Origin of the sequence: Microbacterium sp. B19(2022), from assembly GCF_012030385.1 — a bacterium.
Taxonomy (GTDB): Bacteria; Actinomycetota; Actinomycetes; order Actinomycetales; family Microbacteriaceae; genus Microbacterium; species Microbacterium oxydans_B.
In genome coordinates this window covers 110,649-338,127 of sequence record NZ_JAAUVO010000001.1, presented here as the reverse complement: position 1 = coordinate 338,127, position 227,479 = coordinate 110,649, and the positions used below count along the sequence as shown (strand labels likewise).

Genomic DNA, 227,479 nt, shown 5'->3' with positions numbered 1-227,479 from the left:
AGATCCGGCTTTCCTCTCTCCACCGACCGCGGGAATCCGGTCGGGCCCGGACCCGTCGAACCCAGAGGCTGAGGGCCATGTACTCCCTCGCGCAGAATCATGTCATCGCCTCCGACGCCAGCTGGGTCTGGATGCTGACCAGTCGCGAGATCGGCACGGCGATATCGCTGTTGGAAGACGCCGGAGCCGTTCTGGTGTCGCTCGTCGATGCGTCGGATTGGCAGTCCGAGGGGTTCCGCGCCCTGCATGAGCGGCTGGCGCGACTGCGCGAAGACTGCGGTGCCGAGATCGGGCACCTCCGGGTGCGTCAGTGGGAGCTGAACGCCGGAGGAGCGGAATGAGTGGGCTGGACATCGAGCACGGCGGGGTGATCGCCGTCGACACCGAGCAGTTGCGTGATGTCGGTTCCCGCATACGCACGGTGGTGATGCAGTGCGAGGAGGCCCGGACCGCGATCGTCCGCGCGGGTGCGCTCCTGGCCTCTGCGCCGGAGGCCGCCCCGCAGGTCGATATCGGTGCCCTGCATCGCAGCGGGGAAGGTGTGGAAGCGCTGCGGGTGGAGCTCGACGACGCACGCGCGGGCATCCTCCTGATGGCGGACGCGTTCGAGGTGGTGGAGCTTCGGGCGCAGGCGGAGGCGCTCACCCTCGCGGATGCCGCGGCCGCGAGGATGATCCAGGCGCGCATCGATCGGCTCATCGACGGCGACGCGCGCATCGGAGTGATGGCCGACTGGCTGGTGGCCGACTGGGCGGGGCGACGCCACGGAGGGATGCCCGAGCCGATGGGCATCTTCGGGATGCTGCCGTCACTGCTCTTGGCAGGAGCGTTCGCCGGCCTCACGACCACACTCGGGAAGGTGCCGTCGGGCGCCCGTCTCACGGGGGCGGCCGATCCCGTGCGCGTCACTCCGACTGCCACGTCGACCCCGGCAGGTGCGCCGAAGGGCGTGGCCGGCGCATTGAAGCGCCTGCCGTCGACAAGTGCGCAGGTGGCGGTCGAGAAGTACACGATGCCCGACGGCGCGACCCGCTACGTGACCTACGTCAAAGGCACCCAGAACTCGGTGCCGTGGGAGGGCGGCGAAGACGATCCGTGGGACATGAAGTCGAACCTGGAGCTCTATCAGGGGCAGCGGTCGGCGTCGTATCAGGCGACCGTCGACGCGCTGGCCGCCGCGGGCGCAGAGCCCGGAGACCGTGTGGACATCGTGGGGTATTCGCAGGGCGGGATGATCGCGGCGCACCTCGCGATGGAGAGCGACTACGACGTCGCGTTGCAGCTGACGGCGGGAAGCCCGCAGGAGTCGTCGCTCGACGACGGCCAGACTCTCATCCAGCTCTCACACTCCGATGACGTCGTCGCCAAGCTCGCCGCGGGGGGATCGGCCACGGGCACCGGTTCGCCCGACAGCTTCACCGCGACACGCGAGGTCGACCCGCAGGACGGCGTGTTCGACCTGTCGCTGCAGCCGCACGCGATCGAGGCCTACATCGAGACCGCGCAGATGGTGGATGCCTCGTCCGATCCGCGTGCCGAGGCGCTCGACGCGTACTGGCGGGAGCTCGGCGATGCCGTCGAGATCGAACGCACCGAGTTCCACGCCGAACGGGTGAAACAGTGACCGTGGCGGCTGGTGTATCCGAGGTGTACCGTGCGTGTATGGCTCGCACGAACATCGACATCGACGAAGAGCTCGTCCGGGAGGTCATGCGCAGGTACGACCTCTCCACGAAGAAGGAGGCGGTCGATCTCGCCCTCCGCAGGCTCGTCGGCGTGCCTCTCACGAAGGACTTCCTCCTCGGCCTGAAGGGCACGGGCTGGAGCGGAGACCTCGATGCGATCCGCGACGATCCGCCGTCGCCGTGGGGCGACGCGTGATCCTCGTCGACTCCTCCGCGTGGATCGCCTACCTTCGCGGGGTCGACGCACCGGTCGTCGAGCGACTCGACGGACTGATCGCCGCCGGCGCGGACATCGCGATCACCGAGCCGGTGATCATGGAGCTGCTCGCCGGAGCGCGGCGACCGCAGGAGCTCTCGAGGGTGGAGGCGCTCGCGAACGGGCTTCCGCTCGCACCACTGCACGCGGTCACCGACTTCCGAGACGCGGCAGAGCTCTACCGAGCCTCGGCGGCCAACGGCCACCCGATCCGCAGCATGATCGACTGCCTGATCGCCGCCGTCGCGATTCGCCGTGACATCCCGCTCCTGCATGGCGACCGCGACTTCGGGTTCCTCGCCGAGATCAGTCCGCTTCGCCTCGACGTTCCGGCGTAGTCGCCGTGCTCAGCCGCGCCGGGCTCAGTCGCGGCGGGCGGCCTTCTTCTGCGGGCGCAGGATGAAGCCGAAGATGCCGTTGATCACCGAGATGATGAGCGCGGCGAGCACGCCCCACCAGAAGTCACCGACCGTCAGGCCCCAGCCGAAGCCGCTCGTGATCCACGCGGTCAGCCACAGCAGGAACCCGTTGATCAGGAAGCCGATCAGGCCGAACGTGATGATGTAGAGCGGGAACGCGACGATCTTCACGACCGTGCCGATGATCGTGTTGACGATGGCGAAGATCGCGGCAACCGCCAGCAGCGTCAGGACGACCTGCAGGGTCTCGCCGGGCGGGAACGCCCTGATCGTGACCTGGAGGGCGGGGATCAGCGTGACGACCCAGATGGCGAAGGCGTTGACGACGACGCGGATGATGAAGCGCATAGTCCGACCAGTGTCGCACGGACGCCGGCGAGAGTCAGCCTGCGGTGTCGTTACCCACTGCTGTTTTCAGCGACGATGGTCGCGGAGTAGGGCGGCGATCTCATCGAGGCTGGCTTTGCTCTGTGCCGTCCGAAGGATCAAGTCGAAAGCAAGCTCCGTGTCCATATCGATGAGGACACCGTTCATCTCGAGGAACGTCAGGGTGAGAACCCAGGAGAAGCGCTTGTTCCCATCGAACAGCGGGTGATTCTGGCTCAGGGATGACAGCAGAGATGCGGCCTTGACCTCAAGATCCGGATAGGCCTCGACGCCGAACATAGAACTCGACGGCCTGGCTAGCGCCGAGGAGAGCAACCCGATGTCTCGGATGTGGAGGCCCAGTTCCTCGGTGACTCCCACGGCGTGCGGAAGCTCCACGTACCGCGTCACGCGTCTTCGAGCTTCTTGAGTAGATCGGCGTACCGGTCGGCCACGCCTCGGGCGATCGTCACCGCTTGTTCTGTCGTCACCTCTTCGCGGAGAAATCGATCTGCGGCCTCGATCAGGAGTGCATGCTTGGACGTGTGTCGTCGCGATGCCAGCTCACTCAGCTGTACATCGAGTTCTTCGGGAAGTCGCACTGTCATCGCCATACCAAAATGGTACCACCGCAGATGTCGCGTGAACAGGGCCATCCCGGGCCATCCCCGCCTCCGTCACCCTCGTAGACTCGATCCGTGACCGAGCCGATCCTGCCCCGCATCCGCCCCGCCATCGCCGCCCTCGCGCCGTATCGGCAGGGCAAGCAGGCCGGCCCCGACGCGTTCAAGCTCTCCAGCAACGAGAACCCGTTCGACCCGCTGCCGTCGGTGCTCGAAGCGCTGCAGCACACGACGCCGATCAACCGCTACCCCGACGCCACCGCCGGTCGTCTGCGCGAGCGCCTGGGTGCGCGCTACGGCGTCGGCCCCGAGCAGGTGCACGTCGCCTCCGGCAGCGTCTCGATCCTGCACCAGCTGATCCTCGCGACCGCGTCCGTCGGCGACGAGGTCATCTACGCCTGGCGCTCCTTCGAGGCGTACCCGAGCCTTCCGCTGGTCGCCGGTGCGACCGGGGTCCAGGTGCCGCTCACCGCCGACTCGCGCCACGACCTCGATGCGATGGCGGATGCTGTGACCGAGCGCACCCGCGCGATCATCCTGTGCACCCCGAACAACCCGACCGGGCCGATCATCACCTCGGCCGAGTTCGCGATCTTCGTCGAGCGCGTGCCGAGCGACATCCTGATCATCCTCGACGAGGCGTACGCCGAGTTCGTGACCGCGCCGGATGCCGTCGACGGTCTCGCCGAGCGCGTGTTCGACCAGCACCCGAATGTCGTGGTGCTGCGCACCTTCTCGAAGGCCTACGGTCTCGCCGGCCTCCGCATCGGGTACGCGATCGGCCACGAGAAGGTGCTGGACGCCGCACGCACCACCGGCATCCCGCTCTCGGTCACCTCCGCTGCTGAGAACGCCGCCATCGCGAGCCTCGATGCCGAGCCCGAACTCCTCGAGCGCGTCGCCATCATCGTCGAGCGGCGCACCCGTCTCGTGGAAGGTCTCCGCGCGCAGGGCTGGGACGTCCCCGACTCCCAGTCGAACTTCGTGTGGCTGCCGGCAGGTGAGCGCACCGACGAGGTGGCTGCCGCGTTCGTCGAGAACGACCTCGTCGTGCGTCCGTTCTCGGGCGACGGCATACGCATCTCGGTCGGCGAGGAGGCCTCCCTCGAGCGCGTGCTCGAGGTCGCCGCCTCGGTTCGCTGATCCGCGCTCGCCGCGGCTTTCCGCGGTTTTCTCCGGCTTCCGGGCAGTTACAAGGGCGTCCTAGGTATGCGTGACCGGGCATGCCGACGCGGGTAGCGTGAGAGCGTGACCACCCCCGAGACCCCCCTTGTGAGCGTTCTGGATGAGACCGGACGGTTCGCGCCGTCCGCCGCCGCCGAGCGATACCTTCCGCTGATCGAGGCCATCAGCGACGCGGAGCTCGAGCAGTTCTACCGCGACATGGTCGTCATCCGCGCGATCGACACCCAGGCGACGAACCTGCAGCGGCAGGGGCAGCTCGCCCTGTGGCCGCCGAGTCGCGGGCAGGAGGCGGCGCAGGTCGGCTCCGGTCGTGCGGCCCGTGCGCAGGACACGATCTTCCCCTCGTACCGCGAGCACGCCGTCACCCGCATCCGCGGCGTCGACCCGGTCGACATCATCAAGCTGATGCGCGGCGTCTCGCACGGCGGATGGGACCCGACCGACCCGAAGAACGGCAACACGCGGCTCTACACGCTCGTGCTCGGCTCGCAGGTGCTGCACGCCGCCGGCTACGGGATGGGCCTCGTCTTCGACGGCCGCACGGGCACCGGTGACCTCGACCGCGACGAAGCCGTCATCACCTACTACGGCGACGGGGCCTCCAGCCAGGGCGACGTGCACGAGGCGATGGTCTTCGCCGCGAGCTACCAGGCGCCGACCGTCTTCTTCCTGCAGAACAACCACTGGGCGATCTCGGTGCCGGTGTCGACGCAGTCGCGCGTGCCGCTCGTGCAGCGCAGCGCCGGCTACGGCATCCCGAGCGTCCGTGTCGACGGCAACGACGTGCTCGCCAGCTACGCCGTCTCCCGGGTGGCACTCGACGAGGCCCGCAGCGGCAAAGGCCCGCAGGCGATCGAGGCCGTCACCTACCGTCTCGGCGCGCACACCACGAGCGACGACCCCACGAAGTACCGCGGCAGCGACGAGGAGCAGTACTGGGCCGGTCGTGACCCGATCGTCCGGATGCGCGCGTTCCTCGAGAGCCGCGGAGCGTCCGCGCAGCTGTTCGCCGATGTCGAGGCCGAGGCGGCGGACGCCGCGGAAGACCTTCGCGCCCGCAGCGTCGAGCTCGGACCGCCCAGCGTCGACAAGATGTTCGACCACGTGTACAGCGAACCGCATCCGCTGATCGACCAGCAGAAGGCCTGGCACGCGCAGTACGAGGCGTCGTTCGAAGGAGAAACCCGATGACCCTCGAGACGATGCCGCTCAGCAAGGCGCTGAACGCGGGGATGCGCAAGGCGATGGAGAACGACCCGAAGGTCCTGCTCATGGGCGAGGACATCGGCAAGCTCGGCGGCGTCTTCCGCGTGACCGAGCACCTGCAGCGCGACTTCGGCGACCGTCGGGTGCTCGACACCCCGCTCGCCGAGTCCGGGATCGTCGGCACCGCGATCGGCATGGCGATGGTCGGCTACCGCCCGGTCATCGAGATCCAGTTCGACGGTTTCGTGTTCCCGGCGTTCGACCAGATCACCACGCAGCTCGCGAAGCTCACCAACCGGCACGAGGGCGCGCTCAGCATGCCGATCGTGATCCGCATCCCCTACGGCGGGCACATCGGCGCGGTCGAGCACCACCAGGAGAGCCCGGAGGCGTACTTCGCGCACACTCCCGGACTGCGCGTGGTGTCGCCGTCGACGCCCAACGACGCCTACTGGATGATCCAGGAAGCGATCGCCTCGAACGACCCCGTGATCTTCATGGAGCCGAAGAGCCGCTACTGGCAGAAGGGCGAGGTCGACCTCGACGCTTCCGCCGTTCCCCTGCACTCGTCGCGCGTCGTCCGCACGGGCAGCGACGTCACCCTCGTCGGACATGGCGCCATGGTCACCACGCTGTTGCAGGCCGCCGCGCTCGCCGAAGCCGAGGGCACGAGCTGCGAGGTCGTCGACGTGCGCTCGCTGTCGCCGGTCGACTACGCGCCCATCCTCGACTCGATCCGCAAGACCGGACGCATGGTCTACGCGCAGGAGGCGCAGGGCTTCGCCAGCATCGGCGGTGAGATCGCGGCGACCGTCATGGAGCGTGCGTTCTACGCACTCGAGGCCCCGGTGCTGCGCGTCTCCGGCTACGACACCCCGTTCCCGCCGGCGAAGCTCGAGGGCTCCTACCTCCCGGATGCGGACCGCATCCTCGAAGCCGTCGACCGTTCACTGGCCTACTGACCGCCCGCTCGGCCGAAAGGACTCGTCATGAGCACGCAGAACTTCAACCTCCCCGACGTCGGGGAGGGTCTGACCGAGGCGGAGATCGTCGCCTGGAAGGTCGCCCCCGGTGACACGGTCGCGATCAACGACGTCGTCTGCGAGATCGAGACGGCCAAGTCGCTCGTCGAGCTGCCGTCGCCGCACGCGGGCGTCGTCGGCGAGCTGCTCGTCGCCGAAGGAGCGACGGTCGAGGTCGGTTCACCGATCATCACCTTCGTGACGGATGCGCGCGACGACGCCGGCCCCGGCGTCGTCGCCACGGCCGAGGCCCCCGCGCCGGAGGAGGGCGGCGGCTCGGTGCTCGTCGGCTACGGCACGGGCGGCGGTGCGACCTCGCGCCGCAAACGCCCGGCCGAGCGCCCGGTGCGCTCCTCGGTGGGCGTGATCGCCAAGCCGCCGATCCGCAAGCTCGCGCGCGATCTCGGCGTCGACCTCACCGCGGTCGCCGCGACCGGAGCCGACGGCGAGGTCACTCGGGACGACGTCGTGAAGCACGCCTCGCAGGCCAGCGTCTTCCGCAACATCGAGACCCCGGAGTGGGGCGACGTCCGTGAAGAGACGGTGCCCGCGCCGCAGGCCGCTCCGGCCGGACTCGCCCGCGGCCTCTCGGCGACCCGTCCGTCGGCCGCCGGCGACGACCGCACCGAGTCCATCCCGGTCAAGGGTGTGCGCAAGGCCACCTCCTCGGCCATGGTGCAGAGCGCGTACTCGGCCCCGCACGTGACGGTGTGGAAAGAGGTCGACGCGAGCCGGACGATGGAGCTCGTGAAGCGGCTCAAGGCCTCACCCGACTATGCCGACATCAAGGTCTCGCCACTGCTCATCGTGGCCAGGGCCGTGATCTGGGCGGCTCGGCGCACGCCGATGGTGAACGCCGCCTGGATCGAGACGGATGCCGGCGCCGAGATCGCCGTGCGCCACTACGTGAACCTCGGCATCGCCGCCGCCACCCCGCGCGGCCTGCTCGTGCCGAACATCAAGGACGCGCAGGATCTGAGCATGAAGGACCTGGCGCGGGCGCTGAACCGCCTGACGCTCACGGCGCGCGAGGGCAAGACGCCGCCGGCCGATCAGCAGGGCGGCACGATCACGATCACCAACATCGGTGTGTTCGGGATGGATGCCGGCACCCCGATCATCAACCCCGGCGAGGCCGGCATCGTGGCGATGGGCACCATCAGCCAGAAGCCGTGGGTCGTCGACGGCGAGGTGCGCCCGCGCTGGGTGACCACGGTCGCCGGGTCGTTCGACCACCGCGTGATCGACGGCGACGGCATGAGCCGCTTCATCGCCGACGTGGCATCCGTGCTCGAGGAGCCCGCGCTGCTGGTCGAGTGAGCCTGCGGCGTCGAGCCCGGGAACGCGGCATCCCGCTCAACTTGATAATGGTTCTCATTAGCGTTTAGAGTGAGGGCATGAAGAAGCCCGTCGTCGCCCTCGCCCTCGCATCCGTCGCCGCACTCACGCTGGCCGGATGCTCCACCCCGGCAGCGGGAGAGGGCGACGGCGGCACCATCACGGTCGTCGCGAGCACCAACGTCTACGGCGACATCGCCGCGCAGATCGGCGGCGACCGCGTCGAGGTCGAGTCGCTCATCACCTCGGCCTCGCAGGACCCGCACTCCTACGAGGCGACCGCGCGCGACCGCCTCACGGTGCAGAAGGCCGACCTGGTGATCGAGAACGGCGGCGGCTACGACGCCTTCGTCGACACGCTGCTCGAGGACGCGAAGGACCCGCACGTCGTCACGGCGGTCGAGTTCTCGCACGACTTCCCCGGCAACGAAGGCCACGACGAGGCCGAGCACGACCACGCCGACGACGAGTCCCACGACCACGATCACGCCGAGGGCGAAGAGGGTCACGAGGGCCACAACCACATCGAGGGCTTCAACGAGCACGTCTGGTTCGACCCGCACACGATGATCCATGTCGTCGAGGCGATCTCCGACGAGCTGGCCGAGCTCGACCCCGACGGGGCGAAGGAGTTCGCGGCCAACGCCGACGAGATCGTCGCCGACCTGGAGGGCTTCGAGGCCGACCTCGAGACCATCAAGACGGATGCCGCCGGGGCGACGGTCTTCATGACCGAGCCGCTGCCCGGTTACCTCGCTGCCGCGGCCGGCCTCACCGACGTCACGCCCGAAGGGTTCGCCGAGTCGGTCGAGGAGGGCACCGATGTCGCGCCCGCCGTGCTGCTCGAGGCGCTCAAGGTCATCGACGGCGGCGAGGCCACGGCGCTGCTGACCAACGCGCAGACCGGTGGCGCGGAGACCGAGCGCGTCGAGGCGGCCGCGAAGGACGCCGGCATCCCCGTCGTCGCCTTCACGGAGCTGCTCGAGGACGGATCGTCGTACTCTGAGTGGATGAGTGACGCGATCAAGAGCCTCGCCGCCGCTGTCCAGCCGTGAGCGGCGGCGCTCCGGTCCTCGAGATCACCGACGCCGCGCTCCAGCGCGGGGATCGCGAACTCTGGTCAGGGCTCGACCTGACGGTGCAGCCCGGCGAGTTCATCGCGGTGCTCGGCCCGTCCGGGTCGGGCAAGACCACGCTGCTGCGCAGCATCCTCGGTCTGCAGCCGCTGTCTTCAGGGTCGATCCGCGTCGCGGGGGAGCCCGTGCACCGCGGCAACTCCCGCATCGGCTACATCCCGCAGCAGCGCAACCTCGCCCCCGACACCAGCATGCGAGCCCGTGACCTGGTGGGGCTCGGCGTCAGCGGAAGCCGGTTCGGGTTCCCGATCCCGCATCGCGGCGACCGCGCCAAGGTCGACCGTCTGCTCGAGTCCGTCGGGGCCTCGCACTTCGCCGATCGCCGTGTCGGCCTGCTCTCGGGAGGCGAGCAGCAGCGGCTGCGGGTCGGTCAGGCCCTCGCCGACGAGCCGGCGCTGCTGCTGTGTGACGAGCCGCTGTCGAACCTCGACCTGGCCAACCAGCTGGCCGTGACCGACATCATCGACCGCCAGCGCCGTGAGCGCGAGGCCGCGGTGCTGTTCGTCACGCACGACATCAACCCGATCCTCGGCCGCGTCGACCGCATCCTCTACATCGCGGGCGGCCGGTTCCTCCTGGGCACTCCCGACGAGGTGCTGCAGACCCGCGTGCTCAGCGACCTCTACGGCACCCCGGTGTTCGTGCTCCGCGCGGGCGACCGGCTGGTCGTCGTCGGTGTTCCGGATGCCGAGCCGCACCACGACCACGGCGACCACGAGCACGGAGGAGCGGCATGAGGCCCCTGGTCGACTGGAGCGACGTCTTCTCGTTCCAGGACTACGGCGAGCTCGTCGCCCTGCTGTCGAACTCGATCATCGCGGGTGCGGTCCTCGGCATCGTCGGCGGACTGATCGGCGTCTTCGTGATGCAACGCGACCTCGCGTTCGCGGTGCACGGTGTGAGCGAGTTGTCGTTCGCGGGTGCCGCCGCCGCCCTGCTGTTCGGCGGCAGTGTGGTGTTCGGGTCGTTGGCCGGCGCCCTGGTCGCGGCGATCCTGATCGGCATCCTCGGGGCCAAAGCCAGGGACCGCAACTCGATCGTCGGGGTGCTGATGCCGTTCGGCCTGGGCCTCGGCATCCTGTTCCTCTCCCTGTACGACGGCCGCAGCGCCAACCGGTTCAGCCTGCTGACCGGGCAGATCGTCTCGGTATCCAGCCCCGACCTCGGCTGGCTCATCGGCATCAGCATGGTCGTGCTCATCGGGCTGCTGGTGATGTGGAACCCGCTGCGCTTCGACTCGCTCGACCCGGAATCGGCCGCGGCGCGCGGTGTGCCGACCCGTGCCGTGAGCCTGATGTTCATGGTCCTGCTGGGCCTCATCGTCGCGGTGAGCGTGCACATCATCGGCGCGCTGCTGGTGATGGCGCTGCTGGTGACCCCCGCGGCCGCGGCGATGCGGGTCACGGCCGGCCCCATCGCGGTGCCACTGCTGTCCGCCCTGTTCGGATTCATCTCGGCCGTCGGCGGCATCCTGCTCGCCCTCGCCGGCACGCTGCCCGTGAGCCCGTACATCACGACCCTGTCGTTCACCATCTACGTCGTGTGCTGGATCGTGCAGCGCTCGCGCGCCAGGGTGAAGCGCGTCCGGGCCTGAGTCATGCACGGGCGCATCCACTCCCAGCCCTCGCCAACTCCTGCGGCCTAGACTCGTCTCATGGCTCAGCGGAACACCTGGCAGCGCGAACGCGTGCGCGAAGCACTCGCCGACGCGCGCGGTTTCGTGAGCGCGCAGAACCTGCACGCCTCACTGCGAGACGACAACACGGGCATCGGCCTCGCCACCGTGTACCGCGCGCTCGCCGGCCTCGCCGCCTCCGGTGACGCCGATTCGCTGCAGAGCCCCGAGGGTGAGGCGCTGTACCGCGCCTGCACGACGCAGGGGCACCACCACCACCTCATCTGCCGATCCTGCGGGCTGACCGTCGAGATCGAGGCCAAGGACGTCGAGCAGTGGGCGCACCGCACCGCGGCGCTGCACGGATTCACGGATGCCGCGCACGTGGTCGACATCTTCGGGCTGTGCACCCCGTGCACGAACAAGCGCGACGCCGAAAGGGCTGCGAACGCGTGAGCCCCTCGGCAGGTACGGCGACCCGTCACGGTCACACGCATCGCCCGGCGCCGTCCGCGCGCTCGGCCTGGATCGGAGTCGGTCTCGGCGTCGTCATCATCGCGGCGCTGTTCCTCATCGACGCCTTCCTGCCGACGCTCTTCCCCGCAGCTCTCCCGACCCGCGCGCAAGACGGCCTCACCCTCGCGCTGAGCGTGCTGATCGAGGCGCTGCCGTTCGTGATCCTCGGCGTGCTGCTGTCGATCGTGGTGCAGGTGTGGCTGCCGCCCGACGTCATCCACCGCTGGCTGCCCCGGCGCGCATGGGCCCGTCGTGCCGTGCTGTCGCTGCTCGGCATGCTGATCCCGGTGTGCGAGTGCGGCAACGTGCCCTTCGCGCGCGGGCTGATGATGCGCGGGCTCGCTCCGGCCGAGGCGATGACCTTCCTCATCGCGGCGCCGATCGTGAACCCGATCGTGATCCTCACCACGCACGCGGCATTCGGCTGGGACGGCGGCATCCTGGTCGCCCGCCTCGTCGGCGGCTACCTGATCGCGAACCTGATCGGCTGGATCTACAGCCGCCACCCCGACCCGGACGGCATGCTCACGCAGCGTTTCGTCGACACCTGTGACCGTGTGACGCACGAACCGGGCACGCCGGTGCGCCGCAGCCTGACGCAGTTCCTCGTCGAGCTGCGTGCCGTGATGCCCGCGCTGGTGATCGGCTCGGCGCTCGCCGGAGCCGTGCAGGTGCTCATCCCGCGCGAATGGCTGCTCGCCATCGGGTCGAACCCGGTGCTGTCGATCGTCGCGATGATGATCCTCGCGATGACCGTCGCCATCTGCTCGAACGTCGACGCCTTCTTCGCGCTGTCGTTCGCCTCGACGTTCTCGTCCGGTGCGATCGTCGCCTTCCTGCTGGTGGGCCCGCTCGTCGACGTCAAGATGCTCGCGCTCATGCGCACCACTTTCACCACCCGCACACTCGTCGGCATCGTGGGAATCGTCCTCGCCTCGGCCTTCGCCATCGGGATCGGGGTGAACGTCCTTGTCTGAGCAGACCGCCATCCGTGCCCGCGCGCTCGGCACCCGTTGGCTGGGTGTGGGGCTCGCCGCGGTGATCTCGGTCGTCACGCTCGGCCTCGGACTCACCGGGCGCCTCAACCTCTACATCAGCCCCGAGTCGGTGTGGTTCGCCTGCACCGCCGCGGTCGTGACGCTCGCCGGCGCGATCTGGTCGTGCACCCTCCCGCTCGGCGAGGAGGGCGACCACGGACACGATCACGGGCCTGCTCCGGAAGTCGCGGATGCCGCCGATGATGCGGATCACGGCTCGCCCACCGCCTCCCCTCGACGTTCGCTCGCGGGTGTCGGGGCCGTCGCGGGCGGTGTGATCGCCACGGGCGTCGTCGCGGCCGCCCTCGTGCTGCCGCCGGCCTCGCTGTCGGTCGAGCTGGCGATGTCGCGCGCGGGGGAGCAGAGCGCGCTGTTCGCGGGGTCGGACACGGTCGCGCTCGGCGTCGCCGACACATCGACCTTCGGGGTGGGCGACTGGGCGAGCGTCTTCGCCGCGTCCACGAACACCGCCGCCTATGACGGCGCACCGGTGACCCTGACGGGATTCGTGACGCCCGACTCCTCGGCTGACGACGGCGTGAACCTCACCCGACTGGTCATCACGCACTGCGTGATCGACGCGCAGACCGCCGCACTCCCGGTCGACGTCGATCCGGATGACTACGCGACCGGACAGTGGGTCGAGATCACCGGGACCGTGCGCGCGGATGCCGATGGAAAGCTCCGTGTCGAGCCGACCGATGTCGTCGCGATCGACGAGCCGGGGGATCCGTATGAGTACTGACGACGAGCGCCCCGAGGTGCCCGCCGTTCCGCAGACTCGTGCGGAGATGCGCGCGGCCAGAGAGGCAGCCGAGGCGGCCGAGGCCGAGCGGATCGAGCGCGCGCTCGCGACGCACCATGAGCCCGAACCGCGCGTCGAGGAGCCGCGCGCCGATGCGGACGAGACTTCTGCTCGCGATGCCGCTGCCCGTGAAGCTGCTGCTCGCGAAGCCGCCGCCCGGGATGCCGCTGCCCGCGAGGCCGCGGTGCGAGAGGCAGGCGATCGCGAGGTCGCGGAGCAGGAAGCCGCCGCCCGCAAGATGGCCGCCTTCGAGGCCGCTGCGCGGGAAGACGCCGAGGCGACGGCGCTTCCGTCTGTTCCTCTCCCCACGGAGCCCGTCGTCGTGGGTGCGGCCCCCTTCGTCGCGTCCCCTGACGCTCCCGATGCCGCCGACACCGAGGCCGAAGCCGAGGCCGATGCTGAGCCGCGCGATGAGGCGTTCGATCCGGCCGACTCCCGCGACCCGTCCGCCCGCGAGCCTGCCCGCACCCCTGCGACGTCACGCCGTTTCCTCCTCACGATCGGTGCGGTCCTCGGCGTTCTGGTGCTCGTCGGCACCGTGTTCGGCATCGTGAGCCTCCTGCAGGGGCCACGGATCAGCGAGGTGCAGGTCGACGCCGCGCAGGCGATCGAGTCCTCCGGGAGTCGGGTCATCCTCACGGCGAATCAGGCGCTCGCGGACATCGATCCCGAGCAGGTCACCGTCGAACCGGCCGTGCCGTTCACGGTCGATGCATCGGGTCGTGGCGTCGGTGTGCGCTTCACGGTCCCGCTCGACGATTCCACGAAGTACACGGTGCGTGTCGCCGATGTCACCGGTGCCGGCGGGGGTCCCTCGACGACCCTGACGACGAGTTTCGAGACCCCGGCATCCCACATCTTCATCCTGCGCCGCGATGTCGACGGCAAGGACAAGATCTTCCTCACCGACCTCAAGGGCGACGGGGTGGCGGTCTACGAGCACGACAAGATCAACGACTTCCGCGCGACCTCGAACCAACTCGTCGTCGCGGTCGAGGAGGACGACGGGTCCCGGTTGATCGTGATGGATCGCGACGGGGGGAACCAGCGCGAGCTGAAACTCCCGGGCGACGGCTACGTGGGTGCAGTCCAAGTCTCCGAGCGCGGCGGCCTCGTCGGCTACAGCTACTCCGACCGTGAGCTGAGCGACGACGAAGGACGAGCGAGCGTGCTGGTCACACAGTCGCTGAACGGCAAAGACGACCCTCAGGTCATCGAGGTCGCGGGCAAGGAGGCGAGCGTCTTCGTCTGGCAGTTCGTGCCCGACAGCGCCGCCGTGCTCTTCATCGACTTCGACGGAGCGCTCTCGCTCGTCGACCGCTCGACCGATGCGGGGGTGCAGTCCCTCGGGCTTGCCGCGACCATCCAGGGCATCTCCCGCGGTACCTACACGGCGATCGTCGAGCGGCTCGACGCCACCGTGGTCGAGCTCAACCTCGCCGACGGATCCGAAGAGCCGCTCGCGGCATCCGATCCCGACTACGGCACGGCCTCCTCGATCACGCCGTACCCCGGTGGCACGCTGCGGCACGTGGTCTCGCGCGACGACGCGGGGCTGCCGATCGGGCAGGCAGTGATCCGCGTCGACGACGACGGCACGGCGACCCCGCTGGTCGAGGTCAGCTCGGCCGATTCGATCCTGCAGGCGTGCGCGTCGCCGAGCGGCCAGTACGCGGCGGTCGTCGTCGCCCCCGACCTGGCGAGCAATCCGTACGACGGGATGCTGCTCCCGCTGCCCGAGAACGTCGAGACGCACCTGATCGACATGGAGTCGGGCAAGGAGATGGTCGCCCTCACCGGCTTCGATGCCTCCTGGTGCCAGACGGCACCGCGGTTCTGACATGTCGACGCGCGATGCCCTGCGCCGTGCCGTTCGCGCCGATCTGGGCGGCTCCGCCGTCGACGTCGCGCCGCGACTGCTCGGCGCGGAACTGCGCACGTTCGTCGTCGGGCCCGACGACGCGGAGCTGCTCGAGGTGCGGCTCCGCATCACCGAGGTCGAGGCGTACCACGGTCGGGGCACCGGCGAGATTGCGGATCCCGGATCGCATGCGCGGATGGGGCCGACCGCTCGCAACGCCACGATGTGGGGCGAGCCCGGGCACCTGTACGTCTACCTGAGCCACGGCATCCACTCGTGCGTCAACGTCGTGTGCGGGCCGGAGGGGCAGGGCGACGGCGTGCTGCTGCGCGCGGGCGAGATCGTTGCCGGAGCGGATGCCGCCGCTCGGCGGCGGGGTGCCGCACTGCCTCTCGGTCGCATCGCCCTTCGCGACCTCGCCCGCGGGCCGGGACGCCTCGGTCAGGCCGTCGGGTTGCGGCATCCGCTGCACGACGGGATCGACGCCGTCACGGGGGAGGAGCGGCACGGGGCCCGCGCCGAGCTGTGGCTGGGCGATCAGCGGGACGACGTGGTGAGCGGCCCGCGCGTCGGTGTCGCAGGGGTCGCCGGCACGCACGCGTTCCCTTGGCGCTTCTGGATCGATGGTGATCCCACGGTGTCGCCGTTCCGCTGGGGACGGGGTGCCGCCGAAGCTGCGGCTCTCGTCGACCCTCCGCCCGTGCTAAACTGACTCTTTGTCTGCGCACACTCCTGTGCGCAGTTCGCGTGCTTCCCCTTCTGCGGCCGAGAGATCGGCGGGTCGTGGTTGCGTGCAGACAAGGGATCTTGGGTGAGGCCGTCCGGTCTCACGGTATAGAAGGAGTCACATCATGGCAGCAGTGTGCCAGGTGACCGGAGCTGTTCCCGGCTTCGGACACAATGTCTCGCACTCGCACCGCCGGACGAAGCGCCGCTTCGACCCGAACGTGCAGAAGAAGACGTACTTCGTTCCGTCGCTCGGTCGTAAGATCACGCTCAACGTGTCCGCCAAGGGCATCAAGGTGATCGACGTCCGCGGCATCGAGAACGTGGTCAAGGACCTCCAGGCGAAGGGTGTGAAGCTCTAATGGCCAAGAAGGCTCAGGACGTTCGTCCGATCATCAAGCTGCGTTCGACGGCAGGTACGGGTTACACGTACGTGACGAAGAAGAACCGCCGCAACACCCCCGACCGCCTCGTGCTCAAGAAGTACGACCCGGTCATCCGTCAGCACGTCGAATTCCGAGAGGAGCGTTGATCAATGGCTAAGAAGAGCAAGATCGCTCGCAACGAGCAGCGCAAGGTCATCGTCGAGCGTTACGCCGAGCGTCGCGCCGAGCTGAAGAAGACCCTGGTCGACCCGAACGCCACCGACGAGGCCCGCGAGGCCGCACGCGTCGGCCTGCAGAAGCTGCCGCGCAACGCGTCGCCGGCTCGCGTGCGTTCGCGCGACGTCATCGACGGCCGCCCCCGCGGTGTCCTCACGAAGTTCGGCATCTCGCGTGTCCGCTTCCGTGACATGGCACACCGTGGCGAGCTGCCGGGTGTCACCAAGTCGAGCTGGTAAGTCTCAGCTGACAGAAGGGGCGAGGATCTTCGGATCCTCGCCCCTTCTGCGTGCCCGGCGCTTCGTCCTGCGTTGTGGTGCCCTCGCGTTGTGGTGCCCCTCGCGTGTGGTGCCCTCGCGTTGTGAAGGACTTCTCGCGCTTTGAAGGACGCGAGGCGGCATCCACTCCTTCATTCCGCGTCTTCTCCTTCATTCGGTGCGCGTTGGCGAGGCGAGGCGGGGGGCGGGGTGCGCACGTGCCCTCACGCTCTGAAGGAGATATCCCGTCCTGAAGGCCTGCTGACGGCATCCACTCCTTCGCTCCGTGTTTTCTCCTTCAGATCGTGAGATCAGACGTGCCCGGCGGGAGAGCGGGCGCGTTCGTGGGGGCTTGATGCTCCGCAGGGAGCTGTCCTGCACAGCCACTGCTCGCTGAAGAACAGTGCCCGTCTACCGGGGTCGTGGCCGTGCCCGTGCCAGGCGGGCGGGCACGATCGTTCCATGGATGCCGTGAGCGAGTTGCGACGTCGTGGGGGAGTCGCGCGAGTGCGCACGCTTCGAGAAGCCGGGGTGAGCGAGTACGCGCTGCGGCGGTCGAAGGAGCAGGGGGAGATCGCGACCGTGCGCCAGGGGTGGGTGGCGCTGCCCGACGCCGATCCGCAGACCGTCGGAGCCGTGTCGTGCGGAGTCGTGCTGAGCTGCGTGACGGCGGCGGAGCGGTACGGGCTCTGGGTTCCGGAGAAGTCGCCGCTCCACGTCGCCGCTCGACCGAACGCTGCGCGCATTCGGGTGCCGTCGCGGGTCGTCGTGCACTGGTCGAAGCCTGTTGTCCCCCGTGCTCCGGATGCCGCGGTTGACGAGCTCGTGAACGCCCTCGCTGTGATCGCGCAGTGTCAGCCGTTCGAGACCGCCCTCGTGATCTGGGAGTCGGCGATGAACAAGCGGCTCGTAGACACCGCGCGGCTCCGAGGCCTCGAGCTTCCGCCGCCCGCCCGAACGCTTCTCGCGAGGGCGCGCCCCTTCGCGGACTCCGGGCTGGAGACCATCGTCATCCATCGGCTCCGGTGGATGGGGCTCCGGATGTTGCCGCAGGCGTGGGTCGTGGATCGCCGGGTCGATCTCCTCATCGGCGACCGGCTGGTGATCCAGCTCGACGGCGCGACCCATGCGGGGGAGCAGCGGACCAAGGACATCGCGCATGACGCGCAGCTCATGATCCGTGGCTACCGTGTGCTGCGTTTCAGTTATGAGCAGGTGATGGAGCGCTGGCCCGAGGTGCAGTCGGTGATCATGGAGGCCGTTGCGCAAGGAGCGCACCTTGCGTGACAGCGTGTTCCGCACAACGTGAAGGAGATCTCGTGGAACGAAGGAGCAGATGCGGCATCGACTCCTTCATTCCGCGAGATCTCCTTCATTCCTGGAGTCTGCCCGGCGCAGGCTCATGTCACGCGACGGCGGCGGTGGTGTGTGCGACGGCCCAGGCGAGGGCCTCGTCGGCGATCTCCTCCCAGCCCGCCTGGCTGACCAGGCGGTGGGTGCGCCCGGGGTACTCCTTGTACTCGACGACGGCGGGGCTGCCGGTCGAGCGGTACTTCTGCACGATCGCGCGACCGATGGCCGGCGGCACGACGTGGTCGATCTCGCCCGTGATGACATACAGCGGGGCCCGGTCGGTGCGCGCGTAGTCGACGTGGGTGACGCCGCCCTTCTCATTGAACGCGGATGCGACGCCCTCGAAGAAGACCCGGTTGTAGGAGTTCACGGCCGATTCCTCCCAGAGGCGGTCGGACTCGGCGCGGCTCAGGTCGTTGCCGAACGTGAAGTGGAAGTGGCGCTTCGACAGCGGCTTGGCGCCGTTGCGGCCGAAGGGGTTCGCGAGGATCGGGGTGCCGGTCCACAGTGTCGACAGCGGCAGGGTGGTGATGCCCGCGGTCTGTCCGGGGGCGACGCCCACGTACGCGGCGCCGACGCCGCGGTCGGCCAACATCTGCGTGATGACGCCGCCGAAGGAGTGGCCCATGACGATCGGCTTCACGGGCAGTGCACGGATGATGCGCTCGTAGTGGTCGACGATCTGCTTCAGGCCGATGCCCTTCAGCGCGGACGGATCGCGGCGGATGTCTTCGACCGAGCGGTCGTCGATGCCGGGCCAGCCCGGGACGATGACCTCGTGGCCCTGGGCGCGGAAGCGCTCGGCCCAGGTGTTCCAGCTGGTGGGGGTCATCCACAGGCCGTGGATCAGGACGATCGGGGTCTTGTCGGTGGTGTTCATGATCTTCTTCTCTCTGTTCGGCTCCCGCTGATCGGAAGTGCGTTAGGCTGATAGTAGACCGAACGTTCTATCTACCGCAACCTATTCCCAAAACCGGGAAATCGGATTCGGATGCCGGGGTTCGGATGACACGATGAGAGGAAGATCATGGACACCACGACGAAGCGCCCCAGCCCCGCCCGCGCCCGGCTGATCGATGCCGCCACCCGCCTCTTCTATGAACAGGGCATCCACGCGGTCGGCGTCGACCGCGTGATCGAGGAGGCCGGTGTCACTCGCGCGACCCTCTACAAGCAGTTCGGCGGCAAGGAGAACCTCGTGCTCGCCTACCTCGGTCACGAGGACGAGATGCTCCGCGCGATGTTCACGGAGGCGGGAGCGGCCGTCTCCGATCCCGACGCGCTGCTGGATGCGGTGGTCCAGGGCATCGCCGCCGACATCCGCGAGCACCACACGCGGGGCTGCCCCTTCATCAACGCGGCCGCGGAGTATCCGGATGCCGGCGGCGCCGTGCGGCAGCTCATCGACGAGCATCGGGAGTGGTTCCGCTCGACCCTGCAGCAGGTCGCCGAGGCCGCCGGTCTCGAGCGGCCGGAGGAGGTCGCCGCGTCGCTCGTGCTGCTGCGCGATGCCGCGCTCGTCGGCGGATATCTCGACGGCGAAGGCCGTGTCAGCCCGGCGTTCGAGCGCACGGCCAGGGCCGTGATCGACGCGCACCGGGCTCGCTGACGACCCCGGAATCTGTGACTGGAGTGGCCAAAGTGGTGCGACACGCCCAGTAATTGCCCAAAACCCGCGAAATGACGCGGAAATGTGGGTGGTGGTTGATACATTCGAGGCGGTCACTAGACCAGGAGCATCCGCTCCGATACCCACAACGATGCGACGGGATCTCGTCGCTGGAGGATGACATGGCTGACAAGTCCATCACCAAGACCGAGCTCGTCGCGAGCATCGCAAGCGCCACGGGCCAGAGCCAGGCCACCGTCTCCGGTGTCCTCGACTCCCTGTTCGCCACGGTCTCCGACGCTGTTGCCAAGGGCAGCAAGGTCTCCATCCCGGGCTGGATCTCCTTCGAGCAGGTCGACACCGCTGCTCGCACGGGCCGCAACCCGCAGACCGGCGCCGAGATCAAGATCCCGGCCGGCAAGCGCGTCAAGGTGACCGCTGGCTCCAAGCTCAAGGCTGCCGTCAAGTAATCTGACCGCACCTCATCGAAGGCCGCTCCCGTTCCGACGGGGGCGGCCTTCGTGCTTTCCCCCCTCCGGGCGCGCCTAGGCTGGAGGGGTGAGTTCCCGCAGCGAGTCGACGAGTCGGATCTCGGCGTATCGCATCGCCGGGATCGTCATCCTCCTCGTCGCTGCACTGGTCGCCCTGACGCTCGCGCTCCTCGTCGGCGGAGGTGCGAAGCCTCCGCTCCTGCAGGACCCCGGCCCGTTCGTGCTCTGGGGCACGCCGATCGCCAAGCTCGTGATGAACATGTCCGGCGCGGTGATGCTCGGCTCCCTGGTGCTGGCCCTGTTCGGGTTGCGCGCGGGGGATCGCTCGTTCGACGCCGCGCTGAACATCGCCTCGGTCGGCGCCGCCGTGTTCACGATCTCGGCGGGCCTCGCCGGGTTCCTCGCCTTCATGGCCGCCTTCAACCCGAAGCTCAGCATCGAGCGCGAGTTCGGTACGCAGCTGGGCCGCTTCCTGCTGGAGCTGCCGCTCGGCCAGTCCTGGCTCATCACCACGCTCTTCGGCGCGATCATCACGGTGCTCGCGTTCGCCTGGCGCTCGTGGACGCCCACGCTCATCACGGCGCTGCTGGCCGCGGCATCCTTCCTCCCGCTCGCGACGCAGGGCCATGCGGGCGATCTCGCCGGGCACAACATGGCCGTCAACTCGATCCTGCTGCACACGATCGGCGCGGCCGTCTGGCTCGGCGGACTCCTGTTGCTGATCCTGCTGCGCGGACGAGCCGACGTCGACACCGCGCAGCTCGTCGGACGCTACTCGTCGCTCGCGATCGCCGCCTTCGCCGTGGTCGCCGTCTCGGGGGTCACGCGATCGATCGTCGCGGTCGGTGACTGGACCGCGCTGTGGACCACGCCCTACGGCTGGATCGTGCTCGCCAAAGTCGCGCTGCTGGGCGGAATGGGCCTGCTCGGCGCCTGGTACCGCGCCCGCCTCATCCCGAAGCTCGCCGGAGCCCGCGCCGCCGGCTGGTTCTGGCTGCTCGTGCTGTGCGAGGTCGCGCTGATGGGCCTCGCCTCCGGCGCCGCGGCCGCGCTGGCCCGTACGCCCCCTCCCACGGGAGAGACCGCCGCCTTCCTGCAGACGCCCGCCCAGATCCTGACCGGGGCGACACTGCCGCCCGAGCTCACCCTCGAGCGTTGGTTCACGGCGTGGGACATCGACGTGCTCTGGCTCATCGCGGCGGGCCTCGGACTGTTCTTCTACCTGGCGGGTGTGTGGCGCCTGCACCGGCGCGGCGACCGCTGGCCGATCCATCGCACGGTCTTCTGGGTGCTGGGGATGCTGCTGCTCGTCTGGGTCACCGGCGGTCCGATCAACGCGTACCAGGAGTACCTGTTCAGCATCCACATGATGGGCCACATGATGCTGTCGATGGCGATCCCGCTGTTGCTCGTCTCCGGGGCCCCGATCACCCTCGCGCTGCGCGCCATCCACAAGCGCGACGACGGCACCCGCGGTGGCCGCGAGTGGATCATGTGGGCCGTGCACTCGCCGTTCGCCCGCGTGGTCACGCATCCGTTCGTCGCGGCGGCCATCTTCATCCTGTCGCTGTGGGCCTTCTACTTCACCGACCTCGTGCGCTGGTCGATGTTCGAGCACCTCGGTCATGAGTGGATGGTCATCCACTTCCTGATCTCGGGCTACCTGTTCGTCATGAGCCTCATCGGCGCGGACCCGGTCCCCTACCGTCTGCCGTATCCCGGACGCCTGATCACGCTGATCGCCGTCATGGCGATGCACGCCTTCTTCGGCATCGCGATCATGATGCAGGAGGGGCTGATGGTCGCCGACTGGTTCGGGGCGATGGGTCGCGACTGGGGTGTCGACCCGATGCAGGACCAGTACGTCGGCGGCGGCATCGCGTGGTCGATCGGGGAGATCCCGACGCTCATCCTCGCGATCACGGTCGCCATCCAGTGGAGCCGCAGCGACACGAAGCTGCAGCGTCGGGCAGACCGGCACGCGGATCGCACGGGAGACGCGGAGCTCGAGGAGTACAACGCCAAGCTCGCGGCGCTCGCCGAACGCGATCAGCGCCGCGAAGAAGGCCGCTGAGACCCGTCGCGGGGTGCGCAGTCGTCCGGGACCTCAGTCGACCGGGACGTCACCCGGGGCGCCGACCCTGATCGACGCCGAGCCGTTCGGCAGGATCACGATCGTGCCGTTGAGCTGGAACGGCACGTCTTCGGAGAGCGGTGCGATCGACCCGTCGAACAGCGACTGGATCTCGACGTCGACGTGCGCCACGGCCTCGGTGGTCGGGATCTGCCACTGGCCCTCGTCGGGGATGACCGTGACCTGAGGCTGGCTCGCGATGGACCACTTCGGCGGGGCGGTGATCCGGTTCGTGACCCGCAGGCCGAACGGGCAGGCGGTCGGCTGCAGCACCTCCTGCGTCGTGCACTCCGTGAGGAACTGCTCGACCTGCTGCTGCACGACCTTGACGAACTCCTCGGTCGGCTCGGTCTGCACGTCGAGCGGCGTGACGGCCAGGGGCGTGTCTGACAGCACGCCGTGCCCGGATGCGGTCGCGATGGGAGTGTCGACCGTGATCGAGTACAGCCCGGGTGTGAAGACCAGCAGCGGCAGGGGATCGAGTGCGCCCGCCTCGGGCCCGAGGGCCGACACCTGTCGACGGTCGACCTCGAAGCCGTTCACCGCGAACTGGTCGGCGCCGCGAACGGTGAGGTCGATCACGGCGAGGGGGCTGGTGGTGAAGCGCCAGTTCGGGGTCACGCCCGCCCAGCCGTCCTGCTCGATGAGGAACGTGCTCGTGCCGGAGTGGCCGCTCGCCTGGTAGCTCACGGTGACCGCGGTACCGCCGTCTGCGGGCTTCTCCGACTCGACCTTCACATCGGTCAGCGGTGCGAGTGCCGAGCGCCGGAGCATCGCCTCCGAGGCTGCCGGGTCGATGCCCGCCTTCTCGAGGGTCTCGCGGTCGATCGCGACGCCGGGAATGCGGAGAGCATCGGCGGCGCGGCCCGCGGAGAGCAGGTCGAGATAGCGGGTCACGAAGGCGGAAGGGCCGTAGAACTGCTGGTACAGAGTCGCGCCGCCGGCACCGAGTGCGGCGACCAGCATGAGCCCGACGACGGCCAGCATCGCCAGATCGACGCCCAGGCGCGATCGCCGGGGCGCGCGCGTGCCGGCCCGTCCCATGGCGTCAGTCTAGGAGGGCGTCCTGGGGGGACGCCGAGCGTCGGCAGCCGCAGGCGGATGCCGGGACGTAGCATGGGTGGCGCCCCGTTTCCGTCTGCTTCCCCTGTGAGTGCCGTGTCCCTTCCCGCCCTGTCCGAGGAGCAGCAAGAGCTGTTCCGGCTCATCGAGGACACCGGCGAGCACGTCTTCATCACCGGGCGTGCCGGCACCGGCAAGTCGACGCTGTTGCAGCACTTCGCCTGGCACACGAAGAAGCAGATCGCGATCTGTGCACCCACCGGTGTCGCGGCGCTCAACGTCGAGGGCCAGACCATCCATTCGCTCTTCCGGCTGCCCATCGGCCTGATCGGCGACGCCGACATCGACCAGAACGATGCGACGCGACGCATCCTCAACGCCATCGAGACACTCGTGATCGACGAGATCTCGATGGTCAACGCCGACCTGATGGATGCGATCGACCGCTCCCTGCGCCAGGCCAGAGGGCGCAGGGGTGAACCGTTCGGTGGCGTGCAGGTCGTCATGTTCGGCGACCCGTACCAGTTGGCGCCGGTTCCCCCGCGGGGTGACGAGGCCCGCTACGTACAGGACCACTACCGCTCGTTCTGGTTCTTCGACGCCAAGGTGTGGGCCGGCGGGTCCGGGATCTCCGATCAGGGAGGCCTGTTCGAGGTCGACACCCGTGCCGAGCTGCACGTGCGGGAGCTGGTGCAGATCCACCGCCAGTCCGACGACGGGTTCAAGGCGATGCTGAACGCCGTGCGCTACGGGCGGGTGACCGCCGAGATCGCCGGGGTGCTGAACACGCAGGGCGCGCGCACGCCGCCGGATCCGGAGCCGGGCGAGGTGCCGATGATCACCCTCGCCACGCGCAACGACATCGTGAACAGCATCAACAGCAGGCATCTTGCTGCACTGCCCGGCAAGGAGCAGACCGCGCGCGCCGAGGTCAGCGGCGACTTCGGGCGCGGCGAGGCGTCGCTGCCGGCCGAGTCCGAGCTCAAGCTCAAGGTCGGCGCGCAGGTGATGTTCCTGCGCAACGACACGGCGATGTCCGGAGAGCCGCCCCGCTGGGTGAACGGCACCATCGGAACGGTGGTCCGCATCATCGGCAGCGCGGTGCGCGTCGACATCGACGGCGAGGAGGTCGACGTCGAACCCGCCGTGTGGGAACGGTTCCGCTACGCGTACGACCAGAACACCAAGAAGCTGTCGCGCGACGTGGTGGCCGAGTTCACCCAGTTCCCGCTGCGGCTCGCCTGGGCGGTCACGATCCACAAGTCGCAGGGCAAGACCTACGAACGCGCGATCATCGACCTCGGCTCCGGCGCCTTCGCGCCGGGGCAGACGTATGTCGCGCTGAGCCGGCTGACCTCGCTCGAGGGGCTCTACCTGTCGCGCCCGCTGCGACCCCGCGACATCCGGGTGGACGAGGACGTGCGCCGGTTCATGCGCGACGCCTGGCTGGCGGCGTCGACACCGGAGCTGCCGAAGAGCTGACGCCTCAGGCCGCGGCGCGCGCCCGGTCGAGGTCTTCGAAGAGCTCGGTGTTGAAGCGGTAGGCGAGGAGCACCTCGTCGATCACGCGCTCGCGCTCGGCGTCGTCCCACGGCGCCGCGTCGAGCTGCTCGCGGTACACGTCCTTGAAGGCCGACGGGTCGGCGATGTCGTCGAACAGGTAGAAGCCGATGCCGTTGGTCTCGAAGCCGAAACGACGGGCCATCACGCGGCCGATGAAGATCCCACCGGAGAGGTCGCCGAGGTAGCGCGTGTAGTGATGCGCCACGAAGCCGCCGGCCCAGGTCGCCCCGACCTGACGGATGCGGTCGACATAGCGCTGCGTGGTCGGCAGCGGCACGATCTGCTCGCGCCAGTCGGCGCCGAGGAGGAACTCCAGGTCGGCCTCGAGCGCGGGAAGGCGGGTGAGCTTGTCGCTGAGGAAGACCGAGGCGATCGGGTCCTGGCGCATGCGGTCGCCGGCGCTCTCGAGTGCCTCGTAGATGAAGTAGTGCTGAGCGACGAGCGAGATGTAGTCCTCGCGGGAGCCCTCACCCTTCAGGAGGTCGGACATGAAGCCGGCGGTCTCGCTGCGGGAGTGCGATCCGGACGAGCGCTCGCGCAGGGCGGCGGAGAAGGAGAGGATCTCGGGCATGACCTTAGTGTAAGGGGAGCCTTACCTCAGAGGAAAGCCCGGAGTCACCGGAAGTCGTCCGGCGCCACGTCGCCGCGACGATCAGGCGTGCGGACGCGGCTCGACCCCGAGACGGGCGCAGGCCTCGTCATAGAGCGCCACGACCTCGCGACGCACCGACGGGCGGTCGGCGATGGGTCCTCCGGGCCACGGCACGCGCAGCTCGGAGGCGGCGCCGCCGGCGGTGATCGCCCACACCCCGCCATCGCCGTCGAAGCCGGTCATGACGGAGTCGCTGATCTCGGCGTCGGTCTCGGCGAAGGCGCGGGCGATGAGCAGATTGTCGTCGGTGTGGTCGCCGTTCATGTGGCGGAGAACGGCGGCGATCACGTCGGCATCGAAGAGGTGGGACACGATTCTCACCTTACGCGCGCGCAGGGATCGCCCGGCGCGGGGCCGACTTTCAGGATCCGCGTTCTAGACTCGGGAGACACATCCTCGGGGGTTCTACATGCAGCTTCTCTCGTCGCGCCGTTGGCGCGCCGCAGCGGCCAGTGCGGCCGTGCTCGCTCTCGTCCTCACCGGATGCTCCTCCGAAGGCTCCTTCACCTACACGCCACCGGCTCAGGTGGACGGCGCTCTGCCCGACGCGACGGTCGAGGCCATGCAGGCGGCCGTCGACAACGCGCTCACCGCATCCGGCGCCTCCGGGGCGATCGTGGGCGTCTGGGTCCCGTGGAGCGGCAGCTGGGTCACCGCATCGGGCACGCAGGACCGCGACGGCGGCGAGCTGTCCACCGATATGACCTTCCGCGTCGCCGACGTGACCCGCCTCATGACGTGCGACGTGCTCTACGCCCTCGCCGACGAGGGGACCGTCAAGCTCGACGCCAAGGTGCCCAAGTACGTCTCGGGCGTCGCCGACATGAAGGACGTCACCCTCCTCGACCTGTGCAACGGCACGAGCGGTGCCGGATCGTCCGAGCCGACGATCAAGGGCGCGCTACTGAACACCCCGGAGCGCATCTGGGCTCCGCTGGAGCTCGCCGGCTACGGGCTGGGCCGCGAGCGGGTGGCACCGGCGACGACCTTCCGCGATTCCGACGCGGGATACCTCCTCCTCGGCCTCGCTCTCGAGCGGGCCACGGGCATGTCGGCATCCGAACTGATCGCGGAGTACGTCACGGAGCCGCTCGAACTCGCCGCCACCTCGCTCCCCGGCTCGACGCCGGCTGCGCCGGGAGACACCCCGTTGAACGGGCACTACATGTCGGCTGTCGAAGGCGGCTTCAACTGCGCCGCCCCGGTCGACATCACCACGCTCTCGGCCAGCTCCGGTTACACCGACTCCGGCGTGGTCTCCAACATCACCGATCTCGGTCGCTACGTCCAGGCCGAGGCGAAGCAGGTGCTGCGCACGAAGGACAAACCGGCTCGCTTCGGCAGCCCGCTCCCGGCCGGCGCACACGACCCGTCCTGGTTCCAGACCGCCGGTGGGGCGTTCCTCGTGGGCTCGATGGTCGGTCAGCACGGCTCGGTCCCGGGCTACGCCACGGCCGCATACTCCGATCCGGCGACCGGGTTCACCGTCGCCGTGGTGCTGAACGACTCGACGGCAGGCGTGGCGATCGCGCAGCAGCTGTCGTGGGAGCTCGCGGCGATCGCGTCGAAGGCCCCCGCGGCGTCCGGCCAGACGGCGCCGGAGTTCGGGCTCCCCTTCACGGCGGAGCAGTACCACGAGGCGATCTCGAAGTCCGCGCTCGCCTGCGTGCCGCCGCCTGCGGAGTGACCACCGGCCCGACCTCGGTGCGGAAGGGAAGGGCGACGATGGCGATCATCGACAACGCGATCTACGTGGACGGTGTGCGCACCGAGAATCCGCAGAGCCTGAGCGAGACGTTCGAGCGCATGCGGGAACGCGGCGGGATGAGCTGGATCGGGCTGTACCGGCCCAGTGAGGAAGAGATCCGCGAGGTCGCCGACGAGTTCGGCATCCACGCCCTCGTCGTCGAGGATGCTCTCTCGGGGCACCAGCGCGCCAAGCTGGAGCGCTACGGCGATGTGCTGTTCATGGTGCTGCGCCCGGCCCGCTACCTCGACGAGGCCGAGGAGGTCGAGTTCGGCGAAGTACACGTGCTGGTCGGCCCCGATTTCGTCGTGACGATCAGGCACGCAGAATCGCCCGACCTCGGACGCGTGCGGCACCGGCTGGAGGGCGACCCCGCGCTGCTCGCCCTCGGTCCCGAAGCCGTGCTGTACGCCATCCTCGACGAGGTCGTCGACGAGTACGCGCCGGTCCTCGCGGGACTCGAGAACGACATCGACGAGATCGAGAGCCAGCTCTTCGAGGAAGACGTGGATGCCACGCAGCGCATCTACGAGCTCGGCAGGGAGGTCATCGATTTCCAGCGCGCGACGCAGCCGCTCTCCGGAATGCTCGAGGCGCTGCTGCGCGGCTCGGACAAGTATCTGGTGGGGGAGGAACTGCGGAGCTACCTGCGCGACGTGCTCGATCACACACTCCGAGTGAGCGACCGAGCGACGACCTTCCGGACCGTCCTCGACAACGCCCTCACCGTCGAGTCGACGATCGTGGCCCGCCGGCAGAACGAGGAGATGCGGCGGATGACGGAGCTCAGCATCCGCCAGAACGACGAGGTCAAGAAGATCTCCGGATGGGCGGCGATCCTGTTCGCCCCGACACTCGTCGGCACGATCTACGGCATGAACTTCGATCACATGCCGGAGCTGCACTGGCTGCTGGGCTATCCGATGGCAGTCGGCATGATGGTCGCGCTGGGATTCGGCCTGTACGCGGCGTTCAAGCGCAAGGGCTGGCTCTGACGCTGGCCGGAACCATGCGGTCGTTGGCCGGATGGGACCTTGCCCGGCGCCTCGGCGGCGATCACGATGAGCCCATGACGACTTCTCCCGACACCGCTCTGCTGGTCATCGATGCACAGGAGTCGTTCCGCCAGCGCGCCGACGACTGGGCGGCGACCGCGAACCCGGCGGTGCTCGACAACATCGCGCTCCTCGTCGCGCATGCCCGCGAGATCGGCGACCCGGTCGTGTGGATCACCCACTCCGAACCGGGCACCGGAGGCGTGTTCGATCCCGCCAACGGATTCGTGCGGGTGATCGAGGAACTCGAGCCTCGGGAGTCCGAGGACGCGCTCACCAAGACCACCGTCAACGCGTTCGGCTCGACCGACCTCGAGGAGCGACTGCGGCGTGCAGGCATCCGTCGCGTCGTCGTCTGCGGCATCCGCACGGAGCAGTGCTGCGAGACGACCACCCGTATCGCCGCCGACCTGGGCTTCGAGGTCGAGTTCGTGACGGATGCGACGACCACCTCCGCCATCCCGGCTCACGGTGCGCTCGCCGCCGTGTCGGGGGAGGACCTCATGCGCCGCACCGAGAGCATCCTCTCGGCACGCGGGTTCGCGACCGTCACGAGCACACAGGAGCGGGTCGGCGCGACCGCGGGCGTCTGAACCGCGGATCAGTCCTCGTCGGCCTCGACCCCCGGACCAGGGCCCGGACGCACCGGAGCGTCGGGGGCGATGTCGATCCGGGTGTTGCCGTCGTGCTCGCTGACCTCGATGCGCGGGGCGGCATCGGCCTCGGTCGCATCCGGCGCGGCGGTGAGCTGATCGTGGCGCTTCTCGGCGCTCGTCATCTCGTCGGCGTTGTTCTCAGGCGTGCTCATGATTCTCCTTCGGGTCGGTTGCGTTGTCAGGTTTCGGGCCGGTCCCGAGCGGTGCGCCACCGGTGCGCTTCCGGTCCCAGCGGGTGAGCAGGTACAGGACGCCGCCGACGGCGAGCAGGATCGCACCGAAGAGCCAGACGACGGGGCGCTGCTGGGTGAGCAGCAGGATGCAGGAGGCGATGCCGAGCACGGGGACGAACGTCCAGACCCGGAAGTGATCGTTCTCGACGTGATCGCGCCGGAGGACCAGCACCGAGATGTTCACGCTGAGGAAGACGACCAGGAGCAGCAGGACCACGGTCTCGGCGAGCGTGGCCAGATCGCCGACGAGGGTCAGCCCCATCGCGACGAGGGTGGTGGTGAGGATCGCGACCCACGGCGTCTTCCGCTTCGGGAGCACGCGGCCGAGGACCGGGGGCAACAGGCCCTGTTCGGCCATGCCGTAGGTGAGGCGGCTGACCATGATCATGGTCAGCAGGGCGCCGTTCGCGACGGCGACGAGGGCGATGAGGCTGAACAGCCAGGAGGGGATGCTGATGCCGGTGGCCTCGACCACCGCGAGCAGCGGGCCGCTGGACTCCTGCAGCTCGGCGGGCGGAAGGGCGATCGAGCTCGCGAGGCCGACGAGGACGTAGACCGCGCCGGCGGTGATGAGTGCTCCGAACAGCGCACGCGGGTAGGTGCGCCGCGGGTTCTTCACTTCTTCGATCATGTTGGCCGAGGTCTCGAAGCCGACGAACGAGTAGTACGCGATGACTGCTCCGGAGAGCACCGCCATGGCAACGCTCGTTCCCTCTGGCGCCTGCCCGATGCGGGAGACGTCGCCACCCCCACCGCCGAGGAAGATCGCGACCACGGCGATCACGATGACGAGTCCGCTGAGCTCGATCGCGGTCATCACGAGATTGGCGCCCAGGGACTCGCGGATGCCGCGGGCGTTCAGCAGGCCGACCAGGGCGAGGAAGGCGATGGCGACCGGGATAGTCGGCAGGTCGAGGAAGGTGCCCAGGTAGTCGCCCGCGAACGCGATGGCGAGACCCGCCGCGCTGGTCACGCCCGCCGCGAGCATGCTGAAGCCGACCAGGAACGAGACCAGTGGGCTGTGGAACGCGCGCTCGGCGAAGACCGCGGCCCCGCCGGCACGAGGGTACTTGGTGACCAACTCGGCGTAGGAGCCGGCGGTGAGCATGGCGAGCAGCAGCGCCAGGAGCAGCGGCGCCCACAGCATGCCGCCCACCTTCTCGGAGAGCACGCCCATCAGCGCATAGATGCCCGCGCCGAGCACGTCTCCGAGGATGAAGGCGAACAGCAGGGGGCCGGTGATCGCTCGTCGCAGCCGCGTCGGAGTCTCGGCGCCGGAGGCAGTCTCGGTGGTCATCCTCGCACGCTACGGGGGAGGGGAGTCGCGGACCACGGGGTTGACATCACCGCTCTGGTTCCGGCATCCGAGCGGGGTGGATGTCGCGGCGATCGTCGCTCGGGAGCGAGTTCAGGGAATTCACAGCAATACCGCGCGGCATCCCGATATTCCGGCGCGCGCAGCGATAGCGTCGGTGCCGCACGAGGGGTGCGTCGGACAGGGTGCGCGGGCAAACGGATGACTTCCCCTCTTCTGAATTCCCAAAGCAAAGGGCTCTCTCATGACCGGTACGGCACGCAAGGCGCTCGCAGAAGCGGTCGCCACCTTCCTCTTCGTTCTCGCGATCATCGCGGCGGTGAACAGCGACAGCCCGCTGACGCCCCTCGCGATCGGTTTCACCCTGATGGTGCTCGTGTTCTCCACGGGTCACATCTCGGGTGCCCACCTGAACCCGGCCGTCTCGGTCGGCGTGTTCCTGCGCGGCGGTCTCAGCGTCGCCGACTTCATCGCCTACCTCATCGCGCAGTTCGTCGGTGGTGCGGTGGCCGCACTCGTCAGCATGTCGGTCTGGCCGGCCGGTGAAGAGGCCATGGTCATCGAGGTCGGCCCGGCGTTCCTCGTCGAGGCGCTGTTCACGCTGATCCTCGTGTGGGTCGTGCTCAACACGGCCACGTCGAAGGACACCGCCGGCAACTCGTTCTACGGCCTCGCGATCGGTGCGACCGTCTTCGTCGGTGCGGCCACGGTCGGCTCGATCTCGGGTGGCGGTTTCAACCCGGCCGTCGCGCTCGGCCTCTCGGTCAGCGGTCACTTCGCGTGGAGCTCGCTGTGGCTCTACATCGTCGCCCCGGTCGTGGGCGCCGTGATCGCCGCGATCCTGTTCCGCGTGCTCAACACGGACGACGCCAAGAAGATCGCCGCAGCGGAGTAACGCGCGCTGCACGGCCGAAGCGCCGCATCCTCTTCGGGGGTGCGGCGCTTCTGCGTGTGCGGGACCTGTGGGAGCCTGGGACCGATGGACACCACCCCGGCGCCGCGGCGCACACTCCTGGTCGGATTCGGCAAGCTCGGCGCGCGCCTCGCGCCCCGGCTTCTCGCCGATGGCGGTGAGGTCTTCGCGTTGCGGCGGAGCGACGGGGAGCTGCCCGTCGGCGTGGTCGGCATCCGCGCTGATCTCTCCCAGCCGCTCACGACGCCGCTGCCTGCCGTCGACGCGATCGTGATCACGTTGCCGCCGGGTGCCGACGAGGGCGCCTACCGCGCGGCGCTCGGCCACCTTCGGGATGCCCTGCCCGCGATGCCCGCCCGCACCGTGTTCGTGTCGTCCACCGGCGTCTTCGAGGGGAGCATCTTCGAAGGCGCCGAGGCCGACCGCCCTCTCACCGAGCAGGATGAGCCCGCGGCGGAGACCGAGCGCTCGCGGGGGCTCCGTGACGGCGAGCGGGCGGCGGCCGAACTGTTCGACGCCGTGGTCGTGCGCCCGGCGGGGATCTACGGTCCCGGTCGCGAGTTCCTGCTGCGCAGGGTCCGCGAGGGCGCGGCGGTCGACCACTCCCGGCTCACGAACCGCATCCACGAGACCGACCTCGTGCGCACGCTCGACCTGCTCCTGCGCACCGACGATGCGCCGCGGCTGGTGCACGCGGTCGACGAGCGACCGGCACCTCTGAGCGACGTCGTCCGCTTCATCGCCGGGGAGCTGGACGTCGCTGTCCCACCGGACGCGGCATCCGACGGCCCGCGCGGGTTCGTGTACGACGGGTCGCTGCTCCACTCGCTGCTCGGGCGTCTCGACTACCCCACCTACGAAGAGGGGTACGCCGAGATGATCGCCGGATCCGCCTCGCACCCGCTGCCCGGCCCGTAGCCTGGACGCATGACGAGCACCAGCACGAGCGCCCGCACCGCCCTCGAGGTCGCCGACTGGCGCCGCCGGGTCTTCGCCCTGTACGACGCCGTGCGTCTCGCCGACTCTCCCGAAGACGCCCATGAGCTGTGGCGGATGGAGCGCGACGAGCTGATGCTCCATCACCCCGCGACGCCGCTGCTGCCCGAGGACCGGCCGCTGTTCGAGGGGCTGCCCCTCGCCTCGTACGACCCCGACTGGCGCTTCGAGCTGCCGATCCTGCCCGCCGACCCCGGCGGCTTCGACTTCGCGACCGGGACCGACGGCGTCGTGCCGTTCGAGCGCATCGGCCGGGTCGAGATCCCCGATGCCGGATCGCTCGACGTCTGGCGACTCACCACCTACGGCGGCGGTCTGTTCATCCCGGTGCGCGACGCGCTCGCCGGGCGCGAGGGCGGAACGTACGGCGGCGGCCGCTATCTGATCGACACGATCAAAGGCGCCGACCTGGGATCGGATGCCGCGCGCGGCACGATCGTGCTCGACTTCAACTTCGCCTACAACCCGTCCTGCGCATACGACCCGGCCTGGGCATGCCCGCTCGCGCAGCCGGGCAACGTGCTCGCCGAGCCCGTCCCCGTCGGGGAGATGTACTGAGAGCTCTCAGTCGACGATCTCGATCGCCGTCGAAGTCTCCTCGTCGTCACAGGCGCCTCCGACCCACAGCCGGATCCGTCCCGGTTCCACCCTCCGGATTCCGTCGACGCCCGTGAACGCGAGGCGCTCGGTCGGCACCGTGAACTCCACGCGCTGCTCCGTGCCCGGTTCCAGCGTCACCCGCTGGAAGCCGATCAGCTGCGCGACCGGACGGGCCACGCTCGCGACCTCGTCGTGCGCATACAGCTGCACGACGTCGGTGCCCGCGCGGGAGCCGGAGTTGCGGACGAGCACAGACGCCCGGAACTCCGCGCCCGCGCCGACCGTCGCATCCGCCGTCAGCTGCTCGTGCGCGAAGGTCGTGTAGCCGAGTCCGAACCCGAACGGCCGCGCCGGCGACGGATCGACGCTCGACACATCCGTGCGTCCGCCGAGCGCGGGACGCAGGTACGAATACGGCTGCACGCCCGCCGACCGCGGCAGCGACACCGGGAGCCGTCCCGACGGGGCGACGGCCCCGCTCAACACGGCCGCGACGGCCGGACCCCCTTCTTCGCCGGGGAAGAAGGCCTGCAGCACGGACGCCGGGACCAGGCGCTTCTCGGCGGTGGCGGAGCCGGACGGAGCAGGGGAGTTCACCGAACCGAGACCGGCGGTCAGCCCGGCCCCCGACTCCCGATGAGGCAGCGCCCAGTCCAGCGCATACGGGCGACCGGTGAGCGCGACGACGACCACCGGGGTGCCGGTCGCGACGACGGCCTCGACCAGGGCGCGCTGCACCCCGGGGAGTTCCAGCGAGTCGACGTCGTTGCCCTCGCCGACCGTGCCGCGCCCGAACAGTCCAGCGCGGTCGCCGACCACGACGATCGCCACGTCGGCCTCGTCGGCGGCGGCGACCGCGGCCGGGAACCCGCTGCGGTCCTCGCCCTCGACCTCGCCACCGACGACATGGGTGATCGTGGCTGCGGGGAGCTCGGCACGGAGTCCGTCGAGCACGCTCGGCAGGGCGATGCCGGCGGGCACCTCGGGGTGATGCGCGAGCACGTGGTTCACGAACGAGTAGCACCCCATGAGCGCCTCCGCGCTGTCGGCGTTCGGTCCGATCACGGCGATCCGTGGCGCACCGGAGGCATCCAGCGGCAGCACGCCGTCGTTGCTCAGCAGCACTATCGACTCCTCCGCGAGGCGGCGGGCGAGGGCGCGATGCTCGGGGGAATCCAGGTCGATCGCGTCCGGAGCGACCGTGAAGTCGGCATCCAGCAGTCCCAGCTCCTCTTTCTGCGTCAGGACGCGTCCGACCGCCCGGTCCAGGATGCTCTGCTCCAGCGACCCGTCGCGCACCTGCGCGGCGAGGGTCGTGTACGCGTCGGGCGAGGGCAGCTCCACGTCGATCCCGGCGGTGATCGCCAGCGCGGCGGCCTGCGCGGAGTCGGCCGCGACGTGGTGCATGCTCTGCAGGAAGTCCACGGCGAAGTAGTCCGACACGACCACCCCGTCGAACCCCCAGCGTCCGCGCAGCACCTCGTCGAGGTAGTACGGATCAGCGGCCACCGGCACCCCGTCGATGTCGGTGTACGAGTTCATGACGCTGCGCACCCCGCCCTCGCGCACAGCCATCTCGAACGGCGGGAGCAGCACGTCCTCGATCTCACGCCGCCCGGCGTGCACCGGCGCATGATTGCGGCCCGCGGTCGACGCCGAGTATCCGACGAAGTGCTTGAGGGTGGCGTGCACGCCCTCCGACTGCAGGCCGCGGACGTAGGCGGTGCCGACGGTTCCCACGAGCAGCGGGTCCTCGGCGATGCACTCGTCGACGCGCCCCCACCGCGGATCGCGGACGACGTCGAGCACGGGAGCGAGTCCCTGATGGATGCCGAGTGTCCGCATCGACGATCCGATCGCCCGCCCCACCTCCTCGACCAGCTCGGGATCGAAGGATGCTCCCCACGCGAGCGGGGTCGGGAAGGTCGCCGCCTGCCAGGCAGCCAGGCCGGTCAGGCACTCCTCGTGCACGAGGGCAGGGATGCCCAGCCGCGTCTCGCGCTGCAGCCGTGCCTGCTCACCCCACAGCCACTGCGCGCGCTCGATCGGGTCGACCGGGCGCGTGCCGTACACGCGCGTCAGGTGGCCGATGCCGTGCGCCGTCGCATCCTCGTAGCGGGTCGAGGTCTTCTTCTCGCCGGCCATCGGGGCGACGAGCTCGTCTCCCTGATCCACCCAGAAGCCGACGAGCTGCGCCTGCTTCTCCTCGAGCGTCATCTGCTCGAGGAGGCCCTCGACGCGCGCGGAGAATCGGGGGCGGGGTGTGGGAGCGAGCACGTGCGTCTCTTTCTGTGGGGTCTGCGTCGACATCGTCAGCCCTTGACCGCGCCGGTCAGTCCGCCGACGATGCGGCGCTCGAACAGGCTGAAGAAGATCAGGGCGGGGATCATCGACAGCGAGGTGAAGGCGAGGACCTTCGCGGTGTCGACCGAGTATTGCGAGGCGAACGACTGCACGCCGAGCGGCAGGGTGAACGCCGCCGCATCGTTGAGCACGAACAGCGGCAGGAGATAGCCGTTCCAGCTGCCGATGAACGCGAGGATGCCGGTGGTGATCACGCCGGGAATCGAGAGCGGCAGCACCATGCGCCAGAAGAAGCCGATCCGGCTGCATCCGTCGATGAACGCCGCCTCCTGGATCTCGTCGGGGATCGCGCGCAGGAACGGGACCAGGATGATGATCGTCGTCGGCAGGGCGAAGGCGATCTGCGGCAGGATGACCCCGCCGAGCGAGTTCATCAGCCCGAGGCTCCGCACCACGATGTACAGCGGGGTGATCGCGACCGTCAGCGGGAACATGAGCCCCGCGGCGAAGAACGCGTAGAGCACTCCGCGGCCGGCGAACCGGTAGCGCGCGAGCACGTACGCGGCCATCAACCCCAGCGCGACGACGCCGATCGTGGTGGCGAGGGCGACGATGGTGGAGTTGAGCACCTGCCGCCAGAACACGCCACCGGTGATGACGTCGAAGTAGTTCGAGAACACCCACGGCTGCGGCATCCCCGACGGGTCGGTCGTGATCTGCGCGTTCGTGCGGAATCCGCCGATGATGATGTACGCGATCGGGGCGAGCATGAGCCCGACGACGATCAGCGCGACGAAGTACACGGTCGGGTTGGCCCAGGGTGGGCGCGGGCGCGGGGTGCGTCCGGGGCGCCCGGCGCGTCCGGGTCGCTGGGTGACGAGTACCGAGGTGGCGGTCATCGCGTCGTCCTCTTCTTCCGTGCAGGGGCGCCGGTCAGGGCGCCGTCCGTGTCGCGTCGCAGCACCGCGCGCTGGTAGATCAGCGCCACGACGAGCGAGATCAGGAACAGGACGACCGCGACCGCGTTGCCGTACCCGAAGTTGCCGGCGTTGCGCCCCTCGGAGACCATGTAGGTCGCCATGGTCGAGGTGCCGGCGGTGGAGGCGATGTACTGCCCCCAGATGATGTAGACCAGGTCGAACAGCTGCAGCGAGCCGATGATCGACAGGAACGCCCAGATGCGCAGTGTCGGCGCGAGCAGCGGCAGCGTGATGCGCCACTGGATCTGCCAGTACGAGGCGCCGTCGATCGAGGCGGCCTCGTGCAGCTCCTCCGGAATGCCCTGGAGCCCCGCGAGGAACAGGATCACCGCGAACCCGACGTACTTCCAGGTGATGATCACCATCAGCGTCCAGATCGCGATGTCGGGGTTCGACAGCCAGTCGTTCGCGAGGAACCCGAGGCCCATCTTCTCCAGCAGGTCGTTGAACGCGCCGCTGGTCTGCAGCATCAGGCTCCAGCCCGTGCCCACCACGACCTCGGAGATCACGTAGGGGATGAAGATCAGCACGCGGATCAGCGACTGGCCGCGCATCCGTCGGTTGAGCAGGAGCGCGAGGAGGATCGCTGCCGGTCCCTGCAGGATGAGCGAGAACACGAGGATGAATCCGTTGTGGGCCAGCGCATCGTGGAACAGCGGGTCCTGCAGGATCGTCAGATAGTTCTTCAACCCGACGAAGTCGGTGGGCGGGCCGTAGCCCTGCCAGCTGAAGAAGCCGTAGTAGCCCGCCATCAGCACCGGGAAGATGACGAAGGCGAGGAAGACCAGGAGGGCGGGCCCGGCCAGAAGGATCACTTCCAGCCGGGCGGCCGCCCTATGCCTTGGCTGCGGCATCCTGGACGGCCTTGACGATGTCCTCCGGGGTTCCTTGACCGGCGAGCATGTTGACCACGGCGACGTTGAGCGCGTTGCCCACGTTCTGTCCGTAGACCGTGTCGAGCCACTGCGTCGCGTACGGCGCCGCGTTGTAGGCCGCGAGGATGTCCTTCAGGTACTGCTCGGTCACGGCCTCCTGCGCCACGGTGTTGACCGGCGGGGCGTTGAACGCCTTGTAGTAGGCGGTCTGCACGTCGGACGTGCCGAGGTAGTTGAGGAAGTCGACGCAGGCGTCGGGCGCATCCACCGAGCACGAGTATCCGTCGACGCCGCCCATCATCGAGCCGGCTTCACCGTCGCCGCCCTCGACCTCGGGGAACGGGAACCACGACAGGTCGGGCAGCGGCTTCTGGTCGGGCGTGAGCGATCCGATGACGCCGGGGTTCCAGGCGCCCATGAGCTCCATGCCGGCCTGGTGGTTGGCGATGAGACCCGCCGAGCTACCCGCACCCTGCTGGGCGGTGGTGGTGAGGAAGCCGGAGTTGAACGGCTCGGTGGCCGCGAACGCCTGCAGGTCTTCGCCCGCGCGCACCCAGCAGTCGTCGTCGAAGTTCATCTCGTCGGCGGCCTTGGCGAGCGTCTCGGCACTGCACTCGCGCAGCGCCAGCCAGTAGTACCAGTGGGCTGCGGGCCAGGCATCCTTCGCGCCGAGGGCGACCGGGTCGATGCCGGCGGCCTTGAGCTTCTCGGTCGCCGTCTCGAGCTCGTCCATCGTGGTGGGGTTCTCGGTGATGCCCGCCTCGTCGAACAGGTCCTGGCTGTAGAAGAGTCCGCCGGGGAGCACGGCCACCGGCATCGCGTAGATCTTGTCGTCGAGGCTGCTGGCAGAGTAGGCGGCGTCGGAGATCTCCTCCGCAGCGCCACCGCTGATCGAGTCGGTCAGGTCCTTGAGCTGGCCGGCCTTGACCATCGCGGCCATCTTTCCGCCACCGCGCTGCAGGAAGATGTCGGGAGCATCGCCGGAGTTGAGCGCGGTCTGGAGCTTGCCGTCGAGGTCTTCGTTCTGGACCGACTGGATCTCGATCGTGACCCCGGGGTTCTCCTTCTCGAAGTCGGCGACGGTCTGCTCCCAGAACTCCACGCCCGGTCCGGTGGTGGAGTTGTGCCAGAGCGTCATGGCGGCGTCGCCGCCACCTCCGCCGTCGGGGGTGCTGGCCGTGCACCCGCTGAGTGCGAGAGTTCCGACGGCGGCTATCGCGGCCGCGGAGATCAAGGAACGCCGTGTGCTGTTCATGTGATGGTTCTCCTCATCGAGAGTTGCGCCGCGTCTCTGCAGGCGCCGCGGCATCAGGGGGTGTGACCGCGTCGCGTTGCAGTCTGCTGTCGTTCGAGGGAGTCGTCAAACGTTTTCGAAAACAGTTTCCATCGAGGCCGCATCCCCGGATACGCTGGGCGACCATGAGCGGGAGAACCACGATCCACGACGTCGCGAAGGCCGCCGGCGTCTCGGTGTCGACCGTCTCCAAGGCGGTCAACGGGCGCTATGGGATAGCGGATGCGACGGTCCGGCGCGTACTCGACGTGGTGCAGGAGCTCGGTTACGAATCGAGCCTGGTGGCCAGCAGCATGCGCGCCAGGCGCACAGGTGTGATCGGGGTGCTCCTGGCCGACTTCGAGCCCTTCAGCGCCGAGATCCTCAAGGGCGTCGGTGCGGCCGTGCACGACACCGCCTTCGACCTGCTGGCGTACAGCGGTTCGCGGCACGGACAGGGCGAAGGATGGGAGCGGCGGTCACTCAGTCGGCTCTCCGGCACCCTCATCGACGCCGCGATCATGGTCACCCCCACGGTCGTCGGAGCGTCGACCGAGATCCCCGTCGTCGCGATCGACCCGCACACCGGCCGCGCCGACCTGCCGACCGTCGAGTCGGACAGCTTCGGCGGCGCGCTGACGGCGACCCGGCACCTGCTCGACCTCGGCCACCGCCGCATCAGCTTCCTGGGTGGGCGCCCCGATCTGCGCTCCGCCGGACTACGTGATGCCGGGTATCGACGCGCGCTGAGCGACGCCGGCATCCCGGTGGATCCCGACCTGATCCGCTCGGGACGCTACGAGCTCGAGACCACGAGGGATTCGGCGCGGATCCTGCTGGCCGGACCCTCCCGGCCCACGGCCGTGTTCGCCGCGAACGACCTCTCGGCCATCGCCGTGATCGAGGTCGCGCACGAGCTCGGGCTCCGGGTGCCGGAAGACCTCTCGGTGGTCGGTTTCGACGACGTGCCGGAGGCCTCCCGCCGCGCCCTGCCGCTCACCACGATCCAGCAGCCGATGCGACGCCTGGGGTCGGTGGCGGCCGAGATGGTCTTCGCCCTCCTCGCCGGGCAGCCCGTCGAGGAGATGCACGTCACGCTACCCACCAGACTGGTCGTGCGGGCGACCACCGCCGCGATCGGAAACGAGTAAGAGAAGACCCGTCAGCGAAGACGAGTACGAGAAGGGGTACGGACACATGACCACTGCGAGAACGGATGTCGCACTGGCCCTGCACGAGGCCGCCGAGGCGAACGGATTCAGCGGGGTGATCCGCGTCGACCGTCCCGGCGAAGAACCGTTCGCCCGCGGGTACGGGCTCGCGGACCGCGCCCACGGCCTGCCGATGGCGGCGGAGAGCCGGTGCGGCGTCGCCAGCATCGCGAAGGGTTTCACCGCGGTCACGATCGGAGCGCTCGTCGATGACGGGACGCTCGCGCTCGACGGCCTGGTGAGGCCCTTCCTCGGCGACGATCTCCCGCTCGTCGACGACACCGTCACGGTCGAGCACCTGCTGTCCCACACGTCGGGCATCGGCGACTACATCGACGAGTCGAGCGGTTCGATCACCGACTACGTGATCGACCGCCCCCTGCATGAGCTCGACAACACCGAGGCGTTCGTGCCGGTGCTCGACGGCCGGCCGCAGGTGAGCGCGCCGGGCTCGCGATTCGCCTACTGCAACAGCGGTTTCGTGCTGCTGGCGCTGGTGGCGGAGCGCGCGTCGAAGACGCCGTTCCACGAGCTCGTCCAGGAGCGCGTCTTCGCTCCCGCCGGGATGGCGTCGAGCGGATATCCCCGCACCGACGACATGCCGGGGGATCTCGCTCTCGGGTACCTGGGCGACACCGACGACCGCACGAACGTGCTCCATCTGCCGGTGCGCGGGAGCGGAGACGGCGGCGCGGCCACGACGGCCGCCGATCTGCACGCGTTCTGGACGGCGCTGTTCGATCACCGGATCGTGAGCGCGCAGATGCTGGCCGTGCTCACCGAACCGCTGAACGAGGTCGAGGACGAGAACATGCGCTACGCGCGGGGCTTCTGGCGCGGATGGGAATCGGGCACCGTGATCCTCGAGGGGTACGACGCCGGAGTCTCGGCGCGCACCTGGCACGACCCCGAATCGGGCGTGACGGGGACCGTCATCGCGAACGCCTCGGACGGCGCCTGGCCGGTCCTGGAGGCCGTCGACTGGCCCTGAGAGTGGTTGCCCTGAGCGCCGTGACCGCGTGCGTCCCGCGGGCTCGGCGACCTCGAGGTCGCCGAGCCCGCCGGACGTCTCAGGCCCGAGCGGCGTCGAGCTCGATGACCGACCACGACAGCGGCGGCAGCGTCGAACGCACGGCGCCGTCGACGACCTCGGCCGCCCCGAGCGGCACCATGTGCACGCTGTCGGGGGCGGTCTCGAGGTTCGAGGTGTGGCGGTCGCCGCCCTCCGGGATCGTCAGGGTCTCGGCGTTCACGACGCGCAGGTCGCCGAGTCCATGCAGGTCGATCGTCAGATCGCTGGACTCGTCGAGTGAGCGGTTCGCGACGAACACGACCACGCGGCCGGTCGCCTCGTCCCAGGTGGCGGCCGCATCGACCGCGTCCACCCCGCCGTAGCGCTTCGTCTCGATCTGCGGAGCCGAGACCGCGAGGCGCAGGATGCGGCCCTTCGCGAGCCGCGCCATCCGCTCGAACGGCCAGAAGCTGGTCTGCCGCCAGGCCGGACCGTTCTCCTCCGAGCGGATCGGGGCGATCACGTTCACGAGCTGCGCCTGGTTGGCGATCTTCACGCGGTCGCCGTGGCGCAGCAGGCTGTTGAGCAGCGTGCCGACCACGACGGCATCCGTCACCGAGTAGGTGTCTTCGATGAGTCGCGGATGCTGGCGCCACCCGGCCTTCTCGATCTCCTTCGCCTCGACGTCGTTGTACTTCACCTGGTCCCACACGTTCCACTCGTCGAACGAGATGTCGACCTGCTTCGTGTGCTTGCCGGACGCTTTGACCGCGTCGATCGTGGCGATGACACCCTCGATGAACGCGTCCATGTCGACGGACTCGGCGAGGAACGACTCGGCGTCGCCGTCGTGCTCCTGGTAGTACGCGTGCATCGAGATGAAGTCGACCTCGTCGTAGGCGTGGGTGAGAACCGTGTGCTCCCAGGTGCCGAACGTCGGCATCGTCCGCCCCGACGAGCCGACGGCGACGAGCTCGATCGACGGGTCGACCAGACGCATCGCCTTGGCGGACTCCTGGGCGAGCCGCCCGTATTCGGTCGCGGTCTTGCCGCCGATCTGCCAGGGGCCGTCGAGCTCGTTGCCCAGGCACCACAGCTTGATGTCGAAGGGCTGCTCGGCGCCGTTCTTGCGGCGCAGGTCCGACCAGTACGTGCCGCCGGGGTGGTTCGCGTACTCGACGAGTGCGCGCGCTTCCTCGACGCCGCGGGTGCCGAGGTTGACGGCCTCCATCACCTCGACGTCCGCCTCCTTCGCCCAGTCCATGAACTCGTGCAGGCCGAAGGCGTTCGTCTCGATCGTGTGCCAGGCGCCGTCGATGCGCACCGGGCGGTCCTCGACCGGGCCGACGCCGTCTTCCCAGCGGTAGCCCGAGACGAAGTTTCCGCCGGGGTAGCGGACCACGGTGGGTCCCATCTCCTTCACCAGCGCCAACACGTCCTGACGGAAGCCGCGTTCGTCGGCCTGCGGGTGCCCCGGCTCGTAGATGCCGGTGTAGACGCAGCGCCCCATGTGCTCGACGAACGACCCGAAGAGCCTCCGGGGGACGTCGGCGATCGTGAAGTCGCGGTCGATGGTGATGCGGGCCTGAGACATTGCTCTCCTAGATTTCTGGCTCTCGAGCCGGGTGGGGGACTACTGACCGCCGAAGCCGCTTGTCGCGACTCCCTTGACGATCTGCTTCTGGAAGATCATGAACACGATGATGAGCGGCAGCGCCGCGAGCACGGCCTGTGCCATGACCTGGGCGTACTGCACGCCGTAGGCGCTGATCACGGTCTGCAGTCCGACCGGCAGCGTCATCAGGGTGGTGTCGTTGATGACCAGGAACGGCCAGAGGAAGTTGTTCCACGCGCTGATGAACACGAAGATCGCGACCGAGGCCATGATCGGACGGGAGAGCGGCAGCACGATCGACCAGAAGATCCGGAACCGGCCGGCGCCGTCGACGCGCGCCGCGTCTTCCAGCTCGATCGGGATGGCGTCGAAGAACCGCTTGAGGATGAACACCATCGCCGGGGCCACGACCTGCGGCAGGATCAGACCCCAGTAGGTGTCGACCATGTTGAACGCGAGCATCTCGTAGAACAGGGGGATGATCAGCACCTGCGGCGGCACGACGATCGAGGCGATGATCACCACGAACAGCCACTTGCGGCCGGTGAAGTCCAGGCGTGAGAAGGCATAGGCCGCGAGAGCCGAGATCGCCAGGGTGATCACGGTGATCGCCACGGAGGTGAGCAGGCTGTTCAGCGCCCAGGTGTAGACGTTGCCCTGCGAGAGGATCGCGGTGAACGCCTCGATGGTGGGTCCGCTCGCGCCGATCCAGCCGGGGTCGCCGGATGCGGCATCCGTCTCGGTCTTGAACGCGGTCGCGACCGCCCAGAGGAACGGCAGCAGCCAGCCGATCGCGAGCAGCAGCAGCACGACGAACGCGGTGATGCGGAGCGGCCCGAACGGCTTCTGGCCGGGCAGGTGCGAGCGCCGGGGGCGACGCGACGACGCCGTCGTGATCGTCTCGGTTGCGGTGGGGGCGAGGGGGGATGCGGTGGCGGTGGACATCAGAACTGCTCCTTCCGGCGGCGCGTGATCAGGGCCTGCGCGACGCCGAGGATGACGATGAGAGCGAAGAAGACGTAGGAGATGGCGGCCGAGTAGCCGAACCGGTAGCTGACGAAACCGGCCTCGTAGATGTACTGCACGATCGAGCGGGTGGTGTCGCTCGCGACCCCGCCGAGCATCTGATACGCCTGGTCGAACAGCTTCAGCGAGGCGAGGATCTGCAGGATCAGGATGAGCACCGTCGCCGGTCCCAGCTGCGGGAGCGTGATGGACCAGAACTGGCGCCAGGCGCCGGCGCCGTCGAGGGAGGCGGCCTCGTACTGCTGCGGCGGGATGTTCTGCATGGCCGCGAGGTAGAGCAGGAAGTTGAAGCCGACCGTCCACCACACGGTCGCGATCACGATCGACAGCATGTTGGTCTCGGGGTTCTGCAACCACGCGAGCGGCTCGAGACCGAAGAACTCCAAGATGTTGTTGGCCGCGCCCACCTGGGGGTTGAAGATCCAGACCCAGATCTGCGAGATCACGGTGGAGGCGAGCAGGAACGGCATGAAGAACGACAGACGCCAGAGCCACTGACCGGGGATGCCACGGTCGACGAGGGCCGCCATCGCGAGGGCGATCACAACGAGGGGCACGGTGGAGAGCAGCGTGAACCAGACGGTGTTGCCCATCGACTGCCACATCTTCGGGTCGACGAACGCCTCCGCGTAGTTGGCGAATCCGATGAACGAGCCGCCGGCCCCGGTGAGGGACTGGTCGGTGAAGCTGAGGATGAATCCGTGGATGATCGGCCAGACCAGGAACAGGGCGAAGGCCACGAGGAACGGTGCGAGGAAGACCCAGCTGATGAGCTGCTCGCGGTTGCGGGAGCCAGCGCGGCGACCGCGCGGGGTGGTGCGCGACCCGGTGACGATCGTGCGGGTGGAGTCGGTGGCGGAGGTCATGATCCGAACGTCCCTTCGGGGTCTGCCGGGTTCGGCTGTCGGAGCAGGGTGTTCACCCGTGCCTCGAAGCGGTCGATCGCGGCTGCCGGGTCGTCGCCCGAGAGCAGCACGTTCTGCACGGCGGCACCGAACTCGGCCTGGAAGTTGGAGCCCGAGCCGGTGAACCACGCGGTCGGGTCGTACACGACGTGCTGCGCTGCCTCGGCGTAGTTCGCCTGGGGGACGAGGTCGGCGTACTCGGGGGATTCGGTCACGGGGAGGAACGCGGGGATGTGGCCGGCCTCGGCCCAGCCGAAGGAGTTCTTCAGCATGTCGGCGACGAACTCGTAGGTGAGATCGCGCCGCACAGGGTCGGCACTGGACTGGTGCGGGAGGACGAAGGAGTGCGAGTCGGCGTAGACAGCCGGGGTGCCGTAGAGCGTCGGGATCATGGTCGCGTCGAACGGGATGCCGGCGGCCTGCATGGTGCGCAGCTCCCAGACTCCGGTGAAGAGCATGCCGCTCTTGCCGGTCGCGAACTCGGCGACGGCGCTGCCGTAGTCGTTCTGGGCGGCCGCGATCTCGCCGTCGAGCAGTGTCTGCATGAGGGTGAGCGACTCGATCGCGACGTCTTTGTCGATCACGGCCGGGCCGCCGGCGGGCAGTTCCATCGCGCCGCCGTGCTGCGCGTAGAAGGTGTAGAACAGGCGCCACATCTGCGCGCCGTCGCCGAGGTAGCCGTACGAGAGGGCGTGTCCGGAGGCGGTGCCGCTCACGGCGCGCAGCTGGTCGAGGAACTCCTCGGGCGAGGTCGTCTCCTGCAGCTTTCCGTCGGAGTCGAGGACCCCGGCGGCATCGCACACGTCGGTGTTGAACATCATCACGAAGGGGTGGGCGTCGAGCGCGACGCTGTACATGTCGTCGCCCACGAAGCCCTTCTCCCAGATCGGCTTCGGGAACTTCGTGCTGTCGACGCCGAGCTCGGCGAGACGGTCGAGGTCCCAGGTGTCGAGCAGGCCGCCGGGTGCCCAGCCGACCGTGCGCGTCGCGTGCATGATGGCGACGTCGGGGGCGCGGCCGCCGGCGCCCGCCATCGCGAGCTTCGTGTAGTACGGGGTGCCCCAGGCGAGCACGGTCGGGCGGATGCGGAACGCGGACTGCGCGCCGTTGACCTGGTCGAGCAGCGACGACATCGTCACGCCGTCACCGCCGGAGAGCAGGTGCCAGAACTGCAGGGTCTGCGGGCCGGAGCCGGGGGTCGTACCGGGCGCGCAACCGGCGAGCAGCGCCGTGCCGGCGGCGAGCGAGGCGGCGCTGAGGAACTGCCGGCGGGACAGATCGAGTGGGGGTGTCATCGTCACTCCTTCGTGACTGTGCGGGGGTCGCCTCATCATTACATCGATGTAATCGACCGCGCAAGCATCAGATCGGCGCCCAGGCGCACACAGGTGTCAGGGACGGTAGCCGCGCGGGCGACCCTGCGTGCTCGCGCGCTCCAGCAGGTGATGCGAGAGGGTGAGGGCGCGCGGGGGAGCTGCCCGGTCGTCCATGCGCGATTCGAGCAGACCGAGCGCCGCGATCGCGAACGCCCGCCGATCGAACGCCACCGAGGTGAGAGCCGGCGAGGTGTACCGCGAGAACTCGACGTCGTCGAAGCCGGTCACGATCACGTCGTCGGGCACGCGGATGCCGTTGTCGTGCAGCGTGTGCAGCGCCCCGAGCGCGAGTGAATCCGTGAACGCGACGATCGCGTCGAAGGGCACGCGACGGTCGAGCAGCATGCGCACGGCCTCCGCGCCACCGCCCATCGACCACGGCAGCCGGTTGATCTCGAGAGCAGGATCCCGGGGGATGCCCGCTTCGCGCAGCGCATCGTGCACGCCCTCGAGCCGCAGGCGGCTGGTGGCCGTGGCGATCGACGGATCGTCGTCGGCGCCGACCACCGCGATCCGTGTCGCGCCTCGGGACAGCACATGGCGGGTCGCGTCGGCGGCGGCCTGCCGACTGTCGATGCGCACGTGGTCCGCGCGGTTCTGCTCGACCTCGCCGATCACCACGAGCGGCGGGAGGCGGTCGGCGTACTTCAGCACGCTGTCCTCGAGGCGGATCGGGTTGAGGATCAGGCCGTCCACCAGGTGCGCCCGCGCGCGGGACACCAGCTCCTTCTCGCGCTCGGGCTCGGATGCCGTCTCCTCGATCTGCACGGCGAGACCCCGCTCGTGCGCGGCCTCGACGATGCGGTGCACGAGCTCGGCCGAGAATGCGGTGGCGAGGTCGGGGAGGGCGACGGCGATGATCCCGGAGCGTCCCTTGCGCAGCCCCCGCGCGCTGAGGTTGGGCACGAAGTCGAGCTGCGCCATGGCGGACTCGACCTTCGACCGCGTGCTCTCGTTGACCGGAACCGTGCCGGTGACCACGTTCGAGACGGTCTTCGTCGACACCCCGGCGAGGGCCGCGACATCCTTCATCGTGGCGCGGGGCGGCGGCTGCGCTGTCATCCGGTCAGCCTAGCGTCGAGGCCGGGGGCGGATGGAGTACATCGATGTAGTCGCCGCTGCCCTGGCTATCATGGCGCCATGACCACCGAACGCAACTGGGCAGGCAACCTCACCTACCGGGCCTCGACGATCGCGCATCCCGAGACGGTCGACGAGCTCGGTGCCCTGCTCGGCGAGGGCGGACCGGTGCGCTTCCTCGGGTCGCGGCACTGCTTCAACGACATCGCCGACACCGACGGTGTGCTCATCGCGCTCGACCGGCTGCCCACGGTGTTCGAGGTGAACTCGAACCGCACGGCGGTGAAGGTCGCAGGCGCCGCGCGCTACGGCGACATCGCGCCGCGGCTCGAGGCCGAGGGGCTCGCGCTCGCCAACCTCGCCTCGCTGCCGCACATCTCGATCGCCGGGGCGGTTGCCACCGGGACGCACGGCTCGGGCGACGCGATCGGCTCGCTCGCGAGTGCGGTCCGGGGCCTGACGATCCTCACGCCGTCGGGCGAGACGCGAACGCTCGAGCGCGGGGACGCCGACTTCGACGGTGCGGTCGTGAGTCTCGGCGCGCTCGGCGCCGTGCTCGACGTGACGCTCGACGTCGAGCCGACGTACGAGGTCGCCCAGCACGTGTTCGAGCGGCCGGACTGGGATGCCGTGCTCGCCGACTTCGACGACGTGACTTCGATCGGCACCAGTGTGAGCCTGTTCTCGACCTGGGAGCGCACCGACTTCGTCGACCAGATCTGGGTCAAGCAGCGGCAGCCCGAGGCGCGCGAGGCCGCGCGGGAGTCGCTGTTCGAGAAGCTCGGCGCGGTGCCGGCGGTGAGCAAGCGGCATCCGATCCTCGGCGTCGACCCGGTCGCGTGCACCGAGCAGCTCGGGGTGTCCGGTCCCTGGTTCGAGCGGCTGGCGCACTTCAAGCTCGAGTTCACCCCGTCGGCCGGCGCCGAGATCCAGAGCGAGTACCTCGTGCCCCGTGCGGATGCGGTCGCCGCGATCCAGGCCGTGCGTACCCTCGCCGGGCAGATCGCGCCGCTGCTGCTGGTGAACGAGATCCGCACCGTGCGCGCGGATGACCTGTGGCTCAGCTCGTCGTACGGGGCGGATGCCGTCGGCCTGCACTTCACCTGGAAGCCCGACGAGGCCGCGGTTCGCGCCCTGCTGCCGACGATCGAGGCCGCGCTGCCCGAGACCGCCCGCCCGCACTGGGGCAAGGTGTTCACGCTCGACGGTGCCGAGACGCGCTCGCGGTACTCGCGATGGGACGACTTCGCCGCGCTCGCCGCCCGCTACGACCCCGAGCGCCGCCTGGTGAACCCGTACCTGGAGCGCCTCGGACTGTAGCCGAGGCAGCGGTCGGGATCCCGGATCGGCGACCAATCGGGGAAGAAGTCTTGTGTTCCGGAATCTGTTACCGGTAACATCAGTCCAGTGGTGATCATCACACACGGCCCGCCGGGCCCGCCGGACTTGCTCTGCGCGCGGCTCCGGCTTCTCAACGAGGAGAGTGCATGAACAGCGTCGCCGGTCCCCATCTCTGCCGACACGTGCATCGCGCTGCACGCCGTCGCCCGGCGCGCGGATCCCGGCAGAGGCAGCCCCGACAGCCGCGCTGAGCGCACCCGGAGGACGCCGGTCCTCCCCGCCTGCAGACGTCGTGCGACGCGACGCACCCCCACTCGCGGAGCGGCGTGCGCGGTGTCCGGTGCGCCCGCGGCGGTGCGCCCTGAACCCATCGACCCCATAAGGGGACCGAAGCCCGTCCCGTGGCGATCCACCTCGTCGGGCGTTCGGTCGCAACCACTTTCGCCTGAGGTCACCATCCTCGGCGGCCTCCTCCCGTGAGGGGGCCGCCATCGGAGCGCGCCCGCGCGCCCTCGAGCGAACCGATCCACAAGGAGAACACCAGTGAAATCACGTCCCAGATCCACCGATCGGCACCGCAGCCGATCCGTATCGCGCCCCGCAGCGCTGCTGGGGGTCGCCGCCCTCATCGCCTCGTCGGTGACCGCCGTGGGGCTGCCGGTGGCGGCCTTCGCCGCGCCGACGGACATCATCGAGAACGGCACCTTCGAGAGCGGGGTGTCGGGATGGACCGCTCCCCTGGGCGGCACGCTGAGTACGAGCACGGATGCTCGCACCGGTGCGAAGGCCCTCGCGATCGGTGATCGTTCCAGCTTCCAGTCCGGTCCCACCGCCACGGTGACCGGCCTGCTGAAGACCGATCAGTCCTATGACCTCTCGCTCTCGCTGAAGTTCGATGCCGGCCGTGCCACCCAGAACTTCAACGTGGTGCTGTGCACCTCGACGCGAAGCCGCTGCGACGTCGTGGCCTCCACCACGGCGACGGCGGGCGAGTGGTCCACGGTCGAGAAGACGTTCACGCCGCTGTCGGCCGACTACGACATCATGTTCGTCGAGACGCCCTGGAACACCGACGTGCAGTCGTTCGTGATCGACGACGTCTCGCTGAAGACCGACGACGGGGCCCCCGCGGTCACCGAGCCGCCGGCGGTGCCGGGCAACCTCCTGCCGGACGGTCGGTTCGTCTCCGACCTGACGGGCTGGACCAACACCCGCGGCGGCAGGCTGAGCCTCAGCGACGACGCGGCGAGCGGCGCGCACGCCCTGAAGGTCACCGGCCGGGAGAACACCCAGTCCGGTCCGTTCGCGAGCGTCGCGGACAAGATCGAGCTCGGCGCCTCCTACCGGCTCACCGGCACGCTCAAGTACGACGAGGGCAACGCCACCCAGCAGTTCAACTTCACGTTCTGCCCCACGAACTTCAACGGCTGCGCCGACTACGGGCACACCTTCACGAAGGGTGAATGGGGCACGTTCTCGCAGGAGTTCACGGCAGAGGCCAAGCACGTCGCCGCGGGCTGGCTGTTCGTGGAGACTCCGTGGGGTTCCGAGGCCCTGCAGGACTTCTCGGTCGACGAGCTCTCGCTCGTCAAGATCGCGGATGCTCCGGAGGTCCCCGCCTTCACCAGCCTGGAGAAGGTGCAGACCAAGCCGATCGGCGACCACAACCCGCTCGTCGGGCACAAGTTCGGCGCCGACCCGCACCACCTCGTCTACAACGGTCGTCTCTACATCTACTCGACCGATGACACCCAGCAGTACGACCTGAACAGCAAGGACGAGAACGGTCTGCCGACGCAGTCGAACGGCTACGGCGGCATCACCCGGCTCAACGTGATGTCCACGACCGACATGGTCAACTGGGTCGATCACGGCGCGGTGCCGATCGCTCGCGAAGGCGGTGCCGCCCCGTGGGCGCGCAACTCCTGGGCTCCGGCCGCGATCGAGAAGGACGGCAAGGTCTACCTCTACTTCTGCGACAGCGGAACCGGCACGGCAGTCGTCGTCGGCGGCTCGCCACTGGGCCCCTGGGAAGACCCGCTGGGCAAGAAGATCATCCCCGACACGGTGTCGCGCGACTACATCGCCGAAGGCGGGTTCCCCGCAGGCATGTGGCTCTTCGACCCGGAGGTCTTCATCGACGACGACGGACAGGGATACCTGTATTTCGGCGGCAACTCGCAGATCGGCACCTCGCCGAACGTGCAGGGACCGCAGAATCCGAAGTCGACCCGAGTCGTGAAGCTGCAGGATGACATGGTCACCCTCGACGGCGACCCGGTCGAGATCGACGCCCCCGGCATGTTCGAAGCCTCGAGCATGTTCAAGCGCGACGGCAAGTACTACTACTCGTACTCGTCGAACTTCCAGGTGAACGAGGCGCCGGGGCTGTACCCGTCGCGCGGTGCGATCGCGTACATGATGACCGATGACCCGATGAAGCTCGGCTCCTCGGAGTACGCGGGTGTGGCATTCCAGAACCAGGGCACGTTCTTCGGAGCGGGCAACGGCGGCAACAACCACTCCGACACGTTCACGTACAAGGGCGAGACCTACTTCACCTACCACGCGCAGACGCGCGGGGCGGCGTGGGCGGCAGCGCTCGGAACTCCGGGCTCGACGCAGGGCTACCGTTCGGTGCACATCGACAAGCTCGAGTTCAACGCGGACGGCACCATCAAGCCGGTCGTCGGGACCAAGGCCGGCGTGGAGCAGGTCGAGAGCTTCGACCCGTACCGCACCTTCGAGGCGGAGACCCTGGCCTGGCAGCTGGGCGTCACCACGACCAAGACGGATGCCGCCTCGGTCGAGTTCCCCGAGCACAACGGTTCGGGAAACATGGTGCTCTCGGGCGTCGATGACGGGGACTTCTCCGGCATCTCCGGTGTCGACTTCGGCTCCGGCGCACAGAAGGTGTCCGCGAAGGTGAAGCCGCTGGTCGCCGGAAGCAGCATCCAGGTGCGTCTGGACGACGTCGACGGCCCCGTCGTGGCGGAGATCCCCGTCGACGGCACGGTCGGAGAGTGGACCACGGTCGAGGCCGAGGTCACCGGTGCCACGGGCGAGCACGACGTGTTCTTCGTCTTCGCCGGTGCCGAGGGCACGGATGCCGAGACCGACCTGTTCGAGGTCGACAACTGGGCGTTCACCGCGATCGACGACAGCCCCGGCGCCGAGCTGAGCGCGCAGCTGTCGGTCTCGACGGTCGCCGCGGGCGGCAAGGTCACCGTGACCGCCACCGGCGTGACGGCCGACGAGGTCGAGATCGGTATCGAGAGCACCTATCGTGCGCTCGCGACCGCGACGACGGCGGATGGCCGGATCGAGGCGACGGTGACGGTCCCCGCCGACACGACGGCGGGTGCGCACCACATCGTGCTGCGTGACGGTGAGACGGAGCTCGCGCGGCTGCCGCTCACGGTCACCAGGGCGAGCACGGGCGGCGGCACCGACGGCGGTACTGACGGCGGCACCGACGGTGGTCCCTCCACCGGGGGTGGAACCGGAGGTACAGACGGCTCCCTCGCGAACACCGGTGGCGATGCGAGTGCGTCGCTGACGGCGGCGTGGATCGGTGCGCTGCTGCTGGCGCTCGGATCCGCCTTCTGGATGCTGCGTCGTCGAGGCCGTTCGGTCATGGAGACCGAGACGGAATGAGGTGAGGTCGCCGCCTCCGGGCGGTGACCGGCCTCTCCCGGCCCGCCTCGTCCTGCTGCCCCCGCAGCAGGACGAGGCGGGCTTTCGCGCACTATCGTTGTACCGTTCGCGGTCATCGTGCGAGGGGGGCTTCATGACCACCGATTCCGCATCTGCCGCCGGGGCTCGCAAGCCGAGCATCTATGACGTGGCGGAGCGTGCGGGAGTCTCGCACATGACGGTGTCGCGCGTGCTCAACGGTCACCCGAACATCCGCGCGTCCACCCGAGACAAGGTGATGACCGCGATCGACGAGATGCACTTCACCCGCAGCTCGATAGCGCGCGCCCTCGCGACCAACCGGGCGATGCGGATCGGCGTGATCGTCGACAACCCGGGCTTCTACGGACCGAGCAGTGTCCTGCGGGCGATCGAGGTCGCTGCCCGGCAGAGCGGCTACGCCGTGAGCAGCTTCTCGGTGGGCGATGCCGACGGTCGCCGGGTCGATGCCGGTGTCGTCGAACTCGTCACTCAGGGCGTCGACGCTCTGTGCGTGATCGCGCCGCGTGCCTCTTCGCTCGATCTGTTGCGCCGGCAGGCGATCGCGGTGCCCACCCTGGTCGTCAAGGAAGAGCCCGACGGGCAGATGCACACGGCATCGGTCGACCAGCGAGCAGGGGCGACGGCGGCGGTGCGTCATCTGATCGACCTCGGGCATCGCACGATCCTGCATATCGCCGGCCCGCCCGACTGGTTCGATGCGAAGGCGCGGACCGAGGCCTGGCAGGCGGCGCTCGAGGCGGAGGGGTTGCCGGTCGTGCCGCCGCTCATCGGCGATTGGTCCTCCGATTCCGGATACGCTTTCGGCCGCGAGCTCGAGCTCGGAGAGGCGACGGCGGTGTTCGTCGCCAACGACCAGATGGCACTCGGGCTCATGCACGGGCTGGCGGAGCGCGGCATCCGCGTGCCGGAGGACGTGAGCGTGGTCGGGTTCGACGACGTGCCGGACGCGCGGCACTACCAGCCTCCGCTGACCACGGTGCGTCAGCACTTCGCGCTGTTGGGCGAGGTCGTCATCGGCGAGCTGCTCGCCGCGATCGAGGGCGAGCAGATCGAGGCGCGCGAGCTGATCCAGCCCGAACTCCGCGTCCGCGCCTCGACCGCCGCGCCGCGGGGCTGACCTCCACGCGCACCGGAGCGCGCGCGTCAGACGAGCGGGCCTCGCCGACGTGCGCGGTGGGGTCCGGTGCGCCGCACCGCTCGATTGCACGGCTGACGCTGTTCTCGGTAACATCTCTGCAGGCGGGACCGACGGAGGTGCTCATGGCCAGCCTCGGCTCCGACAAACCCGGTCTCCGCCACGTGGCGGATCTCGCCGGCGTCTCGCACATGACCGTGTCTCGGGTGCTCAACGACCATCCGAACATCAAGCCGGACACTCGTCGGCGCGTGCTCGAGGCGATCGAAGAGCTCGACTATCGGCCGAACATGGTGGCCAGGGCGCTCGCGACCCAGCGCACGCACCGTATCGGCGTGATTATCGAGAGTGCCGTGTCGTTCGGGCCCACCAGCATTCTCCGCGCCGTCGAGATGGCCGCGCGCACCTCGGGCTACTCGGTCAGCGCCGTCGCCCTGCATGAGGGTGACACCCTGTCGCCGCAGGATGCGGTCGACAACCTCACCACCCAGGGTGTCGACGCGTTGTGTGTGATCGCTCCCCGGTCGTCGTCGGTCGCGGCGCTCCGGCGCATCTCGCTGAACGTGCCCATGCTCGTCGTCAAGGCGGATGCCGATCCCACCTTCCTCACGGTGTCGGTCGATCAGCACGCGGGCACCTCGCTGGTGGTCGATCACCTGGTCGCCCTCGGGCATCGTGACATCCTCCACATCGCGGGTCCTCTCGACTGGCTCGACGCCAGAGCCCGGGAACGCGCATTCCACACCAGGGCCAAGTCCTGGGGCATCCGCGAGCGTCCGATCGTGGTGGGCGACTGGACCGCCGACTTCACCTACGACTTCGCGAAAGGACTCACCCGGCTGCCGGACTACACGGCTGTGTTCGTCGCGAACGACGACATGGCGATCGGTCTCATCCACGGCCTGCACGACCGGGGATTCGAGGTTCCGAAGGACCTCAGCGTGGTCGGCTTCGACGATGTGCCGCTCGCCCGCCACTTCCTGCCGCCGCTGACGACGGTCAGACAGGACTTCGCCGCTCTCGGCGCCGCCGTCGTCGAGATGCTCCGCGCGGCTCTCGAAGAGCGCGAGCTGCCGCAGCTGACCCGCATCCCGACCGAACTCGTCGCCCGCGGCTCCAGCGCCGCTCCCCGGCTGGTGCGCTGATGGCACCGCACGCTCACACCCCGATCGTCGAACTCACCGGCATCCGCGTCGAGTTCTCCGATGTCGTCGCGCTCGACGACATCGACTTCCGGCTGTTCCCCGGCGAGGTGCACGCGCTGATGGGCGAGAACGGCGCCGGCAAGTCGACGCTGATCGGCGTGATCACCGGAACGCGCACCCCGGTCGCCGGAACCGTCGTCGTGGCGGGGGAGGAGCGCCGGTTCTCGGGCGTCGCCGATGCGAGGGCGGCCGGCATAGCGACGGTGTTCCAGGAGGGTCAGCTCGGTCCGACACTGAGCGTGGCGGAGAACGTCATGCTCGGACGCGAACGACGCGGACGCTTCGGTATCGATTGGAAGCGCACGAGGGCGGACGCTGCGGACGCGCTGTCTCGACTCGGTCTGGACGATATGGATCCGCGGACGCCGATGACGATGCTGTCGCCCGCCCAGAAGCAGCTGGTCGCGCTCGCACGCTCGATGGTCGACGATCCGCGGATCCTCGTCCTCGACGAGCCGACGTCGAGCCTGGACCGTGCCGAGGTCGATCTGCTGATGCGGGTGATCAGAGGGCTGCGCGACCGCGGAGTCGCGATCCTGTTCGTCTCGCATTTCCTCGAGCAGGCCTTCTCGATCAGCGACCGGATGACGGTGCTGCGCGGCGGGCGTCGGATCGCCGAGACCCCTACGCGCGAGCTCGAGCGCGCCGACCTCATCTCGCAGATGCTGGGCAAGGACCTCGAGGCGCTGCGCGCGCTTGGTTCCGAGCGCAAGGCGCATCACTATGCAGCCGACGGAGAACCTGCGCTGCGGGCGACGGGTGTCGGTCGCCGCGGGGAACTGGACCCGACCGACATCGACGTGTATCGGGGAGAGATCGTCGGGCTCGCGGGACTTCGCGGTTCCGGGCGCACCGAGCTGGCCTCGCTGCTGGGCGGGTCGGTCCGTGCGGACAGCGGTCAGCTCAGGGTCGACGGCGAACGCGTGCAGCTGCGGAGTCCCTCGGCTGCGCTCAAGAGCCGTATCGCGATGTCGGTCGAGAACAGGAGAACGGACGGCATCATCGCCGACCTCAGTGCGCGCGAGAACATCGTGCTCTCCCTGCAGGCGCTGCGGGGATGGACGAGACCGTTGTCGCCGTCGGAGATCGCGGCGCTCGCCGAAACGTACATCGAGACGCTGCACCTCGACCCTGCGGATCTCGGGAGACCCGCAGGTCACCTCTCCGGGGGCACGCAGCAGAAGCTGCTGCTGGCGCGCGCGCTGGCGACCAGACCGCACGTGCTGATCCTCGACGAGCCCACCCGCGGCATCGACATCGCGGCGAAGCTCGACATCCAGCGACGGATCAGCCAGCTCGCCGGGGATGGGGTCGGAGTGGTCTTCATCTCTTCTGAGCTCGAGGAGGTCGTGCGCCTCAGCGACCGGATCGTCGTGCTCAAAGACCGCGACAAGATCGGCGAGCTCAGCAACGGCCCCGCGGTGACGGTCGACAGCGTCGTGGAGCTGATCGCCGCAGAACTGGATCCGCTGGACGACTGAGATGTGTCCGGTAACAACGAATTCATCACGAACCGTCCCCGAATCATCAGAAGCGCTTGTGTTCCGAAAATTGTTCCCGGTAACATGAACCGCGCGACGCCCTCCAGGTGTCCCGTCATCACATCCGGACCGGCACGGTCCACCCCCGGGAAACGACCCGGAATCTCGAGGAGGAGATCAAATGTCTGCAATGAAGCGCACTCGTACAGTTCTGGGGCTCGTCGCCGTCGGCGCGCTCGCGCTCGGCCTGGCCGCATGCTCGAGCGGAGGAAACGACGACGCCGGTGACTCCGGCGACTCGGGCGAGCTCACCACTGTCGGCTTCGTCGCCGTCGGCCCCGAGGGTGCATGGCGCCAGGCGAACGAGAGCAACATCCAGGACACGTTCACGAAAGAGGCCGGGTACAACCTGAAGTACGCGCCCGCCACGAACCTCGACCAGAAGTCGCAGATCGACGCGTTCACGTCGTTCGTCGACGAGGACGTCGACGTGATCCTCCTGTCGGCGACCGAGGCCAGCGGCTGGGAGGACTCCCTCAAGCTCGCCCAGGAGGCAGAGATCCCGGTGATCCTGCTCGACCGCGGTATCGAGCCCGATGACACGAGCATGTACGTCACCCGCATCGCTCCCGACAACATCGAGGTCGCCAAGGAGGTCGGGACCTGGGCCGCGGCCGAGTTCCCCGACGGCGGCAACTACGTCGTCCTCGAGGGTCCCGCCGGTGTCGGCGTCGTGAACGAGCGCAACCAGGGCTTCGACGAGGGCCTCGAGGGCTCCACGCTGAAGAAGGTCGACGCGCAGACGGCCAACTGGTCGGCCGAAGAGGGCAAGAGCGTCTTCGAGACCATGCTCAAGGCCAACAACAACGACATCCAGTTCGTCTTCGCCCAGAACGACGAGATGGGTCTCGGCGCAGCCCAGGCCGCAGAGGAAGCCGGTCTGGTCATCGGCACCGACGTGAAGATCGCCACGATCGACGGCACCAAGAACGCGATGCAGGCGCTCGCCGACGGTCAGCTCAGCTACGTGCACGAGTACAACCCGCTGTTCGGTGAGACCGCACTCGAGGTCGTCGAGAAGGCTCTCGCCGGCGACTCGGTCGAGTCCTACATCATCGTTCCGAGCGAGGCATTCGACTCGGCGGATGCGGCCAAGGCCGTTCTGGCGGACCGCAAGTACTGAGCATCACCCCGTGATCTCGGGGGCGGCGCCGACCGTGCCGCCCCCGAGACCGGATAGACGGAGAGACAACGATGAACGAAGAACTGCCCATCGTCGAGATGCGCGGGATCACCATCGAATTCCCCGGAGTGAAGGCGCTCGACGGAGTCGACTTCCGCCTCTTCCAGGGTGAGGTGCACGCTCTCATGGGCGAGAACGGCGCGGGCAAGTCGACGCTGATCAAAGCCCTCACCGGTGTCTACCGCATCGACTCCGGATCGATCGTCGTCGCCGGTCAGGAGCGCAGCTTCGGCGGCACGAGCGACGCGCAGGCCGCCGGGATCTCGACCGTCTACCAGGAGGTGAACCTCGCCCCCAACCTCAGCATCGGTGAGAACGTCATGCTCGGGCACGAGGTGCGCGGAGTCCTCGGCGTCAACTGGCGAGCCACGCATCGCGCCGCCACCGAGGCGCTCGCCCGGCTCGGCCTGGAACACCTCGACACCCACCAGCCACTCTCGACGCTCTCGATCGCGATGCAGCAGCTCGTCGCGATCAGCCGGGCCATGGCGATCAAGGCCAAGGTCCTCATCCTCGACGAGCCGACTTCCAGCCTCGACGCGGCAGAGGTCGAAGGTCTCTTCACCGTGATGCGCACCCTGCGCGACCAGGGCGTCGCGATCCTCTTCGTCTCGCACTTCCTCGATCAGATCTATGCGATCAGCGACCGTCTCACCGTCCTGCGCAACGGGAAGTACGAGGGGGAGTACCTCACCCGTGATCTCGACAGGCATGCCCTCATCTCCCGGATGATCGGCAAGGACCTCGACACGCTGAAGTCGCTCGGCGGCAACCGTCGCACCACCCCGCGCGACGCCGACGAGGCGACCTTCCTCTCGGCATCCGGCATCTCCCGTGCCGGCGCCGTGCACGCCACCGACCTCGACATCCGGCCAGGAGAGGTCGTCGGCTTCGCCGGACTCCTCGGCTCCGGGCGCACCGAGCTCGCGCGTCTGCTCTACGGTGCGGACCGCAGCGAGTCCGGCCAGATCACCGTCAAGGGGCGCAAGGTCGACCTCTCGTCGCCGTCCGCCGCCCTCGCACAGCGCATCGCGTTCTCGACCGAGAACCGTCGGGACGAGGGCATCATCGGCGATCTCACGATCCGCGAGAACATGATCCTCGCCGTCCAGGCCAAGCGCGGCTGGGCGCGGCCGATGCCGCGCAAGGAGCAGGACGCGATCGTCGACAAGTACATCGCGGCCCTCAACGTGCGCCCCGCCGATCCGGAACGGATGATCAAGAACCTCTCGGGCGGCAATCAGCAGAAAGTGCTCCTCGGACGCTGGCTCGCGACGGAGCCGGAGCTGCTGATCCTGGATGAGCCCACCCGAGGTATCGATGTCGGTGCGAAAGCCGAGATCCAGGAGGCCGTCGCGGAACTCGCCGACCAGGGGGTCGCCGTGGTCTTCGTCTCGTCCGAGCTCGAAGAGGTCGTGCGCCTCTCCGAGCGGATCGTCGTCCTGAAGGACCACAGCAAGATCGGTGAGATCCTGAACGGCCCCGATGTGACCGCGCAGGAGATCGTCGACGTGATCGCCGCCCACGGAGTGGAGGCCGCGGCCACCACTCTCGAGGAGGAACTCGACGCGATCGAGGTCGCCCATGTCGCACCGGTCGCCGCTTCCGATGTGCAACCCGAAACCCTCGAGGGGGAGACCCGATGAGCGCATCCGCTCGTGCGTCCGTGTGGCGCGAACTGATCCGCAAGCCGTTCTTCTGGGGGATCGTCGCGATCGTCGCGCTGCTCGCCCTGAACGTGCTCAAGGATCCGACCTATCTCGCGATCTCGATCAACCCGAACAACGGCAACCTCGTCGGCAACCTGGTCGACATCCTCCGCCAGGCGGCACCCATTATGATGATCGCGATCGGCATGTCACTCGTGATCGCGACCGGCGGCATCGACCTCTCGGTCGGCTCGCTGATGGCTGTCGCCGGAGCCGTGTCGATGGAGTTCCTCGCCGCAGCCGGCGATTCCGGATCGGTCGGTGTCGCCCTCGCCGCCGTCGGTCTCGCGCTGCTCGTCACCGCCATCCTCGGCGCGGTGAACGGCATCCTCGTCGCCTACGTCGGCCTCCAACCCTTCATCGCCACACTCGTGCTGATGCTCGCCGGGCGGGGTATCGCCAAGGTCATCACCGGAGGCCAGAACACGGCTGCGTCGAGCGATCCGTTCCGCTGGATCGCGAACGGCTTCGTCATCGGCATCCCCGTGGTGTTCATCCTCGCCGTGGCGATCGTCCTGGTCGTCGCGTGGGTGGTGCGCCGCAGCGCCCTCGGCCTCATGATCGAGGCGATCGGCATCAACCCGAAGGCGAGCCGGATGGCCGGAATCAAGCCGAAGGGGCTGCTGCTGACGACCTACGTGCTCAGCGGCATCCTCGCGGGCATCGCCGGGGTGATGTCGGTCGGCAGCGTCATGACGGTCGACATCTCCCGCACCGGCTACCAGCTCGAGCTGGACGCGATCCTCGCCGTCGTCATCGGCGGTGCCTCGCTCGCCGGTGGCAAGTTCTCGCTCAGCGGCGCCTTCGTCGGTGCTCTCCTGATCGCGACCCTCGACAAGACCGTGCTGTTCCTCGGCGTCTCGTCGTCGGCCACCCCGGCGTTCAAGGCGATCGTGATCGTCGCCATCTGCCTGCTGCAGTCCGAGCGGGTGCGCAGCTGGTTCCAACGTCGCAAGAAGGCGCAGACGCCCTCACCGCGAGTCGAGATCGTGAAGGAGGCTGCAGTATGAGCGTCATCGCCGCCGCACCAGTCCAGAGTGCCGGCCCGAGTCTCGTCGATCGGATCCGCCGACAGCTCACGTCGAATCCGTCGGTCGTCCCGACCATCGCCTCGGTGATCATCTTCGTCGGCATGATCGTCTACGGCGAGATCGCCTACGGGAAGATCGTCCAGGCGAGCACGCTGTCGAACCTGCTCATCAACAACGCGCACCTCATCGTGCTCGCGGTCGCTCTCACCTTCGTCATCCTCACGGGCGGCATCGACCTGTCGGTCGGCTCGGTCATCGCGGTCTCGTCGGTCGCGGGGGTCATGCTCTCGAACGCCGGGTGGAATCCGTTCGTCGTGATCGTGCTCATGATCGGCATCGGCGGGCTCTTCGGCCTCGTCTCCGGCGTGCTGATCCGGTACTTCAACGTGCAGCCGTTCATCGCGACTCTCGCCATGATGTTCCTCGGACGCGGCCTCGCCTCCCTGCTGAGCACCAAGCCGGAGCAGCTCCCGGCGGATTCGCCGATCCGCCTGATCGCCGAGAAGATCAAGATCATCGACGGACCGAAGGTGAACGACCTCGTCATCACCCCGGCGGTGATCATCGCGATCGTCGTCGTGCTCGTCGCCTTCTTCGTGCTTCACCGCACCCGCACAGGGCGCACCGTCTACGCGATCGGCGGATCCGAGAACTCCGCGCTGCTGATGGGTCTCCCCGTGGCGCGGACCAAAGTTCTCGTCTACGTGATCAGCGGATCGCTCGCCGGCCTCGCCGCCGTGCTCTACACCGCCCGGCTCGGCACCGCCCAGAACATCACCGGCATCGGCTGGGAGCTCGACGCGATCGCGGCGGCCGTGATCGGCGGAACCGTGCTGACCGGGGCCTACGGCTACGTGCTCGGCTCGGTCGTCGGAGCGCTGGTGCTCGGTCTCATGACCGTGCTCATCACGCGCGACGGCGGCATCCCGCCGGAGATGACGACCATCATCACCGGCGGCATCCTGTTGGTCTTCGTGCTGCTGCAGCGGGCGGTCACCCGGAAACGGGAGTAGCCCCGGGGGTCAGGCCGTCGGGATCCAGACCCGCATCGTCGACGGACCGCGCTGCGCCCAGTCGTGATACGGGACGAGCAGGGCCTCCGCGACCTCGCCGGAGGCGCGGTTCCGCAACGGCATCCGCACCTGACCTCCGGACTCGACGGGCTCGCCGGCGACCACCGCGTCGACCACATCGGCGCCGAAGTCGAGAGACTCCAGAGCCAGCACCTCGGGGCCGCGCTCGACCACGACCGAGCCGCGCACGGCGTCGACGCGAGGATCGGGGCTCGTCGTGCGCGCCAGGAGAGGCAGCGTCAGCTCGACGAAATCACCGGCGCGGAAGGCGCGGCGCACTTCGACCGTGCCGGGAGTGGCCGGATGCTGCGCGCTCTCGCCGTCGGCGTCGACCCGCACCGTCGCGCCCTCTGCCCACGCCGGCACCCGCAGGGTGAGCGTGAACTCGGCGTCTTCCGCGATCGTCACCCGGATGCCGCCGTCGACCGGGTATCCGGTCGCGATGTCGAGCGCGATCACGCGTCCGTCGGGCAGCGCCGTCCGCACGGATGCCGGCGCGTACTGATGCAGCTGCACGCCCTCGTCGTCGGCCGTCGCGACATAGGCCGCGAGGCTCGCGAAGGTGCGCGCCACGTTGGGCGGGCAGCAGGAGACCTCGAACCACGGCGCCCGCAGTGACGAGGAAGCACGCTTGGACGTTCCCTCCGGATCGGCAGGTACCCCCGGAACACGCTGGTGCAGGGTGTTCGCGTAGTAGAACGCCCGACCGTCCGGCGCGGGAGACGTCGCGACGACGTTGAAGAGGGTCCGCTCGATGAGGTCGGCGTGACGGGTGTCGCCGGTCGCGAGCAGCAGCCGCCACGAGAACATGATCGACCCGACTCCGGCACACGTCTCGGAGTAGGCGCGATCCGAAGGCAGCTCCCAGTCGGCGCCGAACGCCTCGTCCTGGTGGTGCGATCCCTGACCGCCGGTCACATAGGTGCGGCGCTTGACCGTGCGGTCCCACTGCCCGCGCAACGCGTCGAGCAGTCTGTCGTCGGAGAGCTCGATCGCGACGTCGGTGGCGCCGGAGGCCAGGTAGTTCGCGCGCACGGCGTGCCCGCGCAGCGCCTCGGCCGCGCGCACCGGCACGTCGTCCTGGAAGTACTCCTGGCCCCATTCGATCTCGGCGAGCGACCCGCGGCCGTGCCGCTCGACGAACAGGGCCGCCTGGTCGATGAAGCGCTGTTCCCCGAGCGCCCGTCCCAGCTCGGCGAGTCCGACCTCGACCTCGGCGTGACCGCAGATCGCGTCGCGGCCGTCGGCGCCGAACTCGCCGCAGACGAGCTCGGCCGCGCGTCGGGCGACCGCGACGAGTCCGTCGTCGGCATCCGGCCGGGTGCGGTGCCGAGCGACCGCCGCCTGGAAGAGGTGTCCGAGGCAGTACAGCTCGTGGCCCCACTCCAGATCCGACCAGCGCTCGCCCTGCCCCGGGCGCCCGAACTGCGTGTTCAGATAGCCGTCGGTCTCCTGCGCGGCAGCCACCCGCGAGACCACGGCGCGGAAACGCTGCTCGAGCGGGGCATCGGTCGCGGCATCCGTCCGTCCGATCTCCCAGGCGAGGGCCTCGAGGTACTTGTAGATCTCGGAATCCGCGAACTCCCGCCCGCGGCGCCCCTCGGGCAGTGTGCCCGCGGCGGCGAGATCGAAGTTGGGCAGCCAGCCCTCCGACTCCAGGCGCGATTCGATGTGGTCGAGGGTCGCCGTGCCGTTGACGGCCTGGCGTTCGCCCCAGAATCCGCCCGTGATGCGCACGTCGTCGAGGCCGAGGGGGCGCAGGCGCCCGCGCGTGGGAACCACCGGAGCAGCCGGTGCAGTGGTGTCGAACATCGTCATCCCTTGAAGGCGCCGGACATGAAGCCGCGCACGTAGTGTCGTTGGAGGATCAGGAACAGCACGATGCAGGGGAGCGCCAGCACGACGACTCCCGCCTCGGTGGCGCCGTAGTCGACGACACCCTGCACCTGCCCGCGGAGGTTCGCGACCGCGAGCGGCAGTGTCATGCGGTTCGAGTCGTTGATGAGGATCAGCGGCGCCATGAAGTCGTTCCATGCCGTGAGGAACGCGAACAGCCCGACGGTGACGAGTCCGGGCTTGACCGCCGGGAGCAGCACCCGCCACAGGGCGCCCCAGCTGGAGCATCCGTCGACCATCGCCGCCTCGTCCATCTCGCGCGGGATCGATTCGAACGAGATGCGCATCATGAACATCGAGAACGGCAGCTGGAACATGGTGATCACGAGGGCCACCCCGACCAGCGAGTTCTGCAGGCCGACCGCGTTGAGGATCACGTACAGCGGGATGAGCAGGGTCGCGTACGGCACCATCAGGATCGCGAGGGTCAGCAGGAACAGCGCGTTCTTGCCCGGGAATGAGAACCGGGCGAAGGCGTAGCCGCCGAGCAGCGAGATGAACAGGGTCAGGGCGACCGTGAGCACCGAGACGAACAGCGAGTTGCCGAGGTAGACCCAGATGCCCGCCTGGTACTCGCCGAGGGCGGCATAGTTGCCGAACCCCCAGCCGTCGGTCTGGCTCGTGCCCGCCATCGGGCTGACCGACGAGACGCCGGTCCAGATGAGCGGGTAGAGGAAGATCACCGCGAGGGCGGTCGTGAACACCCAGTACGGGATGCCGTAGACGATACGAGCCGCCTTCGAGCGGTAACGCGGAGGGGTGGGCTGGTGTCCCGGCGCGACGATGGTGCGGGTCAGTGTCTGAGACATGCGGGTCAGCTCTCATCCGGACGCCGGAAGGCGCGCAACTGGAAGACGTTGATGACGATGAGCGCGAGGAGCACGATCACCGAGAGGGCGCCGGCGATGCCGAGGCTGTTCTGCCCCTGGAAGGCCACGTTGTAGATCAGCTGCACGACCGTCATCGTGCTGTTGTCGGGGCCGCCCTTGGTGAGGATGTAGAACTGCTCGAACGCGAGCAGCGACCCGGTCACGCACATCACGGTCGTGAGCGCGAACGTCGGCTTCAGCAGGGGGACCGTGATGTAGCGGAAGGTCTGCCAGCGGCTCGAGCCGTCGATGCGCGCGGCTTCGTAGATGTCGTCGGGGATGCCCTGCAGTCCCACGAGCATCAGCAGCATGTAGAAGCCGGCGAAGCGCCACACGATGAGGAAGATCGTCGACCACAGTGCGCCGTCGGGGGTGCCGAGGAAGGTGATGCCCCACGACTTCATGAGTCCGGCGAAGGGTCCGGCGATGGGGGAGTACAGCACGTAGAAGAGCAGCGAGGCGGATGCCAGGCCCAGGGCGCTCGGAATCAGGAACGCCGTGCGCAGGAGGCCCTTCCAGCGGGTCGACTCCTGCACGAGCAGCGCGAGCCCGAGACCCAGGCCGATCAGGAGCACGGTGGTGATGACCGTGTACAGCAGGGTGAAGCGGATGCTGTCCCAGAAGAGGCGGTGATTGACGGCATCCACGTAGTTCTCGGGGAAGTTCAACCCCTGGTTCCCGCTGAGCAGCGGCCAGTCGGATGCCGACATCTGCAGCACGAGGATCAGCGGGACCACGAAGAGCAGCGCCACGAAGATCGCGGTGGGGGCGGCGTACAACCACCCCTGCACGGGGCCGCCGAATCCGGTACGCGCGCGTCGGCGGCGCAGCGGGGGTGCGGTCGAGGTCATCGGGTTCTCTTTCGTCGGAGGCTGTCGCTTTGTCGGATGCTGTCGCTGCAGTCGAGGGGAGCGGCGGGCGGCGCGTCATGGCCCCGCCCGCCGGGAGGATCACTGCCCGAGGATGGCGGTGATCTCGTCGTTGTCGGCGTCGACGGAGTCCTCGCCGTTCAGCACCCGGTTGCGCACGAGCGTGAGCCACGGGCTGCCCGGCGCGTTGAACGCCTGCTGGAAGTTCAGAGCCACGGGTGTGCTGCCCTGCGCCGCGACCTCGTTGATCGTGACCAGGCGGGGGTCGGCCGCCGCGTACTCGTTGTCGGCGAGGTCGCCGCGTGAGACCGCGTTGCCGTCCTTGGCGAGCACCTCGACCTGTGCCTCCTCGGACATCATCCAGTCGAGGAAGTTCCAGGCCTGCGCGGACTGCTTCGAGTCCTTCGAGATGCCGATGCCGTCGCCGCCGACGAACGTCGAGACGCCGCCGTCGACACCCGGGATGCCGGCCACGCCCGCGTCGAACTCCAGCGAGGGGAGGAGCGTCGCCGGGAACGGCATCACGCCGACCTTGCCCTCGCTGAAGGCCGCGGTCCACGTCGGGCCGGTCTCGTCGGTGGAGCTCGGAAGCACCGCGCCCGCCTCTTCCAGCTCGGCCCAGGTGTCGTACACAGCCTGAGCCGCGTCGCCGTTCAGCAGCGATTCGGTGCCGTCGTCGCTCATGACCTCTTCGCCCGAGGCCCAGACCGAGGGGAACCAGGTGAAGACCAGGCAGCCGCCGCAGTTCAGACCCGTGGCGGTGCCGTAGGTGTCGGGCTTGTTCAGAGCCTGCACCGCCTGCGCGGCCTCGGAGAACTCTTCGAGCGTCGCCGGCGCCTTCTCGGGGTCGAGGCCGGCCTCGGCGAACAGCTCCTTGTTCCAGAACAGCATCGAGAGGTCGAGCGCGAACGGCAGCACGTACTCCTTGTCGTCGACGGTGCCGGCGTCGAGGTGGCCCTGGTTGATCTCGTCCTTGAAGTCGAGGCCGTCGATCTGGGTCGAGAGGTCGGCGAAGAGGCCCTGTTGCGCCCAGTTGGGCACGTAGACGATGTCGGCCGCGAAGAGGTCGGGGAGTCCGCCGGACCCGGCGGCGGCGCCGACCTTTGCGACGTAGTCGTCGTTGGGGACGACCGTGAGCTCGACCTGGTTCTCGTGCGAGTCGTTGTACGCATCGACGAGCAGTTTGGCCTGGCGTTCGATGGGAGCGCGGGTCCAGAGCGTCAGCGTCGAACCGTCGTCGACGCCTCCCGCGGGGATCTCCTCGGTCGGGCCGGCGGTGTCGTCGCCGGCTGCGCAGCCCGCCAGCGGGACGGCGAGCAGGCCGGTGACGGCGAGGATGGTGGCCGTGCGGCGGAACGCACGGCGTCGGGTGGTGTGCATGGGATTGCCTCCAGGACTCTTCGGTGAGTGGATGCGGTCGGCGAGCGACGGCAGTGTCGAGCTGAGGTGCAATTTCGAAAACTCCGAAACCGCTTTCGAAAGGTATATCGTGAATGAAGCGCGGCGGTCAAGCATCGCTCCGATAACCTTTCAGAAACGTTCAGGGGGCGAGATGGTCAGCAGCGGCGACATGGCGGGCAAGGCGGCGACGCTCAGCGACGTGGCACGGCATGCCGGCGTCTCGATCGCCACGGCATCGAAGGCGCTCAACGACCGCGGTGATGTCGCAGTGGCCACCAAGGCCCGGGTCGTGGCCGCCGCCGCAGAGCTCGCGTTCACCCCGAATGCGATGGCCCGAGGGCTCCTCGCCGGACGCACCGGCACGGTGGGACTGCTCACCAGCGACCTCGAAGGCCGCTTCATGATCCCGATCCTCATGGGGGCGGAAGACGCCTTCGGTGCGGGGCGCATCAACGTGTTCCTCTGCGACGCCCGCGGCGACGCGATCCGCGAGCAGCATCACCTGAAAGAGCTGTTGAGCCGCCGCGTCGACGGCATCATCGTCGTCGGACGGCAGACCGACCCGCGTCCCTCGCTGGGGCAGGACATCCCGGTTCCGGTCGTGTACGCGTATGCGCCGTCGGACGATCCGCGCGACCTGTCTCTCACCCCCGACAACTACGCGGGAGGGCGCCTCGCGATCGAGCATCTGCTCTCGTGCGGGCGCCGACGCATCGCGCACATCTCGGGCGAACCCTCCTACGCCGCGGCGCAGGATCGCCTCGCCGGTGCCAGGGCCGCGCTCGCCGAAGCCGGGCTCGAGTTCGTCGGCGCCCCGATGCTCTCGGAATGGACCGAGCACTGGGGTCGGGATGCCGGAGCGCTGCTGCTGCAGCGGCATCCGGATATCGATGCGGTGTTCTGCGGGTCCGACCAGATCGCGCGCGGTGTGCTCGACTCGGCGCGGGACCTCGGGCGCTCGGTGCCCGACGACCTCGCCGTCATCGGCTACGACAACTGGGAGGTGCTGGCGACCAACGCCCGCCCGGAGCTGACCAGCATCGACGCGAACCTGCAGCAGCTCGGGCGTCAGGCGGCGCAGCGCGTGTTCGACGCGATCGACGGCGTCGACATCGGTGAGGGGTCGCACCATCTGCCCGTGCGCCTGGTCATCCGAGGCTCGACCATCGCTCGGCGCTGACCCGTTCCAGGCGCTTCGACGGGCTCGGCGACCCCGGCGCTGCCGGCGTCACACGTGGTCGCGCCAGGAGTGCTGCGGGTCGTAGTCCAGGACCCGGCGCGCCTTGTCGATCGACAGCAGCGTCTCGTTCGGGCCGAACTCTCGGCGCCTCGGCACGTCCGGGAAGACCTCGGCGAGCAGTTCGTCGTTGGGCCGCGACATCACCGTGTCGGCCGCCGCGATGATGAACCGGTCGAATCCGGGGGCTGCGACCTCGAGCGACCGCTGCACCGCCTGGGCGCCGTCGCGGGCGTCGATGTAGCCCCACAGGTTCCACTTGCGCCCGAGGGCGTCGGCGTCGAACGAGGGGAACTCGGCGTAGTCCTCAGGGACCATCACGTTCGAGAACCGCAGGGCCGTGATCGACAGGTCGGGGTGCCAGCGCACGAGCTCGGTCGCGAGCTGCTCCTCGAGCGTCTTCACGAGCGAGTAGACGGATTCGGGGCGCGCGGGGTAGTCCTCGTCGACCGGCACGTAGGGCGGCGGCACGTCGAACGGCAGCCCCAGCACCGTCTCGCTCGACGCATACACGATGCGCCGGATGCCGAGGCGCACGGCCGCCCAGAATACGTTGAACGTGGCCGGCATGTTGTTGTGGAAGGTCGCGACGTCGGTGCGGATGCCGGGGGCCGGGATCGCGCCGAGGTGCACCACCGCGTCGATGCCGTCGTGCCTGTCGCCGACCGCCGTGAACGCGTCGACGACCTGGCCGTAGTCGGTCAGGTCGACCTGCACGAAGTCGGGGCCGCGGGTGCCGGTGAGGTCCATGCCGATGACGTCGTAGCCGTTCGCGCGGAGTTCGCGGGCGACGACGCGGCCGAGCTTGCCGGAGGAGCCGGTGAGAGCGATGCGCATGTCACCAGAGTGGCACGGCGGCGGGCCGAGTGGACCGGGCGTCGTACACTCGTCGGCGTGAGTGACACGAGCAGCGGCCGCAGCCGATCCATCGGCGTCCGCGACGTCGCCGCCCGCGCAGGCGTGTCCCGGCAGACCGTGTCGAGGGTGCTGAACGACCACCCCGACGTCGCCACCGACACCAAGGAGCGCGTGCTCGCCGCGATGGCCGAGCTCGGCTACCGCATGAACAACGCCGCCCGTGCACTCGGCACCCGGCGCTCGCGGACCCTGGGCGTGCTGGCCTCGGATGCGCTGCAGTACGGGCCCTCGCGCAGCCTCGCCGCGCTGGAGGCTTCGGCCCGCGAGGCCGGGTACTGGGTGAGCGCGGCCTTCGCGGATGCGGCGGATGTCGCGGCTGTCGTCGCGGCGGTCGACCACCTCGTCGTGCAGGGGGTGGAGGGGATCGTCGTCGTCGCCCCGCACGCCCAGACGCTGGAGGCGCTCGCCGCGCTGCGCATCGACGTGCCGGTCGTGACGCTGCATTCCGCCGGACTCGGCGCGACCGGACTCTCGGTGGATCAGGCCGCAGGCGCGCGGTTGGCGGTCGCTGCGCTCGCCGAAGCCGGGCACTCCCGCATCGCGCACCTCGCGGGACCGGCGGACTGGCTCGAGGCGGAGTCGCGCGCCGAAGGTTTCGCCGCAGAGCTCGCCGCTCGCGGGTTGACGCCGGGGCCCGTGATCGCCGGGGACTGGTCGGCAGGGTCGGGGTATGCGGCGGTCGAGGCGGTTCGCGGTTCCGGGGTCACGGCGGTGTTCGCGGCGAACGACCAGATGGCGCTCGGCCTGCTGAGCGCCCTGCACGAGGCGGGGCTCACGGTTCCGGGTGATGTCAGCGTGGTCGGGTTCGACGACGCCCCGGATGCCGCGTACTACTGGCCGCCGCTCACCACCGTGCGGCAGGACTTCGAGGAGCTCGCGCGTCGGGCCGTGGCCGCCGCGATCGGCGGAACCGCTGCCGCCGCATCCGCTCTCGCTCCCGTCGCGCCGGTGCTGGTCTCCCGCGCCTCCGTCGCTCCGCCCCGCTGATACCCAATCCTTGACGGACCGAGCGCTGCCGTGACAGACTTCTGTGACCGGTCACAGTGGCCGGATGCGAACCCAGAGGCAGCTGTGAGCGACGACGCCCCCACCTTCGAACCCGACATCGAGCACGCGATCGCGGTCGTCCGCGCGGATGTGGCCCGTCTGCACGGCGAACTGGTCCGCTACGGCCTGGTCGTCTGGACCGGCGGCAACATCTCGGGCCGCGTGCCCGGCGCCGACCTCTTCGTGATCAAGCCGAGCGGTGTGAGCTACGACGACCTCACCGCATCGAACATGATCCTGTGCGACCTCGACGGCAACGTCATCCCCGGCACGCCCGGCAGCGACCGCTCCCCGTCGAGCGACACCGCCGCGCACGCCTACGTCTACCGGCACATGCCGACCGTCGGCGGGGTCGTGCACACGCACTCGACCTACGCCGTCGCATGGGCGGCGCGGGGCGAGGAGATCCCCTGCGTCATCACCGCGATGGCCGACGAGTTCGGTGGGCCCGTCCCGATCGGCCCCTTCGCGATCATCGGCGACGACTCGATCGGCCGTGGCATCGTCGAGACGCTGAGCGGTCACCGCTCCCGGGCGGTGCTCATGCAGAACCACGGTCCGTTCACGATCGGCGCGGATGCGGAGGACGCCGTGAAGGCCGCCGTCATGGTCGAGGACGTCGCCCGCACGGTGCACCTCGCCCGCGAGGCCGGACCGCTCATCCCGATTCCGCAGGCCGCGATCGACAGCCTGTTCGACCGATATCAGAACGTCTACGGCCAGTCCGAGGACACCCGCCGATGAGCGCGCTCGACGATATCCGCGACGGACGTACGAGCCTCGGCATCGAGCTGGGCTCGACCCGCATCAAGGCCTGCCTGATCGGCTCCGATGCGACCGAGGTCCTCGCGACCGGCTCGTTCTCGTGGGAGAACCGCCTCGAAGACGGCCGCTGGACCTACGCGATCGACGAGGTGTGGCGCGGCCTCCAGGCGGCGTACGCGGCTCTGGTCGACGATGCGCAGGAGCGCCACGGCATCCGTCCCGACACGTTCGGCGCCATCGGGGTCTCGGCGATGATGCACGGCTACCTGGCGTTCGACGCGTCCGGCGAGCTGCTCGTGCCGTTCCGCACCTGGCGCAACACCAGCACGGGCGCGGCCTCCGCCGAGCTGGGGGAGCTGTTCGGCGTGAACATCCCGCTGCGCTGGTCGATCGCGCACCTGCACCAGGCCGTGCTCGACGCCGAGCCGCATCTCGCCCGGGTCGCGAGCGTGAACACCCTCGCCGGTTATGTGCACCACCGCCTCACGGGCGAGCGGGTGCTCGGGGTCGGTGATGCCTCGGGCATGTTCCCGATCAATGCCGCGACCGGCGCCTACGACGCGCGGATGCTGCACGCCTACGACGCCCTCGTCGGTGACCGTCTGCCCGCACCGGCGGCTCAGCTCCTGCCGAGCGTGCTCCCCGCCGGGGCCGCGGCCGGCACCCTCACCGCCGGCGGCGCCGCCCTCCTCGACCCGAGTGGCGCACTGCGCCCCGGCATCCCGCTGTGTCCGCCCGAGGGTGATGCGGGAACGGGCATGGTCGCGACGAACTCGGTCGCCCCGCGCACCGGCAACGTGAGCGCGGGCACGAGCATCTTCGCGATGGTCGTGCTGGAGCATCCGCTGGCCGAGGTGCACCACGAGCTCGACCTCGTGACCACTCCGGCGGGCGACGCCGTGGCCATGGTGCACTGCAACAACGGCGCCAGCGAGCTCGCAGCCTGGGCGGGGCTGTTCACACGCTTCGCCGCCGCGGCCGGGCAGCCGATCGACGACGATGCCGCGTTCGACGTCCTGTTCCGCGAGGCGCTCGAGGGTGAAGCGGATGCCGGTGGCCTCCTCGCCTACAACCACCTCGCCGGCGAGCCGATCGCCGGCCTGATCGAGGGGCGTCCGCTGTTCGTGCGCACCCCCGACAGTGCGCTCACGCTCGCGAACTTCATGCGCGCCCAGGTCTACGGCGTGTTCGGCACGCTCGCGCTCGGCATGCAGGTGCTCGCGGCGGAGGGTGTGCAGCTCGACCGGATGTTCGCGCACGGAGGCATGTTCCGCACCGCCGGGGTCGCCCAGCGCTTCCTCGCCGGTGCGCTCGATGCTCCGGTCGCCGTCGGCGAGCTCGCCGCCGAGGGTGGCGCGTGGGGCATCGCCGTGCTCGCCTCGTACCTCGCCCATGCCGAAGACCTCTCGCTGGCGGACTACCTCGACCAGCGGGTGTTCGCCACGGCATCCCTCAGCACCGCCGACCCCGACCCGGCCGATGTCGCCGGGTTCTCCGCCTATCTCGACCGCTACCGAGCGGGCCTGGCCATCGAGGCCGCCGCCGTCGAATCCCTGTAAGGACCGTTCATGACCCGCACTCCGCTCACCACCTCCCTCGATGGCTACGAGGTCTGGTTCCTCACCGGCAGCCAGCACCTCTACGGTCCCGAGACGCTCGCGCAGGTCGCGGCGCAGTCACAGGAGATCGCGCGGCTGCTCGACGAGTCGCCCGAGGTTCCGGTCCGGATCGTCTGGAAGCCGGTGCTGACGGATGCCGCGGCGATCAAGCGCACCGCACTGGAGGCCAACGCCGACGACCGCGTGATCGGCCTCGTCGCGTGGATGCACACGTTCAGCCCGGCGAAGATGTGGATCGCCGGACTCGACGCGCTGCAGAAGCCGCTCGCGCACCTGCACACGCAGGCCAACGTCGAGCTGCCCTGGGCCGACATCGACTTCGACTTCATGAACCTGAACCAGGCGGCGCACGGCGACCGCGAGTTCGGGTACATCCAGACGCGCCTGGGTGTGCCGCGCAAGACCATCGTCGGGCATGCGTCCGACCCGCGCCTGCGCAGCGAGCTCGGCACCTGGCAGCGCGCGGCGGCGGGGCTCGCGGCCTCGCGCGACCTGAAGCTCGCGCGCTTCGGCGACAACATGCGCTTCGTCGCGGTGACCGAGGGTGACAAGACCGAGGCCGAGCTGCGGTTCGGTGTGCAGGTGAACACGTGGGGCGTGAACGAGCTGGCAGACGCCGTGGCCGCGGCATCCGCCTCCGACATCGACACGCTCGTCGCCGAGTACGAAGAGCTGTACGAGGTCGTGCCCGAGCTGCGGAAGGGCGGCGAGCGGCACGAGTCGCTGCGTGACGGTGCGGCGATCGAGATCGGGCTGCGGTCGTTCCTCGAGGAGGGCGGCTTCGGCGCGTTCACGACCTCGTTCGAAGACCTCGGTGCGCTGAAGCAGCTGCCGGGACTCGCGGTGCAGCGGCTGATGGCCGAGGGCTACGGCTTCGGTGCCGAGGGCGACTGGAAGACCGCCGTTCTCGTGCGCATCGCGAACGTGATGGGTGCGGGTCTGCCCGGGGGCGCGAGCCTGATGGAGGACTACACCTACGACATGACCCCGGGCGATGAGCTGATCCTCGGTGCGCACATGCTCGAGGTCTCCCCGTCGCTGAGCTCCGCGAAGCCCACGCTCGAGATCCACCCGCTCGGCATCGGCGGCAAGGACGACCCGGTGCGCCTGGTCTTCACGGCCGATCCCGGGCCCGCCGTCGTGGTGGCGCTGAGCGACATGCGCGACCGTTTCCGCCTCACCGCGAACGTGGTCGAGAACGTGCCGCCGCGGGCCGCGCTGCCGAAGCTCCCCGTCGGACGCGCGGTCTGGAAGCCGCAGCCCGACTTCACCACCAGCGCCGCCGCCTGGCTCACCGCCGGTGCTGCCCACCACACGGTCATGTCGACCGCGGTCGGGATCGAGGCGTTCCGCGACTTCGCCGAGATGGCCGAGGTCGAGCTGCTCGTGATCGACGACACCACCACGCTGCCCGAGTTCCAGAAGCAGGTCCGCTGGAACCAGGCCTACTACCGGCTGGCTCAGGGCCTGTGACGACGATGCCGCGCTCCGGCCGTCAGCTGCGGATCGCCGCACACGGGTACGAGGCCGTGATCGCCAGCATCGGTGCGACGCTGCGGACGCTCACGTTCGAAGAGCGCGATCTCGTGGTGCCCTTCGATGCGGATGCCGTGCGCCCCGGCTACCGCGGCGTGACGCTGGCCCCGTGGCCGAACCGCATCGTCGACGGACGCTACTCGTTCGGCGGAGGGCAGCACCAGCTGGCGCTCACCGAGCCGGAACGCGCGCATGCGCTGCACGGTCTGCTCGCCTGGGTCGAGTTCGAAGACCGTCTGGTGCTCGACGACCGGGTCGTACTGGCCGCCGTGATCCTGCCGCAGACCGGGTACCCGTTCCGTGTCGAGGTCGAGGTCGAGTACCGGCTCGATGCCGAGGGGCTGCAGCAGACGGTGACCGCGCACAACGTCGGGGCGGATGCCGCGCCCTGGGGCACCGGTCCGCACCCGTATCTCGTGGCCGGCCAGGGCGGCGTCGACGACTGGACCCTGCTGCTCCCGGCATCCGAGGTGCTCACGGTCACACCCGACCGGCTGAGCCCGGTCGCCGTCGAGCCGGTGTCGCAGCATCCGGAGTGGGACTTCCGCTCGGCGCGCCCCATCGGCGATGTCTTCATCGATCATGCCTTCACCGGCCTCGCCCGCGGCGGCGGCCTGGCCGAGGTGCGGCTGACGGCTGCCGACGGTCACGGCGTCGGGATGGCGTGGGACGAGCGCTGCCCGTGGGTGCAGGTGCACACCGCCGACACTCCCGCCGTCGCGGACACTCACCGCATCGGCCTCGCGGTCGAGCCGATGACGTGCCCGCCCGACGCGTTCAACTCCGGCGTGGATCTCGTGACCCTCGACCCCGGGGCGACGCACGCGGCGTCGTGGCGGATCTTCGCGGTGTAGCGGGACCATTCGCACCGCCGCCGCAGGGCGCGGGGGCAGTACGGCAACAAGCTACTTAAGCGCTTAGGTTACAGTGGACTCCTCACGAATCAGCGAGGAGGACTCCGCATGCGTACGACGTCGGATCTGGCAGGACGTTGGAGTTGGATGGTCGACGCCGAGGGGGACACTCCTGTCCCGGAAGAGGCCGCGCCGCTCGTCGGGAGGGCCGTCGCCGCGCAGGTGCCCGGGGCGATCCACCTCGATCTGCGGAACGCAGACCTCATTCCCGACCCCTTCGTCGACCGGAACGAGGAGGCCGTGTCCTGGGTCGCTCGATGCGACTGGCGCCTGAATCGCACCTTTTCCCTGGACGGCGACGCGGAGCGGGTGGACCTCGTCTTCGACGGCGTGGACACCATCGCGTCGATCGCCGTCAACGGGCGAACCGTCGGACAGACGCGGAACATGCATCGTGCGTACCGGTTCGACGTGACGGCGGCGATCGAGGCGGAGAACAGCGTCGATGTCTGCTTCACCTCCGCATACACGTATGCCGAGCAGCAGGAACGTGCGCTCGGCGCGCGCCCCAGCGCCTACCCGCAGCCGTTCGCATTCATCCGGAAGATGGCGAGCAGCTTCGGCTGGGACTGGGGGCCGACCCTTCCCGGATGCGGGCTCTGGCGTGACGTCAGGATCGAGAGCTGGAGCACGGCGCGGATCGCCGCGGTCCGTCCGTTGGTCGACGTCTTCGAGCAGACCGGCATCCTCACCGCTCACATCGACCTCGAGCGAACGGCCTCCGGCGCGAGCATCCCGCTGCATCTCGAGATCGAGATCGCGGGGCAGGCCGTTCATGCCGAGGTGCCGCCGGGCGAAGAGTCGGCGACCATCGTGGTCGCCGTTCCCGATGTGCAGCGGTGGCACCCGCGCGGACTCGGCGAACCCCACCTGTACTCGGTCGAGGTCTCACTCTGGTCGGAGCGAGAGCGGCTCGACGAACACCGCGCGCGGGTCGGCTTCCGGACTGTCGTCGTCGATCGGACCCCCGATGCGCACGGCACGCCGTTCGTCGTCACGGTGAACGACCGCCCGATGTTCATCAAGGGCGTGAATTGGATTCCCGAGAGCGTCTTCCCCGGTGAGGATGTCGCCGACCGCGTCCGCATGCGCCTGGAGCAGGCAGCGGAGGCGAATGTGAACCTCGTGCGGGTGTGGGGCGGAGGCGTCTACGAGAGCGAGGCGTTCTACTCCGCGTGCGATGAGCTCGGCCTGCTCGTGTGGCAGGACTTCCTCTTCGCCTGCGCCGCCTATCCCGAGGAGGAGCCGATCAGGGCAGAGGTGCTGGCCGAAGCCCGCGAGAACATCGTGAGGCTCAGCTCTCACCCGAGCCTCGCCCTCTGGAACGGGAACAACGAGAACCTCTGGATGCGCCTGGACAAGGACTGGGCATCGCAGCCGGGTGGAGAGCTCACCTGGGGTGAGCGGTACTACCTGGAGTGGCTGCCGGACCTCGTCCGCGAGCTCGACCCGACCCGTCCCTACACGGAGGGGAGTCCCTGGTCGGGCAGCTGGGCTCATGATCCGAACGACCCGGATCACCAGACCTTCCATTCCTGGGATGCCTGGAACGAAGACGACTACTCGGTCTACCGTGACAGTTCTCCGCGCTTCGTCTCCGAGTTCGGTTGGCAGGGCGCAGCCGCCTGGCGGACGCTGCGCGATGCGGTCTCGGACCCCGAACTTCGTCTCGACTCCGAGAACGTCCGGCATCACCAGAAGGCCATCGACGGGCACGCGAAGCTCGCCCGCAATCTCGCCCGCCACCTCCCGCCGACGGACGACTTCGACCGGTGGCATCTGCAGACGCAGTGGATGCAGGTCGAGGCCGTCCGCACCGGCGTGCTGCACTGGCGCGCGAGTTGGCCGCGCACCTCGGGAACGATCGTGTGGCAACTCAACGACCTGTGGCCGGTAACGTCCTGGTCGGCGATCGACAGCGCGGGCCGGTGCAAACCGCTCTACTTCGCCCTGCGCGACATGTACGCACCGCGCGTGCTGACGATCGAGCCTGGGGACGGCGGGCTCGAACTGTGCGTCATCAACGACGACGACGAGGCGTGGCACTCCACGGTGGGACTCACGCGGCGGCGGGCCGACGGGATGGCTGCGGCGGAGCAGTCGCTCCCGCTCTCCGTGCCTCCGCGCTCGGTGACCCGCATCGAGCTGCCGCCGATCATCGCCGAGCCGCGGGATCCGGCGGAAGAGTTCGTGGTCGCCACCGTCGACCACCAGCGAGCCCTCTGGCATTTCTCTCCGCCGAGTGGCGCGCACGCTCACGCACCGCTGGAAGTCGCCGTCGCCGTCGTCGCCGGTGGTGTGGACATCAGCGTCCGCTCACGTCTCCTCGCCCGCGACGTACTCGTCCAGCCGGATCGCCTCCATCCTGAGGCGACGGTCGATCGCGGCTTCACCACCGTGCTCCCGGGGGAGACCGCGATCTTCCGCGTCCGCGCGCCGGAGCCGCTCGATCCCGACTCGGCGCGGGAGGCGTTCGTCGTCTCCTCGCTACGGGATATCATCGATCCCGACTGACGGGAGCTGCATCGGTGATGACGAGCGCTGCGCGGGCCCGGCGGGTCACGATCGCCGATGTCGCGCGCGAGGCGCAGACGTCGACCGCGAGCGTCTCCTATGCCCTCAACGGTCGTCCGGGGATCTCCGAGGCCACGCGGGAACGGGTGCTCGAAGTGGCGGCCCGACTCGGCTGGTCACCGGCGAGCGCCGCGCGTGCCCTGGCGGGTGCAGGTGCGGACACGATCGGTCTGGTGCTCACGAAGGATCCTCGTGATCTCTCCGTCGAGCCGTTCTACATGCAGTTCATCGCGGGAGTGGAGTCGGCGCTCACCGTGCGCTCCCGTGGTCTTCTGCTCGAGGTCGCCGCTGATGCGGACGCCGAGGTCGAGGCGATCCGGCGTTGGCGCGGTTCGCGGCGTGTGGACGGCGTCCTCCTCACCGACCTGAGGCCACACGATCAGCGGATCGCCGTCGTCAGGGAAGCCGGCGTCCCCGCGGTCGCGGTGGGCGATCCGAGTGCTGCGGCCGGCCTGACGACCGTGTGGACGGACGACGCCGCCGCGATGAGACAGGCCGTCCAGCATCTCGCTGCTCTCGGGCATCGTCGCATCACCCGGGTCGCGGCGCCCCGACGGTATGCGTACACGGCCATCCGCGATGAGGCGTTCGACCAGGCCGCCCGTGCGTGCGGCCTCGACCATGACATCGTCCGCAGTGATCTCTCGGAGGATGCCGGTGCGGTCGCCACGCGCGCCGTGCTCTCGTCGCCGCGCCCGCCGACGGGGTTGATCTTCGACAACGACATCATGGCCGTCGCCGCCCTGACCACGGCGCATCAGCGGGGACTGTCCGTTCCCGGCGATGTGTCGATCATCGCGTGGGACGACTCGCTTCTCTGCCGACTCGTGACGCCGGGGTTGACGGCGCTCAGCCACGATGTGGTCGCCCTCGGCGCAGAGGCCGCCCGACGCCTGCTCGACGTCATCGACGGTGCGGAGCCGGCCGTCTATCAGGAGGCGACACCGATGCTGCAGATCAGGGCCTCGACCGGTCCTGCGCCGACCGAGGCCTGATCCGCCGACGACGGTCTACCAGCGAAGGGTGGGGTCCCACCGCAGCTGCACGCCTCCGCGCTCGAGGTCGCGCTGGAAGTCGTCGAGGTGCCGCGCATCCGCGCGCACCATCGACGGTTCGACGCCGTGGTCGAGGCAGTACGCGGCGAGGGCCCCCACCGCCTCGCCCACGGACCATTCGACGGGCTGCAGCCGGTAGCTGCCGTTCGAGATGTGCGTCGTGCCGATGTTCTTCGCTGAGGGGAGGAGATTGCGCACGCGCTGCGGCAGAAGGGCGCCGAGCGGGATCTCGAACGGCTCCGGGAGCCCGCCGCCACCGGCGCTACCGCCGGTCGTGGCGTGCCGGTCGATCCAGTAGTAGTGGCCCACCCCCACGGTGTCGGGATAGCGCTCGGCGCCCCGTCCGTCGCGAAGGTCGCGGTCGAAGTCCTGCTCGAGGATCGTTCGTTCAGCCCGGATGCGACGCGATTCGCGGAAGTAGGGCATCATCGCGAACCCGTCGGGCGTCCCGGTGACCTGTGGTGCGAGGCGGAGCCCCGGCCAGCCGACACCGCCGTCGGGTCGAGGAGCCTCCGTCTGCAGCCAGTAGAGCAGCGACCGACTCAGCGCCTTCGAACGATCCCAGTGGATGGCGGCGTCGTCGACACCGAACAGCGGACCCCCGACATAGTCGTTCATCGGCCAGTTCACGATGACGATGTCGCTCTCATAGGCGCCGTCCTCGAACTGGCGCCGTGCGGCGATGCGGCGGTAGTTCCACAGTTCCGGGGCGCCGTCCATGTTGCGGTGGTCGACGTCGATGGCGAAGGGGTCGTCGTCGTCGTTCACCCGCAGCGTGTACTCGCGGGCGATGGAGCCATCGTGCGCGGCCCGTCGGAATCCGAGCATCTTCTCGCCGTCGAGCTGCGGCGGCCGCCACTCGCGGAAGGTGTCGTAGTCGTCGGGGCGATCGATCGTGTGATCCTGACCGGCGAGGTGTTCGACCGCGAAGCACCAGGTGACGCTCTGCATGTCGAGCGGGTCACCGGCCTCCGGCGCACTGGGCTCCCCGGTCTCGCCTCGAGCCTCGCGGCCGGTGACATATTCCACTCCGCCGAGCTCCAGGAGATCACCGAGCTCGGTCGCATCCAGCACGAACGGCGCGGACAGCTCGCGCGAGACGCCCTCGCGGTCGCGCACGGTCACCGCGGCGATGCGGTCACCGTCGGTGTGGACGGCGATAGGCGTGGTCTCGAGCATCAGAGCGAGTCGGCCGGAGGCCTCGTACGGCCGGAGAAGGTCGTGGATCACCGCGACGATGACCTTCGGCTCGACACTGAGCGGGCTCACCCAGGCCGCCCCCGGGTTGAGATACTGGTCGGCTCTCGCGGCGGCGGTGAGCGGGTAGTACGTCCGGTAGTGCTCCCGGACGAGGTCGCGGAACTGGGCGTAGCTGCGGTTACGACCCGTCGCCTCGATACGTCGATGCTCGTCGCTGGGTACGAGCTGACTCGTCAGCTGGCCCCCCAGCCAGGGGGTCTGCTCGGTCATGATGACCGATCTGCCGCGGCGCAGAGCGGCGAGGGCGGCGGAGACGCCGCCGACGCCACCGCCGATGATGAGAAGGTCGGCCTGCTGTCGTGTCACGGAAGAACACCTTTCTTTCCCGAGAACTCTAGGTAATTTTCTCGAACATGTCCAAGTAAAATCTCTAGAGGAGACGGGTTCGCCATAGAATTCCAGAACGCTGACTGAGTGAAGGGGTGCCCATGCGCGCGAAGGAGCGTCGACCATCGCTTGCCGAGGTGGCGGGTGAGGCGGGGGTCTCGATCTCCACCGTCTCGAAGGTCGTGAACGGAGCGCCCGACGTCGCTGCCGACACTCGCGTGCGGGTGGAGTCGGTGCTCCGCGACAAGCAGTATCTGTCGCCGAAGCAGCGCTCGCGCAGTGATCTGGCGACGGTGGTGGTCGTGCTCGCGAGCTCGAGCATGTCGTCCCCGCTGACGGTCGAGATCCTGCGCGGCACGATGCGTGCGGCGCACGAGGCCGGGCTCGAGCTCGTGCTGCTCGACCTTCCGGATGGAGCGCCCGCCGCCGGTTGGATCGAGCGGACCAAACGCAACGGTCCGACCGCGGTCATCGCGCTGAAGTCGCGGCTGAGGACTCAGGAGCGCGCGAAGCTGGCGAAGAACGGCGTCCCTCTCGTCGAGGTCGACACCTACCAGCTGCCGGACAACGACTCGTACTCCGTGGGTGCCACGAACTTTGCGGGGGGAATGGCTGCGACGCAGCATCTGCTCTCACTCGGGCACCGACGCATCGGGTTCCTCGGCGGGGTCTCCGACACGCAGGCGTCGATCGCCCGCAAGCACGGGCATCTCGCTGCTCTCGCGTCGGCGGGGATCGAACCCGGGGACGACATCATCGAAGAGGGCGACTTCACGTACGAATCCGGATTGCAGGCGGGGGAGGCCCTGCTGGGCCGAGCGGACCGGGTGACGGCGATCTTCGCGGCGAGCGACGCGCAGGCGGCCGGGGTTCTGGAGGCCGCGCGACGCGCCGGCGTGTCCGTCCCGGACGAGCTCAGCGTCATCGGTTTCGACGACCAGCTCGTCGCGCGGATGACGGCCCCGCAGCTGACGACCATCCGGCAGCCGTCCGAGGCGATGGGCTCCTATGCGGTGGAGGTCGCCCACAAGCTGCTGCTCGGCTCGGCGCCGCCGGCCTTCCACACCGACCTCGCGACGGAACTCGTCGTGCGAGGGTCGACAGCCCCGCCGCAAGCTTCCGAAAATATTGCTTGATATTCTCGATAGTTCTGGTACTTTTTCTTTCAGCGCGCTACGAGGCGCGTTATGAGTCCGAAGGAGTACTTCATGCGAGCTACCCGATCCCGAGGGGCTGCCATCGCGCTCACCGGAATTCTGGCGGTGTCCCTCAGCGCCTGCGCCGGTACCGACAGCGGCGCCTCAGGTCCCGTCGACCTGACGATGGCGCTCTGGTCCTCCAACGAAGGTCACCTGGCACTGCTGCAGGAGATCGGCGACGCCTACGTCGAAGAACACGGTGACGAGGTCGCGTCGATCACGTTCGAACCCGTCACCAACCCGGACTACATCGCCGGGCTGACGACACAGATCGCCGGCGGCGACGTTCCCGACCTCGCCTGGATCCCGGAGGCGAGCGGCCCCGAGTTCGTCGATTCCGGGATCCTGCACGACGTGCGCGAGACCCTGGAGAACGCCGACGGCTACGACCTCGACGACATCCTCCCGGCCGCGCTCGCGCCGTGGCAGGACGACGACGGAGGCGTCTACGCGTATCCGTTCTCGAACTCCCCCTTCGCGCTCTACGTCAACGATGACCTCGTCGCGGCCGCGGGCCAGCCGGATGTCGAGTCGCTCGTCGACACTCCCGATTACACGTGGGACACGGTCGCGGACATCGCTGCGGCGGTGAACGGCGAGACGGGAGCGACAGGGCTGAACGTGCCCACGTTCAACCCGACGAACTGGAGTGCCGTGACCATGCTCGGGAACGCATGGGGCGCCGCGCCGTGGTCCGAAGACGGCACGACCTGCGAGTTCGCCTCTCCCGAGATGATCGAGTACCTCACGTGGTACCAGGACCAGATCGACAGGGGAGCGATCCCTGCCGTCTCCGGCAACGCGGCGCCCGCTGCATTCGCGAGCGGTGACGTCGCCTTCAGCGTCGCTCAGCTCAGCCAGTCGGGGAGCCTCGACGACAGCTTCGAGTGGTCGTTCCTCCCGCTGCCCGCGGGGCCGGAGGGGTACCACCCGATCGTCGGCCAGGCGGGCGTGAGCGTCCTCGAGCGCAGTGAGAACCAGGATCAGGCGGCAGGCTTCCTCGCCTACCTGACCAACCCCACGAACGCCGAGCTCCTCGCGCAGTTCTTCCCGCCGCCCCGTGAGTCCCTGCTCAACGTGGAGACGCTCTCGCAGGCAGCGCCGAAGCTCTCGCCCGAAGAGATCCAGTCGGCGATCATCGACGTGGTCCCCGACGCCTCGGTCAAGCCGCAGCACCCGGTGCTCTCCCAGTTCTCCGACAAGGTCCGTGCGGGTCTCGACCCGGTGTGGTCGGGTGGCGACGTCGAGACCGCGGTCACCGGCATCTGCGAGCAGATCTCGCCGACGCTCAAGGGCTGACCGCGTGACCGCACGCACCGTCGCGGCGAACGATCGAAGAGCCCTGCCGAGCCGGCGTCCCCGTCCTGACGGGGATCGCTGGCTCGGCGTGGCCTTCGTCGCGCCCCAGGTCCTCGGCGTCATCGTCCTCGGCGTCGTCCCGTTCCTCTTCGTCATCTGGTACAGCTTCAACGAGTGGCGTCCGCTCACCGGCGGCATGGAGTTCATCGGGCTCGACAACTACTCGCGTCTCTTCGCTGACCCGACCTTCTCGGCCTCTGTCGTCGCGAGCCTGCTGTTCAGTGCCGGCGTCCTCATCCTGAACCTCGTGATCGCCATCAGCCTCGCCGTGCTCCTCAATCGGCGGATGAAGGGCATCACCGGGTTCCGCACGATCTTCTTCTCGCCCGTCGTGGTGTCGGTCGTCGCCTGGTCGGTGACCTGGGGGTTCCTCCTCGCCCCGGATGGCGGCATCAACGGAGCGCTGCGGATGCTCGGGATCGACGGGCCCAATTGGCTGGCAGATCCCTCCACCTCCCTGATCTCGCTCGTCGTGGTGCAGGTCTTCAAGGGAGTCGGTATGAACATGGTGCTTTTCCTCGCCGCGCTGCAGAGCGTACCGGAGGAGATCCGCGAAGCGGCGCAGCTCGATGGTGCGACGCCGTGGCGGTCGTTCTGGGCCATCACCGTGCCGATGATCGCTCCGACGATCCTGCTCACCGGCATCCTCACCACGATCGGCTCACTCGAAGTCTTCGCACCCGTGCAGCTGCTCACCGGAGGTGGTCCGGGGGATTCGACCAACGTCCTGCCGTTCCTCCTTTACCGCACCGCTTTCGTCAGCCAGCAGTTCGGCTATGCCAGCGCGATCGGTGTCGTTCTGTTCGCCATCATCCTGGCCCTGACGATGCTGCAGTGGACCACGCGACGCAAGTGGGTGCACGATGAGGTCTGAGACTTCGAAGGCGGCCCGCAGCCGCTCCAGGATCAACACCGTCGTGCTCTACGTGCTGCTCGTCGTGGTGTCGGTGCCGTTCCTGTATCCGACCCTGTGGATGTTCTTCTCGTCGTTCAAGCCGGCGAACGAGATCTTCCTCCAGCCGCCGACGCTGCTGCCCAGGGAGTGGACCCTCGACGGCTTCGTGCAGGTGTTCACGGCGCAGCCGTTCCTGCAGCAGTACGGCAATTCGATGTACATCGCGGCGATCGTCACCGTGTCGTCGATCCTGCTCTCGGCGATGGCCGGCTACGCCTTCGCGCGGATCCGTTTCCCGCTGCGCAACGCGGCCTTCACCCTGCTGCTCGCGGCGATGATGGTGCCGACCGAGGTGACGATCATCCCGATCTTCACGGCGGTGAACGCCATGGGGCTCAACGACACCCACTGGCCGCTCATCATCCTCCCGATCTTCGGGCCGACAGCGGTCGTCTCCGTGTTCATCTTCCGGCAGCACTTCCTCAGCTTCCCCAAGGACTACGAGGAAGCGGCGCGGCTGGACGGCGTCACACGGGCCGGGGTGTTCTTCCGCATCGCCCTCCCGTTGGCGACGCCGGCGATCGCGGCCGTCGGGATCATGGCGTTCCTGCGCTCGTTCAACATGTACTTCGAGGCGCTCATCTTCCTGCGCACACCGGAGAAGTTCACCCTCGGACTCGCGATCACCCGCTATCAGGACTTCTACGGCGAGCAGATGTGGAACACGCAGCTCGGCGCAGCGTCTCTCACCGTCGTCCCGATCCTCGTGGTGTTCCTCATCGCGCAGAAGCAGTTCGTTCAGGGCCTCGCCCAGACGGGGCTCAAGGGATGAGCTGACTTCCCCCCACAGCGACGACGCGGACCGGGCGTCGTCGCCACTCACCATGCCCCGGTCAGAGACGAAGGAGTCGAGATGATGCATGAGGATGAGGCCCGCCCGCAGATGCTGCCGGCGCTCAGCCGAAGGAACTTCCTGGTCGGTGCGAGTGCCGCCGCGGCGCTGCTCGCGATAGGGAACGCGGGGGCGTCGCCCGCGCTGGCGACATCGGCCGGCACGGTGTTGCCGCTCGTCGCGCCGCTCCCCGCCGGGCAGCCGGTGCGTTCCCAGTTCGCCCCGAACGAGCAGGTGCTGGCCGCTTATCTGATGATCGTCGCGCCGCTCGCCAACAGCGTCAGGGACGTCGCGCCGAACTACGGATGGATGGAGGACGGCTGGTGGCGCACTCCGAACCAGCCGTACAACACCCGCATCATGGAGCATGTCGCGACGCTCTCGTGGTTCTACGCCAACGACCGCCCATGGAACCCGTACTACCGCGACCCCGCTCTCCTCGGACGGCTCGACGCGGCGCTCGGCCACTACCTCTCGCTGCAGCACGCCGACGGCTCGTACCCGGAGTACTCGCCCACCGAGCACCACCTGTCGCCGACCGGATTCGGAACCGTGGCGCTCGCCGCGGTCCTCCGAGACCTCCGCGCCGCAGGCGAACTCCACGACCGCCGTCTGCAGATCCGCGACGCCATCCGCAAGAGCTCGGCCTGGCTCGTCGACACCTCGCGCCCGCATTGGAACCGACCTGTGCAGTTCGCCAATCAGGTGGTCGCCGGCCTCTCCGGAGTGGTCGAGGCGGCGCACATCCTCGGCGAGCCCGCGGTGAGCGCCTCCGTTCCGAACCGGCTGCAGATCATCCTGAAGGACGGCCAGGCTCCGGCCGGGTTCTTCCACGAACCCCTCGCGCCGGATGCCGGATACAACTTCGATGTGATGCTGCCCGATCTCGGCGCCCTCTACAAGCGGCTGCCTGACCCGTCGATCATCCAGCTGGCCGAGCGGTTCGCCGCGTGGTGGGGGTACGTCGTCGTCATGGAACCCGGGCGGAACGAAGGCTTCATCCTCTCCGGGACGAGTGCGCGCAACATCGTCGCGACGTTCGTCACCACCCCCGTGGACGATCTGGATCGCAGCGCCCTCGCGCGGACGCTGCTGCCGCACGTGCCCGCGCTGCGTGCCTTCTACGCGAGCGCGGAGGAGAAGAGGCAGGCGCGAAACGCGTGGAGCGCCTCCTCGGCACCCGTGGCCCCGAGGCAGAAGCAGGATTCGTCGCCGCGGCTGCACATGCATGTCCCGCAGGCGCCGATCGGGGTGCCCGCGGCGCAGCGCGATGCCCAGGTCGCCGCGCTGCGGTATCGGGCGGAGAGCACGTTCACCGAGCTGCGCAAGGGCACCCTCGATCAGCAGTACGTGTTCGTCCGCCGCCCCGGCTACTACACCGCAGGCCTCTACGGCGTGCGGCAGAACTCGCTCCAGCGGATGGGGACGAACGCGTTCTGGCACCCCGTCGCGGGCATGCTCGCCCTCACCGTGAACAGCACGGGGCCGGATGACTGGACGACCGTCGCGGACACGGTCGGGACGGCCTCATCGCGGGGCCCGGTGACGGCGACGCATCATGCCGGCTCCACTGCATCGGGCACCGTGATCCCGGCGGATGCGCTGACGGGATACACGGGTACCTTCACCACCAGGTACGTGACCGCGGACGGCGCCGTCACCACGGATGTGACACATCGCCCGGATGGGATCAGGCGTGCGATGACGACGCCGGGAGCGTCTCGCGAGCGCATCCCGCTCATCATCGGCACCGACGATCAGGTGGTCTTCGCCAACGGCACGCCGGCGCCCTACGGACAGGAGACCATCACCGTCACCCGAGGGATCACGGTCACCCGAGGCGGCATGAGATTCGTCATCGACTGGGGTGTGGACCGCGAAGCGAAGTACGCGCCGATGGACCGGTTGTACCTCGGGAACCGAACGCACCGGATCCTCACGATCAGCTTCGCGAACTCGCTCGCCGTCGACTTGAAGGTCGTGCCGGCGGTCTGACACCCGGGTCCGCGTCGGCGCCGGCGATTCTGCGGCGCCGACGCGGACCGGCGGCGTCGTCCCGTCCCGCTAGGACCGCACGAGCCGCGCGATCGCGTCCGACGCTTCCTTGATCTTCGCGTCGGCGTCGTCGCCGCCCATGCGAGCGGCGTCCACGACGCAGTGCTTGAGGTGGTCGTCGAGAAGGCCGACGGCCACCGCCTGGAGTGCGCTGGTGAGCGCGCTGATCTGGGTGAGGATGTCGATGCAGTACTTCTCGTCGTCGACCATCTTCGTGATCCCGCGTGCCTGACCCTCGATGCGGCGCATCCGGTTCAGGTACTTGGTCTTGTCGGTGATGTAGCCGTGGGCGTGTTCGTCAGCCGTCGCTTCGGGGGTCATCTCTGCTTCCTTCGTCGCATGATCGGGTTTCAGCGGCCGAGGACGGCGCGCGTGCTCGCTTCGGGGGTGATGTCGATGCGTCGCAGCAGCTGGGCGTTCAGCGCCACGACGACGGTCGACAGGGACATCAGGATAGCCCCGACCGACATGGGCAGGACGAATCCGACGGGCGCCAAGACGCCGGCGGCGAGCGGAACCGAGAGCAGGTTGTAGCCGGCCGCCCACCACAGGTTCTGCTTCATCTTGCGGTACGCGGCGCGGGACAGCTCGATCACGGAGACCACCGACCGCGGGTCGGAGCTCGCGAGGATCACGCCGGCCGAGGCGATGGCGACATCCGTCCCCGCGCCGATCGCGATGCCCACGTCGGCCTGGGCGAGGGCGGGAGCGTCGTTGACGCCGTCACCGACCATCGCGACCTTCTTGCCCTCGGCCTGCAGCTCGGCGACCTTCCTCGACTTGTCTTCGGGGCGCACGCCGGCGAAGACCCGGTCGATGCCGAGCTCGGCGGCGACCGACTCGGCGACGGCCTGGGCATCGCCGGTGATCATGACGACCTCGACGCCGAGCCGGTGCAGAGCATCCACGGCTTGCTGCGATTCCGGGCGCACCTCGTCGGCGAGCTTCAGCCCGCCCACGACCTGTCCGTCGACCACGACGTGCAGGATGATGGCGCCCTCGCCCCGCCACTGATCCGCGGCCGGGATCTCCTGCCCGCCGACCTCGTCGAGGAGCTTCGGGCCGCCGACGCGGACCTCGCGGCCGTCGACCGTCGCCGTCACGCCGACCGCGGGCGACGAGGTGAACCCGGATGCCTTCGCGAGAGCGGTGCCCTTCTCCTGGGCGGCCCGCACGATGGCGCGGGCGAGAGGATGCTCGCTGTCGGCCTCGGCGGATGCGGCGAGGAGCAGCAGCCGGTCGGCGTCGATGTCGCCGGTCGGCTCGACGGCCGTCACCGTGGGCGCTCCCTTGGTGAGCGTGCCGGTCTTGTCGAAGAGCACGGCATCGACCGTGCGCATGCTCTCCAGCGCGAGGCGGTCCTTGATGAGGACGCCTCCGCGGGCCGCGCGCTCGGTGGCGATCGACACGACCAGCGGGATCGCGAGGCCCAGTGCGTGCGGGCAGGCGATGACGAGGACGGTGATGCTGCGCACCACGGCGGCATCCGGGTTCCCGACCAGGGTCCAGACCACGGCGGTGAGGGCGGCCGAGAGCAGCGCGAACCAGAACAGCAGCGCGGCGGCGCGGTCGGCGATGCGCTGGGCGCGCGAGGAGGAGTTCTGCGCTTCGGTGACCAGTCGCTGGATGCCGGCCAGAGCGGTGTCGTCGCCGGTCGCCGTGATCTCGACGCGCAGGCCGGAGTCGGTGGCGACCGTTCCCGCCGTGACCGTGTCTCCTGTGGCCCGGGTGACCGGTCGGGATTCGCCGGTCACCATGGACTCGTCCATCGCCGCGGTGCCGTCGATGATGCGGCCGTCGGCCGGGATGCTTCCGCCGGGACGGACGACCACGACATCGCCGACGACGAGATCGGAGGGAGAGACGGTGACGACCGTGTCGCCCTCGACGCGCTCGGCCTCGTCCGGCAGCAGGGCGGCGAGCGAGTCGAGTGCCGATGTGGTCTGCGCGAGCGAGCGCATCTCGATCCAGTGGCCGAGCAGCATGATGACGATGAGGAGCGCGAGCTCCCACCAGAACTCGAGCTCATGGTGGAGGAGCCCCAGCGTCGCGCCCCACGAGGCGAGGAATGCGACGGTGATGGCGAGGCCGATGAGGAGCATCATGCCCGGCTTGCGCGACTTGAGCTCGCTGACGGCGCCGGTGAGGAAGGGCCAGCCGCCCCAGACGTACATGACCGTGCCCAGCACCGGCGCGATGAACCGCGCCCACCCGGGGACCTCGTAGCCGAAGATCATCGCGAACATCGGCGAGAATGCCACCACGGGAACCGCGATGAGGAGGTTGATCCAGAACAGGCGTCGGAACTGACCGACATGGTCGCCGTGACCTGCGTGCCCGCCGTGACCTGAGTGACCCCCATGACCGCCGTGGTTCTCGTGCCCCTCGTGATCGCCATGGCTCTCGTGGCCGCCGTGGTTCTCGTGCGCAGGCTCCGGGGCATCCATCGAGTGCGCGGGCGAGTGGTGGTGCGCATGCGGATCGGTCATGGGGTCATCCTCTCTCAGGCCATGTTGGCGGCGTACTTGGCGGGGTCGGAGTCGAAGGCCGGCCCGCATCCGGCGCAGCAGAAGTGGTACCGCTCGCCCTCGTGATCGCGGAAGAGGCCCGCCGCCTCTGCGGCCTTCTTGCTGACCGGGTTGCCGACCATGACCGGGCAGGTCGTCAGATCGTCACTCGCACCGCCGGCCAGCAGGTTCGCGCGTCCGTTTCCTGCTGCGGCGGGGTTCACTGCGGTGGTGCTGCAACAGCTGGCGGGTGCCTCGGTGTCGTTCGTCATGCGGGTGATTCCTCTCTCATTCTTCGGTGGGGGTCGGTGGTGGGCGAAGGGGCGTCAGGGCTTGGCGATGCTCTGGAAGCCGCGCAGGCGCAGGCTGTTGCCGACGACGAAGACGCTCGAGAGCGCCATCGCCGCACCGGCGAGCATCGGGTTCAGCATCCCGAGCGCCGCGACGGGGATCGCCGCGACGTTGTAAGCGAAGGCCCAGAACAGGTTGGTCTTGATGGTTCCGAGGGTCTTGCGCGACAGTCGGATCGCATCGACGGCGCTGCGCAGGTCGCCCCGCACCAGGGTGATGTCGGATGCTTCGATCGCGACGTCCGCGCCCGTGCCCATCGCGAGGCCGAGGTCGGCCTGAGCGAGGGCGGGGGCGTCGTTGACGCCGTCGCCGATCATCGCGACCGTCTTCCCTTCGCGCTGCAGCCGGGTGACGACGTCGACCTTGTCTTTCGGGAGGACCTCGGCGATCACCTCTTCGATGCCCACCTCGGCGGCGATCTGGCGGGCGACCGCCTCGTTGTCGCCGGTGAGCAGGATGGGGGTCAAGCCGATCGCCTTGAACTGGGCGATCGCCTCGGCGCTGCTGGGCTTGACGGTGTCGGCCACCACGAGGATGCCGCGTGCCTGCCCGTCCCAGCCCACCGCGACGACGGTCTTGCCCTCGCCCTCGGCGCGCGCCTTCGTCGAGGCGAGCTCGCGGCTGAGCTTCTGCGACCACTCGGCGAGGAGCGAGTCACGGCCCACCAGCACGGCGTGACCGTCGACGACGCCCTGCACGCCCTTGCCCTCGATGTTCGCGAAGTCCGCGGGTGTCGGCAGTGCACCGACCTCCTGGGTCGCGCCCTTGGCGATGGCCTGCGCGATGGGGTGCTCGGAGGCATCCTCCAGTGCGCCGGCGAGCCGGAGCAGCTCCGCGCGATCGGTGCCGTCCTCGACGAACACGTCGACGAGGGTCATCCTGCCGGTCGTGACCGTTCCGGTCTTGTCCAGCACGACGGTGTCGATCTTGCGGGTGGATTCGAGAACCTCCGGGCCCTTGATGAGCACGCCCATCTGCGCGCCGCGTCCGGTGCCGACCAGCAGAGCGGTGGGGGTGGCGAGACCGAGCGCGCACGGGCAGGCGATCACGAGCACGGCGACGGCCGCCGTGAACGCCGCGGTCACCGGGAATCCGGCACCGAGCCAGCCGCCGAGCGCCACGACCGCGATCACGATGACGATGGGCACGAACACGCCGGAGATGCGGTCGGCGAGCCGCTGCACCTCGGCCTTCCCGGTCTGCGCGTCTTCGACGAGCTGCGCCATCTGCGCCAGCTGCGTGTCCGACCCGATGCGGGTCGCCCGCACCACGAGTCGACCGCCGACGTTCGTCGTGGCGCCGGTGACGGAGTCCCCCTCGGCCACTTCGACGGGCACGGCCTCGCCCGTGAGCATGGATGCATCCACGGCCGACGTCCCGGAGACGACGATGCCGTCGGTGGCGATCTTCTCGCCCGGTCGCACGATGAACGCGTCGCCGACCTGCAGGTCTTCGACGGGGATCTTCGTCTCGACGCCGCCGCGGAGGACGGCCACTTCCTTCGCTCCGAGTTCGAGGAGAGCGCGCAGGGCGGCACCCGCCTGCTTCTTGGAGCGCTTCTCGAAGTAGCGCCCGGCGAGGATGAACATCGTCACCCCGGCACCCACCTCGAGGTAGATGTTGGCCGCGCCGTCGGAGGGAGCCAGCGCGAACTCGAAGGGGTGCGTCATGCCCGGCGTGCCCGCGGTGCCGAAGAACAGTGCGTACAGCGACCACAGGAACGCGGCCGAGGTGCCCATCGAGATGAGCGTGTCCATCGTCGCGGCGCCGTGGCGGAGGTTCGTCCACGCGGCCTTGTGGAACGGCCACGCCGCCCAGATGATCACGGGCGCGGCCAGGGCGAGAGAGGCCCACTGCCAGTACATGAACTGCAGCGCGGGGATCATCGCCATCGCGATCACGGGCACCGTCAGCACGACGGAGCCGATCAGGCGGTTGCGCAGCGAGCGCAGCTCCGGATCCTCGCCCTCGGCGTCACCGGTCGACCCGGCGTCCGCACGCTTGCCCTTCGGGGCGGGCAGTGCGGCGGAGTAGCCCGTCTTCTCCACCTCGGCGATGAGCAGTGCCGGGTCGTAGCCGTCGGGAACCGTGACCTTCGCCTTCTCGGTCGCATAGTTCACGGTCGCGACGACGCCCTCGAGCTTGTTGAGCTTCTTCTCGATCCGCATCGCGCAGGAGGCGCAGGTCATCCCGCCGATCTCCAACTCGACGCCGGACCCCACGCTCGAGGGTGCTGATGTGCTCATGTCCTTCTCTTTCTGCGGTGACTGTTGCTCAGGGCCGCGGCGGATGGCCGGCGGCCGGGCGTCGTGCGAGGCTCAGTGGCCGTCGTCGTGCGCGTCGTCGTCGGATGCCGGTGCGTCCCCTGCCGGGGTGGCATCGAGCACGAACTCGGCGGTGTGCACCGTGCCGTCTACCTGGAAGTCCAGGTACAGCAGGTAGCGACCCGCTGTCGGGGCCTCGGCGGCGAACGCGATCTCCGGACCGGAGGTCTCCCCGGCCTTCGGCTCGTCACCCGCGGCGTGCACGTGCAAATAGGCGAGGTCGCCCTCGCGCAGGGCGACGAGGTGGCCGAAGGCGCCGAGATACGGATCCAGGCCGGTCACGGGGCTGCCGTCCTTCGTGAGGGTGAAGGTCAGGTCGCTCGCCGATCCGGCTTCGAGTGCCCCGTCGAGCGACACGGTGAAGCCGTCGACCTCGGCGACCTGCGTCGGCTCGGGTGTGACGGGGGTGAACTCGCCGGCGACCTGCACGGTGTGCGTGAGGGTGAGCGAGGGGGCGTCCGGGCCGGCCGGCGTGAAGTCGGCGAAGACGCGGTAGGTGCCGGCGGCGTCCCATTCCCACGGCAGCGACCACGTGCCCGTGGCCTCGTCCAGCGTGGGGTGCACATGACGGAACTGACTTCCGTCTGAGCGCACCACGATCAGGTGCAGGTCCTTGTCGTGCGCGGTCGTGTACTCCGTGACCGGGGTGCCGTGCGCGTCGCGAATCTGGAAGCTCAGCTCGCCGGGCTCGTCCGCCCCCGCCGGTGCCGCGACCGGAGACAGTGCGTATCCTTCGAGGCTCAGCGAGAGTCCCTTCAGGGTGTCCGCTGCTGCGCTCGCCGCATCCTCCGTGGTCGCGGCTGCGCCGTGTGCTCCGTGCTCTTCCATCTCCGTACCTTTCGTCCACTCACTGACAACGCTCGGGGGGATGATGGCCTGGGCGAGGCCGAATGCCGCGCCGAACGCCACCACCACCCCCGCCCCGTACAGGGCGAGCCGCGCCCCGGCGTTCATGCCTTCCGCACCGCCGAGTACCCGGCCTCGGCGACGGCGGCCAGGATCTGCGCGTCATCGACGGAGTCGGAACCGGTGACGAGGAGCACGCCCGTCTGCGCGCTCACCTGGATGTCTTCGACGCCCGGAACCTCGGCGACCTCTTCGCGGACCGACATCTCGCAGTGTCCGCAGGTCATTCCGGTCACCTGGAATTCGTTCGTGGTCATCGCGTATCCTCTTTTCGATCAGTACCCGTACCGGGTATCAGTGACAACGGTATACCCATGAGGGGTATTCCCCAACCGGCCGGATCCGTTGCGCGGACCCGGCCGGGTCGGCGGTCGGGGGTGTTCTACGACGCGGGTGTCGTGCTCCGTGTCCGGCGACGCGCATCCGCCACGTCATCCGAGGGGATCACGAGCGTGGGGCGGGTGGCGTGGTGCAGCACGTTCGCCGAGGTGCTCCCCAGCAGCGTCGCTTTGATTCCGCGTAGCCCTCGGGAGCCGAGCACGATCAGGTCGACGTCGAGCTCCTCGGCGGCATCCACGATCGCTTCGGAGGCGGTGGCCATCGTCGACGAGATGAGCGGCTCCGCCCGCAGTCCGAGGTCGCGGGCGAGCTGCGCACCGTCGGTGGCGATCTTCTCCGACACGTCGAGTGCTGCGGCGTCGAGGCCCTGCAGGCTCTCGAGGGCCGGATGGCCTTCGAGGTGCGCCGCGAAGCCTTCCAACGGTTGACGCGCGTAGAACAACACCGCGGTCGCGCCGGGGAAGAGTCCGGCGACGGTGTGCATCGCGCTCTGCGCGTTGGCTGAGCCGTCGTAGGCGATGAGTACTTTCAGGGTGGACATGGTTCTTTCCCTTACTGGTCAGGGGTCACTGGTCGTCGTCGGAGAGTCGGGGATCAGGCCGATACCGACTCCTCGGAGACGAAGGCCGCTGCCCGCGGCTTCCTCATGGCGATCGCCGTGATGATCGCTCCCAGCAGGGCGAGGATCGCCGCGCCGATGAAGGCGGCGGAGTATCCCTGGGTGAGCTCGACCGTGGTGGAGTCGTGCCCGGCGATGCCGTAGACGATCGCCGTGAGGACGGCGAGTCCGAGCGCGGATCCGATCTGATAGCTGGTGCTGACCAGTCCGGAGGCCACGCCGGTCTCCGCCGGAGGTGCCGCGTTGATGGCGGTGCCGAGCGACGGGACGAAAGCCAGCGACATACCGAGAGCGGCGAGCAGCGAGGCGGGCAGGACATCGACGGCGTAGGTGCCGTCCGGTCGGATGAAGGCGAGCCACGCCAGCCCACCGGCCAGTAGGAGGAGTCCGCTGACGATCAGCGCCTTGGCGCCGAACCGCTCCTGAAGTCGGGGTGCCAGCGCGATCATGACGAGCACGACCAGTCCGGTCATCGGCAGCAGTGCGGCACCGGCGGCGAACGCGCTCGCGCCGAGGACCTGCTGCAGGTACAGGTTGAGGAAGAACCACATCGACACCCAGGCGGCGCCGAGCATCAGCTGGGCGACGTTCGCCGCTCCGAGAAGCGGGGCGCGCAGCAGTCCGAGGCGCAGCAGCGGGTTGCGACTGCGGGCCTGGATGAGGAAGAAGATCAGCAGCAGGACGATTCCGGCCGCCAGCATCCCGAGCGTGGACCAGGTGAGCCAACCGATCTCCGGCGCGTTGACGACGGCGTAGACCACGGCCGCGAGTCCGAGGGTCACCGTGACCGCTCCGCCGATGTCGATCGAGCCCGATGCCTTGCGGACGGTGCGGGGGAGGGCGGTGCCGGTGAAGGCGAGCACGAGGAGCGCGATCGGCACGGTGACGTAGAACACCCACGGCCAGCTCACGTACTCGGTCAGGACTCCGCCGAGGAAGACACCGGCCGTGCCGCCGATGGGTGCTGCCGCTCCGTAGACCGCGAACGCCTTGGGGAGGTCGGAGGTTCCGCCGAACAGCATCATGAGCAGGGTCAGAGCTGCGGGGGCGATCATCGCGGATCCGGCACCCTGGATGGCGCGTCCGGCGATCTCGACGCCGACGTTGCCTGCGGCCCCGGCCATGATCGAGCCGACGATGAGGACGATCCAGCCGAGCACGAAGATCTTGCGGGCGCCGAATGCGTCGGAGAGGCGTCCGCCCAGCAGGAGCAGGCCGCCGAAGGCGACGACGTAGGCGTTGAACACCCAGGACAGCGACTCGGGGGTGAAGCCGAGAGCCCTCTGGATGTCGGGTAGGGCGACGCCGATGATCGATGTGTCCATGATCACGACGAATTGCGCGGTGGCTATCAGCACGAGGCCGAGCCACCGCTTCGCGGGTGACAGGGGTCGGGATGTGGACATGGTCGTTCCTCCTGGAAGCTCGCCGGGATGTCCGGGTCGCGGTGTAGCCTATACCCATAGGGGGTAGGGGTAACACCACGAACTACATCTCAGGAGAAAGCACGGGAGAACGAGAAGAGCGGCGGAAAGATCACCTTCCCGCCGCTCTTCGTGATGCCTCGGACGACCTCCCGGGTCAGCCCGGTGCCAGCGTGGCGAGCTCGCCGAGAAGGGGCGGATCTGCCCCCGGCCGGGAGACCGTGACCGCTGCCGCCCGCGCGCTGAAGCGGAGGAGCTCGGCCAGGGAGTCGCCGTCGATGCGGCGCAGCTTCTCGCGCGATTCCGCCGATTCGAGGCCGAGATCGAGGAGGCCGTGGATGAGCGCGCTCATGAAGGTGTCACCCGCTCCGACCGTATCGACGACATTCACGGGTCGCCCGGGAACATGCATCGCACCGTCGCGGGTCACGGCGAAGGCACCGCTCGCGCCCTTCGTGACCACGATCACCGACGGCCCCTGCTGCAGCCACGACCGGGCCACGTCGAGAGGGTCGACGTCGGGATACAGCCACGCCAGATCTTCGTCGCTGGCTTTCACGAGGTCGGCGAGGGCCACGAAGCTCTCCACGTCGCCGACGGCCCGACGACGGTCGGGGAGAAGTGCCGGACGCACATTGGGGTCGTACGTGATCAACGATGTCTCCCGCATCGCCGTGAGATGCGCGCGCACGACCGCGGCCCCGGGATCCATCAGGGCGGCGATGGATCCGGTGTGCACGATTCCGACGCGGTCGCCGTGTGCGGCCCCGGCCGCGGCCAACGACCAGGAGATGTCGAACTCGTAGCGGGCCGAACCGGATTCGTCGAGGTGCGCGGTCGCGGTCGCCGTCTTCGTCGTCGCCGAAGAGGTGACCCGGACCCCTGCCTTGTGCAGCCATGCGCGCACCTGATCGCCGTGCGGATCGTCGCCGAGCTGGGTCAGGAAGTGCGCGGTGTCGCCGAGGCGACCGAGGGCGAGGGCGACATTGGCGGGGCTCCCGCCTGGGCTCTCGTCGATGCGTCCATCTCCGCGATGGACGACATCGACGAGAGCTTCTCCGATGACGAGGACGTGACGGCTCATGAACGCCCGGTGGGCGTCAGGAAGGAGAGGACGCTCTGCGGTTCGACGATCCGCGGAGTGAGAGCGGCGTTGAACGCGCGCCCGGCCTCCGCACCGAGGTGCGCGTCGAACGCCTCCCGGTCCCGGTACCGCTCGAAGACGACGAAGCGGTCCGGGTCGTCGGCCCTGCGGTACACCTCGAAGGTCTCGTTGCCGGGTTCGGCCCGCACCGTCTCCGCGTACTCCTGGATCAGGGCGTCGACCTCGTCGGCCGCGGCGGGCAACGCCGTGAACTCGGCGGAGAGGACGACCTGGCTGTCGCTCATGCCTGGGCTGCTCCCGTCATGATGGCCACGGCATCGGTCATGCTGTGCGACTGCGGCGTGATGGTCGCCGCCTTCTTGCCGAGGCGCTGGATGTGGATGCGGTCGGCGACCTGGAACACGTGCGGCATGTTGTGGGAGATGAGGATGACGGGCACGCCGTTGCCTCGGAGGTTCTCGATCAGCTCGAGCACCTGGTTCGACTCGCGCACGCCCAGGGCCGCGGTCGGCTCGTCGAGGATGACCACCTTCGAGCCGAAGGCCGCCGCTCGCGCCACGGCCACGGCCTGACGCTGACCTCCGGAGAGGTTCTCGACCGAGACGGTCACGTCCTGCAGCGTGGAGATCCCGAGCTTCAGCACCTGGTCGCGGGCATCCTTGCGCATGCCGGCGGTGTCGAGCGCGCGGAACACGGAGCCGAGGATGCCGGGCTTGCGGCGCTCGCGCCCGAGGTACAGGTTGGCGGCGACGTCGAGCGCGGGGGAGACGGCGAGGTTCTGATAGACCGTCTCGATCCCGGCGTTGCGCGCATCCTGGGGTCCCTTGAACTGCACCGGCTGTCCGTCGAGGAGCAGCTGTCCCTCGTCGGGGATGTACGCGCCGGTGAGGCACTTGATCAGCGTCGACTTGCCGGCGCCGTTGTCGCCGATGATCGCGAGGACCTCGCCGGCGTGCAGCTGCAGGCTCACGCCATCGAGACCGACCACGCGGCCGAACGTCTTCACGAGGCGCTTGGCCTCGAGCACGGGAACGCCCGTGGGCGTCGGTGCCGGCGAGAGGGTTTCCGCTGTCTGGCTCATTTGCGTACCTTTCGGATCCACTGGTCGATGGCGACCGCGACGATGACGAGGATGCCGATCGCGAGGGTCTGGTAGAGACCGTCGACGCCGGCGAGGAAGAGACCGTTGCGGAAGACGCCGACGATGATCGCGCCCAGCAGGGTGCCCCAGATGATGCCGCGGCCGCCGAACAGCGAGGTCCCGCCGATCACGACGGCGGTGATGGAGTCGAGGTTGAGGTCGGCGCCGGCGTTGGGGCTGGCTGCGCCCGAGCGGCCGATCTGGATCCAGGCGGCGACGGCGAGGATGGCGCCGGCCGCGATGTAGACGCTGAACAGCACCTTCTTGGTCGAGATGCCGGCGAGGCGTGCAGCATCCGCGTCGTCGCCGACGGCGTACACGTGGCGACCCCAGGCGGTGCGGCCGAGGATGTACGCGACGAGGGCGTACAGCGCGAGCATGATCAGCACGCCCACGGTGAGGCGGACGTCGCCGATCGGCAGCGCGGTGGCTGTCCAGGTGAGCAGCTCCGGCATGTCCGACTTCCGGATCGTCTGGCCGCCGCTGTACAGCAGGGTCAGGGCGATGAAGACGTTGAACGTACCGAGCGTCGCGATGAACGGAGGCAGCTTGACGCGGGTGACGAGCAGACCGTTCAGGGCTCCCGCGGCGAGGGCGGCGATGAGCCCGGCGAGCAGAGCGATGGGCGCGGGGAGCCCGTTGTTCGCGGCGGTCTGCGCCATCACCATCGAGGTGCCGATCATCAGCGCGCCCACCGACAGGTCGATGCCCGCGGTGAGGATGATCAGGGTCTGCGCGATGGCGACGGTGCCGACGACCGAGACCTGGTCGAGCACGAGCGAGAGGTTCGCTGCGGCGAAGAAGCGGGGGTTGATCGCGCCGAACACGATGACGGCGATGACGAGCACGACGGCGGGGCTGATCGCCGGGTATCGGTGCAGGACGCCGCGGACGCGATCCACCGGCGTGCGGTGGTCGAGGAACTCGGCGGCGAGATCCAGAGAGGATGTGGGGGCTGTTTGCGTCACGATGTCACTTCCATAGGTCGTTCCGGGGATGCCGCGGACCGGTGTGCGGCCCGCGGCATCCGCAGGAGTACTGCTTACTCGCCGCCCCAGCAGATGCCGGAGGCTTCGGCGGTGTCGATCGACTTCACGCCGTCGACGGGCTGGTCGGTCACGAGCTCGACCCCGGTGTTGAAGAAGTCGAGGCCCTCGGAGTTCTCCGGCTTCGTGCCGTCGTTGACGAGGTCGACGATCGCCTGGACGCCGAGCTCGGCCATCTTCACCGGGTACTGCTGGCTCGTCGCGTCGATGATCCCGTCCTCGACCTGGCCGACACCGGCACAGCCGCCGTCGATCGAGACGATCAGGACGTCGTCCTTGCTCTTGCCGGCGGCTTCGAGGGCCTGGTAGGCGCCGTAGGCTGCGGGCTCGTTGATCGTGTAGACGACGTTGATGTCGGAGTTCTTGGCGAGGAGGTTCTCCATCGCGGTACGCCCGCCGTCTTCGGCGCCCTGCGACGCCTCGTTGCCGACGATCGTGTACGAGCCGCCCTTGCCGCCGCTGTAGGAGCCGTCGGACTCCTCGTCGCCGTTGACCTGGTCGTCGCCGAGCTCGATGCCCATGCCGTCGAGGAAGCCCTGATCGCGGTTGTAGTCCACGCTCACGGCCTTGTCGTCGAACAGGTCGATCATTCCGATCACGGCGTCTTCACCGTCGAGCGTCGCCGCGGTCCACTGGCCGATGTACTGGCCGGCGAGGAAGTTGTCGGTCGCGAACGTGATGTCGACGGCGTCGGCCGGGTCGGGTGCGGTGTCGAGGGCGATCACGAAGATCCCCGCGTCGCGGGCCTTGTCGATCGCGTCGAGCACGGCCGGGCCGTTGGGGGTGATCAGGATGCCCTTGTCGCCCTTGGAGATCGCCGCCTCGATGGCCTGGATCTGGGTGTCCTCATCTCCGTCTTCCTTGCCGGCGGCGAGGGTGAGCGAGACGCCGTCCTTCTCGGCCGCAGCCTTGGCGCCGTCCTGCATCGCCACGAAGAACGGGTTGGAGTTGGTCTTCACGATGAGCGAGACGCCGATCGTGTCGTCATCGGAACCGCCGCCGCCGGCGTTCGTGCCGCCGGAGCAGCCGGTCAGCGTCAGCGCGAGACCTGCCGACACCGAGACCGCGGCCAGAACGGCGCGGGTGAATCGTGGGGTGTGCTTCGTCATTGAGTTCCTCTCGGCCGTCGTCGCCCGGTTGACAACGATGTCAAGGGCAGTTCTAGTCGATCGCTCAAGTAGAGTCAAGTCACCCTTCAGGAAATGAGACTCAAGCGTGACATCGATGTCGACAACTCCGGCACACCGGCCCCGCGCGACGATGAAGCACGTCGCCGCGCTCGCAGGGGTCGGGGTCAAGACGGTGTCCCGCGTGATCAACGACGAGCCGAACGTGACCGAGGCCACGGCGGAACGGGTATGGAACGCGGTTCGCGAACTCGACTACCAGCTCGACCTGCAGGCGGGGAGTCTGCGCCGCGCCGATGGGCGCACCCGCACCCTGGGGCTCCTGGTCGGAAGTGTGGACAACCCGTTCGCCGGCGCCATCCATCGGGCTGTGGAAGACATCGCGTCGGCCCGCGGCGTGGCCGTCTTCGCCTCGAGCATGGATGACGATGCCGGGCGGGAGTCGGAGGCCGTGCGGGCATTCCTCCAGCGCCGTGTCGACGGGCTGATCCTCACCACGGCCAGCGATCACCCCGAGTATCTGCCCCTGCTCCGCGAGCGCGGTCTGCCCGTCGTCTACATCGACCGCGAGCCGGTGGAGCCCGAGGTCGACAGCGTCGCCAGCGACAACCGGGCGGGGGCAGCGGCCGCGACGGCGCACCTGCTCGCGCACGGGCATCGGCGCATCGCGCTGCTCACTGACCGGCTCGACCTCATCACTGCCCGCGAGCGTCGGCAGGGCTACTTCGATGCGCTGGCCGAGGCCGGGGTGCCGGTGGCGGAGGAGCTGATCGTCACGGGTCTGCGCGATGCGGAGGATGCGCAGGCCGCGCTCGCCGATCTCCTCGCGTCGGACGCCCCGCCCACCGCCGTCTTCAGTGCGCAGAACCTCATCACGATCGGGGCCGTGCACGCGCTCCGAGCCGCCGGTCTCTCCCGGTCGACCGCCCTCGTCGGCTTCGACGACGTCGCGCTCGCCGACCTCATGGATCCGGGTGTGACCGTGGTCGCGCAAGACCCGCAGCGCATGGGAACTTTGGCGGCGGAGAGGCTGTTCGCCCTCCTCGGTGACGACGACGATGCCCCGGCGAAGACCGTCGTCCCGGTCGCGCTGATCCCGCGAGGAAGCGGCGAGATCGCTCCGCAGCCGACCTCCTGATCGCTGTTGCGCTTCTCGGCGGCGACCCCCTAAGCTCCTGCATCAACGGTTGACATCGATGTCAATCCCCTGATCGCACGAAGGAGAGCGAACCGTTGCCTGAACCCAGACGTCCGCATCGGACGCAGCCCCACATGCCCGGAAGCATCATCATCGGCGGGGCGGTGAGCGCCATGCTGGCCCTCGGCTGCGTGCTCCCCGCAGCGGCTGCCGAACCTCAGCCGGGGGATGAGCAGTACCGTCCGCTGATCCACTTCTCGCCCGAGAAGAACTGGATGAACGACCCGAACGGCATGATCTACGTCGACGGTACGTATCACCTCTTCTTCCAGCACAACCCGGCCGGAACCCGGTGGGGGAACATGAGCTGGGGGCACGCTACATCGTCGGATCTGCTGCACTGGGAGGAGCAGCCGCTGGCGATCGGGCAGACGTTCGATGAGGACGGCGACTCCATCGAGGACATCTTCTCGGGGTCGATCGTCGTCGACGAAGACAACTCGGCCGGCTTCGGCCCGGCCGGATCGAAGCCGCTCGTCGCGATCTACACCTCCGCATACACGGCCAAGCACCCGGAGCATGCGGGGCTCCAGGCCCAGTCGCTCGCGTACAGCCTCGACGACGGACAGACCTGGACCAAGTACGACGGCAACCCCGTGCTGGATCGGAACTCGGCGAACTTCCGCGACCCGAAGGTGTTCTGGTACGACGGCCCGGCCGGTTCGTACTGGGTCATGACCGCGGTCGAGGCGCTCGACCACAAGGTGGTCCTGTACAAGAGCACCGACCTCAAGTCGTGGGAGCACCTTTCCGACTTCGGACCCGCGAACTCGACGGCCGGCATCTGGGAATGCCCCGACCTGTTCGAGCTGCCGGTCGACGGCGACCCGGAGAACACCAAGTGGGTCATGGTGGTCAATCTCAACCCCGGTGCGGTCAACGGTGGAAGCGGAGGGCAGTACTTCGTCGGCGAGTTCGACGGCGTGACCTTCACCTCGGAGACCACGGACGGGCCGACCGAAGTTCCTGCCGGCACGACGTTCGCGGGTTTCGACGACGGCGACTACGACGGCTGGACCGCGTCCAACGAGCCCGGCAACTGGGCGAACGGGCCGTGGGGAAGTGCGCCGGCCGCGGGTGCCTTGGAGGGCCAGAGCCCGGTCACGGGATTCGTCGGGGAGGGGCTCGCGAACAGCTTCCTCGACCACGACTGGGCGATCGGAACCCTGGAGTCACCCGAGTTCACCGTCGAAGACGACTACATCAACCTGCTCGTCGGCGGCGGCAAGCATCCGCACGTCCCGGGTGGCCAGATCGGCAATGAGCCGCCCGCGGGGCGCACGATCTTCGACTTCGAACTGCCCGAGGGGGAGACGCTGCAGAGCACGGGTTGGGAGCTCACAGGCGACTTCGCCGTCGATCCGGCGCGGAACCCCGCGACCCAGGGCGGCGAGTACTACCTGGGCGAGAAGCGCGTGAACACCTTCGAGGGCGGCCCGAACGGCGACGCGAACGTCGGCACGATGACCTCGCCGACGTTCACGATCGACGGCGATTACGCGTCGTTCCTGATCGGCGGCGGTCGTCGGGACGACGGAACGCTCCAGGCGGAGCTGGTCGTCGACGGCGAGGCGGTGCGCTCCGCGACCGGACGCGACGGCGGTGAGCTCGACTGGGTCTCGTGGGACGTGGCCGAGTTCGACGGTCGCGACGCGCAGCTGCGCATCCGCGACGAGGCGACGGGCGGCTGGGGCCATCTGACGTTCGACCAGTTGGTCATCGGCGACGAAGAGCCGAAGAAGCGGTCGAGCGAGACGAGCGTGAACCTGATCGTCGACGGCGACGTGGTGCGCAGCGCCACCGGCTCGAACAGCGAGAACCTCGACTGGGCGTCGTGGGACGTCGAGGAGTTCCGGGGCAAGCAGGCGACCATCCGCGCCGTCGACAACAACCGGCAGGGGTGGGGGCACCTCCTGTTCGACCAGGTGACCTTCTCGGACGCGCCGGTGCCGACCGCCCTCGAGGGCTATGACTGGCTCGACTGGGGGCGTGACTACTACGCCTCGGTGTCGTACTTCGGCACTCCGTCCGGATCGCGGATCATGCAGGGCTGGATGAACAACTGGGACTACGCCGGCGACATCCCCACTTCGACGTGGCGAAGCTCGATGAGCCTGCCGCGGGAGGTCGTGCTGACCGACACGGCAGACGGGCCGCGGCTGCGCCAGCAGGTGGTCTCGCAGATCGACGGGCAGCTCGACCCGAAGGCGGCCGAGGCTCTCAGCGATGTCGCGGTTGACGGTGACACGGCGCTGGGGCTGACCGCCGAGGTGGCGAAGCTCGATGTGACGCTGCGCCCGGGCGATGCGGATGCGGCGGGGATCACGGTGTTCTCCGACGGGAAAAAGGGCACGCAGATCGGCTACGACACCCGATCAGGCAGGCTCTTCGTCGACCGGACGAACTCCGGCAACGTCGGCTTCCACCCGTCGTTCGCCTCGATCTCCGACGTTCCGCTTGCGCTCGATGACGACGGCACGGTCACACTCGAGATCTACCTGGACCGGGCGTCCGTCGAGCTGTTCACCGACGACGGGATGCTGTCGATCACCGATCAGGTGTTCCCCGAGGCGGGGGCCACGACTGTCTCCGCCTGGTCTCGCGGTGGCGCGGCCACCATCGAGGACATCACGGTCACGCCGCTCACGCCCACCATGTGGCAGGTGCCCGATCCCGTCGATGAGGCGGCGGTCACGCTCAGCAGCAAGACGGTGAAGGCCGGTGGCACGGTCACCGTCGCGGGCACCGGGTTCGAGGCCGGGGCCGGTGTGAAGCTCGAGCTGAGGTCGGACCCGGTCTCGCTCGGGGCGGCGACGGCCGACGGGAACGGAGACTTCCGTCAGCAGGTGACGATTCCCGCGGCCGTGCCGGTCGGGGCGCACACGCTCGTGGTGCTGCGGGCGGATGGCACCGAGGTGTCGGCGCCGCTGACGGTCACCGCCCGAGACGGCGGGGGGACCGGTGGCGGAACCGGCGGGGGAACCGGCGGGACCGGCGGCGGTGCGGTCGGGGACCCGGGCGGTGACGGCAGTGGATTGCCGGGCGGTCTGGCGAACACCGGTGCCGAGCCGTGGATGCTGCTGGCGGCGGGCGTCCTGACCGTGCTCACCGGTGCGGCGCTGCTGCGGCACCGCAGCCGGAGTCGTCTCCGCTGATGCCGTGTCGGCGTGTGGGGCGTAGTGAATCTGCGTCCCACACGCCGCCGGACTGCGGCGCTCCGGTCAGGTGCCCGAGCAGAGGATGAGGGTGGAGCTGACGCTGGCGCCTGTCTTCGCGCTGGAGCCGCTGTAGCCCGTGGGCAGCGTCGCGACGGCGTTGAGCTGGAAAGCGACACTGATCGACAGCGTCGTGCGGAAGGCGATCGTCGCGCCCGCGGGGAGTTCGGCGGTGAGGGTGATCAGTCTGCTCGTGCCGGAGAGGACCGCGATGTTGGCGGTGCCCCCGGTGGCGCCGAAGGCTCCGATGTTCGCGATACCGGAGCCGACGATGGTGACGGTGGTGCCGACGGGCAAAGGGGCGGTCGGTCCGGCTTGAAGCGTGAACCCCGGTCCGAGGACTCCCAGCACGCCGCAGTTGCCGCGGAGGGCGAAGGCGCCCACATCGGTGAACGACGCCGCCGCGAGCGGGGTCGCCACGGCTGCGGCGATGATCGGGACGGACCAGGCGGCGCCCTTGACGAGCGTGCGGCGCGAAACGTCCCGGTTCTTCGTGTTCTCGTCGGTCACGCGCATCAACGTAGAAGTGTGATGACGGCGGTCGGCGGCGAGGCGGCGAAGTCGGCGCACCGCGCGCGAATCCTGCGCGGAATGAGCGATTTCGCGGGCGTGGAGGAGGGGAGAAGAGGAAGAGAGGGACTGACGGGAATCGAACCCGCGCTATCTGCTTGGGAAGCAGAAGTTCTACCATTGAACTACAGTCCCGAACCCGCCCGAGAGCAGGTGAGGGCAAGCCTACCTGCCGCACGGGCGTTGGCCAAAGCGCGACTCAGCGTCGCGCGTCGACCAGGCGCTGTCGCTGGCTCCCGAGTCCGTCGATGCCGATCTCGACCACGTCGCCGGAGCGCAGGTAGGGGAAGCGTCCGGAGAGCGCGACTCCCTGCGGGGTGCCGGTGTTGATGAGGTCGCCCGGCTCGAGCACGAGGTACTGCGACAGGTGGTGCACGATCTGCGCCACGGTGAAGATCATGTCGGCGGTGTTCGAGTCCTGACGCGCCTCGCCGTTCACCGTCGACCAGAGCCGCAGCGCCTGGGGATCGACTTCATCGGCGGGGATGAGTGCAGGGCCGAGCGGGTTGAAGGTCTCGGCGTTCTTGCCCTTCGACCACTGCCCACCGGACTGCTCCACCTGGAACGCCCGTTCGGAGACGTCGTGAGAGACGACGTATCCGGCCACGTGTGCGAGCGCCTCCTCCGGGCTCGCGAGGTAGCGGGCGGTGGTACCGATCACGACGCCGAGCTCGACCTCCCAGTCCACCTTCTCGGCTCCCGGCGGGATCAGCACGTCGTCGAACGGGCCGACGATCGTGTTGGGGTGTTTGTGGAAGAGGATCGGCACCGTGGGCGGGGCGTCGCCGGATTCCGCGGCGTGCGCGGCGTAGTTCTGCCCGATGCACAGCACCGCCATCGGGCGCGCGATCGGCGCACCGACGCGCAGTGCCTCGGCGCCGTCGAACAGGGGGAGCTCACCGGCCGCGAGCGCCTCCCGCGTGCGGGTGATCCCGTCGCGGGAGAGGAACGCGCCGTCGATGTCGCCGGTGAGGGGCGTCAGGTCGTGGATGCGACCGTCGTGGCGCACGGCCGGTCGTTCGGCGCCGGCCGCGCCGAGTCGGAGGAATTCCATAGGTCGTGTCTCCAGGGTCAGTGCGTGTAGGGGCGGTGCTTGTCGATGGCGTCGGAGAGCTCGACGCCGAAGCCGGGAGTCTCGGGCACCTTGAGTCGGCCGTTCACGGGCACGGGCTCGCCCACGAGCATCGGCGAGAACATCGGCACGACCTCCTCGGCGGTCGGGTGCATCATGAGGAACTCCGCGAACGGGCTGTTCGTGCGTGTCACGACGAAGTGGTACGAGTACACCGACGATCCGTGCGGAACGACCATGGTGCCGTGCGCGTCGGCGAGGGCCGAGATCTTCAGCAGCTCGGTGATGCCGCCGCACCAGCCCACGTCGGGCTGGATCAGGTCGACGCCGGTCTCGAGCAGCTGTCGGAATCCCCACCGCGTCGCCTCGTGCTCGCCGGTCGTGACGAGCACGGTGGAGGGTGCGCGCTTGCGCAGCTCGGCGTAACCCCAGTAGTCGTCGGGGATGAGCGCCTCCTCGATCCACTTCAGTCCGTGCTCGGCGGCGGCGTGGGCGAGGCGCGTCGCGTACTCGACGTCGAGCGACATCCAGCAGTCGTACATGAGCCAGAAGTCATCGCCGACCTTCTCGCGCATGTCGGCGAGCAGCTCAATGTTCTTCCGCATCCCCTCCTCGCCCTCGGCGGGGCCGTGGTGCAGGGGCATCTTGCCGCCGATGAAGCCGAGCTCCTTCGCGCGGTCGGGGCGCGCGCCGGTCGCGTAGAACTGCAGCTCGTCGCGGACCGGGCCGCCCAGCAGCTCGAAGACGGGCACCTGTCGCACACGGCCGAGCAGGTCGTAGAGCGCGAGGTCGACGCCGCTGATGGCGTTGAGCACCACACCGCGCCGTCCGTAATAGAGCGTCGACTTGTACATCTGATCCCAGATGCGCTCGATGTCGGTGATCTTGCGGCCTTCGAGGAAGCGCGCCAGGTGCTTCTCGACGATGAACGCGCCGATCTCGCCGGCGGTCGTCACCGAGAACCCGACCGTGCCGTCGCTCGCTTCGATCTCGACCACGAGGGTGCCGAGGACGTTGATCCCGAAGCTCTGCCGCGACTGCCGGTACTCGGGGTAGACGCTCATCGGCGTCGCGATGTGATCGTCGATCCAGTGCTCGGCGCCCTGGTCGTGGTAGTCCGCTCCGCCGCCGCGCACGGTGTAGGCGCGGACCTCGCGGATGGTGGGGGTGCCGGTCATCGTGTCTCTTCCTCTCGGTCGAATCGGACAAGGACCTTGCCCGGGGTGCCGTCGCCCGCCGCGAGGGCGGAGAAGGCGGTGTCTGCATCGGCGACGTCGATCTCGCGGCTGATCAGCGCACGGTAGACGTCGGGGTCGGCGCCGATGATCTCGGTGGCATCGGCGAAGTCGTCGGATCCGTACGTGAAGCTGCCGATGAGCGAGCGCTCCTCGGTGCTGACCAGGAACGCGTCGATCGTCACCTGCGGCGCACCCATCCCGACCAGGCAGATCGGGGCACCGAGCGTGGTGCTGGTGAACGCGTCCCGCAGCGTCGGGGTGATCCCCACCGCGTCGAGCGCCGCATCGGCGAGCCCGCCGCCGGCACGGAGCTGGTCCGCGACCGGACCGTCCGCCGGATCGATCGTCTCGGCTCCGAGGCGCCGGGCGAGCTCGCGGCGCGCAGCATCCATCTCGCTCACGATGATCGTCCCGGCACCTGCGTCGCGCAGGGCGATCACGATGGACTGGCCGATCGGACCCCCGCCGATCACGAGCACGCGCCCGAGGCTCCCGGCCGGGAGGCGGCGCACGGCGTGCACGGCCACCGCGAGCGGCTCGATCAGCGCACCGAGTTCGATCGGCAGGCCGTCGGGGAGCGCCACCACGTTGCGTGCCGGCACGACGACGTAGTCCGCGAACGCGGCGGGGATCTCCTTCGCCACCCCGATCACATGCTTGCCGGGGTGGTGCTGCTCGCGCCCGGCGAAAGCGGCGGCATCCTCAGCAGGCACGACGACGGGGTTGAACGTCACGGCCGTGCCGACCGCGAGCTCGTCGACACCGGCGCCGAGCGCGGCGATCGTCCCGCTCGACTCGTGCCCCATCACCTGCCCGGGGAACCGGCGTCCGTTCTCGCCGGTGTAGCCGTGCACGTCGGATCCGCAGATCCCGGTCGCGGCCACCCGGATGAGTGCCTCGCCGGGGCCGGGCTGCGGAATCGGTGCTTCCCGGACGTCGAGGCGTCCGATCTCGGTGAGGACGAGTTCGCGCATGGGCGTTTCTCCTTGTTCTGCCGGGCGTGGTCAGCGCTGGCGGGCGGTGGGGGTCGTGGCGAGTCCGACGCCGTCCGTCTCGCGGACGGTCGGGCTCACGACCTTGCTGAGGGCGATGAGGCCGGCGCCGACCAGGGCGATCGCGGCCAGGATGATGAGTCCGGCGCTGTCGCCGAACGTGGTGTCCGCCCAGTTCTTCAGGACCGGCGCGAGGAAGCCGCCGAGGCTGCCGAGCGAGTTGATGAGCGCGATACCGCTCGCGGCCGCCGCTCCCAGGAGGAACGACGTCGGCAGCGTCCAGAACACCGGCTGCACCGAGATGAACCCCGCCGCACCGACGCTGAGCGCGGCCAGGGCGATCAGCGGATCCTGGATGACGGCGGAGAGCACGATGCCGACGCCGGCCGCAGCGAGGGCGCACGTGGCGATCAGGCGGCGCTGACCCGTGCTGTCCGCGAGGCGGGAGAGCACGAAGGTGACGATCAGTGCGAAGGTCCACGGCACGGCCGTCAGCAGGCCGACCTCGAGACCGACGGGCTTGCCGACGATCGTGGCGATCTGGGTGGGCAGATAGAAGGTCACCCCGTAGACGCTCATCTGGATCGTGAGGTAGATCGCGGCGAAGTACAGCACCACCGGGTTGGCGAGCGCGCGCAGGGCGCCCCGCGGCGAGTGGTTCTCCTTCGCCGAGTCCTCGGCTTCGAGTGCGGCCAGGAGCGTCGAGCGCTCGCCCTCGCTCAGCCACTTCGCGTCCTTCGGGCCGTTGTCGAGGTAGAAGAACGCGACGATGCCGATGATCACCGTGAGGATGCCGGTCACCAGGAACATGAGCTGCCAGCCGTGGAGGCCGACCTTGCCGTCGAGGTCGAGCAGCATGCCCGACATCGGTCCGCCGAAGATGAAGGCGAGCGGTGCGCCGAAGTAGAACAGGCCGTTCACGCGGGCGCGGAACTTGAGCGGGATCCAGTAGGTGAGGAACAGGATGACGCCGGGGAAGAAGCCGGCTTCGGTGATGCCGAGCAGAACGCGCAGGATGTAGAAGATCCACTCGTTGGTGGCGAACATCATGAGCGAGGAGACGATGCCCCACGAGATCATGATGCGCGCGAGCCAGATCTTGGCTCCGACCTTGCGCATGATGAGGTTCGAGGGCACTTCGAAGACCGCGTAGCCGAGGAAGAAGATGCCGGCGCCGAGCGCGTAGGCGGCATCCGAGATCCCGGTGTCGGCCTGCCAGGCGGCCTTCGCGAATCCGAGGTTGGCCCGATCGAGGAAGGCCAGGATGTACATCAGGAGCAGGATCGGGATCAGCCGGAGCGTGACCTTGCGGACGATCGCGGCGAGTTCGGGCCGCGTGGGGGACTGGGTGGACATCGGTGCATCTCCATTGACGAGGGAATCCAATGCGTTCACGTATGTGAATCTGATGTCTCAGACCTGAACGCGCGATAGTGTGACACACGTTCGCGTCGGACACAATTCATCTCCGGGGGAGACATGACAGACATCGCGCAGGCGCCGAGTGCCGTGAAATCCGCCGGTCGGGCCCTGGAGATCATCGAGCACCTCGCCGCGACCGACGCCCAGACGTTCCCGGAACTCCTCGGGGCGCTGGGGCTTCCGCGCTCGAGTGCACACGGCCTGCTCCGCACCCTCGTCGACGCCGGATGGGTGGAACTCGACCCGGTGAGCAAGCGCTACTCGCTGGGCCTCAAGGCCTGGCAGATCGGGCAGCGCTACGACGGACACCGCCTGCTGCTCGAGGCCGGGCCGGCGCTCATGCGCGCTCTCACCGACGAGACCGGGGAGACCGTGCAGATGGCTCGTCTCGACGGAGTGGAGAACGTCTACATCGCGATCAGTCCGTCGCCGAACCCCATGCGCCTGGCGTCGAACGTGGGGATGCGACTCCACGCGCACGCGACCGGCATCGGCAAGGCGCTGCTGAGCACGCTCGACGACGACGACGTCATGCGCCGCCTGCACCAGGTCGCGATCCCGCGCCTGACGGCCCGCACGATCACCGACCCGGACGAGATCCTCGCGGTCATCGAGAAGGGGCGGGATGTGGGCTTCTTCGTGGATGACGAGGAGTTCATCGACGGATGCCGTTGCGTGGCGATGCCGCTCACCTGGCCGGAAGAGACGGGCGTTGCTGCCGCGCTGAGCGTGACGATGCCGACCAGCCGCACCGATGAGCGCTGGCCGCACTCCATGGTCGAACCGCTGCGGCGCACGGTCCTCCGCCTGCGCCAGGACATGCATCTCCAGGGGATCAGCATCGGCAACTAGGCTGGGGCCGTGCTTCTCAGTGATCGCGACATCAAGGCAGAACTCGCATCCGGCCGCGTCGGCCTCGAACCGCACGAGCAGGAGATGGTCCAGCCGTCGAGCATCGATGTGCGCCTGGACCGCTACTTCCGGCTGTTCGACAACCACAAGTATCCGTTCATCGATCCGTCGGTCGACCAGCCGGAGCTCACGCGTCTGATCGAGGTCGACCCGGAGGAGCCGTTCATCCTGCACCCGGGCGAGTTCGCGCTCGGCGCGACCTACGAGCAGGTCACCCTGCCGGACGACATCGCCGCCCGCCTCGAGGGCAAGTCGTCGCTGGGGCGCCTCGGACTCATCACGCACTCGACGGCCGGCTTCATCGACCCGGGGTTCACCGGGCACGTGACGCTCGAGCTCGCGAACGTGGCGACCCTGCCGATCAAGCTGTGGCCGGGCATGAAGATCGGGCAGCTCTGCTTCTTCCGGCTCACCTCGCCCGCCGAGAACCCCTACGGCTCCGGTCCCTACGGCAACCGGTACCAGGGGCAGCGCGGACCGACGGCCTCCCGGTCGTTCCAGAATTTCCATCGGACGGATGTCGGCGTGACCGACATCGGAGCAGTCGGAGGCTGACATGACGGACGGCAGCGGCACCACCCCGGAACAGCCGGTCATCCCCGAGGAGACGGCGGTCCCCGAGGAGGCGCTGGCACCCGAGGAGGCGCTGATCCCGCCCGCCGACGCCGTCATCCCGCCGCCTCCGCCCGAGATCCCGATCCCGGACGGGCTGCTCGCGCCGCCGCCGTCGGCCGACATCCCCGATGCAGACGTCGTGATCCCGCCGCCTCCGCCGGACACCCTGCGTCGCTCCGACCGGGTGCGCCCGACGCCCCGCATCCTCGACGGCGAGGCGCCGGCCGCGGTGGCCGAGGACTGGGCGCAGCCGTCGGTTGCGCCCGAGGTTCCGACGTCCGGCGGCTACGGCGGGTTCGTCGCCGTGATCTTCGCGTTCCTGTTCCTGCTGCTCGTCGGCGCGATCGTCGTGATCGTGGTGCTGCTGAACACGGTCGGGCTGCCCTTCGCGGGCGGAGCGGTCGTGCCGCCGTCCGTCCTCGCGCTGCTGGCCTGACGCCGCTTCAGGGTTTCGACTGCCGCCGACGGAGCGCCGCCGATGCCACGGCGACCACGGTGCCGACGGCGACGCCGATCACGGTCTCGATCGCGCGGTCCTGCAGGAGCACGTCGACCGGTGTCGGCGCGGCGAGGTGCACCATCAGCAGGGCGAGCGGGGTGATGAACACCATCGCGATGCCGTAGTTGCGGCCGACGAAGAGCTCGGCGGCGGCCTGCAGCAGCACCACGAGTGCGATGACGGCGAGCGGCGGCAGATCGATCGCAAGGACTCCCGCTGCGACGAGGATGCCGAGCAACGTGCCGACGAGGCGCTGGATGCCGCGGATCACGCGGGCGTTGAGCTGGGGGCCGCTGACTGCGGCGACCGCGCCGACCGCCGCCCAGTACCAGTGCGAGTCCATGATCAGGAATCCCGCGAAGCCCGCACCCACGATCGCGACGGCGACGGTTGCGGCCATCTCCCACGCGATCGGTCCCACAGGCTGCCGGGACCGGGGCGGCGCCTCCTGCGTGCCGCGCGTGAGCAGGCCGATGATCGCGCTGACGGCGAGCCCGAACAGCACGCTCGCGCCGCCGACCAGGAGCACGTTGCCGAAAGAGGCTGCCGTCGCGGGGATGGTGGCGCAGGCGCCGACCGCGAACACCGGGAACAGCGGCCCGGGCGGGTGCCAGCGCATCGTGTACGCGAGCAGGGTGACAGCCGATGCGATGACGGCGAGCACGAGGATGCTGACGGCGGCTGGAGCGGACACGACCGAGAGCGCGGTGCCGATGAGCATCGCGGCGAGCAGGACTCCGCCGGCGCTCGCCTGCATCCGGATGCGGTCGCGGAACACGTCGTGGCGGCCGTACAGCGCGGCGAAGGCGCCGAAGCTGGCGTAGATGCTCAGGTCGAGACGCCCCAGCATCCACAGCACGAGGAGCGGCACCGCCACGCTGATCGCGGCCCGGAGCGCCACCCGGTGATCGCCCCGGTGCGGTCCGACGCGCAGGACACCTGTCCACACTCGTCCCTGGGAATCCGCCACCGATCCAGCCTACGTCCGACGGCGGCCGGCCCGAAGCCGGGCGTTCACCCGCCCGTCGTGCGCAGGAGCGTCAGGCTCCGTTCGAGGACGACGTTCAGCACGCGGGTCGCAGTCCCCGCATCTTGCTCTTCGATCCCGTGCCACAGGGGTGCGGTGAGGGCGGCGATCTCCTGACCGATCTCGGCGACCAGGGCGCTGCCCGCGGGAGTGAGCGCAGCGTCGGTGAGGAGCCCGCGGTCGCGCAGAGCGGCGGTGAGGCGGCCGGCATCCGCATCGTGGAGCCGCTCGGCGACGAAGGCGTCGAGGTCGTGGGCGCCGTCGAACTGCGAGGTGAGCCTCAGCGTGACCCACTCGTGTTCGGTGAGGTCGCGGCCGGCGAGGACGCTCTGGAGCAGGGCGTTCAGCGCCTTCTCCGTCTGGCCGATGAGTTGAGGGCCGAAGGGGATCATGGCTTCTCCATATCGTTGGTGCGGGTTTCTTTGGTGTGGGAAGTGGGTGATTTCGCTCACGCGTGGCCGAGCATCTCGAACAGGCTCGAGAATCCCTGGTCGCCGTGGCCGTCCGCGATCCGTCGGTCCATCAGGCGTTTGACCTCGCGCATGCGCAGGGTGTCGACGCCGAGGGACTCGCGGTGGCTGATCAGGTCGTCCATCAGCGCGGCCTGCACGGTGAGTGAACCGAGGTCGGGCCCGTACTCCCCACTCGCGACGGCGGTGCCGAAGGCCTGCACCAGCGGCACGTAGCCGCCGACCGACCCGGCGACGCGGTCGGCGAACCCCTCGACGTCGGCGCCCTCCGCCTTCACGAGCGCGAACGTGTGCAGCAGGCCGAGGAGGAACTCGTAGCCGACCGCCACCTGGGCCAGGAACTCGACGGCAGCGAGCCCCGCATCCTCGCCGTAGTAGGTGAGGGTGCCGAGGTCTTCCAACACCTCGTGGTGAGCGTCGAAGCCGTCGCGATCGCCGCTGAACGACAACAGGAAGTTCGGTCTGCCGACATCCGACGGGTCTCCCATGATGCCCCCGTCCACGTACTTCGCGCCGCGCGTGCGGGCCCAGTCCGCGTTGCTCCGTGCCTGCGCGGGGGAGCCGCTGGTGACGTTCACGATGACTTTTCCCTCCACCGTCGCGTCGAGTGTTCCGAGGACCGCATCGACCGCGCCGCTGTCGAGCAGGCAGACGATGACGAGCGGGCTTGCCGCCACGGCATCCGCCGCCGTCGGGGCGACCTCGGCGCCGGCCGCGGCCAGCGGGTCGGCCTTGCTCGCGGAGCGGTTCCAGACGGTCGTGGAGTGACCGCGGTCGAGAAGGGCCTTCGCGATCGCGGAGCCCATCTCGCCGAGGCCGATCACGGTGACCCGGGTTTTCGTTTCCATGGTGAGGTTTCCTTTCCGTCAGTCGGACGCCGTAGTGGCGGGCTGCTCGTCGTCGCGGGACAGCCCGATGCCCCAGCTCGCGCCGCGCGCGACGAAGGCGCCGAGAACGGTGACGCCTGCGAACACGAGCATCAGCAGGCGGGCGGCATCCACGACGTCCGGCATCGCGAGGTTGACGAGGACTCCGGCCATCGCCGAGCTGAACGCGCTCGCGATGATGAAGACGGTGTTCACCGCTGCGGCCGCCTTGGCGCCTTCCTCTTCGCCCGACGTGCTGCCGAGCGCGGCGACGGTCAGGTGCGGGAAACCCAGGCCGATGCCGGCGCCGGCGAGGAACAGCGTCGCGAACCAGAGTGCGATCACGACGGTGGAGGGGCCCTCGTGCTGCAGCAGTCCGTACGCGGCGAGGCCGGCGGCGACGACGACCGGGCCGAGGGTGATGAGCACGCGGCGCGAGCGGATGCCGGTGGCGTTGGCCGTGAACACCTGAGTGATCGACCAGCCGAGGGACAGGGCGGCGCCGAGCAGGCCGGCGACGAACGGCATCAGTCCACCGATCTCCTGGCCGAAGAGCGGGATGAACGCCTCGGTGCCGATCGCGAACGCCAGGACAGCGACCGTGACGTAGACCCAGCCCAGCGAGGAGCCGGGGGCGAACGTGACCCGGGGGAGGATGCCGGTGCGCCCACGGCGCTCGTGACGCAGGAACCATGCGCCCAGGACGACGCCGACCACGATGGCGACCCCGGTGCCGAGCCCGCTGGGGACGACGCTCGCGATACCCACCGCGGCGACGCCGCCGGAGAGGAGCACGAGGGATCCCCACGGCACCGATTCGCTCGAGCGGGCTCGGGCGGTCCTCGGCAGGGCGCGCACCACGACGATGCCGATCAGCGCGGAGACGACGGCGAGACCGACGAACGTCACCCGCCAGGCATTCAGCTGCGCGAACACGCCGCCCACGACGGGGCCGACAATGTTGCCGACGCCCCACATCGCCGAGACGAGTGCGGCGCCTCGAGCCCAGAGGCGCTCGGGAAGGGCGCGCTGGATGAGTGCGTAGCCGAGCCCTGCGAGCAGTCCGCCGCCGAGGCCCTGCACGGCGCGGCCGGAGAGCAGCGCCCACATCCACGGGCTCGCCGCGCACAGCAGCGAGCCGAGCGCGAACAGGCCGAGTGCGAGCAGGTAGGCGCGCACGGCGCCCTGCTGCGTGAGAATCCGGCTCACCATCATCGAGCTGACGACCGATGCCAGGAGGAAGGTCATCATCGTCCACGCATAGAACTCCGCGCCGCCGATGTCGCCGACGATCGTGGGGAGCAGGCTGGTCGTGAGATACACGTTGCTCGCCTCGAGCAGCACGCCTCCGGCGAGGACCGAGGCGATCGGGGCGTAGCGGCTGCCGAGGAGTTCGCGCCAGCTCCCCGCGGTGGCGGTGCGCTCGGGGGTGTGCGTCATGGGGGGCCCTTCGTGACGTCGGAGCAGGCGGTCATCCGCCCGGCGGCGCCGTTCTTCGGCGGCCGATCGTCACGCTAATACCTCGAGTAAACTCGAGGTCAAGAGGAGGTGCAGATGTCTTTGGAACCCGATGATCTGCTGCCGATCGGCGAAGTCGTCCGCCGCAGCGGGGTGCCGGCGACGGCACTGCACTTCTACGAGCAGCTCGGACTCATCGTGTCGACACGCACCGCGGGCAATCAGCGCCGCTACCGGCGGCACATGCTGCGGCGGATCTCACTGATCGTGGTCGCCAAGCGCCTCGGCATCCCCCTCACGGACGTGCACGAGGTGTTCGAGAGCCTGCCGACGGATGAGCCGCCCTCGCAGCACGACTGGCAGCGCGTGGCGAAGCTGTGGCGGGAGCAGCTCGACCTCCGCCGCACGCAGCTCGAGCACCTGCGGCGCGAGCTCACCGGATGCATCGGCTGCGGCTGCCTGTCGATGAAGGCGTGCCGTCTGCTGAACCCCGAGGACGCGCTCGGCACCGACGGGCCGGGACCGCGCCGGATCTGAGGGCGGCACTCGCGTGCGCGAGTCTCAGGAGGTCGCCGCTGTGAGGGCTTCCGGTGTGGACGGCGCGTCGGCTGTCTCGGTGAGCACGGACCGCTGCCGGCCGGCGTAGAGCGTGCCCCAGCGGGTCAGTTCGGTCAGCAGCTGCCCGGAGCTCGCGCCGAGTTCGCTGAGTCGGTACTCGACCTTGGGCGGCACCTCGCGGTATACGGTGCGGGTGATGAGTCCGTCTTCTTCGAGCTCGCGCAGCTGACGGGTGAGCACGCGCGCGGTCGGGTTCTCCAGCAGGCGTCCGAGCTCGCCGAAGCGCAGCACCTCGTGCTCGCCGAGCAGGGTCAGGATGCTGGGTTTCCAGGCCCCGCCGAGCACCGCGATCGACACCTCGGCGTCGCAGGTCTCGGTCCAGTCGCGGATGATCCGCTCGGTCTTCTCCCGCACGGCACGGCCTCCTTTAGTATCCGAAGTGTCAGTACGTATCAGAAATGACCGTACTTGTGGCTTCTGTCTGTACTTTACAGACTGAGGCCGTGACCAACACCCCCACTCTCGTCAGCACTCGCTCCTCCCTTCGCCTCTGGTTCGCGATGGTACCGCTCCTGCTCGGAGTGCTCATCGGCGCCCTCGCGATCAGCAGCGTCTCGACCGCCCTCCCCGCGATCCGCGGCGAGCTGGGCCTGACCGACACCGAGGGGCTCTGGCTGGTCGATGTGTACGCCCTGTCGTTGGCCGCGACGCTGATCGTGGCCGCGCGGATCGGCGATGCGTTCGGGCGCAAGAGCATCATCCTGATCGGTCTCGCCGGCTTCGCCGTTCTGAACGTGGTCGGCGGGCTCGCCAGCAGCGGCCTAGTGCTCATCGTCGTGCGGGCCCTGCTCGGTGTCGCCGAGGCCTTCGTCATCGCGGGCGTGGTCGCGACGATCGGCGCCAAGTTCCAGGCGCGTGAGCGCGTGCTGGCCTACGGCCTGTGGACGGCGACCTTCGGCACCGGAAGCGCGCTCGGGCCGGTGCTCGGCGGAGTGCTCGCCGAGGGGCCGGGGTGGCGTTGGCTGCTGTTGGGGAGCGTTCCGCTCGCGGTGGTCGCCGGCGTGCTGGCCGCGTGGCTCGTGCCCGACTCGCGCAGCTCGCAGCGCCCGTCCTGGGACGTGCCCAGCATCCTGTCGTCGATCGTCGCGCTCGGTGCCCTCGTCTTCGCGCTGCATGAAGCCCTCGCGGCACCGATGTCGGCGGTGGTCGCGGCGGTGATCGCGATCCTGAGCCTGGTGTTCTTCGTGCGCAGGCAGCGGCGGCTCCGCGATCCGCTCATCGACACCGGACTGTTCCGCATGCCGGGGTTCAGCCCCGCGATCATCCGGATCATCGTGAGCAGCGGAGTGTCATCGGCCTCGGTGCTGCTGGTGAGCCTGCACCTGCAGGACTCGCGCGGGCAGAGTGCCGCCGAGGCGGGAATCGCGCTGCTGCCGCAGGCCGTGGCCATCGCGATCGGCGGTGTCGTGGCGCCGCTCGCCCTGCGCTGGCTCTCCGCGAACGCCCTCACCGTGCTGGCGCTGATGCTGCAGGCGGTCGGGCTCGTCTGGCTCGCGTTCGACCCGGGGGTCGTGGCGATCCCGCTCGTGCTCGTCGGACTCGGGTTCGGTGTCGGTGCCACGCTCGCCGCGACGGCGCTGTTCGAGGTGACGACCGAGGATCAGGCCGGCCAGGTCGGCGCGATCCAGGAGGTGGGGTTCGCGCTCGGCGGCGGGCTCGGCATCGCAGTGTTCGGCACGATCGCCGCGGTCCTCGTCACGGGTGGATTCGTGGCGGCGGTGCTCGTGGCGGCCGTCGTGGTCACGGCTGCTGCGCTGGTGCCGCTGGCACGCCGCGGCGTGCGTTGATCTGCCGCTGACAGCGAGAAGCGCCCCACCCGGCTGTCGGGTGGGGCGCTTCGTGATGGGTGACGGCAGGTCAGGCGTCGCGACCGCGGGTGAAGCCCGCGTCGAAGCCGCGCTCGAAGGCGTGCTGAGCGATGCGCTCGGCACGGTGCGGACCGTGTCCGCGGTGGCCGTGGTGTCCGTGGCCCCGGTCGTCGTGACCGTGGTCGCCGTGCCCGGGGTGTCCGTGCCCGCGGCCGTGACGGCGGTGTCCGGCACCCGCTTCGCCGTGGCGGCAGCCGTGCTCGGCATCCGCATCCGGACCGAAGCCGTGCTCCGCATCCGGACCGGGGCCGTGCGCGGAGCCGTGGCCGAAGCCGCGGCCGAACGGACGCCCGAAGCCGCGCGGGAATCCGCGTCCGTGGCGGGGGCCGCCGAAACCGTGCCGACGGCCGCGGGGAAGAGGGGTCTCCTCGTCCCATCCGAAGGCGCGGGCGATCTTCTCGAGCGAGGCGAGCGTGGTGGCCATCTCCTCGTCGGAGACGGCGCTCGACACCTTCGCGCGGATGCCGTCGACGAGGGTGCCGAGGCGATCCTTCGCCGCACGGCCCTCGTCGGTGAGCGTCCAGCCGTCGCCCTCGGGGGCGACCCAGCCGCGCTCGACGAGTCGGTGCAGCTTGTGCTCGTTCAGCGGGCGGTCCGTCGTGACGGTGCCGTCGACGATGTTGAGGATCCGCCAGTCGCGGCGGCTGGCGTGCTCGCCGTCGAAGGCGGCGGCGAACTCGGCCGCCATCAGGCGGTCGGCGGCCTTCAGCCAGTAGCCGAAGGGGCGGGTGGTGTTCTCGGGGTTCTGTGATTCAGAGGTGTTCATGGGAAGTCCTTAGTTGTCAGTGTGCATGTGAATGTCACAGTGCATGTACATGTAGTGTGACATGGAGTCCCAATGCATGTCAAGTCGCATGTAAAATCGGCGGGTGACCACCGAACCGCACGACCCCACCGCGCCGGATCCCGCCGCGCAGGATCCGGCCGAAGCCATCGCGAAGGCACTGTCCCGATTGCGTGGGCGTCGTCCGGGTGAGCGCGGTCCGGGCGGTCGCGGTCCCGCCGAGCGCGGTCGTGGCCACGGTGGTCCGCACGGCTGGCACGGGGGTCCGCACGGCGGGTCGCAGGACGACGATGCCCGCGAGCACTTCGACCACCACCGCGGACACCCCGGCATGCCGCCCTGGATGGCCGACCCGTCGGGTCGTCTCGGCGGACCGGCGCGCATGCGCATGCTCGAGGCGCTGGCCGCGGCATCCGCTCCGCTGAGCGTCAGCGATCTCGGTATCGCGATCGGCGTCGATCAGCCGCGCGCCTCACGGCTCGTGCAGCAGGGCGTCGATCACGGCTTCGTGCGCCGCGAGGCCGACCCCGACGACGCGCGACGCACGCGCATCGCGCTCACCGACGAGGGGCGCAAGCTCGCCCGCGGCATGCGCGGGGAGCGTCGCGAGATGCTCACGACCGCGCTCGCTTCCTTCACCGACGACGAGCGGGTCGAGCTCGCCCGGCTGCTGAACAAGCTCGCCGACAACTGGCAGCGCTGAACCGGCTGCGCCCTAGCCGCGCGCGAACTCGAGCGACGGCTCGTCGTCGACCGACAGCGATAGCACGACCGTCTCGACGGCCTCATGTGCTTCGATCCGCCGTTCGACGTCGCGCAGCCGGCGGGCCACATCGTGCTCGCGGGCATCGCCGGCCAGATCGATCTCGGCCACGATGAACAGCCGGTTCGGGCCCACGTACTCGATGTGCAGGTAGGTGACCCGCTCGATGTCGTCCAGCCCCAGCAGGGCGGTGCCGACGCGGGACCGCAGCTTCGGCGCCGCCGTGGCCCCGACCAGGAAGGCGATGTTCCGCCGGATCAGGATGATCGCGACCACGCCCAGCAGCACGCCGACGAGGATCGAGCCGATCGCGTCCCAGGCCGCGACGCCGGTGATCTGGTGCATCGCGATGGCGCCGGCCGCGATCGCCAGGCCGATGAGCGCCGCGGAGTCCTCGAAGAACACGGCGCGGAGCGTGGTGTCGCTCGTCTCCAGCACGAAGTCCCAGGTCGACGATCCGCGCTCCTTGGCCAGGCGCCGCGACTTGACCATCGCCTGCGTGAATGACGCACCCTCGAGCACGAACGAGACCCCCAGCACGATGTAGGCCACCATCGGACTCTCGACGGGACCGGTGTCGGACAGCTCCTGGATGCCGTGCATGATGGACACGATCGAGCCGGCCGTGAAGATTCCGAAGGCGGCGATGAGCGACCACACGAAGGCGTTGCGTCCGTAGCCGAGGGGATGCCGCGCATCCTTGGTCTTCGCGCCGCTGCGGTCGGCAATGAGGAGGAACACCTCGTTACCGGCATCCGCCCAGGAGTGCGCTGCCTCGGCGACCATCGATGCCGAGGAGGTGATGATCGCGGCGATCGTCTTCGCCACCGCGACGAGGATGTTGGCGAGGAAGGCGAGGATCACGGTCACGCGGTCAGGCTACTCCCGCCGCGGGTGTGCAGGAGTCAGCGCGGCGCCTTCACCGGAAGCAGCAGCAGGAAGCCGGCGATCAGGACGACCACGATGCCCAGGATGCCGTAGGCGGTCTGACTCGTCAGCACGATCAGGAGCGTCCAGGCGCCGGAGGCCATCCAGCTCGCGGCGCGACCGGTCGTGGCGTAGAGGCCGAAGATCTCGCCCTCTCGGCCGGCCGGGGTGACCCGGGCGAGGAACGAGCGTGCCGCCGCCTGCGCCGGACCGACGAACGCGCACAGGACGAGGCCGCCGATCCAGAAGACCATCGCCCCGGCGTCCCGCAGGAAGAAGACCGCGAGGCCGGCGACGATCATCGATCCGATCGAGGCGAGGATGATCCGCTTCGGCCCGAGGCGGTCGTCGAGTCGGCCGGCGGCGATCGTGGAGACGCCGGCGATCAGGTTCGCGACGATGCCGAAGATGATGATCTCCTGCGCCTCGAAGTCGAACACGGCCGTGCCGATGATGGCTCCGAAGGCGAAAACGCCGCCCAGCCCGTCGCGGAAGACGGCGCTCGCCAGCAGGTACCAGAACGTGGGCCGCGTCTCCTCGTTGCGGTACAGCCCGGCGACGTCTTTCACCAGCAGCGGGTAGGAGGCGAAGAAGCCGACCTTGCGTTCCGGGCGACCGAGCGACGGCTCCGGCACGTTGAGGAAGATCGGGATGCTGAAGATGATCGCCCACACGGCGCATCCGACGGCGATCAGTCGATAGGCGAGGCCGTTGTCGGTCGACATGCCGAACCAGTCGAAGGTGTCGAGCACGACCACGATCACCAGGGCGATGATGCCGCCGAGGTAGCCGAAGCCCCACCCGAGGCCCGAGATGCGGCCGACGTTCTTCGGGGTAGCGATGCCGATGAGCATCGCGTTGGAGTTCACCGCGGCGATCTCCTGGAACACGGTCGCGGCCGAGATCAGGGCCACGCCCAGCCAGAACAGGCTCGGCGTCGGTTCGACGAACCACAGGCCCAGCATGCAGAGGATCAGGGCCCCGGTGCCGATTCCGAGCCAGAGCTTCTGGCGCCCGGCGGCATCCGCCCGCTGACCCAGAACCGGAGCGAGGAGCAGGATGCCGAAGGCGGCGATGGTCGAGCCCAGCCCGAGCCCGGAGGCGAGGTCCGCCTCGGCGGCGAGCCGCACCTGGTCGTTCTCGTCGAGCGCCGCCACGTCCGCGGGGAGGAATCCCTCACCGACGAGATACAGCGCCGTGAACACGAACGTCAGGATGACGGTGTTGAAGGGCTGCGTCGCCCAGTCCCACAGTGCCCAGGAGTAGACCTGCTTCTGGGGGGCGGGCGTCTCGCCGCGCAGGTCGAGGCCGACGACGGCCACGGCGCCGCTGTTGGCGGTCGCCACGGGCTCGGGGACGCCCTGGCGCGATTCGGGTTCGCTCATGGGGGAAGTCTGGCGGCCCCCGGTGAACGCCCGGTGACGGCGCGCCGCACGGATATAACGGCCGTGATCCCGGATCGGGTCAGAGCGCAGGGCCGCGCCGGATGCGGATCGGGCCGTGGATCTCGTCGATGCGCACGCGCTCGCCCTTCTGCGTCACCACGATCTCGTCGCGGGCGGCGAGGTCGGCCGCGACGCGTCGGACGTCGTCCATGCGCGCGCGCCAGCCCTCGCCGCCGACCGCGCGTGCGACGTCGCTGGGGCAGATCGAGGAGTCCGACCGCTTGCGGGTGAGCGCTCGGATCGCCGCGGCGATGCGTTCGTCGAAGGCGTCGCCGGAGCGCGCCTCCCACCAGGGGGCGCCTCGTTCGCCGAGTGCGTTCTTGGCGTCCTGCACCCGGCGCCGGGCGTCGGGCTCCGACGCCTTCACCGCGCGACGGGCCGCCATCAGCTCGTCGACCAGCTCCTGGCGCAGCGCATCGGGGATCGACGGATCGGATGCGCGCCACCGCCGTCCGTTCACGATGATGTGGTGGCCGTCGGGGGTGCGCTCCGGGCCGTCGTCCCGCTCGCGCGCCGCGTCCCGCTCGTGCTCCGCCATGCCGACAGTGTCTCGGGCTGGCGGGGCGCCCTCCAGCCCCTTGACGAGCGACGCTCACGCGTACGACGCCGCGAGCATCTCGGCGAACAGCTCCTCGGCGTCGCATTCGACCCGGCGTCGGGTGAACCAGTCGCAGATGTTCACGCAGTCGCGGTGCAGCAGATCGAGTCCCTGCGGGTTCGCGATGATGTCGACGATCTGCGGCAGGTCGATCACCCGCACTCGCCCCTCGTGCACGAGCAGGTTGTACGCCGACAGGTCGCCGTGGGCGAAGCCGGCCGCGGCGAAGATGAGCATCAGATCGACCACCTGGGCGTAGTACTCCTGCAGCTCCGCGCGGTCGCTGCGCACCTGGGCGAGTCGGGGCGCGGCGGTGCCGTCGGCGTCACCGAGGAACTCCATCAGCAGCTCGGTGCCGTTGACCTGCACCGGGTACGGCACGGGGGCGCCGAGCTCCCACATCCGGCACAGCGCCTCGAACTCGGCGAACGACCACTGCGCCGCGGCGACCTCACGGCCGTGGTCCGACTTCCTGGCGAGGGCGCGGGTGTCGCGGGTGTTCCGGGTGCTGCGGCCCTCGGTGTAGACGGACGAGCGGTGGAAGCTGCGGTGCTCGGCGCTGCGGTAGCGCTTCGCCGCGAGCAGCGTGCGCTGGGTCGGGTCGTCCGGCACGGCGCGTTCGAGCAGGAACACGTCGGCCTCCTTGCCGGTCTTGAGGATGCCGCGTTCGATGTCGAGCGCGCCCGCCGAGGTCACCACCCACGCCGGCCACGGCTGAGGGCCGCGCTCGGACGGGGTGATCGCCGGCCAGGTGGACCAGCGCTGCCCCTCGCCGGGATCGACGTCGGCGAAGGAGAGTTCGGTTTCGAGGGGGTCGAATGAGGAAGAGAAGTGATCAGACAAGGTGTGGCTCCGGGAGCAGGAGGCCACGCCAGGGTCAGGAGCGGGTGGCCTCGAAGGGAAGGTGGTCGGCGGTGAGCGCGACAAAGACCGTGTTCATGTCTTCGGCTCCTTCCGCTCGGGCTTCCCGGGCGCTTCCCGGTGCGTCGTCGAGCATAGGGCGTGGGTGGCTGGCGTGTCCAGGGTGCGGGTCAGCTCCCGGTGGGCGGCGTGACCCGCACCAGCACGCCGTCGCCCTCGCCGCCGGTCGCGACCACCCAGGACCCGTCCGTCCACGCGGCGGCGTTCGCGCCGCACAGGAACGGCAGCGGATGCTGTCCCGCGGAGTCGCTGAGGCGGAGGGCGTCGCCGCGGCGAGGGATGTCGCTGCTCGAGGTCTCCGCGCAGTGCATGCGGGGCTCGATCGCCTGTCGCGCTTCGGACGAGCCGCCGACGATCACGCCCTGCGCGTCGCTCTGCTCCGGCTCTCCACCCCACCACAGGGCGGTGCCGTCGGGAGCGGCGGCGACGAGCGGGTGGTCCGCGACCTGCGGTTCGCGGCTCAGCTCCGTGCCGTCGGCTGTGAGCACGATCCGTGCGGTCGGGGTCGCGAGATACATGCGCCCGGCGTCGTCGACATCGATGCCGATCGGCGGGACACCGGGTCGAGCGCCGGGCGCATCGTCGAGTTCGACCGGCCCGCTGTGCAGCAGGGTCCTGGCGCCACTGTCGAGGTCGACGCGCAGTACCTCGAAGTCGAGGTAGTCGTCGGGAGGACGCGGCTGGTAGCGCACGACGATCGCGTCGCCATCGTGCACCGCGACGTCACCGAACTCGAAGTCGCCGAAGTCGAGGTCGCCCTCGTCGCCCACGGCGTCGCCCGGCAGGTCTCGCAGCGTCATGGTGGTGGTGTCGAACACCGAGAGCATCGGCATCACGTGGGCCCGGTCGCCCTGCACCACGACGAGTTCGGTCGGCGACAGCGGTGCCATCGCCCTGATCTTCGAGAGCGGGCCGCTGGGCTCGGTGTCGAACCTGGCGAGCGTCTCGCCATCGGCCCCGACGTGCAGCCACGACCCGGAAGACGCCGTCCAGAACCCGCCCGCCCCGTCGGACGACAGCACGTGCATCCCGTACGTCAGATCGGTCGGCGGACCGGCCGGAGTCGCCTCCGGTCCGGAACCGACGAACGAGTTCTGGAATGAGATCGGCTCCAGGGCCCAGTCGTCCGGACCGGGCGCGGGCGGCGTGCACCCGGAGACGAACATGATCGCTGCGATGACGGCGGCACCGCGCAGCATCCGCCGCCGTGACCCTCCCCGATCCTGCATCCCCACACTCTGCAAGCTCCGGCTGGGAGATCGGTGTGCCGATGTCGTCGGACGATCGGTCGGTTGCGGCGGACGCCTGATCGGGCGACGGCATCCGGATGCTGCGACCGTGGAACCATGACCATCACAGCGCCCGTCCCCACCGTGCCGGCCTCGGCCGTCACCCGCATCCGCTACAGCGGACTGATCGTGCTGATGCTGATGGGCTTCCTGCTGGTCACGGCAGAGTTCCTTCCCAACGGCGTGCTGACGGAGATGGCCGACGGGCTCGGCGTCACTCCCGGTCAGGCCGGGCAGACCGTCACTGTCACGGCCCTCGTCGGTCTCGTCGTCGCGCCGACGATCGGACTGATCTTCCCGCGCCTCGACCGACGGTCGCTGCTGGTGTGGATGGCGCTCGCCGCGGCGGTGTCGAACCTCATCGTGGCGATCTCGCCGAACCTGATCATCGTGTTGCTGGCGCGCTTCCTGCTGGGTGCCGCGATCAGCGCGTTCTGGGCGATGTCGATCACGGTCGCCGCCCGCCTCGCGGGGCCTGAGAACCTCGGTCGCGGCGTCATGTTCACGTCCGCGGGCGTCTCGCTGGCGACGGTGGCCGGCGTGCCGCTGGGCGTGATGCTGAGCGAGCTCGTCGACTGGCGGATGGTCTTCGCCATCGCGGGCGGGCTGATGGTGGTGCTCGCGGTCGTCCTGCGATTCACACTGCCCTCGGTGCCGGCCGAGCGCGCGTCGAGCCTGCGCCTGCTCGTCGACACGCTGCGTCGCCCGGGCATCGGGCTCGGCATGGTCGGGCACGTGCTCGTGGTGCTCGGGCACTTCCTCGCCTACACCTACGTGCGTCTCGCGCTGGAGCGCATCCCCGACGTCGACGCCTCGACGATCGTGGTGCTGCTCGCGCTGTTCGGCGTCGGCGGCCTCCTCGGCAACATCACGATCGGGCTCGTCATCGACCGCACGTTCGCCTTCTTCGCCGTGTTCGCGCCCCTGGTGATCGCCGTGTCCGTGATCTCGATGATCCTGTTCTCCGGGTCGATCCTGGGTGTGGGCATCGTGGTGGTGGTGTGGGGCTTCTTCTTCTCGTCCTGGCTGATCGTCGCGAACACCTGGGTCGGGCACCGGATGCCGGATCGGCTCGAAGCCGGCGGCAGCCTCGTGGTCGTGGGCTTCCAGGGGGCGATCACCATCGCGGCCGGCGTCGGCGGGCTGCTCGTCGACACCCTGAACGTCGAGCCGGTCTACGTGCTCGGTGCGGCCGCGCTGCTCACCGGTGCCGTGCTCTTCGGGGTGTCGAACCGGGTCAGCAGCCGCGCCTGACGTGGCGTGGCGTCAGGCGGAGACCGGGATCCGGTTGGCCAGACGCCAGGATGTGGGGGTCAACCCGGTGCGACGCCGGAACGCGCGGCTGAACCCCTCGTCCGAGGCATAGCCCAGCTCGCGGGAGATCTCGGACACGCTTCGTCCGGCGTCCAGCATCCGCTTGGCCGCATCCACGCGCACCTCGGTGACGTAGTCCGCGGGGGAGCGGCCGACGACGTTGCGGAACCGCTCGGCGAAGGTCGACCGCGACATGGCGCCGATGCCCGCGAGGCGTTCGACCGTCCAGTCGCGGCCGGGCTCCTCGTGGATGGCGTCGACGACGCGGTCGAGGAACGGATCGTTCGACAGAGACGGCCAGCCCGCCGGTGCGCAGCCGTTCGCCGCCCAGGCGCGGATGACCGACAGCAGCACGGTCGTCGCCATCATGCGGCAGATGACCGGGTCGCCCTGACGGGCCGGGAGCACGGTGTGATCGACGAGGCCCATGTTCAGCGCGAGGGCTGCGGCGGCCGGCTCGACCGCGTCGAATCCGGTGACCGTGAGGAACGGCGGGAGCAGCGCGGGCAGCGGCGACGCGGCATCCGCGAGCACGATCTCGGCGATCATGATGCTCGTGTCGCCCCGGGCCTCGAGCGCGAACGGTGTGCGGCCGAGTGTGAGGAAGGCGTCGCCCGCGACGAGCACGTCGCGGCGGGTGCTCGGGTCGACCGTGAGGCGGTGCGAGTCCGGGTCGACGTCGAGGCGGCAGCCGTCGCCGAGCGGAGGATGACCGTGCACGCCACCCTCCACGATGTACACGAGGGTGATGGCGCCGGACGGGATCGGCAGCAGCGTGCCGGAGGCGAGAGTCATCCGACGGCCGACGCCGACGCGGAGGTCGACGGCGCCGAGCACCTGCGAGATCGCGTCTGCATCCACTGTCACCATGCCTTCGGCAACGCCGCCGACGGGCCTGCTATTCCGCCGTCGACTTTCTTCGAGGCGCGAGACGGGGCGCATCGTCGTGGCGTTCTCAACCATTCGGTTGATTCGACGGCGATGACCGCCGGATACGGTGGGAGGACCCCCACCCGAGGAGTTCCGTGTTCCGTACCCCCGACCGCCTGTTCCGTGTTCTCGCGATCGCGGAGGCGATCACCTGGACGATCCTGATCGCCGCGATCATCGCCCGTGCCGTCGGCGCGCCCGGGGTCGTGGTGACGGTGGGTGGCGGCATCCACGGATTCGTGTTCCTCGCCTATGCGGCGACGGCGATCCTGGTCGCGCTGAACCAGCGCTGGCACCTCGGCGTCGGTGTGCTCGCGGTGGTCAGCGCCGTGATCCCGTACGCGACGATCCCGATGGAGATCTGGCTGCACCGCACCGGTCGCCGCGATGGCGCCTGGCGCCTGGAGGCCACGGATGACCCGCGGGATCGCCGCTGGTACGACCGGCTGATGCGGTGGTTCCTCCGCAGGCCCTGGGTGCTGGCGCTGCTTCTGGCCGTCGGCATCGTGGCGCTGTACGTGATCCTGCTGCTGGTCGGTCCTCCCGGCGGCAAGTGAGCCGTTTCGGAGTGCGCCCGGTCTGCGAGCCGGTCAGGGCGTGACGACGATCGCGTTCGCCTCGGTGACGGCGTCCATGATCTTCTCCGCGTCGTTCGCGGTGCAGTCCACGATCGTGTAGAGGCCGACTCCGGTCTGCGTGAACGCGCGCGCGGCCATGAGCCAGGAACGGGAGCCGTCCACCGCGCTGACCTGACGCATCTCGACGCCCCCGTTGCCGCCCGCCATGTAGCTGAATTCACCGGTGGTGGCGACGGGGGTGATGTCGGCCGTCGGGGTCTCCAGCAGCACGCCGAGGATCGCATCGGACGACGCGCTGTCATCGCCCTCGACGACGGGCACATCGGTCATGTGGCCCTGCCAGAACCGCACCGTGCAGGTCCCGTCCGCCGTGCCGTACGTCCAGCCGCCGTTGCCGTCGTCGGGCGAGACCATCTCCCACTGCTCGTCGGCGATGAATCCGTCCCCCCACTCGATGTAGGTGTCGGGATCGAGGTCGAGGCCCTCCTCGAAGGTCAGCGTCGTGCCTCCGGTGGGGGCGTCCGGGGCATCCGTCCCGTCGGTCTCCGTGCCGGGCGACGGTGCTGAAGAGGGAGCCGCTGCCGGGATCTGCGCGTACAGGCATCCGCTCAGGGGCAGGATCGCGAGTGTCACGATGGCGACTGCGGTGCCGAGTCGGCGGGTGGCGGAGGGGGTCCACGTCATGTCCGTCAGCCTAGCCACTTCAGGCGCGTCGGACGGGCTGCTGCAGCTCGGTGACCCAGTCCGACTGGTCGTCCGATACGGCGCGGACGTACAGCTCTCGGCACGGCCCGTCGTGCACCAGACCGCGGGCGAAGATCTCGGTGTGGATGCCGTGCCAGCTCTCGGCGATGCGGTCCATCGACCCGAGGTGGATGCCGCACACCGCTTCGTTCGCGGCCGGGAGTTCGATGATCTCGAACCCGTCGCGTGCGGGGCCGGAGTACGTGTACCCGACGATGACCTGCAGGCCGTCGTCGAGCGTCTCGTACTGGGCGATCGGGGTGGAGAGCGAGTGCTCGTCGCCGATGATCGCAGCCACGGCGTCGAACGACGGGCCCACGACGGCGGCGACGGACGACTGATCGGCGACGACGGTGCGGATGGCGGCGAGTCGGACGGCCGGGAGGGGCTTGTCGACGATCTCGATCGGGGACATGTGGTTCTCTTTCTCGATGAGGTGGAGGCGCCGCTCCACGTCGACGAGTCTCTCTGCAGCGACCCGGTGCTCCAGCTCGACCTCCGCGCGGCGGATCCGCAGCAGGGAGGCGATGCGGTCGGCGTCGACTCCTCGGTCGAGGATCGACGAGATGTCATCGAGCCCGAAGCCCAGCTGACGCAGGGCAACGATCCGATGCAGACGATCCAGTTGCGAGGGGTCGTAGGAGCGGTAGCCGCTGAACTCGTCCACGTGGGCAGGGACGAGCAGGCCGGCCGTGTCCCAATGTCGCAGCATGCGGTGGGTCACCTGGCCGATCTGCGCGAACGCTCCGATGGACAACATGTCTCTGTTCTCCCGTCTGCCACAGTGTCAGGGTCAAGTATCGCTTTCGGGATGCGCGGTCGACAGCCTGCCGACGGCGACGCGCTAACGTCGACGCGTGGACGAAGAGGTGCTGACAGGCGGGAACGCGAGCGGGACGGTGGTGCGCATCGGCGACACCGTGCGCAAAGCGTGGTCGGATGCAACCCCGAGCGTCAGCCACTTCGTCACGGCGCTACGGGAGGTGGGAGTTGATGCTCCGCAACCGCGCGGCCGGGACGAGCAAGGACGACAGGCCATCGAATTCGTCCCCGGTCGGCTCGCGATCGCGGCCGCTCCGCTGTCCGTGGTCGACCTGCGCCGGGTCGGATCGATGATCCGGCGGATCCACGACGCGAGCGCTCGCTATGTGCCTCCGCGGCATGCCGTGTGGCAGACTGCGATTCCCGCGCCGGGTGCCGAGATCGTCTGTCACAACGATCTCGGCCCTTGGAACCTCGTCACCGGGGACCGATGGGTCTTCATCGACTGGGATGCGGCAGCGCCGAGCACCCGGCTCTGGGATCTCGCCTACGCGGCGCAGGCGTTCACGTTGTCCGACGTCGAGCGCGATGCGGAGAGCGCGGCCGGCGATCTCGCAGCGTTCGTCGACGGTTACGGGGCGAGCCCCGTACTGCGTGGTGATCTGCCGCAGGCGATGGAGGAGCGGACGGCGGCGATGCTCTCGCTCCTTGAGGGCGCGCGCTCGACGGGCGAGGAGCCGTGGGCGTCGATGCACGCGAGCGGTCACGGCGACCACTGGACGAGGGCTCTGCGGTACGTCCGGGAACATCGGCGGGAGCGGGTCCAGGCGCTCGAACAGGGTTGAGCGCGTCTTCCCGAACCGTATATCGGCATTTCGTTTTCCCGGCCTGATCTGGCCCTTTGGATGTCGGTGGCCCCTGCTTGACTCGAGGTATGGCAGCACTGGCGGAAGCGACGGTCGAGCAGGTGGAGACGCTTGCCGAGCTCACCGACATGCTCGTCGGGTTGGAGCGCACGATCAGCAGTCTGCAGGCCGCGCGCGACGGCGTTCTCGCAGTTGGTTCCCGGCTGGCGCTGCAGGTTGCCGATGAGGCGGACCACCCCGATTTCGGCGACCTCGCGGCTCGCACGGTCGCGGCGGAGATGGCGGCGGCACTACGGGTGAGCGACCGCACGGTGCAGGCGCGGATGACGGAGGCGGTGTGGCGGGTGGAGCGCTTCCCGCTGGTGTGGGCCGCCCAGGGAGCCGGGCGGATCAGCGCCGCACATGCGCGGGCGATCTGCGATGCGGCTGAACACCTGGAAGACGCCGCCGATCGCGACGCATACTCCGCCGAGATGGTCCCGTTCGCCGAATCCGAGTCCCCGAACCGGGTGTCGCGGCACGGGCGGCGGGTCGCGGAGCGGTTCCAGTCCCGGTCGGTCGATGAGCGGCACGGGGATGCTCGGGAGAAGAGATCGGTGTGGGTGAAGGACGTCGGCGACGGCATGTCCCAGCTCGGGCTGCTCGGCCCCGCCGCGCTCGTCCATGGCGCGTTCGAGCGACTGACGCAGATGGCGCAGAGCGTGCAGACGTCGGGATCTCCGGAGCAGGCCTCGGCGCAGGAGCAGGCTTCGGCGCAGCAGGAAGAGTGCGCACAGGAGCACGAGGATGACGATCGGCGCACCGTCGCGCAACTCCGCGCCGATCTCGCGCTCGACCTGCTGCTCACCGGCGCTCCAGCGGGTCACGACACCCCCGATGGCCTCCTTGCCGCGATCCGCGGATCGGTCTCGGTCACCGTTCCGGTCACGACCCTGATGGGGCGCGGCGCGACTCCGGCTGAACTCGACGGGCGCACGCCGATCGACGCCGCCTCGGCGAAAGCTCTTGCGGGTGCCGCGTCGGGGTGGGACCGGATCCTCACGCACCCGATCACAGGTGCGCTCCTCGCGGTCGATCGCTACCGGCCCGGTTCCGAACTGAAACGGCATCTGCGGGCCCGAGATCAACGCTGCCGATTCCCGGCCTGCGGTTATGCGGCTCGCGACTGTGACATCGACCATCATCACGATGCCGCTCGCGGCGGGCCGACCGCCGCGAGAAATCTGGGTCACCTGTGTCGCCGCCACCACGTGCTCAAGCACCATTCGCCGTGGGTCGTCGAGGTGCTCGGCGACGGTGCCTATGCCTGGACGAGTCCGACGGGCCGGGTCTACATCGATCGCCCGCAGCCCCAGAACACGGTCACCTTCGTGGAGGAGCACGCCCCGGCGCCCTTCTGATCGCAGGCCCCGAAGCGCCGGCTCGAGGCGGTGCACAGAGGCCTCGCCGGCGCGCGTTATGCAAAGTTGAGCCGACTCGTATCAAGTTGATTTGACACGGTTGAAGCTCGAGCGTACAGTTGAGCCATCGCGACTCAGGTTTCCCTGATCGCCGCAGATTTCCGCACCACAATGAACATCCAGTTCAACGAAACTTCCAACAAAGGAGAAAACACATGGCACGTGCTGTCGGTATCGACCTCGGAACCACCAACTCCGTCGTCAGCGTCCTCGAGGGTGGCGAGCCCAAGGTCATCGCCAACGCCGAGGGCTTCCGCACGACCCCCTCGGTCGTGGCCTTCACCAAAGACGGGGAGGTGCTCGTCGGTGAGACCGCGAAGCGCCAGGCCGTCACCAACGTCGACCGGACGATCGCTTCCGTCAAGCGCCACATGGGCACCGACTGGAGCTTCGACGTCGACGGCAAGAAGTGGACGCCGCAGGAGATCTCCGCGCGCATCCTCATGAAGCTCAAGCGCGACGCCGAGTCGTACCTGGGTGACACGGTGACCGACGCGGTCATCACGGTTCCCGCGTACTTCAACGACGCCGAGCGTCAGGCCACCAAGGAGGCCGGCGAGATCGCGGGCCTCAACGTCCTGCGCATCATCAACGAGCCGACCGCGGCCGCTCTGGCCTACGGCCTCGACCGCGGCAAGGAAGACGAGCTCATCCTCGTCTTCGACCTCGGTGGCGGAACGTTCGACGTGTCGCTGCTCGAGGTGGGCAAGGACGACGACTTCTCCACGATCCAGGTGCGCTCGACCGCCGGTGACAACCGCCTCGGTGGCGACGACTGGGACCAGCGTCTGGTCGACTACCTGATCAAGCAGTTCAAGGAGACCACGGGCGTCGACGTCTCGGGTGACAAGATCGCCCTGCAGCGTCTTAAGGAAGCTGCCGAGCAGGCGAAGAAGGAGCTCTCCTCCTCGACCTCGACCAGCATCAACCTGCCCTACCTGTCGTTGACGGAGTCCGGCCCGGTGTCGCTTTCCGAGACAATCACCCGCGCGAAGTTCGAGGACCTCACGAAGGACCTGCTCGACCGCACCAAGAAGCCGTTCGAGGATGTCATCCGCGAAGCCGGCATCAAGGTGTCCGAGATCGACCACATCGTGCTCGTCGGTGGATCGACGCGTATGCCCGCGGTCGCTGAGCTCGTCAAGCGCGAGACCGGCAAGGAAGCGAACAAGGGTGTCAACCCGGATGAGGTCGTCGCCGTCGGTGCCGCCCTCCAGGCCGGTGTCCTCAAGGGCGAGCGCAAGGACGTTCTGCTCATCGACGTCACCCCCCTGAGCCTCGGCATCGAGACCAAGGGCGGCATGATGACCAAGCTCATCGAGCGCAACACGGCCATCCCGACCAAGCGCAGCGAGACCTTCACCACGGCAGACGACAACCAGCCGTCCGTCGCGATCCAGGTCTTCCAGGGCGAGCGTGACTTCACGCGCGACAACAAGCCGCTCGGCACGTTCGAGCTGACGGGTATCGCTCCGGCTCCCCGTGGCATCCCGCAGATCGAGGTCACCTTCGACATCGACGCCAACGGCATCGTGCACGTGTCCGCCAAGGACAAGGGCACCGGCACCGAGAAGTCGATCGTCATCTCCGGCGGCTCCTCGCTGTCGAAGGAAGACATCGAGCGCATGGTGCGCGAGGCCGAGGAGCACGCGGCCGAAGACAAGGCGCGCCGTGAGGCCGCCGAGGTCCGCAACCAGGCCGAGACGCTCGCGTACTCGATCGACAAGTTGATCACCGAGAACGACGACAAGCTGCCCGAAGACGTGAAGACCGAGGTCAAGGCCGACGTCGACGCGCTCAAGACGGCGCTGGCCGGCGACGACGACGAGGCCGTGAAGACCGCGTTCGACAAGCTGAACCAGTCCCAGTCCAAGCTCGGCGAGGCCATCTACGCCTCCTCGCAGGCGGATGCCGCTCCCGGCGCTTCGGCTGAGGGCGAGGCCCCGGCCGGTGACGCTCCCTCCTCTGAGGAAGACGTCATCGACGCCGAGGTCGTCGACGACGAGGACGAGAAGAAGTAATCATGACGGACAAGAACTTCGACGAGAACCAGAATCCTGAGTCCGCCGAAGGTCGCAGCGAGGGGTCGGACGCTCAGGCGTCCGGCCCCGCGCCGCACCACCCGGACTCCCGCGAGGCAGCAGCCGCCGAGGGGTCGGACGAGACCCCGATCGACGGCGCAGACGACCTCACGGTCGACGACATCCTCGGGGCGACGCAGACCGGTGAGGCCGCGGCAGAAGACGCCGTGCTCGCCGACCTCGAGTCGACCCTGCTGAACGACCTCAAGCGCCTGCAGGCCGAATACGCCAACTACCGTCGCCGCACCGAAGAGCAGCGCCAGGTCGAGATCGAACGCGCGAAGGGCGAGGCCGCCAAGGGCCTGGTCCCCGTGCTCGACGACCTCGACCGCGCCGCTCAGCACGGTGACCTCGTCGACGGCACCCCGTTCGCCGTGATCGCCGACAAGGTGCGCACGGTCGTGGAGCGCCTCGGTGTGGTCGCTTACGGTGAGAAGGGCGAGGATTTCGACCCGCAGCGCCACGAGGCCATCTTCCAGCAGCCGACTCCGGGAGCCGAGAAGACCACGATCCTCGAGGTCGTCGAGGTGGGCTACCGCCTCGGAGACGTCGAGCTGCGTCCCGCGAAGGTCGTCGTCGCTGTCCCTGCGGAGTAGGTGATCGATGGCCAGCCAGGATTGGTTCGACAAGGACTTCTACAAGACCCTCGGGGTCTCCAAGGACGTCAGTGATGCGGATCTGAAGAAGACGTATCGCAAGCTCGCGCGGAAGTACCACCCGGACTCCAATCAGGGTGATGCCAAAGCAGAGGCGAAGTTCAAGGAGGTCAGCGAGGCCTACTCGGTTCTCTCCGACGCCGAACAGCGCAAGGAGTACGACGAGATCCGCGCCATGGGCTCGGGCGCTCGCTTCACCGCGAGCGGTCAGGGCGCCGGCGGCTTCGAAGACGTGTTCAGCCGGTACGGTCAGCAGGGCCGAGGGCAGACCGCGGACTTCGAGGACATCTTCGCGATGTTCAACCAGGGTCAGGGCGCGAGCTTCGGCAACGGCCGCTTCGGGCAGACGAGCGGCGGCTACCGCGGCTTCGGCGGTCCGCAGCGCGGTGCCGATGTCACCGCACGCACCACGCTCGACTTCGTCACCGCCGTGCAGGGGGAGACCATCTCCCTGCAGGGCGAAGACGGCAAGCCGTTCAAGGTGAAGATCCCCGCGGGCGTCGCCGACGGGCAGAAGATCCGTCTGCGCGGCCGCGGCCGGCCCTCGCCCGACGGCGGGGAGAGCGGCGACATCGTGGTGCAGATCGCGGTGCGACCGCATCCGGTCTTCACGCGTGACGGCCTCAACCTCCGCGTCGTGGTGCCGGTGACGTTCACCGAGGCGACTCTCGGTGCGACGATCGAGGTTCCGACGCTCGGCGGCGACGTGGTCAAGCTCCGCGTCGCGCCCGGCACCCCCTCCGGGCGGGTGCTGCGCGTCAAGGGACGCGGCGTCGCCACCTCCAAGGGCACCGGCGACCTGCTCGCCGAGCTCCAGGTCGCGGTGCCCACGCACCTCGACGACGCCGCGCGCGAGGCGCTGCAGAAGTTCCAGGAGCTTGAGCCCGAGGAGAACCCGCGGGCCGAGCTGATGGCCAAGGCGCGGCGATGACCGGTCGTCGAAGCGGGCACCGGGGGCGGAGGCGTTCATGATGAACGCCGACACCCCGGTGTTCGCGATCGCCGCGGCCGCCGAACTCTCCGGTCTCCACCCGCAGACCCTCCGTCAGTACGACCGCATGGGGCTCGTCGTCCCCGGACGCACCACCGGCGGATCCCGCCGCTACTCGCCCCGCAACATCGAGCAGCTGCGCGAGGTCGCCCAGCTCTCCTCCGAAGGCGTGAGCCTTCCCGCGATCGCGCGTCTGCTCGATCTCGAAGACGACAACCGGATGCTGCGCAATCGCATCGCCGTGCTCGAGAGCGCCTTGCGCGCCGAGCGCGAGAACCGTCCGGGCGTGCGCGTGTTCGCCGCTGGCTCCGCGGGAGTCGTGCCGATGCCGACCGGGCGCCGCATCCGTCGCTCGACCGAGGTCGTGCTCTGGGACCCGCGGGGGAGCGCCTAGGCGCCGTGCCGATCACGGTGTGTATCCTGTCAACAGTTAACAGGAGGTCACCATGACGCAGTCCGTGAAGCGTGGAGAGTCCCTCGGCGCGCAGGTGGCCCGTGTTCTGCGGCAGCGCATCGTGCGCGGCGAACTCGCCCCCGGCGCACGCATCACCGAGGAAGCACTGGCCGAGGAGTTCTCGGTCAGCCGCGGACCCGTGCGCGATGCCCTCACGCAGCTCAGCTTCGAGAAGCTCGTCGAGGTGCAGCGCCCTCGCGGCGTCTACATCGTCGGGCTCACCCACGACGACGTCGATCAGCTCTACAGCCTGCGCGGCGCCCTCGAGCAGCTCGCGCTCTCCCGGGCGATGCGCGTCGACGACGACTCCCGATGGACCGCGATGGCGGCCGCCGTCGGGCGCATGGGCGAGGCGGCGGATGCCGGTGATCACGCGGCTTTCGTGGCCGCCGACCTCGAGTTCCACTCGCAGATCTATGCCCTCGCCGACCACCCCCGTCTGGAAGGCGCGTGGAATCAGTACCTCCCGACCTTCACCGCGCTGCTCGAGGTCACGATCAACCACGACGAAGACCTGCACGAGTCGTCCGGCGACCACGTCAAGCTCATGGACGTGATGCGCAGTGGAAAGCCCGCCCAGGCCGCGAAGGTGCTGTCGGAGCACCTCGACGGTGCCCGCGAGCGCATGCTCGCCGAGATCGCCGCCCGCGCCTGACCGCGAGCATCCGTCGATCGAGAGGCTGCGTCGGTCGAGAGGCTGCGTCGGTCGAGAGGCCGCGTCGGTCGAGAGGCCGCGTCGGTCGAGAGGCTGCGTCAGTGTTGACTGTTAACAGTCAACACTGCTAACCTCAGGGGGTCGACAACAAGGTCGACCCACGTAGAGGAGCAAAGATGCCCCGCAAGCGCATCACCCGGGCGGCTGCCGCGATCGCCGCCCTCGCAGCCACCGCTCTCATCGTCTCGGCCTGCACCAAGGTCGAAGAGGGCGAAGAGGCCGGATCGGCCTTCCCCGAGAACGACATCCGGCTCATCATCCAGGCCAACCCCGGCGGAGGATCCGACCTCTCGTCGCGCGCGCTGGCCACGGAGCTCGAGAAGATCCTCGACGTCAGCGTCATCCCGGAGAACATGCCCGGTGCCGCCGGCGCTCTCGCGATGGAGTACGTGGGCGCACAGGACCCCGACGGCTACGTCATCGGATTCGCCCCCGTCGAGATCGCCATGCTGAACACCACGCAGGGCGCGAACGTGCTCCCGAAGGACTTCGATCTGCTCGGCCAGATCATGCTCGCCCCGGGCGTCGTCACGGTCGGCGCGAACAGCGGCATCGAGACCCTCGAAGACCTCGTCGCCCAGGCGAAGTCCGGCGCGGTCACGGTGGCGAACTCCGGAGCAGGCTCCATCTGGGAGGCCGCGACCGTCGGACTCGGCGCCGCGACCGACGCCGAGTTCACCCCGGTGCCCTACGACGGCGGAGCGACGGCCGTCGCCGCAGCCGCCTCGGGTGAGACCGTCGCGGCCGTCTCGGGTCTCGGCGAGGCTTTGGCGCAGGGCGACGCAGTGCGCATCCTCGCTGTCATGAACGACGAGCGCCACCCCGACGCGGAAGACGTCGAGACGGTCGAAGAGGCCATCGGGGAGAACGTCATCTTCGGCGGCTGGGGCGGCATCTACGCCCCCAAGGGCCTGCCCGACGATGTGAAGTCGACCCTCGAGGCTGCGGTCAAGGAGGCCGTCGAGTCGGACAGCTACCAGAAGTTCCAGGCCGACGCCGGGAACCTGGTCGTGTACCGGGACTCCGCCGAGTGGACCACGTTCGTCGACGAGCAGTTCGACCTGTTCAAGGACCTCCTGGGCTGAGAAGGCCAGGCTGAGAGGGCTGCGGGGCCGGCACAGGTCGGCCCCGCAGCCGTTCCTCTTCGACGAAAGAAGGAGCATGATGTCCACCCCCGACACCGCCGCGGAACCGGCGGGCCGCGGCGAGCCTGACAACGAATACCAGGGCGCGCCCGCATCCCGGCGCCTCGAGATCGTGTTCGCGGTCGTCGCCCTGGCGTTCACCTCCGGCTACCTCTTCCTCTCGACGCAGATCCCGCTGCGCCGCGAAGCCGCTCCCGGGCAGATCGACGCCCGCTTCTGGCCCCTCGTCATCGGAGTCACCGGAGTGGTGATCGCCATCGCGCTGCTCGCCGTCGCCATCACCCGCCCGGCCCCGACCCGCGAAGACCTCGAGCGCATCCAGCCCGGCGGCTACCTGCGCGTCATCGCCACCCTCGCCATCACCGGTGCCTTCATCGCACTGTGGTCGCTGGGCTCCGTCATCCTCTTCGGCTACCGCGTCGAGGTCTTCCCCGTCGCCGCAGCCCTGCTGATGGCCGCCCTCATGCTCCTCTACGGCCACCGCCGCTGGCTGAGCCTCATCATCTATTCCGCCTCGGTCACGGCGTTCGTCTACGTCGTGTTCGGGATGCTCCTGAGGATCCCCCTGTGAACGCGCTCATGGAGGGGCTGAACTCGCTCCTCGACATCTCGATCCTGCTCTACATGCTCGTCGGCCTCGTGCTCGGCTTCATGGTCGGCGCCTTCCCCGGCATCACCGCGACCATGGCCGTCGCCCTCGCCGCAGGCTTCACGATGACCCTCGAGCCCGTGCAGGGTCTCGCGGTGCTGCTGACCATCTACGTCGCCGCGAACTTCGGCGACCGGGTGCCGTCGATCCTCATCAACACCCCCGGCACTCCGGCATCCATCGCCACCACCCTCGACGGATATCCGATGGCCAAGCAGGGCAGGGCAGGACTCGCCCTGACCATCTCCGCGATCGTCTCGGCGGTCGGCATCCTCGCCTCCCTCGTGCTCTTCGCGGTCGCCGCCGTGCCCATCGCCAGCTTCGCCCGCGATTACTTCAAGTCGCCCGAGCTGTTCGCCCTCGTCGTCTTCGGCATCGCGATCATGATCGGCATCTCGTCGAAGTCGATGCTCAAGGGCATCCTCGCCGGACTCTTCGGCCTCATGCTCGGCAGCGTCGGAACCTACGCCGCGACCGCCGACCAGCGCTTCACCTTCGGAGTCCTCGAACTCGTCGAGGGCGTGAACTTCATCGCCGTCATCATCGGACTCTTCGGCATCGCCGAGCTGTTCGATCAACTGCTCACGTACCGCAAGTCGGCCGTGCGTCCGATCTCGAGCCTCGGCCGCTGGTGGCCGAACCGCGCCGAGCTGAAGCAGAGCGGCCGCGCGACCGCGGTCGGTGGCGCGGTCGGACTCGGCGTCGGGCTCATCCCCGCGGCCGGTGGCGACATCGCCGGACTCATCGGCTGGGAGCGCGCACGCAAGGCCTCGAAACACCCCGAGATGTTCGGCAAGGGATCCATCGAAGGCGTCGCCGCCAGCGACACCGCATCCAGCGCCACGCTCGGCGGCTCGCTGACGACCACCATGGCCCTCGGCATCCCGGGCGACTCGGTGATGGCCGTGATGATCGGCTCGATGATCATCTGGGGCATCACCCCCGGTCCGACGCTGTTCACCAACCGCCCCGACCTCGTGGTCTCCATCGTGGGCATCATGCTGATCGCCACGATCCTGTCGCTCGTGCTGAGCCTCATCCGCATGAAGGGCATGGTCAAGCTCCTCGATGTGCCGCAGCCCTACCTGTGGAGCGGCATCCTGATCTTCTGCATCATCGGCACCTACGCCACCTCGAACAGCCTCTCCACGGTCGTCACCATGCTCGTGTTCGGCGTGATCGGCGTGCTGCTCAAGCGCATGCAGGTGCCCGCGGGTCCCATCGTGCTGGGTCTTCTCCTCGGGCCGCTCGCCGAGGAGAACCTCGCCCGCACGCTGGCGATCCTCCCCACGCGGCCGTTCTTCGAGGTCGTCAGCCCGATCGCGATCGTGCTGCTCGCGCTGGCCGTGCTCTCGATCGTGATGCCGGCCATCCGGGCGGCCCGCAAGCCCCGCGCCGAGCGCGCAGCACTGGCGGACTCGATCCTGCACGACGACAGCATCCAGCAGATCGAGAAGGCGCACGACGAGCTGGCTGCCCAGCCCGACCTGCTCACCTCGACCGTCCGCAACGTCGACGTGCCCACGCGCCGCACCCGCAAGTCCCGCAAGAACTCCGAGGAGACCGAGAAGTGACCCGCTACGACATCCTGACCGCCGTTCCGACCGCGTTCCGCCGCGACGGCAGCCTCGACCTCGAGGGATCGCGCGCGATCTTCCGCTTCGTCGGCGACTCGGGCAACGAGGGGGCTTTCATCCTCGGCACGACCGGGGAGTTCCCGGCCGTCGACGTCGCCGAGTTCACGGCGCTCGTCGCCGCCGCCGTCGAGGAGCTGCAGGACCGGATGCGCGTCATCGTGCATGTCGGCCAGCCGAGCACCTTCGAGGCGGTGCGGCTCGTCGAGATCGCCAAGCGCCTCGGCGTGACCGAGTTCGCCGCCCTCACCCCGTACTACCTGAAGTCGACCGAGGATGCGATCTTCGACTACTTCCGGGCGGTGTCGGATGCCGTCGGCGACGGGCGCCTGTACGTGTACATCTACCCTGCGCGCAGCGGCAACACCGTCTCGCCCGAGCTGCTGGTGCGGCTCGCGGAGCTGCCGAACATCGTGGGCGCGAAGCTCAGCGAGCTGTCCCTCGACGAGATCGCTGCGTATCGCGCCGTCGTCCCCGCCGACTTCGAGCTGTACACCGGCGCCGACCGCGACCTCATCGCCGCCGTCGACGCGGGGGCGCAGGGGGTCGTGTCCGGGGTCTCGTCCGTCACCCCGAAGCCGTTCCGCGCCCTGGCCGACGCCGGACGATCGGGCGATGCCGAGGCGATCGCCGTCGCCCAGGCCGCGGTCGATGACGTCGTCTCGCTGATCGGCGGAGACATGGCGCGCATGAAGGAGGCGTACCGCGTCCTCGATGTCGTCGACGCGTACTGCCGTATGGCGATCGCGGAGCCGACCGATGCCGAGCGCACCGCCGTCGCCGAGGTGGTCGCCGCGCACCGCTGACCGGGGCCTGCGTCGGAGGGCGATCACAGGAGATGGAAAAGTGCGCTTCCTAGCGTGGAAGCAGGGAACGACCCTGCTCCGCGCCTGGCGCGCGGGTGTCCTGCCACGAAGGAACAACTCCTCATGACGAACACCAAAGCCTCCTCTGCCGCACCCTCGCTGGGACTGCTGATCCTGCGCGTCGTGGTCGGCGCGATCTTCGCCGCGCACGGCGCGCAGAAGATCTTCGAGTTCACGCTGCCCGGAACGATAGGCAGCTTCGCGGGCATGGGGATCCCCCTGCCCGAGATCGCCGCACCGATCGTCGCCTTCGTCGAGCTCGTCGGCGGCCTCCTGCTGATGCTCGGGCTCTTCACACGCCCGGTCGGCCTCCTGCTCGCGGTCGACATGATCGTCGCGCTCGTCGCCGTGCATCTGCCCGCCGGCCTCTGGGTGGGCGAGGGTGGCTACGAGTTCGTCGCCGTGCTCGGTGCCGCAGCGCTCGCGCTCGCTTTCACCGGTGCCGGACGGTTCTCGGTCGACGGAGCGTTCCTGCGCGGTCGAGCGCCGGCGTGGCTCGCCTGACAGCAGAGCAGCGACACGGATGCCGCGGGGGCGACCCCGCGGCATCCGTCGTCTGCGGGCATGTGCGCCGTTCCGGTTGACGGATGAGGCACGATAAGGTTGCGTAACCATTTCATTCTTGACACCGCTGTGAATGCGGAGTTATGGTGATGAAACCGATTTCACGCAGACCCGGCGAGAACTCGGATGCACCGTCGCATAGAACTTGCTGCCCAAAGGAGTGAACAGTGAAGTCGAACCACGCACACCCGTCCCGCCGAGCCCGCGCGCTGCGGATCGCCGGCCTCGTCGCTGCCGCGACCATCGCCCTGGCCGGCTGCGCCGCCGGCGACGACTCGTCGGATGCCGGAAGCGCCGGGGGAGAGCTCACGTTCTCCAACTGGCAGTTCCTCGAAGACGGCAAGGGCCCGATCATCTGGGACGCCGTCAAGGGCTACACCGGACCCGATGACAACATCGAGCTCACAAAGGTCGAGATCCCGTTCGCTAACTACGCCGACAAGCTCAGCACCGAGCTGGGTGCCGGCGGCGGCCCCGACGTGATGGTGCTGCAGGACAGCCAGTTCGCCTCGCTCGTCGACGCCGGCGTGCTCGAGCCGCTCGACGACATCGCCGACGAGCTCGGCGACACTCTCAACAACACGAACGAAGCCGGTGTGTTCGACGGCGGCCAGTACGGCTTCAACTGGGAGCGCCCGACCTACAGCACCGTCATCTACAACAAGGACATCTTCGCCGAACTGGGGCTCGAAGTCCCGACGACGTTCGATGAGTTCCTCACCACGGCGAAGACGATCAAGGACGAGCTGGGCATCTCCGGCTGGGCCGGCCGTCACCAGACCGCCGAGATCGACGGTTGGACGCTGGAGATGGCGAACTGGATCTACGGATTCGGCGGCGAGCTCAGCGACGGGAAGAAGCTCACGATCGACAAGGCCGAGAACGTCGAGGCCGTCGAGGCGTTCCTCGAGACGTTCGCCTCGGGCGTCGCCCCTATCGGCGACGACGCGTCGACCTTCCGCGCGAAGTTCGGCCAGGGCCAGGTCGGAATGCTGTTCGAGAACTCCGGTGTCGCGACGACCATCACGAGCAACCCGGACAACGCCGTGAACGGCCAGAACATGGGCGCGGCTCCGCTGCCGCTCGCGAACCCCGGCTCGAACTCGCAGCTGATCATCGCCGTCAACGCGAACAGCGACAACAAGGAAGCCGCCAAGGACTTCGTGCGCTGGGTGCTCGGTGAAGAGGGCCAGACCGCCATCCGTGCCGGCCTCGGCGCCTCGGCCATGGCCACCGACGTCGAACCGGATGCGGCCTTCCTCGAGGCCAACCCGTGGGCGACGCAGTTCCTCGAGGCCGCCAAGACCTCGAAGTCGACGCTCGTCGAGGGCTTCGAGACCGAGAGCAAGGTCGTCTGGCGCGAGGTCCTCACCGCGGTCGAAGACCTGCGGGTCAACGGCGGCGACGTGAAGGCGAAGCTGGCCGAGGTTCAGGAGAACCTCGAAGCCGAACTCGGCTGAGCACCCCGAGGGGCGGGCATCACCCCGCTGCCCGTCCCTCGGTCATCCCGCGACACGCGAAAGGACCCCGGCCATGGCCACCCCCACGCTCGAGGCGCGACCACAGACGCCCTCAGCTTCGCCGCCACGGCGACGCCGCGACACCGGCGCGATCGGACGCTTCATCGAGCGCAACGGCGCCTACCTCTTCCTCTTCCCGGCGATCGCGTACCTGGCGATCTTCACGGTCTTCCCCCTGATCCGCGGCGTGCTGCTGTCGTTCACGGCGACCAAGCTGGTCAACCCCGCCGGGGGACGGCCGGTCGGCATGGAGAACTACGAGTACCTGCTGTCGAGCGACAAGTTCTGGTCGTCCGTCATCACGACCCTCCTCTACACGCTCTTCACGGTGGTCTTCTCGGTCGGCATCGGAACCGCCGGAGCGCTGCTGCTCAACACCGCCTTCAAGGGGCGCGGCATCATCCGTGCCATCGCGACGATCCCGTGGGCCGTGCCGACGGTGGCCGCCGCCCTCATCTTCGTCTGGATCTACAACAACGAGCAGGGCATCCTGAACCGCACCACCTCGGCGCTCGGCCTCGGTGAGCACGGTTGGCTCGTCGATCCGAAGTACGGGCTGTTCGCGGTGACGCTCGCGACGGTCTGGAAGCTCACGCCGCTCGTGATGCTGGTCATGCTCAGCGCCCTGCAGAGCGTGCCGCACGAGCTCCGCGAAGCGACCTGGGTCGACGGCGCCACGCGCTTCCAGTCCTTCCGGGCCGTCACCCTGCCCCACATCATGCCGACCGTGCGCGTCATCACGCTGCTCATGACGATCTGGTCGATCCGGCGCTTCGAGATCATCTTCCTGATCACCGGTGGGGGACCGCTCGACGTCACCAACACGCTCGTCGTGAACGTCTACCGCACCGCGTTCCAGGATCAGAACCTCGGACGCGCCGCGGCCATCGGCGCCCTCGGCCTGGTGCTGTCGCTGCTGGTCACCGTCGTCTACTTCATCGTCGAGCAGATCCAAGAACGTCAGGAGAGCCAGCGATGACCACCGTGCGCATCCCCACCGACCTTCCGCGTCGCCGCGGGATCGGCGCCAAGATCGGCAGCCTCGGCAAGGCCGTTCTCATCACGCTGCTCGTCGTCTTCGCCGGATTCCCGGTGTACTGGATGCTGGCGACGTCGCTCGGCACCGAGGCTTCGCTCTACGGCGGCAGCCAGCCGCTGCTCCCCGAGGTGCAGAACATCGGCCAATGGGGCGGCTTCCTCTCCGACATCCCGATCCTGCGCTGGCTCGGCAACTCGTTCGTGATCGCCGCCGGCACCACGATCCTCAGCCTCGTGCTGGCGACCATGGCCGCCTATGCGCTCAGCCGGTACAAGTTCCACGGCCGCGGCGTCGCCGGCTTCATCTTCTTCAGCACGCAGATGCTGCCGGAGGCGCTGATCATCGTCCCGCTGTACGCGATCTTCGCCGGCGCCGGGCTGCTCAACAGCCACTGGGGGCTCGTGCTCGCCGACACCGCGTTCGTGATGCCCGTGAGCATGTTCATCATCAAGAGCGGCATCGACAAGATCCCGTACGAGATCGAGGAGTCGGCCCGCATCGACGGCTGCTCGCGCCTGCGCATCCTGACCACGATCGTGCTCCCGCTGATCATGCCGAGCATCGCGGCCGCCGCCGTCATCGCGTTCTTCGACGGCTGGAACGAGTTCATGTTCGCGAACACCTTCATCTCGTCGTCCGACCTGTGGCCGGCATCCGTCGGACTGTCGTCGTTCCTCGGGCAGTTCTACACGCCGATGAACATCGTCATGCTGTGCGCACTGCTGTTCGCGCTGCCCGCGATCATCTTCTTCCTGTGGGCGCAGCGCGGCATCGTGTCCGGGCTCACCGCGGGATCCGTCAAGGGCTGACCGCCCTGCAATCTGGAGTATCGATACATGTCTGAAGGACTCGACCCGCTCTTCTCGGTGCGGGACAAGGTGGTCGTCGTGACCGGTGGCTTCGGCCAGATCGGGGCGGAGTTCGTCCGCTCGCTGCACCAGCGGGGCGCGCGCGTCGCCGTGACCTCCCGCAGCGAGGTCGCCGATCCCGCCGCGCGTCTCGGCATCGACGACCCGGACGGGCGGCTGCTCGCCGTGGCGATGGACATCACCGATCAGGCCAGCGTGGATGCGGGACTCGACCGTGTCGCGGCGACCTGGGGTGTGCCGACGGTCGTCGTCAACAACGCCGGTCTCGACACGCAGCCCAGCGCGCCGCCGGAGGTCTCCGGCCCGTTCGAGGAGTTCCCCGTCGACGTGTTCCGTGAGGTCGTCGACACCAACCTCGTCGGCACGTTCCTCGTGACGCAGGCCGCGGGTCGGCGGATGCGCGACGCCGGCGTCGGCGGCTCGATCGTGAACGTGGGATCCATCTACGGGATGGTGTCTCCCGTGCAGGACATCTACGCCTACAAGGCCGAGGACACCGGCATCCCGTTCATCAAGCCGGTCGCGTACTCCGCGGCGAAGTCGGGGCTCTACAACCTGACGCGCTATTGCGCCACCTACTGGGGTCGTGCGGGCATCCGCGTCAACACGCTCACGCCCTCGGGCGTCCGGCGTGACACGCAGGACGCCAAGTTCCAGGCGAACTACATCGCCCGGATGCCGATCGGCCGCATGGCCGAGGCCGACGAGTACAACGGCGCGCTGGTCTTCCTCGCGTCCGACGCGTCGACGTACATGACCGGCTCGAACCTGGTGGTCGACGGCGGGTGGACCGCGTGGTGAACGATCTGCTCGGCACGCGCCTGTTCACGGCGGCGGTCACCCCGATGCGCCGCGACGAGAGCGTCGATCACGGCGCGCTCGCGACCATGCTCGACACCGACATCCGTCGCGGCGTCGAGGGCCTCTACATCTGCGGGTCGTCCGGCGAGGGCGTGCTGCTCTCCGAGGCCGAGCGCATCGCCGTGGCCGAGACCGCGGTCACGGCTGCCGCGGGGCGCGTGCCCGTGGTCTCGCACGTCGGCGCGATGTCGACGGGTGAGGCGGTGCGCATCGCCGCCGCGGCGAAGGACGCCGGTGTCGCAGCGATCTCCATGATCCCGCCGCTGTACTACGGCTATTCGACGGCGGATGTGGTGCGGCACCTCCGCACCGTGATCGATGCGGTCGAGCTGCCCTTCATCCTCTACAACATCCCGCAGTTCACTGGGCGCGACATCTCCGAGGGCGGCTTCGACGAGCTGCTCGCTCTGCCCCAGGTGATCGGCGTCAAACACACCTCGCGCAACCTGTACGGGGCCGAGCGGATCCTGCGCCGCTACCCGCACCTGACGCTGATCAACGGCTTCGACGAGTTCTACCTGCCGGCGCTGTCGATCGGCGCACGCGGGGCGATCGGCACCACCGTGAGCCTGCAGATCGAGCTCTTCCTGTCGCTGCGCCGACGGTTCGAGTCCGGCGACCTCGCCGGCGCGCGCGACGTGCAGGTGCGCATCAACGACACCGTCGAGGGCATGGTCGAGGTCGGCGTGTTCGGCGCGGCAAAGTACCTCGGCGGCACGCTGTCGGTGCCGCTCGGGGACTGCCGCTCCCCGCTCCCGACGCTCGACGACGACGGTCGCGCCCGCCTGGACGCGGTCTTCGCGAGCCTGCAGGAGAACATCGCGATCACCGCCGAGGAGGATGCCCGCGATACCGCATGACGCGCGATCGCGGGCGTCGTCCGGAGAGGCCGGTAGTGTGAAGCATCCGGGCAGCAGAGGGCGGGAAATGACCACGATCTACGACGTCGCGCGGCGCGCGGGCGTCTCGCCGGCGACCGTCTCGCGGGTGTTCAACGGCACCAGAGTCTCGCCCGAGAAGATCGAGGCCGTGCGTGCCGCGGCGCACGAGTTGAACTTCACGCCGAACCGCGCCGCCCGCACGCTGCGCACCCAGACCTCCGAGGTCATCGCCCTGGTCATCCCCGACATCGAAAACCCCTACTTCACCGAGATGGCGCGCGGGGTCGAGGATGTCGCCTCCGAGGCCGGATACTCGGTGGTGCTCTGCAACTCCGACTCGCAGACCGAGAAAGAGGCGACGTACCTGCAGATCGCGATCGCCGAGCACATGTCCGGCATGATCATCGCGGCGGCGTCGAAGGCGACGGATCTCGACAGCATCCTCTCCACCGGTCGGCCGGTGGTGGCCGTCGACCGTGTCACGCGCCATGAGCTCGATGTCGTCGTGATGGCGAACCGCGAGGCGGGCGTCGCGGCGACCGAGTCCCTGATCGCCGCCGGCTATCGACGCATCGCCTACATCGGCGGTCCGGAAGACATCGACACCGCGGCCGAACGCGCCGCCGGCTGGCGGGCGGCGCTCACCTCGGCGGGCCGCCAGGCCGACATCGACCAGCTGCAGCGGTTCGCGACCTTCCGTGTCGACGGCGCGCGTGCGGCGATGGAGGAGTTGCTCGCCCTTCCCGAGCCGCCCGACGCCGTCGTCGCCGGAAACAACCTCATCGGCGTCGGGGCGATCCAGGTGCTCACGGAACACGGGCTCACCCCGCCGGCAGTCGGGGTCGCGGTCGTCGGGTCGCTGCCCTTCACCACGCTCTCGCCCACCGCCGTCACGATGGTACAACTGCCCGCCCGACACATGGGCGTCACGGCGGCGCGCATGCTGCTCGAGCGCATCGCCGGCGACACCCATGCCCCGCGAACGGTCGTGCTGCGGGGCGAGACCCGGCACGCGACGGCCCTGCGCCCCGCGTAGGGCTTCGGCCCGCATCGCCCCGGCCCGCATCGCCTCGGAGACAGATGGTGCATGCGTAACCACGATTTCGTGCTTGCGCTGTGAAATCGATTTCAGTTACGCTTTCCCCAGGCGTGATCAAGGAGGACACCATGCGATGCACCCTCGGGGTGGACGTCGGCACATCGAGCACCAAAGGCGTGCTCGTGGCGCACGACGGCACCATCGTCGCCACCGCCACCCGCGCGCATGACGTCTCCCGGCCGCACACCGGCTGGGTCGAGATGGATGCGTCGATCTGGTGGGACGAGTTCGTCGACATCGCCCGCGAACTGCGCGCCGCACACCCCGATGCCGAGATCGTCGCTGTCGGCGTGAGCGGGATGGGTCCCTGCATCCTCCTCGCCGACGAGAACGACCAGCCGGTCCGACCCGCGATCCTCTACGGCGTCGACACCCGCGCGTCCGCCCAGATCGAACGGATCACCGCCGAGCTCGGCGTCGAGGAGATCACCCGCATCGGAGGCTCGGTGCTCACCTCGCAGGCCGGCGGGCCGAAGATCGCCTGGATCGAAGAGAACGAGCCGGCAGCCTGGGCGCGCGCCCGACGACTGTTCATGCCCGCATCGTGGCTCGTCCGTCATCTCACCGGCGCGTACGTGTTCGACCATCAGTCCGCGAGCCAGGTCTCTCCCCTCTACGACATCGAGAGCGAGAGGTGGCATGCCCCGTTCTGGGGCCGCTACGCCACCACGATCGTGCAGCCGCGCCTGGCGTGGGCGGGCGACATCGCCGGCACCGTCACGGTGCAGGCATCCGAATCGACCGGAATCCCGGCGGGAACTCCCGTCATCACGGGCACGATCGACGCCTGGACCGAGGCCGTCAGCGTCGGCGCGCATGAGACCGCCGACCTGATGCTCATGTACGGGACGACGATGTTCATGGTGTTCACCAGCGCGGTCATCCCGGGCGAGCCCGCGCTGCGCACCCCGTCTATGTGGACGACGGCCGGCGCGTTCCCCGGAACCCGGAACCTCGCCGGAGGCCTCTCGACCTCCGGTGCGCTGACCACCTGGCTCAAAGAGCTGACCGATGCCGACTACCCGCAGCTCCTCGCCGAAGCGGAAGCATCGGGGGTCGGCGCCCGCGGTGTGCTGATGCTCCCGTACTTCGCGGGCGAGCGCACCCCCATCCAGGACCCGGATGCGCGGGGCGTGATCGCCGGACTGACGCTGGAGCACACCAGGGGAGACCTGTACCGGGCGGCGCTCGAGGCCACCGCCCTGGGCGTGCGGCACAACGTCGAGACCATGCGGGCCGCGGGCGCCGACATCCGTCGGATCGTCGCGGTCGGCGGCGGTACGCAGGGGCGGCTGTGGCTGCAGATCGTCTCCGATGTCACCGGACTCGTGCAGGAGGTGCCGGAGACGACGATCGGTGCGAGCTACGGCGCGGCCTTCCTGGCTGCTGCCGCCGTGGCGGCCGAGGGCGAGGCGCCGCTCATCACCGACTGGAACCCCGTCGTCGAGCGCATCACGCCGAACCCTGAGCTGCGCGTCACCTACGACACCCTCTTCGACCGGTACGTGCGCCTGTACGACGGGACGAAGAGCGTCGTCCATGAACTCGCCGCCGAGCAGCGCGGCACGTCATCCCACTCAACCCCGGAGGAATCATGACCACCTACGCACTTCCCGCCCCCGTGTCCCGCCCGGCGTCCGCGCCGAAGACCGCCTACCTGATCGCGTCGGGCGACCTGCGCGAGGCCGCCAACACCGGCGGCTGGCCGGTGCAGGTTGAGCTTGAAGCCGGCGTCACCGGCGTCTTCAACGACCTCGGATGGACCGTCGTCCGCGCCAACGACGTCGATCCCGAGACGGGCCACGGCTTCATCTCGAGCCAGCGCATGGGCCTCGAGGTCTTCAAGAACATCCCGACCGATGCTCCGCTCATCGTCGCCGAAGCCGTCTGGCAGTACTCCCACCACGTGCTCGCCGGCCTCCGCACGCACCAGGGCCCGATCCTCACGGTCGCGAACTTCGCCGGCGATTGGCCCGGCCTCGTCGGACTGCTCGGCCTGAACGCCGGTCTGACGAAGATGGACAAGCCCTACGCCACGATCTGGTCGGTCGACTTCTCGGACGACTGGTTCAAGGCCGGCATCAAGGAGTGGACCGAGACGGGTGCCATCACCCATGACGCTTCGCACGTGCGCGCGCTGCCCGCGCTGCCCGACAGCCCCGAGAAGCAGCTGGGCGAGGCGCTCGCCGCGGAGCTGCTGGCGGAGAAGGCGATCATCGGCGTCTTCGACGAGGGCTGCATGGGCATGTACAACGCCATCTTCGACGACGAGCTGCTCAACCAGACGGGCATCTACAAGGAGCGCCTGTCGCAGTCGGCCCTCTACGCCGAGATGCTCGAGGTCACCGAGGCCGAGGCGGACGCCGCCTACGACTGGCTGATCGATGCGGGCATGACCTTCCGATACGGCGAGGATGCGGCCACCGAGCTCACCCGCGAGCAGGTGCAGTGGCAGCTGAAGATGTACATCGCCGCGCTCCGCATCGCCGACGACTTCGGCCTCGACGCGGTGGGCATTCAGTACCAGCAGGGACTGAAGGACCTGGTTCCGGCGTCCGACCTCGCCGAGGGCATCCTGAACTCGACTCAGCGGCCGCCCGTGACCTCCCGCGACGGTTCGCGGGTGCTGCACGACGGCCGCGCGTTCCCGCACTTCAATGAGGCCGACGAGGGCGTGGCGGTGGATGCGCTGGTGACCGACCGCGTGTGGCGCGCGATGGGGCTCGTTCCCGACAACACCCTGCACGACGTGCGCTGGGGCGAGGAGTACGACGGGCAGTTCGTCTGGGTCTACGAGATCTCGGGCTCGGTTCCGGCGTCGCACCTGGGTGGGTGGCAGAACGCCGAGGGCTGGCGGCAGGGGCACGTGTTCTTCCCCGCGGGCGGAGCCACGATCAACGGCGTCTCGAAGCCGGGCGAGATCGTGCTGTCGCGCGTGTTCATCGCCGACGGGATCCTGCAGGCGGACATCTTCCGCGCGTCGGTCGTCGAGCTCCCGGCCGAGGAGACCCAGCGCCGCAAGGACGCCACGAACCCGGAGTGGCCGATCGCGCACGTCGTGCTGCACGGGGTCTCCCGCGATCAGTTCATGGCTCGCCACAAGGCCAACCACGCACAGCTCGTCTACGCTCCGGATGCCGAGACGGCGGACAAGGCTCTGATCGCCAAGGCCGCGATGTTCGCGGGCATGGGAATCAGGGTCAACCTGGTGGGAGACGTGACGGTCTGAACCGGGGGGAGGGCTACTGTGACCGCCAGAACCGTGCGGCGAGGTTCGTGAGTTCTTTGTCGAGGTCGTCGAGCTTCGACTCGATGCGCCCCAGGCGCGCGTCGACGCCGTCGATGCGCGCCGAGAGGGTGCCGTCGATGCGACCGACTTCGGCGCGGATCACGCGGCGGAGCTGCGTCGTCATGAGCGTCATGCCGCCGAGCATGACGGCCGCGAACACGCCGATCAGCGTCCATACCTGCGGGTCGTTCAAGCGCATGCCTCCAGTCTGAATCCGGAGGCCCACGATGTCACGGTATTCCGGTGCCGCATGAGTCCAGAACCGGTGATTGTGCACAGCTCGTCTTCGTCGCACTCGGTGCAGCAGGAGAGCGTGCGCCGAAAGGCCATGGCGTTGTGGTGATCGCCCGCGTACGCGACGATGGCGGGATGGCGAGCATCGACGACGTGCGGGCGATCGCCCTGGCGCTGCCCGGCGCCGAGGAGTCGGTGAGCGGCCACACCGGTGAGGCCGCGTTCCGGGTCAAGAGCGGGCAGTTCGCCTGGCTTCGCGGCCCGAGCGCGACCGACCTGCGGCAGCTCTCCGACCTCGGGCGCGAGTGGCCCGCGGGAGAGGTGCTCGCCGTGCGCGTCGCTGACGTCGAGGAGAAGGAGGCCCTGCTCGCCGCGGAACCCGAGGTGCTCTTCACGATCCCGCACTTCGACGGCTATCCGGGGCTGCTGGTGCGTCTCGACGCCATCGACCGCGATCAGCTGGACGAGATCATCACGGATGCCTGGCTGGTGCGGGCACCCGCGAAGGTCGCGAAGGAGTGGCTCGCGGAGCACGGGCTGGGCTGAACGGCTTGCCGCCTCGGCGCAGGGCGTGCTCAGATTAGGAACGGGCGGGCAGCGTCGAGGAACGCGCGCGGCTCATCCGCCCAGAGGTGGATGCTCGTGACATCGTGCCGACCACCGCGCGGCGCGAGGCCGGGAAGGCGGATCGCGAACGGACGCTCCAACTCGATCTCGATGTTCGTCTCGTCCTGCATTCGCTCCGCGTATTCGACCCCGCGCTCGCCGTGGGTGATGCGCGGCTGCTTCGGCTCATCGACGCGCTTCGCGATCGCCACCGACGCGACCGCGTCCCACGGGACGAACACGTCGACCTCAAGGCCGCTCCGCACGTGGATACCCTCCGGTGCCACGGCATGCGGACGCAGGAGCATCGCGCAGAGCAGTCCGATCATCCACGTCAGCCCCCAGATCCCGACGATGAGGATCGGGATCCGCACCGCCGGCCAGGGGTGCACGATGAGGTCGAGGATCGGGATCTCGACCGCCGACAGCACGATGAAGATGATGAGGATCGTCAGCACCGGGCGGTGGTAGCCGATGCCGGTTCCACCGGCGGGAACGGCGGGCCGTCGGGCGATCGCGCGGCCGATGCTCGAGTACACGCGGAGCTCGGCGATCCACGCCCGATGGAGCATGTTGAGGACGCGGGCGGTGCGGGTCGGGGCGGGCGGAGGAGCGGGAAGGTTCGCCCGACTCACGCTCGGCTCGGCGCTCACGGAGCGTCCTTCGGGGGCTCGTCCGCGGCCTGAGCCACGAGTTGCTCGAGGTGGTCGGCGATCGCGGTGATTCCGCGCTCCATGGCGTCGCGATCTTCCGGCGCGACGGCGTCCAGGAGGGTCGAGTTGAGCTCGGTGTGCTCCTTCTGCATCTGCGCCATCGTGTCGGCGGCCGTGGCGGTCAGCTCGACCAGAACGGCCCGCCGATCCGACGGATGAGGGGTGCGACGCACGTGCCCGGAGGCTTCGAGTGCATCGACAAGGCCGGTGATGTTGCGGGGACTGACCTCGCACAACCGGGCGAGCGTCTGCTGGGTGGACGGCCCCGCGTGCTGCAGCATCCACAGCAGGTGGACTCGGGCTGTCGTGAGTCCCGTGCCTTCGAACGCCCGCGCCATGTCGCGCTGGAACAGGTCGCCGATCTGGAGCAGGCGGTCGAGCAGCAGAGGGTCCATAACCGTGATGCTACTACATTGTTACCTAGCTTCACTATTTGTGAAGCATGCCGTGGTCTCAGGCGGGATCGAGCCGCAGCACGTCGGGGGACTCGCCGCCGGCGAGGTCGTCGGCGATGCGGATGCTGCGCGCCAGCTCATCGAGCGCGCCGATGAGTGTGCCGAACCGCTCCTTGTCGCTGCACACCGCGGTCAGCGTCACCAGATGGGTGCCGGTGTCCCAGGTATAGGTCGCGAAGGGCGGCGACGCCGGCGAGGGCGGCATCGGCACGAGAAGCTTCTCACCCACGCCGAGCCTGGTGGGGAACGACTGCGTGTCGTCGTAGTCCATCGGCATCGACGCGCGCGCGATCCGCACATCCGGCGTCAGGACCTGTGCCGTCGCCATCGCCACGACGAGGTCCGGCTCGGCCTTCCAGGTCCACACCAGCACCCGGCCGTCCGCCCGCTTCATCAGCATCGGCGCCGCCTGGCTCATCGCCCACGCGCCGAACCGTGAACCGGGACGCTCGGTCGCGCCCACCGCGGCGTTGACCTGGCCGAGCAGCATGCGGATAGCCGCCTTGCGGTGCCGACGGCCCCTCCACCCGAGCGAGTCCGTCACGGGAATCCACAGCTGGGGATCGGCGTCGGCAGTCAGTCGCATGGCTCCACGCTAACGGCTGAGGCTGAGGGATGCCCGGTACGCCTCGGCCGTCCGCGCAGGGCGCTCGGGTAGAGTGGCCAGCGCCCGACCAGGGCTTTCCCTTGGCCGCCACATCGTAAGGCAGCATGTCTGTGACTCCCTCCGACGATCCGATCGATCCGTCGAGCGGCCCCGCCGCCGAATCCGCGCCCCGCCCCTTGAAGATCGTGATCGGCTGCGACACGTTCGCGCCCGACATCAACGGCGCCGCCCGCTTCGCCGAGCGCCTCGCCGCGGGCCTCGTGCAGCGCGGCCATGACGTGCACGTCGTCGCCCCCAACCAGGCCTACCGCCGTGCGCAGCCGCGCACCGAGGTCATCGAGGGCGAGCCGATGACGCTGCACCGGCTGCCGTCGGTGCGCTGGGCGCCCCACGACTGGCTGCGATTCGTCTGGCCGTGGCGCTCGAAGCCGTACGCCCGCAAGGTCATCGACCAGGTGCAGCCGGATGTCGTGCACATCCAGTCGCACATCGTGATCGGCCGCGGCCTGGCCTACGTCGCGCACGAGCGCGGCATCCCGGTCATCGCGACCAACCACGTCATGGCCGAGAACATCCTCGATCACACCACCATGCCGAAGTTCATCGACGACCTCGTCCTGAAGTTCGCCTGGGCCGACGCCAAGCGCACCTTCGACCTGACCCGCGCCATCACCACCCCGACGCGCCGCGCCGCCGACTTCCTCGAGAAGACGGTCGAGGTGGAGGGTGTGATCCCGGTGAGCTGCGGCATCGACCGCACGCAGTACACGCCGGTGATCGCCCCGCGCGATGCGAACCGCATCGTCTTCGTCGGACGCCTCACCGCCGAGAAGCAGGTCGAGGTCATCCTCAAGGCGATGACGAAGCTCGACCCGGCGCTCGACACGACCTTCGACATCGTCGGCGGCGGCGACCAGCGCAAGCAGCTGGAGCACCTGGCCGCGCAGCTCGGTCTCGCCGACCGCGTCACGTTCCACGGGCGCACCACCGACGAGGAGCTCCGGGCGCTGCTGTCCCGCGCGAGCCTGTTCGTGATCGCGTCGATCGCCGAGCTGCAGTCCATCGCGACCATGGAGGCCATGGCGTCGGCGCTGCCGATCGTCGCAGCGGATGCGGTGGCCCTCCCGCACCTCGTGCACGACGGCGAGAACGGCTACCTGTTCGAACCGGGCAACGTCGATGAGCTCGCCGCGCGCCTGACCGACGTGCTCACCGCGGAACCTACCGAGTACGAGCGGATGCAGCGCGCGTCGCTCGACGGTGTCGCGATCCACGACATCAACCGCACCCTCGACACCTTCGAGGCGCTGTACCGCGACGAGCCGCTGCCCGAGTAGCGAGCAGCCGGACATGCACAGTATCCCCATCGGCTCACAGCGCCGCGACGCGTCAGCGGCGGAGTAGCCGGACATGCACATCGTCTTCTTCGGCGATCAGCACCTCGACTCCCTCGGCGGAGCGCAGGTGTCGATGCGGCTCCAGCGGGAGTTCCTCGAACGCGCCGGACACACCGTCACGGTCGTCGCGCCGAAGATGCACGGCTCGCGCATGCCGTCCGGCTCGCACGGTGGGGCGTACATCGACCTGCCGTCGATGCCGATCACGCTCGACCGCGAATACTCGATGACATGGCCCGGTCGCGGGACCGACCGCTTCCTCGACAAGGCCATGACCCGCCGCCCGCCGGTGGACCTGGTGCACGTGCAAGCCGACTTCTGGGGCGCGTTCATCGGGCACCGCTACGCCCAGCGTCACGGCATCCCGGTCGTGCACACCATGCACAACCGCGTCGATGTCGGGATCGCGGCCGTCACTCCGCTGCACCGCCCCGTGCTCGCCGTGTTGAACGCCTGGCGCCGCGGGGCGATGCGCGGGATCGGCGACCCCGCGCGGGGAGTGGACGGCTGGTCGTTCCTGCGCGGTCTCGCCGCCGGAGCATCCGCCGTGACCGCGCCATCGACGCACTTCGCCCGACGCCTCGAGCGGCACGATGTGTTCCCGCGGGTCGACGTGATCTGGAACGGCATCGACGATGACCTGCGCGCACAGACGCTCGCTGCACGACCGTCGGCCAGGGAGCCCGGACGCCCCCGTTTCCTCTGGCTCGGACGGATGAGCCCCGAGAAGCGCCTGCTGCCGTTCCTGGAGGCGTTCGTCGCCGCCGGAATCGACGCGGAACTCGAGATCATCGGCGGTGGGGGGCAGCGCGCCGCGGCCGAGAAGATCGTGCGCGGGCACGACGGCGTGCGCTTCGCCGGACGACTGACCTACCCGCAGACCCTGGAGCGGATCGCCGCCGCCGACGCGCTCGTGCAGACCTCGATCGGCTTCGAGACCCAGGGGATGACCCCGTTCGAGGCGGCCACGCTCGGCACGCCCTCCGTGATCTGCGACCCCGACATCGCCGCCGAGCTCGGCGGAGGGCTGTGGGCGGTTCCGGATGCCGGCGCCACCGCGTCGGGCCGCGAACTCGAGGCCCGTCGGCTCGCCGCGCTCGCGGAGACCCTGCGGCTGGCGGCATCCGACATCGCCGCCGGCACCGCTCCGACGCCGGTTCCCGAGGTCGCCGAGGCGTTCCGTCAGACGTCGCGCACGGCGGCCATGGTCGAGGTCTACGAGCGGGTGCTCGCCGGGCGCTGACGCAGGCTGAGGCTCAGGCGAAGCGCAGGAAGGCGATGCCGATCCAGCTGAAGATCATCCCCAGAGCGCCGGCGCCCGCGATTCCGATCGCGATGCCGGCGAGAAGGCGCGGTCCCGGTCGGCGCGCGGCGATGATCCCCAGCACGAGGGCGACGACGTAGGCGAAGAAGGAGATCACGCCGATCGCGTCATCGATCGCGTAGGCGGATCCGTATCCGAAGTCCGACGTGTAGATGAGCAACCGGACGATCGACGAGATGAGGTTGACCGCGAGTGTGATGACGGCGATCACGAAGGCGGTCCGCCCGAGCGCGCTGCCGGCCGGGGTGGCGGGAGTTGCCGCCGCGGCCGGCCACGACGCGGGATAGCCGGGAACCCCGGCCGGGTGGGCCGGAGCGGCGGTCGGGTACGCCGTCGGATACGCGGGGTCGGCGGTCGGCTGCGCGGGAGTGGCGGGGGCGGATGGCGGCGCACTGGACGCGTGCGTCGGGAACGCGTGCGTGCCGGGGTACTGCGGGGCGGCGGGCAGATGCGCGGGAGGCTGCTGGGGCTCGCTCATGACGACGAGCGTAGTCGGGGCACTCCCCATCCGCACCGGGGAATCGGCTCAGCTCTTCGCGCCGGTCAGCGCCAGCGTGCCGCCCAGCCCGATCATCATCACGCCTCCGGTTCCGGACAGCGTCGACATGCGGCGCGGCGAGCGGGCGAACCAGGCGCGTGCGGTTCCGGCGGCGAGGGCCCATACGCTGTCGCAGATCAGCGCGAGCGTCTGGAAGGTGAGCCCGAGCAGCAGCAACTGTGCCCAGATCGGTCCGGCCGCGGGGGCGACGAACTGGGGGAGCACGGCCACGAAGAATGCGATCGTTTTCGGGTTGGTCAGCCCGACGATGAAGCCCTGACGCAGCAGTGTCGCGGCGGAGGCCGGTGCTCGATCCGCATCGGGGACGTGATCGTGACGGTGGCGGATGGCCTGCACGCCGAGCCAGATCAGGTAGGCGGCGCCGATGATCTTGATGATGGTGAACGCCACCACGGAAGACGCGACGATGGCGCCTACCCCGAATGCCACGGCGAGAACGGCCGGCACGGTGCCGAGGGCGTTGCCGACGACGCTGAGCACGCCCGCGCGGCGTCCGAGTGAGAGGGAGCGGCCGATCACGAACAGCACGCTCGGGCCGGGAATGGCGATGATCACGACGGACGCCACGGCGAAGGCGACGAGGCTGTCGAGCGGGATCATGAGCCGACCATACACCGCGGCTCGAGCGGGGCTCAGCGGTAGCCGTGTCCGGATTCGGCCTGCTGGTGGACGTCTTGGCCGCCGACGCGGCTCCAGTCCGTCGGCGTGCGGTGGTAGCCGTCGCGACGGAGTTCGATGACGGTGGCGACGGTCGCCCACGCGACCAGTGCGATGAGTGCGATGACGAGTATCATGGCAGAAACGCTACGTTCGATGCCGAACTGTCACGAGTGGCAGAATCGACTATCACCGTACGAAAACTGCCAACCGGGAGTGTGCATGAAGACAGTCGCCTGCGTCATCCAGGACGGATTCGCGCCGTTCGAGTTCGGCGTCGCCTGCGAAGCGTTCGGGCTCGATCGATCCAGCGACGGCGTGCCCAACTTCGACTTCCGCATCGTCGCCCCGCAGGCGGGTGTCGTGCAGTCGAAGATCGGCTTCTCCGTCAACGTCGAACACGACCTGGCCTTCGCGTACGACGCCGACCTCGTGGTCTTCTGCCCGGTGCCTCGCGAGCGCTGGGGCGACATCGACCCGCTCCTGCTCGATGTCGCGCGACACGCGGTCGAGCGCGGCGCCTGGGTGATGAGCGTCTGCAGCGGGTCCTTCATCCTCGCCGCCGCCGGCGTGCTCGACGGACGTCGGGCGACGACGCACTGGATGTACGCCCACGTCATGGCCGACATGTACCCGAAGATCGACATCGATCCCGACGTGCTCTTCGTGCAGGACGGGAAGATCATCACCAGCGCCGGCACCGCCGCCGGCATCGATGCCTGCCTGCACCTGCTCCGCCAGGAGGTGGGTGCCGAGCTCACGAACCGCATCGCGCGCCGCATGGTGGTGCCGCCGCAGCGTGACGGCGGCCAGGCGCAGTTCATCGACCGTCCGATCCCCGTGGTGCCCACCGACTCGCTCGCCGCGGTCGCCGACTGGGCCGTCGAGCACCTCCGCGACGACCTCGGCGTCGATCAGCTCGCGGCCAGGGCGTTGATGTCGCCGCGCACCTTCGCCCGCCGCTTCAAGGCCGAGTACGGCGCGACGCCCGCCGCGTGGCTCGCACGCCAGCGCATCATCCACGCGCAGCGGATGCTGGAGCGCACCGACCTCCCGCTCGATCACATCGCCGACGAGTGCGGCTTCGGCTCGGCGGCGGTGCTCCGGCAGAACTTCGCGAGGGTCCTCGGACTCACGCCCACGGCCTACCGCGCGCGGTTCTCGTGCGCGACGGACGAGTCTTCGGCGGCGTGAGCGGGCGCTCCAGTCAGAGCGCTCGGGTGGTAGAACGCTCGACCAGGGAGCAGGGCAGCAGCACATGCGCGGCATCCTGTTCCGGTGTCGCGAGACGCGCGAGCAGCAGCTCGACGGCCCCGTGCGCCATATCGAGGATCGGCTGGCGCACCGTCGTGAGATCGAACGCCTGCCACGACGACATCGCCACATCGTCGAAGCCGAGCACCGACACCTCATCCGGTACGCCGATTCCGAGCGCCTTCGCAGCGTTCAGGGCGCCGAAGGCCACGAGGTCGTTGTGGCAGAAGAGCGCGGTCGGCGGCTCGGGCAGCTGCAGCAGGCGGGTCGCTGCCTCGAAGGCCCTGGTGTAGTCGAGGTCGGCGACGTCCAGGAGCGAGGGGTCGAACACGATCCCGGCCGCCTCGAGCTCCGACAGGAAGCCTTCGTGACGATCGCGGACGGAGGTCGTGCCGAGCGGACCGGCGATCACTCCGATGCGTCGATGCCCGAGGGATGCCAGATGACGGCCCGCGATGCGCCCTCCGTCGACGTTGTCGGGCGAGATCGAGTCGTTGTCGGGCACGGCGCCGGGGCCCATCGTCACCGCGGGGACGCCGAGCGACACGATGCGACCCTCGTCATCGGGTGAGAGCAGCGTCGTCGTGAGGATGACGCCGTCGACGTTCGTCTCCCGCAGGGTCCGCGCGAGGTCTTCAGTGGTGTCGGCGCGACCGCTGAGGATGAGTGCCCGGTATCCGGCGCGATTGAGATCATCGCTGATCGTGTGCAGCAGTTCGGCGTAGTAGCTGTTGCGCGGGTCGCCGAGCACGACGCCGATCGTCTGCGTGCGGCTGGTGACGAGACTGCGGGCGCTGAGGTTGGGGCGGTAGTCGAGCTGCTGGATCGCCGCCTCGACCTTGGCGCGCACCCGCTCGGACACGCCCTCATGGCCGTTGACGATGCGTGACACCGTCGTCTGCGACACACCGGCCGCTCGGGCGACGTCGACGCTGGTCACACCGCGGGACTTCGGCGGCATGGGCCCTCCTCTTCCGTGCCGGGCTTCCCATGCTAGACCGCGCGGAGGCCAAGAATGACTACGCAGTCCTCGGTGTGGCGCGTGCGTTGCCCGCACCGCGGGATGCGCGGAACGTGCGCTCAGGCGCTCCAGTGCGCCGGAGACGGGAGCGCGTGATCGCGCACCTCGAGCCCTGTGGGGGTGGCGGATGCCGTCGCATACAACAGCGACTGCGTGGGGTATCCGTGCGGGCGGTTGTCGCGGATGATCGCGCGGTCGTCCTCGGGCGAGAGCTCGGCGGAGGCCGCGAGGAGCGCTGTCCATTCGCCGGCCCAGTCCTCGAGGTCGGCCGTCGGGCCCAGAGCGCGGAACTCCGGCAGCCAGGCGGTGATCCGCGGAGTCGCCTCATCGTCGAGGTCGTCGTGCGCGATCATGTGCGTGCCGGGGGTGATGCGTGTCTCACTCAGGTCGACGCCGTCCCACGACAGCACTCGCGCCCCCTCGGGTCCGACCTCCAGCAGGTTGAAGCCGTGCATGGGCAGCGGGGCGATCGGGGAGCGGCCCACGACCGACTCGAGCGCGAGGGATCCTCGCGAGACCGCCTGAGTGTCGGGGAGGTCGCGCACATCAGCGCGATTCAGCAGCACCGCCAGCCGCCGTTCCGCAGGGTTCGCGGCGAGCCAGGCTCCGCCCGCACGTCGATCCCGGATGCCGATCACGCCCGGATACTGCTCCGGCCACCAGGGGCCGAGGGCATCCCACTCCCGCTGCGGGTCTTCGTCACGCACCGCCAGAAGCCTCGCGACACCGGCATCCTCGACATCGATCACGACCGTGCACACGGGTGCAAGTCTAGGTCGAGGATTCCGGCGTCGGCCCCGCGGCGGCGCATGCTGGGGCAGAATCGAGACGTGAACATCGTCGTCGGAGTCACGGGCGGCATCGCCGCGTACAAGGCGGTGCACCTCGTGCGCCTGCTCACGAAGGGTGGGCACGACGTGACCGTGGTGCCCACCGAGGATGCGCTGCGCTTCGTCGGGCTGCCGACGTGGGAGGCGATCAGTCGCCACCCGGTCACCACGAGCGTGCACGACGACGTGGCCAAGGTGCGGCACGTCGCGCTCGGCCAGGCCGCCGAACTCGTGATCGTGGCGCCGGCGACCGCGAACTCGATCGCCAAGATCACTGCCGGTCTCGCCGACGACCTCCTCGGCACGACCCTGCTCGCCACCGAGGCGCCGGTGCTGATCGCGCCCGCCATGCACGCGGAGATGTGGCGGAACAAGGCGACGCAGGCGAACATCGCGACGCTGCGGGAGCGCGGCGTGCACATCGTCGGCCCGGCCGACGGAGAGCTCGCGGGCGGCGACAGCGGACCCGGGCGGATGTCGGAGCCCGAGGAGATCTTCGCGGCGGCTCAGGTGCTGCTCGCTCCCCGCGACCTTGCCGGGGTGCGGGTCGTCGTCTCGGCCGGTGGCACGCGCGAGCCGATCGACCCCGTGCGTTTCCTCGGCAACCGGTCGAGCGGCAGGCAGGGGGCTGCCCTCGCCGCTGAGGCCGCCGCCCGTGGGGCCGAGGTGACCCTGGTCGCGGCGAACATCGCCGGCGACGTGCTCGCCGAGGTGCGGCATCCGTCGATCCGCATCGTCCCCGTCGGCGCGGCTGCGGAGCTCGCCGAAGCGATGAAGCGCGAGGCCGCAGCCGCCGATGTGGTCGTGATGGCGGCGGCCGTGGCGGACTACCGGCCGGTGGAGGTCTCGGACCGCAAGCTCACCAAGGAGGCCGGGGGAGTGCCGACCATCGAGCTGGTCGAGAACGAGGACATCGTCGCCGCACTCGCCGCGACGCGGAAGCCGGGCCAGCTCGTCATCGCCTTCGCCGCGGAGACGCCCGAGGGCGAAGCCGAACTGCTCGCCCGCGCTCGCCGCAAGCAGCAGCGCAAGGGCGTCGACCTGCTCGTCGTGAACGAGGTCGGGTGGGAGCGCGGGTTCGAGAGCGCCGAGAACGCCGTGCACATCCTCGGCCCGGGCGGGGCGGATGCCGGCGCGGCATCCGGTTCGAAACGTGCGGTCGCGGCCGCGATCTGGGACGCCGTCGTACAGGTGCGCTGACGGCAGGCGGGGACTGGAGGAGAACGCGGCTGAATGCTAAACTTGAGTCAATACCACTCAACTTTGATCCCGCTGTCCGATCCGGCCGGCGGGAGACGACCATAAGGAGCATCTCCAGGAGGAGCGCATGAGCAACCCGCAGACCGGCAACCAGAACCAAGACCAGCAGTCCGCCCTCGAGCAGTTCGGCATCAACCTGACCGACCGCGCCCGCGAGGGCAAGCTCGACCCCGTGATCGGGCGCGACAGTGAGATCCGGCGCGTTAGCCAGGTTCTCACCCGCCGCACCAAGAACAACCCGGTGCTGATCGGCGAGCCCGGCGTCGGCAAGACCGCCGTCGTCGAGGGCCTCGCCCAGCGCATCGTCGCGGGCGACGTCGCCGAGTCGCTCAAGGGCAAAGAGCTGGTCACCCTCGACATCTCGGCCCTCGTGGCCGGCGCGATGTACCGCGGCCAGTTCGAGGAGCGGCTGAAGCAGGTGCTCAAGGAGATCACCGAATCCGAGGGCCAAGTCATCACGTTCATCGACGAGCTGCACGTGCTGATGGGTGCGGGCGGTGGCGAGGGATCGGTCGCGGCCTCCAACATGCTCAAGCCGATGCTGGCCCGCGGTGAACTGCGGCTGATCGGCGCGACCACGCTCAACGAATACCGCGAGTTCATCGAGAAGGATGCCGCGCTCGAGCGCCGCTTCCAGCAGGTGTACGTCGGCGAGCCCACGGTCGAGGACACCATCGCGATCCTCCGCGGGCTCAAGGGTCGCTACGAGGCGCACCACGGAGTCACGATCTCCGACAGCGCCCTCGTCGCCGCTGCCGCGCTCTCGAACCGGTATCTTCCCGCGCGTCAGCTGCCGGACAAGGCAATCGACCTGATCGACGAGTCGATGTCTCGGCTCAAGATGGAGATCGACTCCTCGCCGGTCGAGATCGACCAGCTCAAGCGCCAGGTCGACCGGCTGAAGCTGGAGGAGCTGGCCCTCAAGCGCGAGAAGGACGCCGCGTCGAAGGAGCGCCTCGGTGCTCTGCGCGAACAGCTCGTCGGCATGGAGAAAGAGCTCGCGGGGCTCGAGGCCCGGTGGGCGCGCGAGCGTCAGGGTCTGAACCGGGTCGGTGAGCTCAAGAAGCAGCTCGACGACGCGATCACGCAGCGCGACCTCGCCATGCGCAACGCCGACTACACGAAGGCCTCGAAGCTGGAGTACGAGACCATCAAGCGGCTGGAGCGCGACATCGCCGAGGCCGAGCAGGCCGAGGCCGCGACCCCCGCCGAACCGCGCATGGTCAACGAGCAGGTCACCGAGGAGGACATCGCCGCGGTCATCGCCGCGTGGACCGGCATCCCTGTCGGGCGTCTGCTGCAGGGCGAGAGCGAGAAGCTCCTGCACCTCGAGAGCGAGCTCGGCAAGCGCCTGATCGGACAGAAGGATGCCGTCAAGGCAGTGTCGGATGCCGTGCGCCGCTCGCGTGCGGGCATCAGCGACCCCGGCCGACCGACCGGCTCGTTCCTGTTCCTCGGACCGACCGGTGTCGGCAAGACCGAGCTGGCCAAGGCGCTGGCGCAGTTCCTGTTCGACGACGAGCACTCCATGGTGCGCATCGACATGTCGGAGTATGGCGAGAAGCACTCGGTATCGCGGCTCGTCGGCGCCCCTCCGGGGTACATCGGCTACGAGCAGGGCGGTCAGCTGACCGAGGCCGTGCGGCGTCGCCCCTACAGCGTGATCCTGCTCGACGAGGTCGAGAAGGCCCACCCCGAGGTGTTCGACATCTTGCTGCAGGTGCTCGACGACGGTCGTCTGACCGACGGCCAGGGTCGTACGGTCGACTTCTCGAACGTCATCCTGATCCTCACGTCGAACCTCGGCTCGCCGATCCTCATCGATCCGGTGCTGTCGCCCGAGGCCAAGCGGGAGCAGGTGATGGCGCTCGTGCGACAGGCGTTCCGCCCGGAGTTCCTGAACCGTCTCGACGACATCGTGATGTTCTCGGCCCTGACCGAAGACGACCTCGCGCAGATCGTCGAACTCTCGGTCGATCAGCTGCACGACCGCCTGAAGGACCGTCGACTCACGCTCGCCGTGACGCCGGATGCCCGGTCGTGGCTCGCCGAGCGCGGGTACGACCCGATGTTCGGTGCCCGGCCGCTGCGCCGCCTCATCCAGAGCGAGGTGCAGAACAAGCTGGCGACCGCGCTGCTCTCGGGCGGTGTGCGCGACGGCGACACCGTGCGGGTCGATGTGGGCGCCGACGGTGCGGGCCTCGTGCTCACGTCGACGACGCCCGAGCCCGCGCCGGAGGATGACGATGATGACGACGTGATCGAGGCGGAGCTGCTCGACGACTGAGTTGTTCCCTCTTCACCCGCGCACCCGTCGCACGTCCTGAAGGAGAACTCACGCTATGAAGGAGCGGATGCTGCAGAGCATCCTTCCCGGCGTGAGTTCTCCTTCATTTCGGGAGGGTGGTCGCGCGCTGCTGTGAGCGAAGGAGCGTCCGGAGGGCAGCCAGGTTCGCGACGCTGAAGAGGAGCCTGACGAGAAGCAGAGCGGCCCACAGGCCTACCGCGCTCGGGGCTATGAACCTGCAGATGAGCAGCGCGACAGGCGCGAGAACCAGATAGGTGAGGATCAGCCCGAGCAGTCCGGCTGTGGCGCCGAAGGTGACCTTCATGTAGGCGAACAGGGATCCGGAGAACGGCTCGAGCAGCAGCTGCAGAGCGATGAGGAGCCCCAGCACCGGATCGCCCACCGGGCTCAGGCCGAACGCGGAGAGCAGGATGAGGGACAGCGCGAGGGGGACGACGAAGATGCCGACGACGCCGTAGGACGCCACCCGGTACCTCGGCTCCCGAGCGCGATCCTGCAGGGTCATCCTTCCGGCGGTCTGACCGATCATCTTCAGCGGGATGATGATGGTGCGGCAGAGCGCGACGCCGGCGGCGACCTGGGCGGCGACCTCGACGGAGATGCTGGCCGCGACCAGCTGCGCGACCATGAAGAGCACCATGAACACCGCGCCGTCGAGGGAATTGAGGATGCGGTCGCCGATGCGGCGAAGCGCGAAGTCGGGGGTGCGGAGGATGCGAACGTGCACTCCGGCTCGGAGCAGTCGCCGCCGACGTTCCCAGAGCATGGCGATGACCATGAGCGAGGCGAGCGCCGACTGCAGCGCGATGGCGGCGAGCGGATCGGACACGAAGACGACGATCGCGAGGCCGATCGCCAGGCCGATGAGCGTGCGCGTGAGCGTGATGACGAGGTTGTCCTTCTCGCGCCCGAGATGTTGAAAGGCGGCGGCGAGCACACTGGTGTGCGAAGACAGGGCATTGGCGGGAAGCTGGAGGATCAACGCGATCCAGAGCGCGACCACGAGGTCCGAGCTATGCGGCGTTGCGAGGCTGAGCGTGACGGCGGTTGCGGCGCTCACCGCGATCACGATGAACGACACTGCCGACGCGAGTCGCAGATTCGTCGCTATCGCGGAGGTGATCAGGCCCCCGTCGGTGCGGGCGACGGCGAGCTCGCGCAGGGTGCCGATCCCGACGCCGACGTTAATCAGGGTGCCGAGCCCGCTGATCGTCGCGGTCGTTCCGATGATCGCTGCGAAGTCGGCTCGACCGAGCGCAAGCGCTACCGCGATCAGCGCGAATGACGCCCCGAGCGGGATGACCTGCGCCAACATCATCGGGGTCGCGTGCTTGAGAACCCGGACGATGTCGCTCCGGAATCCGTTGGGTCTCACAGGTGGGCCTTCAGTCGGTCGATGTTCCTGACGGTTGCGTCGATACGCGTCCACGTTCCGTCGAAGTCCTTCGCGCTGAGCAGACGGCGCACGTCAGGGGTGATGTGCGCCGCAGCCACCGTGGCAAAGCAGCCTCCGCCGCGACCGACGACCGGGATACGCGCCGCTTCGAGGAGCCGGGCGAGCGAGTCGCCGACCGCCTCTTGCGCGCGGCTGAGGGCGAGGGCGGTCGCGATGACCTGCGGATCGCCGAACGCATCCATCAGGGCCGTGGAGAACACATCCCAGAACCGTTGGTCCTGGTTCATGCCGGGGAACGCACCTCGCGGGCGTACCACTCCGCCGAATCGTGCACCAGCGAAGCACGCCATTTTCGACAGGGTGAAGCACACGGCCGCGCCGCGCGCGATCCACCAGCGGACGGTACTTCGGAATGCGCGCCCGTAGGGCACGGCGTAGGCCGCATCGACGAGCATGTGCAGCCGCGGAGTCAGCGCTCCGACCGCGAGCCGCGGCCGCGCGATCTCCAGAGGATTGCCTGGCTCTGTGACCACAAGGACGGTGTCGACAGCTGCAGGAGCCGTTGACAGCTCCTGCAGCTGGGCTGCGTCGCCATAGGTGTCGAGCCGGGCGCCAATGACGCCGCATATTCGCGCGTAGCCGGGATAGGAGTGTTCGGGAACGATCATTCGGTGGGCGCCGGAGGCCCGGAGTGCGTCGAGCAGCACCGGCTCACCCCCGCGGCCGAAGATGGTTGATGCGCCGTACCGCGAGAAGTCCCACGGCGTCCGCCGCAGGATGTCAGGCGGGATCGTCGGATAGCGGTTCCAGGACAGGGCGTGCATGCGATCGAGGATCGCTCGCCGGAAGTTAGGCGAGGGGGTTTGGTCGGGCAGGGCGAAGCTGCCGCCGGGGGGAGAGTCCAGGACGAACGAGGTCGAGCCCACCGGTCGGCTCGAACCGCTAGTCCGCGGCGGCTGCATCGAGAAGCGGCGAGATGCGGGTCTGGGTGCCGAGGAGCAGCCAGGGCGAATCTTGCGGAAGTAGTACCTCGGCCTCCTCGTCGCGCCCGAAACGATTGATTTCGGATAGCGACATGCCCATCTCGGTCTCCAGGAAGTTCGCGACGGTCCAGAGCGCGGCGCTGCGTGCTGTGAAGGGGCCGAAGTTCTGGACGTAGTCGGGGATCCACTGGATGAACTCGCGCACGAACTCCCGATCGCCCACGCGCTCGTAGTACCCGCTCGGGCTTATGGACTCGTGGTGCAGGAATTGCTTCCCCGGAAGTTCTGAGCAGAGATGTTCGTAGGACATCGTCTGGAGGATCAGTTCGTGCCATACCCGATCGACCTCCGGGATGACGGCGATTCGCCTCCCGGAGGTCGATGAGGTGATGGCGAGGAACTTGAGACACTCGACGAACTGCTGCTCGACGGTGTCACGGTTCAGATCGTCGATGCGATCCATCACCGTCGTGGCGTAGTCCGGGTCGAGCGGGAATCGTCGGGGCGTCATTCCTTACCTCCTGTAGCTCAGAGCTTGTCCGGCGTGGGGGCGGCGCAGCAGCTTGTCTCTGCGTTCTTTGCTTCGGTGCGCTTGTCGGCGAGGATCTGATCGATCAGCTTGTCCATGTTCTTCTCCTTGTTATCCGTATCTCGTGTAGCTGCGCCATTAATCGACGACGACGCAGCAGTCCATCTCGACTCTCTTGATCTCATCGATCTTCAGAGTCAGTACGCGTTCGACGAGTTGTTGCATGTTGTCCTCCTTCGGGGCTTGAAGCGGGTGCTTCCGGCCGTGGCTTATCACGGTCCTGTGAGGCTAATTCGCTCGGTGGTCTACCGGCGAGGGTTGTGCGAGGAGAGTTCTGGAGTATCGATATGCTCCTGCGCGAACTGGTCCTTTGGGCTCGCCAAACCATCGCCGAAGCTCCTCGCGTGCAAGTCGAAAGCCGCTCGGGTGGCGCGCGTTTGCCGGTAGCGGTGGGCGCCGGCTACTGCAGGGGTGGACGGTGCAGCCCGCCGAGCGCATCCTTCTCGAGCTCCCGTCCGATCAGCGAGTGTCGCCGCGAGTACGCGAAGTAGATCACCAGGCCGAGCGCGAGCCAGATTGCGAAGCGCACCCAGGTCTCGGTGCTGAGGTTCAGCATCAGCCAGAAGCAGGCGAGTGCCGAGATCCACGGCAGCCACGGCGAGAACGGCACCGTGAACGGGCGCTCCAGGTCGGGCCGGGTCTTGCGGAGGATCGGCACGCCGATGCTCACCAGGACGAAGGCCGACAGGGTTCCGATGTTGATCATGTCGCCCAGCACCTGCACATCCGTGAAGCCGGCGATGATCGCGATCACGACGCCCACGATGAGCTGGATGCGGATCGGGGTGCCGCGCTTGGCATCCGTCACGCTCAGCGAGCGCGGGAGCAGGCCGTCACGGCTCATCGCGAACACGACGCGCGCGAGGCCCATCAGCAGCACCATCACGACCGTGGTCAGACCGACGAGGCTGCCGATGGCGATCACCTGCGCCGCCCACGTCGCCCCGACCAGTTCGAACGCGCTCGCCAGAGAGGGCTCATCGAGCTTCGCGAGCTCGGTGTACGAGACCATGCCGGTGATGACGATCGCGACCAGCACGTACAGCACGGTCACGATCACGAGCCCGAGGATGATGCCGCGAGGAACGGTGCGCTTGGGGTCCTTGGTCTCCTCGGCGCTCGTGGCGACCACGTCGAAACCGATGAACGCGAAGAACACCAGGGCCGCGCCGCTGAGGATGCCGAACACGCCGTAGATCGAGGGGTCGGAGCCGGTCAGGAACGAGAAGAGCGACTGCGTCCAGACGCTCTCCGACGCCGCGCCCTCCTGTGCCGGCGGCACGAACGGCGAGTAGTTGGCGCCGTTGATGAAGAACAGGCCGACGACGATGACGAACAGCACGATCGCGACCTTGATCACGGTGAACACGCTGTTGACCCGGCTCGACAGCTGCGTGCCGAGGGCGAGCAGCAGCGTGAAGATCGCGACGATCACGACGGGTCCCCAGTCGAAGCTGAGCGGCCCGATGTGGAGGGTCATCGGGATCTGGAGGTCGAACAGCGACACCGCATCGCCGAGGTAGACACCCCAGTACTTCGCGATCACGGCCGACGCCATGAGCATCTCGAGGATCAGGTCCCAGCCGATGATCCACGCGAGGAACTCGCCGAGGGTGGAATAGGTGAACGTGTAGGCGGAGCCCGCGACCGGGATCGAGGAGGCGAACTCGGCGTAGCAGAGGATCGCGAGTGCGCACACGGCGGCGGCGATGATGAACGAGACGATGACGGCCGGACCGGCGTGCCGCGCGGATGCCTCGGCGCCGACCGAGAAGATGCCCGCACCGACGGCGACCGCGACACCCATGACCGCGAGGTCCCATACGCCCAGGGAGCGTTTCAGGGAGCGTTTCTCGTCGTGCGTCTCCGCCATCGACTGCTCGACCGACTTGACCCTTCGCTGGATTGCCATGCCGACGATTGTAGGTCGGGGGATCGCGCCGCGCCCCTCACAAATCGCCACTGCGTCGTTCTGTGGTCAGGTTGCGGAGGCGGATGCCGCGGCGAGAGCCTTCCCGGTGAGCGAGTCGCCGTCGCGCACGATCTCCGTCGGGGTGCCGGCGAAGACCAGCCGGCCGCCGTCCGATCCGGCGCCGGGGCCGATGTCGATGACATGATCCGCGCGCGCGACCACCCGCATGTTGTGTTCGACGACCACCAGGGTCGCACCGTCGTCGAGCAGGTCGTCGAAGAGGGTGTTGATCGTGTCGACGTCGGTGGGGTGCAGTCCCGAAGTGGGCTCGTCGAGGATGATCCGGTCGGTGGAGTCGCGCCGCGGATCACTGAGATGCCGGGCGAGGAGCAGCCGCTGCTTCTCACCTCCCGAGAGGGTGTCGAGCGAACGTCCGACCGGGATGTAATGCAGCCCGGTGCGCTGTACCCAGTCCAGGGCCTCGACCACGTCGGGATGCGCGGAGAACAGCGTGCTGACCGCGGCCGGAGTCGACGCCAGGACATCGGCGATCGAGGAGCCGTCGACCTGCACGCCCAGCGCCTTCGGGTTGAAGCGCAGGCCGCCGCACGCGTCGCAGGGCAGCGAGACGTCGTCGAGGAACGCGAGCTCGGTCGTGATGTGCCCGCGCCCGCGGCAGGTGGGGCAGGCTCCGCGCGAGTTGAAGCTGAACCAGGACGGATCAAGGCCCGACGCGGCCGCGAACACCTCGCGGACCGTGTCGGCGATGCGCAGGATGCTCAGCGTCGTCGACCGCGCTCCGCCACGCAGCGGATCTTGCCCGACGACCGTGAACTCCGGATGCTGGCGCGGCAGCTCCACGGTGGCGAAGGAGCTCTTCCCCGAACCCGCGACCCCCGTGATCGCGGTGAGCACGCCGAGCGGGACATCGACGTCGAACCCGCGCAGGTTGTGCGAGCGCGCATCCTTCACGGTGATGCGACCCGAGGGCTGCCGCGCCGCCTGACGGACCGTCAAGGGCTCGGCGAGCACGCGCCCCGTGAGAGTGTCGCTGCCGCGCAATGCTGCGGGCGTCCCCTCGAACTGCACGGTGCCACCGGCGGACCCCGCACCCGGCCCGAGGTCGACGACGTGGTCGGCGACCGCGATCACCTGCGGGTGGTGCTCGACGACGAGGATCGTGTTGCCCGCATCGCGCAGCCGCTGCAGCAGGGCGACGAGGCGTTGGATGTCGGCGGGGTGCAGCCCGGTGCTCGGCTCGTCGAACACGTAGGTCACGTCGGTCAGGGCGCTGCCGAGGTGCCGCACGATCTTGACGCGCTGCGCCTCGCCGCCGGACAGGGTCGACGATTCGCGGTCGAGCGTGAGATAGCCGAGGCCGACCGAGAGCAGGGCATCGAGCACATGACGGATGCCCTCGACCGCCGGCGCCACCCGCGGGTCGTCGAACTCCTCGAGCAGCGCATGCAGCTCGGCCACCGGCATCCGCATCCAGTCCACGATCGATCGTCCGTCGATGAGGCTCGCCCGCGCCGCTTCGTTCACCCGTGCACCGTGGCAGTCCGGGCAGGTGTGGTGGGTCACGAGCCGGTCGAGCTCTTCGCGCACCGGGGCCGACATCTTCACCGGGCGCTGCTTCAGGAACACGTCGCGCATGCGGGTGATCACGCCGTCGAACCGGGCGCTCTGCGGGAAACGCGGATCCGGATCGTCGAGCTTGAGCTTGTCGGCGTAGAGGAACTGGTCCATCTCCTCGGCCGTGTAGTCCTTCAGTGGCTTCTCGCGGTCGAACAGCCCGCAGTAGGCGAACCGCTTCCACCGATACACACCCGGGCGGAACAGGCTGAACCGGACCGGCCCCTCGTCGATGTTCTTCTCGGGGTCGATCAGCGCGTCGATGTCGATGTCGTACACCGTGCCGAGACCCTCGCAGGTCGGGCACATGCCGGACGGATCGTTGAACGAATAGGCGGGGGAGTACCCGGCCGACGGCTCACCGACACGGGAGAAGACCAGGCGCACGAGCGAGGCCAGGTCGGTCGCGGTCGCCACCGTCGAGCGCGCGTTGCCCGTGAACCGGCGCTGGTCGATCAGCACCGTGAAGGTCAGACCGTCCATGGACTGCACGTCGGGCGCCGGCATCTGCGGCAGCCTCGCGCGGATGAAGGTCGAGTAGGAGTCGTTGACGAGCCGCTGCGCCTCGGCGGCGATCGTGTCGAGTACCAGCGACGACTTGCCTGATCCGGAGACGCCGGTGAAGACGGTCAGCAGCTTCTTGGGAACGTCGACGGAGACATCGCGGAGGTTGTTCGTCCGCGCGCCGGTGATGCGGAGAAGGTCCATCCGGACACGCTAACGGGGCCCCCGGACAATCCGGAGGCCCCGTCGGCAGAAGCCCTGTGGCGCAGGTCAGGCGCTGAGGACGACCGTCTCGTTGATCGGGCGACGCACGCGCGGAGCGACCTCGCGCTCCTGCAGCACCTCGGGGAGCGTGGTCACGTCGCCGAACTCGCCGACGGCGAAGACCGTGGTCGGCACGAAGCGGGGCTCGAGGTCGGCGAACTCGCGGACGACCTCCGGGTCGAAGCCGCTCATCTGGTGCACGACGAGTCCATCGTGGTGGGCCTGCACCGAGAAGTGCGCGACGGCCTGACCGAGGTCGTAGAGCGCGTGGGTGATGGGGGTGCCGTCGGCCGCTACCGTCTCGGCGATCGCGACCACGAGCACGGCGGCGTTACCGGCCCATGCCTGGTTGAATCCCATCAGGGCATCGACGACCTGTGCGTGCAGGGCGGTGCCGCGGCGGGCGACGATGAAGCGCCACGGCTGCGAGTTGTTGGCGGACGGGCTCCAGCGGGCGGCCTCGAGAGCGGTGGCGAGCTTGGCCTCGTCGATCGAGTTCTGCGCATCGAAGGCGCGGGGGCTCCAGCGGCCGGCGAGGACGTCGAGGACGGGGTGCTCGGTCGGGGCGGTGCGGTCGATCACGGGAGTGCTCACGGAAGTGCCTTTCGGAAGGAGTGGATCGGACTCCTTCGTCCGGGTACACGGGACAGAACAGATGCATGTGCATGCATATTCCCGAGTGTTGCGGTGTTCTGCGTCGCGCTAGACGGGCAGGTTGTGCGAGGCGGCGTCCGCAAGTGCGCTGCGCACCGCACGGATGGACGGGGCGGCGGCGGAGACCTTCCGTGCCGAGGAGAAGATCTCGCGGCGCGGCTCGTGGGGAAGCGGCGCCAGATCGACGGTCGGGGTGTCGCCGGCCCACACGAGTTCGGGCAGCAGCCCGACCGCGAGCCCGGCGTGGATCAGGCGCACGTGCGCCGTGAGGTCGGCGATCTCGAAGCGCACGTCGGGCTCGAACCCCGCGGTGCGGCAGAGCTCCTCGGCCCAGGCGCGGGATGCCGTGCCGGCGGGCTCGAGCACCCACGGCTCTTCCCGGGTCGACCACAGCTCCGCGAGGGCATCCGCGTGCCGAGGCGCTCCGGGCCGCCGGGCCAGTGCGATCGCATCGTGCGCGAGCACCACGCGGTCGAGGTCGGCGTGGATCGGGCGCGTGCGCCCCGGATACTGCTCGGCGAGGATCAGGTCGAAGTCGCGGCTGGACACTCCGACCAGCCCGGTCTCCGGGTCGCACTCGGTGACCTCGACCCGAAGCGCCGGATGCCGCTCCCTGAGAGACTCGAGCGCGCGCGGCAGCAGGGAGTGCGCGGTCGACTGGAACACGGCGATGCGCGCGGTGCCCGTCACCTCGGTGAGCGACTCGGCGACCGCGACCTCGGCGTGCTCGAGTTGATCGAGGATACCGATGGCCTCAGCGACGAGCACGTTCCCCTGCGGTGTGAACTGCACCCCGCGTCCCACTCGACGCAGCAGCGGCACCCCCACATCGCGCTCCAGTGCGCTCAGCTGCTGCGACACCGAGGCCTTGCTGTAGGACAGGGCATCGGCCACGGCCGAGAGCGTTCCGCGGCGCGAGAGCTCCACCAGCATCCGCAGTCGGTTCACGTCCAGCACGGCCGTTCCGTTCGTTCAGCTTGAGTGAACAGAATTCACTCAAATCGGTTGATAGACGGAGCCTACCGAGGGGGAAGACAATGATCCAGCCGCACACGAAACCCCGGTGTGCGCTCTCTTGGAAGGTCCCACCGATGCCTGTCGCCGCCGACACCACCACCCCCCGTACCGAAGACGTCGCCGCCCTCGTGCAGCGCTGGCTCGTCGAGAGTGAGACCCACCCCGTCGAGCCGGCCGCGCAGCGTCTGTCCGAGGTGCTCAAGGACCCGAACGGACTCGCCTTCACAGTCGGCTTCGTCGACGGCGTCATGCGTCCGGAAGACCTGCGCGTCGCGGGTCGCAAGCTCGCCGAGATCTCGGAGATCACTCCGGCCCTGCTGCCCGGATACCTGCGCGCCGCGATCAAGACCGGCGGCTTCTGGGCGCCGAAGCTCCCCGGCGTGGTCGTGCCGATCTCGCGCCGCGTGCTGCGCGCCATGGTCGGGCACCTCGTGCTGGATGCGACCCCCGCCAAGCTCGGCCCGGCCATCGCGAAGCTCCGCAAGAGCGGCAACCGCCTCAACCTCAACCTGCTCGGCGAGGCCGTGCTCGGCGAGCGCGAGGCCGGGCACCGTCTGCAGGGCACGCGCGACTTCCTGGCCCGCGACGACGTCGACTACGTCTCGATCAAGGTCTCCAGCGTCGTGAGCCAGCTGTCGATGTGGTCGTTCGACGAGGCCGTGGCGGATGTCGTCGAGAAGCTGACCCCGCTCTACGAACTCGCCGCGAAGGCCGAGGCGTCCAGCAGGGCGGCGAAAGGGGCACCGGGCAAGGCCAAGTTCATCAACCTCGACATGGAGGAGTACCGCGACCTCGACCTGACGATCGCGGCCTTCACGAGCATCCTCGACCAGCCGGGGCTGGAGAACCTCGAGGCCGGCATCGTGCTGCAGGCCTACCTGCCCGACGCCCTCGGCGCCATGCAGCACCTGCAGGAGTGGGCCACGGCGCGCCGCGCGAAGGGCGGAGCGCCCATCAAGGTGCGTGTCGTCAAGGGCGCGAACCTCGCGATGGAAGAGGTCGACGCGGCGATCCACGGCTGGCCGCTCGCGACCTACGGCACCAAGCAGGACTCCGACACCAACTACAAGCGGGTGCTCGACTGGGCGATGACGCCCGAGCGACTGGATGCCGTGCGCATCGGCGTCGCGGGCCACAACCTGTTCGACATCGCCTACACCTGGCTGCTCGCGCAGGCGCGCGGGGTCGCTGACCCTGACAGTGCCGACCCGCTCGTCGAGTACGAGATGCTGCTGGGCATGGCGACCGGCCAGGCTGAGGCCGTCCGCAAGGACGTCGGCCGCCTGCTGCTCTACACGCCGGTCGTGAACCCGGCCGAGTTCGACGTCGCGATCGCCTACTTGGTGCGCCGCCTCGAAGAGAACGCCAGCCCCGAGAACTTCATGTCGGCGGTGTTCGAGCTGGCCTCCAACCCGACGCTCCTCACCCGGGAGCGGGAGCGCTTCGAGCGCTCGCTCGCCGCGCTCGCGACCGACGAGCCGGAGTTCGTCCCGGCACCCCACCGCGTGCAGGACCGCACGGCAGAGGTCGCCCAGGGGACGACGACGGGCTTCGAGAACCAGGCCGACACCGACCCCGCGATCGCCGCGAACCGTGCCTGGGGTCGTGAGATCCTGGGTCGCTCGGTCGGATCGACGCTCGGCCTCGACAGCATCGCGATCGCCAAGGTCGAGACGGATGCCGAGCTCGACGGCATCTTCGACGCTGCGACCGCCGCCGCCGAGAAGTGGGCCGCCCTGCCCGCCGCCGACCGCGCCGCCGTGCTGCACCGCGCCGGAGACGAGCTCGCCGCGCGCCGTGGACAGCTCATCGAGATCATGGCCCATGAGGCGGGCAAGACCATCGCCGAGTCCGACCCCGAGATCAGCGAGGCCATCGACTTCGCTCACTACTACGCCGAGCGCGCCAAGGACCTCGAGACCGTCTCGGGCGCCGAGTTCCTGCCGTCGAAGGTCACCGTGGTCACGCCGCCGTGGAACTTCCCGGTCGCGATCCCCGCCGGTGGTGTGCTCGCGGGTCTGGCCTCGGGATCTGCCGTGATCATCAAGCCCGCGAAGCTCACCCAGCGCTGCGGTGCCGTGATGGTCGAGGCGCTGTGGGCCGCCGGTGTGCCGCGCGATCTGCTCGCGCTCGTCGACCTCGCTTCCCGCGACCTGGGCACGCGACTCGTCGCCGGGCCCGCGGTGGACCGTGTGATCCTCACGGGTGCGTACGAGACGGCGCAGCTGTTCCGCTCGTTCCGCTCCGACCTGCCGCTGCTCGCCGAGACTAGTGGCAAGAACGCGATCATCGTGACCCCGTCCGCCGACCTCGACCTCGCGGCCGCCGATGTGGCCCGCAGCGCGTTCGGGCACGCAGGGCAGAAGTGCTCCGCGGCATCGCTCGCGATCCTCGTGGGGTCGGTCGCCGACTCGAAGCGGTTCGAGCGTCAGCTGGTGGATGCCGTGACCTCGATGCGCGTCGGACTGCCCGACGACCCGGCGACGCAGATGGGTCCGATCATCGAGCCCGCGAACGGCAAGCTGCTCACCGCGCTCACGAAGCTGGAGAAGGGGGAGCGCTGGCTGGTGAAGCCGCGCAAGCTCGACGACGAGGGCAAGCAGTGGACTCCTGGCGTCAAGACGGGTGTGCGGGAGGGCTCGTACTTCCACCTGACCGAGTTCTTCGGCCCGGTGCTCGGCATCATGCACGCCAAGGACCTGGATGAGGCCCTGCGCTTGCAGAACGCGGTCGACTACGGCCTGACCGCCGGCATCCACTCGCTCGATTCCGATGAGGTCGCCACCTGGCTCGACCGGGTCGAGGCCGGCAACCTGTACGTGAACCGTGGCATCACCGGGGCGATCGTGCAGCGGCAGCCGTTCGGCGGCTGGAAGCGCTCGGCCGTCGGCGCCGGAGCCAAGGCCGGTGGACCGAACTACCTCTTCGGCCTCGGCGAGTGGACCCCGGCTGAGCTTCCGGCGGTCGCGCCCGGCGCTGCCGTCGTGCCCGCGGTCGGCGCGCTGCTCGACGCCGCGGGTGCCGAGCTCGACGCGGTCGAGGGGGACTGGCTGCAGCGCGCCGCGGCATCCGACGAGCGTGCCTGGGTCGACGAGTTCGGCGCCGTGAGCGACAAGTCCGGCCTCGGGGTCGAGCGCAACCTCTTCCGCTACCGTCCGGTCGCGGTCGACGTGCGTATCGCCGAGCACGCCCCGCTGGTCGACGGCGTCCGTGTGCTCGCCGCCGCCCTGCGCAGTGGCAGCCCGTTCACGGTGTCGGCTCCGGCCCTGCCCTCGCGCATCGAGAAGGCGCTGCGGGTGCACGGCGTCACGGTGAAGCACGAGTCGGATGCGGCGTGGACCAAGCGCTACGCGAAGGCGGCGAACTCGTGGCACCGCGTGCGTTTGGTCGGTGGCGACGCCGCAGCGCTGCACGAGGCGCTCGACGGAAGCCCCGATGTGGCGGTCTGGTCGCACGCCGTGACCGGTGCCGGTCGCGTCGAGATGCTGCCGTTCCTGCACGAGCAGGCCGTGTCGATCACGAACCACCGCTTCGGCAACCCGACCACCCTCGCCGACGGCGTGATCTGACCCGGGGCTGAACCGCAGAACGACAGAGAAGCACAACAGAGAAGCCCCCTGCCCCGCGCGATGCGGAGCAGGGGGCTTTCTTCGGTTCAGACCGTGACGACGACCTCGGTGCGGATGCCGTGGCCGAAGCGGAAGCCCGGCGCCGCGGTGTCGAAGGGTACGTCCTCGCGAGAGGCCTCGACGGCGGCCATCGACGAGGGGATGTCGAAGGGCAGGGTGCCCGTGAACGCCGCGCGACCCGTGAGCGCCTCGAGCACGCGTGCGTCGCTGGCCCCGAAATCGCCCACGACACTCGCGGCGATCTCGGTGAGCGGGCCGAGCACGGCCGGCCGTTCCAGGAACACGGCCACGTGCACGCGGGCGATCGCCGCGTGAGAGCGCAGCCGATCGAGCTGCGCTGCCGAGAACTCGAGGCTGCCCCCGCGGAAGAAGTCGCCCAGCGACCCTCGACCGTTCTCGTACGGGGCGTCGAGGCGCACGACGATCGCGTCCGCCGACTTCGGGTCGTCCACGATCTCGTTCGGGATGTCTGCCTCTTCGGCCGTGAGCCCGTCGAGGAAGATCCTGGCGGTCGGCGGGATAGGGGTGTCATCGGTGCGGGAGACGAGCACGAGCGACTCGCGCTGTGCCTCCTCCCCGGCCTCCATCAGCTCCGGGGAGCCGCAGATCGCGCGGGCCTCGTCGACGTCGACCCGACGGTGCTCGAAGGCGCCGAGGCGGAACTTCTCGTGCAGGAGTCGACGTACCGACTCGTCCAGGCGGGATTCAGGAACGAGCCCGCCGTCGACCAGTTCCTCGATCAGGGCCGGGTTGCGGTCGCCGCCGAACTGGTCGACACCGGCATCCAGGGCGATCTTCGTCCGCTCCACGGGCGTGCGATCTTCGAGGCCCCATCCGTTCGGGCCGAAGTCGAGGCCGCCGACCTTCGTCGACTCGAGGAGGTTCCAGTCGGTGACGACGATGCCGTCGAAGCCGAGGCGCTCGCGCAGGATGCCCTGGACGACCGGCTCGTTGAATGCGAAGCCGACCTCGGGCCACGCGGTGCCGACCGGCTTGCCGTAGTAGGTCATGACCTGGGTCACTCCGGCGGCGAACGCGCGGGTGAACGGCTCGATGTGCAGCTCCTGCTGCCCGCCGGGGTACACCTGCTCGGGGTAGCGCGGGTCGTGGGCGTCGTCGCCGCGCAGCTGGGGTCCGCCGCCGGGGAAGTGCTTGACGACGGCGGCGACCGAGTCGGGACCGAGCTCGGCGCCTCCGCGCAGCGCCTCGATGAAGGCGACGGTGAACTCGGCGACCCTGGACGGATCCTCACCCCAGGTTCCGAACCCGCGCGACCACCGCGGCTCGCTGAAGATGTCGGCCATGGGCCCGAGGTACACGCGGATGCCCATCGCCAGGAACTCGCGACGGATGCTCTCGCCGTAGCGGCGCGCGGCGTCGGTGGTGCCGATCGCGGCGATGCCCGTGGTCTCGGGCCAGCGCGAAAGGCTGTTCAATGCCTGGCCGGTGAACGGGTTGTCGCGGAAGCCGTGGCGCGGATCGGACGACAGCGTGATCGGGATGCCGAGCCGGGTGCTCTCGGCCATCTCCTGGATCGTGTTGTGCCAGCGGGCGACGGCGGCGGAATCCTCGCCGCCGAGCACGTTGAAGTGCGAGATGCCGCGGACGACGGCATCCTCTTCGGCGACGGCGAGAGCCGCCGGGTCGTCGGGAGTCGGGCCCGGCTGGGTGGAGGGGTGGAACATCAGCGCGGCCTTCTCGGCGACGGTCATCCGGCTGAGGAGGTCTTCGACCCGTCGGGCGGTGGGCAGGGCGGGGTCGAGGTAGTCGGCCATGGGTTTCCTTACTTCGTTGCCTTGATGAATGCCAGCGGGACGAGCCCGACGAGGGAGAGGACGGCGCCGGTGATGAGCAGCGCGGGGTAGTTGCCCTGACCGCCGCCGATGCCGAGCAGGAGCGGGGCGGCGAAGGGCATGATCGAGAACGGCAGCGTGTAGGCGATGTTCGTCACGCCCAGGTCGCGCGCCGAGGAGTTCGGGTCGTTCATCGTCGAGATCGCGAGACCGATGTAGGTGCCGGAGAGCAGACCCGTTCCGAGGCCGGACGCGATGGCGACGGCGATCAGGTACGGCGTGACCTCGGTGGTGAACGAGAGCGACAGGGTGCCGATCGCGATCACGACGGCCGCCGCCCCCATGAGCATCTTGCGGCGCTTCGTCCTGTCGTTGAGCCAGCCCACGAAGGGCGACAGCACGGTGGCGATGAGCCCGGGGATCACGTAGGCGAGGGTGATCACGCCGCCGATCTGGTCATCCGACACGTTCACCCGGTCCTGCAGGATGTACACGGTGTAGGTGCCGACCACCGCGATGCCGCAGGAGACCAGGAACATCGTCACCAGGAACAGGGCGAAGTCGGGGGACTTGCGCGGGTTGATGAAGAAGCTGCCGAAGAACTCGGCCACACCGAAGGGCTGTCGCGGAAGGTCGCGGGAGTCGTCTCCGCGCAGCAGCCACAACAGGATGCCGCAGAAGACGAGGGCGATCAGCACCGGGAGTCCGAACTGGGCGAGCATGTTCGTCGGGAACCACTCTACGAAGTACACGCCGACGACCAGGGAGGCGGAGGAGGCCATGCCCGAGAGTGCACCGACGAGACCCTGCTGAGCAGCGGGGACGCGGTCGGCGACGACGGCGAGCGCGGCGGCGATGGAGGCGTTGATGAACGCCTGCATGATGATCCAGCCGACCAGCAGCATCGCGAACGATCCGCTCAGGGCGATGACGAGTGCGCCGGCCATGGTGCCGAGCAGGCCGATCGCGATCCAGGGACGACGGCGTCCGAAGCGGCTTCGGGTGTTGTCGCTGAGGCGGCCGAAGAACGGGTTGGCGAGCAGGGCCACCAGCGTGCCGACGCCGGCCGCGATCGAGTAGCTCGTGGTCTTGCCCTCGGGGTCGAGCTCGGAGATGCGCAGCGCGATGGTGACCGACGCGGGCAGCATGATCGACATCCAGATGCCGAACAGGGCGAGGGCGTAGACGACGATGAAGAACGGCCCGACTCTCGTCGCGACGACGTCGGATGCCGGTGCGGAACCGGCGGGGCGGGTATCGGTCACGGCGTGACTCTCCTTTGAGTGGATGGGTTTCGGATGGCTGTTCGGGTGCGATCCGGAATCGTTACCGGAAACGTTTCCGGTAAGGTTCTCATAGAGTACGAGCACAAGAAAGAATTCGTCAAGTACGACTTCAGCACCAGGGAGAAGGCATGGCCACCGCGAGAGCGACCCTGACCGATGTCGCGCGTGAGGCGGGCGTCGGCGTCGCCACCGTCTCCCGGGCTCTGAACGGCCGCCCGGACGTCAGCGCCGAGACCACCGCCCGCGTGCGCGAAGTCGCCGCGGCGCTCGGCTATCGGCCCTCGGGAACGGCGCGAGCGCTGCGGCGGGGTTCCTTCAGCGCGTTGAGCGTCATCGTCCCGGACTCCTCGTGGGGGTGGTGGGAGCCGGTGCTGAGGTCTGCGGTCACCGCGGCCGCCGAAGCCGGCATCCACCTCTTCATCCACCCCGCCACGGAGGGCGAGGGGGGACTCGACGCACTGATCGAGGGCCTGGCCGATGTGCCGACCGAGGGTGTGATCGCCGTGAGCGTTCCCGATCAGCTCGCGATCCGCGCTGCGTGCGACCGCATCGGGCTGCCGGTGGTCGCGATCGACGACAGCGTCCACACACTGCACCTGGCGACGGTGACCGTCGGCAATCGCGAGGGTGCACGGCAGATGACCGAGCACCTGATCGAGCAGGGCCACCGGCGCATCGCCTTCGTGGGGGCGGCGATGGATGAGCTCGACCCCTCCTGGGGCGAAGGGCTGTTCATCGAGGAGCGCCTCGCCGGCTACCGCGAAGCGCTCGCGGCTGCTGGCATCCCCGTCGACGAAGACCTGGTGCTCGGTTGGCGTGAACTGGGCGACGAGACGATCGAGCTCGTCGCGCCGCTCGACGACCTGCTCGCCGCGGGGGATCACCCGGACGCGATCTTCTGCGTCGCTGACCTGGTCGCGCCAGCGGTGCTGCGTACGATCGCGCGGCATGGGCTCGTGGTTCCCCGGGACATCTCGGTCGCGGGTTTCGACGACGAGCGGGCGGCATCGCTGATGAACCCGCCGCTCACCACGATGCGCCAGCCGTACGACGAGATGGGGCGCCTCGCCGTCGACCTCCTGCGCACGGCGATCGGCGGCGCGGACACGCCTGTCCGCTACTACACGCTCCCCGCGACGCTGGTCGAGCGGAAGTCCACGGCCCCGGTCTGAAACGTGAAGACCCCCTGCCGCCGGACATCGGCTGCAGGGGGTCTCTCGTTCCCGCGGTGCGTCAGGCGCGCAGTGCGTCCCTGAGCTTGACCCGCGAACCCATGCGCAGCAGCGAGTTCTCGTAGATCTTCGCGCCGATGGCGATCGCGGCCACGCAGCTCGCGAGCAGGATCACCAGGCTCAGCAGCGGCTCCCACCACTGCGCCTCGCCGACGAACAGGCGCATCGGCATGCCGACCGGGGCCGAGAACGGCACGTACGACATGATCGTCAGCACCAGCGGGTTGTCGTTGAACACGATGACCAGGATGTACGGCGCCATGATCAGCATCGTGATCGGCGTGGTCGTGGAGCCGATGTCCTCCTGGCGCGACACCATCGAGGCGGCGGCGGCGAACATGGCCGCCAGCAGGATGAAGCCGAACAGGAAGAACACGGCGAACCAGATGATCGGCGCGCCCAACGTGGTCAGCACCTCGCGTTGACCGGTGACGATCAGCCCGATCGTGGCGACGGCCGCGAGGGCGAGGATCTGGCCCATCGCCAGAACCGTGTTGCCGATGACCTTGCCGGCCAGCAGTGTGCGGGCCGGGATCGCCGACAGCAGCACCTCGACCACGCGCGTCTGCTTCTCCTCCACGACGCTCTGCGCGATCGTGCCGCCGAACGTCGCGGCGGCCATCATGAACACGAGGCCGAACGCGATCGCGATGAAGTAGCGCAGGAGCGGGTTCGTCGTGACCGGCTCGAGGATCACGACGTCGGGCGACTGGGATAGTGCCGAGACCAGCGAGCTCGGCGCATCCTGCAGTGCGACGATCGTGTATCCCGAGGGTCCGTCGCCGGGCAGCACCGCGGCGTCGACCTTGTCGTCACGCACGAGCGCCTCGGCGGCGGCCTGGTCGGCCACCTCGGTGACTTCGAAGCCCGGGATGGCGGAGACGGCGGCAGAGGTCTCCGCGGTCGCGGCGATCGGCGTCGTCTCGGTGTTCTTGCTCGCGAAGCCACCGAGGATGATGCCGGCGAGGGCGAGTACCAGCAGGATGCCGGTCGAGATCAGGAAGGCCTTGCTGCGCAGCTTCGATCCGATCTCGCGCTCGGCGACGAGCCAGATGCCGTTGGTGCTGCGGACGGGGGCAGGGGTGCTCACTGGATGACCTCCTTGAAGATCTGGGCGAGGGACGGATGCTTCGGCGCGAAGCTCGCGACGTCGCCGCGCTGCACGGCGGAGTGCAGCACCCGCTGCGCCGTCTCAGGGCCGTCGGCGTCGAACAGGGCATAGCCGCCCTCGAAGTCGACGACCGTCACACCGGGCTCGGTGCGCAGCCATCCGGCGTCTCCGGCCGAGACGAGTTCGTAGCGGTCACGGGCGTGCTCGGCGCGCAGCGCATCGCGCGAGCCGGAGGCGCGGATCGTGCCGCCGGCGAGGATGACGAGGTCGTCGCACAGGCGTTCGACCACATCGAGCTGGTGGGAGGAGAACAGGATGGATGCGCCCTTCGCGGCGCTGGACTGCAGCACGCCGGCGACCACATCGACCGCGAGCGGGTCGAGGCCGGAGAAAGGCTCGTCGAGGATGAGCACCTCGGGGTCGTGCACGAGCGAGGCGGCGATCTGCGCACGCTGCTGGTTGCCGAGCGACAACGACTCGATCGTGTCGTTCAGTCGTTCGCCAAGGCCGAGCTCGGTGAGGAGCTCCGTCGCCCGGTCGGTCGCATCCTGCTTGCCGAAGCCGTGCAGGCGGGCGAGGTACACGATCTGCTCGAGCACCTTCATCTTCGGGTAGAGGCCACGTTCCTCGGGCATGTAACCGAAGCGCCGGCGGTCCTCGGCGGTGAGCGGTGCGCCATCGAGGGCGACGTTGCCGCCGTCGGAGGACAGCAGCCCCAGGACGATGCGCATGGTGGTGGTCTTGCCGGCGCCGTTGCCGCCGACGAAGCCCGTCAAGCGGCCGGGGGCCACTGTGAAAGACACGTCGTCGAGCACGCGCCGAGAGCCGTAGCTCTTGGTGATGCCGGAGAGTTCGAGCATTCCTGTCGTCATACCCTCACGCTACGGAGCGCAGGCATCCCGGGGCATCCCCCCTGTGGCGGACTCACCCCCGTCCACCCCGTCCGCCCCGCGGCTGACCCCGGGCTAGCGACGACCGGAGTGCAGCACCGTGCGCACGACGAGACCGGCGACGAGGGCCCAGAACGCGGCGCTGACGCCGAGGACGGCGATGCCGGATGCTGCGACCAGGAAGGTCACGACCGCGGGGATGCGCTCGCCCGGATCGTCGATGGCCTGCTGCACGGATGACCCGAACGCGGCGAACAGTGCGAGGCCGGCGACCGCGGGGATCACGGCGGCGGGCGCGAGCACCACGAGAGCGGCGAAGGCGGCGGAGAACGCACCGAGCACGAGGTACGAGACTCCCGTGGAGACCCCCGCGACCCAGCGCCGATTCGGGTCGGGGTCGGCATCCGGTGACGCGGCCAGGGCGGCGCTGATCGCCGCGAGGTTGATGGCATGACCGCCCGCCGTCGCCCCGATCGCCGTGCCGAGACCGGTGACGAGCATGGCCGGACGCCACGGCACCTCGTAGCCGAAGCTGCGCATGATGGCGATGCCCGGCACGTTCTGCGAGGCCATCGTCACGACGAACAGCGGCAGCGCGAGCCCCACCAGCGCCCCGACCGTGAACGTCGGCGCCGTGAACTCGAGCCGCGGCAGCAGCACAGCGGGATCGAACGGCGCACCGCCGCCCACCGTGGAAGCGCCGATCAGCGACACCGCCACGACCACGGCGGCCGCGACGAACGCGAGCGGAACCGCCCACCTCGGCGCGAGCCGGGCGAACACCAGCCAGGTCAGCACGACCGGAATGACGCCCCACGGGTTCGCGACGATGCCCGTGATCGGCGCCAGGCACAGCGGCAGCAGCACACCGGCCAGCATCGCCTGCGCGATCGACGGCGGGATGCGGGCGATCAGGCCACCGAGTGCCGGCCACAGGGCCGTGAGCAGGATCAGTGCGGCGGTCACGAGGAACGCCCCGACCGCCGCCGGCCAGCCGCCCTCGACGGTGCCCGTCGCCACCAGCAGGGCCGCGCCGGGAGTGGACCACGCGACCGTGATCGGCATCCGATACCGCCAGGCGAGCACGACGCACGCGAGGCCCATCGTCACGCTCGCGGCGAGCAGTCCGCTCGCCGCCTGCGCCGCATCCGCTCCGACGGCATCGAGCCCGGTCAGCACGACCGCGAAGGAGCTCGTGAATCCGACGAGTGCCGTCACCACCCCCGCCAGGATCGGGCGGGAGAGGGGTGCGGCTTCGGGCATGGCTCCGAGGCTATCGCGCAGGGGTATCGGCTCGCCTACGCGAGGCCCATGCGGTGCGCGAGCACGACGGCCTGCACGCGATCGCGGGCGCCGAGCTTCTGCAGGATGCGCGAGACGTGCGTCTTCACCGTGGCCTCGCCGATGTACAGCGCCCGCGCGATCTCGGCATTGCTGCGCGCGTCGGCGAGCAGGGTCAGCACCTCGGCCTCACGGTCGGTGAGCGGCTCGGCGAGGGCGACCCTCGGCGAAGGGGTACCCGTCGGAGGCGTGGAGTAGGTGGCCCGTGTGGGGGTCGCGGCGAACCGCGCGAGCACCCGGCGAGTCACCTCGGGGGCGAGCATCCCGTCGCCGGCCGCCAGAGCGCGGACGGCGGCGATCAGATCCTCGGCGCCGGCGTTCTTGAGCAGGAATCCGCTGGCTCCGGCATCCAGCGCCTGGTACAGGTAGTCGTCGCGGTCGAAGGTCGTGACGATCGCGATGGCCGCCGCGACCGCGGGATCGGCGACGATGCGACGGGTCGCCTCGATGCCGTCCATGTCGGGCATCTGCACATCCATCGTGATCACGTCGGGATGGAGGGCGGATGCCTGCGCCACGGCCTCTGCTCCCGATGAGGCCTCGCCGACCACCGTGATGTCGGGCTGGGTGTCGAGGATGGTGCGGAAGCCCGCGCGCAGCAGCGCGTGGTCGTCGACCAGCAGCACCCGGATCGGTTCACTCATCGCACGCTCGATCCGGTCGGTGTCGGGAGTGGCACGCGGGCGCGCACACGCATCCCGCCGAGCGGCCGCGACGTCACCTCGAGCGTGCCTCCGGACGCGGCTGCGCGCTCCCGCATCCCCAGCTGCCCGAGACCCGGACGGAGGTGGGTGACCGCGCGTCCGGTGTTGACGATCTCGACCTCCACGCCGTCGTCGTCGTAGCGCACGCGGACGTCGGCCGTGGCTCCGCTGCCGGCATGGCGACGGGCGTTCGTGAGTGACTCCTGGGCGATGCGGTACAGATTCACGGCGACGAGAGCAGGCACGGGCACGGCCTCGCCGATCACCGCATACTCGGTCGGGAGCCCCGCCTCGGTCGATGCCTCGGCGAGCTCGGCGATGTCGTCCAGGGCGAGGGTGGATGCCGCATCCGTCGTCTCGCCACCCGGCGTGCGCAGGGTCTCCAACAATTGGCGCAGCTCATGGATCGCGTCGCGCGCCGAACCTTCGACGCCGGAGAGGATGCGGGCGGCTTCCGCGGGATCGCGCTCGAGCACGAGACGCGCGGCGCCGGCTTGTACCCCCATCACCGACACGTGGTGGGCGACGACGTCGTGCAGCTCGCGGGCGATGCGCACGCGGTCGAGAGCGACGGCCTGGGCTGCGGTGACCTCGCGCTCGCGCTCGAGCTCGACGGTGCGCTGCTCGAGCACGGCCAGCTGCGCCGCCGCCGCCCAGGAGCGCTCGCCGAAGTAGTACGCGCCGCCGAAGTAGAGCACATTCAGCAGCAGCTGGATCAGCATGAAGGCGACGTACGGCGACATGGCTCCGGCGGCGACATCGGCCTTGTCGGCCTCGCTGATCGCATCGCGGTACATCGTGATGATCAGCCACACGAACATGCCCACGATGATCCCGACCCGCACGAGCATCGCGCGACGACGGTCGTTCATCCACGCGCCGACCGTGTACAGCGTGAGGAACATCACGATGTTGCCGACGTAGATCTCGGGGACGCGGATGGTGACGGCCGTGAAATAAGCCGCGGCCACGATCACGGCGGCGGTACCGGGCCAGCGGCGGCGGAACGCCAGGGGAGCGGTGGCGACGACGGCGTAGACGAGCGCCCACCACAGGGGTGCCTGCTCGTCGCCGTAGATCTCTGCGATCGAGGAGAGTCCCGCGCTCAGCACCGCGCCGACGAACATGACGGCGGCGAGGATGACATCGGCTCGTCGTTCGCGCGCGGTCGGCGTGCGGGTGAACGCGGGGGCAGGCATCTCTCCACCGTAGAGCGGCGACCGCGCCGGAGCATCCCCCGTGTGGTGGATCGGAGAGGGGCTGGTAGGCGGGATTCGCTTGTTATTGACTGACTGACATGAGCGCTGACAAGACCGAAGACGCATCCGGCCGCATCCTGATCGACCTCTTCATGACCCTCGACGGTGTCGCGCAAGGACCGGGCGGCGTCGGCGAAGACACCTCGGGTGGTTTCCGCTTCAGCGGCTGGCAGGCGGGATACCCGTCACCCGGTATGGGCGCCGAGGTGGACAACGGGATGCGGGGCCTCGATGCTCTGCTGCTCGGTCGCCGGACGTACGACATCTTCGCGTCGTACTGGCCGCACCACACCGATGGCCCCGAGGGGCACATCGGCCGGCTGTTCGACCGCGTCCCGAAGTACGTGGCGACGAGGGATGCCGATCTCGCGCTCGACTGGCAGGGCAGCAGCCGGGTCGGGGATGACCTCGCGGCAGAGGTCGCGGCGCTGCGGGCCGCTCATCGCGAGGTGCACGTGATCGGCAGCATCGACTTCGTGCACACGCTGCTCGCCGAGGGGCTCTTCGACGAGCTGAACCTCTGGGTCTATCCGATCCTGCTCGGCACCGGCAAGAAGGTCTTCGGCGACAACGCGCTGCCGTCAGTGCTGCGGCTCTTGCAGCCGCCGGTCACCGACGAGGCCGGCGTGATGTTCCTCCGCTACGGCCGCACCGATCGCGTGCCGGAGGTCGGGACCTTCGGGTAAACACGAACGCAGGGTTGATCACGCGAATCGACTATTCCGCTCCGTTGCCCTGAGCCGGTAGATTCAGGGCAGATGCTGCCGAGCGATCGGCGGCTTTTCGAGGTCGAACGCGACGGCACGGTGCCGGGCGCCACCTCGCTTCGGAGGGTGGGGAACATGGCGCGACGTCGCGCATTCATTCAGGCTGTCATCGGTGGGGTCGCGGCTCTCGCCTTCGCCTTCGGCGGTGCCACATCAGCGATGGCCGCCGATTCAGGAGACTCGGTCTCGGACGCGGTGACGTGGAGCGCCGAAGGAACGGGCGCGGTGGACATCAGCGTGGCCGAGGTGAGTGACCCGGAGGTGAGCGAGCCTGCCGCGCCGGAGGAAACCGAGCCGGCCGCGCCCGAGGAAACCGAGCCGGCCGCGCCCGGGGAAACAGCGCCTGCCGTGCCCGCGGTGAGCGCGCCCGCGGTGAGCGCGCCCGCCGCGCCCGCGGGCGTCTCGACGGGATCGATCAGCGGCGTGGTCACCCAGGAGGACGACGGCACTCCGCTCGCCGGGGTGCTGGTGTCGACCGGTGGTGAGGGGACGCCCTGGGTGGAGGACTACACGGACGAGTCCGGTGCGTACTCCCTGACGGGGCTCGCCCCCGGCTCCTATCTCGTGTCGTTCTTCCCGGTAGGCACCGACCTCCAGCGCGAGTATTGGAAGGACACCGCCATCTGGAGCGACGGCACGTTGGTCGTCATCGGTGAGGAGACGGCAGTCACCGGCATCGATGCGTCGTTGAAGCGCGGCGCGACCATCTCCGGTGTCGTGACGACCGCCAGCGACGGCTCGGCACTCGCCGGCGTGACGGTGAACGCCCTCGACCAGCATGAGATCGTCGGCGCAGCTCAGACCGGGGCCGACGGCTCATACCGCATCGAAGGGCTGAGCGAGGGGGAGTACGTCGTGCAGTTCCTCTCGCCGGACGGGGAACAGCTCGCCACGGAGTACTGGCAGAACGTGTACGGGTACGACGCGGCGACTGCGGTCTCCGTGACGGGCACCGAGACAGCGGCCGGCATCGACGCGGCCCTCGACGCGGTCGGCCACATCGAAGGCACGGTGACGCAGGAGGGCCGGGAGGTCCCCATGGCGACGGTATGGATCAGATCGACGAACGGCGACGGATACATCTCCGGTCACTCCGTCGAAGGCGACGGGACCTATTCGGCAGCGCTCCCGCCGGGAACCTACGTCGTCGAATTCCGCTCTTTCAGCGACGAACACGCGGATGAGTACTGGGAGGACGCGCGCACCATCGAGGAAGCGACTCCGGTCGTGGTGGGTTCGGGCCAGCGTGTCACGGGCATCGATGCCGTGATGGACCGCGCCGGCCTCATCTCCGGGAGCGTATCGATCGACAGCGACGACGTGCGGGGGATCCTCGTCGAAGCGTGGCAGGGCGACCGACTCGTCGGTTCCGCACAGGCCGACTACCTCACGGGCGAGTACACGCTGCGCCTGCTGCCGGGGACGTACATCCTCAAGGCGTCGGCAGAGTTCCTCGACGGCTCCACGCTCACGGCGAAGCCGCAGTACTTCGACGGTGTGACGACCGCTGCACAAGCGACACCCGTCCCCGCAGCAGTCGGCACGCCGGTGAACGGAGTCGACTTCACGCTCGTTCCCGTGGAGGGGCAGCCCCAGCCGAAGCCGACGCTGGGCCTCTCGGTTGGCTCGATCCAGGCGGGCAAGGACATCACGGTCTCCGGTGCCGGCTTCGCTCCGGGAGCGACCATCGCCTTCGAACTGCGCTCCGACCCGATCGCGCTCGGTACCCTCACCGCCGACGCGGATGGTGTCCTCCGAGGATCCCTGCGGATTCCGGCCAGCGCGCCAGCAGGCACGCACAGTCTCGTCGCGCTGTCGGGCGGCGCCGTGATCGCGAGCGCGACGCTCGTGGTGACAGCGGCGGCTGAGGCCAGCGGTGGCGCTGCGGTGACTCCGGGACCGCGACTGGCGGCCACCGGGGCGGAAACGCCGACCGCGATCATCGCGCTCGGCGTCATGCTCGCCGTTCTGGGTGGACTGCTCGTGCGTCGGCGCCGGGTCGAGAGCTGAACTCAGCCGAGCAGTCGCTCGATCACCTGCGCAACGCCATCGTCGTCGTTCGAAGCGGTCGTCTCGTCGGCCGCGTCCTGAACCACGGGTTCCGCATGGGCCATGGCGACACCGCGCCCGGCCCAGCGCAGCATCTCGACGTCGTTGAGCGCGTCGCCGAACGCCACGACATCGGCGCGGTCGATGCCGAGGTGCTCGCACAGACGGGCGAGCCCGGTGGCCTTCGTGACGCCCTCGGCCATCACCTCGACGAACGGAGCGCCGGACAGCGTCGCCTCGAACCCGGTCAGCCCGAGGCTGCGCAGCGTGTCGAAGAGAGCGGCAGGGGCGAGTTCCGGATGCCGGATGACGAGCTTCAGGCTGGGCGCCGCGAGCACCTGCTCGAGCGGCACGCCACCCATCGTTCGAGGGTCGCGCTTGTGGTCGGAGAGCTGCGCGATCTCGGCGTAGCCGTCCTGTGCCACGAAGGTCTCGCCGGCCTCCCGCACACTCGCGAACAGCAGGCCCGGGATGCTGGCGCGCAGCGCCTCGACCAGCGTGCGGATCGTGTCCGGCGGAAGCTCTTCGGCGAACAGCATCCGCCCGTCGTCCAGGCGCACGGCATAGGCGCCGTTGCTGCACAGCGCCCAGCCGGCGAAACCCGCATCGGCCGCGATCGCCCGCAGCCCGATCGGCTGACGTGCCGTGACGGGGACCACATGGATGCCGCGCTCGCGAGCCGCATCGAGCGCCTCGCGCGTGCGCGGCGTGACAGCGGACGAGGAGTCGAGCAGCGTGCCGTCGAGATCGGTGGCGATCAGCCGCACGGTCACAGGAACGACCGTCAGGAGAAGATCATCGGAAGATCGTCGTCGTCATCGGCGCCGCCGAAACCGAGGTCGACCACCACGGGAACATGGTCGCTGGGCTGCTCGCCCTTGCGCTCGTTCCGGTGGATCGACGCACCGGTCACAGCCTCGGCGAGCGTGCGCGAGCCCAGGACGAAGTCGATGCGGATGCCCTCGTTGCGCGGGAACTTGAGGCGCTGGTAATCCCAGTACGTGAACCCCTCGGGCAGCAACGGGCGCACGACGTCGGTGACCCCGGCATCGGCGAACGCGAAGAAGGCATCGCGCTCGGGCTGCGAGACATGCGTCGAGCGGCCGACGACGATGTCGGGATCGCCGTTGTCGTGGTCGAACGGGATGATGTTGAAGTCGCCCACCAGAGCGAGCGGCAGGTCGGGGTTCGCCGAGAGCTCGGCCGCCGTCGACTTCTTCAGCTGCTCGAGCCAGTGCAGCTTGTAGAGGTAGTGCGGGTCGTCGAGCGAACGGCCGTTCGGCACGTACAGGCTCCACACCCGAACGCCGTCGACCATCACGCCGAGCGCGCGGGCCTCGAGCGGAGCATCCGGTCCCTCATGTCCCTTCGCGAAGCCCGGCATGCCGTCGAACGACGTGCGCACATCGGTGACCGGCAGGCGGCTCGCGATCGCGACGCCGTTCCACTGGTTCAGGCCGTGCACCTCGACGTGGTAACCGGCCTCTTCGAACGGTCCGTAGGGGAACTGCTCGGGCTTGCACTTGATCTCCTGCATCGCCAGCACGTCGATGTCTTCACGGACGGCGAACTCGACGGTGCGGGTGACGCGGGTGCGGATGGAGTTGACGTTCCAGGTGGCCAAGCGCATGCATCCAGCCTAGAGCCCACCTCCTACACTGGATGCCGTGACCGCACTCGACGCAGACCGCCAGACCCTCCTCGACCTCATCAAGGATGAGGCGGTGTTCCACGGCGACTTCACCCTCTCCAGCGGCAAGAAGGCGACGTACTACGTCGACATGCGCAAGCTCACGCTCGACCACAGGGCGGCTCCCGCGATCGGCCGGATCATGCTCGACCTGATCGGCGACCTCGACGTCGTGGCCGTCGGCGGGCTCACCCTCGGCGCCGACCCGATCGCGAACTCCGTGCTGCACGCCTCGGTCGCCACCGATCGTCCGCTCGACGCGTTCGTCGTGCGCAAGGAGCCCAAGGACCACGGTCGCGGCCGCCAGATCGAAGGTGCCGACGTCAAGGGCAAGCGGGTCGTCGTGCTCGAAGACACCTCGACCACCGGCCAGTCGGCGCTCAAGGCGGTCGAGGCGCTGCGCAAGGAGGGTGCCGAGATCGTCGCCGTCGCCGTGATCGTCGACCGCAAGACCGGGGCGCAGGCCGCCATCGAAGCCGAGGGACTCGAATGGCGCGCCGCCTTCGACCTCGACGACCTCGGGCTCGACCCCCAGTGACGCGCTACGCGCTGGCCGTCGACGTCGGCGGCACGAAGATGGAGGCCGCGCTCGTCGCGGAGGACGGCGTGCTCGTCACGGGCAGCCGCAGCCGGCAGGCGACCGGGCGAGAAGCCACGGTCGAGTCGTTGAACGCCGCGGTCGTCGCGATCGTCGAGCACGCGCTCGCCGCCCTGCCCGCGGATGCCGAGCTGGTCGGTGCAGGTGCGGGCAGCGCCGGACCCGTCGACCGGACCCTCGGCACGATCATGCCCGTCAACATGCCGCTCGCACGCGGCTTCGCGCTCGCCGAGGCGGTTCACGCCGCAGCATCCACGGTCGTGGGGCGCGACGTGCGTACGGTTCTCGGCCACGACGGTGGTGCGCTCGCGCTCGCCGAATCCTGGCTCGGAGCGACGCAAGGTGCCGGTGCCTCGCTGTCGATCGTCGTCTCGACCGGTGTCGGCGGCGGCTTCGTCGCGAACGGTGCGTACATCCCCGGTGCGACAGGCAACGCCGGACACCTCGGACAGGTGCGTCGTGAGGGCGGGCTGACTCTTGAAGAGATCGCATCCGGGCCGGCGAGCGCGGCCTGGGCGCAGCAGCAGGGCTGGACCGGTGCCACGGGCGAAGACCTCGCGCGCGACGCAGCGGCCGGCGACACCGTCGCTCGCTCGGCGATCGAGCGCTCGGCCCGAGCTGTCGGGGAAGCGCTCGCGGACGCCGCGACCCTGGTCGACCTCGACGTGGTCGCCATCGGTGGCGGTTTCTCACGCGTGTCACCCGACTACATCGACCTCGTGCAGCAGGCCCTCACCGCCAGCGCCGTGCACGAATACTCCCGGCGCACCCGCGTGGTGCGCTCGGGGCTGGGTGACGAAGGGCCCCTCATCGGCGCCGCCGCCCTCGTGCTGCGGTAGGTCGTACCGGAACGCTGCTCAGCGACTCGCCGTGAGCAGGTGCCGTGGCGGGCCTTCGAGGCGGGCGACGGAGATCTTGAGGTCGGTCACGTCGGCGGCGACGGCATCGATGCGGGTGCTGAGCTTCTCGTCGACGGCATCGATACGGGTGCTGAGTTTCTCGTCGACGGCATCGATACGGGTGCTGAGCTTTTCGTCGACGGCGTCGATGCGGTCGTCGATGCGGCGGATCATCCACGCGCCGGCGGCGAAAAGGCTCGCGCCGAGGGTGAGTACGATGCCGATCGCGCTGACGACGATGGTCCAAGTCTCCGTGGTCACGGTGTTATCCCCTCCCTGCCGTGAGCAGGTGCCGTGGCGGTCCTTCGAGGCGGGCGACGGAGATCTTGAGGTCGGTCACGTCGGCGGCGACGGAATCGATGCGGGTGCCGAGCTTCTCGTCGACGGCGTCGATGCGGGTGCTGATTTTCTCGTCGACGGCGTCGATGCGGTCGTCGATACGGCGGGTCATCCATGCCCCGGCGGCGAAGAGGCTGGCGCCGAGGGTGAGCACGATGCCGACGGCACTGATGACGGTGGTCCAGGTCTCCGTGGTCACGGGGTCATCCTCTTCCCGCGGTGATGAGGTGCCGCGGTGGGCCTTCGAGGCGGGCGACGGAGATCTTCAGGTCGGTGACATCGGCGGCCACGGCGTCGATGCGGGTGCTGAGTTTCTCGTCGACGGCGTCGATGCGGTCGTCGATACGGCGGATCATCCATGCCCCGGCGGCGAAGAGGCTGGCGCCGAGGGTGAGCACGATGCCGACGGCACTGATGACGATGGTCCAGGTCTCCGTGGTCACGGGGTCATCCTCTTCCCGCGGTGAGGAGGTGCCGCGGTGGGCCTTCGAGGCGAGCGACGGAGATCTTCAGGTCGGTCACGTCGGCAGCGATCGCGTCGATGCGCTCGTCGAAGCGGCGAATCATCCACGCGCCGGCAGCGAAGAGGCTCGTGCCGAGGGTGAGCACGATGCCGACGGCGCTGATGATGATCGCGAGGATCTCAGTGGACACGGGTGCTCTCCTTGCCGTGGTGCGGGTGCAGAAGCGACGTTACGCCGCTTCTTCGGCGGCGACCCGCGGTATTCCGGCATCCGTGGAAAGGTCTTCGACACTCGGAAAGGGGGAGGAGAAGTCAGTCGCTCGTCGGTGCCGGGTGGTGGGATCGCGCCGCGATCAGCACCAGCACCGGCACGAGCGCACAGAGGGCAGCCGACACGAAGAACGTCGTGCTGGATGCCGGGTCACGGCCGACCAGCAGGATCAGCGTAGGGACGAACGTGCCGCCGACAGCGCCGCAGGCAACGAGCGCACCCGTCACGGCCGCGCTGCGCGCAGGATCCAGCCGGTCGAGGGCGAGCCCCAGGATGAGTCCGTAGCTCGGAGCGAGGAGCACGACCACCGCGGCCAACGCGACGAGTGCGCCCACCGGCGCGGACCCCACCAGCATCCCGGCCGCGGCCATCAGCACGGCTGCCCCGCTCGTCGCGGTGGCGAGGATCACGATCGGCGACACGGACGCCCGGCGCAGGGCCGCCGCGCCGAAGCGGCCGACGGCCATCAGCGTCCAGAACGCCGAGGTTCCCAGGGCGGCGAGAGCGGGATCGACCTCGAGGATCCGCTCCGGGATCACGGCCGACCAGCCGGACAGCACGGTCTCGACGCCGACGTAGAGCGGCAGTGCCACGGCGAACGGCAGCAGCACGAGCAGCCCGCGCACATCGCGATGCGCGGGAGCTTCGGGGGCGGAGACCGCGGAAGTCGGGCCGGCGAGCATCACGACCGAGGCGAGCGGCACCACCGCGAGGAGGCCGAGAGCAGGACGCGCGTCTGACCCGAGGGCGACGAGCAGCGGCGTGACCGCGGCGCACACCGCGACCGTACCCAGCAGCGCGCTCAGCAGTCCGGTCGCGCTGCCGACAGCCAGGGACTTCGCCGCCACCGAGCCCGAGGCCTCGACCAGCCCGAACCCGAAACCGGCGACGATCGCCGCGGCGATGAATACCCCGGGCGTGCTCGCCGCCGCCACCGCGATGACGGCGGCAGCCTGGAGTGCGCTGCCGAGGATGAGTGCGGTCTGCGGCGGTCGGCGCATCAGGAGCGGCCCGGAGACCAGCACGCCCACCAGCAGCCCCGCGAACAGGGCGGGGACCGCGGCGCTGAGGTCGGCGCCGATCGCCCGCTCGGCGGAGGGGAGTATCGCCGGGACGAAGGCCGCCGTGACGCCGAGCCCCGCGAATGCGGCGAACAGTCCTGTCCGTGCGCGCCCGGCGTTCGTCACGCTCCGCCCGTGCGCACGCGGTGCACGGCGGCGAAAGTGTCACGCAACGCCTCCATCGAGCGGTCGTAGTTCGACTGGGCGACGCCGATGAAGATGCAGTCGACCACCATGAGCTGGGCGATCCGGCTTCCGAGCGCGCCCGAGCGGAACCCCGTCTCGCGAGCGGCGGTCGTGAGCACGATGTCGGCCTGATCGGCCAGTGGAGCCCCGGCGTGGTTGGTGATCGCGATGGTGGTCGCGCCGGCCCGACGGGCGAGCAGCAGGAACTCGATCGTGTCGGTGGTGGCACCGCTGTGCGACACCGCGATCGCGACGTTGCCCGGTCCGAGCGTCGCCGCCGAGGTCCAGGCGGCATGCGGGTCGGACCAGTCCAGCGCCGTACGACCGATACGGGTGAGCTTGCGCTGCAGGTCGAGCCCGACGATGGAGCTCGCGCCCACGCCGAAGATGTCGACCCTGGTCGAAGACGTGATGGCTTCCACCGAGGCGCGCAGCGATTCGGTGTCGAGCACCTTCGCGGTGTCGGCGAGGGAGAGCGTCTCGGCGAGCGAGACCTTGGCGACGATGTCGGCCAGGGTGTCGTTGCGGTCGATGTCGCCGGAGACGGCGGGGAGGGCGGCGGTGTCGAAGGTCTCCCGTTCGACGTCGCGCAGCACGTGGTTGCGCAGCTCTCGCACGTGCTCGTAGCCGAGCCGCTTGCAGAACCGCACGACCGAGGTGGTCGACGTGTCGCAGCGCTGAGCGAGCTCGGCGACCGAGAGCCCCGCGGTGCCTGCAGGATCGGCGAGGAAGAGGTCGGCGATGCGCTGCTCGCTCGGACGCAGTTCGGGACGGATCGCGCGCATGCGGACGAGGACGGGGTGTGCGCCGGCTTCTTCGCGGGCAGCTTCATGGGGCATTGCGGTCTCCGATCGCTGTTCATAACAGTAGAGGAACTTCTGTTACATCTGTAGTGACGTTCGTGTACTTTTGGTACCAACCAAGACCGACGACGTTCACGGGGCGGCAGGCAACAGCGCCTGACCCGACGCCACGGCGACGCGTCCCAGCCAGGAGGAATCTGCAATGAGCACAGCACGGCGAGCGTCATTCGGCGCTCTCACCGCCACGGCCGCCGCATTGGCGCTCGTGATCACCGGTTGTTCCGCACCGGCATCGAATCCCGACTCCTCGGAGGGCGCGGCCGGCGGCGACCTCGTCATCGGCGTCACCAGCGACCCGGACACCCTGTTCCCCTGGAAGGCCACGCAGTTCCAGGCCGTCAACGTGCTGCAGAACCTGTACGGCACGCTGACCGAGTTCGACGAGGACCTCAACGTCGTGCCCGGCCTCGCCGAGTCCTGGGACGTCTCCGACGACGGTCTCACCGTGACCTTCCACCTGCGGGAGGGCGTCACCTTCGCCGACGGCAGCACGTTCGGCTCCGAAGACGTCAAGTACTCGCTCGATGCGATCGCCGCCGAGGCCACCGCCGCCGTCGCGAGCAGCTCCCTCGCCTCCGTCACCGCGGTCGAGGCCACCGACGAGACGACCGTCACCCTCACGCTGAGCGCTCCCGACGCCGCTCTCCCCGCCAACCTCGCCGTGATCAACATGGCCATGCTGTCGTCCGACGACACCGAAGAGGCGCTCAACACCACCCCGAACGGCACCGGTCCCTTCATCCTCGACGGACGCAAGGCCAGCCAGTCGATCACGCTCGCCAAGAACGAGGACTACTGGGGCGACGCCGCACTGCTCGACACCGTCGAGTTCCGCGTGATCCCCGACGAGTCGTCGATCGTCTCGGCGATGCAGTCCGGCAACGTGCAGCTCGCGGTGTTCGACGACCCGCTGGTCGCGCAGACCGCCGAGGGCGCCAACGTCGAGGTCGCCACGACCCCGCAGCTGAGCTACCACGCCCTGCAGCTGAACGCCACGCGCGGCGACCTCGCCGACGTCAACGTGCGCCTCGCCATCCAGTGCGCGATCGACCGCCAGGAGGTGCTCGACACCGCCGCCCTCGGCGAGGGTGAGGTCACCGGTCCGATCACGTCGCCCGCGTACAAGTCCGACCCCGAGGCGCGTCCGTGCCCCGAGCGCGACCTCGACAAGGCCGCCGACTACCTGAAGAAGGCCGGCAAGGAAGACGGCGTCACCGTCAAGACGATCGTGTCGCAGGGCGAGTACGCCACCTCGGTGAACGAGGCGCAGAACCTCAAGGCCCAGCTCGCCGATGCGAAGATCACGCTCGACATCGAGGTTCTCGAATCCGGTGCGTTCGTCGACCGCTGGATCGCGGCCGACTTCGACGCCGCCGTCGCGCTCAACGGCGGCCGTCCCGACCCCGACGGCATGTACGGCCGCTACTTCACCAGCACCGGAAACCTGAACAAGGTCGCCGGCTACTCCTCGCCCGAGCTCGACGCGCTGTTCGCCGAGGGACGCCAGACGGCCGACCCGGAGAAGCGCAAGGACATCTACGCGCAGGTCTCCGAGAACCTCGAGGACAACGCCGCGTGGATCTGGCTGTTCACGAGCTACACCTACACGGCGACGGCCTCGACCGTCGACGGCTTCGTCCCCATGGTGAACGGCTCGCTGCAGTACCTGCGGACCACCTCCATCAAGTAGCGGATCGAGGGGGCGCGGCAGGCCCGCGCCCCCTCCCTCCCCGACGACAGGCACCCCCACACGCGCATGTTCAGACAGCTCCTCCGCAACAGCGTGCTGCGACGCATCCTCGCAGCCCTCGGCACGCTCCTCGGCGTCGCCATCTTCGTCTTCCTGATGCTGCGCGCCATCCCCGGCGACCAGATCAGTTCCGGCCTCGGCACCGAGGCAGCCGCCCTCACGCCTTCGCAGCGCGCGGCCCTCGAGGCCTACTACGGCCTGGACCAGCCGCTCTTCGTGCAGTTCTTCTCGTGGCTCGGCAACATCTTCACCGGCAACCTCGGCTTCTCGTCCCGGGCGCAGACCAGCGTCCTCGAGCTCACCGCCGCCGCCCTCCCCGTCACGTTCGAGCTCGCGATCTTCTCGATCGTGATCGCCCTCGCCATCGGCATCCCGCTCGGCATGCTCTCGGCGTCGAAGCCCGACTCGGTCCGCGACGGCTTCGGCCAGGTGGTCGGTCTCGCCGGACTCTCGATCCCCGCGTTCCTGCTCGGCACCGCACTGCTGGCGGTGCTCGCCTCGTCGTTCGGCTTCAACCCCAACGGCCAGGCCTACGCCACGCTCTTCGAGGACCCGCTGCTCAACCTCCAGCAGATGCTGCTGCCGTCGATCGTGCTGGGCTTCGGCATCGCCGCGCCGATCATGCGCACGACCCGCACCGCGGTGCTCGAGATCCGCGCCAACGACTTCATCCGCACCGCGAAGGCGAAGGGCGTCCCGCCGCGCCGCCTACAGGTGCGCCACGTGCTCGGCAATGCGCTCGTCCCCATCGTCACGATGACCGGCCTGCAGTTCGGCTACCTCCTCGGCGGCGCCGTGGTGGTGGAGCAGATCTTCTCGCTCCCCGGCATCGGACGACAGGTGCTGCTCGGCATCCAGCAGAAGGAGTACGCGCTCGTGCAGAGCACCGTCCTCGTGATCGCGCTCGCCTTCGTCATCGTCAACCTGCTCACCGACCTGCTCTACCGGGTCATCGATCCTCGGGTGCGTGCCGCATGACCGACATCTCTCAGACCTCAGCACTCGCCCCCGGCGGTGGGCGCACCGGGGAGCGCGTGCGCCTCCTGCTGCGCAGCCGGAGCGGGCTCACCGGCCTCATCATCGTCGTGCTGCTCGCGGTGCTCAGCCTCGTCTCGGCGTTCGGGCTGCTGCCCTTCGACCCGCTCGCCCAGGATCCGCCCTCGCGCCTGCAGCCGCCGTCGGCCGTGCACTGGTTCGGGACGGACCAGTTCGGTCGCGACGTGTTCTCCCGCGTCGCTGCGGGCGTCGCGAACTCGGCGCTGATCTCGGTCGTCGCGGTCGCCTTCGCCACCGTGGTCGGCACTGTGTGCGGACTCATCGCCGGGTTCTACCGCGGTTTCTCCGACGGCGCGATCACCGCCGTCACCAACGTGCTGTTCGCCTTCCCGCCGCTGCTGCTCGCGCTGTCGCTGGCATCGGTGTTCGAGCGCAACTGGTTCACCATCGCCGTGGCCATCGCGATCGTCTACGTGCCGATCTTCATCCGCGTCACCCGCGGCCCCGTGCTGTCGCTGCGCGAGGTCGAGTACGTCAAGGCCGCCAAGAGCACGGGGCAGAGCCGCATGGCGACGATGTTCCGGCACGTGCTGCCGAACATCACGTCGATCATCATCGTGCAGGTCACGCTCTCGCTGTCGTGGGCCGTGCTCACCGAGGCCTCGCTGAGCTTCCTCGGACTCGGCACCCCGCCGCCTGCGCCCTCGCTCGGTTCGATGATCTTCGAGGCGCGCACGCTCGTCACCATCGCCCCGTGGACCATGATCGCGCCCGGAGTCATCGTGGTGCTGCTCGTGGTCGGGCTGAACCTGCTCGGCGACGGCCTGCGCGACAGTCTCGACCCCCGGAACAGAGGAAAGCGATGACCATGGAGGACCTCGGCGGACTCGCCACGGAGGCCAGCGATCCCCGCTACGCGGAGCTCGACCTGATGAGCGTGGCGGAACTCGCGCAGACCATGAACGAGGCGGATGCCACGGTGCCGGCCGCCGTGCAGCGCGCCCTCGGACAGATCGTCCCGGCGATCGAGGCCACGGCCGCACGCATGGCGCAGGGCGGTCGCCTGGTCTACGTCGGCGCCGGAACCCCCGGCCGCATCGGCGTGCTCGACGCCTCGGAGTGCCCGCCCACCTTCAGCACACCGCCGGAGCTGGTGTTCGCGATCATGGCCGGTGGGCCGGGCGCGATCGTGAACCCCGTCGAGGGTGCGGAAGACGACGCGGAGGCGGGCGCTGCGGCCATCGACGCCGCCGGCATCGGCCCGCTCGACACCGTGATCGGCATCGCCTCGAGCGGACGCACGCCGTATGTGATCGCGGCCGTCCGTCGGGCGCGCGAGCTCGGGGCGCTCAGCATCGGCCTGTCGTGCAACGTCGGGACCGCGCTCAGCGCGGCGGCGGAGCACGGCATCGAGGTCGAGGTCGGACCCGAGGTGCTCTCCGGTTCGACGCGACTCAAGTCGGGTACCGCGCAGAAGCTCGTGCTCAACATGTTCTCGACCATCTCGATGGTGCGCAACGGCAAGGCCTACGGCAACCTGATGGTGGATGTGAAGGCCACGAACCACAAGCTGCGCGAGCGGGCCATCCGGATGGTGCAGACCATCGCGGATGCCGACCGCGACACGGCGGTGGCTGCGCTGGAGACCGCCGCCTACGACGTGAAGCTCGCGTCGATCATGATCCGCCGCGGCGAGGACCTCGCCGCGGCCACCGCACGACTGGGCGCCGCCGACGGACGGCTGCGCACCGCACTGGAGGAGAACTGATGCGCGTCCTCGGACTGATCTCCGGCACCTCGCACGACGGGATCGATGCCGCCGTCGTCGACTTCACGACCAGCGGCGGCTTCACTGCGCACGGTGTGGATCTGCACGGCACGGTGCTCGCGGCGACGAGCGTGCCCTACGCCCCCGAGCTGCGGGCCCGGCTGATCGCTGCCCTGCCGCCCGCCCAGACGACCCTCGCCGAGGTGGCGGAGCTCGACACCCTCATCGGGCAGGCGTTCGCCGATGTCGCGGCCGACATCGCGGCCGAGGTCGGCGGCGTCGACGCGGTGTGCTCGCATGGACAGACCGTCTACCACTGGGTCGACGGCGCGCACGCGCTGGGCACCCTGCAGATCGGGCAGCCGGCCTGGATCGCCGAGAAGGTCGGCGCCCCGGTGGTCTCCGACATCCGCATCCGCGACATCACGGTCGGCGGTCACGGCGCCCCGCTGGTGTCGTTCCTCGACGAGCTGCTGCTGCGCTCGCGCGCCGGCATCTCGGCGGCCCTCAACCTGGGCGGCATCTCGAACATGACGGTGGTGCGCCAGGACGGCCTCGTCGCGTACGACATCGGCCCGGCGAACGCCCTGGTCGACGCGGTCATCGTCGAGCACGGCCTCAACCCGCTCGGCTACGACGACGACGCCGCGATCGCCCGCACCGGACAGGTCGACGAGGCGCTGCTGGCCGCTCTGCTCGAGGACCCGTACTACGCCCTCACCCCGCCCAAGAGCACCGGCAAGGAGCACTTCCACCTCGGCTATGTGCACGAGCACCTCGCCGCACAGGGGCGGGAGATCGCGGTCGCCGATGTGGTGCGCACCCTGACGGAGTTGACGGTCCGCACGGTCGCACGCGACGTGGAGGCCGCCGGCATCGGGTTCCTGGCGGTTTCGGGTGGTGGGTGCCGCAATCCGCTGATCCTCGACGGACTGCGCGCCGCTCTGCCGGCGACCGAGGTCGTGCTCGCCGACGAGCTGGGTGCCGCGGCCGACAGCAAGGAGGCGATCCTCCTCGCGCTCATCGGCTGGTCCACGATGCACGGCGTTCCCGCGATCGTCCCCGGCGGCACCGGTGCGCGCGAGCCGCGCATCCTCGGCACCATCACCCCGGGCGTCGGCCCGCTGCAGATGCCCGAGCCCGTCGCATCCATCGACTCCCTCGCGCTCACGGAGGCCTCGGCATCGTGAGCCTGCAGGTGCGCCCCGCCACCCCGGACGACCTGTCCGGGGTGCTCGAGGTGTTCCTCGCGTGCTGGCGGGAGAGCTACCGGGGTCTGCTCCCCGACGCGGCGATCGACGCGATGACGGATGAGCGTGCCGAGGCGCTGTGGCGTCGGGTGCTCGCGGATCCGGTGGGCGTCGTGCTCGTTGCGGAGCGCGACGGCGGGGTCGTCGGCATCACCCGGTACGCCGCGAGCCCCGGCGACGCTGGCCGGATCGACGGCGCCGTGCACTCTCTGTACGTCTCGCCTCGTGCTCACGGGGGCGGGATCGGCGGAGCGCTGCTGGCGCAGGCATCCGCGGAGTTGCAGGATGCCGGGGCCGAGGCCGCGACGCTGTGGGTGTTCGCGGCGAACCTGCCGTCGATCGGGTTCTACGAGGCCAAAGGATGGCACCCCGACGGAGCCACCCGCACCCAGCCGGAGTTCGGTGAGTCCGAACAGCGCATGCGCAGGGAGTGGACATGAGTGCCGCCGCAGCGGTCGCCGCCGTCCTCGCCACGGACTCCGCCCCGCGGGGCGCCGTCGCGGGTGTCGTCACCGATGCCGGGCGCGATGTCGCCGCGGGCGGCCTGGCCGACCTGGCCGGAACGCCGATGACCGCCGAGACCGCCTTCGACATCGCCTCGGTGTCGAAGGTCGCCGCCACCACCACCGCTATCCTGCGCCTCGTGAGCCGTGGTGAGCTGGGCTTCGACGACCGCGTCGACCGCTTCGTCCCCGGCGCGTCCTGTGCGCCGGGAACGACCGTGCGCCACCTGCTCCAGCATCGCGCGGGTCTGTGGGAGTGGCAGCCGCTCTACCTCGATCACGCGCACGCCGGCGACCCCGCGGCCGCGGCCGACGCGATCCCGCTCCGCTACGGCCTCGACGAGGGCCGTCACTACTCGGACCTGGGATTCCTCCTGCTCGGCCGCATCATCGCCGCCATCGCCGGGCTGCCTCTGGATGCCGCCGTCCGCGAGCTCGTGACCGCACCCCTCGGGCTCAGCCGTACCGGATACGGCCCGTTCGCGGCGCCGGTCGCCTCGTCGTCGGTCGGTGACGCCGCCGAACGCCGCATGGTCGCGACCGGTGAGCCGTACCCGATCCTCACCGCCGACCGCACATTCGCCTGGCGCGAAGACGAGATCACGGGCCGCGTGAACGACGGCAACAGCTTCCACGCCGCCGGTGGCGTCTCCGGCCACGCCGGGCTCTTCAGCACCGCCGACGACCTGCTCACCCTCGGCGCCGCACTCGCCGCTCCCGAGCGGCACCCCGAGCTGTGGCATCCGGATGCCGTGGCCGAGCTGTTCCGCGACGGACCCGATGCCGGGCAGGCGCTGGGCTGGCGCAGCGACACGGTCGCGGTCGGCGGCCGACCGACCCGGATGCTCTGGCACCCGGGCTTCACGGGCTGCGTGCTGGGGTTCGCGCCGGGCACCGGCACCGCCGCGGTCCTGCTGAGCAACCGCCTCTTCGCCCCCGAACCCGCGTCGACCGAGGCGCTGTGGCGCACGGCGCTCCCCGCACTTCTGGGCGGCAACGACCTGGACGACAACGAAGGAACGAGAACACCATGAGCACCACCGAGCCCGTGCTGAGCATCAGCGGCCTCGCCGTCGCCTTCCGAACCGGTTCCGAACTGGTCACCGCCATCAGCGACATCAGCATCGACGTCGCCGCCGGTGAGACCGTCGCGATCGTGGGGGAGTCCGGGTCGGGCAAGTCGACCACCGCCGCCGCGGTCAACCGTCTGCTGCCCGAGAACGGTGTGATCACCGCCGGCAGCATCCGCTTCGACGGGCGCGAGCTGACCGATCTGCCCGAGAACGCGATGGTCTCCCTGCGCGGTGCCGGCATCGGGCTCGTGCCGCAGGACCCGATGTCGAACCTCAATCCACTCATGCGCGTGGGCGAGCAGATCGGCGAGGCGCTCGAGGTGCACGGCCACACCCACGGCGATGCCACGAAGGCGCGGGTCGTCGAGCTGCTCGAGATGGTGGGGATCGCGGATGCCGCGCAGCGGGCGCACCAGTACCCGCACGAGTTCTCCGGCGGCATGCGCCAGCGCGTGCTGATCGCGATGGGTCTCGCCTGCAAGCCGCGCCTGCTCATCGCCGACGAGCCCACCTCGGCCCTCGACGTGACCGTGCAGCGGCGCATCCTGGACCAACTCGATGCGCTCACCGATGACTTCGGCACCGCCGTGTTCCTCATCACGCACGACCTCGCCCTCGCTGCCGAGCGCGCCGACCGCATCGTCGTGATGTTCCGCGGTCACATCGTGGAGGAGGGCACATCGGCCGAGGTGCTCGGCAACCCGCAGCACGAGTACACGAAGCAGCTGCTCGCCGCGGCGCCGAGCCTCGCCTCCCGCCGCGAAGCCCTGCCGCAGCGCGAGGCCGCTACCGGGACGCCGTTCGTCGAGATCCGCGACCTCCGCAAGGAGTTCGCCCTCCGTTCCCCCAAGGCGGGCGAGCCCGAGACGTTCACCGCGGTCGACGGGGTGAGCTTCGAGATCCGTCGCGGCACGACCGTCTCGATCGTGGGCGAGTCCGGCTCGGGCAAGTCGACCACCGCGAACATGGTGCTCGGCCTCGAGGACGCGACGTCGGGATCGATCCTGTTCGACGGGACAGACCTGACCACGCTCCGCCGCAAAGAGCTGTTCGCGCTGCGCCGCCGCGTGCAGCCGGTGTTCCAGAACCCCTACGCCTCGCTCGACCCCCGTTACACGGTCGAGCAGTCGATCGCCGAGCCGCTGCGCGTGCACCGCATCGGCACCGCGGCCACCCGTCACGCCCGCGTGCTCGAGCTGCTGGAGCAGGTCGCCCTGCCCGCCGCGATGGCCGAGCGCCTGCCGCACGAGCTGTCGGGCGGGCAGCGCCAGCGCGTGGCGATCGCCCGTGCGCTCGCGCTCGAACCCGAACTCGTGGTGCTCGACGAGGCCGTGTCGGCGCTCGACGTGCTGGTGCAGGCGCAGATCCTCGACCTGCTCGCCGACCTGCAGAAGCGCCTGGGCCTGAGCTACCTGTTCATCAGTCACGACCTCGCCGTGGTGCGGATGATCTCCGACGAGGTGCATGTCATGCAGCGCGGTGTCGTGGTCGAGAGCGGCACCCCCGAGCGCATCTTCGACGCCCCGCAGCATCCGTACACGCGCGAGTTGCTCGCCGCGATCCCGGGGGCCTCGCTGGCGTCCTGACCAGGTGGCAGGCTCCGGGGTCAGCGGGACTTGTCGTCGTCGTCCCAGGGCCCTTCCCACCAGCCGGCGCGGCCGTCGTCCGAGCCACCGCGTCCGCGGCGGGACCGCGCGAACTGCACGACGAACACCGTCAGCGAACTGAGCAGGATCAGGAAGACCACCAGGAACAGCACGTCGCTCTGATTCATGGGCGTTTCCCCTCCGCGGCATCCGCCACGATCTTCGCGATGCGGGCCGCCCGGGTCTCGGGGCGCTTGGCCATCGCGATGTGTGTGAGCCCGAACTTCTTGACCGACTTCGGGAAGGCGTCCCAGTTCTCCCGCGCGGCGGGAACCGCATCGAGCGCGGCGGCGAACTCCTCCGGTTCGATCCCGGCCTCCGGGCCGTCGAGCAGGGTCCACGAGCCGTTCGCCTTCGCGACCTCGAGCACGCGGATGCCGGCCGGCGCGAGCATCTCCTCCGCCTCGAGCTCCGCGATCCGCGCCTTGTTCGTCGCGGCCCACCCGCTGCCGGGGCGGCGCGGAGAGAACCACTGTCCGTTGGCGCGGTCGTCGGTTCCCTCATCGAAGACGCGCACCGGGCCGTCGATCCACCCGAAGCACAGCGCCTGCCGCACGGCATCCTCGTAGCCGACGCCCTCCGACGATCCGCGCACGCTCAGCAACCAGACGCCCGCCGCGCGCTCGTGGTTCGCCTCGAGCCAGGCGCGCCAGGCCGCGGCGTCCGCCGCCCGGAGTCGTTCGCCCTCGTCGAGTGCGCCCATCGGCTACTTCTTGATCTTGACCGTCGTGATCGTCTCGGTGATCCGCGGGAGCAGGTCGGCAACCGACTGCACGATCTCATCCGGGCGGAACGGGTACTTCTCGATCTCGGCCTGGTCGCTGATGCCGGTGAGCACCAGGATCGTGTGCAGACCCGCCTCGATGCCGGCGACGACGTCGGTGTCCATGCGGTCGCCGATCATGCCGGTGCGCTTCGAGTGCGCGCCGATCTTGTTCAGGGCCGAGCGGAACATCATCGGGTTCGGCTTGCCGACCACGTACGGCTCCTTGCCGGTGGCCTTCGTGATGAGCGCGGCGATGGCGCCCGTCGCGGGCAGCGGTCCGTCGGCGCTCGGGCCCGTGGCATCCGGGTTCGTCACGATGAAGCGCGCGCCGCCGATGATGAGGCGGATGGCCTTCGTGATCGCCTCGAACGAGTAGTTGCGCGTCTCCCCGACGACCACGAAATCGGGGTTGGTCTCGGTCATGATGAAACCCGCATCGTGCAGTGCGGTGAGGATGCCGGCCTCGCCGATCACGAAGGCAGAGCCCCCGGGGAGCTGCTGCTTCAGGAAGTCGGCGGTCGCGAGGGCCGAGGTCCAGATGCGCTCCTCGGGCACGTGCAGTCCGCTGGTGCGCAGGCGAGCCGACAGGTCGCGAGCGGTGAAGATCGAGTTGTTCGTCAGCACCAGGTACGGGATGCCCGCGCTCTCCCAACCGGCGAGCAGTTCGGATGCTCCGGGGATGGCGTCGTTCTCATGGACGAGCACGCCGTCCATGTCGGTGAGCCAGCATTCGATGTCGTCACGTTGTGCCATGTGCACAGCCTAGAGGCCACAGGCGACGTGCACCTGACCGTGTTGCGGAGCGGTCAGGCGCTGAGCCAGACCACCTGCGCCGCGCCGTCGGGCAGTGCCGTCTGCGCGCCGTCGATCTCCACTCCGGATGCCGTCACCGCGACCGTCGATGCGACCGCCAGGCCCAGTGCCTCGAGAGCTCGCAGCAGTTCAGGGTCGCGGTCGTCGACGCGCAGCACTCGGCCCGCGTGCCCGGCCGGCGCGTCGGCGAGCAGCACGAACGGCTCACGCTCGATGTGACCGTCGGCGTCGGGGATCGCATCGCCGTGCGGGTCGAAGCGCGGGCGGCCGAGGCGCGCGTCGATACCCTCCAGCAGTCGGTCGCTGATCGTGTGCTCGAGCACCTCGGCCTCGTCGTGCACCTCGTCCCAGCCGTAGTCGAACTCCTGCACCAGCCAGGTCTCGATCAGGCGGTGCCGGCGCACCATCGCAAGGGCGCGCACGGTCCCGGCATCCGTCAGCCGCACCGCACCGTAGGGCACGTGCGAGACGAGACCCGCGGCGGCGAGCTTCTTCACCATCTCGGTGACCGACGAGGGGGCGATGCCGAGCTTCGCGGCGAGCACCGAGGGAGTGATGGGGGCATCCTGCCACTCGGTGTGCGCGTAGACGGTCTTCAGATAGTCGTCAGCTGCAGGGGATGCCACCGGACCAGCTTAGGTCAGTTCGTCGCGGCGACCAGGAGGCTGTACGCGGCCTGACCCGCGAAGAACAGGACGAGGAAGCCGAGGAGGGCGGCGGCCAACGAGAGCCGGCCGTCGAACCCCTCGATCTCGGCGATGCCGATCTTGCGTGCGCGGAACGCCAGGACGAGAGTGGCGACGCCGAGAGCCAGCTGCACCCACGGGCTGCCGGGGCCGATGACCTTCGGGAACGCGATCAGCAGGCCGCCGATCACGCCCGTCGCGAGGCCGATCCAGGTGAGGATGCGGACGTTGCGGCGGGCGTTCTCGGCAGACATGCTGTCGAGCCTATCCGGGGTCAGGCCCCCGTCAGGACGAGCCAGAGCAGCGCTCCGTTGAGGGCGATCAGCAGCACCGAGGCGATGATTCCGGCGGCCGTCGTCCAGCGCCGGTTGACCCAGGCCCCGAGAGTGCGTCGCTGCGCGGTGAGCACGACCAGCGGGATCAGGGCGAAGGGGATGCCGAACGAGAGCACCACTTGGCTGAGCACCAGGGCGAGTGTCGGATCGAAGCCGATGCCGAGGATGATGAGCGCGGGGATCAGCGTGACCAGGCGACGGGCGAGCAGCGGGATACGCACGTGCAGCAGGCCGTGCATGATCTCGGCTCCCGCGTAGGCGCCCACCGAGGTCGAGGCCAGTCCGGACGCGAGGAGTCCGACGGCGAAGAACGTTGCGACGACGGGCCCGAGCCCCGCGGCGAGAGCGGCGTGCGCGCCCTCCAGAGAGTCGGTGCCCTCGACCCCGGCGAGGTTCGCGGCGGCGAGCAGCAGGATGCAGAGGTTCACGGAGCCGGCGATCACCATCGCGATCGACACGTCCCAGCGGGTGGCGGTGAGCAGGCGGCGGATGCGCGAGGTCTCGGTACGCACCGCCTCGTCGCCGGCGTGGGTGGTCGTGGCGCCGAAACGGTCGCGGGCGAGGGAGGAGTGCGCGTAGATCGCGTGCGGCATGATCGTCGCGCCGAGGATGGATGCGGCCAGCAGGACCGAGCCGGTGTCTTCGAAACGCGGAACCATTCCGCCGAGCACCCCGGCCGGGTCCGGCGGAGCGACGAAGACGCCGGCGACGAAGCCGATCGTGATGATGGCCATGAGTCCGATGATGACGAACTCGAACGGGCGCGCGCCGCGCCGGGACTGCACCGTGAGGAGGATCATCGAGACCGCGCCGGTGATCAGTCCGCCCAGCAGCAGCGGCACGTCGAACAGCAGGTTCAGGGCCACCGCGCCGCCGATGACCTCGGCCAGGTCGGTGGCCATGGCGACGAGCTCGGCCTGCAGCCAGTACGCGCGGCGAGCCCATGGCCGCTTCAGTCGTGCGCCCAGTACCTCGGGCAGGCTCTGTCCGGTGACGACGCCCAGCTTCGCGGAGAGGTACTGGATCAGCCACGCCATGATGTTGCCCGCGAGCACGACCCACACCAGCAGGTAGCCGTACTGGGCCCCCGCGGTCATATTGCTGGCGACATTGCCGGGGTCGAGGTACGCGACGCCGGCGACGAGGGCCGGGCCGAGCAGCCACAGACTGCGCGGAGCCCTGGCCGGGGGTGCGGTCGGGGTCGTCATCGGGAGCGAGGAATTTTTAGGCACACCGAAACCTTAGCGTATTTTTCGGTGAGCCTAAATATCTGAGTGGTTCGTCGCGGCGATAGCCTGGCGGGATGGACGACGCCGCTTCGGAACACACGACCGCCGACACTCCGGCGGGCCCGACGCACGGCGGCTCGACTGCCCAGCCCGGCTATGGAGTGGGCCCCTGGCCCGGAGGAGAAGAGGCGTGGCCTGCAGGTGAGCAGTACGACCCCGAACTCCTCGCGGCAGGCGATACCCGCAACGTGATCGACCGCTACCGCTACTGGCGGATGGAGGCGATCGTCGCCGACCTCGACACCCAGCGGCACCCGTTCCACGTCGCCATCGAGAACTGGCAGCACGACATGAACATCGGATCGATCGTGCGCAGCGCCAACGCGTTCCTCGCCGACACCGTGCACATCATCGGTCGCCGGCGCTGGAACAAGCGCGGGGCCATGGTCACCGATCGCTACCAGCACGTCGTGCACCACGAAGACGTCGAGACCTTCGCGGCCTGGGCTGCGACAGAGGGCCTCCCGATCATCGCGGTCGACAACGTCGAGGGCGCCGTGCCCGTGGATCGGGCCGATCTCCCGCAGCGCTGCGTGCTCCTGTTCGGACAGGAGGGACCGGGGCTCTCCGCCGAGGCGCTCGCCGCAGCATCCGCCCACATCGAGATCACCCAGTACGGCTCGACGCGCTCGATCAACGCCAGCGCCGCTGCCGCCGTGATCATGTACGAGTGGTGCCGGAGATACGCCGGCTGATCGCCGCAGGAGCCCCTCGACAGGCCGTGGCCGCGAGCGTAGCGTGAGTGCCGATCAAGGAGGCCGACATGGCAGTCGTCACACCAATCCGCCCGTTCCTCTGGTTCGTCGACAGGGCGCAGGAGGCGATGGAGTACTACGTCTCGGTGTTCCCGAACTCGTCGATCGACAGCGTGACCTACTATCCGGATGAGAATCTCAGCGAGCACTTCGAGGGCATGACCGGGAAGGTCATCAACGGGGAGTTCACTCTGAACGGGACGCGATTCGGCTGCCTCGACGGGGGACCGGAGTTCACCTTCAACGAGGCCGTCTCTTTCGTGATCGAGTGCGCCGACCAGGAAGAGATCGACCGCTACTGGCAGGCGCTCTCCGCGGTGCCGGAGGCGGAGGCATGCGGCTGGTGCAAAGACCGGTTCGGCGTCAGCTGGCAGCTGGTCCCCGCCGGGCTCGACCTTCTGCAGCAGCGGCCGGAGCAGATCCAGGCGCTGATGCACATGAAGAAGATCGTGATCTCGGAGCTCGAGATCGCTTGAGCTCGCGCTCTCGGTGGCAATGAACGGCGCGGTCAGCCGCGGTCGATGCCGAAGAGGTGGCGGTAGATCGCGTTGACGTCGCGATCCAGATGATCGATGCGCCCGTGGACCGAGCTGATCTCCGTACGCACATGCGCGAATTCGCTCCGCATCTCGGTCCGCACGCTGGCGAACTCGTTGCGGACCTCGGTTCGCACGCTCTCGAACTCGTTCTGCATCGTGCGCAGGAACATCGTCGAGATCAGCGTGATCGTGCCGAACATCCCCGCGGCGAACACGCCGATCAGCGTCCATACCTGTGGTTCCGTCATCCCCAGCATCCCTTCAGTGTCCCCCGATCATCGTCGAGTGCACCAGGGTTTCCGCGCGTAGTATTCCGCGGATTCCGGAGGGTGGGGAGAAGCAGTGATGGAGCGGATCGGTGCAGTGCCGGACGCCCGGCGTCAGACGGTCGCCGCGAGCCAGCGCCCGGATCGCACGCGCCAGCCGAGAGTGCCCAGACGCGCGAGCAGATAGACGCCGAAGAAGGCGACCGCGAGCCACACGAGTCCGGCGGTGCCGCCGACCCCGGTCGCGGCGATGATCCACAGCGCCGGCAGGAACGGCACCAGGTTCAGGCCGCCGGCGATGGCGAGGTAGCGGGCGTCGTTCGCGCCCATGAGCACCCCGTCGAGCACGAAGACGACACCCGCGATCGGCTGGGCGACGGCGAGCACGAGCAGCGCCGGCTGCACGAGCGCGGCGATCTCCGCCGAGCCGGTGAAGACGATGCCGAGCACGCCGGACAGCGCGGCGATCAGGCCGCCGACGATCACACCGAACCACGCGCCCCAGGCCACGGTGCGGGCCAGTACCCGGTGGACCTGCCGCTCGTCTCCGGCGCCCAGCTCCTTGCCGATGAGCGCCTGTGCGGCGATCGCGAGGGCATCGAGCGCGAACGCCGCGGCGGAGAAGATCGTGAACACGATCTGCCACCCGGCCAGCTCTTCGGTGCCGATGCCGGTGGCGATGCCCACGGTCGCGAGCAGGGCGACGCGCAGGCTCACGGTGCGCAGGAACAGCCATCCGCCCGACGTCGCCGTGCTCCGGATGCCGGCGCGCTGGGCGCGCAGCGAGGCGCTGTGACGGGTCGCCAGGCGGCGGATGACGAGTGCGTATGCGGCGACCATGCCCCACTGCGCGGTCACGGTGCCGGCGGCCGAGCCCGCGATGCCCCATCCGAGTCCGTAGATGAAGAGCCAGTTGAGCAGGGCGTTCGCGCCGAAACCGAGCCCCGCGATCCAGAGCGGCGTCATCGTGTCCTGCATGCCGCGCAGCAGCCCGGTCGCGGCGAAGACGATGAGCATCGCCGGCAGGCCCCACATCGAGATCACCAGGTACTCGTTGGCCTGGGCGGCGACTTCCTCGCCGGCTCCGAACAGCGAGACGAGCCACGGTGAGGAGACCGCGCCGACGACGGCGAGCACGGCGCCGAGTCCGAGTGCGAGCCACATTCCGTTGATGCCGACCGACACGGCCTCGCCCGGCTGTCCGGCGCCGAAGCGGCGGGCGACCGCCGGAGTGGTCGAGTAGGCGAGGAACACCATGAGCCCGACGATGGTCTGCAGCACGGCTCCCGCGATGCCGAGGCCGGCGAGCGGGGTGGTGCCGAGGTGTCCGACCAGAGCGGCATCCACGATCAGGAACGCGGGCTCCGCGATCAGTGCGCCGAGGGCGGGGACCGCGAGGCGCAGGATCTCTCGGTTGAGGGAGGGGCGCGCGGTCATCCTCCGAGCCTATGACCTGGCGCCGACCTCGCCCGTCCGTGCCCCGAGAGCCGTCGTAGGGTGGGAGGGAATCGGATGCGGCGGAGGTGCATCATGACGGATCCCCGAGAAGCGGCCGCGCGCTATCGCGCGAAGCAGCAGCACGCCGAGAGGGCGGACGACGACGAGGAGTCGGGCGTCCCGCCGGGGGCCGGTGCCGCGGTCGACAGGACCGCCTTCATCGAGACGGCTATCCAGGTGGCGATCCGCCGCGGCGACTTCGACGACCTGCCCGGCGCCGGCAAGCCGCTGGAAGGACTCGGCACGCATCACGATCCGGATTGGTGGATCCGTCGCAAGATCGAGACCGAGAATCTCACCGGGCTCGGCCCGCCCGCCATCCTGCTGCGCACCGAGGATCGGGAGCTGAACGATCAGCTCGATCTGCTCGGACGCGAGTCGGACGTGCGCGACGTGCTCGACGACTTCAACAAGCGCGTGCGCGAGGCGCGTCGCCAGCTCCAAGGCGGCCCTCCCGTCGTGACCGAACCGAGGGATGTCGATGCCGAGGTGGTGGCCTGGGCGGAGCGTCGGGCGGTGAGGCCCGCGGCCGCGCCCACGCCGGAGCCGCGCCGCCGACGCTTCGGTCGGCGACGCCGCTGAAGTCCGCTGCGCTTCCCGCGGTGAAATGCGCCTCGTTCGGCCGGATGCCGCGAGTCTGGCCGAACGAAGCGCGATCGGCCGAAGAGGGTGCAGCGAACCGGCCCGGAGTCCGAGGGGGGTCATAGGCTGGTGCGCATGACTGACGTTCTTCCCGTAGGCCTCGCCCTTGATGAGTTCAGCTCCGACATCCGCCCGCAGGACGACCTCTATCGTCACGTGAACGGCGCCTGGCTCTCGCGCACCGAGATCCCCGGCGACAAGGCGCGCTGGGGTTCGTTCCACCTCCTCGCCGAGCAGGCCGAGAAAGACGTCAGGGCGATCATCGAGGAGTCGCAGGATGCCGAGGAGGGCACGCTCGCTCGCAAGATCGGCGACCTGTTCGCGAGCTTCATGGACACCGAGCGCATCGATGCCGCCGGCCTCTCTCCGCTGACGGAGACCCTCGCGGAGGTCGACGCGATCGACGGAATCCCGGCGTTCCTGCGCACCGTCGGCGCCTACGACCGCGACGGCCGCGCGGCCGTGATCGGCATGTACGTCGACGGCGACCCGGGCGACCCCGAGCGCTACCTGCCCGTGCTCATGCAGGCCGGGCTGTCCCTGCCGGACGAGAGCTACTTCCGGCTCGACACGTTCGCCGACACCAGGGCCGCCTATCGCGCGCACCTCGAGCGGCTGCTCGACCTCGCCGGCGTCCCGGATGCCGGGGCGAACGCCGACCGTGCGATCGCACTCGAGACCGAGCTCGCGGGCCATCACTGGGACAACGTGCGAAGCCGCGACGCCGTGGCGACCTACAACCTCAAGACCTGGGACGAGCTGCAGGAGCTCACGGGCGTCGACCTGACTCCGTGGCGCGAGGCCGTCACACCGTCGAACCCGGCCGCCTTCGACGAGGTCGTCGTCTCGCAGCCCAGCTTCTTCGAGGGACTCGGCTCGCTGCTCACGCCCGAGCGTCTCGACGACTGGAAGGCATGGCTGCGGGCCAAGGTCGTGCACGCCGCGGCCCCGTACCTCACCGACGACCTGGTGCACGAGAACTTCTCGTTCTACGGCACCGAGCTCACCGGCGTGCCGACGATCCGCGAGCGCTGGAAGCGCGGCGTCTCGCTCACCGAGGGTGCTCTCGGCGAGGCGATCGGCAAGGTCTACGTCGAGCGGCACTACCCGCCGACGGCGAAGGCCGCGATGGACGAGCTGGTCGCCCACCTGATCGAGGCATATCGGCAGAGCATCACCGAGCTCGAGTGGATGACGGCCGAGACCCGGGGGCGCGCGCTCGCCAAGCTCGACTCCTTCACCCCCAAGATCGGCCACCCCGAGGTGTGGCGCGACTACTCGAGCCTCGAGATCGACAGGGCCGACCTGTTCGGCAACGTTCGTCGGGCGTCGATCTTCGAGCACGACCGGCACGTCGACAAGGTCGGCAAGCCGATCGACCGCCTCGAGTGGCACATGCCGCCGCAGATGGTCAACGCGTACTACAACCCGTCGATGAACGAGATCGTGTTCCCTGCGGCCATCCTGCAGTATCCGTTCTTCGACGCGAGCCGTGACGCCGCCGCGAACTACGGCGGAATCGGCGCTGTCATCGGGCACGAGATTGGTCACGGCTTCGACGATCAGGGCAGCCGCTACGACGGCGACGGCCGCCTGCAGGACTGGTGGACCGACGCCGACCGTTCGGCCTTCGAGGAGCGCACCAAGGCGCTCATCGCGCAGTACGACGCGCTCGTCCCCGAAGGGCTCGACGCCGAGCACCATGTCAACGGCGCCCTCACGATCGGTGAGAACATCGGCGACCTCGGCGGCCTCGGCATCGCGCTCAAGGCCTACGAGCTCTCGCTCGGCGGCGCGGAGGCCCCGGTCATCGACGGGTACACGGGCGTGCAGCGCCTGCTGCTCTCGTGGGCGCAGGTGTGGCAGCAGAAGAGCCGCGACGCCGAGACGCTGCGGCTGCTGACCATCGACCCGCACTCGCCGAACGAGTTCCGCTGCAACCAGATCGTGCGCAACATCGACGCGTTCTACGAGGCGTTCGGCGTGGGCCAGGACGACGCCCTGTGGCTCCCCGAGGCGTCGCGTGTGACCATCTGGTGACCAATCGTCTGACTCTGTGATGCATCCCCCGGCGGTGGGGTTACGATAGCCCTGCCGCTGGGGAGTGCCTCCCCGTGGTATCCCGCAAATCCCCCCCTCGTAAGGATCACGCGTGGGCGCTCTCGAGCCTGGTGAAGGGTTCCGCAACTCCTCGGCCCCCGAGTCCCTCGGCGGTGCGCCGGAGTCTTCTGCGGGCCGTCGCTCGCAGCGGACCAGCCGCCGGCTCCCGCGTCGCGCCGCGCTCGGGCGCCGCTCCTTCACGGCCACCCTGCGTTCCCTCGAGGGACTGGTCGATTCCGGCGCTCAGGTGTCGGTGCACGTCGTCGACCTCGACAATCACGTGCACGTGCTGGCCGGCGACGATCACGTGACCATGCCCGTCGCGGGGCTCGGCGTGGTGCCGCTGCTGATCGAGGTGGCCGCCGGATTCCAGAGCGGTGCGCTCGATCCGTTCGAGATCGTCGAGCGCGAGAGCGTCGACGCCGTCGAGAGCTCCGGCCTGTGGCGGCATCTGCACGCCCCGGCGCTGCCGCTCGAGGATCTGGCCGTGCTGGCCGCGACAGCCGGCGATCCGATCGCCGTGAACGCCCTGCTGCAGAAGGTCGGACATGACCGGGTGCGCGAGCGCATCGAGTCGCTCGGGCTGCGCCGTACGGCCCTGCTCGACCGGTTCCGTGACCGCCGCGGTCCGGACGACGCCCCGCAGGTCGCCGTGGGATCCGCTCGGGAGCTCGCCGGGCTGTTCTCGGCCCTGGTCAACTCGCAGGTCGTCGACGCCGCGGTCAGCGCGCAGGTGTCGGAGTGGCTGAGCCTGAACCAGGACCTGAGCCTGGTCGCGGCATCCACCGGCCTCGACCCCTTCGCGCACGATCATGACGCGCACGGACTGCTGTTCGTGAACAAGACCGGCCGCGACCGCGGGGTCCGCGCCGAGGCGGGCGTGCTCGCGGGGCCCCGCGCCGGCGTCGCCTACTCGCTCATCGTCTGCTTCGACGACCTGTCGATCACGCACCGGCTGCGCGCGCATGACGCCTTCCGGGTGCTCGGCGTCGAACTCATGGAGTACACGCACTGAGAGCACGCTCCCCTCGCTAGCATCGAGGGATGCCCCGACCCGACTGGACCCCGCACCGCCGTGACGACGGCGAGCTGCTCGGCTGGATCCACCCGGAGGGCGACGACTGGGTCGCGGTCGACGTGCTGGGCCGACCGGCATCCGATCCGACCGAATGGCTCGACGCCGAGGTGGCGCTCGAGGAGCACGGCATCGCCTGGCTCGCCGACCCGTGGATGCTGGAGGGCGAGGGTGACCGCCCGCTCCGGGTTCGGATCCTCGAGGTCACGCCGGACGAGGAGGGCGTGCCGGGTCGCATCGTGGTGAAGCTCGACGACTTCGGCGACATGTCCCGCCCGGCGACGGCGCAGTTCGTGCTGGCCTGGCCGATCCCGGACCGGCTGCGCCCGCCGCGGGACGGTGATCCGGACCCGCGCACGATCTCCCGTTGACCTGAGAGAGGGCAGAGCTCAGCCGGGCAGCGACGGATGCTGCTCGGAGCTGCGCTGCTTCGGGATGAAGAGCGACAGCACGACCGCGATGATGCCGGCGGCGATCGCAAGCCAGAAGCACACCTCGAACGCGGCGCGGGTCGGCACGGCGACACCGCCGACCTCGACACTCATCGCGGCGAGGATGCCGCCCATCACGGCCGAAGCGCTCGAGGTGCCGACCGAACGGAACAGGGCGTTCAGGCCGTTCGACGCACCGGTCTCGTTCGCCGGCACCGACCGCATGATGATCATCGGCATGGCGGCGAAAGTGAAGCCGATGCCGACTCCGATGAAGATGTTCGCGACGAAGATGTGCCACACCTCGGAAGACCACAGCAGCACGAACACGTAGGCGAGCACGATCGCGCCGGCGCCGACGGTGAACAGCGGCCGCGGTCCGACCGTGCGCTCCAGCCAGCCCGACAGCGGGGAGATCACCATCATCACGAGACCGGCGGGCATGATCACGAGAGACGCCGCGAGCATGTCGAGCCCGAATCCGGCGCCGTCGACCGCGGGCATCTCGAGCAGCTGCGGGAACGTCACGTTCGAGGCGAACAGCGCGAAGCCCATGCCGATCGCGGCGATGTTCGTGAACAGCACGGCGGGGCGCGCCGCCACCCGCAGGTCGAGCAGCGGGTCCTTCGTGCGCAACTGGTACCAGCCCCACACCAGCAGCACGACGAGTCCGCCGATGATGCAGACCAGTGTGAGCGGTGAGGTCCAGCCCCACTGTGCACCTCGGGAGACGAAGAGCAGGATGCCGGTGAGACCGATGGCGAGCCCGATGGCGCCGAGCACGTCGAGTCGCCCGGGGGAGCGGAGCACATCCTCGGGGATCACGGCCAGCACGAGGATGAGGCCGACGACCCCAAGGGCTGCCGCGAGCCAGAACAGCATGTGCCAGTCGGCGTTCTGCGCGAGAAGGGCGGCCACCGGCATGCCGATCGCGCCGCCGACACCCATGGTCGCGCTCATAAGGGCGACCGCGGTGCCGAGCCGCTCGGGCGGCAGTACGTCGCGCATGATCGCGATGCCGAGGGGAACGACGCCCGTCACGGCCCCCTGGAGTGCGCGCCCGATGATCACTCCGATGATCGAGCCGGAGACCGCGGCGATCACCGAGCCGAGGATCAGGATCGCGAGTAGCGCGATCACCACCCGGCGCTTGCCGTACATGTCGCCGAGTCGGCCCGAGATCGGGGTGGCGACGGCGGCGACGAGCAGCGTGATCGTGACGACCCAGGTCGTGTCCTCGCGGGAGGCGTTCAGCAGCTGCGGCAGCTCGGCCTGCAACGGCACGACGAGCGTGAACATGAACGACGAGCAGAGTCCGGCGAAGGCGAGGACCGCGACGATCGCCCACTTCGGCGGGGTGCGGGAGAGGCGCTTCCTGGCCCTGTCGTCGTTCGCACCCACCGGCCCAGGCTATCGGCGATCCCACGGTGCAGGGTCGCCGGGCCCCTGACTAGCATGTGGTCATGGTCACGAGCAGCGTCGCTCCGGACGATCCCGCCGCCCACCGCGGCATCTCCCGGCGCACCCAGTCCGACATCTACCGCGCCGGCATCAGCGGGACGAGACCCGCGGTGCCGATCGACGCGGTTGCGCTGAAGGCGGCCGCCCGCAAGGCACTGAGTGCCGAGGCGTTCGCCTACATCGCCGGTGGTGCGGGGTCCGAGCGCACCATGACGGCCAACCGCCGCGCATTCGACCGCTGGCAGGTGTGGCCGCGCCCGCTGCGCGACGTCTCGACCCGCGACCTCGGCGTGGAGTTCCTCGGCAAGCGCAGGCCGACCCCGCTGCTGCTCGCCCCGCTCGGAGTGATGGAGATGGCGCACGCGGATGCGGATCTCGCCGTGGCCCGCGCGGCGGCATCCCTCGGCGTCCCGTACACGCTGTCGAACCAGGCGTCGTTCCCGATGGAGCAGGTGGCGGATGCCGCACCCGACGGCTCTCGCTTGTTCCAGCTCTACTGGTCGGCGTCCGACGACCTCAACCGCTCGCTGCTCGCCCGCGCCGAGGCATCCGGCTGCGAGGCGATCGTCATCACTCTCGACACGCACCTGCTCGGGTGGCGCACCCGCGACCTCGATCTCGCGTATCTGCCGTTCACGCGGGGGATGGGCATCGCGCAGTACACGAGCGACCCGGTGTTCCAGCAGCTGGTGCGGGAGCGTGTCGCAGCGCCGAAGGGCGATGCGCCCGGTGTCAAGGTCACGCCGAAAGCGGTCGCCGCCGCCCTCACGATCGCGCGCAAGGGTGCGCCGCTCACGGGCGGTGGGTCGCTGCGTGACAACCTGCGCTCGCCGCTGCCTCGGGCCGCGGTCGAGACCTTCCTCGACGTGTTCTCCACCCCGGCACTCACCTGGAGCGACCTGGCGAAGGCGCGGGAGTGGACGACCCTGCCGATCATCCTGAAGGGCATCGTGCATCCCGACGATGCCCAGGCCGCGCTGGATGCCGGCGTCGACGGCATCTGGATCTCGAACCACGGCGGCCGCCAGATCGACCGGTCGGTGCCGACGCTCGACGTGCTGCCCGAGATCGCCGAGCGCGTCGCGGGTCGCGTGCCGATCGTCTTCGACTCCGGCGTGCGTGGTGGTGCGGATGCCGTGATCGCCCTGGCTCTCGGAGCCACGGTCGTGGCGCTCGGGCGTCCGTACGCCTACGGCCTCGGTATCGCCGGGGAGGCCGGCGTGCGCGAGGTCGTGCGCAACGTGCTCGCCGAGGTCGACATCACGCTCGGTCTCGCGGGGCTGACGTCCGTGTCGCAGCTCGATCGCGACGCGCTGCGCCAGATCTGATCGCGGTCGCGTTTCCGCGAACGGGCTCAGGAGGGGCAGACTGGGTCCGTGCGAACCATCCGCGATCTCGACACCGTTGAACTCATCCTCGACGCGCAGGGCCTGCTCGACTCCATCCGGGGTCCGCAGCGCGTGGTGGATGCCGGCACCCTGCGCGCCCTGCAGCAGTCGGGCAACTACGTCGTCGGGTTCTTCGACGGCGAGGGCGAGGAGGAGCGCATGGTCGGCGCCTCCATCGCCTTCTTCGGCGAGCCCGCCCGGCGTGCGATGCACTCGCACATCACCGCGCTGCTGCCGGAGTACCGCGGGCGCGGCTGGGGTCGCGAACTCAAGGAGCACCAGCGTCAGTGGGCGTTCTCACGCGACGTCGGGCGCATCACCTGGGTGTTCGACCCGCTCGTGGCGCGCAATGCGCACTTCTTCTTCTCGGTGCTGGGCGCTCGTGCCACCGGCTACTCCGTGAACCGCTACGGCATCTTCGGCGGCGGCGACGCGGGTGACGAGAGCGACCGCCTGGACGTCGAGTGGGCGCTCGCCGACATCGCGAAGCCCCCGGCCGACGATGCGGTCGTCGAGACCCTCGAGATCCCGGCCGACATCGAGGCGATGCGTGTCTCCGACCCGGAAGCCGCTCACGAGTGGCGTCTGCGTCTGCGCGGACAGATGGAGGGCCTGCTCGGCAGCGGCCTGACCATCGCCGGCTACGACAACGCGCGCGGCTACCTCTTCACTGCGTGACCCGCGGCGCCGCCTGAACAGCGGCGCGCACGCTCAGCGCACCCCGCGCATGAGCTTCAGCACGGGCTTGACGCTCACCAGTAGTCCGATGCCGACGACGATGGCGATGCCGCCGAGGATCGAAAAGAAGGGCACCTCGTCGTCGGGGTTGTAGAACTGCACGAGCCATCCGGAGATCGCCGTCCCGAGCGCGATCGACAGGAAGAACAGCGCGACCATCTGCGTGCGGAACACACCCGGTGCGAGCTTGGTGGCGGCCGACAGGCCGACCGGCGAGATGAGCAGCTCCGCCACCGTGAACACGAAGAGGATCCCGACGATCGCCAGCAGCGGTGTGGAGTTCTCGCCGCCGCCGGCGAAGGGGAGGAAGAGCAGGAACGCCGATCCCATGATGATGGCCGCGAGCGCGAACTTCACCGGCGTCGATGGTTGACGCTTTCCGAGCTTGGTCCAGATCGCGGCGAAGACACCGGACAGGATGATGATGAAGACCGGGTTGATCGACTGCACCCAGGAGACGGGCATCTCCCAGCCGAACAGGTTGCGGTTCAGGCGCTGGTCGGAGTAGATCGTCAGCACCGTGAACTGCTGCTGGTACAGCGACCAGAACGCGACGCTGGTGATGAAGAGGGGCAGGAACGCCCACACTCGCGATCGTTCGGTGGCGTCGATGCGACGGCTGCCGAGGATCACCGAGAAGTAGGCGACCGCGGCGACGATCGTGACACCGATCACCAGGGTGGCGAGGTTGTCGGGTCGGATCACGCCGGTGAGCACGAGGACGGCGATGAGCACGATCGCGGCGGCCGCGATGAGCCCGACCAGCAGATAGCGGGACTTCGGAAGCGGGTTGGGCACCTCCCGCGCCGAGGCGGGCAGCGCTTTGCGGCCGAACGAGTATTGGATGAGCCCCAGCGTCATCCCGATCGCAGCGAGGCCGAAGCCGTAGTGGAAGCCGAGCGAGGACTGCAGGATGCCGGTGAGGATCGGCCCCAGGAACGCGCCGAGGTTGATGCCGAGGTAGAAGAGCGAGAAACCGGCGTCCCGGCGCGGGTCGTCGGCGCTGTACAGACTGCCGACGACTGATGTGGCGTTCGCCTTGAGCCCGCCGGATCCGAGCGCCACGAGCACGAGGCCGACGCCGACACCGACCGCGCCCGGAAGAAGGGCGAGGGCGAGGTGCCCCGCCACGATCACCATCGCGCTGACGAACAGCACGCGCTCTGCGCCGAACAGGCGGTCGGCGAGCCAGGCCCCGAGAATCGTCGAGAGGTAGACCGACCCTCCGTACGCGCCCACGATGCCGCCCGCAACAGCCTTGGGGATGCCGAGGCCGCCCTCGGTCACCTCGAAGTAGAGGTAGATGAGCAGGATGCCCTGCATGCCGTAGAAGCTGAACCGCTCCCACATCTCGACGCCGAAGATGTGCACGAGCGCCCAGGGTTGTCCGAAGAAGCGAGTGTCTTCGTCGCGAGTTCGCCGAGTGCGCGCAGGAGTGCTCATGCCAGGACGGTACTCCGCGGCGGGCTGAGGGGCCAGGTCCCGCGCGGGACGACGGATAGAATGAGTTGCCCGTGTTCACGGGTTTCCTCCCGCATCCGACCATTGGAGCCACCATGGCCGAACAGTCCCGCCTCGACAAGGTCATCGCCCTCGCCCGCCACCGCGGGTTCGTGTTCCAAGCGGGTGAGATCTACGGCGGTTCTCGATCGGCCTGGGACTACGGCCCCCTCGGCACGGAGCTCAAGGAGAACATCCGCCGCCAGTGGTGGCAGACCTTCGTCCGCGGCCGCGGCGACATGGTCGGCCTCGACTCCAGCATCATCCTCCCCAAGCGCGTGTGGGAGGCGTCGGGTCACGTCGCCACGTTCACCGACCCGCTGGTCGAGTGCCTGCAGTGCCACAAGCGCTTCCGTGCCGACAACCTCATCGAGGACTTCGAGGCGCGCAAGGGCCGCAAGGCCGAGAACGGTCTCGCCGACATCCCGTGCCCGAACTGCGGCACCAAGGGCCAGTACACCGAGCCCAAGGCGTTCTCCGGTCTGGTGAAGACCTACCTCGGCGTCGTGGACGACGAGTCGGGCATGTACTTCCTGCGCCCCGAGACCGCCCAGGGCATCTTCGTGAACTTCTCGAACGTGCTCACCGCGAGCCGCAAGAAGCCGCCGTTCGGCATCGGCCAGGTCGGCAAGGCGTTCCGCAACGAGATCACGCCCGGCAACTTCATCTTCCGCACCCGCGAGTTCGAGCAGATGGAGATCGAGTTCTTCACCCCGCCGGCCGAGGCGCAGGAGTGGTTCGAGCACTGGGTCGAAGCGTGCTGGAACTGGTTCATCGACCTCGGCATCGACCCCGAGAACATGCGTCAGTTCGACGTGCCCGAAGACGACCGTGCGCACTACTCGGCCGGCACGATCGACGTCGAGTACAAGTTCGGGTTCGCGGGCAAGGAGTGGGGCGAGCTCATGGGCGTCGCCAACCGCACCGACTACGACCTCTCCAGCCACAGCGAGGCGTCGGGCCAGAGCCTGACGTACTTCGACCAGGCCACGGGTGAGCGCTACACCCCGTACGTGATCGAGCCGTCGTTCGGCCTCACCCGCGCGATGATGGCGTTCCTCGTCGACGCGTACCGCGAGGAGCAGGTGCCCAACGCCAAGGGCGGCACCGACGTGCGCACGGTGCTCAAGCTCGACCCGCGCCTCGCCCCGGTCAAGGCCGCCGTGCTGCCGCTGTCGCGCAACGAGAAGCTGTCGCCGCTCGCCCGCGAGGTCGCCGACACGCTCCGCAGCTCCTGGGCCGTCGACTTCGACGACGCGGGTGCGATCGGTCGCCGCTACCGTCGCCAGGACGAGATCGGCACCCCGTTCTGCGTCACGGTCGACTTCGACTCGCTCGACGACCGCGCCGTCACGGTGCGCGACCGCGACACCATGGCGCAGGAGCGCGTCTCGATCGACGAGCTGCACGCGTACCTCGCGGAGCGCCTGCGCGGCGCCTGAGGATCGCAGCGATCCAGACCCCGTCGGCCCGAGTGGCCGGCGGGGTCTTTCATGCGCTCCCGGCGACCGCCCGCGCATACCGCTCGGAGAGCAGCTGCAGCCGCGGGAGCAGCTCGGGCGGGCTCTCGACCGTGAAGTCCATCATCAGCATCCCGATGTACGCGGCCACGGTGTCGAGGCTGTCGGCACCTGTGACGAGGATGCAGTGCTCGTCGTCGACCGGTTCGACCACGCCGACCGCCGCATGGATCCGGTCGAGCACGGCTTCGGCCGGGGCGTCGATGCGGAGCCGGGCGTGCACCTTCCAGCCGCTCACCGCGATGGTCCGCATCGCGAACGCCGTGTAGTCGCCACCGGGGAGGGGCTGCGGATCGAAGCGCCGATGGGTCGGCATCCGCAGGTCCATCCAGTCGACCCGGTAGGTGCCCCACTCCTCGGTCTGCGGGTCTCGCGCCACGAGATACCACCGCCGCACCCAGGTAAGCAGACGGTACGGCTCGACCAGCACGGGCGCGCCCTCGTAATCGAAGCGCAGCCACTCTTCGTTGCGGATCGCGCTCGCGATGGCCTGCAGTGCGGCGGCGTCGACCTCGGGGTCCGGGGCGTCCGTGTCGTTGTTCTCGGGGGCGCGGTCGACGCTCGAGCGGAGGGCATCGACCGTGGGGCGCAGATGCGACGGCAACACCTGCTCCAGTTTCGCCAAGGCCCTCGCGCCGGACTCCGCGATCCCCGCGATGCCGGCCGCGGCGCGCAGGCCGACGGTGACGGCCACGGCCTCCTCGTCGTCGAGCAGCAGGGGTGGCAGCTTTCCTCCGGCACCGAGCCGGTAGCCGCCGACGGATCCGCGGGTCGCATCGACGGGATAGCCGAGGTCGCGCAGTCGTTCGATGTCGTGTCGGACGGTGCGCGCCGAGACGCCGAGACGCGACGCGAGGTCGCTTCCCGAGCGCTCCGGACCGGTCTGCAAGAGCGCCAGTAACGCGAGCAGACGCGCGGTCGGGTCGGCCATCGGAGCTCCTCGAAAGTCATCCATCCATTAGGAACGAATCCAACCTAATGCCCTCCTACCTTCGAGATATGGAAAACACGACGCTCGCCTTCCGCCCCTTCACCGTCTCGGTCTCCGCCACCGAGGTCGCCGATCTCCAGGATCGCCTCGCCCGCACTCGCCTTCCGCAGCCCTCGCCGACGGATGACTGGGATGCCGGCACCCCCAACTCCTACCTCCGCGAGGCCGTCGCTGCGTGGCGAGACTTCGACTGGACGGAGGCCCAGGACCGGATCAACGCCGTCCCGCACTTCACGACCGAGATCGACGGCCAGACGATCCACTTCATCCACGTGCGCTCGACCCACGCGGGCGCGACGCCGTTGCTGCTCGCCCACACCTACCCCGGTTCCTCGATCGACTACCTCGATCTGATCGACCGGCTCGTCGACCCGGTGGCTCACGGCGGTCGTGCCGAAGACGCCTTCGACGTCGTGATCCCGGATGCTCCGGGCTACGGTTTCTCGCAACCCCTGGCGTCGACGGGCTGGACGGTCGGTCGGGTCGCCGCCGCCTACGACCGCCTGATGCGCGGGCTCGGCTACGACAGCTACGGCATCCACGGCTCCGACAACGGCGCGATGGTGGCCCGCGAACTGGGGCTGCTCGAGCCCGCGGGCTTCCTCGGACTGCACGTGCTGCAGCTGTTCTCCTTCCCGTCGGGCGACCCGGCGGAGTTCGAGAAGCTCGAGCCCGCCGACTACGCCGGCCTCGAGCACATGCAGTGGTTCCAGTCGGTCGGCGGCTACAACACGATGAACGCCTCGCGCCCGCAGACGGTGTCGGTCGGGCTCAGCGACTCCCCGGTCGGGCTGCTCGCCTACAGCGAGCTGTTCAACTCGTTCGGCAACGGCACCTCGCTCGTGCCGCAGGAGAAGATCCTGCTCGAGGTCAGCGTGAACTGGTTCGCGAATGCGGCCTCCGGCATGAGCCGCAGCTACCTGGAGAACGCCAGAGCGGATGCCGCGGACGACGGTGCCGAGCCGCGCATCAACGCCGCGCGGACCGGGGTGGCCGTGTTCGCCGACGACTTCCAGACGATCCGGGTCTTCGCCGAGCGCGACAACTCGAACATCGTGCACTGGAGTCGTTTTGACGAGGGCGGGCACTTCGCGGCCCTGGAGCGTCCGGACGTGCTGGCAGCCGACATCCGCGTGTTCTTCGCCGACGTCCGCTGACCTCCGAACCCGACTCGGCTGTCCAGACCCACCCGTGCGACGGTCACGCGGGTGGGTCTAGCATGTCGGCATGTTCGAGTCGTGGAGCGAGTTCAACGTCGCGATGGCGGGAGCGACCGCTGCGCTCGCCGGTCTCGTGATCGTCGCTGCGAGCGTGAACATCGCCGAGATCGTCAAATCGCGCACGCTGACCGCAAGGCTCCTCGCCGGAATCGCCGCGCTGCTCCTCGCGCTCGCGGTGTCGGCGCTGGGGCTCGTGCCCGGTATCGACGCGGCATGGTTCGGGGCGGTGACCGTCGTGGTCGCACTGCTGGCCGCGGTGTTTCAGGTGCACGCGACGCGACTCATCGCGACCGATCCGAATCCCGAGGATCGCGTCCGTCCGCTCAAGTACCTGGTCGGCTTCCTACCGATCTTCGCCTATCTCGCGGCGGGCGTGCTGGTGTGGTTCGGGCATCCGGCCGGGCTGTACCTCGCGGCCGTGGGCTGTCTGCTCGCGATCGCCTCGGCCGTCGTGGTGTCGTGGGTCGCGCTCGTCGAGGTCCTGCGCTGAGAAGCGCCGCGGCCGGTGGGACGCTCCTCAGCCGGTGACGGTCAGCTGCACCTCGGGGGTGCCGCCCGCCTCGACCCACGCCAGTGAACGTTCGAGGATGCCGCGCAGCACCTCGAGGTCGATCTGCTCCAGGTCTTTGATGTACAGGCATCCGACGCCCGTGGTGTGCGGGCCGAGCTCGGCCAGGGCCGCGGTGTGGGCGTCGACGCCATCGAAGAGGTAGATCGTGGTCGCGGCCTTGCGGGGTGCGAAGCCGAGCAGTCCGCTGTCGCCCTCGGTGCCGGTCGGGTAGCGGTAGTGGCACGACCCGAAGCCGATGATCGTGCCCCAGGTCTGCGGTTCTCGTCCGGTGATCTCCTGCATGAGCGCGGTCAGCGTCTCGGCATCCCGGCGGCGGACGGCGGGGGAGGAACGGGCGATGAGCCCCGCGACGTCATCGCCCGTGGGCTTCACTTCGGAGCCTTCGCCGCGGCCTTCATGGCCTTCTTGTGCTCGCGCACCTTCGTGAGCGACTCGGGAGAGACGATGTCGGCGACACTGCGGTATGAGCCGTCTTCGCCGTATGCACCCGCGGCCTCGCGCCAGCCCTCGCCCGTGAAGCCGTACTGCTTGCCCAGCAGAGCCAGGAAGATCTTCGCCTTCTGCTCGCCGAATCCGGGGAGGGCCTTCAGGCGCTTCAGCACCTCGGGTCCATCCGGAGCGCCCTCGGTCCAGAGTGCGGCCGCATCGCCGTCCCAGTCATCGACGAGCGTCTGGCACAGCGTCTGCACGCGGGCGGCCATGGACCCTGGGAAGCGGTGCACGGCGGGGGTCTGCTTGAACGCCTCGAGGAACTCGTCCGGTGCCATGTGCGCGATGGTCGCGGCATCCGCCGCTCCGGTGCGCTGTTCGATCTTGAGCGGACCGGCGAACGCGGTCTCCATCGGGACCTGCTGATCCAGCAGCATCCCCACCAGAAGTGCGAGAGGATTGTCGGTCAGCAGCTGGTCGGCGGCGGTGTCTCCGGTGATGTGAAGGGCCATGCCTCCAGTGTCCCACCCTGCGGTCGAGGCACGCTTCGCTCGGCCAATCGCGCGCGCTTCGGCCATTCGCGCGCGAAACGGCCGAGGGGCGCGCAGAAGGCCGCGGCAAGCGCGAGCGACTCAGGCGGAGGCGGCGTCGTCCGCTGCAGAGATGCCGGCCTCGGGCGCGATGCCGTACAGCGCCGCAAGCGCCGCGGTGAATTCGTCGGCGCGACCGGCGGCGGCGAGCTCGTGGGCGCGCACGGTCGGCGTGTGCAGAAGCACGCCCGAGAGGTGACGCAGAGCCTGCTCGACCTTGCCGTCCTCGTCGCCACGCGCACGGGCACGGTCGATCTCGCGCTCGAGCAGCTCGAAGATGTGCGAGCGCAGGGCCACGACCGACGGGGTCACGCTCTGGCGGGAGCCCACCACATGGAAGGTCTCCGCGGCCTCGCGCACGACGCTGCGTGCGGCATCCGTCGCCTGCAGCTCTTCGAGCGGGGCGTGCAGACGGATGGTCTCGAGGTCGAGCAGTGCGACACCCTCGAGCGTCGCGACAGCGGGGTCGACGTTGCGCGGCATCCCCAGGTCGACCACGAGCCGGCTGTGGGCGCCGACCGGGCAGCCCGCGGCCGCGGCGCCGACCGGGAGTTGCAGGTGCTCCGGGCCGAGCACGGGTTCGGTCGCGGTGGTGCAGGTGATCAGCAGGCTCGAGTGCGCGGCGGTGCGGGCGTACTCGTCGGCGGCGACCGCACGGATGCCGTGCTTCGCGGCGAACACTGCCGCGCGGCCGGAGGGGGAGTACACCGAGATGTCGACGGCGCCGCGCTCACGGAGCGTGGCGAGGGTGACCGCGGCGTAGGCGCCGGTGCCGACCAGCAGCACGCGCTCGGCGGACCAGTCGGCGATGCGGCTGTCGGCCAACTCCAGCGCGAGGCGCACGAGCGAGCGGCCGGCACGACCGAGGGCGGTGACGTTCTTGACCTTGCGCTGCGCCTGGCTGGCGCGCTGGAAGAGGCGCTCGAGCTCGGGCGACGTGGTGCCGTCCTTGCGGGCGGACTTCAGTGCGCGGCGCACCTGACCGGCGATCTCGCCTTCGCCCGAGACGACGGATTCGAGGCCGGAGGCGACGGAGAAGAGATGCTCGGCCACGCGGCGGCCCGAGTGCACCGTGTAGGCGCCGTCGAGTTCGGTGGCGGGGATGCCGGTGGCGGACTCGACCGCCTCGATGACCGCTTCGACGCCGATGGCACCGGCCGCGGTGAGCGGTTCGTCCATTTCCACGTACGCCTCGAACCGGTTGCACGTCGCGAGGACAACGGCACCCTGCACACACGGCGTCATGCCCACGATGGTGGGAGCGACGTCGTCGGGGGTGCGGCTCAGGCGTTCGAGCAGTTCGAAGGAGGCGGTCTTGTGACTCGCCGTGACACACAGCAGCACAGATCGATAGTACCGGAGTGTGCGGCGACCGGGATTCGACCGGGCGAACTCGGCGGCCGCATAAGGGCGGAATGGGAGGATGGGGGCATGGCCCTCTCCGATGCTCCGCTCCTGCGCGCCCTCTCCGGCGACCGCCCCGCCCACGTTCCGGTGTGGTTCATGCGGCAGGCCGGCAGGTCGCTGCCGGAGTACCGCGACCTGCGGGTCGGGACGCGGATGCTCGACGCCTGCCTCACGCCCGACCTCGCCGCCGAGATCACGCTGCAGCCCGTCCGTCGGCACGGGGTGGACGCGGCCGTGTTCTTCAGCGACATCGTCATCCCGCTGCGCCTCGCCGGTGTCGACGTCGAGATCGAGCCGGGGCGCGGGCCGGTGTTCGCGAACCCGGTGCGCACCGCATCCGACGTCGATCGCATCACCGCGATCGATCCCGACGGCCTCGACGGCGCGGCGATCGCGGAGGCCGTGCGCCTCGTCACGGCTGAACTCGGCGATACCCCGCTGATCGGCTTCGCGGGCGCCCCCTTCACCCTCGCGGCGTACCTCGTCGAGGGCGGCCCCTCCAAGGAGCACCTGCGCGCACGGGCGATGATGCACTCCGACCCCGACTCGTGGAACCGTCTCGCCGGATGGCTCGCGAAGGTCTCGCGCCGCTTCCTCGAGACGCAGCGCGATGCCGGAGCATCCGTCGTGCAGCTCTTCGACAGCTGGGCCGGCTCGCTGAGCACGGCGGACTACCGCGCGTTCGTCGCCCCGCACTCCCACGCGGCGCTCGAGGGCATCGGCCTGCCGACCATCCACTTCGGCGTCGGCACGGGGCCGTTCCTCGCCGACATGCGCCTCGACGGCATCGCCGACGGCGTCGGGGTCGACTGGCGTCAGCCGCTGGATGAGGCCGCCGCGATCCTCGGACCGGATGTCACGGTGCAGGGCAACATCGACCCCGCACTTCTCTCCGCCCCCTGGTCGGTGCTGGAGGCGCACGTGCGCGACGTGATCGAGCGCGGCCGCGCGGCCCGGGCACACATCCTCAACCTCGGCCACGGCGTCCCGCCCGAGACCGACCCCGACCAGCTCACCCGCATCGTCGAGCTGGCGCACACCGTCTGAGGCTCAGGCCGCGACGGCCCGATGGGAGAATTGACCGCATGACCTCTGAGCCGTCTTCCGCCGAGCCGTCCGACCTCGCCGCCCGCGCGGCGGAGAAGCACGTCGTCGTCATCGGCGGCGGTATCGGCGGACTCGTCGCCGCACGGGAGTGCGCCAAGGTCGGCATGCAGGTGACTCTGCTCGAGGCCGGTGACGAACTGGGCGGCGCGATCCGCCGGATCGAGCTCGACGGGGTCATGGTGGATGCCGGCGCCGAGAGCTACGCGACCAGGGGCGGCCTGGTGCGGGCACTGGTCGAAGAGCTCGGACTGGCCGACCGCATCGTCGCCCCGCGGTCGGGCGGCGCCTGGCTGGCCGGCATCCCGGGCGTCGGCGCGGCACCGCTGCCGGTCGGCGGCATCCTCGGCATCCCCGCGAACCCGTTCCAGGACGACGTCCGCCGCATCCTCGGGTGGTCCGGCGTCTGGCGCGCCTACCTCGACCGAGTGCGTCCGCCGCTCACGATCGGCCACCAGCTGAGCCTGGGCAAGCTGGTCTCCTCGCGGATGGGATCGAAGGTGCGGGACCGCCTCGTCGCTCCCGTGACCACCGGCGTCTACTCCGCATCTCCCGACGACGTCGACATCGACATCGCGGCTCCCGGCCTCAACGCCGCGCTCACCCGCGTCGGGTCGCTGTCCGGTGCGGTGCAATCTCTTCGGGACGATGCGGCAGCGAAGGCCGGCGTCGCCACGGTGGCGAAGACCCCCGGCGCTGCGGTCGAGGGACTGTCCGGCGGCATGAGCGGGCTCGTCGATGCGCTGGCCGACGACCTGACCCGTCTCGGGGCCGAGGTGCGCACGGGCGTGCGCGTGCGGGGCATTCGCAAGACGGCGAAGGGCTGGGACGTCGAGACCGAGGCCGCCCCGG

Annotated in this window: 218 protein-coding genes and 1 tRNA gene (1 of these 219 running past the window's edge); 117 read left to right on the top strand and 102 right to left on the bottom strand. The window is 69.2% G+C overall.

Going from position 1 to position 227,479, the window contains the following annotated elements:
- Positions 1-77: 77 nt before the first annotated feature.
- From HCX50_RS01650 to vapC, 4 genes are read left to right on the top strand one after another with little or no spacing between them, the layout of a single operon-like run.
- The gene (locus tag HCX50_RS01650; RefSeq protein ID WP_091032203.1) at positions 78-341 is read left to right on the top strand and encodes a hypothetical protein; all 264 of its coding nucleotides are present in this window, start codon (positions 78-80) and stop codon (positions 339-341) included.
- Complete coding sequence (locus HCX50_RS01645) at positions 338-1,624, top strand: hypothetical protein (RefSeq protein WP_167632764.1); 1,287 nt, start codon at positions 338-340, stop codon at positions 1,622-1,624. The genes HCX50_RS01650 and HCX50_RS01645 overlap by 4 nt, the downstream gene beginning before the upstream one ends.
- 38 nt (positions 1,625-1,662) lie before the next feature.
- The gene (locus tag HCX50_RS01640) at positions 1,663-1,881 is read left to right on the top strand and encodes a type II toxin-antitoxin system VapB family antitoxin (protein ID WP_167381565.1); all 219 of its coding nucleotides are present in this window, start codon (positions 1,663-1,665) and stop codon (positions 1,879-1,881) included.
- Positions 1,878-2,279, top strand: a complete 402-nt coding sequence (gene vapC / locus HCX50_RS01635) for a type II toxin-antitoxin system VapC family toxin (RefSeq protein WP_167381564.1) — start codon at positions 1,878-1,880, stop codon at positions 2,277-2,279. Before HCX50_RS01640 ends, vapC begins: the two co-directional genes overlap by 4 nt.
- A gap of 24 nt (positions 2,280-2,303) precedes the next feature.
- Here vapC and HCX50_RS01630 read toward each other — a convergent pair whose 3' ends face one another.
- From HCX50_RS01630 to HCX50_RS01620, 3 genes are all read right to left on the bottom strand, one after another.
- On the bottom strand, positions 2,304-2,708 hold the full coding sequence (locus HCX50_RS01630; protein ID WP_029264370.1) for a phage holin family protein: 405 nt from the start codon (positions 2,706-2,708) through the stop codon (positions 2,304-2,306).
- Between the two features lie 66 nt (positions 2,709-2,774).
- The gene (locus HCX50_RS01625) at positions 2,775-3,137 is read right to left on the bottom strand and encodes a type II toxin-antitoxin system death-on-curing family toxin (protein WP_091032195.1); all 363 of its coding nucleotides are present in this window, start codon (positions 3,135-3,137) and stop codon (positions 2,775-2,777) included.
- Positions 3,134-3,340, bottom strand: a complete 207-nt coding sequence (locus HCX50_RS01620) for a ribbon-helix-helix protein, CopG family (protein WP_091032192.1) — start codon at positions 3,338-3,340, stop codon at positions 3,134-3,136. The genes HCX50_RS01625 and HCX50_RS01620 overlap by 4 nt, the downstream gene beginning before the upstream one ends.
- A gap of 84 nt (positions 3,341-3,424) precedes the next feature.
- Between HCX50_RS01620 and HCX50_RS01615 the strand changes: the two genes are divergently transcribed.
- From HCX50_RS01615 to HCX50_RS01540, 16 genes are all read left to right on the top strand, one after another.
- Positions 3,425-4,492, top strand: coding sequence for a histidinol-phosphate transaminase (locus HCX50_RS01615; RefSeq protein ID WP_167632763.1), 1,068 nt, complete (start codon positions 3,425-3,427; stop codon positions 4,490-4,492).
- A gap of 105 nt (positions 4,493-4,597) precedes the next feature.
- On the top strand, positions 4,598-5,725 hold the full coding sequence (pdhA, locus tag HCX50_RS01610) for a pyruvate dehydrogenase (acetyl-transferring) E1 component subunit alpha (protein ID WP_167632762.1): 1,128 nt from the start codon (positions 4,598-4,600) through the stop codon (positions 5,723-5,725).
- Positions 5,722-6,702 (top strand): alpha-ketoacid dehydrogenase subunit beta, encoded by a 981-nt coding sequence (locus HCX50_RS01605; RefSeq protein ID WP_167632761.1) that lies wholly within the window; start codon positions 5,722-5,724, stop codon positions 6,700-6,702. The genes pdhA and HCX50_RS01605 overlap by 4 nt, the downstream gene beginning before the upstream one ends.
- Before the next feature lie 27 nt (positions 6,703-6,729).
- Complete coding sequence (locus HCX50_RS01600; RefSeq protein WP_167632760.1) at positions 6,730-8,082, top strand: dihydrolipoamide acetyltransferase family protein; 1,353 nt, start codon at positions 6,730-6,732, stop codon at positions 8,080-8,082.
- 77 nt (positions 8,083-8,159) lie between these two features.
- Positions 8,160-9,155, top strand: a complete 996-nt coding sequence (locus HCX50_RS01595; protein ID WP_167632759.1) for a metal ABC transporter solute-binding protein, Zn/Mn family — start codon at positions 8,160-8,162, stop codon at positions 9,153-9,155.
- Positions 9,152-9,973 carry a metal ABC transporter ATP-binding protein gene (locus HCX50_RS01590; RefSeq protein ID WP_091032175.1) on the top strand — a complete coding sequence of 274 codons (822 nt, stop codon included), beginning with the start codon at positions 9,152-9,154 and terminating at the stop codon, positions 9,971-9,973. The genes HCX50_RS01595 and HCX50_RS01590 overlap by 4 nt, the downstream gene beginning before the upstream one ends.
- Positions 9,970-10,830, top strand: a complete 861-nt coding sequence (locus HCX50_RS01585; RefSeq protein ID WP_167632758.1) for a metal ABC transporter permease — start codon at positions 9,970-9,972, stop codon at positions 10,828-10,830. Before HCX50_RS01590 ends, HCX50_RS01585 begins: the two co-directional genes overlap by 4 nt.
- A gap of 60 nt (positions 10,831-10,890) precedes the next feature.
- Positions 10,891-11,307 (top strand): Fur family transcriptional regulator, encoded by a 417-nt coding sequence (locus HCX50_RS01580; RefSeq protein WP_029264380.1) that lies wholly within the window; start codon positions 10,891-10,893, stop codon positions 11,305-11,307.
- The gene (locus HCX50_RS01575; protein ID WP_091032167.1) at positions 11,304-12,344 is read left to right on the top strand and encodes a permease; all 1,041 of its coding nucleotides are present in this window, start codon (positions 11,304-11,306) and stop codon (positions 12,342-12,344) included. The genes HCX50_RS01580 and HCX50_RS01575 overlap by 4 nt, the downstream gene beginning before the upstream one ends.
- A complete protein-coding gene (locus tag HCX50_RS01570) occupies positions 12,337-13,149 on the top strand; it encodes a TIGR03943 family putative permease subunit (RefSeq protein WP_167632757.1) in 813 nt (270 codons plus the stop codon). Before HCX50_RS01575 ends, HCX50_RS01570 begins: the two co-directional genes overlap by 8 nt.
- Entirely contained in the window at positions 13,139-15,049 is a 1,911-nt protein-coding gene (locus tag HCX50_RS01565; RefSeq protein ID WP_237682266.1) for a hypothetical protein, read from the top strand. The genes HCX50_RS01570 and HCX50_RS01565 overlap by 11 nt, the downstream gene beginning before the upstream one ends.
- 1 nt (position 15,050) lies before the next feature.
- Positions 15,051-15,782 carry a DNA-3-methyladenine glycosylase gene (locus tag HCX50_RS01560; protein ID WP_091032161.1) on the top strand — a complete coding sequence of 244 codons (732 nt, stop codon included), beginning with the start codon at positions 15,051-15,053 and terminating at the stop codon, positions 15,780-15,782.
- Between the two features lie 139 nt (positions 15,783-15,921).
- Complete coding sequence (gene rpmB, locus HCX50_RS01555) at positions 15,922-16,158, top strand: 50S ribosomal protein L28 (RefSeq protein ID WP_017203559.1); 237 nt, start codon at positions 15,922-15,924, stop codon at positions 16,156-16,158.
- The gene (gene rpmG, locus HCX50_RS01550; RefSeq protein WP_017203558.1) at positions 16,158-16,328 is read left to right on the top strand and encodes a 50S ribosomal protein L33; all 171 of its coding nucleotides are present in this window, start codon (positions 16,158-16,160) and stop codon (positions 16,326-16,328) included. Before rpmB ends, rpmG begins: the two co-directional genes overlap by 1 nt.
- Positions 16,329-16,331: 3 nt before the next feature.
- Complete coding sequence (gene rpsN, locus HCX50_RS01545; protein ID WP_017829734.1) at positions 16,332-16,637, top strand: 30S ribosomal protein S14; 306 nt, start codon at positions 16,332-16,334, stop codon at positions 16,635-16,637.
- 480 nt (positions 16,638-17,117) lie between these two features.
- Positions 17,118-17,942: an endonuclease domain-containing protein gene (locus HCX50_RS01540; protein ID WP_167632756.1), complete on the top strand. Its 825-nt coding sequence runs from the start codon at positions 17,118-17,120 to the stop codon at positions 17,940-17,942.
- A 118-nt stretch (positions 17,943-18,060) separates the two neighbouring features.
- Here the strand turns inward: HCX50_RS01540 and HCX50_RS01535 are convergent, their stop codons facing one another.
- Complete coding sequence (locus HCX50_RS01535; protein ID WP_167632755.1) at positions 18,061-18,888, bottom strand: alpha/beta hydrolase; 828 nt, start codon at positions 18,886-18,888, stop codon at positions 18,061-18,063.
- Positions 18,889-19,035: 147 nt separating this feature from the next.
- Here HCX50_RS01535 and HCX50_RS01530 point away from each other — a divergent pair, with 147 nt between their 5' ends.
- The 3 genes from HCX50_RS01530 to HCX50_RS01520 all read left to right on the top strand — a co-directional run bounded on the left by HCX50_RS01530 (position 19,036) and on the right by HCX50_RS01520 (position 22,182).
- Positions 19,036-19,617, top strand: coding sequence for a TetR/AcrR family transcriptional regulator (locus tag HCX50_RS01530; protein ID WP_091032153.1), 582 nt, complete (start codon positions 19,036-19,038; stop codon positions 19,615-19,617).
- A gap of 182 nt (positions 19,618-19,799) precedes the next feature.
- Positions 19,800-20,087, top strand: a complete 288-nt coding sequence (locus tag HCX50_RS01525; protein ID WP_017203554.1) for an HU family DNA-binding protein — start codon at positions 19,800-19,802, stop codon at positions 20,085-20,087.
- A gap of 88 nt (positions 20,088-20,175) precedes the next feature.
- Entirely contained in the window at positions 20,176-22,182 is a 2,007-nt protein-coding gene (locus HCX50_RS01520) for a cytochrome c oxidase assembly protein (protein ID WP_337748916.1), read from the top strand.
- A gap of 33 nt (positions 22,183-22,215) precedes the next feature.
- Here HCX50_RS01520 and HCX50_RS01515 read toward each other — a convergent pair whose 3' ends face one another.
- Positions 22,216-23,286: a hypothetical protein gene (locus HCX50_RS01515; RefSeq protein ID WP_091032150.1), complete on the bottom strand. Its 1,071-nt coding sequence runs from the start codon at positions 23,284-23,286 to the stop codon at positions 22,216-22,218.
- 114 nt (positions 23,287-23,400) lie between these two features.
- Here HCX50_RS01515 and HCX50_RS01510 point away from each other — a divergent pair, with 114 nt between their 5' ends.
- Complete coding sequence (locus tag HCX50_RS01510) at positions 23,401-24,786, top strand: ATP-dependent DNA helicase (protein WP_208617638.1); 1,386 nt, start codon at positions 23,401-23,403, stop codon at positions 24,784-24,786.
- 4 nt (positions 24,787-24,790) lie between these two features.
- Here the strand turns inward: HCX50_RS01510 and HCX50_RS01505 are convergent, their stop codons facing one another.
- Both HCX50_RS01505 and HCX50_RS01500 read right to left on the bottom strand, forming a co-directional pair.
- Positions 24,791-25,438, bottom strand: a complete 648-nt coding sequence (locus HCX50_RS01505; protein ID WP_091032145.1) for a biliverdin-producing heme oxygenase — start codon at positions 25,436-25,438, stop codon at positions 24,791-24,793.
- Positions 25,439-25,519: 81 nt separating this feature from the next.
- Positions 25,520-25,831 carry a DUF2470 domain-containing protein gene (locus HCX50_RS01500; RefSeq protein ID WP_091032143.1) on the bottom strand — a complete coding sequence of 104 codons (312 nt, stop codon included), beginning with the start codon at positions 25,829-25,831 and terminating at the stop codon, positions 25,520-25,522.
- A 97-nt stretch (positions 25,832-25,928) separates the two neighbouring features.
- On the opposite strand from HCX50_RS01500, the gene HCX50_RS01495 reads away from it, so the two are divergent.
- From HCX50_RS01495 to HCX50_RS01485, 3 genes are all read left to right on the top strand, one after another.
- Positions 25,929-27,206, top strand: coding sequence for a serine hydrolase domain-containing protein (locus HCX50_RS01495; RefSeq protein WP_091032140.1), 1,278 nt, complete (start codon positions 25,929-25,931; stop codon positions 27,204-27,206).
- A 38-nt stretch (positions 27,207-27,244) separates the two neighbouring features.
- A complete protein-coding gene (gene corA / locus HCX50_RS01490; protein WP_091032326.1) occupies positions 27,245-28,261 on the top strand; it encodes a magnesium/cobalt transporter CorA in 1,017 nt (338 codons plus the stop codon).
- A 74-nt stretch (positions 28,262-28,335) separates the two neighbouring features.
- Entirely contained in the window at positions 28,336-28,914 is a 579-nt protein-coding gene (locus HCX50_RS01485; RefSeq protein ID WP_167632754.1) for an isochorismatase family protein, read from the top strand.
- Between the two features lie 8 nt (positions 28,915-28,922).
- On the opposite strand, the gene HCX50_RS01480 is transcribed toward HCX50_RS01485, so the two are convergent.
- Both HCX50_RS01480 and HCX50_RS01475 read right to left on the bottom strand, forming a co-directional pair.
- Positions 28,923-29,129 (bottom strand): multidrug transporter, encoded by a 207-nt coding sequence (locus tag HCX50_RS01480; protein WP_105711687.1) that lies wholly within the window; start codon positions 29,127-29,129, stop codon positions 28,923-28,925.
- On the bottom strand, positions 29,116-30,507 hold the full coding sequence (locus HCX50_RS01475; protein ID WP_237682265.1) for an APC family permease: 1,392 nt from the start codon (positions 30,505-30,507) through the stop codon (positions 29,116-29,118). Before HCX50_RS01475 ends, HCX50_RS01480 begins: the two co-directional genes overlap by 14 nt.
- A gap of 262 nt (positions 30,508-30,769) precedes the next feature.
- Here HCX50_RS01475 and HCX50_RS01470 point away from each other — a divergent pair, with 262 nt between their 5' ends.
- The 3 genes from HCX50_RS01470 (at position 30,770) to HCX50_RS01460 (ending at position 32,992) form a co-directional block, all read left to right on the top strand.
- Complete coding sequence (locus tag HCX50_RS01470; protein ID WP_091032128.1) at positions 30,770-31,420, top strand: MIP/aquaporin family protein; 651 nt, start codon at positions 30,770-30,772, stop codon at positions 31,418-31,420.
- Between the two features lie 84 nt (positions 31,421-31,504).
- A complete protein-coding gene (locus tag HCX50_RS01465) occupies positions 31,505-32,356 on the top strand; it encodes a hypothetical protein (RefSeq protein WP_167632753.1) in 852 nt (283 codons plus the stop codon).
- A gap of 9 nt (positions 32,357-32,365) precedes the next feature.
- Positions 32,366-32,992 (top strand): DUF1684 domain-containing protein, encoded by a 627-nt coding sequence (locus HCX50_RS01460; RefSeq protein WP_167632752.1) that lies wholly within the window; start codon positions 32,366-32,368, stop codon positions 32,990-32,992.
- A gap of 6 nt (positions 32,993-32,998) precedes the next feature.
- On the opposite strand, the gene HCX50_RS01455 is transcribed toward HCX50_RS01460, so the two are convergent.
- Genes HCX50_RS01455 through HCX50_RS01440 form a run of 4 tightly spaced genes read right to left on the bottom strand, consistent with a single transcriptional unit; the run spans position 32,999 to position 38,448 of the window.
- The gene (locus HCX50_RS01455) at positions 32,999-35,344 is read right to left on the bottom strand and encodes a glycoside hydrolase family 3 N-terminal domain-containing protein (protein WP_167632751.1); all 2,346 of its coding nucleotides are present in this window, start codon (positions 35,342-35,344) and stop codon (positions 32,999-33,001) included.
- A 2-nt stretch (positions 35,345-35,346) separates the two neighbouring features.
- The gene (locus tag HCX50_RS01450; protein WP_167632750.1) at positions 35,347-36,237 is read right to left on the bottom strand and encodes a carbohydrate ABC transporter permease; all 891 of its coding nucleotides are present in this window, start codon (positions 36,235-36,237) and stop codon (positions 35,347-35,349) included.
- Positions 36,234-37,172: a carbohydrate ABC transporter permease gene (locus tag HCX50_RS01445; RefSeq protein ID WP_205828689.1), complete on the bottom strand. Its 939-nt coding sequence runs from the start codon at positions 37,170-37,172 to the stop codon at positions 36,234-36,236. The genes HCX50_RS01450 and HCX50_RS01445 overlap by 4 nt, the downstream gene beginning before the upstream one ends.
- Positions 37,153-38,448 carry an extracellular solute-binding protein gene (locus HCX50_RS01440; RefSeq protein ID WP_091032116.1) on the bottom strand — a complete coding sequence of 432 codons (1,296 nt, stop codon included), beginning with the start codon at positions 38,446-38,448 and terminating at the stop codon, positions 37,153-37,155. Before HCX50_RS01440 ends, HCX50_RS01445 begins: the two co-directional genes overlap by 20 nt.
- A gap of 164 nt (positions 38,449-38,612) precedes the next feature.
- Between HCX50_RS01440 and HCX50_RS01435 the strand changes: the two genes are divergently transcribed.
- Together HCX50_RS01435 and HCX50_RS01430 are read left to right on the top strand one after the other, a co-directional pair.
- Positions 38,613-39,617 carry a LacI family DNA-binding transcriptional regulator gene (locus tag HCX50_RS01435; protein ID WP_029264405.1) on the top strand — a complete coding sequence of 335 codons (1,005 nt, stop codon included), beginning with the start codon at positions 38,613-38,615 and terminating at the stop codon, positions 39,615-39,617.
- Between the two features lie 46 nt (positions 39,618-39,663).
- Complete coding sequence (locus HCX50_RS01430) at positions 39,664-40,668, top strand: serine hydrolase domain-containing protein (protein ID WP_091032113.1); 1,005 nt, start codon at positions 39,664-39,666, stop codon at positions 40,666-40,668.
- 79 nt (positions 40,669-40,747) lie between these two features.
- Here the strand turns inward: HCX50_RS01430 and arfA are convergent, their stop codons facing one another.
- The 5 genes from arfA to HCX50_RS01405 form a co-directional block, all read right to left on the bottom strand.
- Positions 40,748-42,283, bottom strand: coding sequence for an arabinosylfuranosidase ArfA (arfA, locus tag HCX50_RS01425; protein ID WP_167632749.1), 1,536 nt, complete (start codon positions 42,281-42,283; stop codon positions 40,748-40,750).
- Positions 42,284-42,322: 39 nt separating this feature from the next.
- Positions 42,323-43,249 (bottom strand): carbohydrate ABC transporter permease, encoded by a 927-nt coding sequence (locus tag HCX50_RS01420; protein WP_105711679.1) that lies wholly within the window; start codon positions 43,247-43,249, stop codon positions 42,323-42,325.
- A complete protein-coding gene (locus tag HCX50_RS01415) occupies positions 43,249-44,196 on the bottom strand; it encodes a carbohydrate ABC transporter permease (protein WP_029264409.1) in 948 nt (315 codons plus the stop codon). The genes HCX50_RS01420 and HCX50_RS01415 overlap by 1 nt, the downstream gene beginning before the upstream one ends.
- A complete protein-coding gene (locus HCX50_RS01410) occupies positions 44,193-45,530 on the bottom strand; it encodes an extracellular solute-binding protein (protein WP_167632748.1) in 1,338 nt (445 codons plus the stop codon). Before HCX50_RS01410 ends, HCX50_RS01415 begins: the two co-directional genes overlap by 4 nt.
- A gap of 96 nt (positions 45,531-45,626) precedes the next feature.
- A complete protein-coding gene (locus HCX50_RS01405; RefSeq protein WP_167632747.1) occupies positions 45,627-46,673 on the bottom strand; it encodes a LacI family DNA-binding transcriptional regulator in 1,047 nt (348 codons plus the stop codon).
- A 78-nt stretch (positions 46,674-46,751) separates the two neighbouring features.
- Here HCX50_RS01405 and HCX50_RS01400 point away from each other — a divergent pair, with 78 nt between their 5' ends.
- From HCX50_RS01400 to HCX50_RS01360, 9 genes are all read left to right on the top strand, one after another.
- Positions 46,752-48,011 carry an FAD-binding protein gene (locus HCX50_RS01400; protein WP_167632746.1) on the top strand — a complete coding sequence of 420 codons (1,260 nt, stop codon included), beginning with the start codon at positions 46,752-46,754 and terminating at the stop codon, positions 48,009-48,011.
- Between the two features lie 564 nt (positions 48,012-48,575).
- The gene (locus tag HCX50_RS01395; protein ID WP_337748908.1) at positions 48,576-51,689 is read left to right on the top strand and encodes a carbohydrate binding domain-containing protein; all 3,114 of its coding nucleotides are present in this window, start codon (positions 48,576-48,578) and stop codon (positions 51,687-51,689) included.
- A gap of 133 nt (positions 51,690-51,822) precedes the next feature.
- The gene (locus tag HCX50_RS01390; protein ID WP_091032094.1) at positions 51,823-52,848 is read left to right on the top strand and encodes a LacI family DNA-binding transcriptional regulator; all 1,026 of its coding nucleotides are present in this window, start codon (positions 51,823-51,825) and stop codon (positions 52,846-52,848) included.
- 143 nt (positions 52,849-52,991) lie between these two features.
- On the top strand, positions 52,992-54,011 hold the full coding sequence (locus tag HCX50_RS01385) for a LacI family DNA-binding transcriptional regulator (RefSeq protein ID WP_091032091.1): 1,020 nt from the start codon (positions 52,992-52,994) through the stop codon (positions 54,009-54,011).
- Positions 54,011-55,552 carry a sugar ABC transporter ATP-binding protein gene (locus HCX50_RS01380; protein ID WP_091032089.1) on the top strand — a complete coding sequence of 514 codons (1,542 nt, stop codon included), beginning with the start codon at positions 54,011-54,013 and terminating at the stop codon, positions 55,550-55,552. The genes HCX50_RS01385 and HCX50_RS01380 overlap by 1 nt, the downstream gene beginning before the upstream one ends.
- 181 nt (positions 55,553-55,733) lie before the next feature.
- Positions 55,734-56,735 carry a substrate-binding domain-containing protein gene (locus tag HCX50_RS01375; protein ID WP_091032086.1) on the top strand — a complete coding sequence of 334 codons (1,002 nt, stop codon included), beginning with the start codon at positions 55,734-55,736 and terminating at the stop codon, positions 56,733-56,735.
- A 71-nt stretch (positions 56,736-56,806) separates the two neighbouring features.
- The gene (locus HCX50_RS01370) at positions 56,807-58,441 is read left to right on the top strand and encodes a sugar ABC transporter ATP-binding protein (protein ID WP_167632745.1); all 1,635 of its coding nucleotides are present in this window, start codon (positions 56,807-56,809) and stop codon (positions 58,439-58,441) included.
- Positions 58,438-59,514 (top strand): ABC transporter permease, encoded by a 1,077-nt coding sequence (locus HCX50_RS01365; protein ID WP_091032081.1) that lies wholly within the window; start codon positions 58,438-58,440, stop codon positions 59,512-59,514. The genes HCX50_RS01370 and HCX50_RS01365 overlap by 4 nt, the downstream gene beginning before the upstream one ends.
- On the top strand, positions 59,511-60,548 hold the full coding sequence (locus HCX50_RS01360) for an ABC transporter permease (protein ID WP_091032078.1): 1,038 nt from the start codon (positions 59,511-59,513) through the stop codon (positions 60,546-60,548). The genes HCX50_RS01365 and HCX50_RS01360 overlap by 4 nt, the downstream gene beginning before the upstream one ends.
- A gap of 9 nt (positions 60,549-60,557) precedes the next feature.
- Here HCX50_RS01360 and HCX50_RS01355 read toward each other — a convergent pair whose 3' ends face one another.
- The 4 genes from HCX50_RS01355 to HCX50_RS01340 all read right to left on the bottom strand — a co-directional run bounded on the left by HCX50_RS01355 (position 60,558) and on the right by HCX50_RS01340 (position 65,622).
- Positions 60,558-62,426, bottom strand: coding sequence for a beta-L-arabinofuranosidase domain-containing protein (locus HCX50_RS01355; RefSeq protein ID WP_205828688.1), 1,869 nt, complete (start codon positions 62,424-62,426; stop codon positions 60,558-60,560).
- Positions 62,423-63,313, bottom strand: a complete 891-nt coding sequence (locus HCX50_RS01350) for a carbohydrate ABC transporter permease (protein WP_167632744.1) — start codon at positions 63,311-63,313, stop codon at positions 62,423-62,425. The genes HCX50_RS01355 and HCX50_RS01350 overlap by 4 nt, the downstream gene beginning before the upstream one ends.
- 5 nt (positions 63,314-63,318) lie before the next feature.
- Entirely contained in the window at positions 63,319-64,224 is a 906-nt protein-coding gene (locus HCX50_RS01345) for a carbohydrate ABC transporter permease (RefSeq protein WP_029264422.1), read from the bottom strand.
- Positions 64,225-64,323: 99 nt separating this feature from the next.
- A complete protein-coding gene (locus tag HCX50_RS01340; RefSeq protein ID WP_091032069.1) occupies positions 64,324-65,622 on the bottom strand; it encodes an ABC transporter substrate-binding protein in 1,299 nt (432 codons plus the stop codon).
- 172 nt (positions 65,623-65,794) lie between these two features.
- Here HCX50_RS01340 and HCX50_RS01335 point away from each other — a divergent pair, with 172 nt between their 5' ends.
- Positions 65,795-66,823, top strand: a complete 1,029-nt coding sequence (locus tag HCX50_RS01335) for a LacI family DNA-binding transcriptional regulator (protein WP_029264424.1) — start codon at positions 65,795-65,797, stop codon at positions 66,821-66,823.
- A gap of 48 nt (positions 66,824-66,871) precedes the next feature.
- On the opposite strand, the gene HCX50_RS01330 is transcribed toward HCX50_RS01335, so the two are convergent.
- Positions 66,872-67,717, bottom strand: a complete 846-nt coding sequence (locus HCX50_RS01330) for an NAD-dependent epimerase/dehydratase family protein (RefSeq protein WP_091032067.1) — start codon at positions 67,715-67,717, stop codon at positions 66,872-66,874.
- A gap of 57 nt (positions 67,718-67,774) precedes the next feature.
- Here HCX50_RS01330 and HCX50_RS01325 point away from each other — a divergent pair, with 57 nt between their 5' ends.
- From HCX50_RS01325 to HCX50_RS01295, 7 genes are all read left to right on the top strand, one after another.
- Positions 67,775-68,785: a substrate-binding domain-containing protein gene (locus HCX50_RS01325; RefSeq protein ID WP_167632743.1), complete on the top strand. Its 1,011-nt coding sequence runs from the start codon at positions 67,775-67,777 to the stop codon at positions 68,783-68,785.
- Positions 68,786-68,869: 84 nt separating this feature from the next.
- Entirely contained in the window at positions 68,870-69,589 is a 720-nt protein-coding gene (locus tag HCX50_RS01320) for an L-ribulose-5-phosphate 4-epimerase (protein WP_167632742.1), read from the top strand.
- Complete coding sequence (locus HCX50_RS01315; RefSeq protein WP_167632741.1) at positions 69,586-71,169, top strand: xylulokinase; 1,584 nt, start codon at positions 69,586-69,588, stop codon at positions 71,167-71,169. The genes HCX50_RS01320 and HCX50_RS01315 overlap by 4 nt, the downstream gene beginning before the upstream one ends.
- Positions 71,170-71,178: 9 nt before the next feature.
- Positions 71,179-72,702 carry an L-arabinose isomerase gene (gene araA / locus HCX50_RS01310; protein ID WP_167632740.1) on the top strand — a complete coding sequence of 508 codons (1,524 nt, stop codon included), beginning with the start codon at positions 71,179-71,181 and terminating at the stop codon, positions 72,700-72,702.
- Between the two features lie 5 nt (positions 72,703-72,707).
- The gene (locus HCX50_RS01305; protein WP_167632783.1) at positions 72,708-73,619 is read left to right on the top strand and encodes an aldose 1-epimerase family protein; all 912 of its coding nucleotides are present in this window, start codon (positions 72,708-72,710) and stop codon (positions 73,617-73,619) included.
- A 108-nt stretch (positions 73,620-73,727) separates the two neighbouring features.
- Positions 73,728-76,193, top strand: a complete 2,466-nt coding sequence (locus tag HCX50_RS01300) for a glycoside hydrolase family 2 protein (RefSeq protein ID WP_167632739.1) — start codon at positions 73,728-73,730, stop codon at positions 76,191-76,193.
- A gap of 17 nt (positions 76,194-76,210) precedes the next feature.
- Positions 76,211-77,248: a LacI family DNA-binding transcriptional regulator gene (locus HCX50_RS01295; protein ID WP_167632738.1), complete on the top strand. Its 1,038-nt coding sequence runs from the start codon at positions 76,211-76,213 to the stop codon at positions 77,246-77,248.
- A gap of 15 nt (positions 77,249-77,263) precedes the next feature.
- On the opposite strand, the gene HCX50_RS01290 is transcribed toward HCX50_RS01295, so the two are convergent.
- A complete protein-coding gene (locus tag HCX50_RS01290) occupies positions 77,264-78,874 on the bottom strand; it encodes an FAD-dependent oxidoreductase (protein WP_337748900.1) in 1,611 nt (536 codons plus the stop codon).
- 122 nt (positions 78,875-78,996) lie between these two features.
- On the opposite strand from HCX50_RS01290, the gene HCX50_RS01285 reads away from it, so the two are divergent.
- The 5 genes from HCX50_RS01285 (at position 78,997) to HCX50_RS01265 (ending at position 85,235) form a co-directional block, all read left to right on the top strand.
- Positions 78,997-80,031: a LacI family DNA-binding transcriptional regulator gene (locus HCX50_RS01285; protein WP_091032048.1), complete on the top strand. Its 1,035-nt coding sequence runs from the start codon at positions 78,997-78,999 to the stop codon at positions 80,029-80,031.
- Between the two features lie 72 nt (positions 80,032-80,103).
- Positions 80,104-81,393 (top strand): ABC transporter substrate-binding protein, encoded by a 1,290-nt coding sequence (locus HCX50_RS01280; RefSeq protein ID WP_167632736.1) that lies wholly within the window; start codon positions 80,104-80,106, stop codon positions 81,391-81,393.
- Positions 81,394-81,397: 4 nt separating this feature from the next.
- Entirely contained in the window at positions 81,398-82,327 is a 930-nt protein-coding gene (locus HCX50_RS01275) for a carbohydrate ABC transporter permease (protein WP_081859917.1), read from the top strand.
- Entirely contained in the window at positions 82,317-83,180 is an 864-nt protein-coding gene (locus HCX50_RS01270; protein ID WP_081859916.1) for a carbohydrate ABC transporter permease, read from the top strand. The genes HCX50_RS01275 and HCX50_RS01270 overlap by 11 nt, the downstream gene beginning before the upstream one ends.
- Before the next feature lie 81 nt (positions 83,181-83,261).
- Positions 83,262-85,235 (top strand): twin-arginine translocation signal domain-containing protein, encoded by a 1,974-nt coding sequence (locus HCX50_RS01265; protein ID WP_167632735.1) that lies wholly within the window; start codon positions 83,262-83,264, stop codon positions 85,233-85,235.
- A 69-nt stretch (positions 85,236-85,304) separates the two neighbouring features.
- Here HCX50_RS01265 and HCX50_RS01260 read toward each other — a convergent pair whose 3' ends face one another.
- The 13 genes from HCX50_RS01260 to HCX50_RS01200 form a co-directional block, all read right to left on the bottom strand.
- Positions 85,305-85,616 carry a metal-sensitive transcriptional regulator gene (locus tag HCX50_RS01260; RefSeq protein WP_091032040.1) on the bottom strand — a complete coding sequence of 104 codons (312 nt, stop codon included), beginning with the start codon at positions 85,614-85,616 and terminating at the stop codon, positions 85,305-85,307.
- Between the two features lie 29 nt (positions 85,617-85,645).
- Entirely contained in the window at positions 85,646-87,784 is a 2,139-nt protein-coding gene (locus tag HCX50_RS01255) for a heavy metal translocating P-type ATPase (RefSeq protein ID WP_167632734.1), read from the bottom strand.
- Between the two features lie 14 nt (positions 87,785-87,798).
- On the bottom strand, positions 87,799-88,074 hold the full coding sequence (locus HCX50_RS01250) for a YHS domain-containing protein (RefSeq protein WP_167632733.1): 276 nt from the start codon (positions 88,072-88,074) through the stop codon (positions 87,799-87,801).
- Between the two features lie 54 nt (positions 88,075-88,128).
- A complete protein-coding gene (locus HCX50_RS01245; RefSeq protein WP_167632732.1) occupies positions 88,129-90,399 on the bottom strand; it encodes a heavy metal translocating P-type ATPase in 2,271 nt (756 codons plus the stop codon).
- Between the two features lie 72 nt (positions 90,400-90,471).
- On the bottom strand, positions 90,472-91,431 hold the full coding sequence (locus tag HCX50_RS01240; protein ID WP_167632731.1) for a heavy-metal-associated domain-containing protein: 960 nt from the start codon (positions 91,429-91,431) through the stop codon (positions 90,472-90,474).
- A complete protein-coding gene (locus HCX50_RS01235; RefSeq protein ID WP_091032028.1) occupies positions 91,428-91,640 on the bottom strand; it encodes a heavy-metal-associated domain-containing protein in 213 nt (70 codons plus the stop codon). Before HCX50_RS01235 ends, HCX50_RS01240 begins: the two co-directional genes overlap by 4 nt.
- Positions 91,641-91,765: 125 nt before the next feature.
- Positions 91,766-92,263 (bottom strand): universal stress protein, encoded by a 498-nt coding sequence (locus HCX50_RS01230; protein ID WP_167632730.1) that lies wholly within the window; start codon positions 92,261-92,263, stop codon positions 91,766-91,768.
- 53 nt (positions 92,264-92,316) lie between these two features.
- Entirely contained in the window at positions 92,317-93,747 is a 1,431-nt protein-coding gene (locus HCX50_RS01225) for an MFS transporter (protein WP_091032023.1), read from the bottom strand.
- Positions 93,748-93,922: 175 nt separating this feature from the next.
- Positions 93,923-94,849 (bottom strand): carbohydrate kinase family protein, encoded by a 927-nt coding sequence (locus HCX50_RS01220; protein ID WP_167632729.1) that lies wholly within the window; start codon positions 94,847-94,849, stop codon positions 93,923-93,925.
- Positions 94,846-95,154, bottom strand: coding sequence for a putative quinol monooxygenase (locus HCX50_RS01215; RefSeq protein ID WP_167632728.1), 309 nt, complete (start codon positions 95,152-95,154; stop codon positions 94,846-94,848). Before HCX50_RS01215 ends, HCX50_RS01220 begins: the two co-directional genes overlap by 4 nt.
- Positions 95,151-95,951 carry an ATP-binding cassette domain-containing protein gene (locus tag HCX50_RS01210; RefSeq protein ID WP_091032017.1) on the bottom strand — a complete coding sequence of 267 codons (801 nt, stop codon included), beginning with the start codon at positions 95,949-95,951 and terminating at the stop codon, positions 95,151-95,153. The genes HCX50_RS01215 and HCX50_RS01210 overlap by 4 nt, the downstream gene beginning before the upstream one ends.
- Positions 95,948-96,979: an ABC transporter permease gene (locus tag HCX50_RS01205; RefSeq protein WP_167381562.1), complete on the bottom strand. Its 1,032-nt coding sequence runs from the start codon at positions 96,977-96,979 to the stop codon at positions 95,948-95,950. The genes HCX50_RS01210 and HCX50_RS01205 overlap by 4 nt, the downstream gene beginning before the upstream one ends.
- A gap of 74 nt (positions 96,980-97,053) precedes the next feature.
- Complete coding sequence (locus tag HCX50_RS01200) at positions 97,054-98,166, bottom strand: substrate-binding domain-containing protein (RefSeq protein ID WP_167632727.1); 1,113 nt, start codon at positions 98,164-98,166, stop codon at positions 97,054-97,056.
- Positions 98,167-98,281: 115 nt separating this feature from the next.
- Between HCX50_RS01200 and HCX50_RS01195 the strand changes: the two genes are divergently transcribed.
- Together HCX50_RS01195 and HCX50_RS01190 are read left to right on the top strand one after the other, a co-directional pair.
- Positions 98,282-99,322 (top strand): LacI family DNA-binding transcriptional regulator, encoded by a 1,041-nt coding sequence (locus tag HCX50_RS01195; protein ID WP_237682264.1) that lies wholly within the window; start codon positions 98,282-98,284, stop codon positions 99,320-99,322.
- Between the two features lie 134 nt (positions 99,323-99,456).
- Positions 99,457-102,537 carry a GH32 C-terminal domain-containing protein gene (locus HCX50_RS01190; protein WP_432206338.1) on the top strand — a complete coding sequence of 1,027 codons (3,081 nt, stop codon included), beginning with the start codon at positions 99,457-99,459 and terminating at the stop codon, positions 102,535-102,537.
- Between the two features lie 66 nt (positions 102,538-102,603).
- Here HCX50_RS01190 and HCX50_RS01185 read toward each other — a convergent pair whose 3' ends face one another.
- The 6 genes from HCX50_RS01185 to HCX50_RS01160 form a co-directional block, all read right to left on the bottom strand.
- On the bottom strand, positions 102,604-103,107 hold the full coding sequence (locus HCX50_RS01185) for a hypothetical protein (protein WP_140403318.1): 504 nt from the start codon (positions 103,105-103,107) through the stop codon (positions 102,604-102,606).
- Positions 103,108-103,231: 124 nt separating this feature from the next.
- Positions 103,232-103,302 (bottom strand) — tRNA-Gly (locus tag HCX50_RS01180).
- Between the two features lie 64 nt (positions 103,303-103,366).
- Positions 103,367-104,221: a fumarylacetoacetate hydrolase family protein gene (locus HCX50_RS01175; RefSeq protein WP_091032007.1), complete on the bottom strand. Its 855-nt coding sequence runs from the start codon at positions 104,219-104,221 to the stop codon at positions 103,367-103,369.
- 17 nt (positions 104,222-104,238) lie between these two features.
- Positions 104,239-105,417, bottom strand: a complete 1,179-nt coding sequence (gene rhmD, locus HCX50_RS01170; protein WP_167632726.1) for an L-rhamnonate dehydratase — start codon at positions 105,415-105,417, stop codon at positions 104,239-104,241.
- Positions 105,414-106,451, bottom strand: a complete 1,038-nt coding sequence (locus HCX50_RS01165) for a zinc-dependent alcohol dehydrogenase (protein WP_091032002.1) — start codon at positions 106,449-106,451, stop codon at positions 105,414-105,416. Before HCX50_RS01165 ends, rhmD begins: the two co-directional genes overlap by 4 nt.
- A 30-nt stretch (positions 106,452-106,481) precedes the next feature.
- Positions 106,482-107,825 carry an MFS transporter gene (locus HCX50_RS01160; RefSeq protein ID WP_091031999.1) on the bottom strand — a complete coding sequence of 448 codons (1,344 nt, stop codon included), beginning with the start codon at positions 107,823-107,825 and terminating at the stop codon, positions 106,482-106,484.
- 123 nt (positions 107,826-107,948) lie between these two features.
- Here HCX50_RS01160 and HCX50_RS01155 point away from each other — a divergent pair, with 123 nt between their 5' ends.
- From HCX50_RS01155 to HCX50_RS01145, 3 genes are read left to right on the top strand one after another with little or no spacing between them, the layout of a single operon-like run.
- Positions 107,949-108,743 carry an IclR family transcriptional regulator gene (locus HCX50_RS01155; RefSeq protein ID WP_167632725.1) on the top strand — a complete coding sequence of 265 codons (795 nt, stop codon included), beginning with the start codon at positions 107,949-107,951 and terminating at the stop codon, positions 108,741-108,743.
- 9 nt (positions 108,744-108,752) lie between these two features.
- Positions 108,753-109,358 carry a dCTP deaminase gene (dcd, locus tag HCX50_RS01150; RefSeq protein WP_029264458.1) on the top strand — a complete coding sequence of 202 codons (606 nt, stop codon included), beginning with the start codon at positions 108,753-108,755 and terminating at the stop codon, positions 109,356-109,358.
- A gap of 1 nt (position 109,359) precedes the next feature.
- A complete protein-coding gene (locus tag HCX50_RS01145; protein WP_167632724.1) occupies positions 109,360-109,854 on the top strand; it encodes a hypothetical protein in 495 nt (164 codons plus the stop codon).
- A gap of 7 nt (positions 109,855-109,861) precedes the next feature.
- On the opposite strand, the gene HCX50_RS01140 is transcribed toward HCX50_RS01145, so the two are convergent.
- The 4 genes from HCX50_RS01140 to HCX50_RS01125 are packed head-to-tail and all read right to left on the bottom strand — an operon-like array spanning position 109,862 to position 113,720.
- Positions 109,862-110,887 (bottom strand): FUSC family protein, encoded by a 1,026-nt coding sequence (locus HCX50_RS01140; protein WP_337748895.1) that lies wholly within the window; start codon positions 110,885-110,887, stop codon positions 109,862-109,864.
- Between the two features lie 44 nt (positions 110,888-110,931).
- Complete coding sequence (locus HCX50_RS01135) at positions 110,932-111,336, bottom strand: hypothetical protein (RefSeq protein WP_167632723.1); 405 nt, start codon at positions 111,334-111,336, stop codon at positions 110,932-110,934.
- A gap of 56 nt (positions 111,337-111,392) precedes the next feature.
- Positions 111,393-112,262 (bottom strand): NAD(P)-dependent oxidoreductase, encoded by an 870-nt coding sequence (locus HCX50_RS01130; protein WP_167632722.1) that lies wholly within the window; start codon positions 112,260-112,262, stop codon positions 111,393-111,395.
- 18 nt (positions 112,263-112,280) lie between these two features.
- A complete protein-coding gene (locus HCX50_RS01125; protein ID WP_167632721.1) occupies positions 112,281-113,720 on the bottom strand; it encodes an MFS transporter in 1,440 nt (479 codons plus the stop codon).
- A 114-nt stretch (positions 113,721-113,834) separates the two neighbouring features.
- Here HCX50_RS01125 and soxR point away from each other — a divergent pair, with 114 nt between their 5' ends.
- Positions 113,835-114,275: a redox-sensitive transcriptional activator SoxR gene (gene soxR / locus HCX50_RS01120; RefSeq protein WP_091031975.1), complete on the top strand. Its 441-nt coding sequence runs from the start codon at positions 113,835-113,837 to the stop codon at positions 114,273-114,275.
- A gap of 24 nt (positions 114,276-114,299) precedes the next feature.
- Here soxR and HCX50_RS19995 read toward each other — a convergent pair whose 3' ends face one another.
- Positions 114,300-114,710, bottom strand: a complete 411-nt coding sequence (locus tag HCX50_RS19995; RefSeq protein WP_091031971.1) for a winged helix-turn-helix transcriptional regulator — start codon at positions 114,708-114,710, stop codon at positions 114,300-114,302.
- Between the two features lie 89 nt (positions 114,711-114,799).
- Here HCX50_RS19995 and HCX50_RS01110 point away from each other — a divergent pair, with 89 nt between their 5' ends.
- Positions 114,800-116,143 (top strand): MFS transporter, encoded by a 1,344-nt coding sequence (locus HCX50_RS01110; protein ID WP_167632720.1) that lies wholly within the window; start codon positions 114,800-114,802, stop codon positions 116,141-116,143.
- 70 nt (positions 116,144-116,213) lie between these two features.
- Here HCX50_RS01110 and HCX50_RS01105 read toward each other — a convergent pair whose 3' ends face one another.
- Positions 116,214-116,990, bottom strand: coding sequence for a hypothetical protein (locus tag HCX50_RS01105; protein ID WP_167632719.1), 777 nt, complete (start codon positions 116,988-116,990; stop codon positions 116,214-116,216).
- Positions 116,991-117,093: 103 nt separating this feature from the next.
- On the opposite strand from HCX50_RS01105, the gene HCX50_RS19780 reads away from it, so the two are divergent.
- Positions 117,094-117,711 carry a MarR family winged helix-turn-helix transcriptional regulator gene (locus HCX50_RS19780; protein WP_337748892.1) on the top strand — a complete coding sequence of 206 codons (618 nt, stop codon included), beginning with the start codon at positions 117,094-117,096 and terminating at the stop codon, positions 117,709-117,711.
- Between the two features lie 12 nt (positions 117,712-117,723).
- Here HCX50_RS19780 and HCX50_RS01095 read toward each other — a convergent pair whose 3' ends face one another.
- From HCX50_RS01095 to HCX50_RS01075, 5 genes are all read right to left on the bottom strand, one after another.
- The gene (locus HCX50_RS01095) at positions 117,724-118,641 is read right to left on the bottom strand and encodes a cation diffusion facilitator family transporter (protein ID WP_167632718.1); all 918 of its coding nucleotides are present in this window, start codon (positions 118,639-118,641) and stop codon (positions 117,724-117,726) included.
- 35 nt (positions 118,642-118,676) lie between these two features.
- A complete protein-coding gene (locus HCX50_RS01090; protein WP_167632717.1) occupies positions 118,677-120,083 on the bottom strand; it encodes an MFS transporter in 1,407 nt (468 codons plus the stop codon).
- A gap of 79 nt (positions 120,084-120,162) precedes the next feature.
- Positions 120,163-120,681: a DUF3253 domain-containing protein gene (locus HCX50_RS01085; protein WP_167632716.1), complete on the bottom strand. Its 519-nt coding sequence runs from the start codon at positions 120,679-120,681 to the stop codon at positions 120,163-120,165.
- Between the two features lie 54 nt (positions 120,682-120,735).
- Positions 120,736-121,584, bottom strand: a complete 849-nt coding sequence (locus tag HCX50_RS01080) for a serine protein kinase RIO (protein ID WP_205828687.1) — start codon at positions 121,582-121,584, stop codon at positions 120,736-120,738.
- Positions 121,585-121,772: 188 nt separating this feature from the next.
- Complete coding sequence (locus HCX50_RS01075) at positions 121,773-122,891, bottom strand: hypothetical protein (RefSeq protein ID WP_167632714.1); 1,119 nt, start codon at positions 122,889-122,891, stop codon at positions 121,773-121,775.
- 117 nt (positions 122,892-123,008) lie between these two features.
- Here HCX50_RS01075 and HCX50_RS01070 point away from each other — a divergent pair, with 117 nt between their 5' ends.
- Entirely contained in the window at positions 123,009-124,205 is a 1,197-nt protein-coding gene (locus tag HCX50_RS01070) for an MFS transporter (RefSeq protein WP_167632713.1), read from the top strand.
- 12 nt (positions 124,206-124,217) lie between these two features.
- Here the strand turns inward: HCX50_RS01070 and HCX50_RS01065 are convergent, their stop codons facing one another.
- The gene (locus HCX50_RS01065) at positions 124,218-125,135 is read right to left on the bottom strand and encodes a helix-turn-helix domain-containing protein (RefSeq protein WP_167632712.1); all 918 of its coding nucleotides are present in this window, start codon (positions 125,133-125,135) and stop codon (positions 124,218-124,220) included.
- A 155-nt stretch (positions 125,136-125,290) separates the two neighbouring features.
- Between HCX50_RS01065 and HCX50_RS01060 the strand changes: the two genes are divergently transcribed.
- A complete protein-coding gene (locus tag HCX50_RS01060) occupies positions 125,291-125,752 on the top strand; it encodes a DUF3817 domain-containing protein (protein ID WP_167632711.1) in 462 nt (153 codons plus the stop codon).
- Positions 125,753-125,785: 33 nt separating this feature from the next.
- Here the strand turns inward: HCX50_RS01060 and HCX50_RS01055 are convergent, their stop codons facing one another.
- Together HCX50_RS01055 and HCX50_RS01050 are read right to left on the bottom strand one after the other, a co-directional pair.
- Positions 125,786-126,457: a hypothetical protein gene (locus HCX50_RS01055; protein WP_167632710.1), complete on the bottom strand. Its 672-nt coding sequence runs from the start codon at positions 126,455-126,457 to the stop codon at positions 125,786-125,788.
- Positions 126,458-126,476: 19 nt separating this feature from the next.
- A complete protein-coding gene (locus HCX50_RS01050; protein WP_029261330.1) occupies positions 126,477-127,277 on the bottom strand; it encodes a MerR family transcriptional regulator in 801 nt (266 codons plus the stop codon).
- Positions 127,278-127,374: 97 nt separating this feature from the next.
- On the opposite strand from HCX50_RS01050, the gene HCX50_RS01045 reads away from it, so the two are divergent.
- The 20 genes from HCX50_RS01045 (at position 127,375) to HCX50_RS00950 (ending at position 148,858) form a co-directional block, all read left to right on the top strand.
- On the top strand, positions 127,375-128,124 hold the full coding sequence (locus tag HCX50_RS01045) for a phosphotransferase (RefSeq protein ID WP_167632709.1): 750 nt from the start codon (positions 127,375-127,377) through the stop codon (positions 128,122-128,124).
- 89 nt (positions 128,125-128,213) lie between these two features.
- The gene (locus HCX50_RS01040; protein ID WP_091031929.1) at positions 128,214-129,545 is read left to right on the top strand and encodes an HNH endonuclease signature motif containing protein; all 1,332 of its coding nucleotides are present in this window, start codon (positions 128,214-128,216) and stop codon (positions 129,543-129,545) included.
- A gap of 215 nt (positions 129,546-129,760) precedes the next feature.
- On the top strand, positions 129,761-131,626 hold the full coding sequence (gene dnaK / locus HCX50_RS01035; RefSeq protein ID WP_167632708.1) for a molecular chaperone DnaK: 1,866 nt from the start codon (positions 129,761-129,763) through the stop codon (positions 131,624-131,626).
- A 2-nt stretch (positions 131,627-131,628) separates the two neighbouring features.
- Positions 131,629-132,282 carry a nucleotide exchange factor GrpE gene (locus HCX50_RS01030; RefSeq protein ID WP_167632707.1) on the top strand — a complete coding sequence of 218 codons (654 nt, stop codon included), beginning with the start codon at positions 131,629-131,631 and terminating at the stop codon, positions 132,280-132,282.
- A 7-nt stretch (positions 132,283-132,289) separates the two neighbouring features.
- Entirely contained in the window at positions 132,290-133,273 is a 984-nt protein-coding gene (locus HCX50_RS01025; protein WP_091031920.1) for a DnaJ C-terminal domain-containing protein, read from the top strand.
- 40 nt (positions 133,274-133,313) lie between these two features.
- Positions 133,314-133,727 carry a heat shock protein transcriptional repressor HspR gene (locus HCX50_RS01020; RefSeq protein WP_167632780.1) on the top strand — a complete coding sequence of 138 codons (414 nt, stop codon included), beginning with the start codon at positions 133,314-133,316 and terminating at the stop codon, positions 133,725-133,727.
- Positions 133,728-133,779: 52 nt separating this feature from the next.
- Complete coding sequence (locus HCX50_RS01015; protein ID WP_167632706.1) at positions 133,780-134,442, top strand: GntR family transcriptional regulator; 663 nt, start codon at positions 133,780-133,782, stop codon at positions 134,440-134,442.
- A gap of 176 nt (positions 134,443-134,618) precedes the next feature.
- Positions 134,619-135,587 (top strand): tripartite tricarboxylate transporter substrate binding protein, encoded by a 969-nt coding sequence (locus HCX50_RS01010; RefSeq protein ID WP_167632705.1) that lies wholly within the window; start codon positions 134,619-134,621, stop codon positions 135,585-135,587.
- A gap of 79 nt (positions 135,588-135,666) precedes the next feature.
- Complete coding sequence (locus HCX50_RS01005; protein ID WP_237682263.1) at positions 135,667-136,218, top strand: tripartite tricarboxylate transporter TctB family protein; 552 nt, start codon at positions 135,667-135,669, stop codon at positions 136,216-136,218.
- On the top strand, positions 136,215-137,870 hold the full coding sequence (locus tag HCX50_RS01000; protein WP_091031904.1) for a tripartite tricarboxylate transporter permease: 1,656 nt from the start codon (positions 136,215-136,217) through the stop codon (positions 137,868-137,870). Before HCX50_RS01005 ends, HCX50_RS01000 begins: the two co-directional genes overlap by 4 nt.
- Positions 137,867-138,736, top strand: coding sequence for a dihydrodipicolinate synthase family protein (locus tag HCX50_RS00995; protein WP_167632703.1), 870 nt, complete (start codon positions 137,867-137,869; stop codon positions 138,734-138,736). The genes HCX50_RS01000 and HCX50_RS00995 overlap by 4 nt, the downstream gene beginning before the upstream one ends.
- Before the next feature lie 123 nt (positions 138,737-138,859).
- Positions 138,860-139,300 (top strand): DoxX family protein, encoded by a 441-nt coding sequence (locus tag HCX50_RS00990; RefSeq protein ID WP_167632702.1) that lies wholly within the window; start codon positions 138,860-138,862, stop codon positions 139,298-139,300.
- A 227-nt stretch (positions 139,301-139,527) separates the two neighbouring features.
- On the top strand, positions 139,528-140,820 hold the full coding sequence (locus HCX50_RS00985; RefSeq protein WP_167632701.1) for an extracellular solute-binding protein: 1,293 nt from the start codon (positions 139,528-139,530) through the stop codon (positions 140,818-140,820).
- Positions 140,821-140,893: 73 nt separating this feature from the next.
- A complete protein-coding gene (locus HCX50_RS00980) occupies positions 140,894-141,859 on the top strand; it encodes a carbohydrate ABC transporter permease (protein ID WP_091031891.1) in 966 nt (321 codons plus the stop codon).
- Positions 141,856-142,728 carry a carbohydrate ABC transporter permease gene (locus HCX50_RS00975; RefSeq protein ID WP_167632700.1) on the top strand — a complete coding sequence of 291 codons (873 nt, stop codon included), beginning with the start codon at positions 141,856-141,858 and terminating at the stop codon, positions 142,726-142,728. Before HCX50_RS00980 ends, HCX50_RS00975 begins: the two co-directional genes overlap by 4 nt.
- 27 nt (positions 142,729-142,755) lie before the next feature.
- Positions 142,756-143,589, top strand: coding sequence for an SDR family oxidoreductase (locus tag HCX50_RS00970; protein ID WP_167632699.1), 834 nt, complete (start codon positions 142,756-142,758; stop codon positions 143,587-143,589).
- The gene (locus tag HCX50_RS00965) at positions 143,586-144,509 is read left to right on the top strand and encodes a dihydrodipicolinate synthase family protein (RefSeq protein WP_167632698.1); all 924 of its coding nucleotides are present in this window, start codon (positions 143,586-143,588) and stop codon (positions 144,507-144,509) included. Before HCX50_RS00970 ends, HCX50_RS00965 begins: the two co-directional genes overlap by 4 nt.
- A gap of 67 nt (positions 144,510-144,576) precedes the next feature.
- Positions 144,577-145,566 (top strand): LacI family DNA-binding transcriptional regulator, encoded by a 990-nt coding sequence (locus HCX50_RS00960; RefSeq protein ID WP_091031883.1) that lies wholly within the window; start codon positions 144,577-144,579, stop codon positions 145,564-145,566.
- A gap of 131 nt (positions 145,567-145,697) precedes the next feature.
- Positions 145,698-147,227 carry an FGGY-family carbohydrate kinase gene (locus tag HCX50_RS00955; RefSeq protein ID WP_167632697.1) on the top strand — a complete coding sequence of 510 codons (1,530 nt, stop codon included), beginning with the start codon at positions 145,698-145,700 and terminating at the stop codon, positions 147,225-147,227.
- Positions 147,224-148,858, top strand: a complete 1,635-nt coding sequence (locus tag HCX50_RS00950) for a fucose isomerase (RefSeq protein WP_167632696.1) — start codon at positions 147,224-147,226, stop codon at positions 148,856-148,858. Before HCX50_RS00955 ends, HCX50_RS00950 begins: the two co-directional genes overlap by 4 nt.
- Before the next feature lie 13 nt (positions 148,859-148,871).
- Here the strand turns inward: HCX50_RS00950 and HCX50_RS00945 are convergent, their stop codons facing one another.
- Positions 148,872-149,117, bottom strand: a complete 246-nt coding sequence (locus HCX50_RS00945; RefSeq protein ID WP_167632695.1) for a hypothetical protein — start codon at positions 149,115-149,117, stop codon at positions 148,872-148,874.
- A gap of 170 nt (positions 149,118-149,287) precedes the next feature.
- Between HCX50_RS00945 and HCX50_RS00940 the strand changes: the two genes are divergently transcribed.
- Positions 149,288-149,698, top strand: coding sequence for an MmcQ/YjbR family DNA-binding protein (locus tag HCX50_RS00940; protein ID WP_167632694.1), 411 nt, complete (start codon positions 149,288-149,290; stop codon positions 149,696-149,698).
- 29 nt (positions 149,699-149,727) lie between these two features.
- Here the strand turns inward: HCX50_RS00940 and HCX50_RS00935 are convergent, their stop codons facing one another.
- Genes HCX50_RS00935 through HCX50_RS00925 form a run of 3 tightly spaced genes read right to left on the bottom strand, consistent with a single transcriptional unit; the run spans position 149,728 to position 151,512 of the window.
- Complete coding sequence (locus HCX50_RS00935) at positions 149,728-150,411, bottom strand: hypothetical protein (protein ID WP_244175930.1); 684 nt, start codon at positions 150,409-150,411, stop codon at positions 149,728-149,730.
- The gene (locus HCX50_RS00930; protein ID WP_091031876.1) at positions 150,408-150,866 is read right to left on the bottom strand and encodes a MarR family winged helix-turn-helix transcriptional regulator; all 459 of its coding nucleotides are present in this window, start codon (positions 150,864-150,866) and stop codon (positions 150,408-150,410) included. The genes HCX50_RS00935 and HCX50_RS00930 overlap by 4 nt, the downstream gene beginning before the upstream one ends.
- Before the next feature lie 58 nt (positions 150,867-150,924).
- The gene (locus tag HCX50_RS00925; RefSeq protein ID WP_091031872.1) at positions 150,925-151,512 is read right to left on the bottom strand and encodes a hypothetical protein; all 588 of its coding nucleotides are present in this window, start codon (positions 151,510-151,512) and stop codon (positions 150,925-150,927) included.
- Between the two features lie 125 nt (positions 151,513-151,637).
- Between HCX50_RS00925 and HCX50_RS00920 the strand changes: the two genes are divergently transcribed.
- Positions 151,638-152,870 carry a glycosyltransferase gene (locus tag HCX50_RS00920; RefSeq protein ID WP_167632693.1) on the top strand — a complete coding sequence of 411 codons (1,233 nt, stop codon included), beginning with the start codon at positions 151,638-151,640 and terminating at the stop codon, positions 152,868-152,870.
- Positions 152,871-152,943: 73 nt separating this feature from the next.
- On the top strand, positions 152,944-154,173 hold the full coding sequence (locus HCX50_RS00915; RefSeq protein ID WP_167632692.1) for a glycosyltransferase: 1,230 nt from the start codon (positions 152,944-152,946) through the stop codon (positions 154,171-154,173).
- A gap of 13 nt (positions 154,174-154,186) precedes the next feature.
- Here HCX50_RS00915 and HCX50_RS00910 read toward each other — a convergent pair whose 3' ends face one another.
- From HCX50_RS00910 to HCX50_RS00900, 3 genes are read right to left on the bottom strand one after another with little or no spacing between them, the layout of a single operon-like run.
- The gene (locus HCX50_RS00910; protein WP_167632691.1) at positions 154,187-154,732 is read right to left on the bottom strand and encodes a hypothetical protein; all 546 of its coding nucleotides are present in this window, start codon (positions 154,730-154,732) and stop codon (positions 154,187-154,189) included.
- 48 nt (positions 154,733-154,780) lie between these two features.
- Positions 154,781-155,413 carry a LysE family translocator gene (locus tag HCX50_RS00905; protein ID WP_091031859.1) on the bottom strand — a complete coding sequence of 211 codons (633 nt, stop codon included), beginning with the start codon at positions 155,411-155,413 and terminating at the stop codon, positions 154,781-154,783.
- A gap of 32 nt (positions 155,414-155,445) precedes the next feature.
- Complete coding sequence (locus HCX50_RS00900; protein ID WP_167632690.1) at positions 155,446-155,607, bottom strand: hypothetical protein; 162 nt, start codon at positions 155,605-155,607, stop codon at positions 155,446-155,448.
- 85 nt (positions 155,608-155,692) lie between these two features.
- Between HCX50_RS00900 and HCX50_RS00895 the strand changes: the two genes are divergently transcribed.
- Complete coding sequence (locus HCX50_RS00895; protein ID WP_167632689.1) at positions 155,693-156,664, top strand: GlxA family transcriptional regulator; 972 nt, start codon at positions 155,693-155,695, stop codon at positions 156,662-156,664.
- 13 nt (positions 156,665-156,677) lie between these two features.
- On the opposite strand, the gene HCX50_RS00890 is transcribed toward HCX50_RS00895, so the two are convergent.
- Positions 156,678-157,685 carry a LacI family DNA-binding transcriptional regulator gene (locus tag HCX50_RS00890; protein ID WP_167632688.1) on the bottom strand — a complete coding sequence of 336 codons (1,008 nt, stop codon included), beginning with the start codon at positions 157,683-157,685 and terminating at the stop codon, positions 156,678-156,680.
- Positions 157,686-157,804: 119 nt separating this feature from the next.
- Entirely contained in the window at positions 157,805-158,506 is a 702-nt protein-coding gene (locus tag HCX50_RS00885; protein ID WP_167632687.1) for an NRDE family protein, read from the bottom strand.
- A 69-nt stretch (positions 158,507-158,575) separates the two neighbouring features.
- Between HCX50_RS00885 and coaBC the strand changes: the two genes are divergently transcribed.
- Both coaBC and HCX50_RS00875 read left to right on the top strand, forming a co-directional pair.
- Positions 158,576-159,775 (top strand): bifunctional phosphopantothenoylcysteine decarboxylase/phosphopantothenate--cysteine ligase CoaBC, encoded by a 1,200-nt coding sequence (gene coaBC / locus HCX50_RS00880; RefSeq protein WP_167632686.1) that lies wholly within the window; start codon positions 158,576-158,578, stop codon positions 159,773-159,775.
- Positions 159,776-159,902: 127 nt separating this feature from the next.
- The gene (locus HCX50_RS00875) at positions 159,903-162,122 is read left to right on the top strand and encodes an ATP-dependent Clp protease ATP-binding subunit (RefSeq protein ID WP_091031848.1); all 2,220 of its coding nucleotides are present in this window, start codon (positions 159,903-159,905) and stop codon (positions 162,120-162,122) included.
- A 103-nt stretch (positions 162,123-162,225) separates the two neighbouring features.
- On the opposite strand, the gene HCX50_RS00870 is transcribed toward HCX50_RS00875, so the two are convergent.
- The 7 genes from HCX50_RS00870 to HCX50_RS00840 form a co-directional block, all read right to left on the bottom strand.
- Positions 162,226-163,518, bottom strand: a complete 1,293-nt coding sequence (locus HCX50_RS00870; protein ID WP_091031844.1) for a hypothetical protein — start codon at positions 163,516-163,518, stop codon at positions 162,226-162,228.
- Positions 163,515-164,501 (bottom strand): aminotransferase class I/II-fold pyridoxal phosphate-dependent enzyme, encoded by a 987-nt coding sequence (locus tag HCX50_RS00865; protein ID WP_140403314.1) that lies wholly within the window; start codon positions 164,499-164,501, stop codon positions 163,515-163,517. The genes HCX50_RS00870 and HCX50_RS00865 overlap by 4 nt, the downstream gene beginning before the upstream one ends.
- The gene (locus tag HCX50_RS00860; RefSeq protein WP_091031837.1) at positions 164,482-165,033 is read right to left on the bottom strand and encodes a hypothetical protein; all 552 of its coding nucleotides are present in this window, start codon (positions 165,031-165,033) and stop codon (positions 164,482-164,484) included. Before HCX50_RS00860 ends, HCX50_RS00865 begins: the two co-directional genes overlap by 20 nt.
- 478 nt (positions 165,034-165,511) lie before the next feature.
- Positions 165,512-167,023 (bottom strand): APC family permease, encoded by a 1,512-nt coding sequence (locus HCX50_RS00855; RefSeq protein WP_167632685.1) that lies wholly within the window; start codon positions 167,021-167,023, stop codon positions 165,512-165,514.
- Positions 167,024-167,089: 66 nt separating this feature from the next.
- A complete protein-coding gene (locus tag HCX50_RS00850) occupies positions 167,090-169,366 on the bottom strand; it encodes an ATP-binding cassette domain-containing protein (RefSeq protein WP_205828685.1) in 2,277 nt (758 codons plus the stop codon).
- Positions 169,367-169,432: 66 nt separating this feature from the next.
- A complete protein-coding gene (locus tag HCX50_RS00845) occupies positions 169,433-170,020 on the bottom strand; it encodes a nitroreductase family protein (RefSeq protein ID WP_167632684.1) in 588 nt (195 codons plus the stop codon).
- A gap of 108 nt (positions 170,021-170,128) precedes the next feature.
- Positions 170,129-171,037, bottom strand: coding sequence for a LysR substrate-binding domain-containing protein (locus HCX50_RS00840; protein WP_167632683.1), 909 nt, complete (start codon positions 171,035-171,037; stop codon positions 170,129-170,131).
- A 134-nt stretch (positions 171,038-171,171) separates the two neighbouring features.
- Between HCX50_RS00840 and HCX50_RS00835 the strand changes: the two genes are divergently transcribed.
- Positions 171,172-174,666, top strand: coding sequence for a proline dehydrogenase family protein (locus HCX50_RS00835; RefSeq protein WP_167632682.1), 3,495 nt, complete (start codon positions 171,172-171,174; stop codon positions 174,664-174,666).
- Positions 174,667-174,752: 86 nt separating this feature from the next.
- Here the strand turns inward: HCX50_RS00835 and HCX50_RS00830 are convergent, their stop codons facing one another.
- Positions 174,753-176,501 carry a glycoside hydrolase family 3 protein gene (locus HCX50_RS00830; RefSeq protein WP_167632681.1) on the bottom strand — a complete coding sequence of 583 codons (1,749 nt, stop codon included), beginning with the start codon at positions 176,499-176,501 and terminating at the stop codon, positions 174,753-174,755.
- An 8-nt stretch (positions 176,502-176,509) separates the two neighbouring features.
- Positions 176,510-177,784, bottom strand: a complete 1,275-nt coding sequence (locus HCX50_RS00825) for an MFS transporter (RefSeq protein ID WP_337748879.1) — start codon at positions 177,782-177,784, stop codon at positions 176,510-176,512.
- A gap of 149 nt (positions 177,785-177,933) precedes the next feature.
- On the opposite strand from HCX50_RS00825, the gene HCX50_RS00820 reads away from it, so the two are divergent.
- Positions 177,934-178,977, top strand: coding sequence for a LacI family DNA-binding transcriptional regulator (locus HCX50_RS00820; protein ID WP_167632680.1), 1,044 nt, complete (start codon positions 177,934-177,936; stop codon positions 178,975-178,977).
- A gap of 61 nt (positions 178,978-179,038) precedes the next feature.
- Here the strand turns inward: HCX50_RS00820 and HCX50_RS00815 are convergent, their stop codons facing one another.
- The 5 genes from HCX50_RS00815 to HCX50_RS00795 all read right to left on the bottom strand — a co-directional run bounded on the left by HCX50_RS00815 (position 179,039) and on the right by HCX50_RS00795 (position 184,282).
- Positions 179,039-180,127 carry an ABC transporter permease gene (locus HCX50_RS00815; RefSeq protein WP_167632679.1) on the bottom strand — a complete coding sequence of 363 codons (1,089 nt, stop codon included), beginning with the start codon at positions 180,125-180,127 and terminating at the stop codon, positions 179,039-179,041.
- Positions 180,124-181,008 carry an ABC transporter ATP-binding protein gene (locus HCX50_RS00810; RefSeq protein ID WP_091031812.1) on the bottom strand — a complete coding sequence of 295 codons (885 nt, stop codon included), beginning with the start codon at positions 181,006-181,008 and terminating at the stop codon, positions 180,124-180,126. The genes HCX50_RS00815 and HCX50_RS00810 overlap by 4 nt, the downstream gene beginning before the upstream one ends.
- A 105-nt stretch (positions 181,009-181,113) precedes the next feature.
- Entirely contained in the window at positions 181,114-182,301 is a 1,188-nt protein-coding gene (locus HCX50_RS00805) for a benzoate/H(+) symporter BenE family transporter (RefSeq protein WP_167632678.1), read from the bottom strand.
- 35 nt (positions 182,302-182,336) lie between these two features.
- Entirely contained in the window at positions 182,337-183,023 is a 687-nt protein-coding gene (locus HCX50_RS00800; protein ID WP_167632677.1) for a response regulator, read from the bottom strand.
- Positions 183,020-184,282, bottom strand: a complete 1,263-nt coding sequence (locus tag HCX50_RS00795) for a sensor histidine kinase (RefSeq protein WP_167632676.1) — start codon at positions 184,280-184,282, stop codon at positions 183,020-183,022. The genes HCX50_RS00800 and HCX50_RS00795 overlap by 4 nt, the downstream gene beginning before the upstream one ends.
- A 98-nt stretch (positions 184,283-184,380) precedes the next feature.
- Here HCX50_RS00795 and HCX50_RS00790 point away from each other — a divergent pair, with 98 nt between their 5' ends.
- The gene (locus HCX50_RS00790) at positions 184,381-185,028 is read left to right on the top strand and encodes a dihydrofolate reductase family protein (protein ID WP_167632675.1); all 648 of its coding nucleotides are present in this window, start codon (positions 184,381-184,383) and stop codon (positions 185,026-185,028) included.
- 72 nt (positions 185,029-185,100) lie between these two features.
- Positions 185,101-187,119 carry a carboxypeptidase regulatory-like domain-containing protein gene (locus tag HCX50_RS00785; RefSeq protein ID WP_091031793.1) on the top strand — a complete coding sequence of 673 codons (2,019 nt, stop codon included), beginning with the start codon at positions 185,101-185,103 and terminating at the stop codon, positions 187,117-187,119.
- A gap of 2 nt (positions 187,120-187,121) precedes the next feature.
- Here HCX50_RS00785 and HCX50_RS00780 read toward each other — a convergent pair whose 3' ends face one another.
- The gene (locus HCX50_RS00780) at positions 187,122-187,931 is read right to left on the bottom strand and encodes a Cof-type HAD-IIB family hydrolase (RefSeq protein ID WP_167632674.1); all 810 of its coding nucleotides are present in this window, start codon (positions 187,929-187,931) and stop codon (positions 187,122-187,124) included.
- 11 nt (positions 187,932-187,942) lie between these two features.
- Positions 187,943-188,788 carry an exodeoxyribonuclease III gene (locus HCX50_RS00775; RefSeq protein ID WP_167632673.1) on the bottom strand — a complete coding sequence of 282 codons (846 nt, stop codon included), beginning with the start codon at positions 188,786-188,788 and terminating at the stop codon, positions 187,943-187,945.
- 37 nt (positions 188,789-188,825) lie between these two features.
- Here HCX50_RS00775 and pyrE point away from each other — a divergent pair, with 37 nt between their 5' ends.
- Together pyrE and HCX50_RS00765 are read left to right on the top strand one after the other, a co-directional pair.
- A complete protein-coding gene (gene pyrE, locus HCX50_RS00770) occupies positions 188,826-189,386 on the top strand; it encodes an orotate phosphoribosyltransferase (protein WP_029262822.1) in 561 nt (186 codons plus the stop codon).
- Entirely contained in the window at positions 189,383-190,285 is a 903-nt protein-coding gene (locus HCX50_RS00765; protein ID WP_091031782.1) for an ROK family protein, read from the top strand. The genes pyrE and HCX50_RS00765 overlap by 4 nt, the downstream gene beginning before the upstream one ends.
- Positions 190,286-190,303: 18 nt before the next feature.
- Here HCX50_RS00765 and HCX50_RS00760 read toward each other — a convergent pair whose 3' ends face one another.
- The 6 genes from HCX50_RS00760 to HCX50_RS00735 form a co-directional block, all read right to left on the bottom strand.
- On the bottom strand, positions 190,304-190,606 hold the full coding sequence (locus HCX50_RS00760) for a hypothetical protein (protein WP_167632672.1): 303 nt from the start codon (positions 190,604-190,606) through the stop codon (positions 190,304-190,306).
- 4 nt (positions 190,607-190,610) lie between these two features.
- On the bottom strand, positions 190,611-190,883 hold the full coding sequence (locus HCX50_RS00755) for a hypothetical protein (protein ID WP_167632671.1): 273 nt from the start codon (positions 190,881-190,883) through the stop codon (positions 190,611-190,613).
- 4 nt (positions 190,884-190,887) lie between these two features.
- Positions 190,888-191,127 carry a hypothetical protein gene (locus tag HCX50_RS00750; RefSeq protein WP_091031764.1) on the bottom strand — a complete coding sequence of 80 codons (240 nt, stop codon included), beginning with the start codon at positions 191,125-191,127 and terminating at the stop codon, positions 190,888-190,890.
- A gap of 4 nt (positions 191,128-191,131) precedes the next feature.
- Positions 191,132-191,338 carry a hypothetical protein gene (locus tag HCX50_RS00745; RefSeq protein ID WP_167632670.1) on the bottom strand — a complete coding sequence of 69 codons (207 nt, stop codon included), beginning with the start codon at positions 191,336-191,338 and terminating at the stop codon, positions 191,132-191,134.
- Between the two features lie 121 nt (positions 191,339-191,459).
- Complete coding sequence (locus tag HCX50_RS00740; protein ID WP_167632669.1) at positions 191,460-192,605, bottom strand: MFS transporter; 1,146 nt, start codon at positions 192,603-192,605, stop codon at positions 191,460-191,462.
- Positions 192,602-193,504 carry a MurR/RpiR family transcriptional regulator gene (locus HCX50_RS00735; RefSeq protein ID WP_091031753.1) on the bottom strand — a complete coding sequence of 301 codons (903 nt, stop codon included), beginning with the start codon at positions 193,502-193,504 and terminating at the stop codon, positions 192,602-192,604. Before HCX50_RS00735 ends, HCX50_RS00740 begins: the two co-directional genes overlap by 4 nt.
- A 166-nt stretch (positions 193,505-193,670) precedes the next feature.
- Between HCX50_RS00735 and HCX50_RS00730 the strand changes: the two genes are divergently transcribed.
- The 8 genes from HCX50_RS00730 to HCX50_RS00695 all read left to right on the top strand — a co-directional run bounded on the left by HCX50_RS00730 (position 193,671) and on the right by HCX50_RS00695 (position 202,454).
- A complete protein-coding gene (locus HCX50_RS00730; protein ID WP_167632668.1) occupies positions 193,671-195,218 on the top strand; it encodes an ABC transporter substrate-binding protein in 1,548 nt (515 codons plus the stop codon).
- Between the two features lie 66 nt (positions 195,219-195,284).
- Positions 195,285-196,256: an ABC transporter permease gene (locus HCX50_RS00725; RefSeq protein ID WP_091031746.1), complete on the top strand. Its 972-nt coding sequence runs from the start codon at positions 195,285-195,287 to the stop codon at positions 196,254-196,256.
- Positions 196,253-197,140 (top strand): ABC transporter permease, encoded by an 888-nt coding sequence (locus HCX50_RS00720; protein WP_091031742.1) that lies wholly within the window; start codon positions 196,253-196,255, stop codon positions 197,138-197,140. The genes HCX50_RS00725 and HCX50_RS00720 overlap by 4 nt, the downstream gene beginning before the upstream one ends.
- Positions 197,137-198,042, top strand: a complete 906-nt coding sequence (gene murQ / locus HCX50_RS00715) for an N-acetylmuramic acid 6-phosphate etherase (RefSeq protein WP_091031739.1) — start codon at positions 197,137-197,139, stop codon at positions 198,040-198,042. The genes HCX50_RS00720 and murQ overlap by 4 nt, the downstream gene beginning before the upstream one ends.
- Positions 198,042-199,232: an anhydro-N-acetylmuramic acid kinase gene (locus HCX50_RS00710; RefSeq protein WP_167632667.1), complete on the top strand. Its 1,191-nt coding sequence runs from the start codon at positions 198,042-198,044 to the stop codon at positions 199,230-199,232. The genes murQ and HCX50_RS00710 overlap by 1 nt, the downstream gene beginning before the upstream one ends.
- The gene (locus HCX50_RS00705) at positions 199,229-199,732 is read left to right on the top strand and encodes a GNAT family N-acetyltransferase (protein WP_167632666.1); all 504 of its coding nucleotides are present in this window, start codon (positions 199,229-199,231) and stop codon (positions 199,730-199,732) included. Before HCX50_RS00710 ends, HCX50_RS00705 begins: the two co-directional genes overlap by 4 nt.
- The gene (locus HCX50_RS00700; protein WP_167632665.1) at positions 199,729-200,829 is read left to right on the top strand and encodes a serine hydrolase domain-containing protein; all 1,101 of its coding nucleotides are present in this window, start codon (positions 199,729-199,731) and stop codon (positions 200,827-200,829) included. The genes HCX50_RS00705 and HCX50_RS00700 overlap by 4 nt, the downstream gene beginning before the upstream one ends.
- A complete protein-coding gene (locus HCX50_RS00695; protein ID WP_167632664.1) occupies positions 200,826-202,454 on the top strand; it encodes an ABC transporter ATP-binding protein in 1,629 nt (542 codons plus the stop codon). The genes HCX50_RS00700 and HCX50_RS00695 overlap by 4 nt, the downstream gene beginning before the upstream one ends.
- Before the next feature lie 20 nt (positions 202,455-202,474).
- Here HCX50_RS00695 and HCX50_RS00690 read toward each other — a convergent pair whose 3' ends face one another.
- From HCX50_RS00690 to HCX50_RS00665, 6 genes are read right to left on the bottom strand one after another with little or no spacing between them, the layout of a single operon-like run.
- The gene (locus tag HCX50_RS00690) at positions 202,475-202,642 is read right to left on the bottom strand and encodes a hypothetical protein (RefSeq protein ID WP_167632663.1); all 168 of its coding nucleotides are present in this window, start codon (positions 202,640-202,642) and stop codon (positions 202,475-202,477) included.
- On the bottom strand, positions 202,639-203,217 hold the full coding sequence (locus tag HCX50_RS00685) for a YdeI/OmpD-associated family protein (protein WP_167632662.1): 579 nt from the start codon (positions 203,215-203,217) through the stop codon (positions 202,639-202,641). Before HCX50_RS00685 ends, HCX50_RS00690 begins: the two co-directional genes overlap by 4 nt.
- Before the next feature lie 3 nt (positions 203,218-203,220).
- Positions 203,221-204,033, bottom strand: coding sequence for an HAD-IIA family hydrolase (locus HCX50_RS00680; protein WP_029261258.1), 813 nt, complete (start codon positions 204,031-204,033; stop codon positions 203,221-203,223).
- A 53-nt stretch (positions 204,034-204,086) separates the two neighbouring features.
- Positions 204,087-204,719 (bottom strand): iron dependent repressor, metal binding and dimerization domain protein, encoded by a 633-nt coding sequence (locus HCX50_RS00675; protein WP_167632661.1) that lies wholly within the window; start codon positions 204,717-204,719, stop codon positions 204,087-204,089.
- Positions 204,720-204,733: 14 nt separating this feature from the next.
- Entirely contained in the window at positions 204,734-205,033 is a 300-nt protein-coding gene (locus HCX50_RS00670) for a hypothetical protein (protein ID WP_167632660.1), read from the bottom strand.
- A gap of 20 nt (positions 205,034-205,053) precedes the next feature.
- Positions 205,054-206,322 carry an Nramp family divalent metal transporter gene (locus HCX50_RS00665; protein WP_167632777.1) on the bottom strand — a complete coding sequence of 423 codons (1,269 nt, stop codon included), beginning with the start codon at positions 206,320-206,322 and terminating at the stop codon, positions 205,054-205,056.
- A 95-nt stretch (positions 206,323-206,417) separates the two neighbouring features.
- On the opposite strand from HCX50_RS00665, the gene HCX50_RS00660 reads away from it, so the two are divergent.
- Together HCX50_RS00660 and HCX50_RS00655 are read left to right on the top strand one after the other, a co-directional pair.
- Entirely contained in the window at positions 206,418-207,098 is a 681-nt protein-coding gene (locus HCX50_RS00660) for a TrmH family RNA methyltransferase (protein WP_205828683.1), read from the top strand.
- Between the two features lie 68 nt (positions 207,099-207,166).
- On the top strand, positions 207,167-207,634 hold the full coding sequence (locus HCX50_RS00655) for a VOC family protein (protein ID WP_167632659.1): 468 nt from the start codon (positions 207,167-207,169) through the stop codon (positions 207,632-207,634).
- Positions 207,635-207,666: 32 nt separating this feature from the next.
- Here HCX50_RS00655 and HCX50_RS00650 read toward each other — a convergent pair whose 3' ends face one another.
- Together HCX50_RS00650 and HCX50_RS00645 are read right to left on the bottom strand one after the other, a co-directional pair.
- Positions 207,667-207,945: a hypothetical protein gene (locus tag HCX50_RS00650; RefSeq protein WP_029261253.1), complete on the bottom strand. Its 279-nt coding sequence runs from the start codon at positions 207,943-207,945 to the stop codon at positions 207,667-207,669.
- A gap of 132 nt (positions 207,946-208,077) precedes the next feature.
- On the bottom strand, positions 208,078-209,400 hold the full coding sequence (locus HCX50_RS00645; RefSeq protein ID WP_167632658.1) for an MATE family efflux transporter: 1,323 nt from the start codon (positions 209,398-209,400) through the stop codon (positions 208,078-208,080).
- Positions 209,401-209,493: 93 nt separating this feature from the next.
- Between HCX50_RS00645 and HCX50_RS00640 the strand changes: the two genes are divergently transcribed.
- The 4 genes from HCX50_RS00640 to HCX50_RS00625 all read left to right on the top strand — a co-directional run bounded on the left by HCX50_RS00640 (position 209,494) and on the right by HCX50_RS00625 (position 213,648).
- A complete protein-coding gene (locus tag HCX50_RS00640) occupies positions 209,494-210,042 on the top strand; it encodes a J-domain-containing protein (RefSeq protein ID WP_237682262.1) in 549 nt (182 codons plus the stop codon).
- A 135-nt stretch (positions 210,043-210,177) separates the two neighbouring features.
- On the top strand, positions 210,178-212,142 hold the full coding sequence (locus HCX50_RS00635; protein ID WP_167632657.1) for a M13 family metallopeptidase: 1,965 nt from the start codon (positions 210,178-210,180) through the stop codon (positions 212,140-212,142).
- A 112-nt stretch (positions 212,143-212,254) separates the two neighbouring features.
- Positions 212,255-213,217 (top strand): serine hydrolase, encoded by a 963-nt coding sequence (locus tag HCX50_RS00630; RefSeq protein ID WP_167632656.1) that lies wholly within the window; start codon positions 212,255-212,257, stop codon positions 213,215-213,217.
- 29 nt (positions 213,218-213,246) lie between these two features.
- The gene (locus HCX50_RS00625; protein WP_167632655.1) at positions 213,247-213,648 is read left to right on the top strand and encodes a hypothetical protein; all 402 of its coding nucleotides are present in this window, start codon (positions 213,247-213,249) and stop codon (positions 213,646-213,648) included.
- Positions 213,649-213,666: 18 nt separating this feature from the next.
- Here the strand turns inward: HCX50_RS00625 and HCX50_RS00620 are convergent, their stop codons facing one another.
- Positions 213,667-215,109 carry an MFS transporter gene (locus HCX50_RS00620; protein WP_167632654.1) on the bottom strand — a complete coding sequence of 481 codons (1,443 nt, stop codon included), beginning with the start codon at positions 215,107-215,109 and terminating at the stop codon, positions 213,667-213,669.
- A gap of 62 nt (positions 215,110-215,171) precedes the next feature.
- On the opposite strand from HCX50_RS00620, the gene HCX50_RS00615 reads away from it, so the two are divergent.
- Together HCX50_RS00615 and HCX50_RS00610 are read left to right on the top strand one after the other, a co-directional pair.
- Entirely contained in the window at positions 215,172-216,497 is a 1,326-nt protein-coding gene (locus HCX50_RS00615; RefSeq protein ID WP_167632653.1) for an alpha-hydroxy-acid oxidizing protein, read from the top strand.
- Between the two features lie 48 nt (positions 216,498-216,545).
- Positions 216,546-217,235: a GNAT family N-acetyltransferase gene (locus HCX50_RS00610; RefSeq protein WP_167632652.1), complete on the top strand. Its 690-nt coding sequence runs from the start codon at positions 216,546-216,548 to the stop codon at positions 217,233-217,235.
- Positions 217,236-217,268: 33 nt separating this feature from the next.
- On the opposite strand, the gene HCX50_RS00605 is transcribed toward HCX50_RS00610, so the two are convergent.
- The gene (locus HCX50_RS00605; RefSeq protein WP_091031678.1) at positions 217,269-218,738 is read right to left on the bottom strand and encodes a peptide MFS transporter; all 1,470 of its coding nucleotides are present in this window, start codon (positions 218,736-218,738) and stop codon (positions 217,269-217,271) included.
- Positions 218,739-218,851: 113 nt separating this feature from the next.
- Between HCX50_RS00605 and HCX50_RS00600 the strand changes: the two genes are divergently transcribed.
- Positions 218,852-220,237 (top strand): glycine--tRNA ligase, encoded by a 1,386-nt coding sequence (locus HCX50_RS00600; RefSeq protein WP_167632651.1) that lies wholly within the window; start codon positions 218,852-218,854, stop codon positions 220,235-220,237.
- A gap of 49 nt (positions 220,238-220,286) precedes the next feature.
- Here HCX50_RS00600 and HCX50_RS00595 read toward each other — a convergent pair whose 3' ends face one another.
- Positions 220,287-221,246, bottom strand: coding sequence for a helix-turn-helix transcriptional regulator (locus HCX50_RS00595; protein ID WP_167632650.1), 960 nt, complete (start codon positions 221,244-221,246; stop codon positions 220,287-220,289).
- 68 nt (positions 221,247-221,314) lie between these two features.
- Here HCX50_RS00595 and HCX50_RS00590 point away from each other — a divergent pair, with 68 nt between their 5' ends.
- Positions 221,315-222,463, top strand: coding sequence for an epoxide hydrolase family protein (locus HCX50_RS00590; RefSeq protein ID WP_167632649.1), 1,149 nt, complete (start codon positions 221,315-221,317; stop codon positions 222,461-222,463).
- A gap of 70 nt (positions 222,464-222,533) precedes the next feature.
- Positions 222,534-223,016 carry a hypothetical protein gene (locus HCX50_RS00585; RefSeq protein WP_167632648.1) on the top strand — a complete coding sequence of 161 codons (483 nt, stop codon included), beginning with the start codon at positions 222,534-222,536 and terminating at the stop codon, positions 223,014-223,016.
- 27 nt (positions 223,017-223,043) lie between these two features.
- Here HCX50_RS00585 and HCX50_RS00580 read toward each other — a convergent pair whose 3' ends face one another.
- From HCX50_RS00580 to HCX50_RS00570, 3 genes are all read right to left on the bottom strand, one after another.
- Positions 223,044-223,469 (bottom strand): DUF1801 domain-containing protein, encoded by a 426-nt coding sequence (locus HCX50_RS00580; RefSeq protein WP_167632647.1) that lies wholly within the window; start codon positions 223,467-223,469, stop codon positions 223,044-223,046.
- Positions 223,466-224,038: an HhH-GPD-type base excision DNA repair protein gene (locus HCX50_RS00575; RefSeq protein WP_167632646.1), complete on the bottom strand. Its 573-nt coding sequence runs from the start codon at positions 224,036-224,038 to the stop codon at positions 223,466-223,468. The genes HCX50_RS00580 and HCX50_RS00575 overlap by 4 nt, the downstream gene beginning before the upstream one ends.
- A 120-nt stretch (positions 224,039-224,158) precedes the next feature.
- On the bottom strand, positions 224,159-225,460 hold the full coding sequence (locus HCX50_RS00570) for a glutamyl-tRNA reductase (protein WP_167632645.1): 1,302 nt from the start codon (positions 225,458-225,460) through the stop codon (positions 224,159-224,161).
- An 87-nt stretch (positions 225,461-225,547) separates the two neighbouring features.
- Between HCX50_RS00570 and hemE the strand changes: the two genes are divergently transcribed.
- Positions 225,548-226,570 (top strand): uroporphyrinogen decarboxylase, encoded by a 1,023-nt coding sequence (gene hemE / locus HCX50_RS00565; protein ID WP_167632644.1) that lies wholly within the window; start codon positions 225,548-225,550, stop codon positions 226,568-226,570.
- Positions 226,571-226,608: 38 nt separating this feature from the next.
- Positions 226,609-227,479, top strand: the 5' portion of a protein-coding gene (locus HCX50_RS00560; protein ID WP_167632643.1) for a protoporphyrinogen/coproporphyrinogen oxidase. Its footprint extends 698 nt past the window's final position; the window shows 871 of its 1,569 coding nt (coding positions 1-871); the start codon lies at positions 226,609-226,611; its stop codon lies off the right edge, out of view.

Bases quoted from the DNA above. Each gene is read 5' to 3' on its own strand.
- HCX50_RS00990 (WP_167632702.1), top strand. From the start codon at position 138,860: ATGACGAACACCAAAGCCTCCTCTGCCGCACCCTCGCTGGGACTGCTG.
- HCX50_RS00975 (WP_167632700.1), top strand. From the start codon at position 141,856: ATGACCACCGTGCGCATCCCCACCGACCTTCCGCGTCGCCGCGGGATC.
- HCX50_RS01620 (WP_091032192.1), bottom strand. From the start codon at position 3,340: ATGGCGATGACAGTGCGACTTCCCGAAGAACTCGATGTACAGCTGAGT.
- HCX50_RS00820 (WP_167632680.1), top strand. From the start codon at position 177,934: ATGGCCACCGCGAGAGCGACCCTGACCGATGTCGCGCGTGAGGCGGGC.
- HCX50_RS00785 (WP_091031793.1), top strand. From the start codon at position 185,101: ATGCTGCCGAGCGATCGGCGGCTTTTCGAGGTCGAACGCGACGGCACG.
- HCX50_RS01055 (WP_167632710.1), bottom strand. From the start codon at position 126,457: ATGACGTGGACCCCCTCCGCCACCCGCCGACTCGGCACCGCAGTCGCC.
- HCX50_RS01350 (WP_167632744.1), bottom strand. From the start codon at position 63,313: ATGTCTCAGACACTGACCCGCACCATCGTCGCGCCGGGACACCAGCCC.
- HCX50_RS00940 (WP_167632694.1), top strand. From the start codon at position 149,288: ATGGCGAGCATCGACGACGTGCGGGCGATCGCCCTGGCGCTGCCCGGC.
- HCX50_RS00970 (WP_167632699.1), top strand. From the start codon at position 142,756: ATGTCTGAAGGACTCGACCCGCTCTTCTCGGTGCGGGACAAGGTGGTC.
- HCX50_RS01315 (WP_167632741.1), top strand. From the start codon at position 69,586: ATGAGCGCGCTCGACGATATCCGCGACGGACGTACGAGCCTCGGCATC.
- rhmD (WP_167632726.1), bottom strand. From the start codon at position 105,417: ATGACCGGCACCCCCACCATCCGCGAGGTCCGCGCCTACACCGTGCGC.
- HCX50_RS01335 (WP_029264424.1), top strand. From the start codon at position 65,795: ATGGTCAGCAGCGGCGACATGGCGGGCAAGGCGGCGACGCTCAGCGAC.
- HCX50_RS01365 (WP_091032081.1), top strand. From the start codon at position 58,438: ATGAGCGCATCCGCTCGTGCGTCCGTGTGGCGCGAACTGATCCGCAAG.
- HCX50_RS00890 (WP_167632688.1), bottom strand. From the start codon at position 157,685: ATGCCGCCGAAGTCCCGCGGTGTGACCAGCGTCGACGTCGCCCGAGCG.
- HCX50_RS01190 (WP_432206338.1), top strand. From the start codon at position 99,457: ATGCCCGGAAGCATCATCATCGGCGGGGCGGTGAGCGCCATGCTGGCC.
- HCX50_RS01270 (WP_081859916.1), top strand. From the start codon at position 82,317: ATGAGGTCTGAGACTTCGAAGGCGGCCCGCAGCCGCTCCAGGATCAAC.
- HCX50_RS01225 (WP_091032023.1), bottom strand. From the start codon at position 93,747: ATGTCCACATCCCGACCCCTGTCACCCGCGAAGCGGTGGCTCGGCCTC.
- HCX50_RS01015 (WP_167632706.1), top strand. From the start codon at position 133,780: ATGACGCAGTCCGTGAAGCGTGGAGAGTCCCTCGGCGCGCAGGTGGCC.
- rpmB (WP_017203559.1), top strand. From the start codon at position 15,922: ATGGCAGCAGTGTGCCAGGTGACCGGAGCTGTTCCCGGCTTCGGACAC.
- HCX50_RS01050 (WP_029261330.1), bottom strand. From the start codon at position 127,277: ATGTTGTCCATCGGAGCGTTCGCGCAGATCGGCCAGGTGACCCACCGC.
- HCX50_RS01175 (WP_091032007.1), bottom strand. From the start codon at position 104,221: ATGGAATTCCTCCGACTCGGCGCGGCCGGCGCCGAACGACCGGCCGTG.
- HCX50_RS01630 (WP_029264370.1), bottom strand. From the start codon at position 2,708: ATGCGCTTCATCATCCGCGTCGTCGTCAACGCCTTCGCCATCTGGGTC.
- HCX50_RS00830 (WP_167632681.1), bottom strand. From the start codon at position 176,501: ATGGCCGACTACCTCGACCCCGCCCTGCCCACCGCCCGACGGGTCGAA.
- HCX50_RS01560 (WP_091032161.1), top strand. From the start codon at position 15,051: ATGTCGACGCGCGATGCCCTGCGCCGTGCCGTTCGCGCCGATCTGGGC.
- HCX50_RS00855 (WP_167632685.1), bottom strand. From the start codon at position 167,023: ATGGCAATCCAGCGAAGGGTCAAGTCGGTCGAGCAGTCGATGGCGGAG.
- HCX50_RS01215 (WP_167632728.1), bottom strand. From the start codon at position 95,154: ATGAGCGACAGCCAGGTCGTCCTCTCCGCCGAGTTCACGGCGTTGCCC.
- HCX50_RS01260 (WP_091032040.1), bottom strand. From the start codon at position 85,616: ATGACCCCCGAAGCGACGGCTGACGAACACGCCCACGGCTACATCACC.
- dnaK (WP_167632708.1), top strand. From the start codon at position 129,761: ATGGCACGTGCTGTCGGTATCGACCTCGGAACCACCAACTCCGTCGTC.
- HCX50_RS00805 (WP_167632678.1), bottom strand. From the start codon at position 182,301: ATGCCCGAAGCCGCACCCCTCTCCCGCCCGATCCTGGCGGGGGTGGTG.
- HCX50_RS00865 (WP_140403314.1), bottom strand. From the start codon at position 164,501: ATGCAGCCGCCGCGGACTAGCGGTTCGAGCCGACCGGTGGGCTCGACC.
- araA (WP_167632740.1), top strand. From the start codon at position 71,179: ATGACCCGCACTCCGCTCACCACCTCCCTCGATGGCTACGAGGTCTGG.
- HCX50_RS01385 (WP_091032091.1), top strand. From the start codon at position 52,992: ATGGCCAGCCTCGGCTCCGACAAACCCGGTCTCCGCCACGTGGCGGAT.
- HCX50_RS00960 (WP_091031883.1), top strand. From the start codon at position 144,577: ATGACCACGATCTACGACGTCGCGCGGCGCGCGGGCGTCTCGCCGGCG.
- HCX50_RS00875 (WP_091031848.1), top strand. From the start codon at position 159,903: ATGAGCAACCCGCAGACCGGCAACCAGAACCAAGACCAGCAGTCCGCC.
- HCX50_RS01065 (WP_167632712.1), bottom strand. From the start codon at position 125,135: ATGGTGACAGTGGATGCAGACGCGATCTCGCAGGTGCTCGGCGCCGTC.
- HCX50_RS01650 (WP_091032203.1), top strand. From the start codon at position 78: ATGTACTCCCTCGCGCAGAATCATGTCATCGCCTCCGACGCCAGCTGG.
- HCX50_RS00905 (WP_091031859.1), bottom strand. From the start codon at position 155,413: ATGATCCCGCTCGACAGCCTCGTCGCCTTCGCCGTGGCGTCCGTCGTG.
- HCX50_RS01195 (WP_237682264.1), top strand. From the start codon at position 98,282: ATGTCGACAACTCCGGCACACCGGCCCCGCGCGACGATGAAGCACGTC.
- HCX50_RS01495 (WP_091032140.1), top strand. From the start codon at position 25,929: ATGCAGCTTCTCTCGTCGCGCCGTTGGCGCGCCGCAGCGGCCAGTGCG.
- HCX50_RS01125 (WP_167632721.1), bottom strand. From the start codon at position 113,720: ATGACGCACACCCCCGAGCGCACCGCCACCGCGGGGAGCTGGCGCGAA.
- HCX50_RS01360 (WP_091032078.1), top strand. From the start codon at position 59,511: ATGAGCGTCATCGCCGCCGCACCAGTCCAGAGTGCCGGCCCGAGTCTC.
- HCX50_RS01535 (WP_167632755.1), bottom strand. From the start codon at position 18,888: ATGAACACCACCGACAAGACCCCGATCGTCCTGATCCACGGCCTGTGG.
- HCX50_RS01040 (WP_091031929.1), top strand. From the start codon at position 128,214: ATGGCAGCACTGGCGGAAGCGACGGTCGAGCAGGTGGAGACGCTTGCC.
- HCX50_RS00660 (WP_205828683.1), top strand. From the start codon at position 206,418: ATGGACGACGCCGCTTCGGAACACACGACCGCCGACACTCCGGCGGGC.
- HCX50_RS01020 (WP_167632780.1), top strand. From the start codon at position 133,314: ATGAACGCCGACACCCCGGTGTTCGCGATCGCCGCGGCCGCCGAACTC.
- HCX50_RS01135 (WP_167632723.1), bottom strand. From the start codon at position 111,336: ATGATCCCCTTCGGCCCTCAACTCATCGGCCAGACGGAGAAGGCGCTG.
- HCX50_RS01455 (WP_167632751.1), bottom strand. From the start codon at position 35,344: ATGTCGACGCAGACCCCACAGAAAGAGACGCACGTGCTCGCTCCCACA.
- HCX50_RS00725 (WP_091031746.1), top strand. From the start codon at position 195,285: ATGTTCAGACAGCTCCTCCGCAACAGCGTGCTGCGACGCATCCTCGCA.
- HCX50_RS00945 (WP_167632695.1), bottom strand. From the start codon at position 149,117: ATGCGCTTGAACGACCCGCAGGTATGGACGCTGATCGGCGTGTTCGCG.
- HCX50_RS01010 (WP_167632705.1), top strand. From the start codon at position 134,619: ATGCCCCGCAAGCGCATCACCCGGGCGGCTGCCGCGATCGCCGCCCTC.
- HCX50_RS01595 (WP_167632759.1), top strand. From the start codon at position 8,160: ATGAAGAAGCCCGTCGTCGCCCTCGCCCTCGCATCCGTCGCCGCACTC.
- HCX50_RS00730 (WP_167632668.1), top strand. From the start codon at position 193,671: ATGAGCACAGCACGGCGAGCGTCATTCGGCGCTCTCACCGCCACGGCC.
- HCX50_RS01515 (WP_091032150.1), bottom strand. From the start codon at position 23,286: ATGGGACGGGCCGGCACGCGCGCGCCCCGGCGATCGCGCCTGGGCGTC.
- HCX50_RS01145 (WP_167632724.1), top strand. From the start codon at position 109,360: ATGACGGACGGCAGCGGCACCACCCCGGAACAGCCGGTCATCCCCGAG.
- HCX50_RS01480 (WP_105711687.1), bottom strand. From the start codon at position 29,129: ATGAGCACGCCTGAGAACAACGCCGACGAGATGACGAGCGCCGAGAAG.
- HCX50_RS01200 (WP_167632727.1), bottom strand. From the start codon at position 98,166: ATGACGAAGCACACCCCACGATTCACCCGCGCCGTTCTGGCCGCGGTC.
- HCX50_RS01420 (WP_105711679.1), bottom strand. From the start codon at position 43,249: ATGTCCACCGCCACCGCATCCCCCCTCGCCCCCACCGCAACCGAGACG.
- HCX50_RS01370 (WP_167632745.1), top strand. From the start codon at position 56,807: ATGAACGAAGAACTGCCCATCGTCGAGATGCGCGGGATCACCATCGAA.
- HCX50_RS00800 (WP_167632677.1), bottom strand. From the start codon at position 183,023: ATGAGTGAACCGATCCGGGTGCTGCTGGTCGACGACCACGCGCTGCTG.
- HCX50_RS00600 (WP_167632651.1), top strand. From the start codon at position 218,852: ATGGCCGAACAGTCCCGCCTCGACAAGGTCATCGCCCTCGCCCGCCAC.
- HCX50_RS01070 (WP_167632713.1), top strand. From the start codon at position 123,009: ATGACCATCACAGCGCCCGTCCCCACCGTGCCGGCCTCGGCCGTCACC.
- HCX50_RS01465 (WP_167632753.1), top strand. From the start codon at position 31,505: ATGGACACCACCCCGGCGCCGCGGCGCACACTCCTGGTCGGATTCGGC.
- HCX50_RS01450 (WP_167632750.1), bottom strand. From the start codon at position 36,237: ATGACCGCCACCTCGGTACTCGTCACCCAGCGACCCGGACGCGCCGGG.
- HCX50_RS01525 (WP_017203554.1), top strand. From the start codon at position 19,800: ATGGCTGACAAGTCCATCACCAAGACCGAGCTCGTCGCGAGCATCGCA.
- HCX50_RS00695 (WP_167632664.1), top strand. From the start codon at position 200,826: ATGAGCACCACCGAGCCCGTGCTGAGCATCAGCGGCCTCGCCGTCGCC.
- HCX50_RS00835 (WP_167632682.1), top strand. From the start codon at position 171,172: ATGCCTGTCGCCGCCGACACCACCACCCCCCGTACCGAAGACGTCGCC.
- murQ (WP_091031739.1), top strand. From the start codon at position 197,137: ATGACCATGGAGGACCTCGGCGGACTCGCCACGGAGGCCAGCGATCCC.
- HCX50_RS00690 (WP_167632663.1), bottom strand. From the start codon at position 202,642: ATGAATCAGAGCGACGTGCTGTTCCTGGTGGTCTTCCTGATCCTGCTC.
- HCX50_RS01090 (WP_167632717.1), bottom strand. From the start codon at position 120,083: ATGAGCGAACCCGAATCGCGCCAGGGCGTCCCCGAGCCCGTGGCGACC.
- HCX50_RS01605 (WP_167632761.1), top strand. From the start codon at position 5,722: ATGACCCTCGAGACGATGCCGCTCAGCAAGGCGCTGAACGCGGGGATG.
- HCX50_RS01640 (WP_167381565.1), top strand. From the start codon at position 1,663: ATGGCTCGCACGAACATCGACATCGACGAAGAGCTCGTCCGGGAGGTC.
- HCX50_RS01280 (WP_167632736.1), top strand. From the start codon at position 80,104: ATGCGAGCTACCCGATCCCGAGGGGCTGCCATCGCGCTCACCGGAATT.
- rpsN (WP_017829734.1), top strand. From the start codon at position 16,332: ATGGCTAAGAAGAGCAAGATCGCTCGCAACGAGCAGCGCAAGGTCATC.
- HCX50_RS00810 (WP_091031812.1), bottom strand. From the start codon at position 181,008: ATGCTCGAACTCTCCGGCATCACCAAGAGCTACGGCTCTCGGCGCGTG.
- HCX50_RS00640 (WP_237682262.1), top strand. From the start codon at position 209,494: ATGACGGATCCCCGAGAAGCGGCCGCGCGCTATCGCGCGAAGCAGCAG.
- HCX50_RS00775 (WP_167632673.1), bottom strand. From the start codon at position 188,788: ATGCGCTTGGCCACCTGGAACGTCAACTCCATCCGCACCCGCGTCACC.
- HCX50_RS01485 (WP_167632754.1), top strand. From the start codon at position 28,336: ATGACGACTTCTCCCGACACCGCTCTGCTGGTCATCGATGCACAGGAG.
- soxR (WP_091031975.1), top strand. From the start codon at position 113,835: ATGTCTTTGGAACCCGATGATCTGCTGCCGATCGGCGAAGTCGTCCGC.
- HCX50_RS00650 (WP_029261253.1), bottom strand. From the start codon at position 207,945: ATGACGGAACCACAGGTATGGACGCTGATCGGCGTGTTCGCCGCGGGG.
- HCX50_RS01345 (WP_029264422.1), bottom strand. From the start codon at position 64,224: ATGACCTCGACCGCACCCCCGCTGCGCCGCCGACGCGCGCGTACCGGA.
- HCX50_RS01245 (WP_167632732.1), bottom strand. From the start codon at position 90,399: ATGAGCACATCAGCACCCTCGAGCGTGGGGTCCGGCGTCGAGTTGGAG.
- HCX50_RS01445 (WP_205828689.1), bottom strand. From the start codon at position 37,172: ATGCCGCAGCCAAGGCATAGGGCGGCCGCCCGGCTGGAAGTGATCCTT.
- HCX50_RS01415 (WP_029264409.1), bottom strand. From the start codon at position 44,196: ATGACCTCCGCCACCGACTCCACCCGCACGATCGTCACCGGGTCGCGC.
- HCX50_RS00850 (WP_205828685.1), bottom strand. From the start codon at position 169,366: ATGGACCTTCTCCGCATCACCGGCGCGCGGACGAACAACCTCCGCGAT.
- HCX50_RS01410 (WP_167632748.1), bottom strand. From the start codon at position 45,530: ATGACACCCCCACTCGATCTGTCCCGCCGGCAGTTCCTCAGCGCCGCC.
- HCX50_RS00895 (WP_167632689.1), top strand. From the start codon at position 155,693: ATGAAGACAGTCGCCTGCGTCATCCAGGACGGATTCGCGCCGTTCGAG.
- HCX50_RS00720 (WP_091031742.1), top strand. From the start codon at position 196,253: ATGACCGACATCTCTCAGACCTCAGCACTCGCCCCCGGCGGTGGGCGC.
- HCX50_RS00795 (WP_167632676.1), bottom strand. From the start codon at position 184,282: ATGCCTGCCCCCGCGTTCACCCGCACGCCGACCGCGCGCGAACGACGA.
- HCX50_RS00665 (WP_167632777.1), bottom strand. From the start codon at position 206,322: ATGACGACCCCGACCGCACCCCCGGCCAGGGCTCCGCGCAGTCTGTGG.
- HCX50_RS00590 (WP_167632649.1), top strand. From the start codon at position 221,315: ATGGAAAACACGACGCTCGCCTTCCGCCCCTTCACCGTCTCGGTCTCC.
- HCX50_RS00910 (WP_167632691.1), bottom strand. From the start codon at position 154,732: ATGAGCGAGCCCCAGCAGCCTCCCGCGCATCTGCCCGCCGCCCCGCAG.
- HCX50_RS00920 (WP_167632693.1), top strand. From the start codon at position 151,638: ATGTCTGTGACTCCCTCCGACGATCCGATCGATCCGTCGAGCGGCCCC.
- HCX50_RS01565 (WP_237682266.1), top strand. From the start codon at position 13,139: ATGAGTACTGACGACGAGCGCCCCGAGGTGCCCGCCGTTCCGCAGACT.
- HCX50_RS00645 (WP_167632658.1), bottom strand. From the start codon at position 209,400: ATGACCGCGCGCCCCTCCCTCAACCGAGAGATCCTGCGCCTCGCGGTC.
- HCX50_RS00625 (WP_167632655.1), top strand. From the start codon at position 213,247: ATGCCCCGACCCGACTGGACCCCGCACCGCCGTGACGACGGCGAGCTG.
- HCX50_RS01130 (WP_167632722.1), bottom strand. From the start codon at position 112,262: ATGGAAACGAAAACCCGGGTCACCGTGATCGGCCTCGGCGAGATGGGC.
- HCX50_RS01585 (WP_167632758.1), top strand. From the start codon at position 9,970: ATGAGGCCCCTGGTCGACTGGAGCGACGTCTTCTCGTTCCAGGACTAC.
- HCX50_RS01505 (WP_091032145.1), bottom strand. From the start codon at position 25,438: ATGCCCGAGATCCTCTCCTTCTCCGCCGCCCTGCGCGAGCGCTCGTCC.
- HCX50_RS01340 (WP_091032069.1), bottom strand. From the start codon at position 65,622: ATGCACACCACCCGACGCCGTGCGTTCCGCCGCACGGCCACCATCCTC.
- HCX50_RS00915 (WP_167632692.1), top strand. From the start codon at position 152,944: ATGCACATCGTCTTCTTCGGCGATCAGCACCTCGACTCCCTCGGCGGA.
- HCX50_RS01400 (WP_167632746.1), top strand. From the start codon at position 46,752: ATGACCACCGAACGCAACTGGGCAGGCAACCTCACCTACCGGGCCTCG.
- HCX50_RS00950 (WP_167632696.1), top strand. From the start codon at position 147,224: ATGACCACCTACGCACTTCCCGCCCCCGTGTCCCGCCCGGCGTCCGCG.
- HCX50_RS01460 (WP_167632752.1), top strand. From the start codon at position 32,366: ATGACGAGCACCAGCACGAGCGCCCGCACCGCCCTCGAGGTCGCCGAC.
- HCX50_RS01155 (WP_167632725.1), top strand. From the start codon at position 107,949: ATGACAGACATCGCGCAGGCGCCGAGTGCCGTGAAATCCGCCGGTCGG.
- HCX50_RS01645 (WP_167632764.1), top strand. From the start codon at position 338: ATGAGTGGGCTGGACATCGAGCACGGCGGGGTGATCGCCGTCGACACC.
- HCX50_RS01305 (WP_167632783.1), top strand. From the start codon at position 72,708: ATGCCGCGCTCCGGCCGTCAGCTGCGGATCGCCGCACACGGGTACGAG.
- HCX50_RS00655 (WP_167632659.1), top strand. From the start codon at position 207,167: ATGGCAGTCGTCACACCAATCCGCCCGTTCCTCTGGTTCGTCGACAGG.
- HCX50_RS00595 (WP_167632650.1), bottom strand. From the start codon at position 221,246: ATGGCCGACCCGACCGCGCGTCTGCTCGCGTTACTGGCGCTCTTGCAG.
- HCX50_RS01405 (WP_167632747.1), bottom strand. From the start codon at position 46,673: ATGACAGCGCAGCCGCCGCCCCGCGCCACGATGAAGGATGTCGCGGCC.
- HCX50_RS00585 (WP_167632648.1), top strand. From the start codon at position 222,534: ATGTTCGAGTCGTGGAGCGAGTTCAACGTCGCGATGGCGGGAGCGACC.
- rpmG (WP_017203558.1), top strand. From the start codon at position 16,158: ATGGCCAAGAAGGCTCAGGACGTTCGTCCGATCATCAAGCTGCGTTCG.
- HCX50_RS01390 (WP_091032094.1), top strand. From the start codon at position 51,823: ATGACCACCGATTCCGCATCTGCCGCCGGGGCTCGCAAGCCGAGCATC.
- HCX50_RS01235 (WP_091032028.1), bottom strand. From the start codon at position 91,640: ATGACCACGAACGAATTCCAGGTGACCGGAATGACCTGCGGACACTGC.
- HCX50_RS00925 (WP_091031872.1), bottom strand. From the start codon at position 151,512: ATGCGACTGACTGCCGACGCCGATCCCCAGCTGTGGATTCCCGTGACG.
- HCX50_RS00575 (WP_167632646.1), bottom strand. From the start codon at position 224,038: ATGGCCCTTCACATCACCGGAGACACCGCCGCCGACCAGCTGCTGACC.
- HCX50_RS01255 (WP_167632734.1), bottom strand. From the start codon at position 87,784: ATGACCGATCCGCATGCGCACCACCACTCGCCCGCGCACTCGATGGAT.
- HCX50_RS01475 (WP_237682265.1), bottom strand. From the start codon at position 30,507: ATGACCACCGAGACTGCCTCCGGCGCCGAGACTCCGACGCGGCTGCGA.
- HCX50_RS01435 (WP_029264405.1), top strand. From the start codon at position 38,613: ATGAGCGGGAGAACCACGATCCACGACGTCGCGAAGGCCGCCGGCGTC.
- HCX50_RS01300 (WP_167632739.1), top strand. From the start codon at position 73,728: ATGCGTACGACGTCGGATCTGGCAGGACGTTGGAGTTGGATGGTCGAC.
- HCX50_RS01250 (WP_167632733.1), bottom strand. From the start codon at position 88,074: ATGACGAACGACACCGAGGCACCCGCCAGCTGTTGCAGCACCACCGCA.
- HCX50_RS01160 (WP_091031999.1), bottom strand. From the start codon at position 107,825: ATGTCCACCCAGTCCCCCACGCGGCCCGAACTCGCCGCGATCGTCCGC.
- HCX50_RS01220 (WP_167632729.1), bottom strand. From the start codon at position 94,849: ATGAGCCGTCACGTCCTCGTCATCGGAGAAGCTCTCGTCGATGTCGTC.
- HCX50_RS00955 (WP_167632697.1), top strand. From the start codon at position 145,698: ATGCGATGCACCCTCGGGGTGGACGTCGGCACATCGAGCACCAAAGGC.
- arfA (WP_167632749.1), bottom strand. From the start codon at position 42,283: ATGTCTCAGGCCCGCATCACCATCGACCGCGACTTCACGATCGCCGAC.
- HCX50_RS01285 (WP_091032048.1), top strand. From the start codon at position 78,997: ATGCGCGCGAAGGAGCGTCGACCATCGCTTGCCGAGGTGGCGGGTGAG.
- HCX50_RS01085 (WP_167632716.1), bottom strand. From the start codon at position 120,681: ATGGCGGAGCACGAGCGGGACGCGGCGCGCGAGCGGGACGACGGCCCG.
- HCX50_RS01105 (WP_167632719.1), bottom strand. From the start codon at position 116,990: ATGAACACCTCTGAATCACAGAACCCCGAGAACACCACCCGCCCCTTC.
- HCX50_RS00900 (WP_167632690.1), bottom strand. From the start codon at position 155,607: ATGATACTCGTCATCGCACTCATCGCACTGGTCGCGTGGGCGACCGTC.
- HCX50_RS01380 (WP_091032089.1), top strand. From the start codon at position 54,011: ATGGCACCGCACGCTCACACCCCGATCGTCGAACTCACCGGCATCCGC.
- HCX50_RS00790 (WP_167632675.1), top strand. From the start codon at position 184,381: ATGAGCGCTGACAAGACCGAAGACGCATCCGGCCGCATCCTGATCGAC.
- HCX50_RS01330 (WP_091032067.1), bottom strand. From the start codon at position 67,717: ATGCGCATCGCTCTCACCGGCTCCTCCGGCAAGCTCGGCCGCGTCGTC.
- HCX50_RS01355 (WP_205828688.1), bottom strand. From the start codon at position 62,426: ATGACGATGTTCGACACCACTGCACCGGCTGCTCCGGTGGTTCCCACG.
- HCX50_RS00860 (WP_091031837.1), bottom strand. From the start codon at position 165,033: ATGACGCCCCGACGATTCCCGCTCGACCCGGACTACGCCACGACGGTG.
- HCX50_RS01005 (WP_237682263.1), top strand. From the start codon at position 135,667: ATGTCCACCCCCGACACCGCCGCGGAACCGGCGGGCCGCGGCGAGCCT.
- HCX50_RS00635 (WP_167632657.1), top strand. From the start codon at position 210,178: ATGACTGACGTTCTTCCCGTAGGCCTCGCCCTTGATGAGTTCAGCTCC.
- HCX50_RS01295 (WP_167632738.1), top strand. From the start codon at position 76,211: ATGACGAGCGCTGCGCGGGCCCGGCGGGTCACGATCGCCGATGTCGCG.
- HCX50_RS01440 (WP_091032116.1), bottom strand. From the start codon at position 38,448: ATGAACAGCACACGGCGTTCCTTGATCTCCGCGGCCGCGATAGCCGCC.
- HCX50_RS01210 (WP_091032017.1), bottom strand. From the start codon at position 95,951: ATGAGCCAGACAGCGGAAACCCTCTCGCCGGCACCGACGCCCACGGGC.
- HCX50_RS01025 (WP_091031920.1), top strand. From the start codon at position 132,290: ATGGCCAGCCAGGATTGGTTCGACAAGGACTTCTACAAGACCCTCGGG.
- HCX50_RS00680 (WP_029261258.1), bottom strand. From the start codon at position 204,033: ATGGCACAACGTGACGACATCGAATGCTGGCTCACCGACATGGACGGC.
- HCX50_RS01240 (WP_167632731.1), bottom strand. From the start codon at position 91,431: ATGAACGCCGGGGCGCGGCTCGCCCTGTACGGGGCGGGGGTGGTGGTG.
- HCX50_RS00700 (WP_167632665.1), top strand. From the start codon at position 199,729: ATGAGTGCCGCCGCAGCGGTCGCCGCCGTCCTCGCCACGGACTCCGCC.
- HCX50_RS00710 (WP_167632667.1), top strand. From the start codon at position 198,042: ATGCGCGTCCTCGGACTGATCTCCGGCACCTCGCACGACGGGATCGAT.
- HCX50_RS00735 (WP_091031753.1), bottom strand. From the start codon at position 193,504: ATGCCCCATGAAGCTGCCCGCGAAGAAGCCGGCGCACACCCCGTCCTC.
- HCX50_RS00930 (WP_091031876.1), bottom strand. From the start codon at position 150,866: ATGGACCCTCTGCTGCTCGACCGCCTGCTCCAGATCGGCGACCTGTTC.
- HCX50_RS01030 (WP_167632707.1), top strand. From the start codon at position 131,629: ATGACGGACAAGAACTTCGACGAGAACCAGAATCCTGAGTCCGCCGAA.
- HCX50_RS00685 (WP_167632662.1), bottom strand. From the start codon at position 203,217: ATGGGCGCACTCGACGAGGGCGAACGACTCCGGGCGGCGGACGCCGCG.
- hemE (WP_167632644.1), top strand. From the start codon at position 225,548: ATGGCCCTCTCCGATGCTCCGCTCCTGCGCGCCCTCTCCGGCGACCGC.
- HCX50_RS01600 (WP_167632760.1), top strand. From the start codon at position 6,730: ATGAGCACGCAGAACTTCAACCTCCCCGACGTCGGGGAGGGTCTGACC.
- HCX50_RS01430 (WP_091032113.1), top strand. From the start codon at position 39,664: ATGACCACTGCGAGAACGGATGTCGCACTGGCCCTGCACGAGGCCGCC.
- HCX50_RS01075 (WP_167632714.1), bottom strand. From the start codon at position 122,891: ATGCAGGATCGGGGAGGGTCACGGCGGCGGATGCTGCGCGGTGCCGCC.
- HCX50_RS00615 (WP_167632653.1), top strand. From the start codon at position 215,172: ATGGTCACGAGCAGCGTCGCTCCGGACGATCCCGCCGCCCACCGCGGC.
- corA (WP_091032326.1), top strand. From the start codon at position 27,245: ATGGCGATCATCGACAACGCGATCTACGTGGACGGTGTGCGCACCGAG.
- HCX50_RS01375 (WP_091032086.1), top strand. From the start codon at position 55,734: ATGTCTGCAATGAAGCGCACTCGTACAGTTCTGGGGCTCGTCGCCGTC.
- HCX50_RS00605 (WP_091031678.1), bottom strand. From the start codon at position 218,738: ATGAGCACTCCTGCGCGCACTCGGCGAACTCGCGACGAAGACACTCGC.
- HCX50_RS00670 (WP_167632660.1), bottom strand. From the start codon at position 205,033: ATGTCTGCCGAGAACGCCCGCCGCAACGTCCGCATCCTCACCTGGATC.
- HCX50_RS01580 (WP_029264380.1), top strand. From the start codon at position 10,891: ATGGCTCAGCGGAACACCTGGCAGCGCGAACGCGTGCGCGAAGCACTC.
- HCX50_RS01230 (WP_167632730.1), bottom strand. From the start codon at position 92,263: ATGTCCACCCTGAAAGTACTCATCGCCTACGACGGCTCAGCCAACGCG.
- HCX50_RS01470 (WP_091032128.1), top strand. From the start codon at position 30,770: ATGACCGGTACGGCACGCAAGGCGCTCGCAGAAGCGGTCGCCACCTTC.
- HCX50_RS00980 (WP_091031891.1), top strand. From the start codon at position 140,894: ATGGCCACCCCCACGCTCGAGGCGCGACCACAGACGCCCTCAGCTTCG.
- HCX50_RS01265 (WP_167632735.1), top strand. From the start codon at position 83,262: ATGATGCATGAGGATGAGGCCCGCCCGCAGATGCTGCCGGCGCTCAGC.
- HCX50_RS01165 (WP_091032002.1), bottom strand. From the start codon at position 106,451: ATGCGCGAACTCGTCCTCACCGAGATCGGACGCCTCGACGTCCGGGAA.
- HCX50_RS01540 (WP_167632756.1), top strand. From the start codon at position 17,118: ATGGATGCCGTGAGCGAGTTGCGACGTCGTGGGGGAGTCGCGCGAGTG.
- HCX50_RS01530 (WP_091032153.1), top strand. From the start codon at position 19,036: ATGGACACCACGACGAAGCGCCCCAGCCCCGCCCGCGCCCGGCTGATC.